The sequence below is a fragment of the Streptomyces sp. NPDC037273 genome, assembly GCF_055603625.1.
Genome location: NZ_JBVJVO010000004.1, coordinates 1 through 229739 on the forward strand (window position 1 = coordinate 1; position 229739 = coordinate 229739).

Consider the following 229739-nt stretch of genomic DNA (forward strand, 5'->3'; position numbering starts at 1 on the left):
CCGCACCCACCCCCCCTTCCCCCCTCCCTCTCCTCTCCCCCCCCCCCCCCCCCCTCCCCCCCCTCCCCCGCCCCCCCCCCCCCCCCCCCCCCCCCCCCCCCCCGATCCTCCGCTCGTGCACGCGCAGGTGCAGGGTCGCCAGGTCCAGGAGCGGGGTCGCGACGCCGAGGGCGCGGGCGCGGTCGGTGAGGTCGCCGAAGAGGTGCTCGACCTCGGTGGGGCGGCCGGCGGCGAGGTCCCGGTAGAGGGAGGGGACGAGCGGGGAGCCGGAGGCGGCGACGACGGCGAGGGTGGCGGCGCGTTCGGCTTCGGTCACGGGGTGGCCCGCGGCGGCCGCGATCGCGGAGGCCTCGTCGAGGACGGCGGGGGCGAGGGCCGGGCCGCCGGGCGCGTCGTACACCTCGCCGACGGTGCCGCGCATCAGGCTGGTGACGGCGCCGAAGGTGGTGATGAACACCCACTTGTGCCACATGGCGGTGAGGACGCGGTCCGGGACCGGGGCGGTGATCCCGGCGCCTTCGAGGGCGGTACGGATCTTCTCGACGCGCGGGGAGAGGGTGCCGTCCTGTTCGCCGAAGGCGAGGTGGGTGAGCGGGGCGAGGCGCTGGATGTCGCCGTTGTCGTCGAGGGTGGTGACGACCTTGGCGACGCCGCCGAGGACGGACTTCTCGCCGAAGCGGGCGTTGAGGGCGTCGATGTGGGCGAGGCCGTTGAGGAGGGGGACGACGGCGGTGCCGGGACCGACGGCGGGGGCGATGTCCTCGATGGCCCGGTCGAGGCCGGTGGACTTCACGGAGAGGAGGACGAGGTCGTACGGGCCGGTCAGCTCGTCGGCCGTGACCAGTTCGGGCGTGAGCAGCAGCTGCTCGCCGGTGCCGAGGATCCGCAGCCCGCGGGCGCGGATCGCGGCCGCGCGGGCCGGACGGACGAGGAAGGTGACGTCCTCTCCGGCGCGGGCGAGGAGAGCGCCGAAGTAGCCACCGGTGGCACCGGCGCCGACGACCAGGATCTTCATGACTGTGGGCCTCTCGTGGGGCGCCCGGCGGGCGCGGTGGTGGTGATCAGGGGGTGGAGCAGACGGTGCGGCCGGGCGAGCGCCGCGGTGACGGGGTCGGCGTCCGGGCCCGGCGGGGTGAGCCCGGGGCCGGGGGTGACCAGGACGTCGGTGACGGGGACGGCGGCTCCGCAGCCGGTGCAGCGCCCGTCGGGGGTGAGCGGGGAATCGTCGGCGGTGTGGCGGAAGACGCGGCGCGGGCCGCCCTCCGCCGCGTAGAACTCCTCGCCCCACGCGGTCAGCGCGCGGACCGCGGGCCAGAGGGCGACGCCCTTGGGCGTGAGCGCGTACACCTCGCGGCGGCCGGTGCCCGGTTCGGGGCGGCGTTCCATGACGCCCGCCTCGGTGAGCGTGGCGAGCCGGTCGGTGAGGACGGCCCTCGGCACGGCGAGGTGCGCGGCGAACTCCCCGAAGCGGCGCACGCCGTAGAAGGCGTCGCGGAGGATGAGCAGCGTCCAGCGCTCGCCGACGATCTCCATCGAGCGGGCGAGGGAGCAGGTCTGGCCGCGGTAGTCGCGCGGAAGCGTCATGGGGCGGAGCCTAACCCACAAGAGTTCGGTGACCGAACTGTTTTCGCGCGAGCGAAAGGGACGACTAGGCTCTTGCTCACCATGAACCAGCCCACGGAACCCAAGGCCGACAAGTCGGGTGTGCGCCGGCACAACCTGAGCCTCGTCCTGCGGACCGTCCACGACGCGGGCGAGACGACCCGCGCGGCCGTCGCCGCCCGCGTCGGGCTCACCAGGCCCGCCGTGTCCTCCCTCGTCGAGCAGCTCCTCGACCTCGGCTTCCTCGTCGAGTCGGGCAAGACGTTCAGCGGACAGGCCGGCCGGCCCGGCACCGTACTGAAGCCCGCGGACACCGGGGCGGCGGCGGTCGGCGTCGAGATCAACGTCGACTACGTCACCGTGTGCGTCGTCGACCTGACCGGCGCCGACCGCGTCCGGCACACCGAACGCGTCGACAACCGCGCCCCCGACGCCACCGAAGTCCTCTCCCGCGCCGCCCGGATCACCGCCGAGGCCCTCGAAGCCGCCGGCGAACTCCGGCTCGCCCCCGCCGGAGCGGGACTGGCCCTGCCGGGGCTCGTCTCCGACGGCACCGTCCGCCAGGCCCCCAACCTCGGCTGGAACGAGGTCGCGGCCGAACGCCTCTTCGCCGACTCCCTCGCCGCCCTGCGCCCCGACACCCGGGGCCTCGCCCTCACCTCCGACAACGAGGCCAACATGGCCGCCCTCGCCGAGCTCCGCTTCGGCACGCACGGCGACCTCAGGACCTTCCTCCACCTCACCGGGGAGATCGGCGTCGGCGGCGCGATCGTCGTCCACGGCGAACTCCTGCGCGGCGCCCACGGGTTCGCCGGCGAGATCGGCCACCTCGTCGTCGACGCCGAAGGCCCCCGCTGCCGCTGCGGCTCCCGCGGCTGCCTGGAGCAGTACGCCGGCCAGGCCGCCCTCGTCGGTTCGGCGGGCGCCACCGGCGTCCCCGACCTCGTGCGGCGCGCCCAGGCGGCCGACCCGCGCGCGCTCGCCGCCCTCGGCGACGCGGGCCGCATGCTGGGACGGGCCCTCTCCGGCGCCGTGAACCTCCTCGACCCACAGGCCGTCGTCCTCGGCGGCATCTACCCCCAACTGATGCCCTGGCTCGCCCCGGCCCTGGCCGAGGAGCTCTCCGCCCGCGTCGTGTCCGGCCTCTGGACCCCGGACGCCCACCGCCTGCGCCCCGCCTCCGCCGCCACCGACGCCTCACGCGGCGCCGCGGCCCTCGTCCTCCACGAGGTCCTCGCCGACCCGCTGGCGTACGCCCCGGCCGGCGGCTGATCCGCGGTCGACGGCACGCCCTGACGTTCGGCCCGTCCACCCGCTGATCCGCGGTCGACGGCGCGCCCTGACGTTGGGCCCGTCCACCGGCTGATCCGCCGTCGACCCGCCGGCGGCGCGCGGGCGTCCGCTCTCATCGGGCTCTCACGCGGGACTTATCCCGTCATCACACGCCACCCCTAGCTTCGCGCTCATGTTCCTCACCTACCTCCGGCGCGAGCTGCGCCGCCGCAGAAAGGCGGCGCTCGTCGTCGCCTCCGGGCTCGCGCTCGGCATCGCGCTGGTCATCGTCGTCAACTCCGTCTCCGCCGGCATGAGCCGGGCCCAGGGCAAGGTCCTCGAATCGCTCTACGGCCTCGGCACGGACCTCACGGTGACCAAGGCCCAGGAGCGGCCCGAGGCCGGCGGGCAGGCGCAGCGGCCCAGGTTCGAGTTCCAGGGGAAGGACGACGGGGCGGAGCAGAGCAGCGACCGGCTGATGGTGCAGGGCTTCCAGACCCTCGCCGACTCCACGGTCGCCACCGTCGCCAAGCAGCCCGGCGTCGACCGCGCGGTGGGCGGCCTGAGCCTCGTCAACCTGAAGATCAACGGCGAGTTCAAGCGCGGCCAGATCCAGCGCGGCCAGGCACAGCAGGCCCAGCCGGGCGGCCCCGGCGGCAACGGCGGTGCCGACGGCGGCGGGACCGGCGGATCGGGTCCCAGTGACACCGTCACCGGCGGCGGCGCGGCCTTCGACGTCGACTCCTTCACCCTGTACGGCACCGACGTCACCGCCCCCGACCTCGGCCCCCTCACCACCTCCACCCTCACCAAGGGCCGTTCGTTCAAGACCACCGAGACCGACGCGAAGGCCGTCGTCCTCGACAGCGCGTACGCCCAGCGGGAAGGCCTCGCGGTCGGCGGCGAACTGACCGTCAAGGGAGTCGAGTTCGAGATCATCGGCATCGCCACCGCCGACAGCGGCCAGCCCGCCGCCCAGGTCTACCTGCCCCTCAAGCAGGCGCAGACGCTCTCCTCCTCCGCCGCGAAGATCACCACGATCTACGTTAAGGCGACGGACTCGACGCGCATCGACGCCGTCAAGGCCGCCATCCAGAAGAACGTCTCCGGCACCACCGTCACCACCTCCGCCGACCTCGCCCAGACGGTCTCCGGCTCCCTCGACACCGCCGCCGGACTCGCCTCCAACGTCGGCAAGTGGCTCTCGTACGCCGTTCTGCTCGCCGGCGTCCTCGTCGCCGGGCTCCTCACCTCCGCCGCCGTCGGCCGCCGCGTCCGCGAGTTCGGCACCCTCAAGGCCCTCGGCTGGAAGAGCGGCCGGGTCACCCGCCAGGTCGTCGGCGAGGCCCTCGTCAACGGCGTCATCGGCGGCGCGCTCGGCATCGCCCTCGGCCTCGCCGGCGCCTACGCCGTCACCGCCGTCAGCCCCACCCTGACCGCCGAACTCGGCGCGACCACCGGCGGGTTCGCCGGACGCGGCAGCACGGGCGGCGGCATCGCCTTCGGCGGACCGGCCGGCGGAGCCCGTACGGCCGTCGGGAAGACCGTCGACATCGCCCTCACCGCCCCGGTGAGCGTCACCACCGTCGGCCTCGCCGTCCTCCTCGCCCTCGGCGGCGGCCTCGTCGCGGGAGCCTTCGGCGCCTGGCGTGCCGCGCGCCTGCGCCCCGCCGACGCGCTGCGCCGCGTCGAGTAGAGAACCGCCCCCCCCGGGGCGCGTCCGGCGCACGATCCGCCGGGCGCGCCCGAACCCCCTTACGCACCACAGGAGTCGCACCGTGTACGAACTCATCGGCGTCACCAAGCAGTACCGGCGGGGTCAGCAGAGAGTCGACGCCCTCGCCGGGATCGACCTCACCCTGGAGCAGGGGGACCGGCTCGTCATCCAAGGCCCCACCGGCGGCGGCAAGTCCACCCTCCTCCAGATGCTCGGCGGCCTCGATCGCCCCACCTCGGGCCGCGTCCTGCTCGACGGCACCGATCTCGCCGGCCTCTCCGAGCGCCGCCTGACCGCCGTGCGCGGCGAGAACATCGGCTTCGTCTTCCAGAGCTTCAACCTCATTCCCACCCTCACCGCCCAGGAGAACGTCGAGACCGCCCTCGTCCCCCTGGGCGTGAAGCCCGCCGAGCGCCGCCGCCGCGCCGCCGACTCCCTCGAAGCGGTCGGCCTCGGCGAACGCCTCGGCCACCTGCCCTCCGAGCTCTCCGGCGGCCAGCAGCAGCGCGTCGCCATCGCCCGCGCCCTCGTCAAGCGCCCCAAGGTCCTCCTCGCCGACGAACCCACCGGCAACCTCGACGAATCCATGCGCGACGAGATCGTCGACCTTCTCGAAGGCCTCTGGAAGGAACACGGCCTCACCTTCGTCATGGTCACCCACGACACCGCCATCGCCCGCCGCGCCCCCCGCCTCGCCACCCTCCGCAAGGGCCGGATCACCCTCAAGGAGAACGATCCGGCCCCCGTCCGGCCCTAGAGGGTCACGCCGTGGCGGCGCAGATACGTGAGCGGGTTGATGTCCGAGCCGAAGTACGGTGTGGTCCGCACCTCGAAGTGGAGGTGCGGGCCCGTCACCCGGCCGGTCGCCCCCGAGCGGGCGATCCGCTGGCCCGCCGAGACGCTCTGGCCCCGGGACACGTCGATCCGGGAGAGGTGGGCGTACTGGGTGTAGCGGCCGTCGGGGTGACGGAGGACCACCTCGTAGCCGTACGAGCGGCTGAAACCGGCGGAGACGACGCGGCCGGGTCCGACGGCGCGGACGGTCGTACCGGTGGGGACCGCGAAGTCCTGGCCGGTGTGGTAGCCCTTCGACCAGGGGCCGCGCTGGCCGTAGTAGCCGGTGAAGACGTAGGAGGAGACCGGCGTCACCCAGGCGCGGGAGGAGCCGGTGGGGGCGGTCGGCTTGGTCGGGCCGGTGGGCTTGGTGGGGTTGGCGGGCTTGCCGGTGCGCTGCTCGTACTTGGCGGCGTGGCTGGTCCAGTACCAGTGGCCGCGGTACTTGAACCAGTAGACGCGGTACTGAGGGTCCCAGCCCTCCCGGCCCGGGAAGACCGGCTCACCGGAGCGTCCGCCGCCCGAGGTCAGCAGACCCTGATCCTGTTTCCGGGTCTGCCGCTTCGCCGTGGCGGTCTCGTTCACGCGCTTGCTGTACGTGGCCTGGTGGCTGGTCCAGCGCCACTGGCCGGCCTCGTTGACGTACCAGTACTTCGAGCCGTCCCAGCCCGCGTGCGCGGGGGCGGGTTCGGCGGCTGCCGTGCCCGCCGCGCCACCGGCCAGGGCGACCGCGCCGACGGTGGCGACGACGGCGCGGCGCACCCCGTTCAGGGCGGGGCCGTTGCACCGGGCGGCCTCGGCGCGGAGGCGGGCGGCCTCGGCGCAGCCCGTGCAGGCGCAGTCCAGCGGTATGTCGTCGGTGAAGCCGGGCGCGGCGAGTTCGAGCGAGGTGGTGGTGGGGAGGGGCACGCGGGTGAGTTCGGGGGTGGTGATGCCGGGGGTTTCCACGATCCTCGTCACTCCTGGTTCTGGGGGGCCGGTCCGCCACTCCGGGTGTAGAAGGCCACGGTCAAGTCCTTGACCAGGGCCTGGCGTTCGAAGTCGTCGAGCTCGACGAGCCCGCGCGAGGTCAGTCGGGTCACCGTGTCGTCCACGGCGTCGATCACGCCGGTCAGCACGGAGTCGCGGTGCCGGGCGTCGAGCACGGCGAGCTGGCGCCGCTGCATGGCGGCGGCCACCTCGGGGGCGTACTCGATACGGGTCGGCTGGGCCGAGAAGACGGCGATGCCGACGGCCCGGCACTCGGCCGCCAGCATGCGGGTGAGCGTGTCACCCACCGCCTCCGCGTCCCGCAGGGTCGGCGCGTCGCCCCGGAAGGCGTCCGCGGGCAGCTGCGAGAGCACCCGCGCGACCGCTGCCTCCACCTGCTCCCGCAGATAGCCGAGATGGTCGTCGACGGAGAACAGCGCGCGGGCGGTGTCCCGTACCGACCAGACGACGAGGACGACCACGCGCAGCGCGGACCCCTCGGCGTCGACCACGGCGATCGGTTCGCTGCGCCAGTGGCGGAGCCGTACGTCCATCCGGCGGCGCAGCACGAACGGGCTGATCCAGACGAGACCGGTGCGCCGCACGCTGCCCCGGTAGCGGCCGAACAGCGAGAGGACCCAGGCGGATCCGGTACGCCCGCGGGTCAGCCCGCCGAAGGCGACGACGGCGACGACGACACAGCCCGCGACGGCGGCCCACTGCCACGGCGGCAGGTCGACACCGCGCCAGGGCGGTCCCGCGCGCCACAGCACGGCCGCCACGCCGGCGAGCGCCGCCAGGCCGGCCAGGACGGCCACCCAGCCGGCGAGCGCGGGTCCCGGGCGTTCGGCGAGGTCGGGTTCGTCGGGCGGGGGCCGGCGGGGGAGGGCGGTTCGGTCGGCGCCCGCCGTGTGGCGGGTCGCCTGGACGGGGCTCGACCTGAAGAGGTCGTCCATCGGTATGCCGTCCGGCTGCCGGCGGACGCGGACGGGCAGGGGCCGCTTCAGTTGCTCGGTCATGTGACCCTTCCGGCCGCACCCCGCAAGGAGGTGACGACACGTCTGATGATCTTCACACGTCATCGTTACAGGGGTGTATGTCCGAAATGCCGCGCCGAAAGTCCTGAATGCCCGGGACTTTAGTCCCTTGGCCAAGGCTTCACACCAGGCCGTTGTCAGTGGCTCCCCCTACCGTTTTCCCCATGACGACGACGACCTATCTGGAGCTGTCGCAGGACGGCGGCGGTGCCCACAAGTTCTACGAAGTGACCGTCGACGACCTGACGGTGTCGGTCCGTTACGGCCGGATCGGAGCGGCCGGACAGACCCAGAGCTCCACGTTCCCGACCGTGGCGAAGGCGCAGGCCGCCGCGGCGAAGAAGATAGGGGAGAAGGTCCGCAAGGGATACGCCCCGGCGGTCCGCGGGCAGCGCGCCGCACGGGCCGTGACACGCCGTGAGGTCACCTCCGCGCCCTCCACCGCACGGGCCGTCGCCCCCGTCCTCTGGCGCTTCCGCACCGGCTCCGCCGCCTTCGGCATCCACGTCGACGAGGAGCGCTGCTGGGTCGGCAACCAGGCGGGAGACGTCTTCACCCTCGACCGCACCGGCGAAGTCCAGGCCCGCTTCAGCCTCCCCGACGGCGTCAAGTGCCTGGTCGCCGACGACTTCTGGATCTACGCGGGCTGCGACGACGGCAAGGTCTACGACCTCTCGTCCAAACTCCCCTTCGCCGCGTACGACATCGCCACCGACGTCGACATCTTCTGGCTCGACATCCACGAGGGCGTCCTGCACGTCGCCGACCGCTCCGGCCGCCTCACCGTCATCGACCACGAGGACGAGCACCAGTGGGCGCGCGGCGGCCAGGGCGAGCACGCCTGGATGGTCCGCGCCGACGGCGAGGCCGTCTACTACGGGGACACCAGCGGCGTCGCCGCCCACGCGCCGGACGGCGGCGGCGAGCTCTGGCACACCGCGACCGAGGGCGGCGTCCTCTTCGGCTGGCAGGAGGACACCGCGGTCTACGCCGGCACGTCCCGCAAGAAGGTCCAGCGGCTCTCGAAGAAGGACGGACGCGTCGAAGCCGTCTACTCCTGCGACAGCCCCGTCTACTCCTGCGCCACCTCGCCCGGCGGCCGCTTCGTCTTCGCCGCCGACTCCGCCTCCTCCGTCTACTGCTTCGACCGGAACGGCGCCCGCCTCTGGAAGCTCGGCACGGGCGGCGGCTCGGCCCTCTCCATGCAGTACCGCGACGAGCGGCTCTACCTCGTCACCACCGACGGCTCACTGGTCTGCGTGGACGCGAGCGAGTCCGCCATCGAGGCAGCCAAGGGCGGCACCGTCCCCGTCGCCCGCGACGTCAAACTCGCCGCCGCCCTCCCCGTGTACGAACCGGCGACGAGCGTCGCCGCGGTCACCGCGGTCACCGCCCTCAGCGACGCCCCGGCCGGCTCCGTCGTCGTGGAGTGCGTGACCGAAGGCGGCAGGACCCGGGTGCGGGTCGTCTCCGCGGGATACGACTCCGGGTGGAACGTCCAGTTCCCGCGGGCGATCCGGCAGCCCGGCGCGCGCTACGTGGTGGACGCCCTCCACCCGGCCGCCGGCGGCTTCTACCGCGTGCGCGGCGACATCCGGCGGCTCCTGTGACGACCGGCGCGGGGGGCGGCTCGGGAGGCGGCTCGGGGGTCTTCGAGGCGGCCACCGGGGATGGGCCGCCGCTCCCCCCGGGCGACGCCGAGCAGCGGTCCCGGGAGATCCGCGCGGCCGTCGACGGGCTGCTCCAGATCAGACGGCTGACCCTCCGTCAGGGCGGCGACCCGAGGACCGCGCCCGCCGACTGGGAGCGCCGCCAGGTGGTCCGCGCGGTGGCCCTCGCCCTGGAGTCCGGCGGGATCACTCCCTCGTCCGTGGACGCCACCGGGGCGCGGCTCTCCACCGGCTACCGGGTCACGGCGGGGGAGCGGCCCGGCACGGCCAGGGTCGAATGGCTCGGTCCCCCGGGCTCGGGCGCCGCCCACGAGGAGGCGGCGGCCCTGGGCGCGTGCCTGCCCGTGCTCGAACGGCTCGGCTGGGAAGCCCTCCTCTACAAGGGCCCGCGCGGCCGCCGCTTCCTGGAGGCCGAGCCCATGTCCCCGTGAGGCGTCGCCCGTCAGTCGGTCGTCAGGCGATCGAGGCCGAGACGATCGCGGAGACCGCGATGTTGCAGGAGGCGGTGACCCACACCGCCGGGTGCGGCTGGGGGTCGACGAGGGTGGCGCCCAGCTTGCCGGGGGTGACCAGGTCCACGACCAGGAAGGCCACCGCCATCATCACCAGGCCGAGCAGCCCGAACGCCGCCGTGGACACGAGCCCCTTGCCGAAGTCGTCGTACGTCGTCCAGATCGACGTGAAGACGATACCGCCGATGCCGAGGAGGGCCGAGCTCAGCAGGATGGAGGCGTTGCGGTTGCGGTCCTCCCAGATCTGGCGCCCGAGCTTCCCGGGCGTCAGCACATCCACCAGGACGATGCCGAGGATCAGCAGGACCACGCCCAGGGCGCCGTAGGCGCCGGCCCGGCCGAGGCCGTTGACGATGTCGCTCATGGGGTTGCCGGCTCCGAAAGATCGCGATCACGGCGGATCGGTGGTCAAGGACCGGCAAAATGTAGCGCACCCGTCAACAGCGACCGCCGCCCACCCGGAGCTCGGGCGGACGGCGGTGAGGGGACGACGGTGAGGGGACGGCGGACGCGGCCGGCGGCCGGGTCCTGCTCCCGGCCGGGGTCAGGCTCCCGGCGGCAGGTTCTTCGCGCGGGAGCGCACCTGGAAGGCCACCACGACCTCGACGGCGCCGACGGCGATCAGCCAGATGCCGGCGAGGAGCGTGAGGACGGCGGCCGACTCCAGCGGGGAGACGATCAGCACGACACCGGCGAGCGCGCTGATGACACCGAGGAAGATCTGCCAGCCGCGCGCCGGCATCGCCGGGTCGGAGGCCGCGGCCACGGTCTGGGTGATGCCCCGGAACAGCCAGCCGATCCCGATCCACAGCGCGAGCAGCAGGATCGACTGCATGGCGCCCCGGAAGCAGAACAGGCCGAGGAGGATCGACAGCGCGCCGCTGATGAACGCCATGACCCGCAGCGCCGTGGTCGCGTGCGTGCCGAAGGCGGCGACCAGCTGCATCACACCGCTGAACAGCAGGTACAGACCGAAGAGCACACCGGCCACGACGAGGGAGGCGCCCGGCCACACCAGGACGAGCACGCCGAGGACCACCGCGACGAGTCCGGCGACCAGCAGCGCCTGCCAGGCCGCACCGGCCAGCAGGCCGAGCGGCCCGGGCGGTACGTCTCCCCGGGGCGCTCGGTCGTGGGGGCGTTCGTGAGTCTGTGTCATGGAGCCGAACCGGTCCTTTCGTCGCGTACGGGGTGGGGAGTGAAGGGGGGAGGGGCCGGTCAGAGCGGGGTGGCGTAGGAGCTCAGGAAGAGCGCCTCGGTGAGCGCCATGTGCTCGATCTCCGAGGGGTCCACGCTCTCGTTCGGCGCGTGGATGAGGCACCCCGGCTCCTCGACGCCGATCAGGGCGATCTCCGCGTCGGGGAAGTGCTCGGCGAGGACGTTGCAGAGCGGGATGGAGCCGCCCTGCCCGGACTGGACCATGTCCTTGCCGTACGCCTCGCGGAACGCCGCAGCCAGGGACTTGTAGGCGGGGCCGTCGGTGCGCGCCCGGAACGGCTGGCCCGCGCTCTCCGCATCCACCTCCACCCGGGCCCCCCACGGGGCGGCCGAGGTCAGATGGTCGGTGAGGGCGCGCAGGGCGTCCTCGGCGTCGATCCCCGGCGGCACCCGGAGGCTGACCCGGGCCCGTACCTTCGCCTGCACGGCGGCCGAAGAACCCACCACCGGCGGGCAGTCGATGCCGAGGACCGTCACGGCGGGCCGGGCCCAGAGCTCGTCGGCGACCGAGCCCGTGCCGACGAGGGAGACGCCGTCGAGGACGCCGACGTCGGCGCGGAACTGCTCCGGCGGGTACTCCACGCCGTCCCAGACGCCGTCGGCGGGCAGCCCCTTGATCACCGTGTTGCCGTGCTCGTCGCGCAGGCTGTCGAGGATGCGGACCAGCGCGGCCAGCGCGTCGGGCGCCGGCCCGCCGAACATGCCGGAGTGCATCTCGCCCTTGAGCGTGGAGACGGTGACGACGACGTTCGTGAGCCCGCGCAGCGAGGTCGTCGCGGTCGGCAGACCGCGCGCGAAGTTGCCCGTGTCGCAGATCAGCAGCGTGTCGGCGGCGAAGAGCTCGGGCTGGAGCGGCACCAGCTGTTCGAGGCCGCCCGTGCCCTGCTCCTCCGAACCCTCCGCGACGAACTTGATGTTCACGGGGAAGCCCCGGCCCTCCGGACCGCCGAGCGCGCGCAGCGCCGTCAGATGCATGGCGATGTTGCCCTTGCAGTCGGCCGCGCCACGCCCGAACCAGCGCCCGTCGCGCTCGGTCAGCTCGAACGGCGGGGTCTGCCAGGCGGCGTCGTCCAGCGGCGGCTGCACGTCGTAGTGGCAGTACAGAAGGACCGTCGGCGCACCGTCGGGCCCCGGCGCGTGCCCGACGACCGCGTCCGTGCCGTCCGGCGTCGTCACCCGCCGCATGTCGCGCAGTCCGGCCTCCGTGAAGGCGCGTACGAGGAAGTCGGCGGCCTTCGCGCACTCCTCGGGCGGGAACTGCCGGGCGTCGGCCACCGACCGCATCGACACCAGCTCGGTCAGGTCCTGCTTCGCCCGGGGCATCAGAGCCCGCACCTTCTTCCGCAGCGCGGCGGTCTCGGCGGTATCGGTCGGCTCGGCGGTCATGCGTACCCACTTCCCTCGGGCTTCCTGCGGGGACGCGGCGGACGGCGGCCCCCGGGACGCTACGGCCCCCTCACTAAAGCAATGGCCGATAAAAGGCGCAAAATATGACTCATACGGAGTATTCGCCCCGTCTCTCAGGCGGCGGGGAGGCCGCCGGGCGACGAAGGTGAGGGGTGCGCGACTCCGTACGCCCGCCGTACGTCTCCCGTACGCACCCGCTGTACGTCTCTTGTCCCGCACGTCTCCCGTACGCCCCCACCTCCCGCACCTGGAGAACCTCATGGCCCACCTCAACCGACGCGACCTCGGGCTGCTCGTGCTGAGGGTCGGCACCGGCGCCGTGCTCGCCGCGCACGGCACCCAGAAGCTCCTCGGCTGGTTCGGCGGCGGCGGCATCGAGGGCACCACCAAGGCGATGGAGGCCATGGGCTTCAACCCGGGCCGCGAGAGCGCCATCGCCGCCGGGCTCGGCGAGGCGGGCGGCGGCGCCCTACTCGCCCTCGGCCTCGCGACCCCCGCCGCCGGCGCCGCCGCGGCCGGCGCCATGGCGGGCGCCGTCGCCGTCCACGCCCCGGCGGGCTTCTTCGCCTCGGGCGGCGGCTACGAGTACCCGGCCTTCCTCGGCTTCACCGCCGCCGCCATCGGCATCACGGGCGCCGGCCGCTACTCCCTCGACCACGCCACCGGACACGTCCTCGACCGCCCCTGGGTCGTCGCCACCGCCTTCATCGGCACCGCCCTCGCGGCCGCCGCCGTCGTCGGCCGCCGCGCCGCGGAGCAGGCCGCCCCGGAGCCGGACCCGGAGCCGGAGCAGGCCTAGCCGAGACCGGACCAGGCAGAGCGGAAGGGGGGACCCGCACGCGGCCGCCGCGCGGGAGGGTTAGGCTCGCCGCAGAGGAAGGGACGGGCGCCGCGCATGAAGATCGACCTGACGGACACCGACTCCAGCAGGATCAACAAGGCGATCCTGGAGGGACGCAGGGCCGTCGGCACCCCCGCCGTCGGTGCCGTGCTCACCCTCGTCGTCGTCACCGACGAGGAGAACGCCTACGACGCGGTCAAGGCCGCCAACGACGCGTCCCGGGAGCACCCCTCCCGCACGCTCGTCGTCATCAAGCGCCACGCCCGCTCACCCCGCGGCCGGCAGGAGACCCGCCTCGACGCCGAGGTCCGCCTCGGCACCGACGCCGGTTCCGGCGAGACGGTCCTGCTCCGGCTCCACGGCGAACTCGGCGCCCGCGCCGACTCGGTGGTCCTGCCGCTGCTCCTGCCGGACGCCCCGGTCGTCGTCTGGTGGCCCGTCGACGCCCCCGAGGTGCCGTCCCTCGACCCCCTCGGCTCGCTCGCCCAGCGCCGCATCACCGACATGTACGCGGTCGAGGACCCGCTGGCCGCCCTTGAGGCGCGCGCCGCCTCCTACGCCCCCGGTGACACGGACCTCGCCTGGACCCGGCTCACTCCGTGGCGCTCGATGCTGGCCGCCGCGCTCGACCAGGCACCGCTCGCGGTGACCTCCGCCGCCGTCGAGAGCGAGGCGGAGAACCCCAGCGCCGAACTCCTCGCCCGCTGGTTCGAGGTCCGCCTCGGCGTCCCCGTCGACCGTGTCGTCACCGACGGCCCCGTCGTCACCGCCGTCCGCATGGACACGGTGGACGGCGAGATCCGGATCGACCGCCCCGAAGGCCCGGTCGCCCGCCTCTCCATCCCCGGCCAGCCCAGCCGCGTCCTCGCCCTCAAGGTCCGCACCACCGCCGAACTGATCGCCGAGGAACTCCGCCGCCTGGACCCCGACGAGGCCTACGCGACCGCCCTCCGCGGCCGAGGCTGACGGGCCGGTACGGCCATCGGAGCCGTACCGGCGTCGGAGCCGTAACGGCCGCTCACCGGGTCCCCGCGGCTACCCCCGCAGGCGTCCCGGCAGCCAGCGCAGCTGGGCGGCCTCCTGGAAGGTGCCGCCGCCCTCGTGGTCGTTGAAGTCGTAGACCTCGATGGCCTTGTCCTCATGGGCATACGCGTTGAAGGCCGCGAACACCGTGGACGGCGGGCACGTCTGGTCCTCCAGAGCGGTGGAGAACAGCGCGGGGGCCGTGGCACGGGCCGCGAAGTGGACCCCGTCGAAGTAGGCGAGCGTGTCCCGCACCTGCCCCAGGCGGCCGCGGTGCGTCTTGAGGTAGCTGCCGATCTCGCGGTACGGGTTGCGGTCCGTGATGGTGATCGCGCGCGGGAAGTCGCACAGGAACGGCACGTCCGGCGCCACCGCCACCAGATCGCGCACCAGACCCGCCACCGCCAGGGTGATGCCGCCGCCCTGGCTTCCGCCGGTCACCGCCGTCCGGCTCGCGTCGGCCAGCGGGTGCGAGCGGGCCGCCTCCACCGCGCGGACGCCGTCCGTGAACAGCCGCCGGTAGTAGTAGGCGTACGGGTCCTCGATGCCGCGCGTCATGAAACCGGGGAACGACGGCGCGCTGCCCACCGGGTCGGGCGTGTCACCGGTCGCCCAGCTGCTGCCCTGTCCGCGGGTGTCCATCACGAAGTGCGCGAACCCGGCCGAGGCCCACAGGAGGTGGGTGTGCGGAAGGCCGCGCCCGCCGCCGTACCCGAGGAACTCCACGACGACCGGCAGGGGTTCGGTGGTCCCGGCGGGCACGACGAACCAGCCCTTGACCGGCTGTCCGTCGAACCCGTTGAACGTCACATCGAAGGTCTCGACCGACGCCAGCCCCGTCGCCACCGGCTCGAAACGCGCGTCGAGCTCGTGCGTACGGGACTCGTCCAGCGTCTTCGCCCAGAAGCCGTCGAAGTCCTCCGGCTCCACGGACACGCTGCGGTGGGCGCGGAGTTGGTCGATGGGCAGGTCGAACTGCGTCATGTGAACCGCCTGGTGAGGAAGGGTCGCGTTCGGGATCTCGACCGGTACCCACCGGCCCTGCCCACCCTAGCCGCGCACCCGCCCGATTCATATACGTGAATCCCGAGCGTCACCCGGTCCGGTGACGCCGCCTCGGCGATGACGTCCGCTGCCCCGCGCCCGGGGCGGCCGCCGCCCCGTCCGGGCACCCCCCGACAGACACTCCGCCACGTCGGCGCCACGAGAAGGCCCACGGGACGGTCCGCGTGACATCCTCGGACGAACCGCCCACACCGGAGACGAACGTGGGCCTTCTTCGTCCTGCGCGGAGGGACTCCATGCTCATCAGCCACGCGGTGCGGGACGACGTCCTGCACGTGACCCTCCACTGCGACCTGGACGTCACCAACCGGGCCGCCGCCGCCCTCCAGATCCAGGGGCTCGTCCAGGGCCACCGCCCCGCCAGGCTGCTCATCGACCTCCCCGCGGCCGACCCCAGCCCCGCCACCCTCAGCGCCCTCGCCCGCACCCACCGCATGTGCGCCGGCCTGGGCATCCCCCTCTCCCTCGGCGGCGCCAGCCCCCGCACCCACCGCCTCCTCGACGTGAACAGCACCTGAAACGAGCGGGCCCGGCTCAGCGCTCCGCCGGCAGCGCCACCCGCGCCGCCGCCTCGACGAGTTCCTCGTCGACGGGCCGCCCCAGCACGAGCACCCGGTAGTAGACGGGGCCGAGCACCAGATCGGCGAGCCGTTCGACGGATTCCCGGTCGGGCACGGCATCCGTATGGCGTGCGACGACGGCGGTCAGGCCCGCCACATCCCGTTCCCGCTGTTCGAGGAGGAACCCCTCGCGCAGGGCGACGGCCGCGTCCTTGTCGAGCTGGGCATGGCCGAGGAGCGCCTGGAACACCTGCCCGGCCGGCTCTCCGAAGAAGGCGGCGACGCGGCGCAGATGGGCCGCCAGGTCCTCGGCGGCCGTGCCGCCCGCCGGCTCGGCCCAGGCCAGACCCTCGCGGGCGTCGTCGGCGAGGGCGTCGAGCAGGATGTCGACCTTCGACTTCCACCACCGGTAGATGGTCTGCTTGGCCACCCCCGCCCGCGCCGCGATCCCCTCGATGGTCGTCGCCGTGAACCCCTGCTCCACCAGCAGATCGTCCGCCGCGTTCAGCACCGCGACCCGGATGCTCTCGCTCCGTCGCGGACCCGTACGACTCACGACCGCCGACGGACCCCGCCCGCTCCCGGCCCCGGCCCGCCCGTCGCCCCGTCCTTCGCTCTTCCGTGCGGCACTGATGGTCGCTCACTCCTCGCTTCGTACACCTCCCGCGATTCTGGCACGCCGGCCACCGGCGGAAACGGCCCGATCAGGGGCGTACGTCCCGCGCCGCGGAGGTACGAGTCCCCGCCCCCGCGCGGGTACGCACCAGGCTCAGCAGCACGGCGAGGGCGAGCAGCGCCACCACGGCACTGAAGACCTCCCCGGCCGGCCGCAGACTCGTCGCCCTGATCAGCACACCCACCCCGATCGCGGGCACCGCGAGCATCGAGTACAGGATCGCGAAGAAGGTCGACACGCTCGCACCCCGGTGCTCCGGGGCGCCTCGCGTGGCGATCCCCCCGATGCCGTGCCCGAGCGCGATCCCGGTGGCCAGGCCGTTCACGGCCGCGCCGATCACCAGCGGCACGAGACTCCCGGCCGCCATGGCCGCCGCGATGAGCGCCGCCGCGACCATCAGCCCCACACACGCCGCCGGCAGCGCGACCTCGGACCGCACCCGCCGCACCAGCAACTGGCCGACCGCGACACACGAGAAGGCCACGAACACCACCAGACCCGCCGGCACATGACTCGTCTCCCGCAGCACCGTTCCCAGGAACAGCCCCGCGACCGCCGTGAGCACCCCGAGCACCGCGAACCCCGCCCCCGCCGCCATCGCCGACCGCAGAAAGTCCGACCGGATCTCCGACGGCACCCGCAGCCGCTGAACCCGCAGCGTGAACGCCGACCTCCGCCCCACCGTCTCCGGCGTCGCCACCACCCCGACGACCCCGACCACCGACACCACCATCATCACGACCCACGGCGTCCGCAACGGCTCCGGCGCCACATCCGCCAACACCCCCGCGAGCAACGTCCCACAGGCCAGCCCACCCATGTTCGCGAACAACGCCACCATCGGCGCCGGCACCCGACTCCCCTCCGGCACCAACTCGGTGAGCGCCGCCGTCCCCGCCCCCGTCACCAACGCGGCCGCGAACCCCGACACCACCCGCGCCGCCACCAACCACCCCACACCATCCGCGGCCAGAAACACCCCCGCCGCCCCCGCCGCCAACACCGTCGCCGCCACCAACACCGGCCGCCGCCCCACCTGATCCGACAACCGCCCGAACACCAGTAACCCCACCACCACCCCCATCGCATACACCGCGAAGATCACCGTCACCCCCATCGGCGCCAACCCGAACCGCTCCCCATACAGCGGATACAGCGGCGTAGGCGCCGTCGTCCCCGCCATCACCCCCCAAAACGCGAACCCCACCGCCACAGCCCCGAACCGCCTCCCCTTCGCCCCGCCTTCCACACGCCCGCTCCCATCCACCACGACCCCGCCTTCCTTCCTCACGCCGACCGCCGCGCGCGATTCCGCGACCCGGCCTCAGAATGGACGCACCGTTGCTTCTAGTCGTGCAGACACTAGACGAGTCGTTGCGTCTATTCAATGTCTCGGTCCACACCCCAGCCCCCCGGTGCTGAGTTTCCGCACGTGAGATCGCATGGTCGACGTCGAGCCCGAGACGGAACTCAGTCAGGCAGCCTGCGTCCTCGCCCTCTGCGCGGCGTTCACCGCGCTGAACGGAGCGTCGGAGGACGGGCCGCCCAGCCGTCGGCCCAGCTCAGGATCTCGTCGGCCAGCGCGGCCGCATCCGCGTCGGGTACGCGTTCGCGCCGCCCCGGTCCGTGCTTGCCATGGCGCACTCGATCCGCGAGCCGCTGTCGGGCGACGTCGGGGGTCTTCTGCCCCCAGTTGTAGGAGTCGCTGTTGCAGAACTGATGGGTGAGGGTGACGTTGTCGAGGGTGTCGGTACCGCCCGCGATGACCTCGACAAGGTGATGGACGCTCGGGGCGCAAGGGTGCGGCGGCTTGAACGCGCGGTCCACCGGGCCGCCGCAGATCGCGCAGCGCCAGCCATCGCGCTCCCCGACCTGCGCCGGCGTGTACGTGTCCCGTGGGCCGTTCTCCCGCAGCCGCTGCGCCCGCCGCCGATTCTGCCGCCGCTTCACCGCCCTGCGGCGCTCCGCAGCCTGCTCCTCCACCGTGAGGCCCGACCACCGGGCCTCGTCGAGCACGGCGAACTCCCACCGCCCGGGACTTCCGCCACCGACCTCGACAACAGGAGCTCGTCTCTGGTGACTTCGCACGTTCTCGTCTGGCGCAGGCTCGGCAGATTCCTCACTCATGGGCCTCATTCTGCGGGCCGTGATCGCCCCCGGCGCGCAGCCGCAGGCGAGGTCACCGGGTTAGGCTGGAAAGGTCGAAGACGTTCCCCACCCGCTTCCCGCTGATCGCGACGAGGCCGGCGGACGGTCCCGCCTCAAGCGCGTCGGAGGCGGATCGGCCGGACATGGAGGCGGCTATGTCCTCGAACTCCCCGAGCGGCCGCGATGCGCCGGGTTCCGGGGTCGTCGTCATCGACACGGCGAGCACCGCCGCAGCCGGGACGGCCCTGAACGCCGCCATCTCTGAGCTGCCGGCCGCTGGTGGCACGATCGTGATTCCCGCGGGTGTCTGGACGGTCGACACGGCCGTCCTGATCTCGAAGGGCGGAGTCATCCTAAGGGGCGTCAGTCAGCGGGCGACCGTGCTGCGTTTCGACGGATCGACGGTGACCGCCGCCTTGAGGACGAGCGACGCGACCCAACGGGACGTGGTGATAGAGGACTTGAGTATCGAGTCGAGCTCAAGCGGCCACGGCGTCGCGATCGATGCCTCGCATTTCGTGAACTCGACCCTGCGGAATCTGCGGATCGGCAGAGGAGGCTCATGCCCGCGTGTGGGCATCGGCTACGACGCGGGCGGTTCCCATTACAACGTCGTCGAGAACTGCCGAATCGCGGTGTCCGGGGTGGATTCCGTCTGTGTGAGGTACGCGAACGGCTCCAACAGCAATGTGGTGCGCAACTGCCGCCTGTTCGGCGACAACGCCCACACGGTGGGTGTGTACGTCGACTCGCATGCCGTGTGCGTCGATCATGTGGACATCGAGGCGGACTTCCTGATCGGCATCGAGGTGGCCGCCGACGGTCACGACTGCCTCGTCATCGCCCCATACATCGAGGCGGGGAAGACAGGGATCCGGCTCGCCGCGAACGTGGAGGCCTTCACCTGCGTCGGCGGCGTGGTCATCGACAACCGCGTGGCCAACATCGCCGACAAGGGGGCCAAAGAGCCGTTGTTCCTGAACACCCGCATCCAGTACGACCCCTACACGTCCATGATGGCGGTCCGATCCCCGGGTTTCCCGCGGGCGTATCCCGAGCCCGGGAACGTCGCCCTGCCTCAGGACCACGGCCTGCAGGCCTGGACGGTGGACCCGTCCTACGCGTCGGCCGGCACCCTGCTGACGAACGGCACCCAGTACTTCGCGGCGATCCACGTGCGGAACACGGTCGAGATCACCAAGCTGCACTTCGTGGTGATGAAGGGGGCGACCGCCCCAGAACCAGGCCGGAACTGGATAGGCCTCTACGACGTGCAGGGGAAGCGACACCGACAGGCTGCCATCGACGCGGAGATCTCCTCCGCCGGTCCACAGAGCGTCACCATCCCCGTCGAGCGGCTCACGCCGGGCGTCTACTGGATCGGCTTCCTCTGTAACGCCACCACCGCGGTCACTCTGGCCCGCGCTGGCGGCGTCAGTGCCGCCGGAAACTCCATGAACCTGCCGCCGGAGCAGCTGCGCTACTTCGTGAACGGCACTGGAAGGTCCGTGCTGGACCCGTCCATCCCCCTGGCGTCGAACGCTGTCGCCGGATCGGTGGCCCTGTGCGCAGCGGCAGGGTGACGAAGAAGCATCCGGTGACGGAGAGTCGACACCGTCACAGAGCGTCGGGGCGGGGCGAAGGCCGGACCGGTGACGGAAAGTCAGTGCTGTGACGGTGAGTCAGCACGGCCATTCGACCACTGAGCGGCAGCACGTCCCGTCGCGTGGTCTACCGGCGTGCACGTGTCTAAGCTGGTGAGGGGGACGCGGCCGCAGGCGATGGGAGCAGGAGCCATGGGCGGCAGGCAGAACTTCACCAGCTTCGCGACGCGCACGGCGCTCGCCGGCAGGGGACACGGGATGAATGTCACCGACCCCTCCGCGCCTCGGATCGACGTCTCCGCGGAGGCTCCTTGACGACCCCGTCGGTCTCCGTCTCCGCGGCCCGCCGCCGTCCGACGGCAGTGCTCGGCGACAGGGCCGGTCATCGAGGGGTGGGCTGCCAGGGGGGAAACGATCCCTGTGCGCAGAGGAGCGCGTCATGGCCCGGAACGAGGAACTCAAGCACAGGAACGACCCGGGTCCGCAACCCGGCAGGCCGCTGAGGCTGACGCCCGGAGTCGGTGAGCACAGGGGCGCAGACGGAGTCCTGCGCAGGTACTTTGACCCTGGTGCGACGCTCTTTCTCGCGCCGACGGCCCGCAAGGCCGTGAACACCTTCGTACGCGAGCGGGCGAAGGACATGGGGACGGAAGGCGCCGACCTCCGCGAGGTCGGCAAGGACGAGGGCAAGGCCTCCCTCAACGTCCGCTACCAGCAGTTTCACCAGGACATCCCGATCCTCGGGGCCACGCTTCAGATGGTGGCCGACACCGGGCAGGCGGCTGTCGTGCAGGTGGAGAACGCGACGGAGTCCGACGTCTCCGACGCCCCCGACGCGAGCGAGGCGCAGGCCGCCGACGTCGCGGAGAAGGCCGCACTCGCTCCCTTCGGCAAGGGGTACGAAACGGCTGCTGTCGTCCGTGACAACCTGGTCTACCTGCGGGACACAGTCAGACCCCCGCTGCCGGAGGCGGACAGCCCGACGGCGACGGTCGCTCTCCTGAGGCAGGGGAAGCGGCGCCCCGACGGCAATCTGCACCTCGTACACGACCTCATCGTCGAGACCACCGGTCCCTTCGAGCACTTCCGGGTGGTCGTGGACGCTGTAGGCGGGAAGCTGTTGTGGATCGAGGTTGCGGGACGGTACGTGACAGCGACGCTCAAGGTGTACGTGCCCGACCCTGTGACCGAGTCGAACGACGGCACCCTGAGTTCCCTCTCGGACGACGCCAGACTGAAGCCCTTCGCCCACGAGGTCCATGCGGAGATCGCGGCCGCCGACGGCAACGGAAAGTTCCACCTCGACGGCGAATGGTGCCGTTGCATCGAATGGGACGCACCGACCTTCCCTCAGCCGGAATCGACCACGCCCAACTTCACGTTCGACACCCACCCCAAGGACAAGGCGTTCCTCAGCGCGAACGCGTACTACTGGATCGACTCCTTCGCCCGCTATCTCCGCAGCCTGGGCAACAAGCCGCTCAACCTCCGCATGGTCAAGGTCGACGTCGACCCGCAGGGAGCCCAGAGCACCGACAAGAGCGAATGGATCGGCACGACGAATCCCCCGCGGATGCGCTTCGACATGAAGCTCGTGCCCGGCGCCGCCGACCTCGGCATCATCGTGCACGAGTACACGCACGGTGTCGTGCAATGGCTGCGGTCCGGCGCAACGAGCCCCCTGGAATACGAGCACAGCATCTGTGACGTCATGGCAGGCATCTACCGGGACCAGTTCAACCCCGCGGGAAACCGGCGGGGGGAGACGTTCCCCTTCGACAACAACGCGCAGGAAGCGTGGAGCAAGGACCGACGGCTCGACCTGACCCAGCGCTTCGACGACCCGGGCTTCGGCACCTTCGGGACCGACCTCCGCACCGGCATGCTGGCCTCGGCGCTGTGGCAGTGCTATCTCGGCATGGGTGGGTCGTCCAAAGTCAAACCCGTACGGGAGAAGGCCGCCGAAAAGATGATCAAGGTGCTGCTCGAGATGGTGCCACGACTGCCGGCGGACACAGCGCAGAGCAAGGACAACGCCTTCCACCTCGCCGAGATCTGCATCGCCGCGGACACCACGGTCCACGGGGGTCTGCACAAGAACGTGATGCGCAATGCATTCGTGAGGCAGGGCCTCTTCCCGAAGCCCAACATCGACGTGTTCATCGCGGACAGGGCGGGCGACATCGGTGATGTACCGAGCGGCGGCGACAATGACCCCTTCTGGACGTCACCGGACATCTGGGTCCGCCACAAGCCCGACGGTGACCCCCAGCACGAGGAACCCATCGCGAATCAGCCGAACAACCTGTACGTGCGCGTGCACAACCGCGGGACCGACGACGCGCAGCCGGGCACCTTCACGGTCGAGACCCGCCGGTGCAACCCGGGCACGGGAATGACCTGGCCTGATCATTTCAAGGTCATCAGCTCCCAGGTGATCCAGGAGACGATACCGGCCGGTGGATCGGTACGCGTCGGACCCTTCGCATGGACGCCGACCATCGCCGACCACGAATGTCTCATCGCGGTCGTGCACGGTGCCGACGACCCCGCCGTCGACGCCACATCGGGCAAGCCGATCGCGCACGACAAGCTCGTTCGCTTCGACAACAACGTCGGCCAGCGCAACGTGTACCCCAAGCCCTCCACCCTCGGCGGCCAGACGAACATGGAGATTCGGCTCAACGGCGGACCGACGGCGACGGACGGCTCGTGGGAACTGGACGCAACCGCCATGCCGCCGGACACCCAGATCACCATCCGAACGCTGAGCCGCATCGTCGAGCCCTCCGAACTGACCAACATCATGCGGACGGAGACCGGAGAGGTCCGTTCCACGCTGCAGATGAAGGGCGGCGACACAGCGATCGTCAAAGGCTTCCATCTCGACGCCAAGGACGTGGTGACGGCTGATGTCACCATCGACTTCTCCCACGAAGCCGTGCACCTCAAGCCCTACGACCTCATCTCCACCCAGATCCAGGACGAACAGGTGGCGGGCCGCCTGACGATCGAGATCACGGCGGTCAAAGACCTGCACGAATGGTTCTTCGGCAACAGGCACACCGACGAGGTACACATCGAGACCTGTCCCTTCTGGGATTCGATCCACGAGTCGAGCAAAGTGCCGTTCCCGACCATCGATCTGGCCCTGGCCTACGGCTACAACGGCTGCGCCTACTGCCTCCCCGAGTTCAACAACCCGAACATCTTCGGACCGGAGCCGGACGACGGCCCGCCGGACTGAAGTAACCCCTTCAGCCCCGCGACGCACGCTGGAGAAGGCGACAGAGACATGGCAGCGACGCTTCCCTTCACGGACGGTCTGATGCTCCGGTACCTGACACCGGAGAACGTACAGTCGCTGCTGTCTCCCACCGCCGACCCGGACCGCAATCGCGTGCGGTCACTGCTGCGCTCCGTCTACGACCCGGAGTACCTCGACATCAGGTCGGTGGAATCCGTCCGTGTCGACCACACCGAGTTCCAGACCGCCGTCCACGCCTCGATCGCCGTCCACGGGTCCTGGGACAAGTCGATCCCCACCACCGAACAGGCCCGGGCCACCGTGGAGATCCCCGCGACACCACCGGTCCAGTGGATCGACATGTCACTGGACACCGTGGTCAACGTGAAGGCGGCACACGTGGGCAGCCTCCTCGCTTCCGTGGACGCGGACGCCTGGGAGGCGGCCGAGGGCACCGGAGCAGGACAGGACGAGTTCGAGAGGGACTACCGACTCCAGTACGCCGATCCACCACCCTTCGATCCGACAGCGCCGCCCCGCAGCCTTCCCTTGCGGGTGTCGACGCTCTTCTTCGACCGCCTCGACCTCGTCGACGCGCTGCGCCGGCTCAGCCAGGCCAAGCGGGCGGTCGACGCGGCGAGTCCACAGCCGGAGGTTCACGACGGCGGCGCGAAGCTCGCCTCCAGCGCGTGGCTGGCGGTCTTCCCCGCCATCTCCGCTGACGATCCGTCACAGGCCACCGAGAAATCGGTCGGCGATCTGCTGGCGACCCAGGGATTCGTCGCCGCCTTCGAGACGACCACCTGAAGCCCGGCAGGCACCGGCCAGCGCCCCCTCCCCGACGACGGGCGCACACATGGTGAGGAGCAGTCGATGCCGTTCAACTACATCACTGTCAAAGCGAGCAGTGACCTCTTCACACCCGCCACCAGGTCCTTCGGAGACATCCTCGTCATCGGTAAGGGGGCCATCGGGGGTAAGGCTTCGGCCGCCCGGGACTTCATGTCCCCGGGTAAAGCCGAGGAGGCGTACCCGAGGGGGAAGACGAAGCTGGTGGACAAGGCCGATCCCTCCACCAAGACCGCCGTCACTGACGTGCAGGTCCCCACAGGAACCGAGGTCGCGATCGGGAAGCCCAATGAGGTCGAGGTCCGCACGGTCACGGCGGCGACGAAGGTGACGGCCGGCAAATCGACCTGGACCCTTGACCGAGACCTGGACAAGGGCCATGCGGTAGATGACCCGGTGGTCGGCCTCGGTCTCAGCGACCTGGCGGCGTCCATCTCCCTGGCATTCCGGCAGACGCCGCCCCCGACCCGGGTCTGGGGCATCGAGGTGGCCTTCACCAGTCCCGATTGGGACGACGCGTTGAAGAAGGCCGTGGACGTCCCGGCGCAGATCGTCGTGCTCGCCAACACCCCGCTGACCGAGACGGCGACCGGCGTCACCCACCCGGTGGTAAGTCTGGCAGACCACGTCATCGCAGTCTCCAACAGCGGCGGAGACGGTAGCGAACGCATCGGCGTCGCCATGCTGGACCCGGAGCTGACGCAGGACCAGCAGGTCGGTCTCAACACAGGATCTGTTCACGACAACCGGATGGTCCTGGTCGCCCACAAGTCCGACGACGACGTGGCCGCGGCCGTGGCCGGAGTGATCGCGGGCCACGAACCGCACATCTCCCTCCTGCTCAAACCGATCTCGATCAAGATGACTCAGTTCTTCACGGCGGAAGAGATCCAGAAGTACTACGACAACTCGATCAACTGGGTGGCGAGCCCGGTGCTCCTCCCCGGCCATGGCCTCTACTTGGGCGAGGGGCTCACCGCGAGCCCGAGCGGCAACAAGGCTTACGTAGACATCGTGCGGACACTCGACGACATCAGCTTCCGGGTCAAGGCCGCGCTGATCGAGGCCATCGGCGACGTCCGCATCGACCGCCCGGGTCTGCGCACGGTCGTGACGTTCGTCCAGAGCGTGCTCTCGCCGCTGGTGAACCGTGGCGTGATCGAGAGCTACGCCATCCACATCCCGCTGCTCGTGCTCCTGGAACGTGAGCGCGCCACCCTGAACGCCGACGAGCTCAAAGAGATCAGCAACGCGCGGAGCGGCCGGACCGTCCAGATGGATGTCTCGGTCGTCTACGCGGGCGTGATCCACCAGATCAGCGTCAATCTGGTTCTCAAGGGTTAAGGAGCGATGAGATGCCCGAGGTCAAGTGGGACACCAGGTTGACGGTGATGCTCGGCACCACGGCGGTCACCCCCATCGACTCCTTCAACCCCACGTTCAACAGTCCGGTGCAGCCCCTGCACTCACTGGAGGCGGACAACGTCGCCCATGTCGTCCAGCCCAAGGCGTTCACTTTCTCCATGGCGGTGAAGGCGATCGGCCCGGTGGTCGCCCAGCTCACCGACATGGCTCTGAAGCACGAAAGCTTCAACATCGGCCTTCAGGAGGCCTCCGGAAAGGACTGGACGTTCCAGCAGATCCTGTTCAGCGAGTGCTTCATCACGTCCGCCGCGACCACGGTCCTCGTCGACGGCGTGCCGACCACCACCTTCAACTGTGTCTGCCTGGAAGTCACGACCACCACCTGACCGGAGAGTACGGAGGACGTCATGTCGCACCAGGAGGTCGAGCCACAGGGCGCGATGCCCGAAGTCCTGGGACCGGAGCCGGTCATGGTCTCCGGTCCGGGGGCGGAACTCCACTTCCACTTCCCGATCGAGGTCGTCCTGGCGGGAGACATCGCCGAGGAGACCCGTCGGGACCTCGTCTCGGGAATCTACGAGGCCTTGCACGAGGCCCTCAGCTGACCCGGCGGCCCGGAGGGTTCACATGCCCACCACGATCACCTGCCACTTCCCCATCACCATCACGATCACGGGGACGCCTTCGCCCGCCGGTCTGGAACGCTTGGGCGAGGTGGTCGAGCAAGCCCTGATCGCACGCCTGGCCTTCGCGCGGGCGAAGGTAGCCGCGGTGGGCTTCCCCGAGATCGTCCCGGTCGACGACGCGGACCGTTCGAGGGCGGCGCCGTGATCACACCCGTCGAGGTCACACCGGTCACCGCCGCGGAGACGGCGGCAAACGGCGTGGCGTACCGGCGACTGCATCTGCCGACTTCGGTCCCCGTCACCTGCAAAGGTGAACGGCCCGGATACGAAGCGCAGCTGGCGGCCCTGCTGCTCCGTGCGATCACCCAGGCCATCGAGAAGGACGACCGGAACGCGGGGACCGATACGCATCGGCGGGGATGGCCGACGGCCGCCGACGGGACGGCAACCGGGTCGCCGGTGGCATCGGCTCCCAGTGCTCGAGGGCATCTCACCTTCGCCATGGCCTTGCCCGACACCGACGAGGGAGGTGCAGGTGACGGCAAGGAGAGAGAGGAGAGCACCGGTCAGGGGACGAACGAGTCCGCCCCAGGGGAGAGCCAGAGCCAGGGGGAGAATGCGTCGGCACCTGAGGCGCCGCCGGCGACCACAGCACAGACCTCCGGGACGGCAGTCACCACGGAAAAGACCACAAGCCCCCCGGCCGACGGCAATGCATCCGCTGTTCCCGCCGGCACCGCACCCGGGGCACCCGCCACGGCCACCACACCCGTAGGGGAGCAGTCGACGGACCCGGCCGAGTCCGTGCCGGGCGGACTCGCAGACGTGCGCCGAGCAGCACTGGAGTTGGCGGCAGATCCGGAGACCCGCGTCATCGAAGGACCGAGCCCGGTCGACGGGGCTGCCGTGATGGTCATCGGTGCCACCCAGCTGGTGATGCTGGGCGAGGCGACCCGCTACGCGCGCTCCCGCAGCCTCCTTCACGCTGTCCAGCTCGGCGACTATCTCTTCGGCGCACGCTCCTTCGCCGTCGTGGAGGGGTCTTTCGGCACAGCCGCCAGCTACTTCCTGGCCGTGGCCACCGCACCCACCGTCACCAACGAGACCATCGGACCGCCGGTGGCGAAATGGGAGCTCGAAGGCCAGCAGGTGAACACCTTCACCGGCTTCCGCGTCCTTCCCTTCGTCGCCGCGCGGGACGGTCACCGGTACGCGGTGAACCTCCTGTGGACCAAGGAACGCGGCTGGCTGTGGGGAGACTCGGGCGAAGGCAAACGCTGGATCCGGATGTACAAGTCGGCCCAGGAGTTCTGGCTCTCGGCCGAGGAGCTGAAGGAGCTCACCTTTGCCGAACTGGACCGGCTGGTGGAATCCGGCCTCGGCGGGAACGACGAGGATCTGGAGAAGGCCGCCGCCCAGCTGGGCGAGATGAACGAGAAGGCGTTCGCCCTGGCGGACACGAAGACGAGGGAGAGGTATCTCGAGGTCCTGATCAAGGCGTGGACGTTCGAGGAACACCGGCACGCGATCATCCAGATCATGCTCTCGCTGGAAGGCTGGGCCCAATTGCAGGCGGTCCGGGAGCGGTTGATCCTTGCGGGCCTGTACGAACAGCTCTTCGCCGACATGGGGAGCGATCTCTGGGACCTCCTCATGGTGGTCGGAAAGAAGTTCGGCGGTGGGCAACCCCTCACGGTGCTGGAGCTCATCGAGTTCGTCGCTGAGGCGCTCAACCTGAAGATGCACCAGGACGCCGGGTTCACTCGTGGCGTCGGACAGGAACAGACCGCCGTCATCGGCCTCAAGCAGGCGATAGAGATCGAGGAGGCCATCAGAGCGGCCATGGGATTCGTCGTGGGCATGCTCGAATCCCTGAAGATCATGCTGACACAGCCCGAGAAGATCCTTTCGGCGCTCTGGGGACTCCACGAGCTCACCGTGACCTGCTTCCTGGCCGGGTACGGCCACCCCGAGTCGATCCGTCGTCTGCACGCGGTGATCAAAAAGATCGGAGAGGTCGCCGGTAAGGCCGCCGGCTCGCTCGTCGACGGCTTGCGCGGCGCCATGATCTTCGGAGTCGGCCCACGGGTGCGCATGAGGATCAAGTGGGCCGTGATCATCGAGGCGCTCACCTGGCTCACCGAGATCCAGGCCGTGGTCGAGGGACTGGCCAAGATCGAGAAGATCGTCGCCATCCTGCGTTTCCTCAAGATGCTCAAGGTGTTCGAGGGTGAGCAGATCGCCGCGCGCTTCGTCCGGTTGGCCGAGGCGCTCCACGCGGGCAGTGCCGTACTGAAGGGCATGAAGGACGAGCATGCGGTGGCGGAACTGCTGATGATGCTGCCCGAAGAGGACGGCATCCGTCTCGGCGCCGCACTCCAAGAGGTCGAGATACCCAAGGGCGCCACCCTTGCGGCGCTGATCGAGCACCCCCGGCTGGGCCCCGTACTCACCGAGCTCCAGTCGAAGGCCGAGGTGCTGCGGGTGCTGGGCGCCAAGTCGGGTGGGCTGACACCGGAGCTGGCGCAGACCTTCGCACGGCTGACCGGAAAGGACGGCTTCGACCTCGCCGAAGTCTCCAGAATCGTCGATGCCCTTCAGGACGGCGAGGGCGCTCGGTTCGCGAAGATGCTGGAAGAGATCGGATTCGGCCGGATCGGTGCCCAGGCACAGGTGAAAGCGGAGCTGCTCGCTCTGCTGGCCGGGGACAGCCGGCGCATGGAGGCCGTCCGTCAGTACGGGATCGCCGTGGTGGGCCAGATGCACGCCCGCGCCGCCGGAAAGGCAGAGGCCTTCGACGCCAAGCTCGCGAAACTGGAGAGGGCCCGTGCGAGGTACCTCGCCGAAGGCAAGGCCGTGGAGTTCGGAGAGCTCGTCGACGGGCTCAGCCAAGGCAAGAAGGCGGCCTGGTGGCGGGTGGACAGGCCCCCCAAACCGCCCCGCGTCTTGGCGACTGCCGTCGAACGCGCTCCGGTCAAGCAGCGGATCAAGGAAGTGCGCAAGCGTTTCGGGCGGCGCCCGCGAGTGGACAAGAAGGCGATGGAGAACGCCCTGCGGCAGATCGACCGCATGTCCAAGACCGACCCCGCGAAGGCAATGGAGCACCTGGAGAAGTTCGAGGATCTGGCCAAGGCCCAGCACACGACCGAGGGCCAGGTCGCCGAGGCCATGGCGGAGGCACAGGCACGGACGACCCGCGAGGCAAGGGCGCTGCACCACGAGGTCGATGAGGCACCGGCGCAGGCGCTCAGCGCCCGCGACGAGCTCAAGTCGAAGACGGGGGTGGCCGAATCGCCCTCGGCCGAGTTGAGGCGGTCCATGGAGGGCATCGGCCAGCACGGGCTCCCTGGGAACGTGCCACACCACGAAGCGGCGTCGAGGTCGATCAAAGCCGAAGTGCCCAGGGCCATCCTCGAGGAGGTGGGCATCGACCCTGCTACCAGCCCCCTCAACGGCGTCATGCTGCCTCAGAGCAGCTTGCATCCGGGCACCATTCCCCAGGGCTGGACGCGTCACGAGGTGCTGCATACGGACAACTACTACAAGTGGGTGACGGAGACGCTGGTCGAGGCAAGGAAGGAGGGCGGTCCGGAGGCTGCGTACCGTGCGCTGAACGAGATCAAGGAAAAGCTCCTCAACGGGAAGCACTTCCCGCGTGATGTGGGCGCCCCCCATGAGACTTACCTCCAGTGGTTGGAGAAATACCGTCACAACCTGGAGTGGTTGACCGATGCGGAGCAGCTTGAGCTGATCGAGAGACTGAGGGACGCGCTCCAGCGGAAGCGGGCACCGAGGGTGACCCGGAAGGTGGGTGTGGGCGCGACGGCGGCCGAGTCCGGGCCGAAGCTCCATCCCTCGGAGAAGGCGAAGGCCAAGGCGAAGGCCAAGGCCGAAGTGGCACCGAAGGTGGAGCCCGCCCCGGAGCTGAAGCCCGCAGCCGGGGCCAAGCCCAAGGCCGAGGCCGAGGTAAAGACCACGAGCAAGGGGAAGGCCAAGTCCGAGGCAAAGACGCCGACCAAGTCCAAAACCGAGGGCAAGTCCAAGGCCGAGGCCAAGTCCAAGAGCAAGGTCAAGCGCAAGGCCAAGGCCAAGGCGACGACCGAGGCCGAGGCCAAGGTCACGGCCGAGGCGAAGCCCGAGCCTCAGACCTCACTCAAGTCCGAGCCTCAGACCGCGCCCGAGCACGAGCCTCAGACCGCAACCAAGCCCGAGACTGAAGCCCAGCCCAAGTCGGACAGCGAGGCGCCGGCCAAGTCCGGGGCCGAAGCCGCAGCCAAGCCCGAGCCGGAGGTCACGGCCGATGCCAAGCCCCAGGCGGAGGTCAAGCCGGAGTCCGAGGCCAAGCCCGCGCCCGCCGGGCCCGCGACCCCGACCCCCGAGCCGCAGTCCGTGCCCGAGCCCGATCCGAACGTGCGCTACCGGATCGACATCGAAGACGACCCGGTGGCCGCAGCCGCCGCCGGCGGCCACGTCAGGGTCGACCCCAAGCCGGCCAAGCCGAAACCGCACATCCGCGTCGAGCCGACTCCACCCACCCGCGTCGCTCCTCAGGTTGCCGAGGACGTGCATGGCGAACTGGTGCTCGAGGTCGAGGAGGAGGTGCGGAAGCGGAAAAAGAAGAAGCGCGTGCCCAAGAAGGGAGGCCGGGAGGGATGACCAGGAGAGGTAGGTGTGGACGATGCCGGCCGGTTTCAACGTTCCCGTCCTGATCGGCGCGGTGCCGCTGTTCACGGTCACCAGCCTGACCCTCGGTGAGGGCTATCAGGTGGCGAGGATCGCCGGTAGCCGTCTGACGCAGCTCGTGGCCCCGACGACCCGAACGATCAGTGTGGAGGCCGTACTCGTCGGCAGGACACGGCTGTTGTCGAAGAAGGGCCTGGAGACCATGGCGCTCACCTCGCGTTTTCTCGCGGGTTCCACGGCGCCCTTGATGAAGCTGGCCGGGCTGCCCGTCGTCTGCGGGATGACCGTGAGCCTCGACATGCAGATCACCAGCCTGCGCTTCACCCAGTCCAACCAGAAGCGGGACGCCGTGGACGTCACCATCAGCCTCGAGCAGGTCCCTCGCTCCAGCCTGATGGCCATACTCGGGGAGGCCATGGACCTCGCGCTGGCCGTCGGTACCGTCGCGATCCCCACCGTGAGCAAGACGCGTGGACCGGTTCGTCAACTGGCAGGTGGACTGTGACCGCCGAACTGCTCTTCCAGCGACTCCCGATCGAGCCCGACGCGGGGCTTCCGCAGGTCTTCCGGTGCCTGGTCGGCGAGACCACTTACGACTTCGCCTTGTATGCCAACTTCGAAGGTGGCGCGGACGACCCTCCCGAGACGCTGTACGACCTCGCGGCGTTCAGCCGCACACCTCAGCCGAGGAACCCCGACCTACAGCCCGTACCTCCGGGCCACCTTGTGCTCAGGGTGGCGGGCCCCGGCCCCGACGGACCACGCGTCCTGCTCCTGCGCAAGCTGGTTCCCGAGCCGGATCTCGTCCACGAGGCGGGCCCGCTGGCCATCAGGCTCGTAGAGGCGACCGTGGCTCGGGGCAACCTCAATGGACTGGGCCACTACGGCTCCCGGATCGTGATCGGGGTGGCACAGCGATGGGAGTGATCCTCTGGTACCAGCTCGAGTTCCCGAAACTGCAGCAGAAGATCTCCAACGACGTCCTCAGCGGGTCGGTGCTTGCCGAGGCCGAGATCGTGGTCAAGTACGGGATCGGTGAACCGGGATCGTTCGAGATCACCTTCGACGACCTGCCGCTCTCCGTCCATGAGGCGCTGACGGACGCGCTCGCGAAGGCCCCGGCGCCCGACGGCGGAGTCAAGGTCGTCATTCGCCTCGGGTATCTGGACGATCCCTCCGGCCGGGAAGAGGTCCTGTCGGGCAGGGTCGACGGGATCAAGTCCGCAACCCGCTTCCCTCCGCTCGGCATCCGCCTCACGGGCTTCGAGGAGGCTGCGTACCGGTTGCTCAACCACACCGACCCGGACAGCATGCCCCCGAGCTCCTCCCTCTCGGAGAAGGAGACGACGCCCTACGACGCGGCGAAAAAGATCACCGAGCGCGCCAAGGTCAAGCTGGTGGGCCCTGACGAATCCGACGCCCCCAAGCGCCCGATCAACCGGTCAGGCAAGAACTCCTTTGCGCTCCTCAAGGGCATGGCCTCCGACTTCGCACGCGAGATCCTCGTCCAGGACGGCTCGGTCCAGTGCGGCGAGACCCTCAGCCATCCGCCCAGCGAGAGCAGGTTCCCCTTCATCCCCCCGGATGTGGTGCTCGCGGCCGCGATGCTCTCCGAGGACTGTCTCGTCGAGTACAAGTCGCTGACCGTGGCCCGGCTCGCCGAGTTCAAACCCTCCCAGCTGGAGGCGGTCGGCAAGCAGCCGGACGTGGTCACGGACAAGCCGGACCCGGAGAAGGTGGAGCTCTTCGACTTCACGGTGCTCGGCGTCCCCTCACTGCGGGCCGGCCAGATGGTGGCGGCCGGAGTGGAGGGCTACCAGAAGGCGCTCATGAACTTCCGCGTCCTTCAGTTGACCCACACCTTCTCGCCGAAGAACGGGTACACCTGCACCGGCCGCGCCGTGGAGTACAGCGGCGTGGGCGGTAACCACCGGCGCAGCGAGCTGGCGCGCAAGGCGACTCCGCATTCGATCGCCGAATTGATCGCCGGCAAGGCACAGGAGCGGGCAGCTGCCACCCCCTCCGTCGACGTCGGCCAGATCGACAGGGCGAATCCGGAGAAGCGGGTGGCGAGTGTGACGGTGGGACAGGTGTCCGACTATGCCAAGGCTTCGCCCAGCGTGGACCTACCCGTCACCGGAGAGAAGGGAGAACGGCACGACAGGCCCGTCGTGTCACCGTTCGCCTGGCACAACGTCGGTCTTTCGGTCCCGGTGTACCCGGGCATGCGTGCCCTCCTCAACCAGGTCAGGGACGACCCCGACGACGCCGTGGTGACCGGTTTCGTGTGGGCCAACGATCCGGAGATGGAACGTCCCAAATCGCATGAAGGCGACTGGTGGCTCTGTCTGCCCACCGATCTCAGCATCGGCGACGCTCCCAAGCCGACCGGCAAGACAGCCAACGACCTCATCAGCGCGCAGGGGCTCAGGGTCGTGGAGGCGATCGGGCTGAAGATCGCGATCGGGAAGGACGCCTGCTCGAAGATCGGCAAGCGCCCGACCGAAGGGGACGCCGGAGTCTTCCTGATCACCCACGCCTCGGGGACCACGGTAGAGATCGACTCCGACGGCAACGTCACCGTGGACGCGAAAAAACAGAACGTAGTGCTCAAATCCGAGGGCGTGACCCTCACGATCGGTCAGAGAAAGGTGGCGATCAGCTGATGTCCCTCGTACTCGTCCAAGGCGCGATCATCCAATGCACCCACCAGGGCAGACTGAAGCTCGCTGTGGGCGACCCCCGGGTCACCGTCAAGGGCAAGGGAGTCGTCCTCGCGGGAAAGGAGACCGGCCTGGTGTTCGGCTCGGCGACGACTCCCGTGCCGGGCATGATCTCTCCCTGCGCCGCGACCACTCCCGCCGGGGTGCCCCAACCCTGTGCCATCACACCGGCGACCCCCGACGGCTGGTCGAAGAAGCTGACGGTCGGCGGTAGCCCGGTCCTGCTGGCCACGGCGTCCGGGGTCACCGCAAGCGGACAGGGACCCGGACAGTGGAAAGTGTCCGACCCCGGCCAGGCAGTGCTGGAGAGCGTCTGATGACCCAGAACGAGCCGCTGGAACCTCCCGCCGCCGGTGGCGAAGCCGGTCTCCTGCCCGGAGACCGGCCCGGAGGACAGACCAGTGATTCCCTCAGGGCCGGTCCCTCGCCTCCCGTCCCGTCCCTCGCGACCGCCTTCCGGGTCTCGTCGGCCGGATCCGAACTGGCCGCCGGTGCGATGCGCCTGTACGCCTCCGGCTCCGCCCAGTCCGAAGGTGCCCCCAGCCTCGGTCGCAGCCTCGCCCTCGACGAGGGAGACCTCGTCCTCGACGGACGCTCCCACGACCTCGCCCTCGTCGTCGGCGCCGATGCCCTGGGCCAGGCGCTGGAGCTGGGCGTCGCCACCCAGACGGGCACCGACCGGCTCAACACCCGGTTCGGCTTCGACCGACTGGCCATGGCCACGTACGCCGAAGACCTGCCCACCCGCAAGCAGTTCCTCACCATGGAACTGGTCCGCTGTCTCAGTTCGGACCTCCGGGTCACCGACGTGCGAGAGGTGTTCTTCGACGACGATCCGCGCTATCTGGAACTGCTGCCCGGACTCGACACCGAGGCCCACCGCCGGGAAGTCGCCGCCGCGCACGCGGCACGGGTCTACGCGGTCTACGCGATCGTCGACACCGTCGCGAACACCACAGTCACCCTCCGAGCAAGGGGGACCCCATGACCTCCGAGGAACGGTTCGGCGTCGCCGAGGACGGGTTCGTCGTCAAGGGCATCGACCGGATCATCGCCGACCAGCAGACCCGCGCCCGAGCCATGTTCGGCGACGACGTCGACCTCACATCGGGCAGCGCCCTGCGCAAGGTTCTGGACGCCGCGGCCCTCGACACCCACGAACTGTGGCGCGCCCTCGAATCCCAGTACTACGGCACCTTCATCACCACGGCCCAAGGTCCCAGTCTCGACCTGCTCGGCTGCGACCTGGGCCTGCGCCGCCGCGAACTGCGGGCGCACGGCCCCGTCTTCCTCACGATCACGATCCCGGATGAGCAAGCCGACCGGCGCTACGCCGTTCCGCAGGGCACGGTCATCGTGACCGAGCCCGCCGTCGGCAGACCCGTCCTGGCCTTCCGGAGCACACGGGCCGTCTTCCTCTCCGCGGAGGAGAAGAGCGCCACCGTAGAGCTCCAGGCCGTCGCGCGCGGTGCCGACGGGAACATCTCCGGCGGCACCAAGCTGCAACTCGACCCCGAATGGGCCCGGCGCAACCTCAACCTGGGGGCCGCCGAAATCGAGGCCGTCGCTCAAGAGAGCTTCCACGACGGTGACGTGGGTGAATCCGACGCCGTCTACCGGGCCCGCCTGCTCGGCGTCCCCCGTACCGTATGGACCCAGGAAGCACTGCTCGCCCAGATACTCGACGTGAACGGCGTGCGGGACGCGGCGATCTTCGACCCGCTCGGCGGCGTCGAGGCCACCCGTCGTACCTTCGGGACTTTCCGCTACGGCAGTCGCTCCTTCTCCCGGGAGCGCCAGACCGGCTCCCCCTACTTCTTCGACATCGTCGTCGCCGCCGAGCCCGGCTGGCCGTGGCGCAACGGCGAGGCACTCATCCCAGGTGTGTACGACGAGGTGCTCGACGTCGTTCGGCAGTGGCGGCCGGTGTCGGTCTTCCCCGACATCCTCGCGGCCAACCAGGTCGACGTCGGCATACGCGCCACCCTCGTCATCGAGGCGGGCCACGACGGGGAAGCCGTCAAAGGCGCGATCGTCGACGCCGTACGGGCCTCGGTCAACCGGCTCCGGCTCGGACACGGCGTCCTCCACTCCGACATCGTCCTCAGCGCCCGCACCGCCGCCGGCGTGGTGGACGTACAGAACCTGCGGCTGCGCCGCTTCGCCCCCGCCTTCGGACAGATCCACTACGGCGGAGGTGCCTACGGCGGATCCCAGGAACTGTCCGTGGGCGAGAACCTGGAACTCGCAACCGACGAGATCGCACGTTTCTCCGTGGACACCTCCATGGCCGACCTCCAGGTCGTGGTCACATGAGCACGACACGGCCCTGCCGACTGCCCCGCTTCCGCGATCCGCTACCGGGCGGCGCCCTCGCCGTCATGCGGGAGGCCCTCCCCGCTCCGTACGACCGGGGGATGGAACGCATGACTGTTCCACTCGCTCCCGTGCCCGGCAGCGTAAAGGTCAACGTCCCCTTGTACGACTTCGACCGCTACGAGCGTCTCTACGGCAAGCCACCTGACTCCCCCCGCTACCTGCTCGCCCCCCGACAGGACGTCACACAGCCCCTCACCGTCCGGGTCTCCTTCACCCGCGCCAAGGGAATGGACCAGGAGCAAGTGGACGTACGCATCCCCGCCGGCCACCCGGCCGGGCGCGCCGTGACCGTGCCGATCCCCGGCCGCGCGGACGAGATCACCGACGGGCTGCGGATCGTCGCCCTCCATCCGGCCGCTCCCACCCGCACCTTCGGGACCGTCACCTGGGAACTCACCGCGCTACTCGGGAACCTCGCCAAACTGCTCTGGATCATGGGCGCCGAACACGAACTCGTCGCCGCACACTTCCAGGACGTGAGGGAACAGCGCAACACCGAGACCGCTCACGGCGTCAGCCTCGACCTCCTCGGCCTCGACCTGGGCGCACCCCGCTTCCCGCCCCGGCCCCACACGGTCGACGACGCCACGATCGCGCTGTTCCACCTCGACGACCTCCCAGCGCTCGACCAGGACGGAATCCCGGACACTGCGGTGCAGGTGACCACCGTCGTGGATGCCGCCGCGCCCACTCGGCCGGGGGAGAACAACGGTGCTCGCAGCGGCAGGACCGGGCGTTTCGCGCGGGCCTTCGGCTTCGGCCCGGACGAGAGCTTCATCAGCGTCGACAGTTCCGCCGACTTCGCTCTCCCGGCCACCGCGGCCTTCACCGTCGAAGCGGTCGTGCGACCCGACCGCGTGACCGCCCCCGGGGCAGTCGTCGCCAAGCGAAAGAAGCTCAACACCCTTGAGCACAAGGGCTGGGCCCTGACCGTGGGCACCTTCCACGGCGTCGACCGCAACCTCCGCTTCTCCCTCTCCGACGGCAGCACGGCGGTGGACCTGTTCGCCGACCGCGACCTCGGCGACGGCGCCTTCCACCACATCGCCGGCGTCCTCGCCCGTGACGACGACACCTCCACGGTCCTGCTCCACGTCGACGGGAAGGTAGTGGCCCGCCGGGTCACCGACGCATCCCTCGGCGCGCTGACGAGCAACGCCAAGCTCGTGATCGGCCGGGGAACGGAGGCCCGGGGAAACGAGGACATCGCCGCGCAGTACACAGGTCTGATCGAAGAGGTACGGATCTCCAGCGTCGCCCGCGACTCCTTCGACCCCGTCACCGGAGAGGCCGACCGGCAGTACCGTCGCAGGCTCCAGATCTTCCACAGTTGGCTCCTGCCCACCCCCGACCGGCTCCAGGCCGCGGTGAACACGGCAGCCGGAGCGATCACCATCGCCCCAGGAGACGACGAGCCCTTCGTGGTCCGGGAACAGAGCAAGACCCTGGCCACGGGTGGACTGCCCCTGCGTGTCCTCCCGACCGTGCTCCCGGTGAGCCAGTCCGTCACGGCCGACGGCGAGTTCGGCACGCCCGAGGAGACCGCCGTCGGCACCGCCACCCGCGACGAACCCGACTTCGACCCCGCCTGGCTGATAACTCGGCCGGCAGAGCCCGGCGTGACGTTCGCGGACGACGGCGACAGCCATCGGATGCAACTCGGCGTCGACCAAGCACTGGACGCCCTCCTCGTCCGCCTGGCGGCCCTTGACCGCCCCGTGGGCGCGGCACTGCACGTGCTCAAGGCGTACGACGCCGCCTCCACCCGCCTGCACAGAGTCGGGCGCGCCATCCTGCTCACCCACACACCCGACATCGCCCCGGAACGGCTCGGCGCGCTCGCCCACGCCGCCGGCTTCGGCTGGGTCCAGCACACGGGGGACGGCCACATCTACGCCGCCCAACCGCGCGGCGAGGTCTTCCGCATCACCGCGGCCACCACGGGCGACACCCCCGGTCTGCCGGACGTCACGGAAGGCGGCACACTCGTCCTCGGCATCGAGCCGGACCCCTCCCCGTTCAGCGACGCGCGGGTCCGATGGTCGATCCTCCGCTCGGGAGCCGGCGACGCCGCCTTCCCACCTCGCGAGCCCGGCGCCCTGCGCGCTCGCACCGCCGGCGACGTCTCCGTCCGGGTCGAGGTCGTTCGGCGCGGTCACGTCGGTAGCGGCACGCGCCGAATCCGTATCGGCCTGGCCGACGACTCCCTCGGGGCAGGACAAAGCATCAGCGGTGCCGGTCGCATCGGTGCCGACGAAGTCACAGCGGCGGGCCCGCCCACCGACGACTTCGCGCCGGGCGCGCTGCGCGTACGCACCGACGACCTCAGCGGGCCACCGCGTCTCGTCGACTACGGAACCGAGCCCGGGAACCGCCTGATGCAAGGTGTCGCAGCCGATGCCCTCGACCGGCTCCTCGACCTGCTCGCAGGCACCCCCGAGAAGCTCGTCGTGCTCTCGGCGTACACCCCGAGGACCGAGGGCTCCCCACCCCCGACAGACCCCGACGTGGCACTCCACGCCCAAGGTCGCGCCCTACGTCTCCGACACCCTTCGCTGACCGCATCGGCCCTCGCGGCGCGGGCCTTCGCAGCTGGCTTCGCCCACATCAGGGTCGACCGTCCCCCGGCCTCCGATCCGAACGGACCTCAGACGGTGCGGGTCGCCGTCACGTCCGGGGAGCAACTCACCGTGACCGTCCCCGGCAACGACGCCGCCGGGAAATCCGCCCCGCTGGAGGTCGACGCCGAGCAGTCCGTCCTGGTGAGGGTCACCCCGGCCGCCGAACCCGCAGAGGCCTGCTTCGCCGCGGACGGCTCACGGGTCTTCCTCTCCGAGCCGGGCACACACCGGATCACCTCCTTCGAGCTCACTGCGATCCCCGGGCGCCCCGCCCCCCGGTTCCGACAGAGCGCCTCGCATCGGGTCGCTCCCTTCCCCAAAGCCCTCGCATTCGGCGGAGGACACCTCTTCGTGGCCCACGAACAACTCGGCCACATCGCGGTCCTCGACCCGGAGAAGCTGACCCAGGTCACCACACCGCCCGAGATCGCCTGCCCTCTGCCGAGATCGCTGGCGACGGACTCCGACCGGCTCTACGTCGCCTGCGGCGACAAGACCCTGCGGGCCTTCTCCCTGACGACAGGGGCGCCCGCAGGCTCCCTGGAACTGCCCGCCGCGCCACGGTCCCTCGTGGTCGCCGCCGGCAGTCCCTCCCTCTTCGCCGTCCTGGACGACGGCCGCTGGTGCCGGGTGGAGCGCGCGGGGCTGGTCCTGCGCGAGAAGGCCGACACCCGTGATCCGAACGCCGGCTCCGTCGCGGTCACGAGGGACGGGAAGAAGCTGTACGTGATCTGCCCCGGCGGTGGCTCGGACGGAACCGGAACGGTCCAGGTCTACCGCCCGCCGGACGTGGCTCTGAAGGCCGAGATCCGTGGATTCCCCACCGGCGCCGCGCCGGCCGCGCTGAGCCTCAGCGATGACGGGCAGCTGCTGTACGTGGCGACGGAGGGTTCGCCCTCGGCGGTCGGACGGGTGCACCTCATCGACGTCGCCACCGACGCCCGCCTGCCGCAGGTGTTCAACCCGGGCCGAGGCGGTACGGCTCTCGCCACGAGTCCCCCCGGCACCCCGTACCCGCCCTGCCTCGTCATGGCTCCGCGCCACGGCGGCACCGTGCTCCTCGCCGACCCCGCGCCGCTTCGCGAACCCCAGCCCGGTCCGCCACGCCTCGACACCGAACTTCCGCTCGGCACCGGCCTGGGCGAGGTCCTCGTTTGGTCCTCCACCCCGAACGGCCAGGGCGCCGCCGCCCCTACGACGCCCGACGCCCCGGTGTGCGCGCTCGTCGGCCGCACGCCCGGCCGGGTCAGGATCCGGGCGGCCTATCTCCCCACCGAGGGTCTGCGGCCCTACCAGTGCGAGGTCAGGCTCAAACCCGCACTGGACTCGAACCCCGACGCCACCATCACCAAGGAGCAGTACGACCTGATCCTCAACGTCCTCAACTGGTTCCACCCCCTCGGCGTCGAATGCCGCACCGAACGCCTCCGCGTGCTGGCCCGTCTCGACCCGGAAGAGACCGAACTGCCCCGCCTCTACACCTTCCCGACCTACCACGTCACGGACCCCTTCTCGTCCCCCTTCATCCGGCTACTGAAGGACGGCCGTCATGATTGACCGCTACAAGCCCCAGTTCACCCACAAGGACTGGATCGACAACCAGGACCGAGTCCAGGCAGGTGGCGAGGACGGCCTCAACAACCGCTTCCACCGGCTCGAGGCCGAATTCGCGGGCCTCGCGGACAACCAGATCAATCCGATCCTCGACGTGCTGGGCACACCGACGAGACACCTCACGCTCGTGCCTGTCCTTGTCCGCTACACCGTGTCCGATGCGGCCAAGCCGGGTTGGGCACAGGCGATCGACATGGCGGAGCTACCGAACAACGTCAGCGAAGCGCACGGCTTCATGAACGTCGTGCTCCCGGACGGCTCTCGCATCAATTCGTTGCGCGTGACCGGACAGAACAACTCCAGCACGGGCACGCTGACGGTGGCTCTGAAGGGCCGCAGGATCGACAACAGCGGGGGAGACCCCGACGTTCTCGTCAGTACGACCGTGCTGGACGTCACCGTCACTCCGCCGGCGCAGGCGGACATCACGAATGAGACGCACCGCTACTTCCTGACTGCCGACTTGGACGACGCGGAACAGAACTCAACGGTGCAGATCTTCTGTATCCAAGTCACCTATCAGTGACTCTACGGAGCGTTCATCGGCCTCCGGCGCATCGACAGAGGAGACGATCATGTCACCTGACCCTCCCATCAAGGGGTCTGAAAGCCCCGCCGGGGTCGCCCTGGAGGGACGCAAGTACGGCCTGTGGGGTGAGAGCGGGGGTGGAAGCGGCGTCTTCGGCACCAGTTCGAAAACGGGTACCGATGAGAAGCCGATCGGTGGGGTGCTCGGCATCCACGCGCAGATCCATGGTGTCGGGGTCGCGGGTGTGTCGACCGACGGTGGTGGCGGCACGGGTGTTCTCGGCGTCAACAAACTAGGGGACGGGATCGGCGTGTCGGGTCGGAACATGGTGGCCGGTCCAGGCGTGCGGGGCACGGCGGTCCTGGGCTCGGGCGTGGAAGGCTCGAGTGTCGAAGGGACCGGGGTGACCGGCACCGGTGGGCCCGGGCAACCGGGTGTCGCCGGTACCGGCACGGACGGCCCCGGCGTCCAGGGCAAGAGCACGACCGGCTCCGGTGTCTACGGCACGACTGACGGGTCGGAACCAGGTGTTCTCGGATCATCGGCCGAAGGCCCCGGGGTGAAGGGCAAGAGCACCAACGGCCCGGGCGTATCCGGCGAGGGGGCGGGATCCGCCCCGGGCGTCACGGGCTCCGGCGTCACAGGCCCCGGCGTCGAGGGGACCAGCAAGAAAGGTGCTGGGGTCACCGGTACGGGTGGCGAGACGGGCGCGGGCGTCGTCGGCAATGCCACAGCCGGGCCGGGGCTCTCCGGTACGAGTACGGGTGGTCCGGGAGTCTTTGCCCAGGGCGGCGGCACGTCGCCGGGTGTGGAGGCAAAGGCTTCGGCTGGAGCGGGAGTGTCCGCCTCCAGCACCGACGGTCCCGGCGTATCGGGCAGCAGTACGAAGGGGGACGGCGTCAAGGGTGAAGGGGGACTCCAGGGGGCGGGCGTCTTCGGGCACGCAAGCGCCGGCCCGGGCGTCTCGGGTTCGAGCAACGCGGGTGTCGGCCTCAAAGGCACGGGCGGCGGGACCTCGGCCGGCGTCGAGGGCATCGGTTCGTCCGGCGCGGGTGTGACCGGTACGAGTACCAACGGTGTCGGAGTCTCCGGCAGTAGTACACAGGGAATCGGCGTGACAGGAAAGGGTGGAGGCAGCAGCGCCGGTGTGGAGGGAACCGGCGCCTCGGGGCCGGGGGTGTCCGGCACCAGCTCCCAAGGCGTCGGTGTATCGGGGACCGGCGGCGGGGGCTCTCCCGGAGTCCTCGGCACGGGTGGCGGGGGTGCCGGGCTCAAAGGTGTCAGCACCAGCGGATCAGGTGTCCTCGCTGAAAGCACCAGCGGCGCGGGGCTGTCCGCTTCGAGCAAGAAGGGCACGGGTGTCACGGCCACGAGCAGTGAGGGCGTCGGGGTGTCCGGCACGAGTGGCGGCGAGAATCCCGGTGTCCAGGGAACCGGGGGCGCCGGCCCCGGTCTGTCCGGGTCGAGTACGGAGAACGTGGGCGTGTTCGGCAAGGGGGGCAGTGGGAAAGCCGGGGTCAAAGGGGAGGTCACCTTCGGTCCGGGTGTCTTCGGCAAGAGCCTCCAGGGCTACGGAGTCCAGGGTGAAGGCGCGATCGGCGTGTACGCGAAGGGGACGTCGCAGGCCGCCTATCTGGACGGCGACGTCGTGATCACCGGGACTGTGTCCGAAGGCGCGAGCCTCATGCGGATCGACCACCCGGTCGAGCCCGACGAGCGATTCCTGGTCCACGCGGCGGTCGAGTCCTCGGAGCTGAAGAACGTCTACGACGGCTCAGCGGTTCTCGACGGGGACGGTTGTGCCACGGTCGAACTGCCGGAATGGTTCGAGTCGTTGAACGAGTCGTTCCGTTACCAGCTCACCGCCGTCGGGGCCCCGGCCCCTGACCTGCACGTCAGCCGCCCTCTCTCGGACCACACCTTCGAGATAGCGGGCGGAAGGGCGGGGCTGGACGTCTGCTGGCAGATCACCGGAGTGCGCTGCGACAACTGGGCGAAGGCCAACCCGCTGATCGCCGAGCGGAGCAAGTCGCGCGAGGAGAAGGGTCTCTTGCTGCATCCCGCGGTGAACGGCCGTCCGGCGGACCACTCCCTCTCCGAACTCGTCACCCGTGCCACCGGTCCGAACGCGGTGACCAAGCGGAAGGAATGAGGCACGACCGGCGGCGGCCGCTTCGCAGAACCGTCATTGGCCCGTAACGCCCGATCGTTGACCCGGATCCATGGCCCTTGCGAGCATCGGGGCATGAGGTTGTCGACCTGTCCCCAGCACCGGTAGCCCCTCGGATTCGGGGGTCGCCGTGCTGCCGTGTGACCGACCCCGGATTGAGGACCATGGATGAGACCAGCGCTTATCGTGACGCCGGGCGGGAGAGCCGCCGCTGACCATTCCGATGGGGCGACCGCCGTGCTGCGGGCCGTGCTGCGGGAGGGGCCGCTGGCGCGGACGGCGATCATCAGGGAGACGGGGCTCAGTGCGGCGGCCGTGTCGCGGCACGCGGCGGAGCTGCTGGCGATGGGGCTGGTGTGGGAGCCGCCCGAGCCTGCGCGGCGGCCTCGGCCGGGACGTCCGCGCATTCCGCTGGACATCGAGACCTCGCATCATGTGGCGGTGGGCGTGCACATCGCGGTGCCGCGGCTGACGTTCTCGCTGACCGATCTGCGCGGCGGGGTCATCGCGCAGGAGAGGGTGCCGAGGCAGGCGCAGCACGGGGCGGTGCTTCACGATGTCGTCCGTCGGCTGCCCGGCTTTCTGCGCCGGCATGCCGGTGGGCGCTCCGTGCTCGGACTGGGGGTGGTCACGGGCGGATGGGTCGACCCGGACGCCGGTGTCCTGGTCGAGAACTCCGCGCTCGGCTGGCGTGACATTCCGCTGCGGCGCATGCTGCAGCGGGCGGTGGGGCTGCCGGTTCACGTGGAAGGCCACGCGCGGGCTTTGGCTCAGGCCGAGCTGCTGTTCGGCGCGGTCCGTGGCGGCGACCTGGTGCACTTGTTCGTGGGCAACGCGGTGGACGCGGCGATCGCCACCGGGGGCGTCCTGTTGCAGGGCCGCCAGTACGGTGCCGGAGGCGTCGCCCACCTGCCCGTGCCCGGGTCGACGGAGCGCTGCCCGTGTGGTCGTACGGGCTGCCTGCAGGCCACCGTCTCCGACCGGGCCGTCGCGCAGCGCGCTGTCGCGGCGGGGGTCATTCCGCACCCCGACCTGCAACTGCTCGTAGGTGCCGCTCGGGCCGGTGACGCCCGTGCGATGGACCTGTGCCGCGCCCGGCTGCGGCTCATCGCGCACGCGGTGCAGCCGCTGCTGGACCTGATCAGCCCGGATGCCCTGGTGCTGACCGAGTCCGCCACCCTTCATCTCCCGGAGTTGCTCGGTGAGTTGATCCGCGAGCTGGGCGGCGACGGTGATCAGGTGCGTACCGGTTCCTTCGGTACGGACACGCTCGCGGTGGCCGCGACCGCGCCGGTTCTCGCGGCCGTCTACCAGGACCCGCTGGGGCTGCGCACGGTCGGAAGCGCCCGATGACGGCGAGCGGGCGAGCGGGGTTTCTTCCATACCGCCACAAAACATTGCTCGTACCGGGGCCGTGGCCGCAGACTCCTCCCATGGACGCACAGCAGAGGGCCACGATCAGGGCAGCCGCAGGCCGGCACCCCGTGAACGCCTTCCGCGCGCACCACTTCGCCGGACTGGGCTGTCGCGCCCGCTGACCGGCGTACCGCCGACGCGCCCCCGCGCGTCCGCGCCGCGGCGTCGACCGCCGCGCACTTCTTCCCCCGGACTCCCGTCCGGCACCGGATCGATCTCCGACCCGGTGTCTTCCACACCTGGGAGTACGCGCCCGCCAGGTGATTCCGCGCGCCCTGACGCCCTGACGCCCTGACGCCCTGACGCCGTGACGCTCTGACGCCGTGACGCTCTGACGCCGTGACGCTCTGACGTCAGCACGTCAGCACGTCAGCACGTCAGCACGTCAGCACGTCAGCACGGCAGCGCGTCAGCGCGACAGCACGGCGCTCTCCTCGACATGCCCGAAAGGACACCGCCCATGAGTACGCTCTCCGTCCGCCCCGTCGCCGGTCACATCGGCGCCGACATCGACGGTGTGGACCTCGCCCAGCCGCTGGCCACCGAGACCGTCGAAGGGATCAGGCAGGCCCTCCACCGCCACAAGGTCGTCTTCTTCCGGGGGCAGCGGCTCGACCACTCCTCCCAGATCGCGTTCGCCCGACACTTCGGCGAGCTCACCTACGCCCACCCGCACGACGACGCCCCGCCGGAGGACCACCCGGAGATCTTCACCATCGATCCGCGCCGCTTCGAGCAGCGCTACGGGAAGAACTTCCGGGACGAGTACCGCAAGCGCCAGTACAGCTACTTCGACGGCTGGCACACCGACGTGACCGCGGCGGTGAATCCGCCCGCCGGTTCCATCCTGCGTGCCGAGACCGTCCCGGAGGTCGGTGGCGACACGCAGTGGACCAACCTCGTCGCCGCGTACGAGGGGCTTTCCGCCCCGGTGCGGGCGTTCGTGGACACGCTTCGTGCCGAGCACCGGTACGGCGGCAGCCGGCCGGTGGGCGAGGACAGTGAGTACGCCCGCCGTGTCAACGACAACCTGCTCGTGTCCGTGCACCCGGTGGTCCGGGTGCACCCGGAGACCGGGGAGCGCGCGCTGTTCGTCAACCCCGGTTTCACCAGCCACATCGTCGGCGTCACCGCGGGCGAGAGCAAGCGGATCCTGGATCTGCTGTACGCCGAGATCACCCGGCCCGAGTACACGGTGCGCTTCCGCTGGGAGCCCGGGCACGTGGCGTTCTGGGACAACCGGGCCACCGCGCACCTCGCTCCGCGCGATCTGGAACACCTCGACGTCGAGCGTCGGCTGCACCGGGTCACGCTGATCGGCGACGTCCCCGTCGGACCGGACGGGCGCGAGTCCGAGCTTGTCGCCGGCCGCCCCTTCACCGCCGACCACCGGGTCGCCGTCGCCTCCTGACACCGCCGAATACAGGCCGCCGGCGCCCCCTGTGGATTCCCCGTCACACGGCGTCGGCGGCAACCCATCCAGACCGCGCATCCGTCAGTGCGCCGAACAAGCAAAGGGCCCCCGGTACCGCCATGTCCACATTCCCCTCAAGGCCGTTGAACCGCCGAGGCTTTCTCGCCCTGGGCAGCGGTGCGCTGCTGACGCTCGCGGGCTGCGCCTCCTCCGACGAGCCGGGTTCCACGAAGCTCGGCGCGCTCCCGACCCTGGCACCCGACAAGAGCACCGCCCTCCGCATCGGAGTGAGCACCACGGAGGCCCAGCTGGCTGCCGAGCCGTCGCTCGGCCCGCTGCCGTTCTCCGCCACATGGGTCCGCCTCAACGGCGGGCCGGAGACCATTCAAGGATTCCGTGCGGGGGCGGTCGACCTGGCCGCCAACGCCGGAATGCCGCCGATCCAGGCGCACGACATCGGCGTCGACGCCAAGATCGTCGCCATCTCGCACAACACGGCGGTCAACTACATCCCGACCACCCGGCCGGGCAGCGACATCAGGACGGCGAAGGACGTCGTCGGCAAGAAGATCGCCTTCTCCCAGGGCCAGGCGCAGGGCGTCACCATCCTGAAGTGGCTGAAGGAGAACGACATCTCCTACAAGGACGTGACCCTGGTTCCCCTGCCGAGTTCCCAGTTCCTGACCGCTCTCCAGGGCAAGCAGGTCGACCTCGCCCCGCTCACCGAGCCGTCGCTGACGAAGTATCTGAAGCAGTACGCGAGGGATGGCGCGCGGACTCTGCCCACCGACGTCCAGGACCTGCTGAGCCTGTTGTGGGCGCCCACGTCGGTGCTGGCCGACGACCGGAAGGCAGCGGCGATCCAGGCGTTCATCCCCATCTGGGTCAAGGGCAACAACTGGTCCTGGGAGAACCCCGGGAAGTGGATCGACTCCTACTACGTCAAGGACCAGGGCGTCACCAAGGAAGCCGGCGAACGGATCGTCAAGTCACGGAAGAAGCCGTTGTATCCGACGGACTGGGACTCCTCCATTGCCTGGGAGCAGTCGATCGCCGACCTCATGGCCGGCGCGGGATTCGTCAAGAAGTTCGACGTCAGCGTCCTGTTCGACCGACGGTTCGAGCACATCGCCGCGCAGGCCGCGCCCGCCGAGTACCGCGGGCAGGCCTGAGATGGGCGAGTACCTCTGGTACATCCCGAACACGGTCGAGCCCGGTCATCGCGGCGACGACACCCTCGACGGCTGGGACACGCTCGACCACTCGACGGAACTGGCGCGGGCGGTCGAACAGCACGGCTGGGCCGGGGCCCTCCTCGGCACCGGCTGGGGGCGACCGGACACCTTCACCGTCGCGGCGTCGCTCGCCGCCCGCACGACCACGTTCAAGCCGCTCATCGCGATCCGGCCCGGCTACTGGCATCCCGCGAACTTCGCGTCGGCCTCGGCCACGCTCGACCGGCTCAGCCAGGGACGGGTCCTGGTCAACATCGTCAGCGGACTGGACGACGCCGCGTCGTACGGCGACGGCGAGTTCGACCCGTCACGCCGCTACGAGCGCACGCTCGAGTTCCTCCGACTGGTCCGCCGCCTGTGGACCGAGGAGGAGGTGACCTTCCACGGAGAGCACTACCGGGTGGACAACTCCCGCGTGCGGCCCCGCCCTTGGGGCGCCGAACAGGGACGCCACCCCCGGCTGTACTTCGGAGGCGCGAGCCCGGCCGCCGAGCGGGTCGCCGCGCAGGAGGCCGACGTCCAGCTCTTCTGGGGCGAGCCGCTCGACGGCGTCGCCGGGCGGATCGACCGGCTGCGCGCACTCTCCGAGACCGTCGGACGCACCCACCGGCCGCTGGAGTTCGGGCTGCGCGTCACCACCGTCGTCCGGGACACCACGGAAGAGGCGTGGCGCGCGGCGGAGGAGAAGGTCGCCCGCATGGCCCAGCAGGGCCCACGTGCCCGGGAGGCGTTCCGGCGGCACGCGGCGGTCGGCCAGCAGCGCCTGCTCGACCTGGCGGAACGGGGCGAAGTCCTGGACACCTGCCTCTACACCGCGCCGGGCCGCTACGGAGGCGGCGGCGCCGGCACGACGTGGCTGGTCGGCTCCCCGCAGGAGGTGGCCGACGCGCTGCGGAGGTACCGGGCGCTGGGCGTGACCCACTTCGTGCTCTCGGACACCCCGTACAAGCAGGAGATCGCCCGGGTCGGCGACGGACTGCTCCCCCTGCTGAAGGAGCCCGACCCGACCGATCCGGCATCACCCACCGGAAGAAGCCCGCGGCTGCCGGCCGCGCACCCGACGGAGGCTTCCGTATGACCGCGGTGCTGCACGACACCACATCCCTGCGCGCCGTGTACGGCGCGTTCCCCACCGGCGTCACGGCGATCGCCGCCCTGATCGACGGAAAGCCGGTCGGGCTGGCGGCGAGCTCCTTCACGACGGTGTCCCTCGCGCCGCCGCTCGTCTCCGTATGCATGGCGCACAGCTCCCGTACCTGGCCGGTGCTGCGCCGCGCCGAGCGCCTGGGCATCAGTGTGCTCGGCGCGGAACACGGGCCGCTCTGCCGACGGCTCGCCGGTCCCAGTGAGGAGCGATTCGCCGGGGCCGCGTGGCAGACCACACCGGGCGGCGCGGTGCTCCTGCACGGAGCCGGCGCCTGGCTCGAGTGCTCGGTCGACAACGAGGTCCGCGCCGGGGACCACGACATCGCCGTGCTCCGCGTCCACGACCTGCGCCTCGACGAGGCGGTGGATCCCCTCGTCTTCCACTCCAGCACGTTCCGCTCGCTCACCCCTCGATCCCCGGAGCCCCGATGAACCTCGACATCGCACGTACGGGCGGAGGCACGGCCACCGTCACCGGCGGGCCGCGGAAGGCCCCTCCGGCCTCCGCACCGCCGCCGCCCCCGGAAGCCGGCGGTCTGGTCCCGGCGCGCCGGCGACGCCTCGGCCGCGGCAAGTCCATCCCGTTCGGCAGGCTCCTCGGCCCCCTGCTGGTCATCGTGGTCTGGTGGGCGGCCTCGGCGGCCGGCTGGCTGGACCCGCGCAAGCTGTCGTCCCCCTCGTCGGTCCTGACCTCGGCCCAGGAACTGTGGACCAGCGGACGGTTGCAGGACAGCGTGCAGACCTCGCTGACCCGCGCGCTCCTCGGCCTCCTGATCGGGGTCGTGGCGGGCGTCGTGCTGGCACTCGCGTCCGGGCTCTCCCGCGTCGGTGACGCCTTCGTGGACGGCACACTGCAGGTCAAGCGCTCCATCCCCAACCTCGCCCTGCTTCCCCTGCTGATCCTGTGGCTCGGGATCGGCGAGACGATGAAGGTCGTCGTCATCGCGCTCGGTGTGCTGGTGAGCATCTACATCAACACGCACGCGGGGCTGGTCGCCATCGACGCCCGCTACGTCGAACTCGCCGAGGCACAGGGGCTCTCCCGCCGGCAGTTCCTGCGCAAGGTCGTGCTGCCCGCCGCTCTGCCCGGCTTCTTCACCGGCCTGCGGCTGGCCGTGACCGCCGCCTGGCTCGGCCTGATCGTGGTCGAGCAGATCAACGCCACGTCGGGAATCGGCTACATGATGTTCCAGGCCCAGCAGTACGCGCAGTCCGGGATCATCCTCGTCGGCCTGGTGCTGTACGGCACCTTCGGATTCGTCTCCGACGCCCTCGTCCGCCTGGCGGAAGGGAGGGTGCTGTCGTGGCGCCGTACGATCACCGCCTGAGCGGCACCCCGGTGGCCGAAGCCGTGGATTCCGCCGCCGTCCGCATCAGCGACCTGACCCGGTCCTTCGGGGACCGCCGCGTGCTCGACCGCATCGATCTGACGATCGCCCGCGGCGAGTTCACGGCGCTGCTTGGACGCAGCGGATCGGGCAAGAGCACCCTGTTGCGCGCGGTCGCCGGTCTCGACCACGGCACGGTCGGCACGGGGGAGATCCTCGTACCGGAGCGGGTCTCGCTGGTGTTCCAGGACTCCCGGCTGCTGCCGTGGCTGAGGATCCTCGACAACATCGTCCTCGGTCTGCCCGGGAAGGACGCCCGGGCACGCGGACGCGCCGCCCTGGACGAAGTCAGCCTGGCCAAGCGGGAATCGGCCTGGCCGCACGAACTGTCCGGCGGTGAACAGCAGCGGGCCGCGCTGGCCCGGTCACTGGTGAGCGCGCCGGAGCTGCTGCTCGCCGATGAGCCCTTCGGCTCCCTGGACGCGCTGACCCGCATCCGCATGCACCGGCTGCTGCGCCGCCTGTACGAGACACACCGACCCGCCGTGCTGCTCGTGACCCACGACGTGGACGAGGCGGTGACCCTCGCCGACCGCGTACTCGTCCTCGACGACGGGGAGTTCGTCCAGGACCTGCGCATCGACCTGCCCGCGGAACGCGACCCCGGCGACTCCCGGTTCCAGCACTACCGCACCACCCTGCTCGGCGCCCTGGGCGTCCTGCCCGCCCACCGCACGAAGGAACAGTCATGAGCAAGCGAGCCGAACAACTCCATCTCAACGCCTTCCTGATGGGGGTCGGCCACCACGAGGCCGCCTGGCGGCTGCCGGAGTCGGACCCGTACGCAGGCTGGGACGTCGCGCACTACCAGAACCTCGCCCGGATCGCCGAACGGGGAAGGCTCGACTCGCTGTTCCTCGCCGACAGCCCGGGCCAGCACGGCGACCCGGCGCGCAGGCCGGCCGGACAACTCGAACCGACGGTGCTCCTGACGGCGCTCGCCGGGGCGACCGAGCACATCGGCCTGATCGCGACCGCGTCGACGTCGTACAACGAGCCGTACAACCTGGCCCGCCGGTTCGCCTCCCTCGACCACGTGTCCGGCGGACGGGCCGGATGGAACATCGTCACGACCGCCGGCGCGGACGCGGCCCGCAACTTCGGCCTCGACGACACGCCCCCGCACAAGGAGCGGTACGCCCGCGCCGACGAGTTCCTCGAAGTCTCCGCCAGGCTCTGGGACAGCTGGGCCGACGACGCGATCGTGGCCGACAAGGGTGCCGGCATCCACGCCGACGCCGCGAAGGTCCGCAGGATCGACCACGCCGGGCGGTTCTTCCGCGTCGACGGCCCGCTGAACCTCCCCCGCTCACCGCAGGGCCATCCGCTCCTGGTGCAGGCCGGCTCGTCCGAGAACGGCAAGGCGTTCGCCGCCCGCTGGGCGGAGGCGGTGTTCACCGCGCAGCAGACCCTCCAGGAGGCCCAGGCCTTCTACGCCGACCTGAAGGAGAGGGCGGCGGCTCACGGACGCGATCCCCACGGGATCAAGATCCTGCCGGGCATCGTGCCCGTCATCGGCGACACCGAGGCCGAGGCGGCGGAACTCGACCGTGAACTCGAACGGCTGATCAGCCCCGAGTTCGCCAGGCGGCAACTCGCCCGGCTGCTCAAGCTCGACCCCGACGCCCTCGACCTGGACGGCGAGCTGCCCGACGACCTGCCGTCCGAGGACGAGATCGAAGGCGCCAAGAGCCGGTACACCCTGATCGTGGACCTGGCCCGGCGGGAGAAGCTGACGGTACGACAGCTCATCGGCCGGCTCGGCGGCGGTCGCGGGCACCGGACGTTCACCGGCACGCCCGTCCAGGTGGCCGACGCGATCGAGGAATGGTTCGACAACGGCGCAGCCGACGGGTTCAACATCATGCCGCCGGTACTGCCGTCCGGACTCGAGGTGTTCGTGGACAAGGTCGTGCCGATCCTTCAGGAACGCGGCCGGTTCCGCACCGACTACACCGGCACCACCCTGCGCGAGCACTACGGACTGCCCCGCCCCGCCGACTCGTTCACGCCCGCACCGGCTGTCGGGGCGTCCGTGTGACCGTCACCTCCTGTAGCACCGCGGACCGTACGACCCAGGCGGTCCCCGAACCGGTCGCACCGGGGTGGGTGCGCCGGCTGACCCGGTACTGCCTGGCCTACCGCGCCGACCTGGCCTGGGCGTACGGTGCCGCGCTGGTCGCGGCGGTCGCCACGGCCGTACTGCCGCTCGTCCTGCGCCATGTCGTGGACGGCGTCGAGGAGCCGACGGCACGTCTGACCCCCTGGGTCGCGCTGCTGCTCGGCATCGGAGCGCTGCGGTTCGGGGCGAGCTTCCTCCGCCGGTACTGCTCCGGACGGGTATCCCTCGGCGTGCAGTACGACCTGCGCAACGACGCCTTCGCCACGCTGCTGCGGCTCGGCGGCAACCAGCAGGACGACCTGCACACGGGCCAGGTCGTCAGCCGCGCCATCTCCGATGTGACGCTCATTCAGATGCTGTTGCAGTTCCTGCCGAACATGTTCGGCAACGCGCTGATGTTCGCCATGTCGGTGGTCCTGATGGCGTCGCTGTCACCGCTCCTGACCCTCGTCGCCCTCGTCGTGGGGCCGGTGCTCTGGCTGATCGCCTTCCGCAGCCGCCGCGACCTGTTCCCGGCCCACTGGCACGCGCAGCAGGAGGCCGCGGAGGTCGCGTCGACCGTCGAGGCGGCGGTCGCGGGCGTCCGCGTCGTCAAGGGCTTCGGGCAGGAACGGCGCGAGCTGGACGCCTTGGAGCGGCGGTCGCGCGGCCTGTTCTCCTCCCGGGTCCGCATCGCCCGGCTGACCAGCAGGTACAACCCGGCGCTCCAGGCCGTCCCGGCACTCGGGCAGGTCGCCGTGCTGGCACTCGGCGGCTGGCTGGCGCTGCACGGCAGGATCTCCCTCGGCACGTTCGTGGCGTTCACCGCGTACCTCGGTTCGTTCGTGACGCCCGTCCGCCAAGTGGCCATGCTGCTCACCGTGTGGCAGCAGGCGCGCGCCGGAGTGGAGCGGGTGCTCGACGTCGTCGACGCGCCCTCCGACATCACCGACGCACCGGACGCCGTCGACCTCCCGGACGGGCCGCCGGCCCTCGAGTGGGACGGCGTGGTGTTCGGCCGCGACCGGACGGCCGGACCGCTCCTGGACGGGTTCACCCTGCGGGTCGAACCGGGGGAGACACTGGCACTCGTCGGTGCGGCCGGGTCCGGCAAGTCCACGGCGGCGTCGCTGCTGCCCAGGTTCTACGACCCGGCCGCCGGTACGGTCCGGGTCGGCGGCACCGACGTGCGCGAGGTGCGGCTGGCCGATCTGCGGGCCCGTATCGGCTTCGTGTTCGAAGAGCCGCACCTCCTGTCCGACACCGTGGGCGCGAACATCGCCTACGGTCGCCCGGACGCCCCGTACACCGAGATCCGTCACGCGGCACGGCTGGCCCAGGCGGACGGATTCATCACCGCCCTGCCGGACGGCTACGACACCCTGATCGGCGAGCAGGGCCTCACGCTCTCCGGCGGGCAGCGCCAGCGGATCGCGCTGGCCCGGGCGATCCTGCACGACCCCGCCGTCCTGGTACTCGACGACGCCACCTCGGCGATCGACGTCCAGGTCGAGACGGCCATCCACACCGGGCTGCGTCAACTGGCCCGTAAGCGAACGACGTTGCTCATAGCCCACCGGGCGTCGACGCTGGAGCTGGCCGACCGGGTCGCCGTGCTCGATCGCGGCCGGGTCGTCGACATCGGCACGCCCTCGGAGCTCCAGGCGCGCAGCCCCCTCTACCGGTCGCTGCTGTCCCCCGACGGCCAACCCGGCGAACTCGGCGTGGACGCGGCCTCGGCGGCGGAGCCCCCGCGCCCGCGCGGCGTGACCGAGGAGCTCTGGCGCGGCCACCCGGACACACCCCCGGCCCGCCGGGACGTCGGCGTCCGGGTCGCCGCCGCCTACGCGCAGGCCGCCGCGACCTCCGGACCGGGCCGTGCGGGGCACGGGGCGGGCCTGCTCGGCGGCGCCCCGCCCAGCGCCGAACTCCAGGACCGGCTGGCCGCGTTGCCGCTCGAGGACACCGACCCGAAGGTCACGCCCGGGCAGGCACGCGCCTGGGACCCGCACTTCGGGCTGCGGTCGCTGATACGCCCGTTCCGCCTGCCCCTGCTCGCCGGTCTCGCGCTCGTCGCTGCCGACGCGCTCGCCCAGATCGCCGTCCCGGTACTCGTCCGGCACGGCGTCGACAGCGGCGTCACCCGGTCCGAGCCCGCTGCGCTGCTGCTGATCGCCGCCGTCGCGGCGACGGTGGTGCTGCTCGGCTGGCTGGTCAACATCGCCCAGGTACGGGTGACAGGCCGCACGGGTGAGCGCCTGCTCCACACCCTGCGGGTGCGCACCTACGCCCAGCTGCAGCGGCTCGGTCTCGACTACTACGAGCGCGAGCCGGCCGGCCGGATCATGACCCGGATGACCACGGACGTGGACGCGCTGTCGGCGTTCCTGCAGACCGGTCTGGTGACCTTCGTGGTCTCTCTGCTGACGACCCTCGGCGTGCTCGCCGCCCTGCTCGTGATCGATGCCGGACTCTCCGTCACCCTGCTCCTCATCCTGCCGGGCCTGGTCGCCGCCACGATGGTCTTCCGCTCGCGGTCGTTGCCCGCGTACCTCGAAGCGCGGGAGCGGGTCAGCGCGGTCAACGCGTACCTCCAGGAGAACGTGAGCCTCATCCGGGTCACCCAGGCGTTCGGCCGTCAGGCGCACAACGCGCGGGACTTCGCCGAGCTGGCCCGGGCGTTCCGCGACGCCCGGCTGCGGGCCCAGCGGCTCATGGCGACGTTCTTCCCGTTCGTCGAGTTCCTGAGTACGGCCGCGAGCGCTGCCGTCCTGGTGATCGGCGCCGGGCACGTACGCGACGGCCGGCTCACGGTGGGAACCCTGATCGCGTTCCTGCTCTACGTCGAGCTGTTCTTCTCACCGATCCAACAGCTGTCCCAGGCCTTCGACGGCTACCAGCAGGCGGTCGTGGGGCTCGGCAGGCTGCGCACCCTGATGCGCGAACCGGTCGGCACGCCCACCGCCGCGCACCCCCTGCCGGTGAGCGAGCTGCGCGGCGAGATCGAGTTCGACCGGGTGTCCTTCGCCTACCGGGACGGCGAACGCGCGGTGCTCCACGAGGTGAGCCTGCGCGTCGCCGCCGGACAGACCGTGGCTCTCGTCGGTACGACCGGCGCGGGCAAGTCGACGATCGTCAAACTCGTCGCCCGGTTCCACGACCCGACGACCGGGACCGTACGGGTCGACGGCACCGACCTGCGCGCACTGGACCCGGCCGCATACCGGCGTCGGCTGGGACTCGTCCCGCAGGAGACGCACCTGCTCGGCGGCACTGTCCGCGACACGATCGCGTACGGCCGCCCCGACGCCACCGACGCGGAGGTGGAGGCCGCGGCGCGCGCGGTCGGCGCGCACGAGATGGTGGCCGGGCTGCCCTCCGGCTATCTGACCGAGGTCGGCGAACGCGGCCGAGGCCTCTCCGCGGGCCAGCGGCAACTGCTCGCGCTCGCGCGGGCCGAACTCGTCGACCCGGACATCCTGCTCCTGGACGAGGCCACCGCCTCCCTCGACCTGGCCAGTGAACGCCGGGTGGCCGCCGCGACGGCCGCCCTCACCCGGCGGCGCACCACCCTCGTCGTGGCGCACCGGCTCACCACCGCCGCCCGCGCCGACCAGGTGATCGTCCTGCGCGACGGCAGGGTCGCCGAGGCCGGCACCCACCAGGAACTCCTCGCGGCCCACGGCCCGTACCGCCGCCTGTGGGACGCGTTCCGCGCCGCCGGCACCGCGGCCGACGTCGACCGACTCGCCGAAGCCGCGGCAGCGCCCGGACGGCGGCCCACTCCCACGGCCATACCCACCACCATTCCCACGGAAGGAACGTCATGACCATCCCGTACCGGCCCTTCGGCCGCACAGGTGTGCAGGTGAGCGCGCTCGCCCTCGGCGCGATGAACTTCGGCGCCCGAGGCAACCCGAGCCACGAGGACGGGGTGGGCATCATCCACCGCGCCCTCGACGCCGGGATCAACATCATCGACACGGCCGACGTGTACTCGCAGGGGGAGTCCGAGGAGATCGTCGGCGAGGCGCTGGCGGGCCGCCGGGACGACGTCTTCCTGGCCACCAAGTTCCACGGCCGCATGGGCGAGGACGTCAACCGGTTCGGCAACTCGCGGCGCTGGATCCACCGCGCGGTCGAGGACAGCCTCCGGCGGCTGCGGACCGACCACATCGACCTCTACCAGGTGCACCGCCCGGAGGAGGACACGGACTTCGACGAAACCCTCGGCGCCCTCTCCGACCTCGTCCACCAGGGCAAGGTCCGCTACCTCGGCACCTCCACGTTCCCGCCCTCCCGGATCGTCGAAGGCCAGTGGACCGCGGAGCGGCGGGGCCGCGAGCGCGTGGTGTCCGAGCAGCCGCCCTACTCGATCCTGACCCGAGGCGTCGAGGCCGAGGTACTCCCGGTGGCACAGCGGTACGGACTCGCCGTGATCCCGTGGAGCCCGCTCGCCGGCGGTTGGCTGACCGGGCGCTACCGAGCAGGCCGGCCACAGCCGGAATCCAGCCGGGCGGCCCGCCAGCCGGGACGCTTCGACGTCGACAGCACCGAGAACGCCGCCAAACTGGAGGCCGTCGAGGCCCTCGCCGTCCTGGCCGAGCAGGCCGGCATCACCCTCATCGAGCTCGCCCTCGGCTTCGTGCTCTCCCACCCGGCCGTCACCGCCCCCATCATCGGCCCGCGCACCCTGTCCCAGCTGGAGGAGCAGCTCGGGGCGGCGGACAGCCCCCTGCCGCCGGACGTACTCGACGAGATCGACAAGATCGTCCCACCGGGCACCACCCTCTCGGCGCGGGACGCGGGATACGTCCCACCCGGCCTCCACGACACGAGAGCACGCCGGCAGGCCTAGGCGACCCCTCCTCGGCGTGCTCCGGCGGGCGGCCGCCAGGAGGGTTGACCCTCACCCACGGGTCAGGGGTTAGCGTCACCGGACCTCACCCCCGAACCGCCCCCGGAGACCCGTATGACGGCCACAGAGCTGCCCGCCTCCACCCTGGAGGTCCGCCTCGCCTCGGTTCCCGAAGGCCTCCCCGAACCCCGGCACTTCACCCTGTCCCGGAGCCCGTTGCCCGCACCGGCACTCGGCCAAGTGCTGGTGAGGAACCGGTACTTCCTCGTCTTCCCCGGCCTGCGGACGCTCATCGGCGGCCGGACGAAGGGCCTCCCGTTGCCCTTCCTGGCCGCCGGGGACGTCCTCTTCGGCCCGGCCGTCGGCGAGGTGGTCGCCGCGCCGGGGGACGGGCCGCTGAAGCCCGGCGACACCGTCGTGCACATGGCCGGCTGGCGTGACCATGCGCTGCTGCCCGCCGCCGACGTCGCCCCCACGGACGGCGCCCTGCCCACGCCGGTCGCACACCTGGCCCAGGGAGCGGCTCCGTACGGAGCGCTGACCCGGCTGGTCAAGGTCCGCCCCGGCGACAGCGTCCTGGTCACGGGAGCGGCCGGCGCCGTGGGCACCCTCGCCGGGCAGATCGCCCGCCTGCTGGGCGCCACCACGGTGATCGGCACCACCCGTTCGCCGCACAAGGCCGACCGGCTCGTACGGGAGCTGGGCTACGACCGCGTCCTGCTGGCCGGCCCCGGACAACGGCCGTTCGCCGAGCAGTTGGCGGCGGCGGTCCCCGACGGCCTGGACGTGGTCCTGGACACCGTCGGCGGCGAGCAGCTGACCGTCGCCCTGGACGCCGCTCGCCCCGGCGCCCGGGTGGCCCTCGTCGGCGCACTGGCCGGACAGATGTCCGCGCACACGGCCGGCGAGAGGTCGCCCGCCGAGATCGACACCTTCGGTCTGGTGGTCCGGGGCATCACCCTGACCGGATACTCCGGAGCCGACCACCCAGGCGTGGAGGAGGAGTGGGCCCGCCGCTTCGGCGCCTGGCTGCGCTCCGGCGAGATCTCCTTCCCGTACACCGAGATCGAGGGAATGCACGCGGCCCGCGCCGCGTTGCCCGAACTGATCGCCGGCCGCCATTTCGGCGCGGTGATCGTACGGTTGTAGCCGACGCCGGGCATACGAGGGAGGCGGGGAGTGCGGATCGGTGACGCGGCCGCGGCCGCGGGAACGACGCCGAGGGCGCTGCGCCTGTACGAGGCGCGCGGCCTCCTGCCGCCCGCCGAGCGCACCCCGTCCGGCCAGCGCCGATACGGCGACGCCGACGTCGCGCTCGTCCGCGTCATCCGCGACCTGCTCGCCCTCGGCCTCACGATCGAAGATCTGAGCACCCACGCGGACCGGCTTCCCCTGCTGGCACGCCAACCGGCCCCCGCCTGCGGCTCGGCCGAGGCCGCCGGCGGCGGCAGCGGCCTCGCTCCGGTCGTCGACCGGCGCATCGCCGCCCTGGACGCCGAGATCGCCCGCCTGACCCGCCGCCGCGACGAACTGGCCCGCCGGACCGCGCGTCGGCGACGCGTGGGAGCCTGAAGTGATCAACACGGCGGGAACGACCAAGCAGGGCGTCAGTAAGTAACAGGCAGGTACGGGGGTTGTGGTGAGTCAGGTGCTCTATGGCGAGCGGTCGTGGAATCCGTTGGCTCGGACGGTCGAGCTGACCGAGGAGGAGCTGCGCAGGGGCGGCAGGGTCACGCCCCTGGGCGAGTTGAACCTGGGGGCCATGGCCGAGGCCTACCAACGCGGACAGTGGCTCGGCGGCGGCGGGACCGAACGTCCGCTGACGCGGCTGGCACAGGGGCCCGGAATCGTACCGGTGACCCGCGTCACCGGCACCAGTACGCCGCTGAGGGTACGTCAAGCCGCTGACTTCGCACAGCAGTTGGGCGAGCTTGCCGTGCGGCTGAGCGGCGGGCCGGAGAGTGTGGGCACGCTGGCCCGGCGGGCCTGGACCGAAGGCGTCCCGCTGTGGATCGCTCGCCGGTACGCCGAAGGTCCCGCCGGGCCGATCGCCGTCGCCGTGGACCGGCGCCAGTTCCGCGTCGACGTATGGGGACCCCAAGCCCCGGTCGTACGGCTGCGGGCACCGCAGGGTTTCCAGCGGGAGTCGAGCGACCCCGCCAAGGGGCTGCGCCTGACCGTCGGCGACGATCCCGCCGCCCTCAGACTGGCGAAGAAGCTGCGCAAGTCGAAGAGCTCCGTGGAAGTGGAACTGTCGGGGCGACGGTGGCTGCTGCGGCGCTCCACCACGACCAGTTCATGGCTGCTCCGTGACGAACAGCCCGTCGCCCTCCTGACACGTCCACCACGGCGACAGACCCCCGACCCGGGATCGGTCCTGCTCCCTCTCGCCCCCGTGCGCCACGAGACCCCGGACCCGCTGGACGCGGTCATGGCACACGTCTTCGCGGTCGCCTTCGGCCTCGGTGACACGACGGGCCTCGCGCGTTTCCGGTCCGTGCGGAGCCGGACGAACGGCGGTGATCCGGTCGTCACCGACACCGACTGGGACCGCTCCTGGTTCAGCAACCTGGGCAGCGGCAGCGACGACAACGAGCCCGGCGGGGGAGACGGCTGGGGCTCGGACGGCGGCGACTCGGGCGACTCCGGCGGTGGCGACGGCGGGGGAGACGGCGGAGGCGGCGACTAGGGCCTCTCCGGCGGATCAGGCCTGGAACAATGATCGTTCGCGCCAGGTCGAGCCAGGGGTACGACCTGTGCCGCAGGCCGACGATGACGGGCATGGGGGCATGGGAGTGCGTGGCAGGCTGCGGACGCGGTTCAGGTACTGGTTCGACGGGACGATGGATCGGGGCACGCCGGCACTCATCAGCTGGCTCGCGCTGGCCTCGGTGCTGCTCATCGGGTGCGCCTCGACCCTGGTCGTGCTCTTCACCGACACCGACGCCGAGGACAACGGCGGCTGGTTCGGCGTGGCCTGGATGAGCGTGCTGCGCACCCTCGACGCCGGAACCATGGGCGGGGACACGGGCAGCCCTGTCTTCCTGGGGCTCATGCTCGCGGTGACGATCGGTGGCATCTTCCTGGTCAGCGCCCTGATCGGTGTCCTGACCACCGGCCTCAACCAGAAGATCCACGAGCTGCGCAAAGGCCGGTCACAGCTGATCGAACGCGGTCACACGATCGTCCTCGGCTGGTCTGACCAGGTCTTCACGGTCATCGCGGAGCTCGTCGAGGCGAACCAGAGCGAACGGCGTTCGTGCGTCGTCGTCCTCGCCGACCGCGACAAGGTCTCCATGGAGGACGCCATCCGGGCCCGCATCCCCGAGACCGGCAGCACCCGCGTCATCTGCCGCTCCGGCAACCCGCTCGTACGGACCGACCTGGAGCTGGTCAGCCCGGACACGGCGAAATCGATCATGGTGTTGCCGCCGGGGGGCGAGGACAAGGACGTCGAGGTCATCAAGATCCTCCTGCTGCTGAACAGCCGGCGGTGGCGGGGCGTCCGGCCGCACGTGGTCGCCGCGGTGCACGACTCGGAGAACATCGCCGCGGCCCGGCTGGCGGCGGGCGAAGGCGCGCTGGTGATCGACGCCGAGGACATCGCCGTACGTCTCATCGCGCAGGCCCACCGGCAGACCGGGCTCTCGGGCGTGTTCAACGAACTGCTCAGTTTCGTCGGCAACGAGTTCTACCTCCGCGAAGAGCCCGCGCTCGTGGGGAAGACGTACGGAGAGGCACTCCACGCCTACGAGGTCGGTGCTCCGGCCGGATTGCGACGGGCGGAAGGCCAGGTGCTGGTCAACCCGCCCATGGACACCGTCATCGGTTCCGGCGACCTCCTCCTCGTGATCGCGCAGGACGACCTGCTCATCCGGCCGGCCCGGACCCGTCCACGGATCGTCGAGTCCGCCATCACCTCGGCCCCCGCCGAGCCGCCGCAGCTGGACCGCACCCTCCTCATCGGCGAGAACTCCCGTACGACCAAGCTCGTCACACTCCTCGACAGCTTCGTCCAGCCCGGCTCCACCCTGGACATCGCCGCGCCCCGCCGGCCCGACGCCGCACTGCGTCAGGGGACCGCGCACCTCACCGTGGGGTACAAGCACTGCGAACCAACCCGCCGCTCATCCCTGGAGGCCCTTGAGCTGGGCGGCTACCAGCACATCGTCGTCCTCTCCGACGACACGATCGCCCCCGGCCCGGCCGACGACCGGACCCTCGTGACCCTGCTCCACCTGCGCGACATCGAGGAACGGCTCGGCGACCCGTACTCGATCGTCACGGAGATGAACGACGACGCCAACCGCGAAGTCGCCCAGGTCACGAAAGCCGACGACTTCATCGTCAGCACCAAGGTCATCAGCCTGCTCCTGACCCAGCTGAGCGAGAACCGCGACCTGTACGACGTCTTCACGGACCTCTTCAACCCCGACGGCTCGGAGATCTACCTCAAGCCGGCCTCCGACTACGTCGTCCCCGGCGCGGAGGCCGACTTCGCCACGGTCGTCGAGGCGGCGCGACGCGAGAGCGAGACGGCGATCGGCTACCGCCTCGCCCGGCACAGCGAGGAGCCGCCCACGTACGGGATCTTCCTCAACCCGTCCAAGAACGCCCCACTCGTCCTCGGCCCCGAGGACGCGGTCGTCGTGCTGGCCGAAGGCTAGGCGGGGCGGGGCGCAGCACGGCGCCACGGTGCCGGCCCGATGACGATGTCGGTCTGCCGCTCGGCGGCGTCCACGCCCGGACGCAGCGCGTCGAAGTCGCCGTAGGGCACGCGCAGCAGCTCCGCCCGGCCGTCCGACCGGGGCCCGCTAGTCACCGCGGTCGTCCTGCAGCAGGTTGCGGCGCTCCTGTTCGCGCTTGGAGCAGGCGGCTGCCCGGATCGCCTCGTCGCTCTCCAGGCCCGATCCCAGCGCGCCGCCCACCGTGGCGACCGAAGCGACGAACCAGGACAGCGTCCAGTACACCGAGGCGTGCAGCGGCGTCTGTGTGGTGGAGCGAACAACCGTTCGTTGAGGACCGACGGTCATGACCGTGGACGCGTTGTGGAGAGCCGCCCGCTTCCTCGCCTCCGGCGAAACCTCGTCCGTTCCATGCCACCGGTCCGCGTCCACGATCAGCCAGCCGATCATGAGCGCGACGGACCCGACCGCGGCGACCACCAGGCGTGACGTGCTCAGGGAGCTGGCCAGGCTCCAGACGGTGGAGTTCACGGTGGCGACCGTTCCCGTGGCGAGTGCGGCCGCCAGGGCCTTCGACAGACCCGGCACCAACCGCCACGGCTGGTTGGCGCGGACCATGCCGAAGAGCACCCTCAGGTATCCGCGTGGCCCCATGACGACGTACCGGAGATCGGCGATCTCCTCCTCACCGGCCTGGCCCGGACGGATGGGCGCGAGACGACCGGTGAAGGGCCCCCGCAGTGGCTGACTTCCCTCAGGCCCCTCAGGCCCCTCAGGCCCGGTGGCCTGCGGGCCCGCCAAGCTGAGCACGGCTTCTTCCACGGCCTGCCGGGCCCTGGTCTGCAGCCGGAAGCCCCCTCAGCGCGGGAAGGGAGAGCAGCGCCAAGCCGTGTTCGTGACTCAGATCCACCACGAGCTCGCGCCCATGCGAGTGCAGCGGAAGGTCGGTGAGGGCCACGACGATGTCCCAGTTCCCCTCACGGCCACGGTCCATGATCCGGCGCGTCAAGGTGGACAGGTCCTCGGTCCCCGCCGTGAAGGGCTCACTCACCGCCTCGACGTCGAACCGTCGTCCCCGGCCCCACCTGTCGGCGAGCCGGTCGGGAAGCATCCGCGCCATGCGCTGCGCGATCTCCGTCGGCGTATCCGGGTCCGCCAGAAGAGCCACGACCGTAACGTCCTGAGACGACACCCGTATGACTCCTTATCGTCGGCTGCCCCCATCGGCTGGAAGCCGAGTCGTTCTCCCCCAACACCCCGGCCGGCGCCTGCCCGGAGTGCCACGGACTGGGCGTCGTGCACGACGTCGCCGAGGACCTGCTCGTCCCGGATCCCTCGCTGAGCATCCGCGAGGGGGCGATCGCCGCGTGGCGGGGCGCCTGGCAGGGCGCCAACCTGCGCAGTGTCGTGAACGGCCTGGGGATCGACATCGACCGGCCGTGGCGCAGGCTCAGGAAGAAGGACCGGGACTGGCTGCTGTACACGGACGAGCAGCCCTCCGTGTACATCGAGCCGGAGGAGGGCCGCATCGACTACGGGTACCAGGGGAAGTTCTGGAGCGCCCGCAAGCACGGCGAGAGGACGCGCGAACGGGCGCTGCGGTTCGTCAGGAGCGTGCCCTGCCCCGCTTGCCACGGCAGCGGACTGCGGCCCGAGGCGCTCGCCGTGACCTTCGCCGGACGTTCCATCGCCGAGATCAACGCGATGCCGCTCACCGAGGTCCTGGCGCTGCTATGGCCCGTCGCGGGGCGGTCCGAGGCCGACGCCACCACGTCGACCGCCCGATCCGGGGAGACGACCGAGGTCGCGGTCCGGCTCTGCGGCGACCTTGTCGCCCGGATCGAGGTACTGCTCGACCTGGGCCTGGGATATCTCGGCCTCGGGCGCCGCTCGACGACCCTGTCGCCGGGCGATCCGCAGCGCCTGCGGATCGCCACCCAGCTGCGCTCGGGGCTGTTCGGCGTCGCCTACGTCCTCGACGAACCCTCCCCGGTCGCCGGTCTCGAGCGGGTCGGGGAGTCGGCCACGGGCCAGCACCTGTTCGGGCGCGCCCGGCCGCTCGATCACCGCCCGCGCACACCGCACGGCTGGCTGCACCTGCGCGGCGTCTCCCGGCACAATCTGCGCGACGTGTCCGTCGACGTGCCGCTCCGCGTACTGACGGCGGTGACGGGCGTGTCCGGTTCCGGGAAGTCGACGCTGGTGACGCAGGTGCTCGCCGAGGTCGTCCGCGGCCACCTAGGCCTCGCACCCGAGGAACCCGACGAGGCGCGGCTGGAGGTCGACGTCCAGGACGCGTCGGGGGTCGAGTCGTTCGACCGCCTGGTCCGGGTCGACCAACGGCCCATCGGCCGGACGCCCCGCTCCAACCTGGCCACGTACACCGGGATGTTCGACGCGGTGCGCAAGCTGTACGCGGCGACGGACGAAGCCAGGGCGCGCGGATACTCGGCCGGGCGGTTCTCCTTCAACGTGCCCGAGGGACGGTGCGAGACCTGCCAGGGCGAAGGATTCGTCGCGGTGGAACTGCTGTTCCTGCCCGGCACCTACGCCCCGTGCCCCACCTGCGAGGGCAGCCGGTACGACGCCGAAACGCTGGAAGTCACTTATCGCGGCAAGAACATCGCGGACGTCCTGGCGCTGTCCGTCGACGACGCCGCCGACTTCCTGTCCGCCGTCCCCGCCGCCTCCCGCAGTCTGGAGACGCTGCGCGAGGTGGGACCGGGGTACCTGCGGCTGGGCCAGCCCGCGACGGAACTCAGCGGCGGTGAGGCGCAACGCATCAAACTGGCCACCGAACTGCAGCGAGCCCGCCGCGGGCACGCGCTCTACCTGCTCGACGAGCCGACGGCGGGGCTGCACCCCTCGGACATCGCGCTCCTGCTGCGACAGCTGCACCGGCTCGTCGACGCCGGCAACACGGTCGTCCTCGTCGAGCACGACCTGGACACGATCACCACCGCCGACTGGGTCATCGACCTCGGTCCGGGCGGCGGCGACGCGGGCGGGCGGGTCGTCGCGGCGGGCCCGCCGGCCAAGGTGGCGAGGGCCCGGCGCAGCGCCACCGCGCCCTATCTCGCGGCCCGGCCGGCGCGCTCCTGACCACCGTGCGAGCGGCTGAGTACGGGTCAGCCGGCACTCGGCCACCGCGCGACGCACGGAAGCGTCTTCCCGGCGGTACGGTCAGACCGCCGCCGGAGCGAAGCGGCGGAGTTCGTCCGCGCCCGGCTGTACGACGCCGTAGCTGTTCTCCGGCACCTCGTTCCAGGCGCCCGGCAGATCTCCCAGGGGCTCGGAGACGACGAGGCGGGTCTCCTCCGAGACGCCGCGCAGGAACGCGACGTCGGGGTGGAGGCGGCGCAGGGCGTCGACGCGGCTGCTGTAGAAGAGCGAGCGGGACGCCCGGGCGGTGGAGTAGCGGAAGACCCAGACGCGCTCGCCGTCGGTGAGGGCGAGCGTCATCTGGAGGGGGTTTTCCACCCCGTGATCGCGTCCGACCCGCTCCACGACGCCCGCCATCATGGCGACGGCCGCGGGCGGGTCGTCGTCGAGGCCGTAGGTGAGGGCCAGGTAGAACATGACCTCGGAGTCCGTGGTGCCCTCGATGTCGGCGTAGAGCGCGGGGTCGACGAGCAGGGTCAGGTCGCGGCGCAGCAGCGGGAAACTCGCGATGGCGCCGTTGTGCATGAACATCCAGCGGCCGTGCCGGAAGGGGTGGCAGTTCGACTGCTGCACGGCCGTGCCGGTCGAGGCCCGGATGTGGGCGAAGAAGAGCGGGGACTCGACGTGGTCCGCCAGCTCGCGCAGATTGCGGTTGTTCCACGCGGGCCCGATCTCCCGCAGCAGCGCGGGGGTGCCGGTGTGCTCCGAGTACCAGCCGATGCCGAAGCCGTCGCCGTTGGTCGTCTCCACGCCCATCCTGGAGTGCAGGCTCTGGTCGATCAGGGAGTGGTCGGGCTGGTAGAGGAGCGTTTCGAGCAGCACCGGCGTCCCCCGGTACGCGAGCCACCTGCACATACGCGATCACCTGAATCCCTGTGCGGCACCGGTCCGGCATGCCGTCCGGTCCTCTCATTCTCGACACCGCCGCTCCGGGACGCCACAGCGGCGGTGCCCCGGGCAGCGTCCGTAGTGCCCCTCGTGCCCCGACGGCTGCCCGTCCCGGCCCGGCCTCCGGCCGGCGGTCGCGTACGGATCAGCCGGCGCCGGTGCCCAGCAGGCCCTCGCGCAGGCGCTTCACGGTGCGCGAGAGGAGCCGTGAGACGTGCATCTGCGAGCAGCCCAGCCGCTCACCGATCTGCGCCTGGGTCAGTTCCTCGACGAACCGCATGTGGATGATCCGGCGGTCGCGCTCGTCGAGGTCGGCGATGAGCGGAGCCAGCGAGTGGAAGTCCTCCACCAACTCCATGGCGGGGTCCTCGGTGCCGATGAGGTCGGCCAGCGAGGCGTCGTTGTCCTCGTCCTCGCCGCTGAGGGCGGCGTCGAGCGACGAGGAGTTGTAGCCGTTGGAAGCCAGTTGGGCCTCGGTGACCTCCTCCTCGCTGAGGCTCATCAGCTCGGCCAGTTCCCTGACCGTCGGCATCCGTCCCAGGCGGGTGCTGAGTTCCTCGTTCGCCTTGGCCAGCTCCACGCGCGCCTCCTGGAGCCTGCGGGGTACGTGCACCGCCCAGGAGGTGTCCCGGAAGAACCGCTTGATCTCGCCGACGATGTAGGGGACGGCGAAGGTGGTGAACTCGACCTCGCGCGAGAGCTCGAACCGGTCGATCGCCTTGATCAGGCCGATCATGCCGACCTGGACGATGTCCTCCATCTCGTCGGCGCGGTGCCGGAAGCGCCCGGCGGCGTAGCGGACCAGGCTCATGTTCATCTCGATGAGGGTGTTCCGCGCGTACTGGTACGCGTGCGTCCCCTCCTCCAGCGTCGCGAGCTCCCTGAAGAAGACCTTCGACAGGGCCCTCGCGTCCCTGGGTGCGACCGCCGACGTGTCCGGGATCTCCGGCAGCGCCCGTGTTCCGGACTCGACTCCCGCCATCGACATCGTGGTGACCGTCACACCTGTCTCCTTTCACGTCTGTTCCTCATGGGTACGCGTGGCCCGAGACTGGCCGCCTACCCCGACTTCTCGCGTTCAGACCTGTCGAATCCGCGTGAGTTTCCGGTTGGTTCCTCCCCGCCGTGCGAGGGGCAGACGGTAAGCCTGACCGACCCTGAGGAGGAGAGACATGACACGGGACCCCTCGATGAGGGCCGTCGGCTGGGCACGTTCACTGCCGATGGGCAGCAGCGTGAAGACGGCCCGCGACTGGACGCGCGAGCACCTGGCGGCGCTCGGCTGGGACCGTACCGCCCCCGGCGTGGCGGACTCCGTCGTGCTGGCGGTCTCCGAACTCGTCACCAACGCCCATGTGCACGCCCGCAGCGACGCGCAGCTGATCCTCACCTGGGACGAGGAGTGCCTGCACGTCACCGTGCACGACGCCTCCCCGCGGGTGCCCGAGCAGCGCAGCCCGGACGACGGCGCGCCGGGCGGCCGCGGACTGTTCCTGGTCGACGCCCTCGCCGACGACGTGCGGACCCGTCTCTGCCCGCGGGGCAAGGACGTCACGGCCTGTTTCCGTCCGGCCGACCGCGGCCGTTCCGGCTGAGGGAACCGCTTCCGCCGCACTTCAGCGCCCCAGGGACGCGAGCAGCGGACCCCAGTCGATGTGGCGTTCCTCCGTGCCGTGCGGTACCAGGGCGAAGGTCTCGCGCACGAAGCGGCCGATCGCCTCCTGCTCGCAGCGGACGACGGCGCACTGTGCCGCCGGCCCGAGCCGGAGCAGGAGCCCGCCGTCGGGGGTGGGACGGATCCGGACCTCGCCGTCGCCGGTGGGGCCGAGCGATCCGGCGAGGATCATGTCGCGGTCGACGCGCCACACCACCGGGTCCTCGTCGAGGAGGTGGAAGGCGATGCTCAGGGCATGGGGGTCGCGGGAGTCGTAGCCGACCGTGGTGCCGATCCGGACCGCCGCGTCCGCGGTGAACAGGTCCATGGCCATCGGCTGGACGAGGCCGCGCGGTGCGGGGAGCGGTGCGACGGGGGACTGGGGCATGAGGGCCTCCGGCTGAGGGGCTGTCAGGGAGCGACTGCGGTGTCCGCTTGTCCCCTCCCGTCCCTGTTACACCTCGTGCCGTCGTGGTGGATGCGTCGATGGTGTCGCGATTCGGTGAAGGCCGTGAAGGTCCGTCAGGGATCGGCGGGACGGGAGCCCTCCGCCGTGCCGCTCAGGACGTCGCCGTCGGGTCCCGCGGTCTCGGACCGGCCTGTCAGGTGCTCGTAGGTGCCGGTGAGGAGGAGCAGCCGGTCGAGGAAGGGCGGTCTCAGATCGAGGTGCAGCGGGACGCCCGCGGCCCCGGCGAGCCGGTGAAGGGCCAGCAGGGCGGAGAGGCCCGTCGAGTCGCAGAGGGTGAGCCGGGCGCAGTCGACGCGGAGGTCCGTCGGGGCGTTCCCCGGGGCGAGGCGGGCCCGGACCGCGTCCAGCAGTTCGTCGGCGCTGTCCCAGGCCAGGTCGCCGGCGAGCGCCACGTACAAGGTTCCGTCGGGCGCGGCGCCGGCCTCGACGCCGAAGGTGTGGTCGGGGGTGTCGGGGGTGGTCACGAGCGGGGCCCCGGGGCGGGCGAGTCGGGTACGGGGAGGAGGGCGCGGCGCCCGGCGGCGACGTGCGCCGGCGTGCGGGGGAAGTCGCGTTGCGCGTCGGCGAGCAGGTCGAGGGCGGCGACCAGGGCGCCGCCCGGCACACCGCGGGCCCGGACGATCCCGGCGGTCCAGGTGACGAAGCCGGTGAACAGCTCGGGGTCGTCGGCGTAGCGGGAGGCGCCGAGGAAGCCGCGGCCGCGCGGGGCTTCGGCGAGGAGCCGGGCGGGTAGGGCGTGCCACTCGCCGTCGACGCGGGCGACGGTGACGTGCCGGGGCGTCTCCCCGGTCTCCGGCCGGGGCCCGGCCGCGCCCGCCGTGCGGTGGGCGAGGGCCGCGACGGCCCGGTCCCGGATGGCGGTGGCGGCGTGCTCCTGGGCGAGGCCGATGCGGCCGGCGGCCCCTTTCGCGCCGATTCCGGCCTGGACGGGGCCGATCACGTCGAGGAGGAGGTCATCGGCGGGGGCTCCGGCGTCGTGGGCGCCGTGGACGGCGGCGGTGGCGGCCGGTTCGTCCCTCGTCTCCAGGGCCGCCTACTGCCGTCGGCGGGTGGCGGCGAGGACGGCGGCCGGGGTGGTGGTCCGCGTGCTCATACGGTGTACCTGCCCCGGGTGTGGCCGTTCACCGCGGACAGATGGGTGGTGTGCGGCGCGGTGATGGCGACGACCGCCATGTCGTCGTGAGGGCCGTCGCCCACCCAGTCCCCGGCGAGCGTCTGCACGCGCTCGACGACGGCCTCGGCCGGGAGCCCCACGCACTCGGAGAGCGCGGAGCGCAGCCGGTCCTCGCCGAACATGGCGGGGCCGAGCGGCCCGCCCCGGGCCTCCGTGATCCCGTCCGTGTAGAGCAGACAGGTCTCGCCGGGGGAGAGGTCCACGGTCGCGGACCGGCTGGTGACGACGGGGAGGGCGCCCACCAGGGTCCCGCCGGTGTCGGCCTCCTCCACCTCTCCCGTGGCCCGCAGGACGAGCGGGCGGGGGTGGCCGGCGCTGGTGAGCCGGAGCCGCACCCGGCCGCCCGTGCGCCGCACCGAGGCCAGGACCAGGGTGGCGAAGCGGGTGTGCCGGGCGGTCAGCAGGGCGCCGTTGAGCAGCCGCAGGACGTCCTGGTGGTCGCCGGCGAGGGGCAGCAGGGCCTGCACGGTGCTGCGGATCCGGCCCGTGAGCACGGCGGCGTCCAGCCCCTTGCCGCACACGTCGCCCAGGACGGCGAGCGTGTCGCGGCCGTCGTCGGTGCCATGGTGCACGTCGTAGAAGTCGCCGCCGATCCGCTCGGTGTCCCGGGACGTGCGGTAGCCGCCGGCGAAGTCGACGCCGTCGACGTGGTGGAGCCGGGGCGGGAGGAGTTCGGCGATCAGCGCGCGGGTGACGCGGGCCTGCTCCGCGTAGAGCCGCGCGGCCGAGAGGGCGGCGCCCGCCCGGGCGGCGAACAGCCGGGCGAAGTGCTCCTCGGAGGCGTCGAAGGCCCGCTGTCCGCCGCGCCGCAGCAGGACCAGGGCGCCCGCGGGCACGCCGTGGCCGGGCAGCGGGGTGATGGCGACGGACCCGGGAGTCCCCCCGAAGCCCTCGGGCACGGCCCAGGGCGGCAGTTCGGCCGGGTCGATCCAGCGGGCGGGCACCGGCGGGAAACCCCGGAGCGCCTCGGCGAGACCGGGCACGACGGCCGGGTCCAGGGTGAGCTGCGTCCGCTCGAAGCCCCCGGCCATGGCGGTGACCACGGTGGAGCGGTTCCGCATCCCGGGCGGGGAGACCACGAGGGCCGCGTCGCCGAGGTGGTCGGCGGCGAGCAGGGCCGCCTTCTCCAGGCAGCGGTCGGGGTTGAGCGAGGCCAGCAGCTGGGTGGAGGCCTCGGCCAGGATCGCGTGGCGCTCCCGTTCGGTGCGCAGGGCGTCCTGCGCGGCCGTCAGGTCGGTGTCGTCGATCAGCCACCAAGCCACGTCGCCGTGGCCGGACTCGGTGGGGTGGGCCCTCAGGAGCCTGCCGTCGTGTCTGCCGCGCAGCGGCGTGGGTCCCGCCCCGGCGGGGGCCGCCGCGGCGGGTGCGCGCGCCGGGCGGGCCAGCCGCCGGTGGGCGTCGGCGAGCCATCGCGGGACGGCTTCGTCCAGCCCCCTGCCGACCCCCAGTCGCGGGAAGAGGTCGGCCGCGGCGGCGTTGAACTCCACGACGCCGCCCTCGCGGTCGGCCACCACCGCAGGGTGTGGCGCACCGTGCCACCAGGGGTTCCTCGCTTCCGCGGTCTCCCGGGAGCGGCTGGACTCGTCCTCGAAAACAGTCATAAGCGTGGCCCGCGTGTCCTGGCCCGCCACCTTCCCACTCGACGACAGCTCGTCCGTCCACCCTTGCGCAGGGGGCTCCGCGCATCAAGTGAGCCCTCCTCTTCCGGTACGTGTACCGCCCGGCCCCGCACGATCCCCACGGTTCCGGCACAGGTGCTTCACCGGAAGCGGCCCTCCGAGGATCAGAGCAGGGAGAGGCGGGCGCGGACCTGCTTCCCCGCCGGGGCGGGCTCCACGGTCAGGCTCTCGCAGACGGCGACGACGATCTCGACGCCGTGCTGGCCGATGCGGCGGGGGTCGTGCCCGCGGGGTACGGGAGCGGCGGCCTCCTGGTCGAAGACCGAGATGTCCAGGACGTCGCGGCCCAGTTCGAGCAGGAGCCGGCAGGGGCCGGCCGTGTGCCGGATCGCGTTGGTGACCAGTTCGCTGACCACCAGCTGCGCGAGCTCGACGCGCTCGTTGCCGACCGGTCCGGGCAGCACGGCCGGGGCGGCCGCGAGGAATTCGGCCGTGAAGGCACGCGCCGACGCGATCGCCCCGCCCCGGGAACCGTCGCCGTAGACGACGGCCGCGGACAGCAGGGGCTCCGGGACCGCGCGCTCCGCGGTGATCGCGTCCGTCATGGCGCTGGCACTCCCCTCGTCCTGGGCCGGTGGCTGGGCTCCTCGTACCCGCCTTTCCCCTCTTCATGGTTCTCACACCGCACCCCCGAGGCTCACCCCGCGGGCAGCACGTCAGGGGGATGCCGGCCCGGTTCCCCCGTGCCGTCCCCCGTCCGGCGTCTCGGCCCCGTGGCCGCGCCAGTCGAGACAGAGTACGAGGACGGGGGCCGACGCGTCGCGGCGGGCGTCACGCAGCGCCCGTACGACGGCCCGGGGGACGTCCGCGCCCTTCCGGTGGCGTACCCGGGTGAGGACGCGGGCGACGGGACCGTCCGGTGCCTCGTCCCCGCCGCCGGCCGTCGGCTCCCCGGCGCCGTGGGCGACGAAGACCAGCCGGTCGCCGTGCAGGAGGCGCAGGTGCTGGGGGGGCGTAGACGGTGTCCTCGAACATGCCCAGGGGCAGTTGGCGGTCCAGGTCGATGCGCTCGGTCCCGGTGGGGCGCAGGCGCCAGAGCGTCGGCGACCCGGCGTCCACCACCTCGGCCTCGCCGGTGGCCAGGTCGATCCGGAGCAGCAGGGCGGAGAGCGGGTGCCGGCCGCGGTACTGCCCGTAGAGCGCCTGGTCGGTGAGGCTGGCCTGGGCCACCAGGTCGAGCCCGGCCCGCCGGGCGTTGCGGATCGCCATCAGGGCGAGGGTGCTCGCCAGGGCGGCCGGGGTGCCGGGACCGGCGCCGTCGGCGACGACGATCACGAGCTCCCGCTCGGTGGCGCTCCAGTCGAGGAGGTGCCCCCCGGAGGCGTAGGCGGGTTCCCAGTGGGCGTGGAGGTCGAAGGCGGGTCCGGCGCAGGCCCGGCCGGGCAGGGTGTCCCACTGCATTTCCCCCGCGATGCTGAGGGCGTGCGTCCTGCGGGTGCGGCGGTACAGGTCGGTGTGGCGGTCGGCGACGCGCAGGGCGTGCCCGAGGGTCTCGGCGACCCGGGCGAGGCTCGCGGTGGTCTCCGGCGCGGAGCGCTCGGCGGGCAGGACGACGACCAGGACGCCGAACCGTTCGCCGCGGACCGTGACGGGCAGGTAAACGGTCGCCGTGGGCCCGACATCACGGAAAAGATATGGTTGCTGGGTGCGGAAGACGCGGCCGGCGGGGCCCGCGTCCACGGGCGTGTGCGACGTCCCGGCAGGGCCCTGGACGGGCTCCACGGGGCGCAGGGCCGTGCATCCGTAGTCGACGAGCAGCAGATCGGCGGAGGTCGCGGCGTACAGCCGCGCGAGACTGGTACGGAGGGAGTCCAGGAGGAGGTGTGGTGCCGCCCCGCGCAGTGCGCCTTCCACTGTCACGTGTCGATCCACCGGATCCGTACCGCCTTCTGGAGAGATGTGGAGATGACCGGTCCGTCGCAAGGCCGCTGTCCCCGGCCCCGGACGTCCGAGGAGGGTCGGCAGGCATGACGAGCAACCCCGCCCCGCCGCCACGGGAGCCGCAGCGGACGGCCGAGTCCGCCCGGGAGCTCATCGAGCTGCTGGAGGTGCTGTGGGAGCGCGGCCGGGACATGGTGTCGTCGACACCCGTCTCGGCGAGTCAGCTGCGCGTGCTGTACAGCCTGGACCGCGAGGAGGGGATCAGCCTGCGCACCCTGGGGGAGCTGCTCGGCTCCGCCCCGCCCTCGGTGAGCCGCATGTGCGACCGGCTGGAGGCGCTGGGCTTCGTGCAGCGGCTGCCCAGCCCCGTGAGCCGCCGGCAGCTGGAGCTGCACCTGACCGCGCACGGCAAGGCGTACCTGCGGGACCTCAGGGCCCAGCGCGAGGAGGCCCTGCTCGCGGTCATCGCGGACATGCCGCCGACGAGCCGCAAGGCGCTGCTGCGGGGGCTCACCGGGTTCCACGACGCGGTGGGAAGGGGCGGAGCGGCCGCCTCGTCACGCGCCCGCACTCCGCTGAAGGACGTCAGTTCGGCCTGACCCCCGCGCGGCGCCGGCGCCGGCCGGGCGCACACCCCATGTCCTCATTGCCACCTCTGGTCGTCCTCGACGCGTTCTTCCGGGCACCGCCCGGGTGTTGCCCCAAGGATACAGTTGTTATGTGGCAACTGTTGACGCGGTGCCGTGCCAGTCGAGACAGACGACCAGGGCGTCGTCCTCCAGCGGGCTGCCGCCGTGGTGGACGGCGAGCTCCCGGAGCACCGCCTGCGGCACGTGCGTGGGCGGCAGCAGTCTCGTCCCCCGCAGCGCACGGGCCAGCGCCCGGTCCCCGTAGCTCTCCCCGGCCGGCGAGACGGCCGCGTACACGCCGTCGCTCCCGAACAGCAGCCGGTCGCCCGGCCGCACCGAGAACCGCTCCGGTACGTACACGGTGTCCTCGAACATGCCGAGGGGCAGCTGCGCGTCGAAGCCGACGGCCTCCACCTCCTGTCCCCGCTGCCGCCACAGCCGGGGCGAACCGGCGTCCACCGCCTCCACCTGGCCCGTGGTCAGGTCGAAGCAGAGCAGCAGCACCGACACGAAGGACTCGCCCCGGTACTGGGCGTACACGGCCTGGTCCGCCAGCGCGGCCTGGTCCGCCAGGGGGAGGCCGGCCCGGCGGGCGTTGCGGAGCGCGTTGATCGCGAGGTTCGTCAGCAGGGCGGCCTCGATGCCCTCTCCCATGCCGTTGGTGACCGTCAGCGTCAGCCGGCCGTCCGAGACCGACCAGTCGTAGTTGTCGCCGAAGATGGCGTAGGCGGGCTCCAGATGGGCGGCCAGGGCGAACTCGGGACGGGCGCAGGAGCGGCCGGGCAGCAGCTGCCACTGCATCTCCGCCGCGAGCGTGAGCCGGGTCGCGCGCCGCGCCAGGACGTACAGGTCCGTGTCGCGCTCCGCCACCAGGATCTCGTGGCCGAGCGCCTCGCAGAGCTGGGCGAGCCCCGGCAGCAGCTGCCCGACGTCGGCCCGCGGGGGCAGCTCGGCCGTCAGCACCCCCAGCCGGTCCCCGCGGACCGTGACGGGCAGATGGATCCGGAGCGCCCCGGACTCCCGGGCCACGTAAGGCTCCTGGGCGCCGAAGGCGCGCCCCTGGGGACTGTCGTGGATCGGCGTCGAAGGGTCCGCCCCGGGAACGTGCCCGACGAGCTGGAGCGTCCGCAGGCCGTAGTCGGCCATGCGGAGCTCCACCCGCAGCACCCCGTGGTCCCTGAGGGCGTCCTCGACGACTCCCACGAGCCGGTGGGGAGCCGCCCGGCGGAGCGCCTGCTCGATCTCGGCGATCTCGCGCACGGTCTTCCTCTTCCTCTTCCGCTTCCTCTTCCCTGCGCCCGGCCCCTGTGCACGGGACCGTGCCGTCCGTCCGCTATCTCGTGCCGCCGGCCGCGGCCAGCGCGTCCGCCACGGCTTCGTGCGGCGGGATGGTCGTCACCACGCCGGTGATCTCCAGGATGCGGCGCACGGCCGGGGTCGGCGCGGCGAGGTACAGGTCGCCGTCGCTCTCCCGCGCCTTGTTGACCGCCTGGATCAGGACGTTCAGCCCCGAGGAGTCCATGAACTCGAGGGCGGACAGGTCCAGCACGAGGCGGCGCCGCCCCTGGCCGAACTGCTCCGTCAACAGCTCCTGGAGCCGGCCGGCCGTCTCCATGTCCAGCTCGCCCGCCACGGTCAGCACCGCGGTGCGGCCGTCGCGGATCTCGACGTCGACATCAAGGTTCGGTTCACGCTCGGACATGTCTCCTGCTTTCGTGGGGGAGGGGCCGGTCTCGGGGTGGGGACGGGGTCAGAACACCTGGACACCGACCACGCACGTGTCGTCGTCCGTGTCCGACTTGCTGCGCGCGAGCAGCTGGTCCAGCAGGTGTTCGAGGCTGTCGGACGGCTGCCGGGCGACGGTGAGCAGCTGGGCCACGGAATCGTGGACGGCGGTGTCGCGCCGCTCGACGAGCCCGTCGGTGTACATCAGCACCGTGTCGCCGGGTTCGAGCCGCAGCTCCGTCTCCTCGTACTCGGTCTCCGCGAGGGCTCCCAGCAGCACCCCGCCCAGGAGCGGCAGGTCGAGCGCCTCCTCCCCGCGCACCAGCACCGGCGGGAGGTGTCCCGCGCGGGCCCAGCGCAGCGTACGGCTCTCCGGGTCGTAGACGCCGCAGACGGCGGTGGCCGTCAGGTGGGCGGTGAGGTGGTGGGCGACGCTGTTGAGCCAGGACAGCAGCTGCCCCGGGCCCGCGCCCGTGACGGCCAGGCCGCGGAGGGCGTTGCGCAGCACCACCATGCCGGTGGCGGCCTCCACGCCGTGGCCGGCGACGTCCCCGACGCACAGGAGCACCTTCTTGGACGGCAGCACGACCGCGTCGTACCAGTCGCCGCCGACCAGGGACCCGGACTCCGCGGGCCGGTAGCGCACGGCCACGTCGAGTCCCGGCGCGTCCAGCGGCGGCATGGCCGGCGGCATGATCGCGTGTTGGAGCTGGAGGGTGAGCCGGTTGCGTTCCTCGGCCGCCTCCTCCGTCGCCGCCAGCCGGTCGCGGGTGGCCGTGAGGGCGACCTCGGTCCAGTGCTGTGCCGAGATGTCCTGGTACGCGCCCCGAACGGTCTGGAGAGCGCCGTCGTCGCCCGGGGCGGGTTCGGCGGTCACCCGGATGTGCCGGGTGACGCCGTCGTGGCGCAGCATGCGGAAGGCGGCGGAGCCCACCTGTCGCTGGTGCAGCACCTTCTGGAGGAAGCGGTGGACGGTGCCGGCGTCGTCGGGGTGGACGTGGCCGGCGAGGTCGCGCAGGGCGACCGGCGGCTCCGTCGCCCCGCGGCCGAAGAGCTCGTACAGCCGGCTGTGCCAGGTGATGTCACCGGTGACGAGGTCCTCCTCGAAGGCACCGACCCGGCCGAGGCGCTGGGCGTGCTGGAGGAGGCTGGCGAGGCGCGCCGACTCGTCCTCGACGCGCCAGATGAACAGGACGCTCGCGCCGTACCGGCTGATGCTGATGTCGGCGAGCGAGGCGAGCGGCACCTGGTCCACCAGGGCCGTGAGCCGGACCCGGCGGGCGCGGAACGGCTCCCCCGTGGCGTAGACCCGCTCGATCCGTTCGAAGAGTTCGCTGCCGCCCGCCGTCGCCGGGTACGCCTCCAGGAGCAGGGCTCCGTCGACGGAGCCGCGGGGCCGTCCGGCCGGATCCTGGAAGTGCGCGTTGGCGTGCCGGATGCGGAAGTCGACGAGTTTCCCCGCCTCGTCCAGGTGGGGGGTCAGGACGAGGGCCGGGTCGTAGAGCCCGTCCGAGAGTTCGGCCAGCGCCGTCTCCCCCTCCCCGCCGGGGACCGGGAGGCCGTCGGGGACGAGGAAGCCCCCGGGGGACGCCTCGGGCAGGGTCTCCAGGGTGTGGGCGCAGAGCTCGGCGAGGGCCTCGATCTGGCGCTCCACGACCTGCGGCAGGGGGTCGAGCGGGCGGGCCCAGCAGATCTCCAGGACGCCGTGGATGCGGCCGCCGGTCCCGGCGGGGACGACGACCCTGCCGCCGTCGGGATGGCGCCCGCGGCCGATGGAGGGGATGCCCGAGGCCGCCAGGGAGGCGTGGCGGACGGTTCGGCGTCCGATGAGCGCCTGGCGGGCCGCGGTGGTCACGCCCGGCGGCACGTAGTGCCAGCGGGCCGCCTCGTCGAGGCCGAAGCCGGCGTGGCCGCGCAGGCTCAGCGAGGTGTCAGGACCCGTGGTCCAGATCGCGACGGCGACGGCGCCCAGCGGTTCGAGGGCGTGCCGGAGCAGGGACTCGGCGACGGCCTGGGTGTCGCCGGCGCTGAGCGCCGCGCTCTCCGCCGTGCGCAGCCGCACGGCGACCGAGGCGGCGGCGGTGGCCGGGGTGGCCGAGGCGTCCGTGGTGGCCGCGGTGGCCGAGGCGTCCGTGGTGGCCGCGGTGACCGAGGCGTCCGCGGTGGCCGCGGTGACCGGGGCGGCCGCAGTGGGCGAGGGCTCGCCGACGGCCGTTCTCACGAACGCGTCCGTCGCCTCGGCCATCCGGTCACGGGCCGCCTGGTTGATGACGTCCGCGGCGAGCTCCAGGCGGGACACTCCGGCCCGGTCGGCGAGCTCCGCGAGCTGGCGGGCCGCCTGGGCCGGGCCGCAGCCCAGGCGCTCGACGATGACCCCCTTGGCGAGTTCGATCAGGGCGCGGCCCTCGGCCGCCGCGTGCGCGGCGCGCACCTCGCCGCGCAGCCGTTCCACCGTGGCGGCCAGCCGGCCGTCGACGGCCGCGGTGTCCGGGACGTCGTCGCCGGGGGGCGGGGGAGTGGTCACGAGGCCGTCCCTCCGTCGAGCCAGCGGCTGACGCAGGCGATGAGTTCGTCGGAGTCGACGGGCTTGGTGACGTAGTCGCTGGCCCCCGACGCGAGGCTCTTCTCCCGGTCGCCCGGCATGGCCTTCGCGGTGACGGCGATCACGGGCAGGTCCGCGTACTGGGGCAGCTCCCTGATCCGCGCGGTCGCGGTGTAGCCGTCCATCTCCGGCATCATCACGTCCATCAGGACGAGGGAGACGGCCGGGTTCGCCAGCAGCGTCTCGATGCCCTTCCGCCCGTTCTCGGCGTGCAGCACCGTGATGCCGTGCAGCTCCAGGATGCCGCTGAGGGCGTACAGGTTGCGGGCGTCGTCGTCGACGGCGAGGACGGTCCTGCCGCTCAGGGTGCTGTCGACGGCCTGGGGCGCGGGCACCCCGTGGTCGCCGCGCACCAGGGGCACGACGTCGCCGGGCTGCTCCGCGGACAGGTGCAGGGCGATCCGCTCGCGCAACTCGTCGAGGCTGGAGAGGAGTTCCAGCGGTCGGCGGCGGGCGAGGTCCTGGAGGGCGCCCTCCTCGTCGGCGGGGAGCCGGCGGTTGTTGTGGGCGAGGACGGGGACGGTGCGCAGCGCCTCGTCCCCGTTCATGGCGTCCAGGAAGCGCAGGGCGTCGCCGTCCGCCATGTCGACGTCGAGCACGACGCAGTGGAACGGCTGGGCGGCGAGCGCGGCGGCGGCCTCCTGGGGGCCGACGACCGCGACCAGTTCGATGTCCGAACGGCCCGTCTGCCCGCCGTCGGCCGAGAACTGGCCGACCGCGTTCTCGGCGACGACGGCGAGGAGCCCGCGCGGGCGCTCCTCGATCACGAGGAGGCGCCGGGGCGGCCGGGCGGCCGCGCCGCCGTGCGGCGCGAGCGCGCCGCCCCGGGCGGGGGCCGGGATGGCGGGCCCTGCCGGGGAGTCCGTCGGCAAGGCGGCGGGGGCGGGCTGCTCGGCGAAGTCGGTGCGGGCGACGGGGAGGTAGAGGGTGAAGGTGCTGCCCTCGCCCGGGACGCTCGTGACGGTGAGGGCGGCGCCGAGGAGACGGGCGATCTCGCGGCTGATGGAGAGGCCCAGGCCGGTGCCGCCGTACTTGCGGTTGGTCGTCCCGTCGGCCTGCTGGAAGGCGCCGAAGATGGCCTCCAGGTTCTCGGGGGCGATGCCGATGCCGGTGTCGGCGACACGGAAGGCGACGACGGGGCCGCCGCGGTGCACGGACACGGGCAGCTCGTCGTCCGACGCCGGTTCGATGCGCAGCTCGACGCTGCCGTGCTCGGTGAACTTGACCGCGTTCGACAGCAGGTTGCGCAGCACCTGCCGGAGCCGTGCGTCATCGGTGACGAGGTCGACGGGGACGCCGGCGGCCGTGGAGACCGTGAAGGCGAGGCTCTTCTGCGAGGTGAGGGGGCGGAACGTGGCCTCGACGTAGTCGAGGAGCCTGCGCAGCGGCACGCGCTCCGGGTTGAGGTCCATCTTCCCGGCCTCCACCTTGGAGAGGTCGAGGATGTCGTTGATCAGCTGGAGCAGGTCGGATCCGGCCGAGTGGATGATGCCGGCGTACTCGACCTGCTTGGCCGTGAGGTTGCGGGTCGGGTTCTGGGCCAGCAACTGGGCCAGGATCAGCAGGCTGTTGAGCGGGGTGCGCAGTTCGTGGCTCATGTTGGCCAGGAACTCCGACTTGTACGTGGAGGCCAGGTCGAGCTGCTGGGCGCGGTCCTCCAGCTCCTGCCGGGCCTGCTCGATCTGGAGGTTCTTGGCCTCGATGTCGCGGTTCTGCGTGGCGAGCAGGGCCGCCTTCTCCTCCAGCTCGGCGTTGGAGCGCTGGAGCTCCTCCTGCCGCACCTGGAGCTCCTCGGTGCGCGAGCGGAGTTCACCGGCCAACCGCTGCGACTCGTCGAGGAGTTCGTCGGTGCGGGCGTTGGCGACGATGGTGCTCAGGTTGACGCCGACAGTCTCCATGAGCTGTTCCAGGAAGTCCCGGTGCACGGAGGTGAAGGGGCTGAACGACATCAGCTCGATGACGCCGAGCACCTGCTCCTCGACGACGACCGGCAGCACCACGAGGCTGCCCCGGGACGTGCTGCCGAGACCCGAGGAGATCCTGACGTACTCCGACGGGACGTTCTCGGCGGAGATCGTACGGCGGCTGCGGGCGGCCTGCCCGACGAGCGACTCGCCCAGCCGGAAGCGGACCCGGCCCTGGTCGCCCGCGGGGCGTCCGTAGAAGCCGACGAGGCCCAGCTCGACGCCGGCGGCCCCCTCCTCGGCGAGGTAGAACGCGCCGTACTGGGCGCCCACGAGCGGGGTCAGCTCGTCCATGACGAGTTCGGCGACGACGGCCAGGTCGCGGTGGCCCTGCGTCAGCGCCGACATCCGGGCCAGACTGGACTTGAGCCAGTCCTGCTCCTGGTTGGCCCGCGTCGTCTCGCGCAGCGAGCCCACCATGGCGTTGATGTTGTCCTTGAGCTCGGCCACCTCGCCCGACGCCTCGACGGTGATCGAGCGGGTGAGGTCGCCCTCGGCGACGGCGCTCGCGACCTCGGCGATGGCGCGAACCTGGCGGGTGAGGTTGCCCGCCAGCTCGTTGACGTTCTCGGTCAGCCGCTTCCAGGTGCCGGAGACCCCCTCGACCTCGGCCTGGCCGCCGAGCCGGCCCTCGCTGCCGACCTCGCGGGCCACCCGGGTCACCTCGGCCGCGAACGAGGACAGCTGGTCGACCATCGTGTTGATGGTCGTCTTCAGCTCCAGGATCTCGCCCCGGGCGTCCACGTCGATCTTCTTCGACAGGTCGCCGTTGGCGACGGCGGTCGTGACCTGGGCGATGTTCCGGACCTGTCCGGTCAGGTTGTTCGCCATGGAGTTGACGTTGTCGGTGAGGTCCTTCCAGGTCCCGGCCACGTTCGGCACCCTGGCCTGGCCGCCGAGCCGCCCCTCCGTTCCGACCTCGCGGGCGACCCGGGTCACCTCGGCCGCGAACGAGGACAGCTGGTCGACCATCGTGTTGATGGTCGTCTTCAGCTCCAGGATCTCGCCCCGGGCGTCCACGCCGACCTTCTTCGACAGGTCGCCGCCCGCGACGGCGGTGGCGACGTGGGCGATCGCCCGGACCTGGGCGGTGAGGTTCCCCGCCATCGAGTTGACGGAGTCGGTCAGATCGCGCCAGGTGCCGGAGACGCCCTTCACGTCGGCCTGTCCTCCGAGGATGCCCTCGGTGCCCACGTCACGGGCCATGCGCGTGACCTCGTCGGCGAAGGCCGAGAGCTGGTCCACCATCGTGTTGATGGTGTTCTTCAGCTCCAGGATCTCGCCGCGCGCGTCCACGTCGATCTTCTGGGAGAGATCTCCCTTGGCGACGGCCGTCGCCACGTGGGCGATGTCGCGGACCTGGGTGGTGAGGTTGCCGGCCATCGCGTTGACCGAGTCCGTCAGATCGGCCCAGGTGCCGGAGACGCCGGGCACGGCGGCCTGCCCGCCGAGCGTCCCCTCCGTGCCGACCTCGCGCGCCACCCGCGTCACTTCGGAGGTGAACAGGGAGAGCTGGTCGACCATCCCGTTGAACACCCGGGAGATCTCGCCCATCAGCCCGTCGGCCTCGTCCGGCAGACGGGTGCCGAAGTCGCCGTCCCGTACCGCCGTGAGCCCGGCCAGCAGCTGGCGGAGTTCCGGCTCGACCAACGCGGCCGGCCCGGACCGCTCCCGTCCGGAGGAACCCCTGGTCGTCGTCTCAGACATGCCCCATCCTCGTTCCCGACCATGTGCGCACACGGACCGTCCGGCCCACGCCGCGCGCCGGCCGACCGTTCCCCCCGGGTCGGCTGCGGCCGCAGCGATCGTTGCCGTACGGCAATCATGACGACACTACCCCTCCGTGATCGACAACAGGAGGGCAGTGCCGGTCATCCGGCCGGAACCCGTCCTCCCCGGCCCCCGGGACGGGGAGTGCGACGCCGCGACCGGGCCGCACACGGGCCTGAGCACGCGGCCGAGCCCGGCACCCTCCTGACGGAGGTGCCGGGCTCGGCCGCGCCGCGGGCGGGAGCGCGCCCGCCCGGGGGACCGCCTACCAGCGGTACCAGCGGCTCGTGCCGCCCCTCGGCCGGGCCACGAAGCCCAGCAGCCACAGGACGAGCACGATGACGGCGATCCACCAGAGCGCCTTGACGGCGAAGCCGGCGCCGAAGAGCAGCAGGGCGAGGAGCAGGACGAGAAGCAGGGGGACCATGTGGGTCGACCTCCGTGAAGTCGGTGACGGACGGAAAGGTGAAAGGGCGGTGGACGGCGGACACACGCGCCGGCCCCTCGCGGGGGCGGAAGCGCCGCCCGCTCAGCCGCGGCGTTCGAAGAACAGGGCCACCGGGCCCAGGTCGCGTCGCGCGGCCAGGCGCCCGGTCCGGCGCCCCCACCCGTACGCGAGGGCGAGCGCGGCCGCCGTGCCGGCCGCGGCACCGGCCGTCACGGCCCGGTGGGCGCGCGCGGCGGCCCGCAGGCCGCCCCCGGTCCCGGGGGCCGTCTCCTCGGACGGCGCGGAAAGGAGGCGCAGGCCCGCGAGAACGGCCGGCTCGTACGCCTCGTCCACGTCGGGGTCGTCCACCCGCCTCAGGCCGGGGCGGTCCGGGACGGCGTAGGGGCCGGTCCAGGGGAGGGGGTTCCGTCCGCTGTTCTCCGAAGCACTCATGGGCACCGTCTCGCCGGAGTCCCGCACGCTAAACCTGAAGGATCACGGCCCCCGCCCCGCCCCGCGCCTCTTCCCCGCGTGCTTGACCGCGCCCTTACGGGACAGACGACCACCCATGGTGACGTCACTGCTCGTGGTCTGTTCCGTCCTCGCCGCGCTCGCCACCGGCCTCGCGGCCGTCCTGGTGTCCCCGTGGTGGTGGTGCGCGGCCGGACCCGCCCTGCTGCTCGCCGCGGTCGCGACGTACGACGTCGTCCAGCGGCGCCACTCGATCCTGCGCAACTATCCGCTCCTCGGGCACCTGCGGTTCGCGATGGAGGCGATCCGCCCCGAGGTGCAGCAGTACTTCATCGAGAGGAACGTCGACGGCGTGCCCTTCGACCGGGACACCCGGTCCATCGTGTACGAGCGGGCGAAGGGGACGGACGCCGAGGACCCCTTCGGCACCGAGCTGGAGCTGGACCGGACCGGCACCGAGTACCTGGTCCCCTCCATGGCGCCACGCCCCGTGCCGGACGAGGCACCCCGCGTCCGGATCGGCGGCCCCCACTGCGCGCGGCCCTACGACATGGCCCTGTTCAACGTGTCGGCGATGAGCTTCGGCTCCCTGTCGGCCCCGGCCATCCGCGCCCTCAACGAGGGCGCCCGGCGCGGCGGCTTCGCCCACGACACCGGCGAGGGCGGGGTGTCGGAACACCACCTCGCCTCCGGCGGCGACCTCGTCTGGGAAATCGGGACCGGGTACTTCGGCTGCCGTGCCGAGGACGGAGGCTTCGACCCGCGGCTGTTCGCCGAGAAGGCCGCGCTCGACCAGGTCGCCTGCGTCCTCCTGAAGATCAGCCAGGGCGCGAAGCCCGGCATCGGGGGAGTGCTGCCCGGCCCCAAGGTCGGCCGGGAGATCGCCGCCGTCCGCGGCGTCCCCGAGGGCCGCACGGTGATCTCCCCGCCGTACCACCGCGTCTACCGGACCCCCCGGGAACTGGTGCGCTTCCTCGGCCGGATGCGGGAGCTCTCCGGCGGCAAACCGGTCGGCTTCAAGCTGTGCGTGGGCGCCCGCCGCGACTTCCTCGCCGTCTGCAAGGCGATGCTGGAGGAGGACCTCACGCCCGACTTCATCGTCGTCGACGGAGCGGAGGGCGGTACGGGCGCCGCCCCGCTGGAGTTCGCGGACACCGTCGGCCTGCCCCTCACCGAGGGCCTGACCACGGTGCACCGGGCCCTCGTCGGCACCGGGCTGCGCGACCGGATCAGGATCGGCGCCTCCGGCAAGGTCGCCACCGGCAGCGACATCGTCAAGCGGCTGATCCAGGGCGCCGACTACACCAACTCCGCCCGGGCCATGATGTTCGCCCTCGGATGCGTACAGGCCCAGCGCTGCCACACCAACACCTGCCCCGTCGGGGTGGCCACCCAGGACCGCCGGCGCGCCCGTGCCCTCGACGTCCAGGACAAGGCGGAGCGGGTCCGGCGCTTCCAGGAGGCGACCGTCCGAAGCGCCCTCGCGCTCATGGCCGCCATGGGCGCCGACGGCCCCGGGGACCTGGAGCCCGGCATGCTGCTGCGCCGCGTCGGACCCGACGCCGTGCGCCCCCACGCCGAGCTGTACGAGCCGCTCGAAGCCGGTCAGCTCCTGTCGCCCACATCGGTTCCGGACACCTGGGCAGGCGACTGGAAGGCAGCCCATCCGGACCGGTTCACCCTTCGCTGAACCGGTCGAAAGCCCCAAAGGAAGGAGACCCCATGTCCCGTACCGTCGCACAGGTGATCGTCGACGGGCTCGCAGACCTCGGCGTCGACCGCGTCTTCGGCGTGGTCGGCGACGCGCTCAACCCGATCACCGACGCCATCCGGACCACCGAGGGCATCGACTGGACCGGCTTCCGCCACGAGGAGGCGGCGGCCTTCGCCGCCGGAGCGCGCGCCCAGCTCTCCGGAGAGCCGGCCGTCTGCATGGGCACGGTCGGGCCGGGCTCGGTGCACCTGCTCAACGGCCTGTACGACGCGGCCAAGAGCGGCGCGCCGGTCCTGGCGATCTGCGGCCAGGTGCCGCTGTCGGAGAGGGGCGGGGACTACTTCCAGGAGGTCGACAACGACCTCCTCTTCCGGGACGTGGCCGTGTACCGGGTCACCATGACCTCCCCCTCCCAGATGCCCTGGCTGTTGGAGTCCGCGGTACGGGCGGCCGTGACCGGGCGGGGCGTGGCGGTGCTGACCGTCCCCGGCGACCTCGGTGACCAGGAGGTCGAGGAGGACCGGCCGACGCGGTTCGCGCTGCCGCGCCCGGCCGTCACGCGCCCCGACGACCCGGCGCTCGCCGAGGCGGCCGAGACGATCGGCCGGGGCTCGCGGGTCACCCTCCTGGTCGGCCGCGGCGCCCAGGAGGCCCGCGAGGAGGTGCTGCGCGCCGCCGAGCTGCTCTCGGCGCCCATGGTGCTGACCCTGAAGGGCAAGGAGGGCTTCGAGGACGACAACCCGTACGAGGTCGGCCAGACCGGCCTCATCGGCAACCCGGCCGCGGCCCACGCCATGGACTCCTGCGACACCCTGATCATGCTCGGGACCGACTTCCCCTACCGGGACTGGTACCCGGACAACTGCCGGGTCGTGCAGATCGACAGCCGTGAGGAACACCTCGGGCGCCGCGTCCCCGTGGACGTCGGGCTCGCCGGGGACGTGGGCGCGACGCTGCGGGCCCTGCTGCCGCTCCTTGCGCCCGTCACGTCGCGTTCCCACCTCGACGGGGCACGCGAACGGTACGCGGACTGGCAGGAGGGGCAGGCCGGCCTCGCCGACCCCGCCCACGACAGGCGGCTCCTTGGACGCGTACGGGCCCTGTTCGACAACCGGGAGGCGGACATCCGTCCCGAGGCCCTCGCCGCGGCCGTCGACCGCCACGCCGCCGACGACGCGATCTTCACCTCCGACACCGGCATGGCCACCGTGTGGCTCTCGCGGCTCGTCCGCATGCGCGGCACCCGCCGGCTGATCGGCTCCTACAACCTAGGCTCCATGGCCAACGCCATGCCCCAGGCCATCGGTGCGCAGCTGTGGGCCCCGGACCGGCAGGTCGTGGCCTTCTGCGGCGACGGCGGCCTCGGCATGCTCCTCGGCGACCTGATGACGATCCGCTCCGAACGGCTGCCGGTGAAGCTCGTCGTCTTCGACAACCGCCGCCTCGGCATGGTCAAGCTGGAGCAGGAGCAGGCGGGGCTTCCCGAGTTCGGGACAGTGCTGGACAACCCCGACTTCGCCGCGGTGGCCCAGGCGCTCGGGCTGACCGGCATCCGCGTCACCGCGCCGGGCGAACTGGACGATGCCGTGCGCAAGGCGCTCACCCTGCCCGGCCCAGTCCTCCTCGACGTGCTGACCAACCCTGCGGAAGTGGCCGTCCCGGGCAAGCCCACGGTGTCCCAGGGGTGGGGCTTCGCCATCGCCAAGATCAAGGAGAACCTGCCCTCCGGCGCACGCTGAGCGATGAAGCGCCGGACCCGCGGGGGCCTGCCCTCGCGGAGGAGGGGGCGGCCCGCCGACCGGCGGACCGCCCCCTCCTCCGTCCCGCTCAGCCGCGATCGGTGTAGCGGACGCGGACCCACAGGGGCAGGGCGAACCAGCAGATCAGGTACCAGGCGAGGACGCCGGAGACCAGCCAGGGCACGTACGGGTCGTGCGTCGCCACGCGCAGGATCAGGAACAGGGCGGACATCAGCGTCGCGAGCAGCAGCAGGAGGCCGGTGAAGGTGAGCCGGGAGGCCCAGATGACGGCCTGGGGCTTGACCCGCCGCCCCGACACGATCCGGTGGAAGGAGACGGGGCCGATCAGCGCGCCCGTCGCCAGCGATCCGAGGACGGTCGTGACCAGGTAGACCGTCCTGTCGGTCTGCTCCAGGCCGTGGAAGAGGGGGGTGAACACCACGGTGAGGAGGAAGCCGAGGAGGATCTGGACGCCGGTCTGCGCCACCCGGATCTCCTGGAGGAGCTCCTGCCAGCGCCGGTCCGCGCGCTCCTCCTCCGTCTCCCCGCGTCCGTCGTACCCACCGGTGCCGGTGCCGGGCTCTGATGCCTTGTTGCCGCGCCGGCGCGCCCTCGGGCCGACTTCCGGCGCACCGCCGTCTCGTTCGTCCATGAATCCTCCTCAGCAGCACGGGTCGGGCGGCGGAACCGCCGTCTCACGGCGGAAGCCCCCGTCTGGTGCGGGGGCTTCCGTCCGGCGCGGCACGGTGCGGAGTCAGGCCCGCGGCGTACCGGCCGTTCGCGGGGGCGCGTGCCCACCGTCGCCGGTGGCGAGGCCGTCGGTCCACCCGTCCGGCCCCTCCCGCCCCTCCTGTCCGTCCCGTCGGCGCGGTGCGCCGGGGGTCGCGGAGGGAGCGTACGTACGGCCCTCCCCGCTCCGGCCCGGGGCACTGGGGTCCTCGGACGGGACTGCGGCCTCCGGAACGCGCGGGCGTGGCCCCGTCCCCACGGGGAGCCCCCGCACCGGGACGCCGCGCACGGAGATGCCGTGCACGGGGGCACCCGGCAGGGGGACAGCCGGTGTGGGGACGGCCGGCGTGGGGTCGGTCGGTCCCACCGGCGCGGCGCACGGCGCCACGTGGCCGAGGGCTCGGGTCGGGTTCGACATGAGCGCCTCCTGGGTGGGTTCCGTAGGCCGGTTGCCCGTCAGCCTGCTTCCGTGGCCTACAAGTTCGTATGACCGCTCTTCCCGGGTCGAACCCCCGAGGACGCGGAAAACCCGCCTCGGCCCTCGGACGAGCCGGCGCCCGCGACCTCGCGGCACGGGCTCGGGGCGACGGCCGGGGGCGGTGGCCGGCGGGGGGCCGCGGTTCGGGATGGCGGTCCGGGATGGCCGCTCGCGATGGCCGCTCGGGATGGCGGCTCGGGACGGCCGTTCGGGACGACAGGCGAGTGGCCCGCACCTTCCACGGGTGCGGGCCACTCACGGGCGCCACCGATCCACGGCAGGGGGGGACCGTGGATCGTCCGGCGTGAGCGTGTCCCTCGCTCGACTCCCGCCTGCCCCGCCGATCGGGATTCACACCCCTCGGTTTCGAGCCGGAGCACGGCCCGCCGGGAGACGGCCGGGGCATGCGGCCGCCCCGCGTCGGGAGGGGGCCCGAGCGGGGCGGCCGCGTTCGCCGACGCGCGGCCAGGGAGCGGGGCTCCGGCACGGGCGCGCCGGCGCCGGGGCCTCAGACCGATCCGCGCCAGCCGCCCGTCTGGAGGCCACCGCGCTCCTCGATGAACGACTTGAACCGCTTGAGGTCTCCGGCCACCTTGCGCTTGACGAAGCCGAGCTTGTCACCCGCCTGTTCCGTCAGCCCTTCGGGGGCGAAGTCCATCTGGAGCATGACCTTCGTCCGGGTGTCGTCGAGGCGGTGGAACGTCACCACGCCAGCCTGGCGGGCCTCGCCCTCGACCGTCGTCCAGGCGACGCGTTCGTCCGGGATCTGCTCGGTGATGACGGCGTCGAACTCGCGCCGCGCACCGCCGATCTCGGTGACCCAGTGCGTGAGCGTGTCCGTACGCTGCTCGACCCGTTCCACGCCGTCCATGAATCGCGGGAACGACTCGAACTGGGTCCACTGGTCGTACGCGGCGCGCACCGGGACCTCGACCTCGACCGACTCCTCCACCTTGGACATGGCGACACCTTTCTCTCGGAGGCGCATCGTCCCCCTGCCGGGGACGTGCTGCTGAGCTCGTGCGGACCGGGGCGGACCGGCGGCCGTCAGAAGCCGCCCACGCCTCCCCCGAAGGGCCAGGACGTGCGGTAGTACTGGCCGATCTCCTCGCGGTACTGGCGGTCCGCGAGGTGCTTGTCGGAGACGAACTCGGGCGAGTCCTTGACCTGTTCCTTCGACAGGGCGAGGTGGAGGGTCTGCTCCTCCAGGTCGACGCGGGTCACCGCCCGCGCCGGGACGAGCACCTCCTTGCCGAAGATCCAGACGCCCGTGTCGACGACGAGGTAGGAGTCGTCCACCTCGTCGGAGTGCTTGTCCACCTTGCCGATGTGCCCGTCGGCGGCCTCGACGCGCCACCCGGTGAGGTCGGTACCCGCCAGGTGGCCGGACTCGGCACTGAAGGACCACAGATGGTCGGTCATCGCTGTCACTCCTCTGTCGCTGGGTTCGTGCGGGGCGCGGCGCCGGACGTGCGGGCCGCCTCAGAGCAGGTCACGACGGTCGTCGTCGGTGACCGTGGGCGCCACTGGCGGGACCACCATCCGGCGGCGGCGCAGCACGCTGGTGTAGACGGCGGTCCCGAGCAGGCCGACGCCCATGAGGATCAGGCCGACCAGATCGAGGTCGACCGCTTCGATCTCCCAGTCGGTCGCGAACGTGAGGATCGCGCCGACGGCGATCATGATGATGAACAGTCCCAGACCCATGTTGGTTGCTCCTCCCCTGCGGGTTGGACAGCGTCCGCGTACCCGGGTCCGCGGGGATCATTCCGCCGTCCTCGGAGACAGCCGGAACCGGCCGGTCCGAGCCCGTCCTGACCGATCGTCAATAAGCGGAGGGTGTGAGACGGCCGCCCGGGGCAATACGGAGTCCCAGGACACGGACATCGGAGGAGAACCCCCATGACCGCACTGCTGGACCGCATCAAGCGATTCGCCCGCAGCCCCCGGGGCCGTGACGCGGCGGCGTCGCTTCGCCGCGCCGCGGCCGACCCGCGCAGGCGCGCCCAGGCACGCCGCCTGTTCGGCAGGCTGCGCCATCGCTGACGCCCACCCGCCCCTCACGGCCGTACGCCGGCGCCCCGCGCGGTACATCGCGCGGGGCGCCGGCGTACGTGAGCGGTGCCGGACGTGCCGCCGGCCCGGTGACGTGGGGACGCGAGGCCGTCAGCCGTCGCGCCCGCGCGTCTGCTCCTCGCGCCCCACCCCGGGGCGCTGGTGCTTGTCGGTGTGACCGCCCGCGCCCTCCGGGTCGGTGGCTTCACGGCCCGTGGCCCCCTGCCGCCCGCCGGTCTCGCGCCGGCCGCCGGGCAGTCCCCGGGAGGACACCGCCTCCTCGGCCTCCCTGCGGGCCTCCTCGTCGCCGCTCTCTCCCTCCGCCTCGGCAGGCGTGGTGCGCGGCCGGCCGGCGCGGTCCTCATCCGTCCTGTGCTGCTTCTGCTCGCCCATGGTCCCTCCTTCGTCTCCGTACCGTCGCGGGGTGTGTGCGCCCCTCCTCATCGCTCGGGCCCCTCCTCCGGGGCCGACCGGGAATCCCGCCCCGCCGCCGTGGGCGGCGGCCGAACGACACGGGCACTCCGCCGCGCCCGGCCCGCCGTCGGGATCAGTCGTCCGGTGACCAGCAGGCGATCACCCTTCCGCCGCCGGGGGCCAGTGACTCCCAGCCCCCGGGCAGCTCGATCAGCACCACGCCCGAGGTCGGGAAGCCCGCCCTCACCCGTTCCAGCAGATCAGGAGGGCCACTCCCGCACAGGCCGGCGGCCAGCTCGCGTATCCCCGGGTTGTGGCCGACAAGGCCCACGGTGCGAAGTCCGGGGCCCCGCTCGGCCAGGACGGAGACCAGCGTGCCGGGCGGCGTCTTGTAGAGGCGCTCGTCGTGGACGACGGGCGGCGGGTCCTCCAGCGCGGAGGCGGCGAGCTGCCAGGTCTCGCGGGTCCTGCGCGACGGGGAACAGAGCACGAAGTCGAGTGCGACACCGGAGCCCGCGAGCCAGCGGCCGGTCCGTGGCGCGTCCCCCTTGCCTCGCTCGCTCAACTCGCGCTCGAAGTCGTCGATCCGCCGGCCCTTGCGCACGGCCTTCGCGTGGCGCACCAACAGCAGCCGGACCCCGGCCGCGCCGTCCCCCGCCGGCGACGTCCTCCTGTAGCCGGGCTCCGGGCACATGACGCCTCCTTCCGCGCGCGTACGGCTCCGGGTCGTTCCGGACCCTGCGTGTACCCCGTCTCCGTGACCGCACGCACGGGCGACGGCCGGTTCGCGGACGGCCGGCGTCCTTCCCGAGTTCACGGCAGGGGGGTTCCACCGGTTGCGTTGATGATCTCGCCGGTGATGTAAGTGGCCTGGTCGGAGGCGAGAAAGACGTACGCGGGTGCCATTTCGGCCGGCTGTGCGGGTCGGCCCAACGGCGATTGCTCGCCGAACTTCGTGGGGTCGGGCATGGTGGCCGGGATCAGCGGGGTCCATACGGGTCCTGGTGCCACGGCGTTGGCACGGATACCGCGCTCGGCGAGCATCTGGGCGAGGCTGTGGGTGAACGAGATGATCGCGGACTTGGTCATGGCGTAGTCGAGGAGATGAGGGCTGGGCTGGTAGCCCTGTACGGAGGCCGTGTTGATGACACAGGAGCCGCGGGGCATATGGGCCAGCGCGGCTTTGGTGATCCAGAACATTCCGTACAGGTTGGTCTTCATCACGCGGTCGAATTGCGCGGTGGTGATCGCCGCGATTCCGTCCGGCTGCGCCATCTGGTAAGCGGCGTTGTTGACGAGCAGGTCGATGCCGCCCAGCGCGTCCACCGCCTGGTCGACAAGGGCGGTGCACTTGTTTTCGTGCCGGATGTCGCATACGACGCCCACGGCGGTGCGGCCGGCCTGCGTGACCAGGCGGACGGTCTCCTCGGCCTCTTCGCCTTCCTCGGGCAGATGGGTGAAGACGACGTCGGCTCCTTCCCGTGCGAAGGCCAGGCACACGGCCCGGCCGATTCCGGAGTCCCCTCCGGTGACCAGGGCCTTGCGGTCGCGCAGCAGTCCGTTACCCCGGTAAGTGTCCTCCCCGTGATCGGGGCGGGGGTCCATCGCCTCGGTGGAACCGGGATGCTTCTGGTCCTGCTCGGGGAACGGCGGACGGGGATGCAGCCCTACCGGATCGATGAGGTGAGGCTGCTGAGGGGACGGCATGACGGTCTCCTTTCGACGAGCCGGGGAGGAGGATCAGGCGGTCGGCGGGTACGGGGCCGCTTTGAGGCGGCGCGCGAGATGCGCCGTGTTCGCCGCCAGGGTCCTGGTCGTGGCGGCGGACTTCTCGGGGGTTTCGTCGAGGTCCTGGTAGTCGGTGCGCTGCATGGCCTCGCCGACCCAGTAGGTGACGGCGTTCGGGGCGAGGGAGAAGCCGACGTCGTTCAGCCCCTGGAAGAGCTCGGCGCCGACGTGGTGCGCGCCGTCCTCGTTGCCCACGACGCAGACGGCCGCGGCCTTGCCGTAGGTGAGCATCCGACCCCCCTCGTCACTCTCGCCGAGCTCGGCATCGAGGCGCTCGAGGACGCGCTGGGCGACGCTGGACGGGTGGCCGAGCCAGATGGGCGTGGACAGGATCAGGATGTCGCAGCCCAGGATGGTGTCCCGGATCTCCGGCCAGGCATCGCCGTCGCCCATGTCCACCTCGACACCGGGTTTCACGTCATGATCGGCGATCCGGATCACCTTGCCGGTGACTCCGTGGTCGGACAGGGCCGCCATGGTCTGCTCGGCCAGCAACTGGGAGCTGGACCGCTTCGGCGACGGAGACAGCGTGCAGACGAGTGCGACGGCACGCAAAGGAGTGGTTTCGGTCGTTTTGTTCACACCGTCCGCCTACCCCGATGATCGCGATGCATCCCGCCCGTTTTGGCGACGCCCGCCGAACGAAGGCAGGCCGCCCCTCACGCGGGCGCGTACCCGGACACCGGCGTCAACCGGCTGGAGGCTGTCCGTGCGGGTGGGCTTGCCGTTCCCCGGCGCCCGTGGCCTGCCAGGCGCCGGTCGCGGTGTCGAACCGCACGAGGCCCATGCGGGAGAACGCGTGCAGCCACCCCTCCATCGGCCAGTGTCCCCAACGGCGCCGGAACAGGGCTCCGTTGCGGAGGATGTCGTGGGGGTGGCGCGCCGGTGGGTCCTCCACGGGGTGGTACTGGTGGTAGGCGGGGGCTCCGCCGAGCCAGCACAGGTCCACCCCCGCGAGGTGCGCGAGGCGCCCGAGGTCCGGGTCCTCGCCCCCGTAGCCGGTGTACCCCTCGCAGAACCCGCCGACGCGCCGCCAGGTGGCCGCGGTCAGTGCGAACGACAGGGACCAGAACAGGTCCGGGTCGCCGCCGCTCAGGAGCACGTCCGAGGGCGGAGCGGGGCGGCCCGGATGCGGACCGGCCAGCAAGGGCAGATCGGCGAGGCGGTAGCCGTCCGAGGGCGGCGGTGGGAGGTAGGCGACCGTCCCGGACAGGAGACCTCCGTCGAACGCCGCCTCGGCGTAACGTGCCACGCTGCGCGGACCCGGCACACAGTCGACGTCGAGGTCGCCGCGCGAGCGGCCCGCATCACGAAGTCCGGGTGCGACGCCCGCGCAGCCGTGAGCTGCCGCTCCTCCACGACGTGGGGATGGGGCAGGACGTGCGCGGTGCGCCCCCAGCGGGCCGCGATCTCGGCCGCCGCGCCGGAGTGAGGGTGATCAGGCAGTCGGCGGCGGGGACCAGCACGTCGAGGGCGGCGTCATGGATGCTGCGGTCGGGCTGGTGAGGGTTGCGCAGGTCGTGAACGGTCTGGATCAACGGCTTGTCCTGCCACCGCAGTTGGTGACGAGCTCCGCCAACTGCTGCGGGCTCTGCGCGTCGAATCCGAAGTGCAGGTGGTAGACGTCGAAACTGTCGGCGTGTTCGCGCACCCAGCCCGGATCCAGCATCGCCGGTGGCCACCAGCGCTGCGACGTGCTCGGAGCGCCGTTGGGACGAGGGTCGGGGAGGAGCACCACCCCGTCGGCCCCGTCCGCCGCGTGCACGTGCCGTACGTAGACGTGCCCGGCGGGCACGGATGCGACCCTGATCTCACTGGGCGGGCAGAAGCGCGGGAGCCGCGTACGCGATCCCGCCGCGCCGGACGCCTGGTCGGCAGCCATGCTGGGCGCCTAGTCCTCGCCCCGGATGATGTTCCATTCCGGCGCGGCCGGCGGCGCGTCACCGTCCGCGTCCTCGGACCGTGTCCGGCCCACGATGGCGGGGCGACATGTCCGGACGCCTTCTCCGGGGGCTACGTCGGTCCTGGCCGGCCCGGTACTCGCCTGGGCTTCCATGGCTGGTCATCCCTACCTGCATGCGAATCTACGCCTATGTGCGCTTCGTGACGGATGGCGGCTACCCGGAAGACCACTGGGCATACCCGCTACCGGTGCCGTCGACGACGGACACGCGGACACCGCACACCGCGCCGGCGCCGAGCCTTGACCGGGCAGTACGTGCTGTCCACCGTCCTGCACGCCCACTGGTGGTAACCGGCGCCGGCCCCAGGATGTGGGGCCGGCCGCGGGGTGCCGGGGATGCCCGCGCACCTGTCACCTGGTCGGAGACCGCGCCGTAGGGGTGGGCCGGTGCGGGCCTCCTGCCGGGGATCACCCGGACACCATGACGATGGCAGGACGGAGGTCACCGGGCGACAGGCCCGGCATCATCACGCACATGTCGAGCGTGATTCACTCGATCCATAAGAAGCGATGGAGCTTTCAGCGCGTGACTCATGCGTGGCGCGCATGATTCGGGGAGCCGGCCGTGGATTCGATCGACCGCCACATACTGAACATCCTCCGCAAGGACGGGCGAGCGCCCGTGTCGGAGATCGCACGTGCCGTGGGACTCTCGGCGGCTCCGTGCGCCCGCCGTATAGAGCGCATGGAGAGGGCGGGTGTGATCCGCGGCTACACCGCGGTCATCGAGGACAGCCGGGCGGGGATGCTTCAGGCGTTCATCGAGATCCGCCTGCTCGGCGCGACCGACAGCGACGAGATCCAGGGCATCTCCGAGAGCATCCCGGAGATCGAGGAGAGCCACAGCATCGCCGGCACCTCCGACGCCCTGCTCAAGCTACGCGTCCGGGACGTGACCCATCTTCAGCAGGTGATCAACGCCGTACGCCGGACCGGCAAGGTGGAGGGCACCAAGACCTTCATCATCATGAACACCTGGACTCGCGGGACCGAGCAAGCCGGCACCCCGTAACGCCGAAACGGCATCACGCCGGAGGCTCGGAAGGCAGCCGCCTGCCGACGGCAGGCTTTGGCGGCTCCTGGAGCCGTCCGGGCGGGTCACTCCCGTACTGGCGGGACGGTGTGCGCGAGTTGGAAGCGTGAGTGCAGGCCGAGTTTCCGGTAGACGCGGGTGAGGGTCGCTTCGACCGTCTTGACGCTGACGGTGAGGGTCGTGGCGATGTCGCGGTTGCTCGCTCCGGCGGCGGCGAGTTCGGCGCAGCGCTGTTCGGCGGAGGTGAGGCGGGGGCGAGCGCTGTCGCCCGTGGGGGCGGCTTCCAGTCGGCCGAGGGTCTCCGCGGCGGTTTCGGCCCAGGGGTACGCCTGGTGGGCGGCGAAGAGGTCGGCGGCGCCCTGCGCGGCGGTGCGGGCGCTGGCCCGCCGGCGTCCGCGTCGTTCGGTGTGGCTGAGCGCCAGCAGGGTCCTGCCGCGTTCGAGGGGGAGGTGGCGGAGACGGTCGGCCGCTTCGGTGAGGCGCCGGGCCGCGGTGTCGTAGTCGCCACGGGCAGCGTCCAGAAGCGCCTGGGCACGTTCGAGCGGAGGGAGGACCGTGTCCCGGCCGAGGTCGGTCGCGGTGCGGCGGGTGTCGTCCAGCAGGCTCTGCGCCCGGTCGAGGTGGCCGAGGGCGACGAGGGTCTCGGCGAGTTCGGGATGCCAGCGCAGGACGGAGGGGTCACGGACCTGCTGGAGTTCCTCCAGGTCCCGCACCTCCTCCAGGGCCTCCAGGGCTTCCTTGAGGCGGCCGGTCGCCAGGAGGAGGTGGCCGAAGGCGAAGAGGTTGCGGGAGAGGAAGACCTTGTTGTCCTCCTGCCGGGCCGTGTCGACTCCGCGGCGCGCGTGGACGAGGGCGAGGTCGGTGCGCCGGGCGGCGCCCTCGACGAGGGCGGAGGTGTAGCACGCCGGTGCGGGTGACAGGGAGGTCTTGTCGGTCAGCGCCTGGGCGCGGTGGGCGTGGTCGAGCGCCCTGGCGCACCGTCCGGCGCGGAGTTCGGCCTCGGAGAGGCTGCGCAGGATGTCCACGGTCGCCTCGGCGTCTCCCGTCCGCTCGGCTTCGACGAGCAGGGGAAGCAGCACGGTGATGGCCTCCTCGGGGCGGTCGTCGAAGAGGGCGTGCCGGGCGGCGAGGTGCTGGGGGGTGCCGTTGACAGGGATGGAGGCGGTGCGCGGCAGGGACAGGGCACGGCTGAGCGTGGCCTCGGCGTCGGGGTGGCCGAGGACCCGTTGCAAGCGGGCCTGCATCGTGAGGGCCATGACGGTGGTGGTGTCGTCGGCGGTCTCGGCGAGGGCGGTGGCCCGGCCGGCCAGGGCGCATGCCCGGTGGGGGTCGCCCTCATTGACGTTGGCCCAGAGCGACTGGCGGATGAGGATCTGCGCGGTGAGGTCGGAACGTCCGGCCGCCGCGTGGAGTGCGTCGGCGAACAGCTCGTCCGCGCACCGCAGGTGCCGGCCGCTCGCGTCGATCAGGGCGACGAGGGCGTCGACGCGCTGGGCCGGGGTGGTGTCGTGGCCCACGATGAGGCGGGCGGCTGCCCGGCCGCGGGGGAGGTCGCCGTAGTGGGCGGCGTCGCGTGCGGCGGTCAGGGCCCGTTCGGTGAGCAGGTCGCTGTCCTCGTGCGGGGTGCGCTGGGCGGCGAGGAGGGAGAGCTCTGCCGCCAGCGCGTGGTCGCCGCGCTGCCGGGCGCGTACGGCGGCGCGGGCGGCTCGGAGGGCCGACTGCGGGTCGGCGGCGTCGGCCGCCAGCACCGTGTGCCGGTCGCGACGGACGCCGTCACGGCTGGCCTCGGCCAGGAGCGTGTGCAGGCGCCTGCGCGCGTGGCCCGGCAGCCGGGCCACGAGTTCGGTGCCGATCGCGGAGGCGGTGAACCGCAACGTTCCGCCGGGCGGTCCCAGTTCGACGAGTCCGGCCGCCTCGGCCCCGGCCAGGAGGCTTTCGGCTGCCGGGCCGCCGAGACGACTCAGCAGGTCGAGGTCGGGCCGCTCGTCGAGTGCGGCGAACGTCAGCAGTTCCTGTACCGGGGCCGGTACCTCGTCCAGCCACTCGCCCACCAGTCGGCGGGCCGTCGGCGGCAGGGCCGACTCGCTTCCACCGTCCCAGTCCGGGAGCGGGTGCGACCCGTCGGCCAGCGCCAGGGCCAGGGCCGGGTTCCCGCCACTGTGGGTGTGGATGCGCGTGACCTCGCGGGGGGCGAGCCGGTACGGGGACAGCAGAGCCGCGACCTGGGTCGCCGTCAGGGGCGGGATGCGCACCGCGTACGTGCCCTCCCCGCACCAGTGGCCCGCGCCCCCCGGGCGCCAGGTGCGCTCGGCCGCGATGACGGGAAGGTCGGGGGTCAGGCGCAGCGCCCAGCCCAGGACGGCCGCACTGGCCGGGTCCAGCCACTGGGCGTTGTCCACCACCAGCGTCATGGGCGGTGCCTCCCGCAGCAGGGCGGCCGTCTGCCGGCGCAACCGAAGGGCCGAACCGGCATCGCCCGGGGAGCCCGGCTGCTCGGCGGCCTCGTCGAGTCCCGCCGTCAGCTCCCGTGCGGCGGGCAGTGCTTCGAGGGCCAGCGCGAGTTCGAGCAGCCCGGCACAGGAAACCCGGGCGTCCTGCGGACGCGGGGCCAGCCGCAGGACGGGGAGGCCCAGCCGTCGCCCCAGGGTCCCGGCCGCGGTGGTCTTGCCGCTTCCGGGCGGCCCGAACAGGACCACCCGGCGGGTGCCGTGCACGTCTTCCGGCACCACCGGCAGCACGGGACCGCGCTCGGGGGACGCGTTCATCCACATCTCGGAGTCTGGCATCGGGCCATGGTGCGCCCGCCGGGCCTCCCCGTCCAGGTCAAGGGATTGCCCCGATGTCGGCCGGGCCCCGCGTCCCTAGCCTCATGGCCACAGCCGAGCCAACCGCTGCCGAACGCCCCCCGCACCCCAGATGACGTTCTGCGGCACATCCCCGACAAGGCCCGGCGGAAGGATTGCGATGAACCGCAAGAACGCCCTGGCAGCCGGTGTCGCGGCAGCCCTCGCCCTGGGCTCCGTGACCGTGGTGGCCACCCAGTCCACCGCGGCTCCCCGGCCCACCGCGACCGCCGGCAACTCCGCCGCCCAACCCGGCGCCGGCTTCCAGGCGATGACGGCCGACGCGCGCGGCGAGGCGATACGCACGGCCACCCGGAACGCGGCCGCCACCGCCCGCGCCCTCGGACTGGGCCCCGACGAGCGCCTGGTGGCCAAGGACGTGCTGATCGACGCCGACGGCACCCGGCACGTGCGCTACGACCGCACCTACAGAGGCCTGTCCGTCATCGGCGGCGACCTGGTGGTGCACCTCGCCGAGGACGGCACGATCACCGGCTCGGACCTGGCGCACCAGGGCGCGATCCGGGTCGCCGGCACCACCCCGAAGCTGACGGCGGCCGACGCCTCGGCCAAGGCCGTGAAGCACGCCAAGCACGTGAAGCACGCCAAGGCAGGAAGCAAGGACAGCACCCTGATGGTGTACGCGGTCGGCAAGATCCCCGTCCTCGCCTACCGTTCGACCATCACGGGCGCGGGCGAGACCGGCCCCACCTCGCGGGAGGCGGTGATCGTCGACGCGACCAGCGGCGCGGCGCTGGACCAGTACGAGCTGCACCAGAGCATCACGGGCACCGGCAACGGCGTCACCGTCGGCCAGGTCTCCCTCGAGACCACCCAGACCGGCAGCGGCTACACCCTCACCGACGCCGCGCACGGCGGCACGATCGTCTACGACTCGTACAACAGCCCGCAGTCCAGCCCAAGGCAGAACGCCCGGGCCTTCTCCAAGACCACCAACTCCTGGGGCAACGGCACCAGCTCCAGCCGCGAGAGCGCCGCCGTGGACGCCTCCTACGGCCTGGCGAAGACCTGGGACTACTACAAGAACTCCTTCAACCGCTCCGGCATCCGCAACGACGGCCGCGGCGCCCCCGCCTACGTGCACGTCGACACCGGGCTGCTCAACGCCTTCTACGACGACAACTGCTTCTGCATGTACTTCGGCGACGGCTCCTCGCAGAACAGCAACACCCCGGTGACCGCGCTCGACGTGGCCGGGCACGAGATGAGCCACGGCGTCACCGCCGCCACCGCCAACCTCAACTACTCCGGCGAGTCCGGCGGCCTGAACGAGGCCACCAGCGACATCTTCGGCACCATGGTCGAGTTCTCCGCCGACAACACCGGCGACCCGGGCGACTACTACATCGGCGAGAAGCTCAACATGTCGGGCGGTTACATGCGCCGGATGGACAGCCCGGTCGCCGACGGCAGATCCCTGTCCTGCTGGAACTCCAGCGCCGGCTCGGTGGACGTGCACCTCTCCTCCGGCATCGGCAACCACTTCTTCTACCTGGCCGCCGAGGGCACCGGCGCGAAGACCATCGGCGGACGCTCGCACACCGGCACCACCTGCAACAACGACACCTTCGCGGGCATCGGCAAGGACAAGGCCGCCGCGGTCTGGTACCGGGCGCTGTCCACCTACATGACCTCCACCACCAACTACGCCGGCGCCCGCACCGCCACCCTGCAGGCCGCCGCCGACCTGTACGGCACCAACTCCCAGGAGCGCTACCTCGTCTCCAAGGCCTGGGCCGCCGTCAGCGTCGGCACCGCCCTGCCCGACCCCGGCACCCCCACTCCCTCGCCGTCCACCCCCACCCCCTCGCCGACCACGCCCCCCAGCGGGAACGCCCTGGCCAACGGCAGCTTCGAACAGGGCACCGGCGGCTGGACCCAGAGCGACAGCATCATCACCAACTCGTCCCTGCAGGCCGCGCGTGACGGGTCCTGGTACGCCTGGATGATGGGCTACGGCGCCGACGCCGTCGAGTCCCTGTCCCAGTCGAACATCGCGGTGCCCTCCACCGGCGCCCCGAAGCTCACCTTCTGGCTGAAGGTCTCCACCCAGGAGTCCGGCTCCGCGGCCTACGACACCCTCAAGGTCAACGTCAACGGCACCACACTGGCCACCTACTCCAACGCCCACGCGAGCTCCGGATACGTCCAGAGGACCGTCGACCTGTCCGCCTACAAGGGGCAGACGGTGAAGCTGGAGTTCGCCGGCACCGAAGACACCTACCTGTCGACCGTCTTCCTGCTCGACGGCATCACCATCGCCTGACCGCACCCGCTGACCACCCGTGCTCCCGCGGCCGTCGTCCCTCCTCGGGTGCTCCGGACGCGGGAGCCACCGCATGCGCTCCGCCCTCCCAGCGCAGGGCTCCGGGGTCGACAGCGTCCGGCCGAAGGCCGAGACCGCGCCGCTGTTCGACGACGAATGTGCGACGGCGCCGCCGCCCCTTGGGAGTGACGGCGATCACGGGGGCGTTCGACGGTTCGCTGCGTAGCCTTGGGGGGAGTCGCGGCGGCGGGACAGCTGCCCGGACCTGCGGCTCGTCGTAGAGTGTGGAAACAGCCCTTGACCTGCAAAAAGCAGGCAGGGAGCCTATGTCCAGGAGTACCTCAGTGATACGCACGATGTTCAAGTCGAAGATCCACCGGGCGACCGTGACCCAGGCGGACCTGCACTACGTCGGTTCCGTGACGGTCGACGCGGAGTTGATGGAGGCGGCGGATCTGCTGCCGGGGGAGTTGGTGCACATTGTCGACATCGACAATGGGGCGCGGCTCGAGACGTATGTGATCGAGGGGGAGCGGGGCTCCGGGGTCATCGGGATCAACGGGGCGGCGGCGCATCTGGTGCATCCGGGGGATCTGGTGATCCTGATCAGTTACGCGCAGGTGGACGACGCGGAGGCGCGGACGTTCGTGCCGCGTGTGGTGCACGTCGACGCGGGGAACCGCATGGTGGAGCTGGGGGCCGATGCGTCGGCGCCGGTGCCGGGGAGTGACACGGTGCGGGCGCCGCACGCGGTGCCCGGAGTCGTACCCGCGTAGGACAGAGATCAGGGAGAGCGCCTCATGGCGGAGCTGAGGATTCGCGACGACCGGGCGAACGGGCGGCTTGAGGCGTTCGAGGAGGAGACCTTCGTCGGCGTCATCGTGTACTTCGTGCTCGATGACGCACCCCATGCGCTGGTGGCGGTCCACACGATCGTGGAGGACGGGCACGAGGGGAAGGGGATCGCGGGGGCGCTCGTGCGGGAGTTCTACACGATCGCGGCCGGTGAGGGCGTGCCGGTCGTGCCGCTCTGCCCGTACGCCGCCAAGTGGGCGCTGAAGCATCCGGACGAGGCGCCCGTACCGCCGGCCGAGGTGGTCCGCGCGGCGAAGCTCCAGCTGAAGGCCACCCCTGGACTGTGGTGACCCGAAGGAGGGGGTCCGGCGGGCGCGGCTGCGTTCGCCGGGCCACTCTGGGAGGGGGGAACGTCGACCGAGAGGTCTGTGATGACGCACCCGTATCCCGACCCGCTGCCGCCCTCGCCGATCCCGCCGCCGGTGCCCACGCCGCCGCCGGTGCCGGTGCCGCCACCGAACCCGGTGCCGGTGCCGCCGGACCCCGCGCCAGGGCCGGCGCCGCAGCCCGGAGGACCCGTACCGGAGCCGGAGCCTCAGCCGCAGCCGGGTCCGGCGGGTCGGTGAACCAGGTTCCAACCGGTAGGTGACACAAGGGGCTTGAGGTTGCGCCCAGGCCTTGTCACGGAGCGTGCGCACCCCCTAACTTGGACGGCTGCTGCTGTGTTCAAGGGGGGCCCATGGCCGTACGCGGACGTCACCGCCGCAACCAGCCGAGCCGGATCAACCGAGCCTCGCTCACCGTCACCGCGGGAGGCGCCGGCATGGCGCTGCCGCTGATGGGCGCGGGCGCCGCGCAGGCCGCCTCGCTCGACGTGTGGGAGAAGGTCGCGTCCTGCGAGTCCTCCTCCAGCTGGCACATCAACACCGGAAACGGCTACTTCGGCGGCCTCCAGTTCAGCCAGTCCACCTGGGAGCGGTACGGCGGCACGCACTACGCGCCCCGCGCCGACCTGGCTTCCAAGGACCAGCAGATCGCCATCGCCGAACGCGTCCTCAAGGGCCAGGGCCCCGGCGCCTGGCCCTCCTGCGGTCCCCGCGCGGGCCTCACCCGGGGCGGCGCGGCACCCGACACCACCCCCGCGCACACCAAGCCCTCCCGCGCGGGCAACGCACCCCAGGCCACCTCCCTGCCCGGCCAGCGCGCCTTACCCGAGCAGCCCACCAGGAGCCCCGCTCCCACCGACGTCCCGACTGTCCGCGAGATGTACACCGTCACCCCCGGTGACTCGCTCTCGGTGATCGCCCGCGACCAGCACGTACGAGGCGGCTGGCAGGGCCTCTACGAGGCCAACCTGCGGGTCGTCGGCGACGACCCCGACCTCATCCACCCCGGCCAGCGACTCACCCTCCGCATCGCCGCACCGAGGAAGGCCGAGGAGGCGAAGCCCCGTCCGTCGGCGAAGCCCGCCGCCCCCGGGAAGGCCCCCGCCAAGACCCCTGCCAAGCCGACCACCCCGCGCCCCGCACCCACGGCATCGACGAAGCCGGCCCCCAAGCCGGTGTCGAAGCCCGCGGCCGTCAAGCCGGCCCCGAAGCCCGCGGTCAAGCCCGTCTCCAAGCCCCCGGCGGCCAAGCCCACGCCGAAGCCGGCCGCCAAGCCCGTCCCCAAGCCCCGCCCCGCGGCCGACAACGACGACGGCGGCTACTCGGCTCCCGTTTCCGCGGGCATCGGGACCCGTTACGGCAAGCCCGGCAGCTCCTGGTCGAGCGGCTATCACACGGGCGTGGACTTTCCGGTGCCGACGGGGACGTCGGTGAAGGCGGTGGCCGGTGGGAGGGTCGTGTCGGCGGGGTGGGCGGGGGCGTACGGGTATCAGATCGTGCTGCGGCACGACGACGGCCGGTACAGCCAGTACGCGCACCTGTCGGCGCTGAGTGTGAGGGAGGGGCAGCGGGTGAGCGCCGGGCAGCGGATCGCGCGGTCAGGGTCGACCGGCAACAGCACGGGACCGCATCTCCACTTCGAGGTGCGGACGGGTCCCGGGTACGGGTCCGACATCGACCCGCTGGCCTATCTCAGGGCCCGGGGCGTCAGCATCTGACCGGTGGGTGACGGGGTCGTGGCGGACGCCGGCGGCGCCGGGAGCTTCGGGCGCCGTGCGGCCCGGTACGGGGGCGGCGGCGGGGGACACCGCGGATGACTCCGGGGTCACGGTCATGCGGTCCAGCATGAGCTGGACGAGTCCGGCCGCGGCCACCGCGCCGCAGGCCAGCGCGGCGGCGGTGCCGGCCGTGCCGTAGCGGAAGCTCTCGCCGAACAGGGTGAGGCCGACGGCGGCGGCGACGACCGGGTTGACCACGGTGACGGTGGCCAGCGGGGCGGCGAGTCCTGCGCCCCGGTACGAGGCCTGGGAGAGGAGCAGGCCGGTCACGGCGAGGGCGGAGAGGGTGAGCAGGGCGGTCCACTCCGCGAGCGGCGCGTCGGGGGTCCACTCCTCGGCGACGGCCTTGGTGAAGACCGACGCGATGCCGAACGCGACGCCCGCCGCAGCGGCCAGGGCGATGCTGCGCAGCACCGACCGGCCCACCAGGCGCGCCACCGCGAAGAGGACGGCCACCCCGCCGAAGGTCGCGGCCGCGAGCAGCCAGCGTTCGTCGTCGGCCAGGGAACGCGCCTCGGCGCCGCTGGTCAGGCTCAGGAGTCCGGCGAGGCCCACGGTGGCCAGGAGGGCACCGCGCCAGGCCCGGCGCCCCGCCCGGCGGCCGACGAACAGGGCGGCGAGGGGCAGCGCGAAGACGATCGTGAGCGCGCCGAGCGGCTGGACCAGGCTCAGCGGCCCGTACGCGAGGGCGGCGACGTGCAGCGCGGCGCCGACGCCGTTGAGCAGGACGGAACCCCACCAGGCGGGGCTGCGCAGCGGCGCGTAACGCGGGCCCGCGGCGGAGGCCGCGACCCGCTCCTGCACGATCGCCGCGGACGCGTAGGCGACCGCCGAGACCAGGGCCAGGACGACGGACAGCATGAGAGGACTCATACCTTCCACGATCTCTCTTCCCGGCCGTTCGCGTCGTCGTACCAGGGGACGTCTTCGCCCGTACGACCGGCGCAGTACGCGGGCTCCGCGTACACCTCGGGATGTACACCTCCGCAGGTCGGACCGGGTGGAAAGGGGTCATTCCGATCGTCTGGCGGGGTACGTGACCGATCTTGGAACCGGTGTGCGAATCAGTCCCGGCTACGGTGGTCGGCGGTCCCGCGGCAAGGCGCCGGGCAGGGCGCGGGGCGCGACACAGCGGAGGCGGAACGTGGATCTCGTCGAGAGCAGATCGGTGGGCGGCTTCTTCGCGCTGCGGACCACCGCGCCGGAGGGCGGCGGGGCGCACCGCCCGCTCGCGCGGCTGTACGCGGGGGAGGACGGCCCGCTCACCGCGCGCGTGGACCGGGTCGCCGCCCGGCTCGGCGCCCCCGAGCGGCGGGTCGCGGCCTCGATCGCGCACCTCGGGCTCGCCGCCCGCCTCTGGTCGACGGCGCTCGGGCCCGCCGCGCTGTACGGGCGGTTCCCGGACCTGGACCCCGGCGAGCTGCACTGGGACGGGGGGCTCACCTCGCCCGACGACCTCTGGTGGTCCGGCTCCGCGACCCGGCCCGCCACCGTGGACGAGCTGGTGGCGGTGGTCGTCGAGGCGCACCTCGTCCCGCTGCACGCGGCGCTGCGGCGGGACGGCGGGATCTCCGTACGGCTCCTGTGGGGGAACGCGGGGTCGGCGCTGGCGGGGGCGTTGCGGGAGCTGGGCCGGTGGGCGGCCGTCCAGGGGCGGCCTGAGGTGGCCGAGCGGGCCGCCGGGCTTGTGTCGGGGCTGCTCGGGCATCCCGAGCTCGCGGGCACGGTGCGGGGACCCCGACTGCGCCGGGCCAGCTGCTGTCTGTACTACCGCTGCCACGGAGGCGGTCTGTGCGGCGACTGTGTCTTCGACCACGCTCCCCGTACGGGTTTGGAGGCGCGGCCCCCCGCTCCGTAAAGTTGCTTCTTTGAAAGCCCGCGAACGGCGACGAACGAGCGAACGAGGAACCCGAAGGCCATGACGGTGACCGAAGAAAACCAGGACTACGGGCCGGGTCTCGACCCCGAACGCCTGGCCGTCTGCCTGAGCGTCCTCGACGAGCTCGACAAGCTGGACGTCGACCACCCGGACGCCATCCTCGTCCGGCGCGCCACCGCCGGGATCTACCGGACCGTGAAGCAGCGCCGCCGCCAGGAGCGCCGGGCGGCGAAGACCGCCAACGACAAGGCGGTCACCGAGGCCACCGCGACCGGCTCCGCGCAGCGCATCGACGACGAGACCGAGGGCATCCTGCCCAGCTCCGTCACGGAGGAGGGGCGGATCGCGGGGATACTCCAGCGCCCCCGGTCCTGCTACGTCTGCAAGACGCGGTTCGTCGAGGTCGACTACTTCTACCACCAGCTCTGCCAGGACTGCGCCGCCGAGAACCGGGCCAAGCGGGACGCCCGCGCCGACCTCACCGGCAAGCGCGCGCTGCTCACCGGCGGCCGGGCGAAGATCGGCATGTACATCGCGCTGCGGCTGCTGCGCGACGGCGCCCACACCACGATCACGACCCGCTTCCCCAAGGACGCCATCCGCCGCTTCAAGGCGATGGAGGACTCCGCGGACTGGCTCCACCGCCTGGAGATCGTCGGCATCGACCTGCGCGACCCGGCCCAGGTCGTGGCCCTCGCCGACCAGATGACCGAGGCCGGCCCGCTCGACATCCTCATCAACAACGCGACGCAGACCGTGCGCCGGCTGCCCTCCGCGTACGCCGCCCTGGTCGACGGCGAGAGCGCGGCGCTGCCGGCCGGTGAGCTGCCCGCCCACCACGTCATCGGCGCCTTCAACTCCGGCGCGGTCGGCGAGCTCGTCAGCGGCTCGTCGCTGCCCGCCGGCGTGAGCGGCCTCGACGCGCAGCAGGTCGCCGACCTCGCGATGGTCGCCGGCAACGCGACCATCGCCAAGCACCACGACGGCACCGCCATCGACGCGGGCGGCCTGGTGCCGGACGTCGTCGAGAGCAACACCTGGGTGCAGAGCATCGAGCAGATCTCCCCGGTGGAGCTCCTCGAGACCCAGCTGTGCAACTACACGGCGCCGTTCATCCTCATCAGCAAGCTGCGCCCGGTGATGGCCGAGGCCGCGGGGAAGGCCGCGAGCGGCCGTTCCTACGTCGTGAACGTCTCCGCGATGGAGGGCGTCTTCAGCCGCGGCTACAAGGGCGCCGGCCACCCGAACACCAACGCCGCCAAGGCCGCCATGAACATGGTGACGCGGACCAGCGGCGAGGAGATGTTCAAGACCGACGGCATCCTCATGACCTCCGTCGACACCGGCTGGATCACCGACGAGCGCCCGCACTTCGACAAGCTGCGGCTCGCCGAGGAGGGCTTCCACGCCCCCCTCGACCTCGTCGACGGCGCCGCCCGCGTCTACGACCCTGTCGTCCGCGGCGAGGCCGGCGAGGACCTGTACGGCTGCTTCCTGAAGGACTACGCCCCCGCCAAGTGGTAGTCCGGGCCCGCACGGGTTCCGCCGTACGAGTCAGTCCCTGGAATGAGCGTTCTACCGAGAGGTAGGGCGCTCATTCGACTTGTGTCACCCGATCGCGTCACACTTTGGAGCCCGGTAGAGCGCGGATCCGCTCATTTGGTTACTCTGATGTCCACGGTCGGCCACCGAGGAGACACACCATCCTCACGGCCGGCCCGGGGACTGGCCTGCCACCAAGGCCGCGGTCCCGCCCGACGAACGGCGCCACCGCGACCGACCGGCACTTGTCCTACAGGTACGCGACACAAAGGAGTGCGCGGTGACACCCGAACTGACGAAGCAGGATCCGCGACCGGCCGAACCCGTCGACCGGCCCCGCCGCAAGGGCGAGCTGGGAAGCCTGGAAGTGTGGGCCCGCTCGGCCCCCATCCGGCTCGCGGGCTACGAGGACGACCTCGCCGAGCCCCACATCCTGCCCGGCATCGACTGAGCCGGTGCCCTGACGTAAGGCCCGATACACGCTGATCCACCCCTGTGCCCCCGCTCGCCGGAACCCGTGTTCCGGCGGCCGGGGGCACAGGCTTTGCGCGACGCGCACGGACGCGCGGGCCGCGATGGACTCGCGGTACGCGCGGTACGCGATGGACGCTTTCTCGCGTCAGTGTTCGTCGGCCGATTCCCGCAGCCGGATCGGCGGCAGGTACTCGCGCAGCAGCGTCCGGTGCCACCACGCCCCGGTCGTGCGCAGCTCGTGCCAGGTCGTGTACCGGTAGCGGTAGAGCCGGGCGCGGACGTGAGTGGGCGGCGCGTCGGGGAAGGGGTTGTGGGCGAGCAGCCGGAGCGTGTCCCGGTCGCCGTCGAGCAGCCGCTCGACGAAGGGGCCGAACCACTCGCGCGCGTACCCCGGGGAAAGGGCCGCGAACCACATCAGCCAGTCGAGCCGCAGGTGGTACGGGGCGAACTGGCGGGGCAGCCGGCGGGGGTCGCCGGGCTTGCCCTTGAAGCCGTACTCCCGCCAGACCGTGCCCGGGTGCGGAGCCGGGTCGTCGGTGCCCTCGATGACGATCTCGTCCCGGACGCGGCCGACGGTGCCGAACGCGCCGTAGGTGTTGACCAGGTGGTACGGGTCGTACGAGCGGTTCATCGCCTGGTGCCGGGAGAGCAGGTTCCGGACCGGGCGGTAGCTGCGTACCAGGACGAAGGCGGTCAGGAGGGCGACGAGCACCACATACCAGAGCGGCGGGTCGGGCTGGGGGTGGGCGCCGGTGAGCGGCGAGGCGTCCACGACGGAGAGCGCGAGGACGATGGTGATCCAGTTCAGCCAGGCGAAGTTGCCGGACAGCACCAGCCACAGCTGGGTCGCGATCATCAGGCAGGCGGCGACCGTGGCGACCGGCTGCGGGGTGAAGAGCAGGAACGGTACGAAGAGCTGGACGAAGTGGTTCGCGGCGACCTCCACCCGGTGCAGCGGGCGGGGCAGGTGGTGGAAGAACCAGCTCAGCGGTCCCGGCATCGGCTGGGTCTCGTGATGGTGGTAGAGACACGTCAGGTTCCGCCAGCAGGCGTCCCCGCGGATCTTGATGAGCCCGGCTCCGAACTCGACCCGGAACAGCAGCCAGCGCAGCAGGAAGAGCACGAGCACGGGTGGGCCCGTGTCGTCGTTGCCGAGGAAGACGGCGAGGATCCCCGTCTCCAGGAGCAGCGACTCCCAGCCGAACGAGTACCAGGTCTGCCCCACGTTCACGATCGACAGGTACAGCGCCCACAGCGCGAACCAGAGCAGCATCGACACGGCCAGCGGCACCGCGTCGCCGGCGCCGGCCGCCATCGCCACGGCGAGCGCCGCACCGAACCAGGCGGCCGTGGCGAACAGCCGGTCGGAGTAGCGCCAGTGGAAGAGGGACGGAGTGTGCCGCGGGCTGGTCCGGCGTACGTACTCCGGCACCGGGAGCATGCCGCGCTCGCCGATCAGCGCCCGGAACTGGAGGGCTGCCGAAAGGAACGCCACGCAGTACAGCCCGGCGAGGCCCCGCTGGAAGACGATCCGGCTCAGCCACTGGTCGGGTGCCGTGAACCACTCCATCGCTTCCAGTATCGGCCCGGGATCAGCTCCTGACGAGGCGCCGCAGGGTCCTGCCCAGGCGGCGCGCGTACGCGAGCTGGAGCCGTCGGATCAGGGGGCCGCCCAGCCGGGTGTACCAGGCGGCCGGCCGGCTGAACGCGGTCACCGTGAACCGGACCGCCCCGCCCGGCTCCAGCGACACGACGAACGACTCCTCGCCGCACTCCGGATGCCCGGCGAGCGTGCCGTACGCGAAGCCCGCGCGGTTCTCCTCGTACGCCGTCCATATCACCGAGCACGGCGCGGCCAGCCGCACCGGGCCGACGCCCACCGACACTTCGAGCCAGACCCCCGGCTCGGCGCGCCGCGCGTCGCTCCTGACGATCGCCCCGGAGCTCCTGTGCATCCGCCACGTCGTCACCGCCGCCCCGGCCTTCTCGAACGCGGCACGGCCACTGCCCACGACCACGCTGTGCCGCAGGTGGTGGTACCCGCCGGGCAGGGCGTCCGGAGCACGGGTCGCCCCGACCTCCCGGTAGGTGAGGCTCGGACGGGGCTGCGCGGGCGGCCGGGACAGGCTGCTCAGGAGGCGGGTCATGCCGGTGTCTCCGTTCGGCAGGGGAGCGCGAGGACCGCACTTGAACGTGTTCAAGTGGCGAGTTGAGAGTAGGACTTTTCTTGAACGTGTTCAAGTGGATTGCGGGTGGTGGGTCGGTCGTGGGCAAGTGGAGGACGGGTGGGGGCGGATCGGTGGGATGGCCGGTGGGGGTGGTCGGGCGGTCGTCCCGCCGACCGGGTGTCGGCGGACCCGGTCGGCCGCCCTCCGCTTGCGGGGGCTCGCGCACTGCGACAGACATGGAGGACTGGCAGGAACCGGGCCGCCGGGCCCCGGGGAGAGAAAGCGGGAGAACAAGGTGCGCACCCCCTTGCGCCGGACACGGCGCACCCCCGCCGTCCGCCGGACGCCACCACCCGTCGCCGCCTCCGCCGGAACCGGCCGCCGGACACCCCCGCACGTCCCGGCTGTCCCCGCCGCCGCGGCCGCCGCGCTCGCCTCGGCGCTGCTGCTCGCGGGCTGTTCGGCCGGGGGCGAGGACGCCGGGGAAGGCGGTGAGCAGGCCGCGGCGGCGGTCTCGCGGGAGATCGTGCTCCAGCCGGTCGGCGCGCAGGGGCCCGACCCCTTCACCCCCTCCACCGCCCGGATCACGCAGGCGCTGTCCGCGCCGGACCGCGAGCCGGGTGACGGCAGTGGGCGGATGCGGGAGATCGCCGGGTCGACGCCCGGGCTGTACGGCGGCACGCGCGCGGAGGCGAGCTGCGACGTCGAGCAGCAGGCGCGGTACCTCGCGGCCGACCAGGGCAAGGCGCGGGCGTTCGCCGAGGCCGCCGGCATCCCCGAGAGCAACGTCGGGGACTGGCTGCGCGGACTGACCCCGGTCGTCCTGCGCGCCGACGCCCGGGTCACGAACCACGGCTACCGGGAGGGCAGGGCCACCGCCTTCCAGTCCGTCCTGCAGACCGGTACGGCGGTCCTCGTCGACCAGTACGGTTCCCCGCGCGTCCGCTGCGCCTGCGGCAACCCGCTGCGTACGCCGGTCGCGGTCCAGGAGGGCGTCCACCAGGGCGACCCGTGGGACGGCTTCGACCCCGACAGGGTCATCGTGGTGCGGCCCACCACCTCCGTGGTCACCAGCCTCGTCATCGTCAACGCGGCCGACAGCAGCTGGATCGAGCGGCTGACCGGCAGCGACGGGGCGGAGGACCGCAAGCCGGCCGTCGCGCCCGCGTGCGACCCGGACGCCTGCGCCCTGGCCGGGGAGGCCGTCCCGGACACGGTCACCCCCGATCCGACCGCCCCCGACAGCGGCACCTCGCGCGACCCGGCGCCCGTGCCGCCGCGCCCCGTCCCGTCCAGCCCGCCCAGCACGGCCCCGGACCCCTCCGGGACCGGCGGCACGGGCACCGGCGAGCCGCCCGCGCCGCCCTCGGAGCCGTACGACGACCCCTACGCGAACCCGAACCCGAACCCGGACTCGAATCCGAACCCGAACCCGGACTCGAACCCGGATCCGTACACCGACCCCTACACCGATCCCTATGACGTCCCGGGGACCGAGCAGCCCTACCCCGACCCCCGGACGGAGCCCTACCCCGACTCGCCGGACGCGCCGCCCGTCGAACCGCCCACCGTGCCGGACGGGGAACTGCCGCCGGACGAGCTCTTCCCGGCGGGGGCGGTGCCGGACCAGCCGGAGACCTTCGAAGGGTGAAACCGATCTTCATGGTGCGCGGGGGCGGAGCTGCGCCTAGCGTGGCCCCATGAACGCGGGCAGAGGGGGCGGGGAGGCGGTCGAGCGGCTCCGCCATACGCCGGATGAGCCGGTGGGAGGGGCGGTCGAGCGGCTTCGCCGTGCGCCGGAGGAGTCGGCCGGAGGGGCCCGGATCCTGTACGACTACGGGGCCGCCTTCCGGATGGGCGGCTTCGACTGGGACCTGCTCGCCGGCACGATGATCATGGACGACGCCGCGCTCGACGTCTTCGACATGGACCGCGAGGAGTACGACGACCGGCCCGAGACCCTCGGGTCGCGGGTGCTGCCCGACGAGGGCCGCCGGCTCGACACGATGGTGGCGCAGGCCCTCAAGGAGGGCAGCGACCAGTACGGCGCGTACTTCAGGATCCGTCGCCGTGACGGCAGTCATCAGTGGACCCACACCCAGGGGCTCGTGCACCGCGACGACACGGGCCGGCCCGTGCGGATCGTCGGCGTGCTGCGCGACGCCACCCACGAGCTGACCGAGTCCGCCGCGCGGCTCGGTCTGGACGAGGGGCGCAGGCAGCGCGCCGGGGTCGTCGAGGGCACGACGGCGGCCCTGGCCTACGCCCGGACCGTGCAGGACGTCATCGACCTGCTCAACGACTCGCACGCGCTCGAGCACTTCGGCGCCGCGAGCCTCGTCATGGGCCTGCTGGAGGCCGGCCGTATCCACCTGGTCGCCGAGGGGCCCGACGGAGCCTTCGTACCGGGCACGCGGTTCACCCGGGTGGACGAGCCGTACCCGATGAGCGAGGTCATCCGCACCCTGCGGCCGCGCTTCATCGACTCGGCCCGCGACTTCGCCGAGTCCTACCCGGTGCTCTGGCCGCACATCAGCGGCCTCGGCATCACCGCCGCCGCCTATCTGCCGCTCATCGCCCAGGCCCGGCCCATCGGTGCCCTCGGGCTGCTCTACAGCGACAAGACCGGTTTCAGCGAGGACGAGCGGACGCTGCTCGTCGCCCTCGGCAGCAGCATCGCCCAGAGCCTGCAGCGGGCCATGCTGTACGAGCAGGAGCACGACCTCGCCGAGGGGCTCCAGCAGGCGATGCTGCCGCGCCGCATCCCCGAGGTGCCCGGCGCCCAGACCGCCGTCCGCTACCGCTCGGCCCGGCTCGGCCGGGACATCGGCGGCGACTGGTACGACATCATCCCGCTGCCGGGCGGCCGCGTCGGCGCCGTCATCGGCGACGTCCAGGGCCACGACACCCACGCGGCCGCCGTCATGGGCCAACTGCGGATCGTGCTGCGCGCGTACGCCGCCGAGGGGCACCCCCCGGCCACGGTGATGGCCCGCGCCTCCGTCTTCCTGCACGAACTGGACACCGAACGCTTCGCCACCTGTACGTACGCCGAGGTCGACCTCGCCACCGGCGTCGTCCAGGTGGTGCGGGCCGGCCATGTCGACCCGCTGGTCCGTGGCGTCGACGGCGGCTGCCGCCGCATTCCGGTCGAGGGCGGTCTGCCGCTCGGACTCTCGGCGGAGTTCGGCCGCCTCGACTACCCGGTGACGACCCTGGAACTGGACCCGGGCCAGACCCTGATGCTCTACACCGACGGCCTGGTCGAGAAGCCCGGAGCCGACCTCGACGAGGGCTTCCAGTGGCTCACCTCCCTGGTCAAGCGCGGCCCCGCGGACCTCAAGGAGCTGGCCGACCACCTCTGCGACGTCGTCGCCGACCGCGGCGGCGAGGACGACGTGGCGATCCTGCTCCTCCGCCGCGACGGCGGCTTCACCGTGCCGGCCGGGCGTTTCCGCCAGCACGTGGCCCAGAGCGACCCGGAGGCGCTCAGCTCGGCCCGCCACATGGTCAGGGCCGCCGTCCGCGCCTGGGGCGCCGAGGAACGGGCCGACGAGATCGAGCTGGTCGCCGACGAGCTGATGACCAACGCGCTGATGCACACCGACGGCGGGGCCATTGTGACCCTGCGGATCCTGGCCGGGCCCGTACGGCGGCTGCGGGTCGAGGTGGAGGATCGTTCCAGCGCCCTGCCCCGGCGCCGTGAGGCGGGGGAGGCGGGGGTGTCCGGGCGCGGACTGCTCCTGGTCGACCGGATCTCCGACGTGTGGGGGGTGGAGTCGCGGGGCGGCGGCAAGTGCGTCTGGTGCGAGTTCGGTCTGGAGCGCTGAGGCCCGGGCCGGCGCGCTGAGTTCACCTTGGATCACTGCGGTTGTTAACTTAGCGTGAACTGATCGTACTTGACCGTAACTGTCGGTACGCGATTGACTGCGTCCTATCGCCCCTCCGCGCAGGACGTGAGGACATCCGTGAGCAGTACGCAGCTGGCCCCCGAATCATCGGCCCCCGAACTCCTCGCCCCGCTCGACCTCGCCTTCTGGCACCTGGAGTCCGCCGACCACCCCCTCCACCTCGGCGCCCTCGCCCACTTCGGCCCCCTCCCGGCCACCCCCGACCACCAGCCCACGGACGTCCTCGGCCTGCTCGCCCGACGCGCCGCCGCCGTGCCGAGGCTCCGGATGCGGGTCCGTGACGTCCTCCTCCCGGTCGGCGGCGCTGCCTGGAGCGCCGACCCGGACTTCGACGTCCGGCGGCACGTGCGCGAGATCGTCCTGCCCGGCGCCGACTTCGCCGCCGAGACCGCCCGGCTCGCCGCCGAGGTGATGGAGCGGCCCGTCGAACGCGGGCGGCCGCCCTGGGAGATGTACCTCCTGACGGGCGCTCCCGACGGCTCGTTCGCGGTACTCGTCAAACTCCACCACGCACTCGCCGACGGCATGCGGGCCGTCGCCATCGGCGCCGGCATCTTCGACGAGATCGCGGCCGGGCGACGCCCCGCGGGCCGCCCCCGGCCCGCGCCCCCGCGCTCCTGGCTGCCAGGTCCCGGCAGGCTGTTCGGCCTCGCCCGGGACCGCCTCGGCGATCTCGGGCGGGCCGTCGAGGTCGGGGCCTCGGTCGTCGGCTCCTCCATGGTCCGGGCCGGCCGGCCGGCGGAGGCGTTCACGGCCCAGTCCAGCGGCACCCGCAGGATCGCGACCGCGACGCTCGACCTCGACCGGGTCCAGCGCATCCGCCGCGCGACGGGCGGCACGGCCAACGACGTCCTGCTCGCCGTCACCGCCGGAGCGCTGCGGCGCTGGTGCGACGGGCGCGGGCTGCCGCTGCCGGCCGCCGACCCCCGGGCGCTCGTCCCCGTCTCCCGCCGCCGGCCAGGCGCCGCGCCCGGACCCGGGAACAGCCTCTCCGGCTACCTCCTCGACCTGCCGGTCACCGAACCCGACCCGGCGGCCCGGCTCGCGGCCGTCCGGCGCGCCATGGACCGCAACAAGGCGGCCGGCCCCCTCAGAGGAGCGGGCGCCGTCGCCCTCCTCGCCGACCAGCTGCACCCTTTGGCCCACCGCTTCGGCGCCCCGCTGGCCTCCGGCGCGGCCCGGTTCCTGTTCGACGTGCTCGTCACCCAGGTGCCGCTGCCACGCGCCGCGCTGTCCCTCGGCGGCGCCCCGCTGCGCGCGGTGTTCCCCATGGCGCCGCTCGCCCGGGGCCAGGCCCTGGCCGTCGCCATGTCGCCGTACGGCGGCCGGGTGCACATCGGTCTCGTCGCCGACGGCGAGGCCGCCCCCGACCTCGACGCGCTGGCCGCCGCGCTGGGCGAGGAACTCGACCTGCTCGACCCGCCGCGGGGCGGGACGGGCACCTGAACGCCCACCGCCGCCCGTCGCGAGCGCCGAGGCCCGGCGCCTGACGCGCGTACCGGCGGGGGGTGCGGCAGGGTGGAGCCATGCCCGAACTGCCCGAGGTGGAAGCGCTGCGCGAGTTCCTCGACGCGCATCTGGTGGGCAAGGAGATCGCCCGCGTCCTGCCCGTCGCGATCAGCGTCCTCAAGACGTACGACCCGCCCGTGCAGGCGATCGAAGGCGCCGAGGTCAGCGCGGTCGGCCGGCACGGGAAGTTCCTCGACCTGACCACCGCGGGACCGGCCGGTGAGCTCCACCTGCTGATCCACCTGGCCCGCGCCGGCTGGCTCCGCTGGCAGGACCCGCTGCCCTCCGGACCGCCGAAGCCCGGCAAGGGGCCGCTGGCCCTGCGGATCGCGCTCACCGGCGGCGACGGCTTCGACCTCACCGAGGCCGGCACCACCAAACGCCTCGCCGTCCACCTGGTCCGCGACCCGCAGGACGTCCCCGGCGTCGCCCGCCTCGGCCCCGACCCCCTCGCCGACGACTTCGGCCCCGAGGCCTTCGCCGCCCTCCTCTCCGGCGAACGGCGCCAGATCAAGGGCGCCCTCCGCGACCAGAGCCTCATCGCGGGCATCGGCAACGCCTACAGCGACGAGATCCTGCACGCCGCCAAGATGTCCCCCTTCAAACCCACCCAGAACCTCACCCCCGACGAGACCACCGCCCTCTACACAGCCATGCGCACCACCCTCCGCGAAGCCGTCGACCGTTCCCACGGCCTCGCCGCCGGCAAACTCAAAGCCGAGAAGAAGAGCGGCCTCCGGGTCCACGGCCGCACCGGCGAGCCCTGCCCCGTCTGCGGCGACACCATCCGCGAAGTCTCCTTCAGCGACTCCTCCCTCCAGTACTGCCCCACCTGCCAGACCGGCGGCAAGCCGCTCGCCGACCGGCGGCTGTCGAAGCTGCTCAAATAGCCCGCCGGGGTGGCCGTTACACTCCGCCGCATGCTGCGCGTACTGGCCGTCGACGACGAGGAACCCGCCCTCGGGGAGCTGCTCTACCTGCTGCGCGCGGATCCACGGGTGCGGACGGCGGAGGGGGCGGGGGACGCGAACGCCGCTCTGCGGCGGATCGGGCGGGCCTTGGAGGCGGGGGTGGAGGGGGACGAGGGGATCGATGTCGTCTTCCTCGACATTCACATGCCGGGCCTGACGGGGCTGGACGTCGCGCGGTTGCTGGCGGGGTTCGCGCGGCCGCCGTTGGTGGTCTTCGTGACCGCGCACGAGGGGTTCGCGTTGCAGGCGTTCGACCTGAAGGCGGTCGATTACGTGCTGAAGCCGGTGCGGCGGGAGCGGCTGGCCGAAGCGGTCCGGCGCGTGCACGACCTGGTGCACGCCACGGTGGGACCGGCTCCGGCGGCACCCGAGCAGATCCCGGTCGAACTGGGGGGCGTCACGCGCTTCCTGGCCGTCGACGACATCGCGTACGTGGAGGCTCACGGGGACTACGCCCGGCTGCACACGGACCACGGGAGCCATCTCGTCCGCATTCCGCTCTCCACCCTGGAGGAGCGGTGGGCGGCTCGGGGCTTCGTCCGCATCCACCGCAGCCACCTGGTGGCGCTGGCCCGGATCGACGAACTCCGGGTCGACGGCGGAGCCACCTCCGTCCGCGTCGGCGCGGTCGACCTCGCCGTCAGCCGCCGTCACGCGCGCCACCTGCGGGACCTCCTGATGCGCAGGGCGGGCGGCTGACCGGCCGGTACGTCTACCGCGGCCGGGGTCCGCTGCGTAGACTCCACGCGTCCGCCGGGGCCGTACGGCCACCCGGGCGGGCCGTCGGAAGTCGTCGAGAGAGCCGGGAGCGGACCCCGATGTCCGAGCACCACCCCCCGCGCAGACCCCGGCGCGAGACCGTCACATACGCCTCCGCGCACGGCTCCGGCGCCGTGCCGAGGAGCGCCGGGCGGCGCCCCGTCCATCCGCCGGCGCGCTCCGAGATCGACGAGCAGACCACCCTCGGCCACACCTATGTCCGCTCGCTGATGCGCAGCCAGCTCCGCGCCGCCCTCACGGCCCTCGGCGCGCTCGCCCTGCTCGTCGGCTCGCTGCCGCTGCTGCTCGCGCTGCCCGCGCCCGAGGCGCTGGTGTGGGCCGCGCTCGGTGTCGGCGTGTATCCGGTGATCTGGACCATCGCCCACTGGTACGTCCGCCGGGCCGAGCGCAACGAACGCGACTTCACGGGCCTCGTCGAACGGTGAGAACGGCAGGCCGCCCCCGTACGAGCGGGACGTTCGAGGTGTCCGCGTGAACCAGACCCACGCCGTCGCCGCCGTCACCGCCGTCGTCCTCGCCACCGTCCTGATCGGCGCCCTCGGCCTGCGGATCTCCCGCACCACCTCCGACTTCTACGTCGCGTCGCGGACCGTGGGACCCGGCCTCAACGCGGCGGCGATCAGCGGCGAGTACCTCTCGGCCGCCTCGTTCCTCGGCATCGCGGGACTGGTTCTCGTCCAGGGGCCCGCCATGCTCTGGTACCCGGTCGGCTACACCGCCGGATACCTCGTCCTGCTCGTCCTGGTGGCCGCGCCGCTGCGCCGCTCGGGGGCGTACACCCTCTCGGACTTCGCCGAGGCCCGGCTCGAATCGCCGCAGGCCAGGCGGCTCGCCAGCCTGTTCGTCGTCGGCATCGGGTGGCTCTACCTGCTGCCGCAGCTCCAGGGCGCCGGGCTCACCCTGGCGATCCTGACCGGCGCGCCCGAGTGGGTCGGCGGGCTGCTCGTCGCCGTCGTCGTCACGGGCACCGTCGCGGCGGGCGGGATGCGCAGCATCACCTTCGTCCAGGCCTTCCAGTACTGGCTGAAACTCACCGCCCTGCTCGTCCCCGCCCTCTTCCTGATCGGCGCCTGGTACGGGGACGGGGCACCGCGCGCCCGTTTCGACGCCCCCGCCGTGCTGCGCGAGCACACCGTCGTCCGGGTCGCCGACACCGTACGGATCGGGCTCGACGCCCCGCTCACGGTCACCGTCACCGGCAGCGTCGACGCCGTCCCGTACACCGACCGCACCGTCACGCTGGCCCCCGGCACCCACCAGGTGCGCGGCGGCACCACCCTGACCTTCGCGCCGGGCGGGCCGCTCCCCGAGCGGGCCGCCAGCGGAACCGACCCCCTCGGCTGGTCGCAGCCGCTGGCCGGGGGCCGGGACGGACACCAGCTGTACGCCACGTACGGGCTGATCCTGGCCACCTTCCTCGGCACCATGGGCCTGCCCCACGTCGCCGTCCGCTTCTACACCAGCCCGCACGGGCGGGCGGCCCGCCGCACCACCCTCGTCGTCCTCGGCCTCGTCAGCGCCTTCTATCTGCTGCCCCCGCTGTACGGCGCCCTCGGCCGGATCTACGCCCCCGAACTCGCCCTCACCGGCTCCGCCGACGCGGCCGTCCTCGTCCTGCCCGACCGGATCCTCGGCGGACTCCTCGGCGACCTCCTCGGGGCGCTGCTCGCCGGCGGCGCCTTCGCGGCCTTCCTCTCCACCGCCTCCGGGCTCACGATGTCCGTCGCCGGGGTCCTCACCCAGGACGTGCTGCCCTCCCGGGGCGTCCGGCACTTCCGGCTCGCGACCCTGCTCGCCACCGCCGTCCCGCTGGCCGTCGGCGTCTTCGCCTCCAAGGTGCCGGTCGCCGATGCCGTCGGCCTCGCCTTCGCGGTCTCCGCCTCCTCCTTCTGCCCGCTGCTCGTCCTCGGCATCTGGTGGCGGCGGCTGACCCCGCCCGGCGCGATGGCGGGCCTCCTGCTCGGCGGCGGCTCCGCGCTCGTCGCCGTCATGGCCACCCGGGCCGGACTCGCCCCCGCGGGCTGGCCGCACACCCTCATGGCCTGGCCCGCCGTCTGGTCCGTCCCCCTCGGCTTCCTCACCATGCTCCTCGTCTCCCTCGCCACACCCCGCCGCGTCCCACCCGGCACCCCCGCCCTCCTCGCCCGCCTCCACCTCCCGGAGGAATTCACCGGAACCGTGCCCGCCCAGGAGGTACGCCGATGAGCCGGGCCGGTTTCAGAACGGGGGTACGCCGATGAGCGGCATCGCCCTCGCCGCCGCGGCCGCCGCCGGAGCCGTACTGCTCGCCGCGGGCTTCGTCCTGGGGCGGTTCGTCGCCGGGCGCGGTGGACGCGCGGTCGACGCGGGCCTCGGCACACCGGTGGAGCGGGCTACCTTCCACACCCTGCACACCGCCTCGGTCGCCGCGCCGCCGCTGCGCGCCGGGCTCACCGAGGAGACCGCCCGCAAGGCGGCCGGCACGCTGCGCTCGCTGCTCGGCACGGAGGCGCTCTGTCTCACCGACCGGGGCGCGGTCCTCGCCTGGGACGGCCCCGGTGAGGACCATCACCGCGCGCACGTGCCCCAACAGGCCGCCGAGACCCTGGAGTCCGGCCGCAGCCGCTCGGCGCCCACCGGCTGCGCCGACCCCGCCTGTCCGCTGCGCTGGGCGGTGATCGCCCCGCTCACGGGCGAGGACGGGGTCCTCGGCGCGCTCGTCGCCTACGGCTCGCGGGAGTCGGCCGTCCTGGTGCGGGCGGCGACGGAGGTGGCCCGCTGGGCCTCCGTACAGCTGGAACTGGCCGAGCTCGACCGGTCCCGCACCCGGATCGTGGAGGCCGAGATCAGGGCCCTGCGCGCCCAGATCTCGCCGCACTTCATCTTCAACTCCCTCGCCGCCATCGCCTCGTTCGTACGGACGGACCCCGAGCGGGCCAGGGAACTCCTCCTGGAGTTCGCCGACTTCACGCGCTACTCGTTCCGCAAGCACGGCGAGTTCGCCCAGCTCGCCGACGAACTGCGCTCCATCGAGCAGTACTTGGCGCTCGCCGGGGCCCGCTTCGGCGACCGCCTCAAGGTGACCCTGCAGATCGCTCCCGAAGTGCTGCCGGTGACCCTGCCCTTCCTGTGCCTGCAGCCGCTGGTGGAGAACGCGGTCAAGCACGGGCTCCAGGACCGCGAGCGCGGCTGCCGCGTCACGATCGCCGCCCGGGACGCGGGCGCCGAGGCCGTGGTGACCGTCGAGGACGACGGCATCGGCATGGACCCGGAGCTGCTGCGCGCCGTCCTGCGCGGGGAGCACCCGGCCGGCTCCGGCATCGGCCTCTCCAACGTGGACGAGCGGCTGCGCCAGGTGTACGGGACGGAGTACGGCCTCGTCATCGAGACGGGGCTCGGCGCCGGGATGAAGGTGACGGTACGGGTCCCCAAGTACCGTCCCGGGGTGCACCGTTCGGCGCCGTGAGCTGCCGGGCGGAGTCAGCGCAGGTGCAGGGAGAGGTGGGCGAGCGGGAGGCCCAGCTTCCAGGCGGGGAGCCAGACCTGCTCGTCCTCGTCGATCGGCGAATCGGGGTCCCCGACGGTGCGGCCTTCGAGGTCGGCGGCGCGCACCCAGGTGTCCCGCAGGCGGCGCCAGGCGGTGAGCGCGAGCGCCAGGTCGGGGCCGTCGCCGTCGGCGGCGCGGCGGGCGGCGAGCCGCTCCTCGACCCAGGGCGGCCAGGGCCGGTCGTACGCCGTGTGGCGCAGCCAGGCGTCGACGTGGCCGGCGGCGGCCCACCCGGCCGCGGGGCGGTCCGGTCCCTCGGAGAGGTGGACGGTGAGGGCCAGGGCCTGGAGGCCGGCCCGGTACTCCAGTGAGCCGGGGGCCACGAGGGCGGCGGCCCGCAGCACCTCGTCGGCCAGGTACTCGGCGCACAGCCAGGCCATCGGGACGGCGAGGCCGCCGCCACTCGTGGCGCCGGCGCCGTTCGTGCTCTCGGGCAGCAACGCTCCCACCTTCTCCCGGACGTCGGGGACCCGGACGTCAGGGCCCGGGGGAGAGCTTCCTCCGAGAAGGGCGCCCGCGGGTCCCGCTTTGCTCAACTCGCCCGTGTGGTTTCGGATACGTTTCCCGGCCGGATCGGTGCAGGTGAGGTTCGTGTCGTCCGCCGTGTCGGGCGGGGTGGGAGCGGTGCGCGTGTCGGGTGGGACGTGGGGGTCAGCCGAGGAGGGCGTAGACGGCGGTGGCGTGGGCGGCGGTCTCCTCCGTGCCCTCGGCCGTCATCGTGATGTCGGCGAAGGCCATCCGCTTGCCCGCCTTGGTGAGCCGGGCGTGCACCAGGACGTCGGCGCCGACGACGGCCCGCTGGAAGCTGATGGACTGCTGGACGGTGGTCATGGGCACGAAGCCGCCCCGGGCGGCGGCGACCGCGATCACGGTGGCGGTGTCGGCGGCGGCCATCAGGGCCTGTCCGGAGAGCCCGCCGCCCTCCCGGGCGAGCCGGTCGGACCAGGGGAGCCGGAGGACGGCCCCGAATCCGTCGGGCCCGACGGATTCGACGGTGAGTCCCAGGTCGAGCACCCAGGGGGCGAAGTTGTCGGCGAGGACCTTTTCGGCGGCGGCGAGTGTCAGCGTCACCGCGTCATTGTGCGGCCCCGGCCCGCGGCCGGGCAACGGCCCCGTGCCGCGGCCGGTAGCCGGGCAGTGACCGGCCGAGCTGGCGGAGCGCGTAGTGGGAACGGGACTTGACGGTGCCGGCCGGGATGCCGAGGTCGACGGCGGCCTCGTTGACGGTGAGGCCGCGGAAGTAGAGCCGTACCAGCACCGCGCGGTGTTCCGGGCTCAACTCCCGCACGGCCGCGCGGACGTCGAGCGCCGCGTCGGCGGAGGCGGTGGCGTCGGCGGGGTCGGGGGTCACGGCGAGGACCCCGTCGCCGATCTCGGCCGGCCGGGCGAGCCGGGAGCGCCGGGCGTCGATGGCGATGCGGCGGGCCACGGTGAAGAGCCAGGGCCGGATGGAGGAGTAGCCGGCGTCGAAGGCCTCGGGGTGGAGCCAGGCGCGTACCAGGGTCTCCTGGGCGAGGTCCTCGGCGCGCTGCCGGTCCCCGTGGGTCAGCCCGAGCAGGAAGGACTGCAGCGCGGGGCCGTGGTCCCGCTGCAGCTCCTCCAGGGTCCGCTCGTCGGTCGTCGCCGTCGTCATCCCGTTCACCTCTTCCGCGGCTCGTCGTCCGGGCCGTATACGAACGCATTCGGAAGGCGAGGGACAGGGAACGGGCAGCGGTCTGCGCCGAACGGTCACACCGAGCGGCGAATGGTACGGCGAGCGGTCGGACGGAGTCGGTGCGTCCGTTTCAGCGGGGTTCATGACCTGCTGCGGCCTTGACCCTTGACTGAGGCTTTTCCGCGAGCTCAATTCAACAGAACAGATGTTCATCACATGAATTGGGCGGAGTGCTGTACATGAGTTCACGCACCACATCGGCGGGAGCGCTCGCGCTCACCGCCCTCCTGCTCACGGCGGCGACCGGCTGCACCGACGGAGGGACACCCGCCACCGGAAGCTCCTCCGGACCGCCGGGAGCGGGCCGCCCCGGGACGGCCGCCCCGTCCGCCGCACCCGGCGGCGCCTCCGCCCCCACCGGATTCACCCTCGTGGCCTCCGGCGACGTCCTCCCGCACGACTCGATCATCCGCCGCGCCGCCGAGGACGCCGAGGGCGGAGGATACGACTTCGGCCCCATGCTCTCCGGCGTCAAGCCGGTCGTCTCCCGCGCCGACCTCGCCATCTGTCACATGGAGACCGTGTACGGGAAGGAGGGCGGGCCCTACACCGGATACCCCGCCTTCAAATCACCGCCCGAGGTCGCCGCCGCGCTCAAGGCCACCGGATACGACTCCTGCTCCACCGCCTCCAACCACACCCTCGACGACGGCGCGGCCGGCCTCGGCCGCACCCTCGACGCCCTCGACAAGGCCGGCGTCAAACACGCCGGCTCGGCCCGCACCGCCGAAGAGGCCGCGCGGCCCGCCCTGCTCAAGGCCGGCGGCGCCACCGTCGCCCAGCTGGCCTACACCTACGACACCAACGGCTACCCGCTGCCCGACGGTCAGCCCTGGGCGGTCCAGCTCCTCGACGAGAAGAAGGTCATCGCCGACGCCCGCGCCGCCCGCGCGGCCGGCGCCGACGTCGTCGTGGTCAGCGTCCACTGGGGCACCGAATGGCAGACCGAGCCCGACGAGCGGCAGCTCTCCCTCGGCCGCGCCCTGACCGCCTCGCAGACCGCCGGCCGCCCCGACATCGATCTCGTCCTCGGCACGCACGCCCACATCCCCCAGGCCTACGAGAAGGTCAACGGCACCTGGATCATCTACGGCATGGGCGACCAGATCGCCGGCGACATGATCAACCACGAGGGCGCCCACGACCCCCGCGGCAACCAGGGCACCCTCGGCCGCTTCACCTTCGCCCCGCCCCGCACCGCCGGCGCCCGCTGGGAGGTCACCAAGGCCGAGTTCATCCCCCAGTGGTTCGACACCGCACGCGGCCGCGTGGTCAACCTCGGCGCCGACGGCACCGACGACGCGCGCCAGGCCGAGATCCGCGACACCATCCGGCAGGTCGTGCTCAGCCGCGGCGCCGGCAAGGACGGCCTGGTGATGGGGAAGTAACCCCGATATCGGCTCATCGGGTGCTTTCGGACGGAGGGCCGGTGTCGAAGAGGCACACCGGCTCCCGCCCGTAGGAACCATTGGTCATGAAAAAGGATCAGATGGCCAGCGGGCGCCGGACGCTGCTCCGCTTCGCCGCCGCCCTCGGCGCCACCGCCACCGTCGGCGTCCTCGCCGCCGACCGCTTCGGCACCCCCGCACCGGCCACCGGCGCCGCCCGCTCCCCCCAGGGCCCACCCGGAACGGGCCACGGAGGACCGCGCCCCGGCCCCGCCGCCGGACCGCAGGCCGCCGGAACCGCCCGCCTGCGCCCCACCGCGTACCGCCTCCAGCCGATGACCGCCTACGCGCCCCCGGCCTTCCGCCGCGCGGTCCCACCGGTCCGCCAGCGGCCCTTCCTGAGCATGTCAGGCGTCGGCCGCTCCATGGTCCTCACCTTCGACGACGGCCCCGACCCCCGCTACACCCCGGCCATCCTGGAGACCCTCCGCCGCTACGACTGCCGCGCGATGTTCTTCGTCTGCGGCGAGATGGCCGTCGACAACCAGGACCTCCTCCGCGAGATGGCCGCCGACGGCCACGTCGTCGGCAACCACTCCTGGTCCCACCCCCTCATCCCCAAACTCCGCCCCTCCCGCATCCGCGACGAACTCGGCTCCACCAGCGAGATCATCGAACGCACCCTCGGCACCGCCCCCCTCTGGTACCGCGCCCCCTACGGCGCCTGGAACCGCCACTCCTTCGAGATCGGCGCCGAACTCGGCATGGAACCCCTCGCCTGGACCGTCGACACCCTCGACTGGCAGGAACCCCCCACCGACTCCATCGTCCGCCGCGTCCTCGACGGCGCCGCCCCCGGCACCGTCGTCCTCTCCCACGACGCCGGCGGCAACCGCTCCCACACCGTCTCCGCCCTCCGCCGCTACCTCCCCGAACTCCTCTCCTCCGGCTACCACATCACCGTCCCCCGCCGCTGACCCCACCCCCCACGCCAACAGGGCCCCGCCGCCCCCGGCGCCGGGGCCCTGCCCCTCACCGTGCGTCGCGATCGCCCCCTGAACCCCGCCACAGACCGGCAGTTCGTCACACTCCGTATCACGTGTTGAGCGGTTGCGGAACGCGTACGAGTATGGAAGGAGACAGCTCCGTGCGGACCGACGGCGTCCGTCACGGCCGAGTGATCGCCTCGTCGACGATCCTTCCCGTCCCTCATGTGGAGGGCATCTCCCTGAGCCGGATCAGCCTCCGGAGAGCGATATGACGATCAAGAACATGGACTTCGCCTGCCCGAAGTGTGGAGAGGTGTCGACGTACGCCGTGCAGACGGACGGCGCCGCGCCCGAGCTATCGGGTCTGACCTTCCACGAGAACCTGGGAAACCTGCAGAGCCTGGACATTCCGTACACCAACAGTCCGAACCGTGACGCGTACGGCCCGCTGGTCCCTCAGGGCGTCGTCATCCACTACACCCAGGGCCGGTACGAGGGAGCCATCGGCTACTTCCAAAGCTCCGCGGCCAGGGTCTCGGCGCACTTCATCATCGCCAGGGACGGCCGGCGTGTTCAGATGGTCCCGCTGCCCGACCCGGACACCAACGGCCCGCGCGACGGGCGGTACACCGCCTGGCACTGCAAAGGGGGCAACGTCAAGTACATCGGCATCGAGCACGAGTACGGGTACACCGGGGCCACCGGCCCTCAGGACTGGACCACGGCGATGATGGAGTCCTCGGCGGAGCTGTCGGCGTACTTGTGCGCCACCTACGGCATCCCGATCGACGTGCCGCTCGCCCCCAACCAGCGCGGCGAATTCTTCGGCTTCGGCGGACACTACAACGTGCTCAACAACGACCACACCGACCCAGGTCCGTACTTCCCGTGGGACTACTACATGCAGCTCGTGCAGTGGTTCTACGACCAGATGCTCGCTCCCCCGCAGGATGCGCCGACGTCCGCCAAACCGGTCCGGGAACTGGCCGGGTCCGGGATGCCCTCCTACCAGACGCTGTGACCGCCCTATGAGGTGACGCCCCATGCTGGGCTCCACGCTGACCGCGCTTACCGCCTGTTCGGCCGCCCCCGGCCGCATCGACCTGTTCGTCGGTGACGGTGACGGCGCCACGTGGCACAGGACGCATACGACGTCCCCGGATTCCGCGCGAGGACGGTGGGGGGCGTGGCATTCGCTCGGCCGGCCGTGGCCCACCCCGGGGGCGCCGGAGAAGGCCGGATGGCTGAGCGCCGTGCGGTCCGGCCCCGGCCGGATCGAGCTGCTGGCCGTGGACGCCGTTCGCGGGACGAGGCACAGACTGTTCGCGGCGGCTCGTGACGGGACGCTCGGCACGCTCAGCGGTGAGGGCGGTGCGGAGGCGGGCGGGGGAGCGGACGACCTCGTCGGTGATGTCGTCGGTGACATGGCCGGGCATGGCTGGACGCCGTGGACGTCCCCCGATCCGCTGGCCGGGCAGCCCGCGGCGATCGACCCGCTTCTGGTGGAGGAGCAACTGGCGTTGCTGCAGTTGCAGCTCTCCGAGGGCCGGCGTCCCGGCGTCGGCCCTCGCCCCGACGGCTTCGCCGCGACGGAGGAGGACTCCTTCGCCGTCGCGGATCGCAAGCTGTGGCACAGGACGCGAAGGGAACCCTCCCGGTGGGAGAACCTCGGCGGCGACCTCACCGCGGACGGTTCGACCGCCCCGCACCTCGCCGCCGTCCGCGACGAGGCCGGGACCACTCACGTCTTCGCCGTGTGGGCCGGTACGGCCCTGATGCACCGGCAGCTCGACCGCGCCTGGTCCGACTGGCGGCTGGTCGACATCTGGGCCGAGGTGCGGGCCTACCAGGTGCTGCGCCCCGAGGACCTCGTCGTGCTGACCGTGCGTGGGAGCGGGCTGAAGGAACGGGTCCGCGCCGACGGAGTGGTGGAGGTCGTCGCCGCGGGGGCGGGTGCCGCCCGGCTCATCGTGGAGTTCCCTCCCCAGCACATCGCCGAGACGGTCTCCGTGGCGGGCACGACCAGCCAGGCGCGGATCGCGGGACCGTCCCGGCTTGCCTTCGCCATCGGCTCGGAGGCCGTACCGCTCACGGTCGACGGCGTACTGACCGCCATGGGCAGACTGCCCCTGGTCGTCACAGCCGACGCCGCGGGAGCGGAGGGCGCCCGTCTCGAACTGCCCTGGCGTCTGCTGCTGCAGCTGCCGGACGGCGCGCACTGCCGGCACCACGCGCTGCCCGTCGTCGGCGACAACGGCACGACGGAGCTGTGGCACAGCCGGGTCGTCCGCCCCGACGGGGCCGACGCGCTCAGAGTGAGACCCGTCAAGGCCCTCCCGGACGAGCCCGCTCTCGAGACCCCGCTCGGCGACTACACGGCGAAGATCGCCGCGCTCGGGCTGCAGTCCGCCGATCCGCCGGTGATGGTCGACCGGCTCATCCTGAGCGCGTTCGGCGCCTGGTTCGACGCCTCGGCCTCTTGGCCCACGTTCGACTGGACCCACCAGGCCGCGATGGGCCGTGACTACTACGTCCGCGTCCTCACCCGCGGCGCGCTCTTCCCCTTCGGGCACCGGGCCGCCTATCTCGAGATCACCGAGCGCCGGTTCGACCGGAACTCCCCGGCGGTGGCCGCGCTCCGCACGACGCACACGCTCCTCGTCACCGAGCCGACACGCCGCTACGGCATCGGCGACACCGACGGCGCCCGCAGAGTGTACGAGCGCGCCTTCCCCTTCCAGGAGGTGTCCGTCGAACCCCGACAGGTGACGGGCCTGGACGAGGAGGTCTGGCTGCCCTGCAAGGCGTTCTGGCCCAGACGGTCGGGAGCCGACGTCGAGTTCACGGTGCGCGCGCGGGCGGACCGTGAAGTCGTCGAACTCCGGCTGCCGCTGCTCTTCGTCGACGACACGGCCCTCGGCACGTCCAACGCCCTTGCCCTCGACACCGCGTACGCCGCACGACCGCGCTCAGGCGACCGGCGCGGCCCCGGACGGCCCACCTGCGACATCGGCCGCAGGATCGCCCTCGGCATGAAGACCGCCTCCCAGGCGCTGGACGGCGCGATCCAGGAAGTACGGTCGATGTCCTTCGGCGGGGTCGGCGCCGACATCGCCGCGAACGGAGTCGGATTCCACCCCCGTGTCACCGGCATGGACGTCGCACTGCCGGCGGTGCGCCAGTTGACCGGAACGTCGCCGGCGGCGCGGGCCGAGTTCTCCCCCGCGTACCTCACGTCCAAGGGCAGCCAGCGGCCCGAGGTCCTGCTCGCCCTCCCGGTGCCGAAACTCGTCGACTTCGGCGCGGCCGGTTCGCGTACCGGCATGGTGGCCGCGCCGAACATGGCCGTCACCGAGATCTCCCGGACGGCGGGACCGATTGCCGGCGGGCCCTTCCCGCCGAAGCCGCGGGACATGTTCGCCGAGGGCGCCAGACTTCTCGGCGTCGTCTCGCTCCGCGACATCCTGTCCAAGATCACTTCGCGTCCGCAGATCGCGCTGTCCGAGGTGGGCGGCGCGCCGGCCGCGAAGCTGACCTGGAGCGAGTATCTGACGGAGAACGCCGACCCCTTCTACCCGAAGAAGCCCACCTCCAAGGTCTCCCTGGAGGTCAGTTCGCAGACCGTCGGCGGTCGGCCCCAGCTGCGCACCACCGGTGAGGTCACCGACTTCACGCTGGAGATCCCGAACCACGCCTCCGCCCTGGTCATCCTCACCTTCACGAACGTCCGCTTCACCGGCAACTCGGGAGAGACCCCCTCCCTGACCTTCGAGCTCGCGGACGCCCGACTCGCCGGCAAGCTCAACTTCGTCAAGACGCTGGCGGAGAAGATCCCGCAGGCGGGCCGCGGCGGGCCGCACGTCGAGACCTCGGCGGTCGCGATCAGGGCCACGTACACGATCGCCGTGCCCACCCTCGCCATGGGCGTCTTCAGCGTGCAGAACCTCGCGATCAGCATCGGCCTCACCCTCTCCCTCGAACAGCGTCCCGTCGAGATCGACTTCGCCTTCGCCCACCGGGAACGGCCCTTCCTCGTCACCGTCGGCCCCTTCGGCGGCGGCGGCTATCTGGAGCTCGGAGTGAGCGCCGGAAAGGCCGACGGGGGACTGCAACGGTTCGTCGGCGGAATCGAGTTCGGTGCGTGCGTCGCCCTGGACTTCGGCGTGGTGGCCGGCGAGGTCCACGTCTTCGGCGGTGTCGTCTTCGTCAAACAGGGCAGCGGGATCGAGATCACCGGCTATCTGAGGATCGGAGGCAGCGTCTCCGTCCTGGGCCTGATCCGGGTCTCCGTGGAGCTGACCCTCAGCCTCACGTACGACGTCGGGCGCAACGTCCTGCACGGCTCCGCCCGGCTCGTGATCTCCGTCGACCTCACCTTCTGGTCCACCTCCGTCACCCTCGAATGCCGCAAGAGCTTCGCGGGCCCCAGCCTCGCCGCGGGCCCCCGTGACGTGCTGACGGCGTCCGGGGACGCGGGGCGGACCACCGCCGGCGTGGCACCTCGGGGCTCGACGGTCGAGGCCGCGCTCGGCCCCCAGGGCTCCTCGTTCCCTTGGCAGACGTACTGCCGGGCCTTCGCCAAGGAGTGACCCATGCCGGCCTCAGACCTGCGGCGACAGTTCGTCTGGACCCCGATCCCGGCCGGGCGGGTCGCCCTCGTCCCGGGACACTCCACCCCGATGGCGCTGCTGTCCGTCCTCCTCACTCCCCGGCTGATCGCACCCCCGGGAGAGCGGAAGCTGAAGCACTTCGGCATGCAGACCTGGCCCGAACGGCTCGCCGCCCTCAAGTTCGACGTCTTCCGCGGCACGCAGCCCGTCGTCTCCTACCAGGTCCCGCACCTCACCATCGAGAAGAAGGAGATCCGCTTCACCACCGCGCACCAACTCTCCGCTTGGAAAGCCCTGTTCAGCGGCGAATCGCCGGTGACTCCGTACCGGACGACCTCCTACGACAAGCGGGACGTACACGAGTTCCCGGCCTCCGAGGCAGCCGCCGAGGTACGCCAGGCGTTCACGGCCACGGGCCGCGTCCACCTCGACCACGACGGCGAGGTCCCCGAGACCCACCCCGAACTGCGTGCGGAACTGGGCCGGGTGAGCGCGATGTGGCAGGACCGACTCGCGCCGCTGGACGGCACGGCGGGGGACGACCCCTCCGCACCCCGGTCGGCGCTCGCCCGGGCGTACGCCTTCTACCGGCGTGAGAACGACTCGTTCACGGCGCTTCCGCCGGTCACCGCCACGTCCGTGCGCGAGTTCCACGACACGGTGGCCCGCCTCGCCGATCACCCGCTGCTCCTGCGCGCGCTCGGACTGCTGATCGACCTGGCCGTGGAGACCGCCCCGCTGACAGCGGCCGGCGGAGCGAAGGAGCTGCGCGTCGTTCCGCGGTGGCCGAACCCCGACGGCTCCGCCCCGCCCGGCTGGTCCCAAGCGCTCCAGGACGACCTGTCCCCGAAGACCGCCTACCTTCTGGACGGCACGCGGTTCGTCACCGCGTCGCTGCCGGGACCGATGGCCACCGAACTCAAGCGCGGCATGCTGCCCTTGGCCGGCACCGGGGTGGCGGCCCCCGCCGGGGCCGCCGGCGGGCGGTACGAGGTGGTGCCCTTCGACGTCGACGGCGCCGCCCTGCGCATGGTCGGCGTCGCCGAGTCCGACCGCGACCAGACGGCCGAGCGGGACAGGGCCGACGCCGGCGCGCTGCCCGCCCTGCGGTCGATGGGCTTCGCCCTCGTCGAACGGGACCGCGGACAGGAACACAGCAGACAGCTCAGAAGGGCAGCCCAGCGAGCCACGCCCGCCGGCCTCACCTCCCAGCCGGTGACGGCGGATTCGCTGCTCGGCGGCTACCGCGTGGACGTCTACGACGTGGACAAGAAGCAGTGGTACCCCCTCTGCCGCCGGCGCGTCCGCTACAAGATCGGCGACGTGACGATCGGGCAGGCCGCATCCGGCGGCGCCGGCCCCGCAGGCCTCCTCGAAGAGGGATTCGTCCGCCCCGAAGCCGCGGCGACCGGAGCCGACGAGCGGGACGCCCTGTACGTCCACCAGACCGTGATGCGCTGGGACGGCTGGAGCCCGGTCGCGGAGCGCCCCGAGCGGATCGTCGACACGGGGGACGACATGCCGGTCGCGGTGCAGGCACCCCCCTTCGACGCGGTCATCGAGACCGACCCGGGATCGCTGCCCCGCCTCCGCTTCGGCCGGGACTACCGCCTCCGCGTGCGGATCGCCGACCTGGCCGGGGGCGGACTGCGCCCCGACGAGGCGGGGCCCCAAGAGGAATGGACGAACGTCTTCCGGCACCACCGCTTCGAGCCCCTCCCACCCCCGGAACTCGTCCCCACCCGCAGACTGGCCGACGGCGAGACCCTGGGTCTGATGGTCATCCGCAGCGACCGTGACACGACGGTGGCGGCGTACGCGGCGGCCCACGGCCACCGTGCCTTCGACCTCCGCCATCTCCTCGCCCCCGCGTGCTCCCTCGACCTGGCCATCCAGCACGAGCGCACCTTCGACGCCGCCCTCGGCCCCGACGTACCGGCCGCGAAGGTGAAGGAGTTCTTCGAGGTCGCCAAGCGAGCCGACCAGGACGTCTCCGACATCCACGGCGCCACGGTCGTGGGAGCCGAGACCGGCTCCACCGTCCCCGCTCCGTACGTCTACCTCCCGGAGACGGGTGTCACCCTGCCCTGGCTCGCCGACCCCGCCACCAAGAGCATCGCCCTGAACCCCCGCCGCAGGCCCGTCGACCCCGAAACCGGAACGTACGGAACGATCGTGGCCGAGAAGCGCACCGGCGTGTGGCACGGCACCTGGCCGGCGTACGAGCCGATCTCGCTCCGCCTGGAAGGCGGCCCCAAGGGCTGCAAACTCACCCGCTCCTCGGACCAGCGCGCGTTCACCGTCACCCTCGGCCCGGCGGAAGAGGTCACCTTCGACATCGCCTCCTGCCCGGACGGCCGTGGCGTCCAGCTGTTCGGCATCGTCACCTGGCTGGGCATCGACGTCACCAACCCCAATGCGTTCGCCCCCATCACCGAGGGCCGCAACCGCCTCATCACACCGCCCCGGACCGTCACGCTCGTCCATGCCGTACAGCGCCCCCTGGCGACGCCCTCCGGTCTGCTCACCGCCCGCCGGTCCCCCGGGGACACCGGCGCCGTCCTGCGCACCGACGGCCTGCGCCTCCACATCGCGAGCACCGGTCGCCTGGACCTGCGCGCCACCTGGACCGACCACGAGGACCTCCCGCCGAACAAGCCGACCCAGCGCGAGCGGACCGCGATCCTCGGCCCGTACGACGTCCAGCGCGCCCCACGGCACGAGGCGTACCCCACGATCCGCCAGGAGTTCGGCGACACACGCCGCCGGCGCGTCACGTACCGCGCCACCGCCATCTCCCGCTTCCGGGCCCTCTTCCCCCGCGTCACCGCCACCGACCCCCAGGCCTGCCTGACCGAGGGCGTCCTGGAGGTCACGGACGTGCCCAGCTCCGCCCGCCCTCCCGAGCCCAAGGTCCTCCACACCGTGCCGACGTTCCGCTGGACCCACTCGCACGACGGCCAGAAATCGCTCACCCGGTGGCGGTACGGCGGCGGCCTGCGGGTTCTGCTCGAACGCCCCTGGTACGCCTCCGGGGACGACGAACGCCTCGCCGTCCTCACCCTGCCGTACCCATCCGCCCCCGCCGACGTGCTGCGGTACGTCAGCGTCGCGGGCCGCGACCCGATCTGGACCACCGGCGCCCCGCCCCCGGTCCTCAACCGGACGGACGTCGTCGCCCCGCGCGGCGAGCGGGCGGAACTGCCCGAACTGGAACGGGCGCTCGACGTGATCGCGTACCCCGTCCGTTTCGACGAGGAAGGCGACCGCTGGTACGCCGACATCGACCTCTCCCCGCTCGTCACCTCCTCCTATTTCCCGTTCGTCCGCCTTGCGGTGGCCCGCTACCAGGACCACACCGCCGAAGGCGTGCCCACCCTGTCCCCGGCGGTCCGGACGGAACCCGTCCAACTCCCGCCCCACCGCCGCCTCCTCGTCACCCGCACGACGGGACGGGCCACCGTCCTCCTCGACGGCCTCGGCCCCGCCGGCCCCCGTCCGAACCAAGTCCGTTACGAACTCCAGGTCGGACCCGCCGCGGCCACGGGCAGCGGCGCCGGCTGGAGCACCGTCCTGAAGGCCTCCGGCCCCCTCGGCCAAGCCCGCGACCTCGACCTCCCCGCCACCGGGGACCGCCCCCAGCGCATCGTCGTCCAGGAGTACGAGACGCATCCACAGGCCACGAACGACACGGGCTCCGCCGTGGAGAGCCAGGGCCGGCTGGTCTTCGTCGACATCGTCCCCCTGGGAGCGTGGTGACCATGACCGACCCGGTCTTCGGCATATATCCCGAGGACGGACCGCTGCGACTCGCCCCGGGACCGAGCCCCTCCGCCGAGTTCCCCTTCGAGGTGTACGCCTCGAGCACGGTCATGTTCCTGCGGTTCAACGCCTCGGACCCGACGTGCCAACCGCCCGGTGAGGCGGACCCGACCATCGAACTTCAGGTGGATTCGGGCAAGTGGGCAGCCGTGCCCCGCGCTCCCGGAACCGTGACGATCGAAGACAAGAACCTGACCGCGTACGCCACCGCGTCCTGGACCCGTGACCCCGGGGACATGCTCCTCGTGCGGCTGGACATCGACAAACCGTCCGAGCTGCAGTGGCAGGTGCGGCTCACGAACATGGCACAGCAGGATCTCTTCTTCGTGTGGGTCGTGTCGGACCTTGAGGAGGACACGCGTCAACCGCGGATCTTCATGGACTCGCTCCAGCACCGCACCGCCTCCCCGGGTGGCTTCATCGACGACATCGTCGTCAACGTGGCCAACGTCGGCACGAGGGAGCTCGTCTTCTCCACCGAAGCCTCGACCGATCTCGGAGGCGGCTTCTTCCTCGCATCGCTGACATCGCCCATCCAGCCGAGCGAATGCGGTTCCCTTGTCATCCAAGTCGCCCGCGTCGAACACGCGGGCGGCGGTGACAGCACCGACTTCGTACTACAGGCGAACACCCGCGACGAGGCGGAGCGGACGCTCCACCTCAGCCGCTCGAAGCCGAACAAGGAGAAGACCGAGGCCAAGGAGGGCAAGGACAAGGACGGCGATGGGCCCCCCAAGCACCTCCATGACCTGATGGGTGTCAGTGACCTCTTCCCCCGGCCCCTCATCCCCGGCATCGCCTGGGCCGGAGTCGCCGCCCCCCACGAGCACTTCATCCCCCCGGAGCTGCGCCCCGACCTGTCGACGAGCGCTCTCGCCTACGAGGACCCGGCGCCCTAGCGTGGCGGCGGCCGTCATGTGGCTGGTGCTGTGCGGCGCGGGGGACCCGGCGGCTCACTGGGCCGCCGCAGGCCTGCGCGAGCGGGGGCTCGACCCGGTGGAGGTCGTCGACGCGGGAACGCTGACCCGGGCCGTACGGTCCGCGCACCGGATCGAGGAGAAGGAGCGGGATGGATATCGGGTCCGGGGCGAGGGCGCCCGGACGGGCGACGAGACCGCGGGCCGTATGGGGGCGACCATGGAGCTCGTCCTGCCCGGCCGTCGTGACCTCGCGAGCGACGCCGTCCACGGCGTGCTCAACCGGCTCACCCACGCGCCTGTGGACCACCTCCGCTTCGCCACCCCGGCCGACACGGCCTACGCGATGGCGGAGTGGGACGCGCTCGTCCTCAGCTGGCTCCAGTGCCTGGCTCCCGTGACGGTGAACCGTCCGAGCCCGCTGGGTCTGTCCGGCACCTTCCGCTCGCCCGCCGAGTGGACCGTGCTGGCCGCCGCCGCGGGGCTGGAGGTGTCACCGCTGAGGCTGACGGACGACATCACGCACGAACCGCCCACGGACCGGGAGCCCGCTCGTACTCTGCTCGTCCTCGGCGACGACGTCTACGGCGTCCACGATGCCGAAGCGCTCGACGGCCTCCCCGCCGCCTGCATCCGCCTCGCCCGCGCCGCGGAGGCCGACCTCCTGGGGATCCACCTGGAGCCCGACGCCCACGCCCGGCACGGCGCGCGATTCACGGGGGCGACGCTCCTGCCGGACCTTCGGATCGGGGGCGCCCCGATGCTGGACGGCCTTCACGCGTCCTTGACCCGGCTGGCGGCGAGGCCGAGGTGATCATCGTCTGCGGCATCGCGAGCGAGCGCCCGATCGCTCTGGTCACCGACGCGCTGCGCCGCCGGGGCCTGCCGTACGCCGTGCTGCATCAACGCCGCTTCACGGACACCCCTGTCGACATCCGGGTCGACGGCGGTGGGAACGTGGGCGGGCAGCTGCGCTGCGACGGCCGGACCATCCCGTGCGCCGACGTCACCGGGATCTACACGAGGCTCATGGACTGGCGGCTGCTGCCGGAGGCACGGGGCGCGGACGAGGAGACGCTGCGGCACTGCCAGGCTTGGCATCAGGCGCTCGGCACCTGGATGGAGATCGCGCCGGGACGGGTGATGAACCGCGCCTCCGCGGCGGCGACCAACCGGTCCAAGCCCTATCAGGCCCAGCTGATCCGACGGGCGGGCTTCAGTGTCCCGGAGACGCTCGTGACCGACGACCCCGACCTCGCCCTGGCCTTCAGAGAGCGGCACGGCAGGGTCGTCTACAAGTCGATCAGCGGTGTGCGGTCGATCGTGCGGCCGCTCGACGACGAGGCCGTCGCCCGGCTGTCGCGGATCCGCTCGTGCCCGGTGCAGTTCCAGCGGTACGTCGCCGGTGTGAACGTCCGGGTGCACGTGGTCGCCGGTGAGGTCTTCGCCACCCGCATCGAGACCGACGCGGTGGACTACCGCTACGCGGGCCGGTACGGGGGGCACGCCGATCTGACGCCGTGGGGTCCGCCCCGCGAACTGGCGCGGCGTTGCGCGGACCTCGCGGCCGGGCTCGGCCTCGACCTGGCCGGCATCGACCTCGTCCTCACGGACGAGGGCGAGTTCTTCTGCTTCGAGGTGAATCCGAGCCCTGCCTACAGCTTCTACGAGGATCAGACGGCCCAGCCGATCGCCGATGCGATCGCCCGGGCCCTGGGGGGTGACACGACTCAGCGGGACCCGACCATGCGCGCGTAGACGACGACGTTGCCGTCGTAGCCGTGGGCGCGGGTGTAGCCGCCGCCGCAGGTGATGACGCGGAGTTCGGGGTGGCCGGTGTCGGCGTAGACCTGGACGCCGGGGAAGTCGTTCTTGGCGTAGACCTCGACGCCGTAGATCTCGAAGACGGCGACGCGGCCGTCGTAGCGCTCGACTTCGATGTGCTGGCCTTTTTCGAGGGAGCCGAGGCCGTAGAAGACGGCGGGGCCGCGGGCGTTGTCGACGTGGCCGACGACGACAGAGGTGCCGCGCATGCCGGGGGCGATGCCGTTCTGGTACCAGCCGGCGAGGTTGGCGTCCTGGGGGGGAGGGGCGGCGACCCAGCCGTCCTGGTCGAGGCCGACGTCCATGACGGGGGCGGCGACGCGGATGGCGGGGATCTTGATGCGGGAGGCGGGGGCGAAGGGCAGGGGGTCGAGGCCGGTGGAGGCGCCGGGGGGAGGTGGGGTGACGTGGCGGGCGACCGGGCGGGCCGCGGCGGCGGGCTGGGGCGGGCCCTGGGCGTCGTCGACCCCGTTGCGCATCATGGCGAGCCCGGACAGCATGGCGAGGGCCAGGACGCCCCAGGGTTGGCGTCTCCTGCGCTCGAAGACGCGGAAGTCCTTCGCGGGCATGGTTCTCCCTTCGTGGCGTCGTCAGAACGGTAAGGGCGGCCGGACGGGTCGTCGCCCCGGACGGCGCGAACGGGTGGGGGGCGCGGCCGTACGGGTGGAGGGGGGCCGGGGAGGGTCCGCGGGCGGCCCTTCGAGGGCGGCGGGAGCGGTGCCGGACAGGCGGGTGACAGGGGGCTGACCCATCCGAGTATTCGTCAGATAAGCGCCTCGGCCGGTGGTGACCTGGGGTTCTGAAGCGTTCGGGGGACACGGCTTCGGCGTGTCGTCTCACTGGGGTGGACCAGTGCCGAAATGCACAGCTCGCCACGGCTTGTGATGGTTCGTCATGGAAGGCGTACTCGTCGAAACTCCCGGAGCACCGCTTTGGGGCGTCTTCCACTGGAGGTTCAACCATGCGTGCTGCACGCACTCTGGCGGTGACCGCCACCGCAATCGCGGCGGTCGGGCTCGCGGCCCCCCTCGCCGTCGCCACCAACGGGCCGAGCAACGTCACCGTCAACCCCTTCGACGTCCACGCGGGGTCGACGATCACGATCACCGCCAAGGGTTGCGGTCACGGTGGCACGGTCACGTCCAACGCGTTCCCGGAGACCAACCTCTCGGTCAACTCCAACGGGCTCTCCAGCGCCATCGCCCGCGTCTTCAACAACGCCACCCCGGGCAGCTACAACCTCGCCGTCAAGTGCAGCGACAACTCGGCCGTCGTCACGCACCCGTTCCGCGTCCTCGCGGGCCGCGGCGCGCAGGGTGGTCTCGGCGGCTCGCTCGCTCCCAGCTCCACCGAGATGGCCGTCGGCGGCAGCCTGGTCGCCGCCGCCGCGCTCGGCGGTGGGGTGTTCATCGCCCGCCGTCGCCGCATGTCCGGTGCGGGAGTCTGACCGGCCGAACCTCCCGGCCGGCTTCGGCCGGCCCGCTGTGCCCGCCGCCTCCGAGTCCCTTCCGGGACCCGGGGGCGGCGGGCTTTCGCGCTCCGCTCGGGTCCGGCCACGGCGTTCGCTCAGTGGCGCCGGGCCGCGCCGGAGCGGCGGCGGATCACGAACACCACGCCGGCGCCCGCGGCCACGACCAGCGCGCCGCCGGCGGCCAGTTCGACGGGTTCGATGCCCTCGCCGACCGAACCGCCGAGACCGCCCCGCACTCCACGCGCGGGCGTGAGGGTGGTGGCGCCGATGGTCGGGCTGAGGGTGGCGAGGCCGCTGATCGTCAGATCGACGGTGTCCTGGATCCCGCCCGTGCAGTTGAACGAGACCGTGTACACGGCGCCGGCCTTGGCGTCCGAGTCCACGGTCGCGGTGACCGCCGAGCCGGGGGCGATGGTGACGGTGTCGAAGATGCCGGCCGAGGCCGTCGCCGTACTGGCGCAGCCGGGTGCGCTGAGCGTGACACGGCCGCCGGGGGCGACGACCGAGGGCGACACGACGAAATCGCCCGTGGCCCTGGCCTTCGGGGCTCTCGGGCCGTTGGCGGGAGCGCCGTCCGCCGCGATGGCGGCGGGGGCGGCCAGGGCGAGGGCGGCCGCCCCCAGCAGGGCAGTGGTAGCGGCACGTATCGCGCGCATGGTGAATCCTCCGGGTCCCGAGGGGCAGCCGCGGAAGGGGGTTTCCGCCGAAGACCTTGCGTACACCTCGATGCCCGAAACGCTAGGAGCGCACTATCACAGCCGCGATCCCAGGCGTGCGAATGGGGCACCGATGTCCCCCGGGCGGCCCACTCGCGGCGCCGGGATCAGCGTGTGAGCTGCGGGAACAGATCGGTGAACGGCGTGGCGGTGGCCGAGATGCCCCGGCCGAACGGCGCGTCGAAGTCCCAGATGAGGAAGAGCAGGAACGCGATCAGCACGCTGAACAGCCCGGCGAGCAGCAACTCCCGCCCGGTCCTGCGGATCTGGAGGGTGAAGATCAGGCCGACCGTCACCAGGGCGCCGATGATCAGGCCGAACCACACCACCCCCGGCATCGTCGCCCCGGCGCTCTGGCCCCGGGCGCCCCGGGCGTCGTCGGCCGCCGCGACCTGGTCGACCAGCGGCTGGTAGGCCTGCCCCTCGAAGTCGTTGGCGGGCTGGTAGTCGGTGACGCTGCGCCGGACGCGCTCCAGGAGGGCGGTGCCCTCGTCGCTCAGCTCGCCGTGCTCGGACATGTGCGTCCACTCGTCGTGGACCACGTAGGAGACGTACGCGTCGACGTCGGCGCGGATGCCCTCGCGGACGGCCTGCGGGTACACCTCGGCGCGGGCCGAGATCTCGTGCATCGCCTGGGCCTCCTGCCGGACGGTCTCCTGGGCGGCCCCACGGGCCTCCCAGACGCCGGCGATGGCCAGACCGAGGACGATCGCGTAGATCACGCCGATCATCATCGTCATGTACTCGATGACATCGGGGGTTTCGCTGGGGTCGTCGTCCTCGGGGATCCGGCGGTTGTTGATCACGACGATGGTGAGGACGACGGCACAGGCGGCCGCCATCGCGAGGGTCAGAACAAGCCATTCGGACATGGGAGTTCTCCTGCGGGACTCAGGGGAGGGAGGTCACTTGGACCGGGGGCGGAGGATCGCCGTCGCCAGCACGGCCGGGGCGGTGATCATCAGGGTCGCGGTGACGATGGACGTGCCGCCCTCGCGCTTGGTCTGCGTGACCGGGCGGTAGTGGGGCAGGGCCACCGGCGTGGGGGCCGGGGGCCGGGGCCGCACGGTCGGCGGAGGGGGCGGCGCGGGCGCGGGCTCGGGCGGCCTCGTGGTCGGCGGCGCGGGTTTCGGCGGGGCCGGCCGGGGCGCGGGTCTGGTGGCGGGCGGTGTGGGTGTGGGCCGGGGCGGGAGCGGCTCGGGGGTGGGGGACGGCGGTTCCGGCTTCGGCGGGGGAGTGGGCTTCGGGGTGGGCTTGGGGGTCGGCTTCGGCGGTTCGGGCGTCGGCGTCGGTGTGGGCGTGGGCGTGGGGCACGGCGGCGGGGGCTTCGGGTGGCAGGGCTTGGGGTGATGGCCCTTGCCCTTGCCGTGCTGGTGGCCCTTGCCGCGGCCGTCGTCGTCACCGTCGCCGTCGTGGTCGTGGCCACGGCCGCCGCCACGGCCGCCGTGACGGTCGTCGTCGTGGCCGCGACCGCCACGGCTGCCGGCGTCGTCGCCGTGGCCGCGACCGCCGCCACGGCCGTTGCCGCGGCTGGTGTCGCCGTCGCCGGCGATGGCCACCGCGATGGTCGCGCCGTCCTGGTCGGTGGAGGCGTAGGCGCAGGCGTCGGCGGCGGCGGGCACGGGTGAGGCGAGCAGCCACACCAGTCCCAGGGCCGCGAGCGGCCGCGCGAGGAGTGATCCGTACAGAGACACGCCGTCGAGCTTGATCACACGAGCGGCGCGCCGTGGCGGAATCGCCGTGGATTCGCCGGATGGAGGGGATCTCCGGTTGTGTGGGCTTGACGTTTTACCGTGTGTCGGAGACGGATTCGGCGCAATGCCCGGTATCGCCGTACACCGGGATTCCGGCGGGCGGCCGAGAAGCCCCGTTCCGGCCTCGGCGACGAGAAGTGTCCGGTTGTCGCCCTGTCGGTCCGGGGGCCCAACGGGGCATCCTGCACCGGCGACCGGGTCCCTTCGGCGGCAACGACCGAGGTACGGACGGGGCCTGGGCCACCGTCGGGTGGTGAGCGGCGTCGCCGGTGTAGCCGACGCACGATCATATGCACGTGAATTTGCACAGCCTGAAGGCGTGAACTCTGCGTTCCGGGAGCACGTGCCAATGGCGTGTGACCAAGAACGGATCGCTAATTTCCGTTTCTACTCGCTCTCCCGGCGGGCGATCAGTAGCCTCACCTCGAACACCGGCCGCGAACACCTGGCCGCATCCCCCATGGCGACTTGTTGGAGACATTGATGGAGCGTCCCGCCTGGGCTCCGCCTGGTATCGACATTTCGGTACCGAGCGTGTCCCGTATGTACGACTTCTATCTGGGCGGCTCGCACAATTTCGAAGTGGACCGGGAAGCGGCGCGCAAGGCCATGGAGTTCATGCCGGGCCTGCCCAAGGTCATGCAGGCGAACCGGGCCTTCATGCGGCGCGCCGTCCGCCACGCCGTTGACAACGACGTCACCCAGTTCCTCGACATCGGCTCCGGCATACCCACCTTCGGCAACGTGCACGAGGTCGCCAGGAACGCGGACCCCGCCGCCCGGGTCGTCTACGTCGACCACGACCCGGTCGCCGTCGCCCACAGCCGCGCCGTCCTCGAAGGCGACGAGAGCGCCGCGGTCGTCGCCGCCGACCTGCGCAAGCCCGCCGAGATCCTCTACAGCCCCGAGGTGACCCGGCTGCTCGACCTCGACCGGCCGGTGGCGCTGCTCCTCGTCGCGGTCCTGCACTTCCTGGAGGACGAGGACCGGCCGTACGAGGCCGTCGCCGAACTGATCGGTGCGCTGGCCCCCGGCAGCCTCGTCATCCTCACCCACGCCTCGTACGAGGGCATCCCGCTCTCCGAGGAGCAGGCCGGTGGCACCGTCGGCGTCTACCGGAACATCCGCAACCCGCTGGTGATGCGGTCGGGCGAGGAGATCGCCCGCTTCTTCGAGGGCACCGAGATGGTCGAGCCCGGCCTCGTACCGATGCCCCTCTGGCGACCGGAGAGCCCGGTCGAGGAGGAGGACCCGTTCGCCTTCTCCGGCTTCGCAGGGGTGGGGCGCAAAGCGTGAAGGTCCCGTCTCAGCCGACCGGCGCACTCGCGGAGGCCGACGGCCCGGAGGACAGGCTCAGGCGCTTCGTCACCATCTGGAGCCGCGCGATCTTCCCGGTGACGGCCACCTCGCTGACCCGCGCCGAGTTCGAGGGCCATCTGCTGCCGCTGGCGCGCACCCTGTGCGAAGCGCTGCACGCACGGCCCTTCGACACGGCCCCGGCCCACCGCACCGGAGCCGCCCTGGTCGACGCCCACTGCACCGACCCGGACGCGCTCGGCCGCAGCCTCGGAGTCGTCGACTCGTATCTGGTGCTCTACTGCGGTACGGAGTCGGACGTGCCGGCCGAGGAGCTGCGTGCCCGCTGCGCCCGGCTCCAGCACGCCATGGCCACCGGCTACGCGCAGGCCCTGCGCGAGCGGACCCGCGCCGAGCAGGAGGCCATCGCCCGCTCGGCGCTGACCGCCCGCAGCGCCGCCGAGGTCGCCCTGCACGCCACCGAGAGCCGCTTCCGCGCGGTCTTCGACGGCGCGGCGATCGGCATCGGCATCGCCGACCTCGACGGCAACGTCCTGGAGGTCAACGAGACCCTCACCCGCATGTTCGGCGGCATGGAGGCCCAGGTCCGCAGCCGGAACGTCAGCGAGTGGGTCCACCCGGAGGACGGGCCGCACGTCTGGAAGCTGTACGAGGAGCTGGTCCGCGGCGAGCGCGAGCACTACCGCGTCGAGAAGCCCTACTACCGGGGTGACGGAACGGTTCTGTGGACCAACCTCACCGTCTCGCTCCTCCGCGACGCCGAAGGCCACCCCCAGTACCAGCTGGCCCTCTTGGAGGACACCACCGAACGGCGGCTGCTCCATCTGCGCCTGCGGTACGAGGCCACCCACGACGCCCTCACCGGCCTGCCGAACCGGACGCTCTTCTTCGAGCGCCTGGAAAAGGCGCTCACGCCGGGCGACAACGCCCGCTTCGGGCTCTGCTACCTCGACCTCGACGGCTTCAAGGTCATCAACGACAGCCTCGGCCACTCCGCCGGCGACCGGCTGCTCGTCGAGGTCGCCGACCGGCTGCAGAGCTGTGTCACCGGGGCCGGCGAGATGGTCGCCCGGCTCGGCGGCGACGAGTTCGTCGCCCTCACCACCGCCTCCGGCGGCGAACGGGACGTCACCGAACTCGCCGACCGCATCCTCGCCGCCCTCGCCACCCCGCTCCGCATCGACGGCCGCGAACTGACCGTCCGCGGCAGCCTCGGCGTCGTCGAGGGCCCGGCGGGGGAGCGGACCCCGGCCGAGGTGCTCCGCAGCGCCGACATCACCATGTACCGGGCCAAGTCCGCCGGCGGCAACCGCTTCGAGCTCGCCGACCCCGAGGCCGACGCCCGCGCCATTACCCGGCACGGACTCACCACGGCGCTGCCCACCGCCCTGGAACGCGGCGAGTTCTTCATCGAGTACCAGCCGCTCGTCCACCTCGGCGACGGCAGCGTGCACGGCGCGGAGGCCCTCGTCCGCTGGTGCCACCCGCAGCACGGCGTGCTCGGCCCCGACCGCTTCATCCCGCTCGCCGAGGACACCGGCCTCATCGTGCCGCTCGGCCGCTGGGTGCTCCAGGAGGCCGTGCGCCAGGCCCGCTTCTGGCAGGCCCGGCACGCCGACGGCGGCCCGCTGCGGATCAACGTCAACCTCTCGCCGACGCAGCTCCACCACCCGCGCCTGGTCGCCGACACCGTCGACGTCCTGGAGCGGTCGGGTCTCGAACCCGGCGCGCTGTGCCTCGAGGTCACCGAGTCCGCGCTCATCGGCGCCGACGAGGACCTCCTGAAGCCGCTGCGGCAGCTCGCCGAGATGGGCGTGGACATCGCGCTCGACGACTTCGGCACCGGCTACTCGAACCTCGCCAACCTCCGCCGCCTCCCGGTGAGCGTCCTCAAGCTCGACCGCTCCTTCACCCGGGGCATGCAGCAGCACCCCGTCGACCCGGTCGACCTCAAGATCGTCGAGGGGATCGTCTCGCTGGCCCACAGCCTCGAACTCGCCGTCACCGTCGAGGGGGTGGAGACCGGCGCCCAGGCCCGCCAGCTCCGCGACCTCGGCTGCGACACCGCCCAGGGCTGGTACTACGCCCGCCCCGGCGCCCCGGACCGCATCCACTCGCTGCTCCTGGCGGACGCCGTGTGAGCCCCGCCCCGGAGGCCGGACCTCAGCCCTCCTCGGCGGCCGTCGGCGTCCACTCGTACCGGGCGGTGCCGGGCACCTGGTCGCAGATCAGGAGGTAGCCCTCGGGGCTGAAGGCGACCGAGAGCGCCCGGTCCGCCGCGCAGGCCGCGAAGGCGCCGGGCCCGGTGGGGTCCGGCGGCCCGGACTCGACGCGGGCCGGGAGCGTACGGGCCGCTCCCGGGGCCGTACCGTCCGCGGCCGGCCCGGTGGCGGACGGACCGCGGCCGGGCTCGGCGTCCGCGGTGAGCGAGGCGAGCACGGTCGTCGCGGTGGCGGTGAGGACGACAGCGGCGAGGACGGCCGCCGCGAGGACTCCCCGGCCTTGGCGGCGGCGGGGGCCGGGCGGCGGGGGAGAGGTCGGGGAGGTGTGCGGGGCCGGGTTCGGTGCCGCGCCTTGACGGTCGGCGGTCGGTTCGTCCGTGAACTGGTCCGGTACGAGGAAGGGTTCGCCCTCCCACAGGACGGGCCACCGCTCGGGTCCCAAAGCCGCCTGGCAGCGGGCCAGTTCGTCCAGGGCCGCCTGGGCCGTGGGACGGTCGGCGGGATCCGCGGCGGTCATGGCGGCCACGAGTGAGGCGGGGGCGGAGAGTTCCCGGAGGACGAGTCCGGCGGCGTAGACGTCCTGTGCGGGATCGCCGTCCGCTCCGGCCCGTGCCTCGGGGGCCAGGTAGTCCGGGGTGCCGGCGACGAACGCCGGTGAGGTGAGGCGGAGATGGGGCAGGACCCGGGCCACGCCGAAGTCGCTCAGGTACAGGTGCGGCCGCCCGGTCCCGCTCGCGGCGAGCAGCAGGTTGGACGGCTTCACGTCGCGGTGTACGAGCCCCGCCCGGTGGACCGCGACCAGGGCTTCCATGAGCTGCCGTCCGATCGACAGGCCCGCTTCGGGCGGGAGTTCGCCGTAGTCGGCGAGGAGCCCGGCGAGGGTGCCGCCGCGCACCAGCGGCAGCACGAGCCACGCCTCGCCCTCGCGGACGAACCAGTCGACGGGGGCGAGGACGTGCGGATGGCCGAGGCGTACCGACTGCTCGCAGACGAGGCGCAGCAGTGACTCGAGGTCGGCGCTGCCGGACACCTTCACGGCCACGTCGGTGCCGGCGTGGGTGTCGACGGCTCGCCAGACCGTGCCCTGTGCCCCGCGTGCCACCGGCGCCACGAGTCGGTAGCGCCCGGCGAGCATCCCCCCTGCTTCCATGCGCCGCAGAGTACCTCCGCGGCGCCGCCGGTCAGAGCGAGGCGACCGTGAGGACGACGGTGTCGGCGGTGGTGACGACGGAAACGGAGGTCTTGTCCGTGGTGGCGGTGAAGACGCCGGCGATGTCGACCACCTGGTACTGGGCGCCTTCCAAGGCCTTGCGGTACTCCGCGAGGACGCCCTTGGGGTCCGTGGACGAGTACGTCATGACGTAGCCGCCGTCGCTGCCGGTGACGCTCGTCAGTTCCGCGGACGGCAGCGGCATGCCCTCGGGAAGGTCGTCCGGCTTCTGCACGCCGCCGGTGGTGGGCGCCTCGGTCGTCGGGGAACCGGGGCCGTCGGTCGGGACCTGGAGGGTGGTGGGGGCGGCGGTGGCCCCGCCCTTCGTGTCGGAGCCCTCGGACTGGCAGGCGGTCAGGCCGAGGACGGCGAGGGCGGCGACGGTGGCGAGCGAAGTGGTGCGCTTCCAGGGCATGGTGACGTCCCATCAGTGAGGGTGAGGGTGGGGTCGTGCCTTCCGACGGGGAGATTGACACATGAAAACTCCCTTTGACAAGTGTCAATCACCGCCTTAGCTTCGTGCCATGGACGCGACCGCCATCGCCCGCAATCAAGAACTCCAGCGCCAGTGGTACGGAGCTCCGCTCGGCGAGCTGTGCCGCGAGCTGTGCGACCGCTTCGGAATGACCCAGTCCGGGCTCGCGGAGACCCTGGGCATCTCACCCGCGATGCTCAGCCTCGTCATGCGGGGCCAACGCGCCCGGATCGCGAACCCCGACGCGGCCGCCCGCCTCTCCGCCGTCCTCCACCTCGCCCAGGACGTGCGCGCCGGCACCGTACGCCCCGAGGACGCCCCCCGGGCGCTCGCCGGCATCCGCGGCAGCAGAACCCCGGGCCAGGACTCCCTGGGCATCGCCATGACCCCCTGCCACGCCGGCGATCACCCGCAGCCCGACGCCGCCGCACCGGACCCCGGCCCCGGCCGGGCCCCCGCCCCCGCCCCGGCCACCGACCCCGACCTGCGCTTCGCGCTCCGTCTGCGCGAGCTGCTCACCGCCCGCGCGAGCGCCGTCGACATCCTGGCCGCCGCCGCGCTGCTCGACGCGGACCACCCGGGCCTCGCCGAGATCCTCAGGGTCTGCGGCGCGGGCCGCACGGACGAGGCAGTCGCCCTCGTGCGTGCCCTCGGCCGCTGACCGGCCGGGGTGTCACACGGCCCGGCGGGAGGCCATGAGCACCCGCTGGAGCTCCCGCGCGGCCCTCGGCGGGGCGACGTCGCTGCGGTGGGCGAGCGCGATGGTGCGGCGCAGGCCCGGCCGGGCGAGGGCGGTGACGCGGAGGTCGCGGCCCGCGCGCGCCGCGACCATGGCCGGGACGACGGCGAGCCCGAGCCCGGCCCGTACGAAACCGAGCACGGCGTCCAGCTCCCCGCCCTCCACCGTGAACGTCGGCTCGAAGCCCTCGGCCCGGCAGGCCGCCACGGTCAGTTCCCGCAGGTCGTAGCCGTGCCGGAACATCACGAGCGGCTGGTCGCGCAGGTCCTTGATCCGCACCGGCCTGCGGGGCGCGGGCTCCGAGGCGGCGGAGACCACCACCAGGTCCTCCCGGAGCAGCTCGACGGTCGTCAGCGCGGGTGAGGGGGAGGGCAGCGGGAGCACCACGAGCGCCAGGTCGAGCGCGCCGCGCGCCAGCTCCCGTACGAGATCGTGCGAGCCGCCCTCCTCGATGAGCAGCTCGATGCCCGGGTGGAGGTCGTGGAAGGTGCGCAGGACGTCCGGGAGCAGGCCGGTGCAGAGGCTGGGGGTCGCGCCGAGCCTGACCCGGCCCCGCTTGAGCTGGGCCAGCTCCTGCACCTCGATGCGGGCCGTCTCCGTGTCGGCGAGGATCCGGCGGGCGAGCGGCAGCAGCGCCTCGCCCGCGTCGGTCAGGGTGATGTTCCCCCTGGCCCGGCTGAACAGCTCCGCGCCCAACTCCTGCTCCAGCGCCTTGATCTGCTGGGAGAGGGAGGGCTGCGAGACGTGGACGCGCTCGGCGGCCCGGGTGAAGTGCCGGGTCTCGGCGACGGCGACGAAGTAGAGGAGCTGCTGGAACTGCATGTTCCCAGGGTAGGCGATGTGGATAGGCTCGGCCTATCGAGATCAGCCGGACCATGTCTTGGACCTCTCGGGTCCTTCGGCCCTAGCGTCGTACCCATGGCTCTGGCACCCACGAAGGACAAGGCGACGGGCCGACCGCCGTCCCCCACCCCGTCACGCGGATTCTGGTCCTCGACCCTCGGCAAGAAGACGGTCATGGCCGTCAGCGGGCTGATCATGCTCGGCTACCTCGTCGCCCATGTCGCCGGGAACCTGAAGGTCTTCTTCGGCCCCGAGGAGTTCAACGCCTACGGCCACTGGCTGCGGGTCATGGGCGCCCCCGTCCTGCACCACGAGTGGGCCCTCTGGCTCGTCCGGATCGCCCTCGTCGCGGCCGTCGTCGCCCACGCCGTCTCCGCGTACCAGCTCAGCCGGCGCGACCTGAAGGCCCGCCCCACCCGGTACGTCCACCGGCGCAAGCGCTCCTCGTACGCCACCCGCACCATGCGCTGGGGCGGGATCATCCTCGCCCTCTTCATCGTCTGGCACGTCCTCGACCTCACCACCGGCACCGTCCACCCCGGTGGCTTCGAAGAGGGCAAGCCCTACCAGAACGTCGTCGACACCTTCTCCACCTGGTACGGCAACGTCATCTACATCGTCGCCATGCTCGCCGTCGGCCTGCACGTCCGCCACGGCTTCTGGAGCGCCGCCCAGACCCTCGGCATCGGCAACGCCCGCCGCGAACGCCTCCTCAGGGCGCTCGCGAACACCCTCGCGCTCGTGCTGACCGCGGGCTTCGTCTCCGTCCCCGTCGCCGTCATGACCGGAGTGGTGAGCTGACATGAGCTACCCCGAATACACCGACTACGCGACCGGCGAGCCGCTCGCCGACACCAAGGCGCCCACCGGGCCCGTCGCCGACCGCTGGGACACCCGCCGCTTCCAGGCGAAGCTGGTCAACCCCGCCAACCGCCGCAAGCACCGCGTCATCGTCGTCGGCACCGGCCTCGCCGGCGGCTCCGCCGGCGCCACCCTCGCCGAACAGGGCTACCAGGTCGTCCAGTTCTGCTTCCAGGACTCCCCGCGCCGCGCCCACTCCATCGCCGCCCAGGGCGGCATCAACGCCGCCAAGAACTACCGCAACGACGGCGACTCGATCCACCGCCTCTTCTACGACACCGTCAAGGGCGGCGACTTCAGGGCCCGCGAGTCCAACGTCCACCGCCTCGCCCAGATCTCCGTCGAGATCATCGACCAGTGCGTCGCCCAGGGCGTCCCGTTCGCCCGCGAGTACGGCGGCCTCCTCGACACCCGTTCCTTCGGCGGCGTCCAGGTCTCCCGTACCTTCTACGCCCGCGGCCAGACCGGCCAGCAGCTGCTGCTCGGCGCCTACCAGGCGCTCTCCCGGCAGATCGCCGCCGGAAACGTCGAGATGCACGCCCGTACGGAGATGCTCGACCTCGTCGTCGTCGACGGGCGCGCCCGCGGCATCGTCGCCCGCGACCTCGTCACCGGCGAGATCTCCACCCACTACGCGGACGCGGTCGTCCTCGCCAGCGGCGGCTACGGCAACGTCTTCTACCTGTCGACGAACGCGATGAACTCCAACGCCACCGCCGTCTGGCGGGCCCACCGGCGCGGAGCCTACTTCGCCAACCCCTGCTTCACCCAGATCCACCCCACCTGCATCCCGCGCACCGGCGACCACCAGTCCAAGCTGACCCTCATGAGCGAGTCGCTCCGCAACGACGGCCGCATCTGGGTCCCCAAGGCCAAGGGCGACGACCGCCCCGCCGCCGACATCCCCGAGGACGAGCGCGACTACTACCTGGAGCGCATCTACCCCTCCTTCGGCAACCTCGTCCCCCGCGACATCGCCTCCCGCGCCGCGAAGAACGTCTGCGACGAGGGCAGGGGAGTCGGCCCCGGCGGCCAGGGCGTCTACCTCGACTTCGCCGACGCCATCCGCCGCATGGGCAGGGCGGCCGTCGAGGAGAAGTACGGCAACCTCTTCGACATGTACGAGCGGATCACCGCCGAGAACCCGTACGAGGTCCCCATGCGGATCTACCCCGCCGTGCACTACACGATGGGCGGACTCTGGGTCGACTACGACCTCCAGACCACCGTCCCCGGCCTCTTCGCCATCGGAGAGGCCAACTTCTCCGACCACGGGGCCAACCGGCTCGGCGCCTCCGCCCTCATGCAGGGCCTCGCCGACGGCTACTTCGTCCTCCCCGCCACCATCAACGACTACCTCGCCCGCCACCCCCACGCCGAACCCGTCACCGACGACCACCCGGCCGTCCGCGAGGTGCTCGCCGAGACCGAGGACCGGCTCAACCTCCTCCTCGCCGTCGACGGCGACCGCACCCCCGACTCCTTCCACCGCGAACTCGGCGCACTCATGTGGGAGTTCTGCGGCATGGCCCGCACCGAGGCCGGCCTGCGCAAGGCCCTCGCCCGCATCCCGCGGATCCGCGAGGAGTTCTGGAGCCGCATCAAGGTCCCGGGAACAGGACGGGAGTTCAACCAGTCCCTGGAGAAGGCCAACCGGATCGTCGACTACCTGGAACTCGCCGAGCTCATGTGCCTCGACGCGCTCCACCGCGCCGAGTCCTGCGGCGGCCACTTCCGCGAGGAGTCCCAGACCCCCGACGGCGAAGCCGCCCGCCACGACGAGGAGTTCGGCTACGTGGCGGCCTGGGAGTTCGCTGCCGCCGGCGCCCCCGTCCTCCACAAGGAAGACCTCGTCTTCGAGTACGTCCACCCCACCCAGCGGAGCTACGCATGAGGCTCAACCTGCGCGTCTGGCGCCAGAAGAACGGCGCCGCCGAAGGCGCCATGGCCACCTACCAGGTGGACGGCATCTCCGCCGACATGTCGTTCCTCGAGATGCTCGACACCCTCAACGAAGACCTCACCCTCCGCGGCGAGGACCCCGTCGCCTTCGACCACGACTGCCGCGAGGGCATCTGCGGCGCCTGCAGCCTCGTCATCAACGGCGACGCCCACGGCCCCGAGCGCACCACGACCTGCCAGCTCCACATGCGCTCCTTCCGCGACGGCGACACCATCGACGTCGAACCCTGGCGTGCCGCGGCCTTCCCCGTCGTCAAGGACCTCGTCGTCGACCGCTCCTCCTTCGACCGTGTCATCCAGTCCGGCGGCTACATCAGCGCTCCCACCGGCTCCGCCCCCGAGGCCCACGCCACCCCCGTCCCCAAGCCCGACGCCGACTCGGCCTTCGAGCACGCCGAGTGCATCGGCTGCGGCGCCTGCGTCGCCGCCTGCCCCAACGGCTCCGCCATGCTCTTCACCTCCGCCAAGGTGAACCACCTCAACGTCCTCCCCCAAGGCTCCCCCGAGCGCGAGACCCGCGTCCTCGACATGGTCGCCCAGATGGACGCCGAAGGCTTCGGCGGCTGCACCCTCACGGGCGAGTGCGCCACCGCCTGCCCGAAGGGCATCCCGCTCATGTCGATCACGTCGATGAACAGGGAGTGGCTGCGGGCTCGGAGGAAGACGAAGGGGTAGCACGGACCGCCGTCCGCATTTCGGACAGCCTCGGAGCGTGGGCGGCGCCACACCTCGTACCCGTGGACGAAAGACTCTTCACAAGAAGATCATTTTCTCCGTGGAATCTTCGCCGTGAAGGCCTTTCGGAGGCCCGGACAAGAAGATCCACTTCGTTCAACTCTGTACATATCACGACAGGTTGTCCGTATCGCGCCCAACCCGCCCCCGGCGATTTCAGCCCCTCCCATGCCCCCGGGTACTGATGGGTACGCCGGGGGCACCTGACCAAACCCCCGGTCGTACAGACCAATAGGGGGTTTTCATGTCCAGCATCACCCGCCGCCGGGCCCTCGGCGTCGCGGCCGGCGCGGCCGGCGCCGCCGCGGGCCTCGCCCTGGCGCACACCGCCGTCGCCGACGCTCCGCGCGCCGCCGCACCCGCACCCGCGGCGGACCCGTCCGCCTTCGACGAGGTCTACCAGGGGCGCCGCATCAAGGGCGGCCCCTCACAGGGCGGCGGCCACGACGGGGGCCATCACGGAGGCCACCAGGGGGGACACCACGGAGGCGGCTACTCCGTGACGATCGACGGCCAGGAACTGCACGTCATGCGGAACGCCGACGGCACCTGGATCAGCGTGATCAACCACTACGAGCCCGTGGGCACGCCCAGGGCGCTGGCCCGCGCGGCCGTCCGCGAACTCCAGGGCGCCCCGCTCGTACCGCTCACGCTGACCTGACCCCACCTGTCCCGATCCAGGAGCCGCACCACCATGACCGTACGCAAGAACCAGGCCGCCCTCACCTCCGACGAGAAGCGGCGCTTCGTCAACGCCCTCCTGGAGCTGAAGCGCTCCGGGCAGTACGACACCTTCGTCACCACCCACAACGCCTTCATCATGAGCGACACCGACAACGGCGACCGGGTCGGCCACCGCTCGCCCTCCTTCCTGCCCTGGCACCGGCGTTTCCTCATACAGTTCGAGCAGGCGCTCCGGTCCGTCGACGCGACCGTCACCCTCCCGTACTGGGACTGGACGGCCGACCGCACGTCCCGCTCCTCGCTGTGGGCGCCCGACTTCCTCGGCGGCACCGGCCGCGCCCGCGACGGGCAGGTCACGGACGGTCCGTTCGCCCGGAGCGGGAACCGCTGGACGATCAGCGTCCGTGTCGACGGACGCGACTTCCTCCGCCGTGACCTCGGTGCGGGCGGCCGGCAGCTCCCCACCCGCGCCGAGGTGGACTCGGTGCTCGCGATGGAGACCTACGACACCGCCCCCTGGAACAGCTCCTCGGACGGCTTCCGCAACCACCTGGAGGGCTGGCGCGGGGTGAACCTCCACAACCGCGTCCACGTCTGGGTCGGCGGCCAGATGGCCACCGGTGTCTCGCCCAACGACCCCGTGTTCTGGATGCATCACGCCTTCATCGACAAGCTGTGGGCCGACTGGCAGGCCCGTCACCCGAAGTCGACGTACCTGCCGTCGGCCGGTACCGCGAACGTCGTCGACCTCGGCGACACCATGCGCCCGTGGAACGACGTGACGCCGGCGGACATGCTCGACCACACCCCGCACTACACGTTCGACACGGCGGCCTGACCGCCGGCCCCCAGGGACCGGGCCAGATAGGGCGCGGTGCGGCTCTCCGCCGCCCGCGCCACCCGGTCCGGGGGCCCCTCCGCCACGATCCGGCCGCCCTCGTCACCGCCCCCGGGGCCGAGGTCCACGACCCAGTCGGCGGTGGCGACGACGTCCATGTCGTGTTCGACGAGGATGACGGAGTGGCCGGCGTCGACGAGGCCGTGGAGCTGTCGCATGAGGACCTCGACGTCGGCGGGGTGGAGGCCGGTGGTCGGTTCGTCGAGGACGTAGAGGGTGGGGGAGCGGCGGGGGCGCTGGAGTTCGGAGGCGAGTTTGATGCGCTGGGCCTCGCCGCCGGAGAGTTCGGTGGCCGGCTGGCCGAGCCGGAGGTAGCCGAGGCCCACGTCGAGGAGGGTGCGGAGGCTGCGGGCGGCCGTCGGGGTCTCCGCGAAGAACTCCGCCGCCGACTCGACGGTGAGGTCGAGGACTTCGGCGATCGTCAGGCCCCGCCACCGCACCTGGAGGGTCTCCGGGTTGTAGCGGGCGCCGTGGCAGTCGGGGCAGGGGGCGTACGCGCTCGGCAGGAAGAGGAGCTCCACCGAGACGAAGCCCTCGCCCTGGCAGGTCTCGCAGCGGCCTCCGGGCACGTTGAAGGAGAAGCGGCCGGCTTTGTAGCCGCGGTCTCTTGCCTCCTCGGTCTCCGTGAACAGCTTGCGCACGACGTCGAACAGGCCGGTGTACGTGGCGAGGTTGGAGCGCGGGGTGCGGCCGATCGGGCGCTGGTCCACCGTCACCATCCGTCCGACACCAGGGAGTTCCTCGTCGAGGGCGCCGACGAGTGTCGACTTGCCCGAACCCGACACGCCTGTGATGGCGGTGAGGACGCCGAGGGGGAAGGCGGCGTCCACCGCCCGCAGGTTGTGCCGGGTCACCGGACCCGTACGCAGCCAGCCCGCCGGGGTACGGACGTCCCGAGCGGGCGGTGGCTCCCGGTCGAAGAGGAACCGCCGGGTCGCCGAGGAGTCGACGGCGGCAAGACCCTCCGGCGGGCCGCTGTGCAGCACCCGCCCGCCGTGCACGCCGGCCCGGGGGCCGACGTCCACGAGCCAGTCGGCGTGCCGGACGACGTCGAGGTGGTGCTCGACGACGAACACCGAGTTCCCCGCGGCCTTCAACCGGTCCAGGACGTCGAGCAGCGCCTCCGTGTCCGCCGGGTGCAGTCCGGCGGACGGCTCGTCGAGGACGTAGACGACGCCGAAGAGCCCGGAGCGCAGCTGGGTGGCGAGGCGCAGGCGCTGGAGCTCGCCGTTGGAGAGGGTGGGGGTGGCGCGGTCCAGGCTCAGATAGCCGAGGCCGAGTTCGGTGACCGTGCCGATCCGGGCGACGAGGTCGTCGGTGAGGACCCGTGTCGTCTCCGAGGCGTCGGCCGCCCGCGCGGCCGTGGAGAGCAGACCGGAGAGTTCCGTCAGCGGCAGCGCGGCGAGTTCGGCGACGTTCCGGCCGGCGAAGGTGACCGCGAGCGCTTCGGGCCGCAGCCGGCCGCCGCCGCAGGCGGGGCAGGGCGCGCTCGTCAGGAAGCGCTCCGCCTTCGCGCGCAGCGAAGGGCTCTTCGAATCGGAGAAGGTCCGCAGCACATAGCGGCGCGCACTCATGTACGTACCCTGGTAGGGGCGTTGGATGCGGCCCGCCTCCCGCACCGGGTGCACCGTCACGACCGGCTGTTCGTCCGTGAAGAGGATCCACTCCCGGTCCTTCGCGTCGAGCTCCCGCCACGGCCGGTCGACGTCGTGCCCGAGCGTGTCGAGCACGTCCCGCAGGTTCTTCCCCTGCCAGGCGCCCGGCCACGCGGCGATCGCCCCCTCACGGATCGACAGGTCCGGGTCGGGCACGAGGAGTTCCTCGCTGGTGTCGTGGATCAGCCCGAGCCCGTGGCACGAAGGGCACGCGCCCGCCGCCGTGTTGGGAGAGAAGGCGTCGGAGTCGAGCCTTTCCGCGCCCTCGGGGTAGTGCCCGGCCCGGGAGAACAGCATCCGCAGGGAGTTGGACAGCGTGGTCACCGTGCCGACGGAGGAGCGCGCGTTCGGTGAGGAACGGCGCTGCTCCAGGGACACCGCGGGCGGCAGGCCGGTGATCTCGCCGACGGCCGGCGCCCCCACCTGGTGGATCAGCCGTCGCGCGTACGGCGCCACCGACTCGAAGTAGCGGCGCTGCGCCTCGGCGTAGATCGTCCCGAAGGCCAGCGACGACTTCCCGGAGCCGGACACCCCGGTGAACACGACGAGCGCGTCGCGCGGGATGTCGACGTCGACCCCGGCGAGGTTGTGCTCGCGGGCGTCTCGGACGCGGACGTACGGATCGTGGGGGGCGGGGGTGCCGTGCATGGGACGACCCTATCGAATGGTCCGTATTTGCCCTGGTCATCCCCCCGGCCGCCGGGGCGGGGGCGCTGCTCCGTCGCCGTCACACGGCCCGTGGCGTCAGCCCGACCGCCCGGGCCAGCCGCCGGTACGACTCGCTCAGCGCCGCCCGGTCGTACGTGCTCGTGGTGACGAGGACCTCCTGCGCCCCCGTCTCCTTCACCGCCCGCTCCAGCGCCTCGGCCACCTGCTCCTCCGTGCCGTGCAGATGCCCTTCGAGCGCCGCCTCGTAGAGATCGCGCTGCTTGTCGGTCATCGACAGGCCCTCGATCCGCCCGGGTGCTTCGAGCGGCGGGAACTCGCCACGCGTGCGCGAGTAGGCGAGCGCCCACGCCTCCGGGACGAGCAGCCGCCGCGCCTCCTGCTCGGTGGCGGCCACCGCGACCGTCCCGGCGACGATCACGTACGGCTCCGCGGCCCAGCCGGACGGGCGGAAGGACGCGCGGTAGGTGTCGACGGCCTTCAGGAGCCGCTCCCGGCTCCGCAGGTCCCCGATGACCAGGGGAAGCCCGGCCTCGGCGGCGATCCCGGCGCCCTCCCCGGTCGCGAGCACGAAGGGCGGCACCCGCAGACCCTCCGCCGGCCGGGCGTGGACCCGCGGATGTGCCGTCGGCTCGCCGGTGAACCAGCCGAGGAGCTCCGCGAGCTGCTCCCCGAACCGGTCGACCTCGTCCTTGTCCCGTCCGAGCGCCCGGCGCACCCCGTCGGTGAAGCCCACCGAACGGCCGAGGCCCATGTCGATCCGGCCCGGGAACAGCGACTCGAGGACGCCGAACTGCTCGGCCACCACCAGTGGCCGGTGATTCGGCAGCATCACCCCTCCCGTGCCGACCCGCACCACGGACGTCGCCGCCGCCACGGCGGCCGCGAGCACCGTGGGCGCCGAGCCGGCCACCCCCGGCACGCCGTGGTGCTCCGACACCCAGAACCGGTGATAGCCGAGCCCTTCCACCTCCCGCGCAAGCCGTACGGTGTCCCGCAGCGCCTGTGGGGCGTCCTCGCCCTCCCGCGTGCGGGAGCGGTCGAGGACGGAGAAACGGATGCCGTCGAGGAAGCTGCTCACACAGGGTTCAACGCGCTGGGCCGGGAGGGATTCCCGCCGCCGTGGCCCTCGTCCTCGTTCAGCCGCTCCGGCAGCCCGAACAGCGGAAAGAGGCGCCCGGTGTCCCGGAAGGCCGTGATGCCGGAGATCCGGTCACCGGAGAAGTCGAGTACGTGCAGGGCCCAGGGTGTGTACCCGGGGCCGTCCGTGCGGCGCCGGTACTGGCCGAAGGCCGGGGTGCCGTTCGCCGTGGTCGGGACCAGGCGCGAGCCGCGGCAGCCGACGGCGGGGCCGGTCAGCCATGCCTCGATGTCGGAGATCCCGCGCATCCACTTGGCGTACGGAGGCAGGGACAGGGTGGCGTCGACGTGGAGGAGCATGTTCAGCTCCTCCATGTCGTAGCGGGAGAACGCGAGGGCGTACCGGTCGGCGAGCACGCGGCGGACGCCGTCGGCCGGCTGTCCGCCCGGCCCGTCCGTGGGCCGGTGGCGCCCGGCCAGTGTGGCGCGGGCCCGCTGGAGGGCGCTGTTGGCCGAGGCGACCGTGCACGCGTGCAGGTCGGCGACCTCGCGTGCCGAGAAGCCCAGCACGTCCCGCAGGATCAGGGTGGCCCGCTGCCGGGGCGGCAGGTGCTGGAGCGCGGCGACGAACGCGAGCCGTACGGACTCGTTCCGCGTCGCGGCCGTCTCAGGCTCCCCGCCGGGGCACGGCTCCACCCACAGGACCGAGTCCTCGGCGGGCCCCGGCGGGGTGCCGCCGTCGCCCGGGCCGGTCAGATCGATGGGCAGTGCCCGCCGTCGGCCCGAGGCGAGGGCGTCGAGGCAGACGTTGGTGGCGATGCGGTACACCCATGAACGAGGCGACGAGCGCCCCTCGAACCGGTCGGCGTACCGCCAGGCCCGGACCAGCGTCTCCTGCACGGCGTCCTCGGCCTCGCCGTACGCGCCCAGCATCCGGTAGCAGTAGGCGGTCAGCTCCCGCCGGTACTCCTCGAACCGGTCCGTGCTGACTCCGTCCGCCCCCGTGTCCCGCATGCGTTCCCCCTCGGTGCAAGGCCAGGGCATCCGCCCAGGTCACCGCAACGATAGAACGCGTGTCGGAAGGGCCTGCGGAGGGGCGCGCGTCGTTCGTCGTGGTGGAAAGGGCGGGGTGGGGAGGGGGTCGCGTGGTACGAAGCCTGGTGACGTGGAGTGCGACGGAAGGGGACCGGGATGGACCGCGAGGACAAGGGCGTGCGGGCGGTGTCGGCGGCGGAGTTGTTCGACGGGCTGGGGATCGAGTACGAGCGGGCGTTCGTGCGGTTGCCGGCGCAGTGGGAGGCGGTCGAGTGGCTGACCGGGCGGCTGGGGGAGGGGGCCAGGGTGCTTGACGTGGGGAGTGGGACGGGGCGGCCGGTGGCGGAGCTGCTGGTGCGGGCCGGGTGTGAGGTGACCGGGATCGACGTGTCGGCGGAGATGGTGGCGCTGGCGAGCGCGCAGGTGCCGGGGGCGCGGTTCGAGCGGTGTGACGTGCGGGCCTTCGAAGCGCCGGAGGGCGGCTTCGACGCCGTGTGCGCGTTCTTTCCGCTGATGATGATGAGCCGGGCGGAGGCGGCCGCCTGTCTGAAGCGCATGGCGGACTGGCTCGCGCCGGGGGGATATCTGGTGACGGCGACGGTGCCCGCGGACGTGGAGGACGTCGAGATCGTGTGGATGGATCGCACGGTGAAGGTGTCGAGCTTCTCGGTGGAGGAGTACGTGCGGCTCCAGCGGGAGGAGTGCGGCCTGGACGTGCTGCATCAGGAGGTGTCGTTCTTCGCTCCGGACGACGAGCGGGCGGCGCCCGAGGAGCACCTCTTCACGTACGCCCGTAAGGCACCGGTTGCCTGACGCATCGTCAAGTGACGGTGTATCAGTTATTGACGCTTCGTCGGTTCGGTCACAGAATGCGGTCACCCGACGGAGGGATCGCCCGTGCCTCGACCGTTGCGCGTCATCGCCGCCACTTGCGCGCTGTTTCTCGTCACCGCCTGCAACTCCGCCTCCACGGGCGGAAGCGCCGCAGCCCCCTCGTCCGCACGCGGAGTGACCGCCGACACGATCAAGGTCGGCGGCATCGTCTCCATGACGACCGCCAGCGGCTACTCGAAGAAGGACACCGACCTCGGCGCCCGGGCCCGCTACGACCGGGCCAACGCCGAGGGCGGGATCAACGGCCGGAAGATCGAGTACCTGGGGGCCGAGGACGACGGCCAGGACCCCGCCAAGAACCTCGCCGCCGCCCGCAAACTCGTCCAGCAGGACAAGGTCTTCGCCGTCTCCCCCATGAGCTCCGTGACCTTCGCGGGCGCCGACTTCCTCGACGCCCAGAAGGTCCCGACCGTCGGCTGGGGCACGCTCCCCTCGTTCTGCGGACCCGCCCACATCTACGGCTTCAACGGCTGCCTCGTCCCGACCCCCGGCGGCACCCTCAACCAGACCTGGCCCGAGGGACTCGCCGCCGTCCTGGGCGGCTCACGCGGCAAGTCGGTCGCGCTGATCGCCGGCGACAACGACGCCGGAAAGTTCGGCATCCGCACCTTCACCCAGGGCTTCAAGTCGGCCGGATTCCAGGTGCCTTACGCCAAGGCCGTCGTGCCGGCCACCTCGATGCCCAGCGACTGGTCCGCGTACACCAAGGAGATCCTCCGCTCGGGCCCCGGCGGCGGCGCGCCCGACGCCGTGGTCTCCGTGATGCAGACCCCGTACAACATCGGCCTGTTCACCGCCCTCAAGCGGTCCGGCTACAAGGGGATCATCACCGACCCGACGGACTACGACCCCGGACTGCTCGCCAAGGACGCGACCAAACAGGCCCTCGACGGGGTGCACGTCCTGCTGCAGTTCCAGCCCTTCGAGTCCGACAGCCCCGCGATGCGGCAGTTCAAGGCGGACATCAAGAAGGCCGCGGGCGGCAAGGACGTACCCCTCAACATGCACATGATGACGGGCTACATGAGCGCCGACCTCTTCCTCTCGATCGCCGCGAAGGCCGGCAAGGACCTCACCGTCGAGTCCTTCCAGAAGGCTGCCGCGGGGTTCTCCGACACCGGCACGCTCGTCGGCGACCGCGCCGAGCCCAAGGGGCAGAAGGAGAGCTTCGGCTGCGGGGCGCTCGTCCGGCTGAAGAACGGGCGGTACGAGGTGGCCGTGCCGTTCAAGTGCTACCCGCCGATCCCCTTCGGCTGAGGGGCGCGTCCCGTGGGTGACCTGCTGGGCTTCGTGCTGAGCGGGCTGGTCTCGGGCGCGCTCTACGCGCTGCTCGCGACCGGCCTCGTCCTGTCCTACTCCGCCTCCGGGCTCTTCAACTTCGCCCACGGCGCCACCGCCTACCTGTGCGCCCTCGCGTTCTACGAGCTCCACTCCGGCTTCGGCTGGCCGGCCGTCCCCACCGCCCTGCTCCTGGTCCTCGTGGTGGCGCCCGGCCTCGGCTGGGCCCTGGACCGGCTCATGTTCAGAAAGCTGGCCGGGGTCGGCGAGACGGCGCAGATCGTCGCCACGATCGGCCTGCTCGTCGCCCTGCCCGCGGCCGGACTGTGGGCGGTCGAACTCCTGGAGCGGGCCGGCGCCCCGGTCAAGCCCGCCGAGAACCAGTTCGGACTGCCGGGCGTCGGACCGAGCCCCGCCGTGTCCTGGCAGCCGCTCGACGGCGTGGGCATCGACTCCGACCAGCTGATCACCTGGATCGCCGCCGCCCTCGCCGCCGCCGCCCTCTGGGTCCTCATGCGGCACACCCGCCTCGGCCTCCTGCTGCGGGCCGCCGTCGACAACCGTGCGCTGACCGAGCTCCGCGGCATCAGCGCCGACCGGCTGTCCTCGATCGCGTGGATGCTCTCGTCCGCCCTCGCCGGCCTCGCCGGCGTCCTCGCGACCCCGCTCCTCGGCCTCTCCGCCCACGACTACACCCTCTTCCTCTTCGTCTCGGCCACCGCCGCCGTCCTCGGACGCTTCGCCTCCGTCCCCCTCGCCTTCGCCGGCGGCCTCGGACTCGGCGTCCTCCAGAACCTCGTGGCCGGCTACGCCTCCTTCGCCGAGGACATCACCGGCTTCCGCACCGCCGTCCCCTTCCTCATCCTCTTCGCCGGCCTCGTCGCCCTCGGCCGACGCCGCCGCCGCGCCGCCGGCACGGCCGCCGCCGACCCACCACCGGTCGAATACCTCGCCGGCCGGAGCCGGGTCCGCCGCTGGGGCGCCTGGACGGTGGCCGGGACCCTCCTCGGAGCCGCCTTCTACACCGTCACCACGCCCTTCTGGAGCGGCATCCTCACCCAAGGGCTCGCCATCGGCCTCGTGTTCATGTCCTTCACGGTGGTCACCGGCCTCGGCGCGATGGTGTCACTGGCCCAGGCGACCTTCGTCACCGGCGCCGCCCTGGTCGCCGGGCTCCTGATGAGCCACGGCTGGCCCTTCGTCGCCGCCGCCCTCGTCGGCACCGCGGCCGCCGCCCTGCTCGGCGCCGTCGTCGCCCTCCCCGCACTCCGCCTCGGTGGCCGGTCCCTCGCCCTGGCCACTCTCGCCCTCGCCTTCCTCGCGGACCAAGTCCTCTTCCAGATCCGCTGGTTGCGCAACGGCGACACCGGCTGGGAGATCCCCCGGCCCGTGGCCGGTCCCATCGACCTCACCGACGACCGCGCCCTCGGACTCGCCCTGGTGCTGCTCAGCGCCGCCCTCGTCGCCCTCCTCAGCTGGCTGCGCGGCTCCCGCTGGGGCCGCGCCATGCTCGCGGTCCGCTCGGCCCCCGAGGCCGCCGCGGCCTCGGGAGTCTCGGTCGTACGGACGAAACTCCTGCTCTTCACCGTCTCCGCCGGCCTCGCCGGCCTCGGCGGCGTGCTCTACGCCTCCTACAACACCCGCATCACCGCCACCGACTTCACCGCGATGACCGGCCTCGTCTGGCTGGCCGTCGTGGTCGCCGCGGGCGTGCGCAGACCCCAGTTCGCGGTGGTCGCCGGACTCGTCTTCGCCGTCGTCCCCCACCTGATGACGACCTACGTCACCGAGTCCGCCCACCTGCCGGTGATCCTCTTCGGCCTGGCCGGACTCGCCCTGGCGAACGACCCGGACGGCTACTGCGCCGCACTGCCGTCGAGACTGGCGGCCCGACGCGCGAGCCGGGGTGCGGGTCGGGATGCGGGTCGGGGTGCGGGGAAGTCGGCGACGGCGGTGAGGGTGGCCGTTCCGGCGCCCGCGTCGTCGGCCGAGCGGTCGGCCGACTCGTACGGCATCGGCCCCGCGGATACGTCCCCGGGCGCGGAGGGCGGCCCTGGCCAGGTGTTGAGCGGCGTCGGCTCCCGCGACGTGCCCCCGGGCACGGACGGCGGCCCCGGCCAGGCCCCGGGCGCGCTCGAACTGAGCGGCGTCCACGCCGGGTACGGCGGCGCGTCCGTCCTCCACGGCGTGGACCTCGTCGTGCGCGGCGGCGAGGCGCTGGTCCTGCTCGGGCCCAACGGGGCCGGGAAGTCGACGTTGTGCCGGGTGGCGGCCGGACTGCTGAGGCCGGCTGGGGGTCTCGTACGGGTAGGGGGCGAGGACGCCACCCGGGACCTGGCCGTCGGCCGGGCTCGGCGCGGGGTGCGGCTGGCGCCCGAGGGGCGGGGGATCTTCCCCGGGTTGTCGATCGAGGAGAACCTGGCGCTCCAGCTGACGGCGGCCGAGGACCGCGACGCGGTGTACGAGCGGTTCCCCGCGCTCGCCGCCCGCCGCTCCGTCGCGGCAGGCTCCCTGTCGGGCGGCGAGCAGCAACTCCTCGCCCTCGCACCGCTCCTCCAGCGGCCGCCCGCGGTGCTCGTCGCCGACGAACCGTCCCTCGGGCTCGCGCCGCGCGTGGTGGACGAGGTCTTCCGACTGCTCGCCGAACTACGCGGGCGGGGCACCGCGCTCGTCCTCGTCGAGGAGAAGGCGGCCGAGGCGCTCGGCATCGCCGACACCGTCGCCTACCTCGCACAGGGCGAGATCGCCTGGTCGGGGCCCCGCTCGGAGGTGGACCGGGACCGGCTCGCCGAGGCCTACCTGGGGACGGGAGTACGCCGATGAGCCAGCCCCTGCTCCGTGCGAGCGGCATCGACGTCCGCTTCGGGGGCGTCCACGCCCTCCACGACGTCACCGTCTCCGTCGGACCCGGTGAGATCTGCGGCCTCATCGGTCCGAACGGCGCCGGCAAGACGACCCTCTTCGACGTGCTGTCGGGCATGCGCCGGCCGGACGCGGGAGCCATCGCGTACGACGGCACGGACATCACCCGCCGAAGCCCCGTCTGGCGGGCCCGTCACGGCATCCGACGGACCTTCCAACGCCAGCAGCTCTTCGGCCAGTTGACCGTCGCCGACAACCTCCTCGTCGCACAGGACTGGCGAGGCGGCGTGGGGCCCGTGGCGCGCCGTCACCGGGAGCGGGCTGCCGCCGTCCTCCACGAGTGCGGGCTCGACGCGCTCGCCGGCTCGTACGCGGGCGGCCTGCCCGTCGGCCAGGCCCGCCTGGTCGAGCTGGCCCGAGCCCTCGCCGACCCGCCCCGCGTCCTGCTCCTGGACGAGCCCGCCTCCGGGACGACCGCCGAGGAGCGCAGCGAACTCGCCGCCGTCATCCGGCACATGGCCGACGAGGAGGGCTGCGCGGTGCTGCTCGTCGAGCACGACGTGGCCTTCGTGATGGAGCTGTGCTCCCGCGTCGTGGTGCTCGACCTGGGACGGGTGCTCGCCGAGGGGACACCGGCCGAGATCCACGCGGATCCGGCGGTTCGGGAGGCGTACCTCGGCGCCGGACCCGGCACGGCCGGACACGATCGCGCCGATCACTGACGCGCTTGTCGCCGGTGCGCCTCGATTCCCTCTCGCGTCTCCTTCAAGTCAGCTGCAATCATGGCGAGTTGGCGGTGGGAGCGAGTGACGGAGGAGGCGTCTGATCACATGCGTCGAGACGGGTATCGGGGCGGTGGTGTCGGGCGCTACGACAAGGAGGCGGTCACGCGGATGGCCCGCCGTGCGGTGGACGCGGCGGCGCCGCACGAGCTGCCCCAGTTCTCTGTGACCGCGGCGGCGTTCCACCAGGCGGTGGCGAAGGGCCGGATGTGGCAGGTCCACCGTGACGAGCCGCTGGCGATCGGCCTCGACGTGGTCGCCGCGCTCATCAGCACCGCGGCGCTCTCCGCAGCGGTCCAGGTCCTCGACCACCTCGCACAGCAATCCACCGAACGGGCCGTGGACACCACCCGGAACCGGCTGATGCCACGGCTGTTACGCCGCCGGAGCCGACCCGCGCCTGAACCGGGCACGGAGCCCGACAGCACGGAGCCCGACACCACGGAGGCGGCCTCCACGTCCACCGACCCGGCCACCGCGGCCACGGAAGCGGCCTCCATGTCCACGGACCGGGCCGTCGCGCCCACCGAGCCGGAGCGCCCGACCGCCGAGCAGCTGACCCGGCTGCGCGAGGTGGCGTTCAGGGCGGCGCTCCGCTGGCAGGTGCCCGAGCAGCAGGCGCGGGCGATCGCGGACGGGATCGTGGCGGAGCTCGCCACGTTGTCCCCGGCGCGGCCGGAACGGCCGGAGACCGGACATCCGGGCGGCGAGGGGGCGGCCGAGGCCGCCCGGTGAGCCGCTCGGCGGCCACCCCCGTCCCGCCGCGCCGCCCCGGCCCCTTCACCCTGCCCTCCGGCACTTCGGTGCGCTTCGCCCTTCTGATCGCCGCGATGGCCGCCGTATCGGCCCTCCTGGTGAACGGCTTCTCGTCCGTCCTGCTGTCCTCGGTGCGCTGGGAGGAACTGGAGCGGTACCACGACTGCTCCGCGCGGGCCGTGGCGGAGGCGTCCCGTGAACGCCGCGCCGACACGGGCATCCGCATCCCCACCGAGCTCGACCTGGGCGACTGCGTGGACCCGCTCGCCGGTGCGAGCGGACTGGTCACCGCCGGTGTCTCCGCCGCCCTGCTGCTCGCCGTGCTCGGCGCGTACGTCGGCCTGCCGCGGCTCCGGATCCGCCGGCGCGGCTACCTTCCGCTCGCCGGAATGCCCGAGCTGTCTGCGTATCTGGCGGGTCTGCTGGGCGAGTCGGGCGTACGCGCGCGCGTGGGCTTCCTCGCCGAGCCGCTGAACCCGGTGGTGCACGCGCTGGCGTTCGGCCGGGTCGGGCGACGCCGGGTGGTGCTGAGCGGCGGGCTGCTGACGTTGTACGCGCTGGACCGGAGGGCGTTCCGGAGCATCGTCCTCCATGAGCTGGCGCACATCCGGAACCGGGATCTGGACATCGCCTTCCTGACGTTGATCCTGTGGCGGGCGAGCGTGCCGGCGTTGTTGGCGCTGGCCGCCGTCGCGGCCCCCGCGACCGTGCTCGTCGGTCCCGCGCTCGCGGGTTCGGCGCTGGCGTTCGCGGTGCAGATCCCGCTGCTCGCCGTGCTGGTGACCTTGCTCAAGAACGCGGTGCTGCGCAGCCGGGAGTTGTACGCCGACGCGCGCGTGACGGAGTGGGAGGGGTCGGCCGACGGGCTGCGGAGGCTGTTCGTGGAACCGGCGGGACCGAGGCGGGGGAAGGCCGGCCGTGGTCTGCTGAGCGTCCATCCGACGCTCGGCGGGAGGGCGCGGGCGCTGGCCGATCGCGGGGTCCTGTACGAGGCCGGGTTCTGGGACCTGTGCGCGGTCGGGGCGGTGGGCGCCTTCCTGTACGACATGGTGCGGCTGGGGCCGATCGGCGGCGGCAGTCAGGCCGGTCCGGTGACGGAGCTGGTCGGGACGGTCCTGGCCGGGGGCCTGTTGGTGGGCGCGGCGGGGACGGTGCTGTGGCAGGCGGTGGCGTACTCCGCGTACGCCCCGGGGTACCTCACGCCGGCCCGGGTGCGGCGGGCCGGGCTCGGGCTCGGCCTGGGTCTCGGCGTGTTCCGGCTTTTGTCGCCGTCGGAGGTGTTCAGCCTGGTGAGCGCGGGCGGGCAGGGGGTGTCGCTGGCGCTCCCGTACCTGCTTCTGACGGGTCTGTGCGGCTGGGCGCTCGCGCGGTGGTTGGTGCTGGTCGCCGAGGTGTGGGGGCCGGTTCTGGTCCGGCACCGCCGTCCTCGGCGGGTGCTGTGGACGGTGCTGGCGTTCGGTGCGGCCGGGCTGCTGCCGATGGCCGGGTTCCTGCTGACGCTGCCGCTGATGACCCTGTACGCGGCGGTGTTCATCGCGCCGTCGTTGCCGGGTGCGGTGGTGTTCGTCGGCGGGGCGGCCGTGCTCGCGGTCGCGCGGGTCACGACGGTGGTGGCGCCGGCGGTGCTGACGGTGACGGTGCTGCCGTTGGTGGGGCAGTACGTGGCGTGGCGGCCGGGTGCCCGGCACGCGTTCACCGGGTTCGGGCCGCCGGGGCCGCCGCCGGGGTTTCTCGTCCGGTTCGGTGTGCCGGCCGCGTCGGCGTCCTCGGTGGCGGCGCTGCTCGTGGCGTGGAGCGGGGTGCTCGCCGCCGAGGTGGTGCTGGTGGCCGTGGTGATCGCGGGGCAGGTGGCGGCGGCGCTGTGGGCGGGTGCGACGTACGCGCCGCTCCCGCTGGCCCGAGGCGGCCTGGCCGCCTTCGGTTCAGGTCTGCTGGCGATGTCGGCCCTTGGCGTGTTCGCGGGGCTGCTGGGCTGCGCGCATCCGGGCCCCGGGGCCTGCGAGCCGATCCCCGGCGCCGCCCATGTCCACCTGGCCCTGGTGGTGGCGACGGTGGGCGTGCTGCCGGCCTGGGGGGTACAGGCACTCGCGGTCGGGGCACGGCCGAAGCCGACGCGCCGCTAGAAGCCCGCGGGGGCAGGGGAGTCGACGACTTTTTTGGATGCGTCGGGCGAAGAATCCGTCCCGGGGGCTTCCAGAACAATGCGACATGTGAAATTTTACACGTCACGTAGCAGCTGCCCGTGCTTCCCCGCACGTGGCCCCAACGGCCCCGGAGGCCCCCACAGATGCATCCCTTCCGGATATCGAAGACCGGCGCGCGGAGACTTCCCGTGCTCGGCGCCGCCGTCTTCCTCACGCTCGGACTCCTCGCGCCGCAGAGCCAGGCCGCCGCCGTCGGCGCCGAGGCTCCGGGCGGGGCGAACGCGGGCGGGACCGCGGCCCAGGCGCCGCGGGCGATCCCGGTCCCCAAGTCGCCGCACGCCATCGCCAAGAACCCCCGCTTCCGGCTCTCCTCGCAGGACGGCACCGAGGAGTCGGGCCCGGCGGCGGCGCCCGCCGCGGCCTCCGCCAAGGCGAGCAAGTCGGCCTCGGCCGCCGCGGCGGACGCCTGCGGTGACCTCTCCGGCGTCATCAACGCCACCGGAAGCGCGCTGGTGCAGCAGCTGAAGGCCCTGCCTCAGATCCCCTGCACCTACCCGCTGTTCAACCTCACCGGCGAGAACGCGCGGAAGGCCTTCCGCGAGGACCAGATGGTGACGGTCGCCAACGCGCTGCGCGCCGACTCCGCCACGTACCCCGGCGGCAACAGCGCCTCCACGGGCCAGCTGGTGATGTTCCTGCGCGCCGGCTACTACGTGCAGGACAACAACGCGGCCGCCGTCGGCGACTACGGCACCGCCCTCGCCGGCGCGGCCCGCGGCGCGCTCGACGCCTTCTTCGCCGCCCCGCGCGCCAAGGACGTCACCGACGCCAACGGCGAGATCCTCAACGAGGTCGTCACGCTGATCGACAGCACCCACGAGGCCGGCCGGTACGCCGGTGTCGTGAAGTGGCTGCTCGGCAGCTACAACGGCACCTGGCCCGGGCAGATGAACCTCGCCGTGCAGCACGTCGAGTGGGTCGTCGAGAACGGCTTCAAGGCCCAGAACGACGGCCGCGGCTGGCGCGCCGCCCTCAAGGCCGACCCCGCCATCCTCGACACCTGGGCCGGCTTCGTCACCCGGAACGGCTCCCAGCTCAACCGCCTGGACGTGGTCAGCAACGTCGGCCGCTACCTCGGCTACGCCCTCGACGTCCCGGAGCTCAAGGACCGCGTCCGGCCGCTCCTGAAGGACCTGATCAACCGCTACCCGAACGTCGGCCCCACGGCCCCGCTCACCATGAACCTGGGCTGGTACACCCGCCAGTACGACCGGGGCAACTGCGCGGCCTACGCCATCTGCGACCTCGGCGAGCGCGTCCTTCCCCAGGTCCTGCCGACCCAGCACACCTGCAACGCCGGCCTGAGGATCCGCGCCCAGGACATGTCGCCCGAGCAGCTGGCGAGCACCTGTACCAGCCTGGTCAACCAGGACGCGTACTTCCACCGGATCATCGGCGACCAGGGCGCGATCCCCGGTGACGTGAACACGAACCTGGAGGTCGTCGCCTTCGACGACTACACCCAGTACGCGCTCTACGCCTGGGCCATCTACAACATCGACGTCGACAACGGCGGCATGTACGAGGAGGGCGACCCGTCCGTCCCCGGCAACCAGGCCCGCTTCATCGCCCACGAGGCCAGCTGGCTGCGCCCGGCGTTCGAGATCTGGAACCTCAACCACGAGTACACCCACTACCTCGACGGCCGCTACAACATGTACGGCGACTTCGAGGCCGGCATCGTCACGCCGACCATCTGGTGGGTGGAGGGCATCGCCGAGAACATCTCGTACGGCTACCGGGGCGAGCGCAACGGCGACGCGATCGCCGAGGCCGCCAAGAAGACGTACAGGCTCAGCGACCTGTTCGACACCGTCTACGGCCAGGACGCGGACCCCGAGGTCAACTCGAACCGGGTCTACCGCTGGGGCTGGCTCGCGGTCCGCTACATGCTCCAGAAGCACCCCGCGGACGTCCAGGGCGTGCTCGGCAAGTACCGCACCGGTGACTGGAACGGCGCCCGCACACTCCTGAAGCAGACCATCGGCACCCGCTACGACGCGGACTTCGCGAGCTGGCTCTCGACCGACTGCGCCACGAACGACTGCGGCACGCTGCCGGACGCCTCGGCCGCCGCCGCCCCGCTCTGCACCCTGAGCGACCCCCGGCAGTTCGACCAGAACTGCCGCAGGGACGGCCTTGCCGCCACCGCCGGCAACTACAGCTACCACTTCGTGTACCTGCCGGCCGGCGTCAAGAAGCTGACCATCACCAGCAGCGGCGGGACCGGAAACGCCGACCTGTACTACGGCGGCGGCAGCTGGGCCACCACCGCCTCCTACCAGGCGAAGTCCGCCAACGCCGGGAACGGCGAGACGCTGACGATCGACAACCCGCCGGCCGGCTGGGTCTACTTCAGCCTCGCCGCCGCGCGGGACTTCAGCGGCGTGAGCCTCTCCACGCTCGCGAAGTAGCCAACCGGACCCGAGGTCAGCCCTGGCGGCGCGCCGCCGCCAGGGCGTCCTTGACCTCCTGCGCCACGCGGGCCGCGTCGGCGGGGATGTTCACCACGTCGGTGTTGTTCATGTCCACGACGAGGACCTCGCTGGCCGAGTAGTGCTTGTGCACCCAGTCGTCGTAGCCGGACCACAGCGTCCGGTAGTACTCGACGAGGCCCTCGTCCTGCTCGAAGTCGCGCCCCCGCAGACCGATGCGGTGCAGCACCGTCTCGAAGTCCGCCTTGAGGTAGACCATGAGGTCGGGGGCCTTGCGGTACGGCAGGCCGTCGATCTCGCGCATCATCTCGCCGAGCAGCCCCTCGTACACCTGCATCTCGAGGGAGCTGATGCGGCCGAGGTCGTGGTTGACCTTGGCGAAGTACCAGTCCTCGTAGATGGAGCGGTCGAGGACGTTGTCGCCCTGCTTGTAGGCCTCCTTGATCGCGGCGAAGCGCGTCTGGAGGAAGTACAGCTGGAGGAGGAAGGGGTAGCGCTTGGCCTCGATCTCCTCGGGGCTCGCCGAGTAGAACAGCGGGAGGATCGGGTTGTCGTCCACGCTCTCGTAGAAGACGTCGCTGCCCAGCTCCTTGGCGAGCAGCTCGGCCACACTCGTCTTGCCGATTCCGATCATGCCTCCGACGCAGATCACCGGCATACCTCACTTCTCCCTGGGGGTCTTCTGTTCGTGGGCGGGTGAGCTGGGCTTGCCGCACGATGAGACGTACGCCGGTGGTCTGGCGATTCCCGGGAAGTTCGTGATCGACGTGGGCCGGCCGTTCCGCAGCTGCCGCGCTCAGCGGCAGGCCGCAGCCCGCGGCCGCCTTGCATCTTAGATGACTATTTCGCCCCACGGGTGGCCGGTGCGCCGCGCGGAATCCACGGGTGTCCCCGCCCCGCGGCTCCTACGCTGGGCCCGTGACACCGGACAACAGGCCGCTGGCCGTCTTCGACCTCGACAACACCCTGGCCGCCACCGCGCACCGCCAGCACTTCCTGGAGCGCAAGCCCAAGGACTGGGAGGCCTTCTTCGCGGCCGCGCCGGACGACCCGCCGCTCGACGAGGGCGTGGCGCTGTGCCGCGAGGCGGCGGGGGAGTGCGAGGTGGTGTACCTGACCGGGCGGCCGGAGCGCTGCCGGCGGGCGACCCAGGACTGGCTCGCGGAGCAGGGACTGCCGGCGGGAAAGATCCACATGCGGCGCAACCGCGACTTCCGGCCGGCCCGGGTGACGAAGGTCGAGATCCTGCGCCGGCTCGCCGCCGACCGCACGGTCAGGATGCTGGTCGACGACGACATGGCGGTGTGCGACGCGGCCGAGGAGGCCGGCTTCGCGGTGGTACGCGCCCGGTGGGCGGAGCCCTCCGAGGCGCTGCGGGAGGCCCAGGAGAAGGAGGGCCGCACCTGACGGGTCGGTCAGCCCTCGTCCTCCAGGCGGAAGCCGACCTTCAGCCCGACCTGGTAGTGCTCGATCGCGCCGTCGACGATGTGGCCGCGTACCTGCGTGACCTCGAACCAGTCGAGGCCCCGCAGCGTCTGCGAGGCGCGCTTGATGCCGTTGCGGATGGCCGCGTCGACGCCCTCGGTGGAGGTGCCGACGATCTCGGTGACGCGGTAGGTGTGATTCGACATGGGGGCCGAACTCCTCTCGGTACGTTCCCTCCACGGTGCCCCAGGGCGGGTCGGCGCGCGACACGACGGCGGCCGCTCGGCGTCAGCCGGAAGCTACCGAAGGTAACGGCTCGGCCTGCCCGACCTCGGGTCGGATCGGGATGGTCAAGGACTTGACCATCCCGATGGTCCAGACCAGAATCCAGGCCACATACCCGCGCGAACACCCCGTTCGGTCCCCCCATGTCGGGTCAGCTCCCCATGCCGCACGCCCCTGTGTGCTGAACCGCAGAAGGTGACCCACGTGAAGAACCGCCACCTCGCCTGCCCCCTGGCAGTCGCCACCGCGCTCGCCCTCGCCGGCTGCGGGATGCTGCCGGGCGGCGGCGGCCAGACCAAGACCGTCAACATCTGGCTCATGCGGGACAGCGTCAGCGAGGACTTCCTGAAGCGCTTCACCGAGGCGTACGAGGACGAGCACGACAACGTCGAGCTCAACGTCACCATCCAGGACTGGACCGGCATCGGGAAGAAGGTCACCGAGGCCATCAAGGGCCCCGGCGGCCCCGACGTCATCGAGGTCGGCAACACCCAGGTCGCCCAGTACGCCGACACCGAGAAGCTCTTCGACCTCACCCTGGAGTCCGTGCGCGACCTCGGCAGCGAGGACTGGGTCCCCGGCCTCGCCGAGCCCGGCAGCATCGGCGGCTCCCAGTACGGCATCCCCTGGTACGCGGCCAACCGCATCGTCATCTACAACAAGGACCTCTTCCAGGACGCCGGCATCGACAAGCCCCCGGCCACCCGCGCCGAATGGCTCACCGACACCGAGAAGCTCAACAGCGACGGCAACCAGGGCATCTACCTCGCGGGCCAGGACTGGTACACCCTCGCCGGCTTCATCTGGGACGAGGGCGGCGAGCTCGCCGTCGACAAGGGCGGCGAGTGGACCGGCGCGCTGGAATCCCCGGCCGCCCGCCGCGGCATGGCCTACTACAAGGCCCTCCAGGCCCTCGGCGACGGACCCAAGAACGCCGACGAGCAGAACCCGCCGCAGGCCGACGTCTTCGCCAAGGGCGACGTGGCCCAGCTCATCGCCACCCCCAGCGCCGTCGCCGCCATCCTCAAGGCCAACCCGGACCTCAAGGACAAGCTCGGCTACTTCCCGATACCCGGCGCCAAGGCCGGCCAGCCCTGCGCCGTCTTCACCGGCGGCTCCGACCTCATCATCCCGGAGAACGCGCCCGAGCGGACCGCCGCCATCGACGTCGTCAAGGCGCTCGCCGGCGAGAAGTGGCAGTCCGAACTCGCCCGCACCATGGGATACGTGCCCAACAAGAAGAGCCTCGCCTCCGTCGTCGCCAACCAGGAGGCCACCGCCGTCATGGCCAGGGGCGCCGCGCGCGGCCGCGCCACCCCCAACTCCCCGCAGTGGGCCAGCGTCGAGGCCGACAACCCCATCAAGCCGTACATGACGGCCGTCCTCACCGGCGAGGACCCGGTGAAGGCCGCCAAGGACGCCTCGGCCGCCATCACGGACACACTCGCCGAATAGCATTCAGCCTTCGCACACCGGCGATCCCCCGGACGGTCAACTCGAATCCAGCCGGTCACGGAAGAAGTAAGGGGCCGGGCCACCGCGCAAGCGGCCCGGCCCGCCCCTTCCCCTTCCGTCCGCCGGAGGAGCCCGCCATGACCGCACCGACGCACACGCTCGCCGCCCCCGCGTCCGCCGTTCCCACGCTCGCCGTCCCCGCCCAGCCCGGCGCCGAGGCCGGCCGGCAGGAGGACACCCCCCGGTACCTCGTCGGACTCGCCCGCCACCAGGACGACGTACGGGCCGCCCAGCGCCTCCGCCACCTGGTCTTCGCCGGCGAGATGGGCGCCCGCGTCGACGGGCCCGAGCCCGGCCTCGACACCGACGCCTTCGACGCCTACTGCGACCACCTCCTCGTACGCGAGGAGAACACCGGCGACATCGTCGGCACCTACCGGATCCTGCCGCCCGAGCGGGCCGCCGTCGCAGGCCGCCTCTACTCCGAGACCGAGTTCGACCTCACCCGGCTCGCCCCCATCCGCCACGACCTCGTCGAGGTCGGCCGCTCCTGCGTCCACCCCGCCCACCGCAACGGCGCCGTCATCGCCCTCATCTGGGCCGGACTCGCCCGCTACATGACCACCACCGGCCACAACTGGCTCGCCGGCTGCTGCTCCCTGCCCCTCGCCGACGGCGGCAGCCTCGCCGCCGCCACCTGGGACACCGTCAAGGCCAAGCACCTCGCCCCCGAGGAGTACTGGGTCACCCCGCACAAGCTGTGGAACCCCGAAGGCATCACCCGCCCCGAAGGCCGCACCGAACTCCCGCCCCTGCTGCGCGGCTACCTCAGGCTCGGCGCCCGGGTCTGCGGCGCCCCCGCGCACGACCCCGACTTCGGCGTCGCCGACCTCTACGTCCTGCTCTCGCTGCGCCGCACCAACCCGCGCTACCTCAACCACTTCCTGTCGCTCGCCCCGGCCCGGTGAACGGACCCGCCGCACCCTCGCCGTGGCTCCCCACGGCACCCTGCGTCCCGGGCCGCTGCACCGCCCACCCGCACGCCGGCGGTGACCACCCCACCGCCGGCACCGCCCGCGCCGTCCTGCGCCTCGCCGCCGGCACCGGCACCGTCCTCCTCGGCATCCTGCTCGCCCCCGCCACCGCGCCGCTCCCGCCCGCGACCCGGCTCGCCCTCGTACGGACCTGGCTGCGGGCCGTGGTCCGCGCCTTCGGCGTCCGCGTACGGTACGAGGGCCGGGTCCCGGCCACCGGACCGCTCCTGGTCGTGGCCAACCACGTCTCGTGGCTCGACATCCCGCTGATCGCGGCCGTGCTGCCCGGCCGCATGGTCGCCAAGGCGGAGGTACGCCGCTGGCCCGTCCTCGGCGTGCTGGCCGCGCTCGGCGGCACCCTCTTCCTCGACCGGGACGGACTACGGGCCCTGCCCGGCACGGTCCGCGAGATGGCCGGGGTGCTCGCCGGCGGCGGCCGGGTCGTCGTCTTCCCCGAGGGGTCGACCTGGTGCGGCCGGGCGGGCGGCCGCTTCCGGCCCGCCGCGTTCCAGGCGGCGCTCGACAGCGGGGCCGACGTCCAGCCCGTACGGCTCGACTACCGGCCCACCGACGCCGCCGCGTACGTCGGGGACGACCCGCTCGGCGCCTCACTGTGGCGGGTGGTCACCACCCGCCGACTCACCGCCGAGGTCCGGCTGCCGGAACGCATACCCGCCGCCCGGCACCCGGACCGCGGATCCCTCGCGGCCGCCGCTCAGCGCGCCGTCGCCAGCGACAGCGCGAACCTGCCCTCGCCGTCCGTCCACCAGCGATCGAGATCGAGGTCCGCCTCGGCGAGCTCCGCCCGGACGCCGGCCTGACGGAACTTCGCCGACACCTCCGTCCGCATCTCCTCGCCCGCCGCGAACGGCACCACGAGATCCAGCTCCGGGATCTTCACGGTCAGCGCGCGGCGGGCCCGCAGCCGCATCTCGATCCACTCCCGTTCCGCGTCCCACACCGCCACATGGTCGAAGGCGTCCGGATCGGCGTCCGCGCCCAGCTCCCGGTCGATCACGGACAGCACGTTCTTGTTGAACGCGGCCGTCACCCCGGCCGCGTCGTCATAAGCGGCCACCAGCGTCGCCTCTTCCTTCACCAGGTCCGTGCCCAGGAGCAGCGCGTCACCCGGCGACAGCATCGCCCGCACCGAACGCAGGAACGTCCGCCGCTCGGCCGGCAGCAGGTTCCCGATCGTCCCGCCGAGGAACGCCACCAGACGCGGCCCCGGTGTCCCCGGCAGCCCGAGGCCCCGGGTGAAGTCCGCGACCAGCGCGTGCACCCGGAGCCCGGGACGCTCGGCAAGCAGCGACTCGGCCGCCCCGGTCAGCGCAGACTCGCTGACGTCCACCGGGACGTAACTGTCGAGCCCCGGAAGCAGCGCGTCGATCAGGAACCGGGTCTTCTCGGACGAGCCCGAGCCCAGCTCCACCAGGGTCCTGGCCCCGGTGGCGGCGGCGATCTCCGGCGCGCGCTCCACCAGGATCTCCCGCTCCGCCCGCGTCGGGTAGTACTCGGGCAGCCGGGTGATCTCCTCGAACAGCTCGCTGCCCCGGGCGTCGTAGAACCACTTCGGCGGCAGCTCCTTGGGGGAGCGGGTCAGACCGTGCAGGACATCGGCGCGCAGATCGGCGCCCGCGGCATCGGGGGCGAGGGTGCGGGTCAACTGGAACGGGCTCACGCGGACGGCTCCTTGAGCGGGGTGAGGGTGACTTCGGCGCGGGTCGCGGTCACGAGCGTGTGCCCGGGCACCTCGCTCCAACGCGGATCGTCGTCGTACGGTTCGGAGGCCACGACCACCCGGTCGGGACCCTTCAGATACCAGAGGCTGTCCCCCCACGTCGTCCCCGCGATCACGGCACCGTCGGTCAGCAGCAGGTTCAGCCGGGACCCGGGCGCCGCCGCGGCGGCCTCCCGCACGGTGTCGGCCAGCGCCTGCCCCGGCGCGTCCCCGGCCCGCAGCCGGTGCAGCACCAGCGCCCACAGCAGCGCCGAGTCCGTACGCGCCTCCAGGGCGAGCAGCTCCTCGGCCGGCAGCGTCCGGGCCGCGTCGGCCAGCGAACCGGGCCAGCCCGCGACCGCCCCGTTGTGGCTGAACAGCCAGGGCCCGCCGGCGAACGGCGCCGCCGCGGCCTCCCCGTCCGCGCCCGGCAGCGTCGCACTCCGCACCGCGGCGAGCACCGCCCCCGACCGCACCACCCGCGCGAGATCCGCGAACGACGGATCGCCCCAGATCGGCCCGGTCCGCCGGTAGCGCGCCGGCACCGGATCGCCCTCCGCGTACCAGCCCACCCCGAAACCGTCGGCGTTCACCACCCCACTCGCCTGCGTCCGAGGCTCCCAGGACTGCCGCACCAGCGAGTGACCCGGCCGGACGAGCAGCTCGCCGAGCGCCACCGGCTCGCCGAGGAACGCGATATGACGGCACATCAGTCGAGCTCCGCGCCGCGCGCCGTACGGAAGCCCGAGAAGATCTGCCGCCGGACCGGCAGGTCCCAGTTGCGGAACGTCCCCCGGCAGGCGACCGGATCCACCGCGAACGACCCGCCCCTCAGCACCTTGTGCTCCGGCCCGAAGAACACCTCCGAGTACTCCTTGTACGGGAAGGGCGTGAACCCCGGATACGGCAGGAAGTCACTCGCCGTCCACTCCCACACGTCACCGATCAACTGCCGTACGCCGAGCGGCGACGCACCCTCCGGATAGCTGCCCACGGGCGCGGGCCGCAGATGCCGCTGCCCGAGATTCGCGTGCTCAGGACCCGGATCGGCGTCACCCCACGGATAGCGCCGCGACCGCCCCGACACCGGGTCGAACCGTGCCGCCTTCTCCCACTCGGCCTCCGTCGGCAACCGCCGCCCCGCCCAGCGCGCGTACGCGTCCGCCTCGTACCAGCTCACGTGCAGCACCGGCTCGTCCTCCGGCACCACCTCCGTCACCCCGAACCGCCGGCGCAGCCACTGCCCGCCCTCCTGACGCCAGAACAACGGCGCCGCGATGGAGTGCTCCCGTATCTGCGCCCAGCCCTCGGGACGCCACCACCGGCGCTCCGTGTAGCCGCCGTCGGCGATGAACGCCAGATAGGCGCCGTTCGACACCGGCGTCGTGTCCACGTAGAACGCGGGCACCACCCGGGGATGCGCGGGCCGCTCGTTGTCCAGGGCCCACGGCTCGTCCGACGTCCCCATCGTGAACGGCCCGCCGGGCACCAGGACTTCCGGCGGCAGCGGACCCGACGCCGTGACCGGCGGCGGGGGAGCGGCCAGGGCCGCGGGACCCCTCCGCAGCTGATGGGTGATCAACATCGTCTCGTCGTGCTGCTGTTCGTGCTGCGCGATCATCCCGAAGGCGAAGCCCGCGTCCACCAGCGGCCGGCCTTCCAGCGGCGTGCTCTCCAGCACGTCGAGCACCCGCACCCGCACGTCCGCCGCATAGGCGCGAGCCTCGCGCGGAGCGAGCAGCGGCAACGACGGACGCGTGGCCCGCGGATGCTGGAACGCGTCGTACAGCGAGTCGATCTCGGGCCGCAGCGCCTCCCGCCCCGCCACGGCCCGCCACAACCACTGCTCCTCCTGATTGCCGATGTGCGCCAGATCCCACACCAGAGGCGACATCAACGGCGAGTGCTGCGCGGTCAGTTCACCGTCCTCCACGCAGGACGTGAGCAAGGCCGTCCGCGCCCGCGCGACCGTCAGCGCGTCGAGAGCACGGGTCCGCAGGGCTTCCGGATCGTTCTCGTCCTGGATCCCGCTCATGAGGTCACCGCCTGGAGTTCGTCGGCCGGGCAGATCCCGGGGATCACATACCGTTCCTGGAAGGCGGCGACCGCACGCCGTACCGCCTCGCTCGCACCGACCCGGGGCAGCGCGTCGAGCGCGACCGCGAACACCGTCCGGGCGGCCGCGTGCAGACCGGGATCGGAGAGACCGTCGCGGGCCGCCGCGTGCCAGAGCGGATTGCGCGGAGCCGGACCCGGACCGGCCCGCTCCTCAAGCGGTTCGAGCGCCCGGAACACGGTCTCCGCCGCCGCGGGGTCGTCGAACACCGCCGTGGTCACGGCCACCGGCACCATCCAGCCGTCGGGTCCCTGCTGCGCGTCCACCATCCGCAGCTCCAGGTGACCGCGCGGCCGGACCGGCGGGAACATCGTCGTCGCGTGATACCGCAGGTCGTCCGCGTCGGCCGGACGCGGCGAGCCCGTCCGTATCCACTCCCGGAACGTCAGCCCCTCCGGCACCGCCCACGGACCCTCGTCGGCCCGCACGCACAGCACCGGCGTATCGAGCACGTGCGCCGCCCACTCGGCGCGCGGCTCGCCGTCCGGCGACGGCGCCAGCGCCCGCCGCGGGTCGAGCTCCGCCCACAGCGCCTGCCGCGTCGAACGCCAGCCGGTCCGTCGACCGCCGTGCACGGCCGAGTTCGCGAACGCCGCCACGAGCACCGCGCCCAGCAGATGCGCCAGCCGCCAGCGCCGCTCGTACCCGAGCGGCCCCGGCTCCTCGATCCCCGCGTCCACACAGATCTGCACCGACGCCGAATCGCACATCATCGCCCGCCCCGCCGAACCGTTCCGGCCCAGCGCGGTCTCCATCGCGTCGTAACGCGGCTCGTGCAGCACCCTCTCGCGCGGCGCGTGCCACGGATCCACCCCGTACCCGCTCAGCGTCAGCCCCAGCGGGCCCAGCGCACCCCGCACCGCCCGCAGATCCGCGGCGAGCGAGTCGAGGCACTCCATGAGGGAACCGGCCGGGCGCGAGCTCAGCTCCAGCTGCCCCCCGGGTTCGAACGTCAACAGCGACACCAGCGGCAACGACCGCACGGTGTCCACCGCCGCGGCCAGCCTCGGCGGCCGTACGGGTGTCCGCGGATCCCGCAGATCATGCACCAGCCACTCCAGTTCCGCGCCGACCGTGCGCGGCGGGCCGGTCTTGAAACAGATGCCCCGCAGCAGGTCCTCCGCCTCTCCCTCACCGAGAGCCGGCCCGCCGCGCGGTATCCCGCTCGACGCCATCCCTCCACCTCCTCCTCGCGCGGCCCCTCACTCCTTCCACCTAAAGCCACCCCTACCCCCCACGCAAGACCACCCCTCCCGCCCCCGACCGAAACCCGTCCTCCGACGGCCCCGAAATTCCGTTGCCCCCGCCGGGGCGAAACGATCACCCTGGTCACCATGAGTGCCCGACTGCGCGCCATCGCGCGGCAAACCGAGGACATCGTCTCCGCCGCCCGGTACCGAGCGCCGGACGGCCGCACCGTCTCCCTCGCCGAGGACCTGTCCGCCGCCCTGTCCGGAACACGCCTGTACGGCCCCGACCCCCTGCCCGTCACCCCGGACACGGACCGCACCGCCACCGTCGACGTGACGGCCGAGAGCAGCCTCGCGGCGGCCCGCAGGATGACCGGAGCCGACGCCTCCCGCCCGGTGGCCGTCCTGAACTTCGCCTCGGCGCGGAACCCCGGCGGCGGGTACCTCAACGGGGCCCAGGCACAGGAGGAGGCCCTCTGCAGGGCCTCCGCCCTGCACGCCACCCTGCTCCGGGCGCCCGCCTATTACGCCCACCACCGCGCGGAGCGTGACGCCTTCTACACCGACCGCGTCATTCACTCGCCCGGCGTGCCGGTGTTCCGCGACGACCGCGGGGACCTGCTCGCGGAACCGTTCAAGGCCGGGTTCCTCACCTCGCCGGCGCCGAACGCGGGGGTGGTGCGCCGCACGACGCCCGCGCTCGCGCACCGGCTGCCCGAGGTGCTGGCAGCACGGGCCGAAAGGGTCCTGGAGACGGCGGCCACGGCGGGGTACCGGCGGCTCGTGCTGGGGGCGTGGGGGTGTGGCGTGTTCATGAACGAGCCGGCGGAGGTGGCGGGGGCGTTCAAGGCACTGCTGACGGGCGACGGGCGGTTCGCCGGGCATTTCGAGGAGATCGTCTTCGCGGTGCTGGACCGTTCGGCCGGCAGGAGGACGCTCGCGGCCTTCGAGCGGGTGCTGGAGCGCGCGGCCTGACGGGAAACCGGCTGAAATGCGGCTTTCGGGGCATCGTGCCAGGCTGGGGGGACACGGACCACAGTCCGAGACCCGTCACGGGAGGCACGATCGTGGGCAAGAAACAGACCCGGACGAACCGGGGAGCCCGTACCGGCGGTCATGAGCACCGCACCGACGCGGCCGCGAAGGAGAAGGCGGCGCCGACACCCGCGAGAGAGCCTTCGATGCCGCTCGTGGAGCACGCGTCGCACCGGAAGGAACGGAAGTTCGGCCACAACTGAGGCCGGGAGGCCGGGGAGAACGGAGCCGGTCGGCGGACCGGCTGCCCGTCACGGGGTGAGTGAGCGGGGCAGGGGAGCCGACGGGGGTACGAGGACGGGGCCCGGCGCCATGATGGCGCCGGGCCCCGTCGTGTCACCCCCTGGGGCGAGCGGACTACGCGGTGTCGCCGCCGTCGCCGACGGTGATCTCCACGCTCTGCGCGGGGACGTTCGTGGGGCCGAGCCGTTCCTGGGCGGCCGGGTTCATGGTGGCGAGGAGCTGGCGGGCGAGGCCGAGGCCGGTGCCGCCCATGGTGAGGGCCTTGGCGAAGACGTCGGCCATGCCGTCGGCGCCGTTGAGCAGGACCATCTGGTCGACGTTGCCGAAGGCGGAGGCGCCGGCGGAGACGATCTCCGGCCACTTCTCCGCGAGTTGCTGGGCGACGACGGCCTCCTGGTTCTCGGCGAGGGCCGCCGCGCGGGCCTTGATCGACTCGGCCTCGGCCAGACCCTTGGCGCGGGTGGCCTCGGCGACGGCGAGGCCCTTGGCGTGCTGGGCGGCGGCTTCCGCCTCACCGGTGAGCCGGGTCGCCGTGGCCTGGGCGGCGCTGGCGAGCTCGGTCTCCTTGGCCTCGGCTTCGGCGGCGGAGATCCGGGCGTCGCGTTCGGCGGCGGCGAGGGTCCGGGTCTCGTAGGCCATGGCGTCGGCCGGCTTGCGGACCTCGGCCTGGAGCTGCTGTTCCTTGCGGTGACCCTCCAGCTCGGCGACCCGGGTCTCCTGGACGACGACCTCCTGGCGGGAGGCGGCTTCGGCCAGGGGGCCGGCCTGGCGGGCGCGGGCGGAGGCCTGGTCCCGCTCGGCCTGGTAGCCGGCCTGGAGGATCTCGCTGTCACGGGTGGCCTCGGACATGCGGGCCGCGGCCTGCTGTTCGGCCTCGGTGGCCCGCCGGTTGGCCTCGGCCTGGGCGATCCGCGCGTCGCGCTGGACGGCGGCGGCGTGCGGCGCCGCGAGGTTCTTGATGTAGCCGGTGGGGTCCTCGATCTCGTGGATCTGGAGGGAGTCGACGATCAGGCCGAGCTTCTCCATCTCGGTGCCACAGGCCGAGCGGGCCTGCCCGGTGAGCTTCTCGCGGTCGCGGATCATGTCCTCCACGGTCAACCCGCCGACGATGGCGCGGAGATGACCGGCGAAGACGATGTGCACCCGCTCGGACATGAGCTTCTGCTGGTCGAGGAAGCGGCGCGCGGCGTTGGCGATCGAGACGAAGTCGTCACCGACCTTGAAGATGACGACGCCGCGGACCTTGAGCGGAATGCCCTGGTGGGTGACGCACTCGACGGACAGCTGGGTCTCGTTGAGGTCGAGGGACAGCTTGCGGACCGCCTGGACGCCGGGCAGGACGAGGGTGCCGCGACCGGTGACGATGCGGAACCCCATGCCCGCGCCGAGACCCTCGTTCTTGTGGTTGGAACCGGAGATGATCAGCGCCTCGTTGGGTTCCGCGACGCGCCACATCATCTTGAACACGGTGATGAGAACGACGAAGGCGCCGACGACGACGCCTGCCAGAATGCCGATGCCCATGGGCATGGTTCCCCCTTCACCGGGGCCGAGCGGACCCGGTGAAGGGAGTGTGCGCCCGTGACGGGCGCGCACTCAACGCTTTGGTCAACTGTCGTACGCGGCTGTGACATAGACGGTGCGTGGAGGGAGATGTTCCATGACCATCACGACCGTCCCGATCTCGATCCGTTCCTTCGGCGTCGCCGGATGGGCGAGGAAGTGCTCGGCGCCGCCCCGGATCCGGACGATCACCTCACCGACGAGACCGGGGCCGACGGTGCCGGTCACCCGCCCGAGCAGTCCCACCATCGAGGAGTCCATCGACGTTTCGTCCATGACTGAACGGTACGTCAGAACCCGTACTCCGGCGCGTACATGGAACCCTCCGAGCAGCCGGCCCCTGGCCCGGCTCAGCGGACGCTGCGGATGGGGCGCACGGCGAGCGCACCGAGCACCGACAGGACGGCCGCGATGAGGAAGAGGGCCGTGTACCCGCCGCTGAGCGAGACGACGAGCGAGGCCACGAAGGGGGCGACGATCTGCGGTCCCGCGTTGGCGACGTTCAGGACGCCCATGTCGCGGGCCGCGTCCTCGGCCTTGGGGAGCACCATCGTCACCAGGGCGGTGTCGACCGCCATGTAGCAGCCGAAGCCGAGGCCGTTGACGACGGAGAAGGCGAGCATCGCGGTCCAGCTGGCGGAGAGGGCCGGGATGAGCAGGGCGACGGCGGCGAGGGCGGCGGAGGCGCCCACGAAGAGCTTGCGCCGGTCGTAGCGGTCCGAGAGCCAGCCGCCGAGCACGGTGGAGACCACCATGGCGACCGAGTTGAGCGGCATGAGGATCGCGACGGCCTCCTCGGGGGTGAGCCCGGCCGGCAGATCCGTGTGGTCCTTGAGGATGTACAGCTGGAATCCGGCCACCGCGAAGTAGCCGAGGACCAGGAGGGCACGCCCGATGAACGCCCAGCGGAAGTCGTGGTCCTTGAGCGCGCTGCCGAAGGCCGCGATCTGCTCCTTGACCGGCAGCGCGGCCTTGGGAGGCATCCGCTCCTCGCGGGCGCAGGTGGTGAAGACGACGGCGGTGGCCGCGACGATCGCGCCGAAGACCAGGTAGCCGGTGCGGTAGTTCTCGGAGAAGGCCGCGCCGACGAGGGCGCCGATCGTCGAGCCGATGGGCAGGCCGAGGCCGACGGCCGCCGAGGCCTTGCCGCGCGAGGCGAGGGGCACCCGGTCGGGCACCACGGAGGTGATGGCCGCCTGGTAGATGTTCATGACGGCCTGCCCCAGGCACCAGGCGATGGTGACCAGCAGGATCGTGTGGACGCTGCCGAGCAGCAGCATCACCGGCAGGGCCAGCAGGCCGCCGGCCAGGATCCACGGGTTGCGCCGTCCCGAGCGGTCGGACAGCGCGCCCGCGACCGGGTTGAACACGGTCGCGAAGATCGCGGATATGCCGGAGACGAGACCGAAGTTCGCCACCTTGCCCGCCGGGTCGATGTCCTCGATCTGGAGCGCGAGGAGCATGCCGGGGACGCCGATGTACAGGGCGTACATCGCGGTGTTCCCGGCGAGGAGCAGGGGCAGCAGGCCGCGCGTCGGGCGGGGGCCGGCGGCGGGGGAACCCGCTGTGCCGGTGTCGGGTCCGGGGGTCGCGGTGCCGGAGCCGGTGCCGGGGGAGGAAAGGGCCACGGTGCCCTCCTGGGGAGATCGCCCGATGAGGGGGCGAGGAGCGGATTGAACGGTTCGTTTACACGTGTCAGTGACACGGGTAAGCACTGTGTAGCATTCAATTCCGGCCATCCGCCAGACCCTGTGCCGGATTGTTCTGGAAAGATGCCGAAGCGATGAGCCAGTCAACCGATCAGTCCCCCGAACGCCCCTCCGGGCGCGCGGTCCCGACCAGCGCCGACGTCGCCCGCCTCGCGGGCGTCTCCCGGGCCACCGTGTCGTACGTCCTGAACAACACCTCGGCCGTACGCATCAGCGAACCCACCCGCCGACGGGTACGGGAAGCGGCCGAGGAACTGGGCTACGTCCCGCACGCCGCCGCCCGCAGCCTGCGCGCCGGCCACAGCCGGATGGTGCTCCTGCCGACCGCCCACGTCCCGGTCGGACCGCTCTACAGCCAGTTCTTCAACGACTTCCAGTGGGCCCTGCGGCGCCTGGACTACACGGTCGTCCAGTACGGCAGCGTCGGCCTCGAACCCGAGGAGGCCGCCCGCGCCTGGGCCGAGCTCCGGCCGGTCGCGGTGGTCTCCCTCGGCGAGGCCGAGCTCACCGCCCAGGGCGTCGAGATCCTCAAGCGCTCCGGCGCCCGCGCCGTGATCACCCTCGGCACCCAGCGCGTCGAGGGCACCCACGCCCTCGTCATGGAGCAGGGCCGGGTCGGCGAGGTCGCCACCGCCCACCTCGTGGAGACCGGCCGCCGCCGCATCGGCGTCGTCATCCCCGAGGAACCCGGCCTCGGCATGTTCTCCGGCCCCCGCCTCGAAGGCGCCCGCCGCGCGGCCGAGGGCACCGGCGCCACCGTCGTGCCCCTCCCGCTCCGCTACGACGAGGACTCCGCCCGCGCCCTCGCCGCCCGCTGGCGCGACGAAGGGCTCGACGCCGTCTTCGGCTACAACGACGAGTACGCGATGCTGCTCATGCGCGCGCTCCAGGACGAGGGGATCTCCGTCCCCGGGGACACCGCCGTCATCGGTGCCGACGACCTCCTCCTCGGCCGCCTCCTCCGGCCCCGCCTCAGCACCGTCCGCATCGACATGGTCCTCGGCCGCGAACTCGCCGAACTCGTCGACCGGGCCGTCCGCGAACCCGGCCTTCCCCCCGCCCCGCGCTCCCTCCTCGACTCCCGCGTCGTACGCCGCGAGTCGAGCTGACACGCCGGCGCCGGGCTCGCGCCGGGGCTCCCGCCCGGCGGGAGTCCCGGCGAGCGCTTAGCGTCGGTGCATGAGCACTGTTCCGCAGCGTTTCGAGATCCTGCTGGTGGCCGAGCACGTGGAGGACAGGGGCGACGCCTCGGTGGCGGACAGCGCCGTCCGCTCGGCCGTCGTCGAGGCCACCGGCCGGCACGGCGAGTCGGGCTACCCGATCTACGAGGGGCACGGCATCAGAGCCGACATCGACCCCGAGACCCGCACGGTCGAAGCGCTCCTCGTCGACGGCCGCGAGCTCGACTACGGCCTGACGGCACTGGCCCGCCCCGTCGGCCGGGCCTGACCCGCGACCCCACCCGCGCCCGCCGACCACCACCGCCCGCTGACGTAGGGCCCCTACTCCCCGCTCGTCCGGAATCGGCCCGTTGACAGGGCGGGCCGGCGGACGCAGACTCTGCGCGCGTCATTCGCCGAAGATTTTTTCACCAGGCGAACAAGACAGGTCACGAAGGTCACGTGGGAGAGAACCGATGAGCATCCGCGACGTCTACATCGTCGACGCCGTCCGCACCCCGATCGGGAAGTTCGGAGGCGCCCTCGCCGGGGTGCGACCCGACGACCTCGCCGCGCACGTGGTGAAGGCCCTGGTCGACCGCTCGCCCGCGCTGGACCCGGCGCGCGTCGACGACGTGTACTTCGGTGACGCGAACGGCGCGGGCGAGGACAACCGCGACGTGGCGCGGATGGCCGTCCTGCTCGCCGGGCTGCCCGTCTCGGTGCCGGGCGTCACCGTGAACCGGCTCTGCGGCTCCGGCCTTGAGGCCGTGATCCAGGCGGCCCGCGCCATCGCGCTCGGCGACGCCTCCGTGGCCATCGCGGGCGGTGTCGAGTCGATGTCCCGCGCGCCCTGGGTCCTGCAGAAGCCGGAGCGGGCGTTCCCGGCCGGTCACCAGCAGCTGCACTCGACGACGCTCGGCTGGCGGATGACCAACCCGAGGATGCCGGCCGAGTGGACGGTCTCGCTCGGCGAGGGAGCGGAGCTGGTGGCGGACCGGCACGGTCTGGCCCGCGAGCGGCAGGACGCGTTCGCCCTCGCGAGCCACCGCAAGGCCGCCGAGGCCTGGGCGAAGGGGCTGTACGACGACGAGGTCGTCCCGTACCCGGGCGTCGAGCTGACCCGCGACGAGTGCATCCGCGACGCCACCTCGATGGAGGCCCTCGCCAAGCTGAAGCCCGCCTTCCGGACCGAGGGCGGCACGGTCACCCCGGGCAACTCCTCGCCGCTCAACGACGGCGCCGCCGCCCTGCTCCTGGTCGACGAGGACGGGCTGCGCGAGACGGGCCGCGAGCCGCTCGCCCGCATCCGTACCTCCGCCGTCACCGGCATCGAGCCCCAGCTCTTCGGCCTCGGCCCGGTCGAGGCGGTCCGGCGGGCCCTGGAGAAGTCCGGGCGTTCCTTCGCCGACCTGCGGACCTTCGAGCTGAACGAGGCCTTCGCGGCCCAGGCGCTCGGCTGCCTCGCCGAATGGCCTGAACTCGACCCCGAGATCGTGAACCCCCGTGGCGGCGCCATCGCCCTCGGCCACCCCCTCGGCGCCTCCGGCGCCCGCCTCGCCGGCTCCGTGGCCCACCAGCTCGCCGCCGCCGGCTCCGGCACCGGCCTCGCCGCCCTCTGCATCGGCGTCGGCCAAGGCCTCGCCCTGGTCCTGGAGCGCTGACCACCCGCGGCCGGCGCGCACCCACGGACACGACGAGAGGGGGGTACGGGAATGGCTCCCGTACCCCCCTCCTCGCCACGCGTCACTTCTGCTGCGCCGCCTCCACGGACTTGCGCACCTCGTCCATGTCCAGCTTGCGCGCCTGGTCGATGACGTCCTCCAGGGCGGCTTCGGGGAGCGCGCCCGGCTGCGCGAAGATGGCCACGTTGTCACGGACGATCATCAGCGTCGGGATCGAGCGGATCTCGAACGCGGCGGCCAGCTCCTGCTGGGCCTCGGTGTCGACCTTCGCGAAGACCAGGTCCTCGTGGCGCTCCGACGCCCGCTCGAAGACGGGACCGAACTGACGGCAGGGACCGCACCACGAAGCCCAGAAGTCGATGAGGACGAACTCGTTCCCGCTCACGATCTCGTCGAAGTTGTCCTTGGTGAGCTCTACGGTGCTCATGCTGCCTACCTTTCGGGGTCTCCTGGCGGTGTCCTCACGGTCCCCTGGGGACTCGCCCCGCACAACGGCGTATCGAGCCGCGCTATTCCGCACCGCTGCCAGCAGACTGGGAGCCATGACACGAACGGTGGATGCGGTGGAAGCCGAGCACGCGTACGACGTGGTGGTGCTCGGCGCGGGGCCGGTCGGCGAGAACGTGGTCGACCGGGTGCGGGCGGCGGGGCTGAGCGCGGCGATCGTCGAGAGCGAGCTGCTGGGCGGGGAGTGTTCGTACTGGGCGTGCATGCCGAGCAAGGCGCTGCTGCGTCCGGCGCTCGCGCGGTCCGACGCCCGCAAGGTGGCGGGGCTCAGGGAGTCGGTCTACGGGCCGCTGGACGCGATGGAGGTCTTCGCCCACCGGGACGACGTGGTCGGTCACTGGAAGGACGACGGCCAGGTGGACTGGCTGGACTCGATCGGCGTGCGCGTCTTCCGGGGCCACGGGCGGTTCGTCGGGCCACGCCGACTGGAGGTGGCCGGACCCGAGGGCGAGCGCCATGTGCTGACGGCCCGGCACGCCGTCGCCGTCTGCACCGGAACCCGCGCGCTGCTCCCGGAGCTGCCCGGACTCCCCGCGGCGCACCCGTGGACGAGCCGTGAGGCGACCAGCTCCGACCGGGTGCCCGAGCGCCTCGTCGTGGTCGGCGGGGGAGTGGTCGGGGTCGAGATGGCCACCGCCTGGCAGGCCCTCGGCGCCAAGGTCACCCTGCTCGTACGGGGCGGGGGGCTGCTGCCGCGCATGGAGCCGTTCGTCGGCGAGCACGTCGCCGCCGCCCTCACCACGCGCGGCGCCGACATCCGTACCGGCGCCGTCGCCACCGCGGTGGTACGCGACGGGGGCGAGGGGCCGGTCACGGTGGTCCTGGAGGGCGGCGACCACGTCGAGGGGGACGAGGTGCTGTTCGCGACGGGCCGGGCGCCGCGCACCGACGACATCGGTCTGGAGACGGTCGGTCTGACCCCCGGCTCCTGGTTCGACGTCGACGACAGCCTCCGGGTCACCGGCAGCGACTGGCTGTACGCCGTCGGGGACGTCAACCGCCGGGCGCTCCTGACGCATCAGGGCAAGTACCAGGCCCGTATCGCCGGTGCCGCCATCGCCGCCCGCGTGCAGGGCGAACCGTCCCTGGACACCGGCCGCTGGGGCGCGCACTCCGCCACGGCCGACCACGCGGCCGTCCCCCAGGTCGTGTTCAGCGACCCGGAAGCGGCGGCCGTCGGACTCAGCCTCGCCGAGGCCGAGCGCGCGGGACACCGCGTCCGGGCGGTCGACGTCGACATGCGGCAGGTCGCCGGGGCCGGCCTGTACGCCCAGGGGTACCGGGGTCACGCCCGGATCGTCGTCGACCTCGACCGGGAGGTCCTCCTCGGCGCGTCCTTCGTCGGACCCGGCATCGGCGAGCTCCTCCACTCGGCGACGATCGCCGTCACCGGGGAGGTCCCCATCTCCCGCCTCTGGCACGCCGTACCGTCCTACCCGACGCTGAGCGAGGCCTGGCTGCGCCTCCTGGAGGCCTACCGGGGCTGAGCCGCCGGAGCCGCCGGAGTGGCTGGAGGTCCCGGAGCCGCCGGGGCCGTCGGAGCTACCGGGGCCGGCGGCGTGATCAGCAGCCGGGCCGCCGAGCGGGCCACCTCCAGGGCGGGGCGCGGGTCGCGCCGCGATTCCTGGCCCAGGACGACGCGGGTGCTCAACCCGTCGAGGAGGGCGAGGAGTTCGGAGGCGCGGGCCGGGGCGTCCAGGGGGGCGAAGCGGCCGCGTGCGACGCCGGCGGTGAGGAGGGCCTCCAGGTCCTCCTGCCAGCCCCGGTCCAGTTCTTCCTGGGCGTCGCGGAGCGCGGTGTTGCCGGGGGTGCGGGCCCAGAGCTCGATCCAGAGGGTCCAGCGGGGGTCGCGGGTGCCGCGCGGCAGGTAGAGTCGGAGGAAGAGGTCGAGTTTGCGCTCGGCGGTGACGCGGCGGGCGAGGAGCGCGCGCCGCTCGTCGGCGAGCGCGGCCTCGCTCCACCGGAGGGCGGCGAGGAGCAGCAAGTCCTTGCTGCCGAAGTAGTACAGAATGTGGCCGCCGCTCGTGCCGAGTCGTTCGGCGAGCGCGGACATGGTGAGCGAGGCGAGGCCGTCCTCGGCGATCGCCGCCATGGCCTCTTCGAGCATCCGCTCCTGGGTGACGTGTCCGTCCCGTCGTCGTGCCGCCCCTGCCACCGCAGCCGTCCCCGTCCTGCCGTTCCGATTCCCTGCGCGGCCGTCGTCCGCCGGATCGACCTTAACCGCAACCTCCGGGGGTCTTGACGGGGGCGGGACCCCTCACGCATCTTGAATGCCGTTCTAAGACTTAGAACGGCATTCAAGACAGGAGCGCGGTGTGCCCGTACACGAGACGGAGCCCGTCACCACGGGCCGGACGGCGGCCGACGAGGTCTTCCAGGTCGAGGAGCACGGCATCGACCCGATCCCCGACGCCGAGCGGCACGGCGGCGCCAAGGACGTCTTCTGGCTCTGGTTCGGCTCGAACCTCACCTTCACGTACGTCATCAACGGCGCCCTCGCCGTCGCCTTCGGACTCTCCTTCTGGCAGGCCACCGCCGTCGTCGTGATCGGCGGCCTCTCCTTCCTCGCCATCGGCGCGGCCGGGCTCAGCGGCGTCCGCACCGGCACCGCCACCCTCGTCATCTCCCGCGCCGCCTTCGGCATCCGGGGCAACTGGCCCGCCGGGCTGCTCAACTGGATCGTCAGCATCGGCTACACCATCGTGAACACGGTGGTGGGCACCCTCGCCCTCGAAGCCTTCTTCGCCGACCTCGGCTGGCACGGCGGCCACGCCCCCCGCGCCCTCGCCCTCGCCGTCACCCTCGCGCTGACCTTCGCCGTCGCCCTCTGGGGCCACGCCACCGTCCAGTTCGCCGAGCGCTGGATGGCGTACGTCCTCGCGGTCGGCTTCGCCGCCCTCCTCGTACTCGTCCTGCCCGGCGCCGACACCTCCGCCCCGTCCGCCGCGCCCGGCGCCTCCGGCTGGAGCCTCGCCTTCGTCGTCATGCTCGCGGGCCCGTTCTCGTACCTCCCGATGCCCGCCGACTACACCCGCTACCTGCCCCGCACCACCTCCCTCAAGGCCGTCACCTGGAGCGGAGCCCTGGGCGGCTTCCTCTCCTCCGTCGCCCTCGGCGTCGCCGGCGTGGCCGCCGCGACCCAGGCGGACATGACCGACGCCGTCGCGGGCACCGAGAGCCTCCTCCCGGGCTGGTTCCAGCCCCTCTTCCTGGCCCTGGTCCTCGGCGGCTCCGTCACCAACTCGATCATCACGCTCTACTCGTCGAGCCTGAACCTCCAGGTCCTCGGCATCCCCTGGAGCCGCGCCCGCGCCATCGTCATCAGCGCCGCCGTCACCGCCGTCGGCTCCCTCGGCGCCCTCTTCCTCACCGACTTCACCACCTCCCTCCTGTCCTTCCTCTCCCTCCTGATCATCGTCTTCGCCCCCTGGGGCGGTGTCTTCCTCGCCGACATGGTGCTCCGCCGCTGCACATACGACTCCGCCGGCCTGCACGCCGGACCCGGCGGCGCCTACTGGTACCGCTCCGGCTGGCACCCGGCCGGCCTCACCGCCCTCCTCGCCGGACTCCTCTTCTCCGCCCTCGCCTGCGACTCCGAACTCTGGACCGGCCCCCTCGTCGCCCCCCTCGGCGGCGCCGACCTCACCCTCCTCGGCGCGGCCGTCTCCGCCCTGGTGTACGTGCTCCTCGCCCGCGGGCGCGTCACACCGGTCCGCCCCTGAAGGCCCCCTCTCGCAGCCCCGGACCCGGCCCCGCCGCAACCCGTACGTACGCCATGGAGCAACCCCGCATGCACAGCACCACTCCCACCCCCGCCCCCGCCGACCTCGTCCTCACCGGCGCCCGCATCCACACCGTCGACCCGGCGCTCCCCGAAGCCCAGGCGCTCGCCGTCCGTGACGGCCGGATCGTGTGGATCGGCGACGACGCGGGGGCGGGAGCCTGGACAGGACCGGACACGGAGCTCCTCGACGCCCGAGGACGGCTCGTCCTGCCCGGGTTCATCGACGCCCACAACCACGTGCGCCTCGGCTCCGACGACGCCTGCGTCCAACTCGCCGGCGCCCGCAGCCTCGACGTGATCCACGAGCGCATCCGGACCTGGCACGCGGCCCACCCCGACGCCGAGTGGATCGAGGCCGAGGCCTTCGACTACTCCGCCGTCCCCGACGGGCGCATGCCCACCGCGGCCGACCTCGACCCGGCCACCGGCGACACACCGGCGCTCGTGCTCAGCTACGACGTGCACACCGCCTGGCTGAACACGGCCGCCCTGCGCCGCCTCGGTGTCGACCGCGACCACACCGACCTGCCCTTCGGGCGCGCCGTCACTGACCCGGAGACCGGCGAACCCACGGGATTCGTCAAGGACTTCGCGGTCAAGGGACTCTCCCGCGACGGCCACCGCGCCCTGCGCGAACTCGGCCTTCCGTGGGCGTCCACGGACCGCCAGTACGGCCGGCTCGCCAAGAGCCTCGACGACGCCATCGGCTACGGCATCACCACCGTCGTCGAACCCCAGAACTCCCTCGACGACCTCGCCCTCTTCCAGCGCGCCCGCGCCGAGGGAAGGCTCCGCTCCCGGATCGTCGCCGCGCTCTTCCACCCGCGCGGCACGACCGACCGCGACCTGGACGAATTCGAGGCGGCCGCCCAGGAGTTCGCCGACGACCGGCTGCGGGTCGGTCCGCTCAAGCTGTACATCGACGACGTCGTGGAACCCCGCACGGCCGCGCTCCTCGAGCCGTACGCGGGCTGCCACCACCACCGAGGCGACACCTTCTACCCGCCCGAGGAGTTCGCAGAGCTCCTCACCCGCCTCGACGCGCGCGGCTTCCAGTGCTTCGTCCACGCCACCGGCGACCGCGGCATCCGCACCGTCCTCGACGCCGTCGAGCGGGCCCGCGCCGCCAACGGGCCGCGCGACGCACGCCACCAGGTCGTCCACGTCGAATGCCTCGACCCGGCCGACACCCCGCGCTTCGCCGAACTCGGCGTCGTCGCCTGCATGCAGCCCCGGCACGCCGCCCCCGACATCGCGGGCCCCGGCCAGGACTGGGCCGAGAACATCGGCCCCGACCGCTGGCACAAGGCCTGGCCCCTGCGCAGCCTCCACGCCGCCGGCGCCGTCCTCGCCCTCTCCAGCGACTGGAACGTCGCCGAGATGGACCCGATGATCGGCATCCACGCCGCCGTCACCCGCCGCCCTCCCGGCGGCGGCGAGGCCTGGACCTCCGGCGAGACCATCGACGTCGCCACCGCCGTGGAGGGCTACACGATGGGCTCCGCGTACGCCAACTTCCTCGACCACGAACGCGGTTCCCTCACCGTCGGCAAGCTCGCCGACTTCGTCGTCCTCTCCCGCGACATCCTCCGCATCGCCCCCGACGACATCCCGGGCACCGTCGCCGAGACCGTCGTCGTGGCCGGCGAGGTGGTCGCCGGCGGCTGAGGCGCCCCGCCCACCGGCTCACACCCCGGCCGCCGTGCTCAGTGGCCGTCCGTCCCCGACGTCACCGCCATCCGCCGCTCGAAACCGGCGCCCGCGTCCTTCGACTCGTACACCCCGTCCTGGGTGGCGACGAGCAGGTGCCGGGCGTCGACGACGGTGAGCGCCTGCGGGGCACCGCCCGGGACGGTGGCGACCCGGGTCCAGGAGGCGCCCCCGTCCGTTCCACGGAACAGGACGCCGCTCGGGTCGACGCCGAAGAGGGCGTCCGGGGCGGCCCAGGAGACGTACGCGAGGACCTGCCCGGAGGCCGGCGCGAAGGTCCTGCCGGCGTCGGTGCTGCGTACGACGCCGCTCTCGGTGGTCGCGAGGACGGTGCCAGCGGCGGGGGAGACCGCGATGTCGAGGGCCCGCAGCGCGGCCCGCTCCTCCCACCGCACACCGTCGGCGCTGACCCGCAGGAGGCCCTTCGCGCTGTCGTAGCCGTACACCGTGGCATCACGGGCCGTGTCGAGCGCGTGGAAGTCCACCTCGCCCACCAGCGACTTCTCCCGCCAGCTGCGCCCCGCGTCCTTCGACGCGATGAGCCCCAGGTCGGAGGGCCCGTCGCCGCCGGGAGCCGGGTGCCCGCTCGCCAGGAAGTCGCCCCCGGCGGTGACCGTGAACCCCATGAAGTCGTCGCGCCGGTCGCCGACCAGCGTCGGCCGGCCTTCGGCGTCGGGGGTGTGGATGCCCTGATGGGTGGCGACGTACAGGGTGCCGTCGCGCATCCCGAGTCCGTGGATGTGGCTGAGCGGCGATCCGGAGCCGGAGTCTTCGCCGGACTCCGTCTTCGAGCAGGCGGTCAGGGTGAGCGCGAGGGCGACGGCGGTGAGGGCGGCGCCGAGGGTGGTGGCCGAGCGGCCGGAGAGGGTGGTCTTCATGGTTCTTTCGCCGAGAGGAGGGTGTGGGCGTACGAGCGGAGGCGCGGGCACGGCGGCCGGGGCGGCCCGTCCGGTGAGGGACGGGCCGCCGTGAGGCGCACGCGCGTGCGTGGACGTGCCCCAGGACCTCTTCGACCGGGCCGGGCTCGAAGCGAGGCGCACGCGCGTGCGTGGACGTGCCGGAACCGGTCAGATTCGGTCGAGGATCTTCCGCAGCTGGTCGACCTCGGCGGACTGGGTCCGGACGACGTCGTCGGCGAGCTTCTTGGCGGTGGCGTTGCCGCCGTCGGCCTGCTCGTCCTTGGCCATGGCGACCGCGCCCTCGTGGTGGGCGATCATGAGCTCGGCGAATTTGCGGTCGAAGGCCTTGCCCTTGGTGGCGGCCAGGTCCTTCATGTCCTGCTCGGACATCATCCCGGCCATGCCGTGGTTCATCGAGGGCGTCTCGGGCTTGCCCCAGCCCTTGAGCCAGGCCTTCATCTTCCGGATCTCCGGGTCCTGGGCGCCCTTGACGGCGGCGACCAGCTTCTTGACCTCGGGGTCCTCGGCGCGGCCGTCGGCGAGCTTGGCCATCTCCAGGGCCTGCTCGTGGTGCGGGATCATCATCTGGGCGAACATGACGTCGGCGTCGTTGAAGTCGCCGGGGGCGCCGGAATCGGCGGCTCCGGAGGCGTCCGCCGACGGCGTGGGGGCGGACGTGCTGCCCCCGTGGTTCATTCCGCTCATCGAGTCGTCGGAGCCGCAGGCGGCGAGCAGGAGGGCGGCCGCGGCGGTGGCGCCGACGAGAGCGATCTTCCTGGTGGTGCGGTTCGTGAAGGCACGCATGTGGTGTTACCTCGTGTGCTGGTCGTACTGACGGAAAAGGGCAGGCCGAAGTCGTTCACGGGCAGCGCGAGGCGCCCGCGGTGGCGAGTCGGCCTAGATCCGCAGGACGGACAGACGTGCGAGGTCGGGGGGCCGGCGCGGCGGCGCGTGCGGCCCCAGCGCGGGCGTGAGCCGCGCGAGGAGGAGGGTGAGCCAGTCGGGACGGCGCGCGAGCGCGGCCCGTACGAGCCCCGCGAGCAGCCAGGCCCCGAGCACGGCCACGCACAGGGTGGTCATGTCCATCCCCGCGCCGGGATCGTGCCGGGCGTCGGAACCGTCGGTGCCACCCGGCGCGTCGGCTCCGTGCGCCGCCGTCGCCGGGCCCGTGGCGTCGGAACCGTGGGCGGCCACGGCGTGGGTCCCGCCGGTGCCGTGGTCCGCGTCGGAGCCCCCGGGGTGTCCGACGGCGTGCATCAGGAACACGCCGAGCGCGAGCACGACGACGAGCAGAAGGTGCGCGATGGCACCTCCTGCTCGTCTGCCGCGTTCCGCTCGGTGTGTACGCACAGCCAGGACCTCCTGGCCGCCGAATATACCGTGCGGGGGTATCAGGCCGGCGTCAGGACGGGAGCTCGCCCGCCATCGCGGCGGCCATCCGCAGGTGCGGGGCGGCCTCGTCGGCGCGTCCCTGGCGCTCCAGGGTGCGGCCGAGCATCAGGCGGGCGTAGTGCTCGACCGGGTCGCGGTCGAGGACGGCCCGGAGCTCGGTCTCGGCCTTGGAGAGCTGGGCGGAGTGGTAGTAGGCGCGGGCGAGCAGGAGCCGCTGGGCCGTCTGCTCCGGGTGCTCGGCGACGAGGCCGACGAGGATGCGGACGGCGGTTCCGTACTCCTTCGCGTCGAAGAACAGCCGGGCGCGGTCCCAGCGCTCGCCGGCCGTTCCGAACTCGTAGTACGTGTCGCTCACTTGCAGTCCCTTTCCAGAGTCCCGGATCTGCCACCCTGTGGGGTGGTCGATCACGTCAACACGGCGGGATGGTTGAACATTCCACCAAGGTCGCCCGCCCCGGGAGCGCCACGCCACCCGGAATCCGGACAGGAAGAGGTTGAGGGGCCATGAGCAATCTTGATCGTCAGGCCGAGGCGACCGTGTGCGGCGGCCGGGGCTTCGTCGTCGCCGAGCCCGTACGGGAGCTGCTCAGCCCCCGGCGCGTCCAGCTCGGCGAGTCGACCGAGGTCCGGCGGCTGCTCCCCAACCTCGGCCGCCGCATGGTCGGCGCCTGGGCCTTCGTCGACCACTACGGCCCCGACGACATCGCCGACGAGCCCGGCATGCAGGTCCCGCCGCACCCGCACATGGGACTCCAGACCGTCAGCTGGCTCCACGAGGGCGAGGTCCTGCACCGCGACTCCACGGGCAGCCTGCAGACCATCCGCCCGCGCGAGCTGGGCCTGATGACCTCCGGCCGGGCCATCTCCCACTCGGAGGAGAGCCCCCGCCCGCACGCCCGTCTCCTCCACGGCGCCCAGCTCTGGGTCGCCCTCCCCGACGCCCACCGTCACGTCGAGCCCCACTTCCAGCACCACGCCGAGCTGCCCCACGTCACCGCCCCCGGCCTCACCGCCACCGTCATCCTCGGCAGCCTCGACGGTGCCACCTCGCCCGGCACCACGTACAGCCCCCTCGTCGGCGCCGACCTCGCCCTCGCCGCCGGCGCCGAGGCCCGCCTCCCCCTCGACCCCGACTTCGAGTACGCCGTCCTCGCCATGTCCGGCGAAGCCCACGTCGACGGCGTCCCCGTCCTCCCCGGCTCCATGCTCTACCTCGGCTGCGGCCGCACCGAACTCCCCCTCCGCGCCCTCTCCGACGCCGCCCTCATGCTCCTCGGCGGCGAGCCCTTCGAAGAGGAACTCGTCATGTGGTGGAACTTCGTCGCCCGCACCGACGAGGAGATCCGCCAGGCGAGGGAGGACTGGATGAAGGGCGACCGCTTCGGCGAGGTGAAGGGGTACGACGGGGCCCGCCTGGACGCCCCGGAGGTGCCGGTGAGCCCCCTCAAGGCCCGCGGTCGGGTGCGCTGAACCGGTGTTCTCCGGGTCTGGGCGGCCGAAGGCCGACCTGTCGCCGATTTCACCGACGTCCCGTCAGGGCGTCACAGCGCGGGCTCACGCGTCGAGAACCAGGTCCGAGGTCGGTAGGGACTGGCAGGTGAGGACTTCGGACTCGGGGAAGTCCTCGGAGGGAGGCACCAGATGGGTCGCGGTCCCCTTGAGGACCGCGCAGGCGCAGCTTTCGCACTGGCCGACGCGGCAGCCCTTGGGCATGTCGATTCCGGCGGCCTCGCCGAGATCGAGGAGGACGCCGTCGCCCTTGCGCCACCGAGCACTGCGGCCACTACGTGCGAAGGTGACGGTGTACTCGGCGTCGTCGGGAACCGTCACGTCCCTGCGGAGGGGGCGGAACTTCTCGCTGAACACCTCGAACCGTGGAACTCCTCGGCTGATCAGCGCGTCGGTGAGCGCGTCCAGCATCGGCTGGGGGCCGCACATGTAGAAGCGTGCGCGCTGTCCGAACAGGGCGGGATCGATGTCGTCGACACCTATGAAGCCTTCTCGGTCGTAGTCGCGTCCCGGCGTGTCCGTCGCCGCAGGGGTGGCGTAGTGATCGACGACCGTCAGGGCCGGTATCAGGCCGGCCAGTTCGCGCAGCCGGTCCTTGAACGGGTGGTCGGAGCCGTTGGCGTTGCCGTGGTGCAGGACCACGCGGGGGACCGAGCCGCCCGTGGCGGCGAGGGTTTCGAGGTAGCTGAGGAAGGGCGTGACGCCGATGCCGCCGGCGAGCAGCACCACGGGGTTTTCCGCGTGGGTGGGGATGGCGAACACGCCGCTGGGGCTCGTCAGGTGGAGCCGGTCGCCGACTGCCGCCTCTTCGTGCAGCCAGGTGGTGAAAGCGCCGCCGGGGATCCTGCGCACCGCGATCCGGTAGTCGAGGCGGTCCGCTTCGAGGGCGGGTCCGATGAGGGAGTAGCCGCGCTCCTGGGAGGGGTCCTGGATGGCGCCGTCCCGGTTCTCCGCGCGGACGGTCAGATGCTGGCCGGGCCGGTAGTCGGGCAGCGGGCCGCCGTCCTGTGGCGCCAGCCGGAGGGTGCGGACGCCGGGGCTGGTCTCGGTCATGGAGACGATGGTGAAAGCACGTGTGCCCGCCCAGCCGGTGTCGCCGGCCGCCGGGGTGATCCGGCACGCGGCCGACCGCAGGGGAGCGGAGCCGCTGAGCGGGTCGGTCACGCCGTGGCCGATGAGGCGGTTGAAGTTGCTGCCCGCCTCGTCCGTCGGGCCGGCGCCCGGCAGGGCCAGGTCAGGGGCGTCCTGCCACCAGCCGTACTCGCCGACGACGACCGAGGGGTGCAGGGAGTCGTCGAGGCGGGCGCGCAGCCTGATGGCTCCCAGCCGGGTGGCGACCTCGACCCACTGGCCCGCGGTGATGCCGTGCGCGGCCGCGGTGCGGGGGTGGATGTCGACCGAGGGATCGGATGCGCGACGGCGCAGCGAAGTCACCGACCGTTGCTGGCTGTGGACGAAATAGCCGTGCTTGGCGCAGGTGAGCACGAGCGGATACTCGGCATCCGTGGGGGTGGGGTCGCGATGCTCGGGGACAGGCGGATACCCGTGTTCGAGCAATCGCTCGGAGTAGAACTCCACGCGCCGGGTGGGCGTCGCGAAGCCCGTCACGGCGCCTTCCCGGCCGTGGTCGTCACGGCTCGTGTCCGGGGCGGCGTACTTGTGGTACTTCTCCTCCCTGGGGACGCGCACGCCGCCGGAGGCGCGACGCAGATCGCCGACGGTGAGGCCGAGCGGTTCGAGCTGCCAGTTCCAAGCGGCTTCGATGTCGCCGTCGAAGAACTCCGCGCCCATCCCCAGACGGCAGGCGAGATCGAAGACGACCTCGGTGTCGCTGCGCGACCGGCCCTGTGGTTCGACCAGTCGGGGCCGCAGCTGGACGTGCTCCTGGGCGCGGTGGCTGATCTCGAAGCCGAAGCGCAGGGCCTCGTGTTCGTACGCGCTGCTGACCGGGAGAACCAGGTCGGCGGTGGTGCTGGTCGGGTTGTGGAAGAGATCGAGGTGGACCTGGAACTCGAGCGCGGCCAAGGCCTGCGCGGTGCGGTCGGAACCCGGCTGGGAGACGACGAGGTTCGAGCCGAAGCCGATCAGGGCGCGCACCCGGTAGGGACGGCCTGTCTCGATGGCCGTGCACAGGTCCCCGGAGTTGATGTAGCCGGTGGTCTGCGGGCCCAGGGGGTGTTCGGCGAGGCCGAGGGCCTTGGCGCGCTGGACGGGGTCGATCTGCCCGGGGAAGGACGCCGGGTTGTACGCCGGGGCGGGCACGACGTGGTTGCCCCCGGGGCTGTCGAAACTGCCGGTCAGCGCGTAGAGGGTCGCGAGGGCCCGCTCCGTCTGCGTGGCGTTCGCGCTCTGTCCGACCCCGGTCCAGCCGTAGTACGTGACTGAGGAAGCGGCCGCGATGTCGTCGGCGAGGGCGCGGATCTCCCGCTCGGGGATCCAGGTGGCGGCCGCGACGCGGTCCACGGGCCAGGCGGCACAGGCGTCGGCATACCGCTCGAAAGCGGGCAGGCACGCGGCGACCGAACCGTCACGGAGGGTGATGTCGCGGGTGCCGCGCAGGGCGAAGCGTTCGGGTCGGAGGGCGGCGCGGGTGGTGTCGTACGGCTCGGCCCGCCCCGCCTCCTTGTCGAACACGACGAATGCGGGGAGGGAGCCGTCCGCCGGGTCGTCGCAGGCGCCGGGTAGCTCGTTCGCGCGCAGGAAGCGTCCGCTGTCGCCGCGGACCAGAAGCGGGGCGTTGGTCCAGGCCCGGACGAAGGTCTCGTCGTAGCGGCCGCTGCTGATGAGCAGGTGGGCCAGGCCCAGGGCCAGGGCCGCGTCGGTTCCCGGCCGGACGCGCAGCCACCGGTCGGCGCGCAGGGCGCTGGTGGACCGGCGCGGGTCGACCACGGCGAGCTTGGTGCCCTTCGCCTGGGCGGCGGAGAGGGCGGCGGACTGGGCGAGCCAGGTCTTGGCGGGGTTGAAGCCCCAGAGCAGGGCGAGGTCGGCGTTGGCGTAGTCGGGCGGGGGCAGGGGGCTGCCGAAGGTGAAGGCGTGCGCGACGTCCTTGTGCCAGTTGCAGATCTCCGCGCTGTACACGGTGTTCGGGCTGCCGAAGCCGCGGACGAAGCGCTCGATCCACTCGGTGGCGTCGGACACCATGGTCCCGGAGGGCGTCGCCACGGCGAACGCGACCGCCTCGGGGCCGCTCTGCGCCGAGATGGTCCTGAGCCTCTCGGTGATCTCCTCCATCGCCTCGTCCCACGAGACGGGCACCCAGCCCGGATCCGGGTCGGACTTGGGGTTGGTCCGGCGCAGGGGAGTCGTCAGCCGGCGGGTGCTGTGGGCGATCTCAGGGGCGGACCGGCCCTTGGGGCACATCGCCGTGCCGGTCGGATGGTCCGGGTCGGGCCGCACACCGGTCAGCCGATGGTCCTCGATCGTGAAGACCGCCCCGCAGCGCGACTTGCAGAGGGTGCAGAACCCCCGCTTCTCCTGGATCACGGCTGCCTCCCGCACTCGGGTACTCACCTTCCATCCAACGGGCCGCGTGCCCGCCGGACGAGCGGCGAGGGTCCCGGACCCGGGGGCCATGGGTCACCAGCGGGGCGAGCCCTTCGGCCCGGCCCGTGCGTGGCCGTCGCACGGCGCGCGCTCGAGCCCCACGAGAACGGCCCCACCGTGCTCGGGTTGTCAACTGGAATGAATTCGAGCCATTGTCACGTCAGCTGGGATGAATGGCGCTTGGCTATGCTTGCCCGCACGGGCGGGGCCGAGCGGTGGGAGGGAAGCGATGGTGGCAGGCGGGGCCGAAGCGGTCACCCTCGCCGAACGGATCGAGCGGCTCTTCCAGACCGTACGCCGGTCCAACCGCGAGCCGTACAGCAACGAGGAAGTGGCCCGCGCCTGCCGGGAGGCGAGCGGCGAGAGCTTCTCCGCCACCTACCTCTGGCAGCTGCGGACCGGTCGGCGGGACAACCCGACGAAGCGTCATCTGGAGGCGCTGGCACAGTTCTTCCAGGTGCCCGCGGCCTACTTCTTCGAGGACGAGCAGAGCCGGCGGATCTCCGAGCAGCTGGCCCTGCTGGGCGCCCTGCGCGACGCCGAGGTGCGCGACGTCGCCCTGCGGGCGGTGACGCTCTCCCCGGAAGGGCTCGGCACCATCAGCGACATGATCGAGGCCATCGCCCGCCGAGAAGCCGAGGCGAGGAGACAGGCGTGAGCCGGTGCTGAGGGGCGTGCGGCGGCGCGCCCTGTGGCGCCGATGCCGCCGGATCGCGGACAGCCTGCCCCTGCCCGATCCGCTGGACATCCCGGCCCTAGGGGGTGTCTTGCCGATCAGGCCGGGCTCGCGGCGTCTGGCACCGCGCCTCGCCGCGTTGTCGTCGGTCGGCATGGCTCCGCCATGACTCCCTCCTCCGCCTTGCGATGCACGGCACCAGACGCCGCTCCCTGATCCGGCCTGATCGACAAGACACCCCCTAGGCCCCGCGCTCTCCGAGCGGTTCGGCCGGCCGGTCGAGTTGCTGCCGATCCCGTCGGGCTCGCTCGGCACCTGCGGGCTCCTGGTGAGCACCGACCGTGCCGAGTACATCGGCTATCCCAGCGACACCAGCGCACTGCACCAGCTGCACATCGTGCTCCACGAGGTCGGCCACCTGCTCTGTGGTCACCGCCACCGCGGGCCGCTGGCCGAATCCTCCGCCATCCGGAGCCTGGCACCGCACCTCTCCGACGAACTGGTCCACCGGGTCCTGGGGCGCGGCGCGTACACCGACCCCCAGGAGCAGGAGGCCGAGCTTTTCGCCACCCTGGTCCTGCACCGGGTGTCGGCCGACCGCCCCGACCCCCCGCCCGGTCCGGCGGGACCGACCCGCCGGGCGGCCGTCCTCGGCCAGCTCTTCGACACCCCGTCGCACCGGACCGGCGTGGACCCCGACGCATGACGGGAGCCCTGCCGGCGGTCGTGGGCGCCGTCGCGGTCGCCTGCGCCGGCTTACGGATCGCGCTCCGGCGCCGCATCCCCCTGCGCTCCGGGGGTCGTTACCTCATCTCCTTCGCGCTCGGCCTCGGTCTCGCGATGGTGCTGCAGCCCTTCGCCCGGGTCGCCCCCGGCGAGACGGCCGGCCCGCTGACCCGCACCCTTCCCCTGCTGTGCACCGAACTCAAGCTGCTGGCCGAGACTTCCGTGGCCCTGCTGGCCCACACCGTGCGGCCGGACGCCGCACGCCGCACCCGAGCCCGCCGGCAAGCCACCGCCTCGGCCCTGGTGATGGCCGCCACCGCCGTCCTGTACGCGGCGGCCGCGCCCACCCTCGCCGGAGGCGAGATCGTCATCGCGGACGGCGCACGCCCCCTCATGGCCGCGTACTACCTGCTCTTCACCGTGCACAGCCTCTGGTGCGTCGGCCTCTACACCCGGGCGGTGCACCACTCCGCCCGACAGCTCGGACCCGGACCGCTGCGCACCGGTCTGCGACTGGTCGTCGCGGGTGGAGCGGTGGGCCTCCTGCGGTCCGCGCTGAGCGTCCAGGCCGTGCTGGTCGTGCTCCGGGTCGGCCGGGTGTTCCTCACCGGCGGCGCGGTCCTCGCCCTGCCCACCCTCGCGCTCACCGTCGCCGGACTGACCCTCACGGCCTGGACGGCCCGCCTCTCGGCCCTCGCGCGCCGGTTACGGGCCTGGCGCAGCCACCGGCGGATCGGCCCGCTCTGGTCCGCCCTGCGCGCCGCCCATCCGGACATCTGCCTCGCCCTGCGCGCCGGTTCGGGCGCCTCACCGGGATTCGCCCTCTACCGGCGGGTGATCGAGATCCGCGACGCCCAGCTCGCCTTGCGCCCCTTCGTCCACCCGGAGGCGTCACGCTGGGCGGCGGAGGCGGGCGTGGCCGGGCCCGGCGCGGCCGAGGACGACCGGCGGCGGCAGGCGGCCGTGGTCGAGGCGGCGGTGGTCGCGGCAGCCCTGGAAGCCGCGGCCGCCGGCCGTCGCTACCCGCGGTCGACCGGCCCGGAACAGGCCCCGAGTGCGCCGTCGACCGACCTGGACGCCGAAGCGGACTGGCTGATCCTGGTCTGCGAGGCGTTCACCCACTCGCCGGTGGTCGAGGCCGTCCGCCGTCGGATCCGCGTCGAGCTCGACGCGGGCTGACTCCCGCCGTACCCCTCCCGGCCCCAGCCCTCCAGGCGCGGGGGACCGGCATCGCGTCACGCACCTCTCATTCATTTCAGCTGATTGGCGGATGGCTTGAATTCACGCTGGCTGACGCCTGGGAACCGTGTCAGTGTTCCGTCGCCCGGGCGATCGAGGAATCGCCCGGGCTCGTGACCACGTCCGTGAGGAGAACTCATGAAGTTCCGTGCGTCCTTGACCGCCGTCGCCCTCGGCGCCGCGCTGATCACCGCCGTGCCCGCCGCGGTGGCCCCGAACCTTGCCGTCGCCGACGGCGACTGCGGCTGGGACTACTGGCCCGACGCCTGGGGAGGCGAGGGCGGCTGCATGACGACCTACACGCAGAAGATCGACTGGAGCGGCGGCGAGCTCGGCGACCTGTACAACATGGGGCGGGTCGAGATCGTGGGGAAGCGTCAGTACGTGGCACGCCCGGAGGTCCCCGTCGCGGTTCCGGGCGGTGGCGGGTCCGGAGGCGAGACCAGCGGTGGCGGGTCCGGCGGCGGCATACGCGTCTGGAGCACGGGGCCGAAGTGGACCGTGAAGCACGACTGCCTGGAGAACAACTCCCCGGCTCCCCAGAAGTTCACCCAGTCGTCCACCTACACCGTCAACTACGAAGCCAGCGAGAACGCCTCGGTGAAGGCCCTCGAAGTGCTCAACGTCCAGCTCGGCACGAAGCTGAACTCCACGATCACCAGGACCACGGGCTGGGAGATCACCATCGCCGCCGGCCAGCGCTTCGCGCTCGGCGTGGAGTACCAGACCGTCACCTACATGGTCACCACCGGCTACAACTCCGTCGAATTCGTCAACGTCACCGCCCCGACCGCCACCATCGCCGGCGTCCCCTGCTGACGTCCCGTACGCCTGCGCCACTCTGTACCCGGCGGCGGAGCTCCCGTACGGAAGAGGTCTTGAAGTGCCAGACCTCTTCCACGGGCAGCTACGCCGCGGGGCGTGGCGGCGGGCCGCCCGGCACCACGGCCCGCCCGGCTCACCCGGGTCTCCCGGACGCTGCTGGACAGGGCCCTCGCCGATGCCGGGGTGGCGCGTCGTGATGTCGAACTGCCATGGTCCAGCCAGCTGTTCGACCTGACCCGGGGCAACGCCGACACTCGGATCTCCGCCGGGGTGGTCGAGCAGTTCCAGCAGTGGTACGTCCACTGCCCCCGGCACCCCCACAGGACGGTACGAGATGACGCATCAGCAGTTCGGCGACTACCAGAACGAGATCTACTTCGACGGCCTGAGTGGCGTGCTGCCCGCGCTGCCCATGGCGTTCGACGAGCTGGAGGCGAAGGCCCTGGCCGCCCTCCCGCCGTCCGTCCGGTCCTATGTGGCCGGCGGGGCCGGGGACGAGCACACCCAGCGCGCCAACGTCCGCGCCTTCGAGCGGTGGGGTCTGTATCCGCGGATGATGGTCGGCGCCACCCGCCGGGACATGGCGGTGGACCTCTTCGGCCACACCCTGCCCTCGCCCCTCTTCATGGCACCCGTCGGCGTGATCGGGCTCTGCGCCCAGGACGGCCACGGCGACCTGGCCACCGCCCGCGCGGCGGCCCGTACGGGGGTGCCGATGGTGGCCTCCACCCTGAGCGTGGACCCGCTGGAGCAGGTCGCCGCCGAATTCGGCGACACCCCGGGCTTCTTCCAGCTCTACACCCCCACCGACCGCGACCTGGCCGCGAGCCTCGTCCACCGCGCCGAGGCGGCCGGGTTCAAGGGCATCGTCGTCACCCTCGACACCTGGATCACCGGCTGGCGCCCGCGCGACCTCGGCGCGGGCAACTTCCCCCAGCTGCGCGGCCACTGCCTCGCCAACTACTTCGGCGACCCGGTCTTCCGGGCACGGCTGGCCAAGTCTCCCGAGGAAGACCCCGGGGCCGCGATCCTGGAGTGGGTGGGGATCTTCGGCAACCCCCTGACCTGGAACGACCTTCCCTGGCTGCGCTCGCTCACCGACCTGCCGATCATCCTCAAGGGCATCTGCCACCCCGAGGACGTCCGCCGCGCCAAGGACGGCGGAATCGACGGCGTCTACTGCTCCAACCACGGAGGCCGGCAGGCCAACGGCGGCCTGCCCGCCCTCGACGCGCTGCCCGCCGTGGTCGAGGCCGCCGACGGCCTGCCCGTCCTCTTCGACTCCGGCGTCCGCGGCGGCGCCGACGTGATCAAGGCCCTCGCCCTCGGCGCCACGGCCGTCGGCGTCGGCCGCCCCTACGCCTACGGACTCGCCCTCGGCGGCACGGACGGCATCGTCCACGTCCTGCGCTCACTGCTCGCGGAAGCCGACCTGATCATGGCCGTGGACGGCTACCCGGCCCTGACCCACCTCACCCGCGAGGCCCTCGTACGCCTCTGAGCACGCCCCTGCGGGAAAGGCCGGTCAGCGGATCGCCGCCGGCCGCGGACCGGCCGGTTGTGCGCCGTGGTGCCAACGCCGGGGCGCGGGAGGTCAAATCGGTCGGTCGGGGCGCTCGTAGCTTGAGGGGGTGCCGAGCCGCGGGAGGCGGTGGGCACGTCGTGGACAGCTTCGAAAGGACCCCTCAATGTTCGACGTCGACAAGGTGCAGGCCGCTCCGAGCAAGGATCTGCTGACGCCCGACAACTCGGTCATGCTCTTCGTGGACCACCAGCCGCAGATGTTCTTCGGCACGGGCAGCGGCGACCGGGCCGCGATCATCAACAGCACGGTGGGACTGGCCAAGGCGGCCCGGGCGTTCGACGTGCCGGCCGTTCTGACCACGGTCGCCGCCGAGTCCTTCTCGGGCCCCCTGCTGCCGCAGCTCGCCGAGGTGTTCCCGAAGAACGAGATCATCGACCGCACCACCATGAACGCCTGGGAGGACGAGGCGCTCGTGGCGGCGGTCAAGGCGACCGGACGCAAGAAGATCATCCTGTCGGGCCTGTGGACCGAGGTCTGCCTGGTGCTGCCGGCGCTCTCGGCGCTCGAGCAGGGCTACGAGGTGTACGTCGTGTCCGACGCCTCCGGCGGCGTCAGCCCGGCGGCCCACGAGCACGCCCTGCAGCGGATGATCGCCGCCGGCGCCGTCCCGGTGACCTGGGTCCAGGTCCTCCTGGAGCTGCAGCGCGACTGGGCGCGCCAGGAGACGTACGGCGCCGTCATGGAGATCGTCAAGGCCCACGCGGGCGCGTATGGCCTGGGTGTCGTCTACGCCCAGAGCGTCATTGGCGCCCACGCGGCCGGCTGACCCCCGTGGACACCGGCATTCTGATCCTGCGTCTGCTGGTGGGACTGCTCGTCGCCGGCCACGGTGTGCAGAAGGTCAGCTCGCACCTGGGCGGCAAGGGCCTGGAGGGCGGCACCGAGGAGTTCCGTGCCGACGGCTTCCGCGGCGGTGTCCTCACCGCCCTGGCGGCGGGCGGCGGTCAGATCGGCTCGGGCCTGCTGCTCGCCGCCGGCCTCCTCACCCCGCTCGCCGCGACCGGCACCATCGGGGTCATGACGGTCGCGCTCACCGTGAAGTGGCGCCACGGGCTCTGGGTGCAGAACGACGGGTACGAGTACCCGCTCGTCCTCATCGTCACCGCCGCGGCCCTCGCCGCCACCGGCCCGGGCGCCTGGTCCCTCGACGCAGCCCTCGGCCTCACCCCGTACCCGCTGTGGTGGGCCGCCCTCGCCCTCGCGGCCGGACTCGGCAGCGGCCTCCTCACCCGGCTCGTCCTGCACCGGCTCCCCGCCCCGGCGAACGCCGAACGCTGAGCGCGCGCCGCGCGAGCTGGGGCACGCCCTCCCGGTCCCCGCGCCGCGCGGACCGGGGCCCGCCCTCCGCGTCCCCGCGCCGCGCGAGCCGGGGCCCGCCCTCCGCGTCCCCGCGCCCCGCGGATCGGGGCCGCCCTCCGCGTACCCCCGGCCCCGGGCGCCACGCCCCCCGTAACCCGGCCCGGGCGCCGCGCCCTCCGTACCCGGCCCGGGCGGCCACGCCCCCCGTACCCCGGCCCGGGCGGCCGCGCCCCCGTACCCCGACCCGGCCGGCCGGCCCTTCCCCACCCTTCCCTCCCGAACTGGAGCACCCGATGGACACCCTCACGACCCCGCACGGCGGCGGCCAGCCGCTGCTGCACCAGAAGGGCGCCGAGACGCAGGCGTTCGGCACGCTGAAGCAGCTGCCGATCGGGCTCGGTCACGACACCCGCATGTACGCGTGCCAGCGGCTGAACCGCGTGCTCGCCGACACGCAGATCCTGTACTCCCTGTACAAGAAGCACCACTGGCTCATGCGCGGGGCGACGTTCTACTCGCTGCACCTGATGCTGGACAAGCACGCGGAGGCCCAACTGGCGATCGTGGACGCGCTGGCCGAGCGGGTCCAGAGCCTGGGCGGCGTCGCTGTCGGGGACCCGCGTCACGTCGCGGAGCTGACGTCGATCCCCAGGCCGCCGGATGGTGTCGAGCCGGTCCCGGTGATGCTGTCCCGGCTCCTGGACGCGCACGAGCGGATCCTGATCGACGCCAGGGACGCCGCCGCCCGGCTGGCCGGTGAGGGTGACGAGGGCAGCGCCGACCTGCTCGTCTCCGATGTGATCCGCACTGGCGAGGCGCAGGTGTGGTTCCTGGCGGAGCACCTCGTCGACACGCCTCTGGTGCGCGGCTGATGGACACGTACGACGTCGTCGTGGTCGGCGGTGGACCGGGCGGTGAGGTCGTCGCCGACCGGGTCGTGCGGTCCGGCCTGACCGCCGTCGTCGTCGAGGCCGACGCGGTGGGCGGCGAGTGTTCCTACCGTGCCTGCGTGCCGAGCAAGGCGCTGCTGCGGCCCGGTGCGGCCCTTGCGGAGGCCCGGGCGGTGGACGGGTCCCGGCAGGCGGTCACGGCGGCGCTCGACCCCGCGCGCGTGTTGGCCCGCCGTGACCGCTTCACCGGGCGCGGCGACGACACCGGGCAGGCCGAGTGGCTCGACGGTGCGGGCATCGCGCTCGTACGGGGACACGGGCGGCTCGCGGGCGAGCGCCGGGTGGAGGTCACGGGGGCCGACGGCGTCGTCCGTACGCTGGCGGCCCGGCGCGCGGTCGTCGTCTGCACCGGCACGGAACCCGCCCTGCCGGCCGTCGAGGGGCTCGACCGGATCGGCGTGTGGACCAACCGGCAGGCCACGACGGCCGACGCGGTGCCCGAGCGGCTCGTCGTCATCGGCGGGGGAGTGGTGGCCTGCGAGATGGCCACCGCGTGGCGTTCGCTGGGCGCCTCCGTCACCCTCCTCGTCCGCGACCAGGCTCTGCTGACCGGCTGGGAGCCGTGTGCCGGCGAAGAGGTCACCCGGGGGCTGAGCGACCTGGGCGTCACCATCCGCTTCGGGGTGGCGGCCGTCCGGGTCGCCCGTGACGACGCCACCCGCGCGGTGACCGTGCACACCGACGACGGCACCGCCCTCGTCTGCGACGAGGTCCTCGCCGCCGTCGGACGGCGCCCGCGCACCTCGGACCTGGGCCTGCACTCCGTGGGCCTGCCGGCCGGCGACTGGCTCCCGGTGGACGACACGTGCCGCGTCACCTCGGTCGACGGCGACTGGCTGTACGCCGTCGGTGACGTGAACCACCGCGCGCCGCTGACCCACATGGCCAAGTACCAGGCCCGTGCCTGCGCGGCGGCCATCGCCGAGCGGGCGGCGGGACGCCCCGCCGACACCGGCGACCGGCAGCCGTGGAGCGCGGAGGCCGACCACATCGCCGTCCCGCAGGCCGTCTTCACCCGCCCGGAGGTCGCGAGCGTCGGACTCACGGAACGCGCCGCTCGCGAAGCGGGTCTGACGGTACGCGCGGTGGAGTACCGCATCGACGACGTCGCCGGCGCCGCCCTCCACGCGGACGGCTACCGCGGCCTCGCCAAGCTCGTCGTCGACGAGCCCCGAGGAGTCGTCGTCGGCTGCACGCTCACCGGCCCGATGGCGACCGAGCTCCTCCACACCGCCACCGTCGCCATCGTGGGCGAGGTCCCCCTGGCGCACCTCTGGCACGCCGTGCCCGCCTTCCCGACGGTCAGCGAGGTCTGGCTCCGGCTCCTGGAGTCGTACGGCCTGTGAAGCGGGCCGCAGCTGAAGTTCCGCGCTCTCCCGCCCGACCGGGCACGTCCGAACCCCTCATCACCTGACAAGGAATCACCATGCATCCCACGAGGCGCGCCCTCGCCCTCGGCCTCGCCCTGCCCGCGACGCTGGCCGCCCTGGTCGGTGCCGGACCCGCGAGCGGCCCGGCCGTCGCGGCCGGCGACGACCGGCGCGAGCCGAAGCCGACCGTCGTCCTGGTCCACGGAGCGTTCGCGGACGCCTCCAGCTGGAACGGCACCATCCGGCGGCTGCAGCACGCCGGTTACCCCGTCCTGGCGCCCGCGAACCCGCTGCGCGGCCTCGCCGCCGACACCGCCTACCTGCGCGGTGTGCTGGCCGCCGTCGAGGGGCCCGTCGTCCTGGTCGGGCACTCCTACGGCGGCGCGGTCATCAGCGGTGCCGCGGTGGGCGACCGGCGGGTGAAGGCTCTCGTGTACATCGCCGCCTTCACCCCGGACAAGGGCGAGAGCGCGGCCGAGCTCGCCGCCAAGTTCCCCGGCTCCACGCTCGGCGACACCGTGAACCCGGGGTCGTACCCGCTGCCCGGCGGTGGCAGCGGCACCGAACTCACCATCGAACAAGACAAGTTCCACCGGCAGTTCGCCGCCGATGTCCCCGCCGACGAAGCGGCCGTCATGGCGGCGTCGCAGCGCCCGGTGGCCACCACGGCGCTGGAGGAGAAGGCCGGCGAGGGGGCGTGGAAGACGATCCCGTCCTGGGCGCTGGTCGCCACCGCCGACAAGAACATCCCGCCGGCCGCGCAGCGGTGGATGGCCCGGCGCGCCGGCTCGCACGTCACCGAAGTGGACGCGTCGCACGCCGTGGCCGTCTCCCGCCCGGCGGTGGTCAGCCACGTGATCCTCGCGGCGGCGCGCGCGACCCGCTAGCCACCGGCCCGATCCCTCTCCAACACCCCTTAGGAGCACAGCTCATGACGAACCGTCCGGTCCTCGAACCCGCCGCCCAGGCGTTCGCCGACGCCACCGCCCAGCCGCCGTACCTCTACCAGATCCCCGTGGCCGAAGGCCGCAAGGCCGTGGACGACGTCCAGAACGGCGAGGGCGTGCCCCTGCCCGAGGTCGACGAGGAGTGGATCACCGTCCACGGAGGCCCGACCGGTGACGTCCGCGCCCGGATCGTCCGCCCCCGCGGCGCCACCGGCCCGCTTCCCGTCATCCTCTACATCCACGGCGCGGGCTGGGTCTTCGGCAACGCCCACACCCACGACCGGCTCGTCCGCGAACTCGCCGTCGGCACCGGGGCGGCCGTGGTGTTCCCCGAGTACGACCTCTCGCCCGAGGCGCGCTACCCCGTCGCGATCGAGCAGAACTACGGCGTCGCCCAGTGGGTCGCCCGCGAGGGGCGGCACAAGGACCTCGACGGCACCCGGATCGCCGTCGCGGGCGACTCGGTCGGCGGCAACATGAGTGCGGCGCTCACCCTCATGGCCAAGCGGCGCGGCGACGTGAAGCTCGTCCAGCAGGTCCTCTTCTACCCGGTCACGGACGCGAGCTTCGACACCGACTCGTACCACCTGTTCGCCGAGGGCTACTTCCTGCGCCGCGACGCCATGAAGTGGTTCTGGGACCAGTACACGACGGACGAGGCCGAGCGGGCCCAGGTCACGGCCTCGCCGCTGCGCGCCTCCACCGAGCAGCTCACCGGCCTGCCGCCGGCCCTGGTCATCACCGCCGAGGCGGACGTCCTGCGCGACGAGGGCGAGGCGTACGCGGCGAAGCTCCGTGCGGCCGGCGTCCCCGTCACCGCCCTGCGCGTCCAGGGAGCCATCCACGACTTCGTGATGCTGAACGCGCTGCGCGACACGTGGGCCGCGGACCTCGCCATCGGTCTCGCCACCGACACCCTCCGGAAGGCCCTCGCATGACCACGACCGGTCCTTCGGCGAGCATGCCGGTGGCGGGCCTCGTGCCCGCCCCGCGGCAGGAGCGCGAGCACGCCGACCTCCTCGTCCGCAACGCCAAGGTGTTCACGGGCGACCCCGAACGCCCCGCGGCCCGCGCCGTCGCGATCCGCGACGGCCGGGTCGCGGCCCTCGGCGACGACCACGACCTCGCCCACCTCGTCGGGCCCGGCACCAAGGTCGTCGACGCCCTCGGCCGCCGGGTGATCCCCGGCCTGAACGACTCGCACCTGCACGTGATCCGGGGCGGCCTGAACTACGTCCTGGAGCTGCGCTGGGACGGGGTCCGCAGTCTGCGCCAGGCTCTGGCGATGCTGCGCGAGCAGGCCGGCCGGACGCCCAAGGGGCAGTGGATCCGGGTCGTCGGCGGCTGGACCGCCGAACAGTTCGCGGAGCGGAGGATGCCGACCGTCGCCGAGTTGAACGCGGCCGCCCCCGACACCCCGGTGTTCGTCCTGCACCTGTACCAGTCGGCGCTGATGAACCGGGCCGCGGTGCGGGCCGCCGGTTTCACCCGGGAGACGCCCGACCCGCGCGGCGGGCAGATCGTCCGGGGCCGGGACGGCGAACCCAACGGCGTCCTCCTCGCCGCTCCGAGCGCTCTCGTCCTGTACTCGACCCTGGCCAAGGCACCGGCCCTGGACGAGGCCGACAAGCGGACGTCGACGCGCCACTTCCTGCGCGAACTGAACCGCTTCGGGCTGACCTCCGCCGTCGACGCCGCCGGCGGGTTCCAGAACTTCCCCGACAACTACGCCACGGTCACCGACCTCGCCGGGTCGGGGGAGCTGTCCCTCCGGATCGCCTACCACCTCTTCCCGCAGACCGCCGGGCAGGAGCTCGCCGACCTCAAGCGCTGGACCGAGACGGTCAAGCCCGGGGACGGCGACGAGTGGCTCCGGCTCAACGGCGCGGGCGAGAACCTGACGTGGGCCGCCGCCGACTTCGAGAACTTCTCCGAGCCCCGGCCCGAGCTCGCCGCGGGCTACGAGACCGAGTTCGAGAGCGCCGTACGGCTCCTGCTGGAGAACGGCTGGGGTTTCAGGCTCCACGCGACGTACGACGAGACGATCCGCCGCGACCTGGCCGTCTTCGAGAAGCTCGCCGCGGAGGGGCTCTTCCCCGGCGGCAACCGCTGGCTCTTCGACCACGCGGAGACCGTCTCGGGCGCCAGCCTCGACCGGATCGCCGCCCTCGGCGGAGCCGTATCGGTCCAGAACCGGATGTCCTTCCAGGGCGCCGCCTTCCTCGACCGCTACGGCCCCGAGGCCGCCGCCCACACCCCGCCGGTCCGGGCCATGCTCGACCGCGGCCTGACGGTCGCCGCCGGAACCGACGCGACCCGCGTCTCCTCGTACAACCCGTGGGTCGCCCTCCACTGGCTGGTCACCGGGCGCACCGTCGGCGGCACCGCGCTCTACCCGGCCGGGAACCTCGTCGACCGGGAGACCGCCCTCGGCCTCTACACCCGGGGCGGAGCGCGGCTCACCGGCGAGGAGGACGTCAAGGGAACCCTGCGGGAGGGCTGTTACGGCGACCTCGCCGTCCTCTCCGACGACTTCCTCACCGTGCCCGAGGACGTCATTCCCGACATCGAGTCCGTCCTGACCGTCGTCGGAGGGCGCGTCGTCTACGCGACCGCCGAGTACGAGGGACTCGACGAGGCCGTCCCGCCGGTGCACCCGGAATGGAGCCCCGTGGCCCACTTCGGCGGCTACCAGAGCGGCGCCCGCCAGGCCTCGCTCGTGGCCGAGGCCGCCGCCGAGTCCGAGCGGCACCGCCGCTGGCGCGTGGCGCGCGGCTCCGCTCCCGACACGCGGCCGTCGTTCGTCGACCCCTGCTTCGCGCACTGAGAAGAGAGACCCCCGATGACCGACGCCCCGCAGGACGCCCTGCCGGAACGCCGTTTCGAGCCGGACCTCCGGTCGATGACACGGATCAACCTGCGGCCCATCGCCTCACCCATGCCGCTCGGGTTCTTCACGATCGCCATCGCGTCCGTGATGACGGGCTGCCTCCAGCTCGGGATCCTCGGCGAGGAGGCCCGCACCGCCGTCGCCCTCACCGTGCTTCCGGCCTTCGTCCTCCAACTCCTCGTCAGTTTCCTGGCCTTCGGTGCCCGTGACGTGATCGCGGCCACGCTGATGGCGGTGTTCGCCGGCAGCTGGCTGCCCTACGCGCTCATCATGCTCAGCGGCGCGGCCGACGGTCTGAAGGTCCTCGGCGTCCTCAACCTCGCGCTCCTCTGCTTCGGCGCGCTGATGACCGCCGTGACCGGGCCCAAGCGGGCGCTGTGGCTCGTCCTCGCCGTCTCCCTGCCCCGCTGGGCGGCCACCGGCCTCGCGGGCGTCACCGGCGCCGAATGGCTGACGCGCACGTCGGGGGCGCTCGGCCTGGTCGTCGCGCTGGTCGCGATGTACACGGCGTTCGCCCTGATGCTCGAGGACATGCGCGGCGAGCAGGTCCTTCCCCTCGGCCGCAGCGGCCCCGCCCACGTCGCCGTGGAAGGCGACCTCGCCGTCCAGCTCCGCAACCTGGAACGCCAGGCAGGCGTGCGCCGCACCCTCTGAAGCCGGCCACCTCCCCCGTAACACCACCCCCAGACAGGAGTCCCCATGGAACCCCGGGTCCTCGACCGCCCCGAGAAGTCCCGCTACGAGATCCTCGCGGAGTCCGACGCCGACGCCGAGACCGCCGGTTTCGCCGAATACCACCTGTCCGAGGGCGAGATCGCCTTCATCCACACCGAGATCGATCCCCGCTTCGGCGGCCGGGGGCTCGGCGGGCTCCTCGCCCGCGGCGCCCTCGACGACGCCCGGGCCCTCGGGCTGCGCGTCCTGCCCTACTGCCCCTTCATCCGGGGCTGGATCGGCAAGCACCCCGAGTACGCCGACCTGGTGCCCGAGGCACGCCGCGCCCGCTTCGGCCTGTAGCGGGAGACGCGCATCTCGAACGATTGGTCTATGTCGTTCGAACCCGGTAGCTTTCCGGAACGCCCGTCGAGAACGTGCGGCGGGCGATCGGAGGAAGCACACCCATGAGGTTCGGCGCGAGGCTCGCGCTCGCCGTCACCACCCTCGCCGTCACCGCCACCGCCTGCGGCACACCGCAGGACAGCGGTTCGCGGTCGCACACCACCGCGGAGTGCGCACCGTACGCCCGCTACGGCAGGCATCCGGGCACCGAGGTCACCGTCTACGCGGAGAACCGGGACCGGGAGGCCGACCTGTTCGAAGAGACGTGGGCGGACTTCGCCGACTGCACGGGAATCGACGTCCAGTACGAGGGGGACGGGGAGTTCGAGGCCCGGATCCAGCTGCGGGTCGACGGCGGCAACGCCCCCGACGTGGCGTTCTTCCCTCAGCCGGGCCTCATGGAACGCTACGCGCGGGCGGGGAAGCTCAAGCCCGTGAGCGCGGGGGTCGAGGCCCTCGCGAAGCGGGGCTGGTCGGCGGACTGGAACAGTTACGCGACGGTGGACGGGACCCTGTACGGCACTCCGCTGGTCGCGAACGTGAAGTCGTTCGTCTGGTACTCCCCGACGTTCTTCCGGGACAGGGGACTGGCCGTTCCCCGCACGTGGACGGAGCTGATGGCCGTCACCGAGAAGGTGGCGGCCTCGGGCGTCAAGCCGTGGTGCGCGGGCGTCGAGTCCGCAGAGGCGACCGGCTGGCCCGTGACGGACTGGATCGAGGACGTGCTCCTCCGCCAGCAGGGCACGGACGTCTACGACCGATGGGTCGACCACGAGATCCCGTTCGACGACCCGCGAGTGATCAAGGCCATGGACACCGTGGGGTCCGTCCTCAAGAACGACCGGTACGCCAACGGCGGTTTCGGTCCGGCCCGGTCGATGGCGTCGATCTCCTTCCAGGAGGCCGGCACACCGGTCCTCTCCGGCGACTGCGCCATGCACCGCCAGGCCTCGTTCTACGCCGACATGTGGCCGAAGGGCACCGAGATCGGACCGGACAAGGACGTCTACGCCTTCCTCCTGCCGGGTGCCGACCCGGCGAGCCGGCCCGTGCTCGGCGGCGGGGTGTTCGCCACGGCGTTCGCCGACCGACCCGAAGTGCGGGCGTTCCAGGAGTACCTGGCCTCCGCCGACTTCGCGAACACGCGGATGACCAAGGGCCCGTTCGTCTCGGCGAACAAGGCCGTGGATCCGGCGAACGCCGCGACGCCGGTCGACAAGCTCTCGATCCAGCTCCTCCAGGACCCCAGGACACAGTTCAGGTTCGACGGTTCGGACCTGATGCCGGCGTCGGTCGGCGCGGGGACGTTCTGGAAGGGAGCCGTCGACTGGATCGGCGGCGCGAGCAGCCGACAGGTCGCCGGCACCATCGAACGGTCCTGGCCGAGCCGGTGATGTCCTTCGACGCCGTCGCCCAGCAGCCCAAACTGCTGTACCTGCTCCAGGGCCTCGCCGCCTTCGCGGCGGTCGTCTCCCTGGTCCTCCTCGCCCTGCACCGGGGGCCGGCGCGGAGGAGGGGCGCGGCCCTGATCCTGCTGGCCCCCGCGCTGCTCCTGCTCACGATCGGTCTCCTCCTGCCCGGACTGCGCACCCTCGCGCTGTCGTTCACCGGCAGCGGCGGGGACACCTGGGCCGGCCTCGACAACTACGTGTGGATGTTCACCGACCACCGGGCGCTCGTGGCGCTGCGCAACACCCTGGCGTGGGTGGTCCTCGTGCCGTCGGTGTCCACCGCGGTGGGTCTGCTGTACGCGGCTGCCGTCGCCCGCTCACGGTTCAGGACCTTCGCGCTGTCCCTGGTCCTGACGCCGATGGCGGTCTCCTTCGTCGGCGCCGGTGTCGTCTGGAAGTTCGTCTACGCCTACCGTCCCGCGGAGGCCGGGCAGATCGGAGTGCTGAACCAGCTCGTCGTCGCGTTCGGCGGCGAACCGAGGCAGTGGCTCGTGGACTCTCCCTGGAACGTCCTGCTCCTCATCGTGGCGATGGTGTGGACCCAGGCGGGCTTCGCCGCCGTCCTGCTGACCGGCGCGATCAGAGCCGTACCCGGGGAGCTGACCGAGGCCGCCCGGCTCGACGGCGCGTCCCCCAGGGAGGTCTTCCGCTGGATCACCGTGCCGTCGATCAGGCCCACGCTGCTCGTCGTGCTCCTCGCCCAGGCGATCGGCACCCTCAAGGCCTTCGACATCGTCAAGACGACGACCGGCGGGCAGTTCGACACCGGCGTCATCGCCCACGAGATGTACGACCAGGCCTTCCGCTACGGCGAGACGGGCCGCGGCTCGGCGCTCGCCGTGCTCCTCTTCCTGCTCGTCACACCCTTGGTCGCCCACCAGGTCCGGGCGTGGCGGAGGGCGGGGTGAACGGCGCCCGGGAGCGGCTGGCCTCCCGCGCCTTCACGTCGGTCGCCGTGGTGATCGCGGTCCTCTGGACGACACCGACCCTCGGGCTCCTGCTCTCCTCGTTCCGCCCCGAGCGGGAGATCAAGACGACCGGCTGGTGGACCCTGTTCGGCACCCCGCACCTCACGCTCGACAACTACGGCGAGGTGCTGTCCGGCGGCCGGAACGGGTCGGGGCGGCTCGCGGAGCACTTCGTCAACTCCGTCGTCATCACCGTGCCCTCGGTGCTGTTCCCGCTCGTCCTGGCCTTCCTCGCCGCGTACGCCCTGGCCTGGATCGACTTCAGGGGGCGCGACGCGCTGGCCGTCGGCGTCTTCGCGCTCCAGGCCGTGCCGCTCCAGATGGCGCTCGTCCCGCTCCTGAAACTGGTCTCCCAGGGCTGGCTGTTCCTGCCCGCATGGCACCTCACCGGTCCCGCGCGGTTCGGCCAGGTCTGGTTCGCCCACACGGTCTTCGCGCTGCCGTTCGCGGTGTTCCTCCTGCACAACTTCCTGGCCGGGCTGCCCCGGGAGCTGATCGAGGCCGCCCGCGTCGACGGCGCCACGCACGGCACGCTGCTGCTCCGGATCGTGCTGCCGCTCGCCCGCCCGGCCCTGGTCAGCCTCGCCGTCATCCAGTTCGTCTGGGTGTGGAACGACCTCCTCGTGGCACTCACCCTGTCCGGCGGCACGGCCGAGACCGCGCCGATGACGGTCAGACTCGCGGGCCTGGCCGGGACCTACGGCAACGAATGGCAGCGGCTCACCGCGGGAGCCTTCGTGGCCGCGCTCGTCCCACTCCTCGTCTTCTTCCTCCTCCGCAAGCACTTCGCACGGGGGCTGCTCGCCGGATCGGTCAAGGGATGAGCGACGAACGGCCCGACGAGGGGAACACGGCGAAGGGGCTGAGCCGACCCGGGCTTCGGGGCCGCGAAGCCGAAATGGGGCGGCTGCGCGCCCTGGCCGAGACGGTGCGCGACGGGGAGGGAGGCGCGATCGCGCTGCTCCTCGGCGAGCCCGGGATCGGGAAGACCGCGCTGCTCCAGGAGGCCGTCTCGCTCGCACGGTCCCAGGGATTCCTCGTCAGCCACGGACGCGCGGAGGAACTGCACGAACTGGCGCCGCTCGCCTCACTGGCCTCGGGCCTCCTGCACGGTGACCCGCCGCTGCTCACCGGCGCGGACTTCGCGGACCTCGCCGGCCACCACGACCAGCGCATCTGGCTCGTCGAACGACTGGCCCAGCTGATCGAGGAACGCTCGGCCGGCAGGCCCGTACTCATCGCGGTCGACGACGTCCAATGGGCCGACCCACTGAGCCGTTTCGCCCTGAGCGTCATGCCGGCGCGGCTGCTCAGCTCCCCGGTCCTGTGGCTGCTCACGAGCCGGGAGAACCCGGAGCTGTACGGGCAGGGGCCGCTGACGACGACCCTCCACCTGCGGCCGCTGTCCGAGACGGCCGTCTCCGAGCTGGCACGCGACGTCCTCGGCGGGGACGTGCCGGCGCGGGTCGAGGAGCTCCTCGACGGGGCGGGCGGCAACCCCTTCCTCGCGGCCGAGATGCTCGCGGGCATCGCGGCGACGGGAGCCGACGGGCCGGAGACGCCCGAGCGGCTGGTCCTCGGCGTACGCGGCCGACTGGCCGACCTGCGGCCTGACACCCTGCACTTCCTGCGGATCGGCTCGGTCCTCGGCCGCGCGTTCTCGCTCTCCGACGCTGCCGCCCTGTGCGGCCGGGCCGCCTCCGCGCTGAGCGCCGAGGTGGACGAGGCGATCGGCGCCGCCCTCCTCCACGACGACGGCGAGCGCCTCCTGTTCCGCCACGACCTGCTCCGCCAGGCGGTGTACGCCGACCTCGCCCCCTCCGTACGCCGGGCGCTGCACCGGGAGGCCGCGAGCCGGCTCGTCGCGGCGGGCCGGAGCTCAGGCGACGCCGTCCCGCACCTGCTGAAGAGCGCCGAACCCGGCGACCTGGAGGCGATCGGCCTCCTCCGCACCGCCGCCGACGACGTGATCGCCGTGATGCCCGACCTCGCCGCCGACCTGGCCGTACGCGCCCTGGAACTCGTACCGCCCCGCGCGGCCCTGGTCCACGAGGTGGGGGAGCGGGCCGTCGTCGCCCTGACCCGCGCGGGCCGGTACACCCAGGCACGGGACACCGGCGACGCGCTGCTCGCCCGGCAGCCCGCCCTCGACGTCTTCGCCCGACTGCAGTCCGTACTCGGCGACGCCCTCTGGCACCTCGACGACGTCCACGAACTGACCCGCCGCACGACGACGGCGCTGGCGGCCGTCACCGACCCCGCCATCCGCGCCCGGCTGACCGCCCGGCAGGCTCTGGCACGGTCGCGCGGCAGCGACCTCGGGGCCGCACGCGAGACCGGGGAGCGGGCGCTCGCCGAGGCGGAGCGGGCCGGTGACCGGGAGGCGCGCGTCCTCGCGCTGTGGGGCCTCGGCGAGATCGCCCTCAACGCGGGCGACTGCGCCGCCGCCCTCGAACACCACACCGCGCTCAGCGTGTTCGACTCCGCCTTCCTTCCCGAGGAGGCCGTCGCCCTGATCCACATGGACGAGTTCGACGCCGTACGGAGACTCCTCCGGTCGGCGGGCGACACCCCCCTGCGCCCCGCCATGCTGATCTGGGTCCAGGGAACCCTGAACCTGGCGCTCGGGCGGCTCGACGACGCGGACGCCGACTTCGTCACCGCCGAGCGCCTCGAAGCGGACCTCCAGGTGCCCGGAAACCAGGTCAACATCCGCGTCAACCGAGGCCTCCTCGCCCTGCTGCGCGGCGACCGTGACGCCGCCCGGGAACACCTCGACGTCGTGCGGGCGGCCGTCGCCGACCGGCCGAACACCGGCAACCACGCCACGCACCGGTACTTCGAGGCCGTCGTCGCCGACGCCGACGGCGACCACCCGGAAGCCGCCGAGCACCTCCGGTCGGTGCAGCGCGACCACCCCTTCCTCCGGTGGCGGCTGCTCCGCCCCCACGTCGTCCAGGCCGTGCGGATCGCCCTGCGCGGCGGAGACCGCAAGCTGGCCGAGGACCTCGCCGCCCAGGCCGCCGCACACGCCACCCGCAACCCCACCGTGCCCACCGCGCAGGGCGCGGCAGCCCACGCCGCCGGCCTGGTGAACGCCGACCCCGCCCTCCTGGAGCGGGCGGTGGCCATCCTCCTCGACGGCCCCCGGCCACTGGCCCTGGCCGCCGCCTCCGCCGACCTCGGACGCGCCCTCCTGGCCTCCGGCGACGCCGCCGCGGCCCCCGCCCTGAGCAGGGCGCACGACCTCTACGCCCAGGCCGGGGCCGACGCCGAGGCCGATCGGGTACGTGCCGAACCCGACCGGGCCGCGAGCCGCACCGGCCGGCGCACCGGCCGCCTCCGGCCGCGCACCGACCAGGGCTGGGACGCGCTCACGGCCTCGGAACGGAAGGTGGCCCGGCTGATCGCCGCCGGACACACCAACCGGTCGGCCGCCGACGCCCTCGTCGTCTCGCCGCACACGGTCAACACCCATCTGGCGTCGATCTTCCGCAAGCTCGCGGTCCGCTCCAGGGTCCACCTGGCCCGGATCGTCCTCGCCGAGGACGAGGACACGACCGCAGACGACGCCTGAGGGTGAACTCTGCGCCCCCGTGCAAGGCGTGGTGCGCGGCACGGCAACCGGAGGCACCGGGCCGGTCCTAGCGTGACGGGCACACCGCGCCGCTTCGACGCGCGGACCAGCCACCCCGAATCGAGGACGCAACCCCATGCCGTACATCACCGTGGGCCAGGAGAACACCAACCCCATCGAGCTGTACTTCGAGGACCAGGGCGCCGGACAGCCCGTCGTCCTCATCCACGGATTCCCGCTCGACGGCCACTCCTGGGAGCGCCAGAGCGCCGCACTGCTCGACGCCGGCTACCGCGTCATCACCTACGACCGCCGCGGCTTCGGGCGCTCGTCGCAGCCGACCACCGGCTACGACTACGACACCTTCGCCGCCGACCTGAACACCGTGATGGACACCCTCGACCTGAAGGACGCCGTCCTCGTCGGCTTCTCGATGGGCACCGGCGAGGTCGCCCGCTACGTCTCGACGTACGGCTCCGGCCGCGTCGCCAAGGTCGCGTTCCTGGCCTCGCTCGAACCCTGCCTGCTCAAGAGCGACGACAACCCGGACGGCGTCGCCCCGAAGGAGTTCTTCGACGGCGTCGTCGCCGCCGTCAAGGCCGACCGGTACGCCTACTACACCGCCTTCTTCAACGACTTCTACAACCTCGACGAGAACCTGGGCAGCCGCATCAGCGAGGAAGCGGTCCGCAACAGCTGGAACACCGCCGCCCGCGGCGGCTCCTTCGCCGCCTCCGCCGCGCCGGCCACCTGGTACACCGACTTCCGCGCCGACATCCCCGCCGTCGACGTCCCGGCCCTCATCCTGCACGGCACCGCCGACCGCATCCTGCCCGCCGACGGCACCGCGCGCCCCTTCCACAAGGCGCTCCCCTCGGCCGACTACGTCGAGATCGAGGGCGCCCCGCACGGCCTGCTCTGGACGCACGCCGACGAGGTCAACACCGCCCTCCTCGCCTTCCTGGCGAAGTGACGACCCGCCCCTGACCGGCCGGGGCGGCGCCGGAGCCCCGGCGTCCCCCGGCCGGAAGCGGGACGGTTCGCATGACTCATACTGATCCGCCGTATGAGCATCGACCGAGTGACGACAAGGACCGCGCCCGAAGAGCCCGACGGCGCACCGACACCCCTGCGCGGCAGGGACGCCGAACTGGCGTTCATCGAGGAGCGGTTGGACGCGCTCGGCCGGGGCGAGGGCGGGATCGTCCGGGCGGAGGGCCCCGCGGGAATCGGCAGGTCCAGGATTCTCGCCGAGGCCGCGGCGGCCGCGAGGCGACGGGGCACGCGGGTGTTCGCGGGGGCCGCGGACCCCGACGAACTGTTCGTACCGCTCGGCCCGCTCCTGGAAGCCGTACTCTGCGGCGACGAACCGCTGTCGGGCGCCCAGCGGCTCCGCGACCTCGCCACCACCCCCGGCCAGCGGTTCTGGCTGCTCCAGGAACTGGGGGACCGGCTGCGGGAGGCGGCGCGGAACGGACCCCTGCTCGTCGTCCTCGACGACCTCCAGTGGTGCGACGACCTCACCCTCCTCACCTTCCACACCCTCGCGGCGGGACTCTCGTCCCACCCGATCCTGTGGCTGGTCGCCGTGCGCGGCGGCAGCGTGCCGTCAGGAGTACGCACCACCCTGGACCGGATCCGTCAGGCCGGCGCGCACGAGCTGGCCATCGGGGCCCTGGAGGACCGCGCCGTCGCCCGGATCGCCGAGGACGTCCTCGGCGCCCCGCCCGGCCCGGACGTCCTCCGCCTCGCCCACCGCGCCGAGGGGGTGCCCCAGCTGCTGGTCGAGCTGCTCGGCTCGCTGCGCGAGGAGGCGGTGACGATCGAGAACGGCCTGGCCGGGCTGCCGGCCGGACCGCCCGCACCACGGCAACTCCCCTCGGTCGCCCGCCGCCTCGACCAGCTGTCCGACGAGGCGCGGGAGCTGGTGCAGACGGCCGCCGCCGTGGGCGGCACGGTCACCGTCGCGCTGCTCGCCGAACTGCTCGGCAGGTCCTCGGCGGCGCTCATCACCGCCGTACGGGAATCCCTCGACGCCGATCTGCTCGCCGAGAGCGGCGACCGCCTAGCCTTCCGCCACGACCTGATCCGCGAAGCGGTGGAAGCCGGCCTCCCCCTGCCCCTGCGCCAGGCCCTGCGCCGACAGGCCGCCGGGCCGACGCCGGGAACACCGGCCGACGCCACGGAGACCGAGAAGCGGGCCCGGAGGGACGCCGCGGCGGCCGACCGGCTGCGCACCGAAGCGGCGGAACTCGCGACCACCGCTCCCGGACCCGCCGCTGAGCGCAGCCTCAAGGCCCTGGAACTCGCCGGCGCGGACGCTCAGGAGCGGCCGGGGATCATCGCCGAGACGATCCCGCTGCTCTGGCAGACGGACCGGGCCGCCCAGGCGCGGGAGCTGGGCGCGTCCGCCCTCGCGGCCGGCGGTCTCGGAGCCGAGGACGAGGCGCTCATACGCCTCGCCCTGGCACGCCTCGCCATACCGTTCGACTTCTCCGAAGCCGTCCGGCAGGCCCGCGCCGGGGCGGACCTGCCCGGTGTCCCCGTGGCCGCGAGGGGACGGCTGCTCGCCATGCTCGCGGTCGGCCTGTCGATGTCGGGCGAGCACGCGGCGGCCGAACAGGTCGCCGCGGAGGCGTGGGAGACCGCGGCGGCGGCGGGGGACCGCACCGCGGAGGCCACCCTGACGACGGTCAGGTCGGCCGTGAGCTTCCACCGCATGGACCTGACCGAGGCGTTCCGGCAGGCCGAGCGGTCCGCCGCGCTGGCCGACGCCCTGGGCATCAGCACCTCCCTGTGGGTTCCCGAAGCCCTGTGGCACGCCCTCCTGGCCAACACCACCGGACGCTCCGCCGAGGCGCTCGCCGTCGCGGACGAGGGCATCCGGGTCACCGGGGAGCAGGGCCGGACGGCCGCCACCCGCATGTGGCTCATGACCCGCTCCCGCGTCCTGCTGGAGGCCGGACGCCTCGCGGACGCCCGGGCGGACTGCGAGGCCGCGTCCGCGCCCGACGACCCAGGACCCGGCAACCTCGCCGACGTCACGCTCCGGTACGTGATGCTGCGCGTCGCGCTCCACACCGGCGACCGGCGGACCGTCCGGGCGTACGCGGCGGAGGCCAGGCGCATGCGGAGCGACGGCGCACCCGTCGTCCGCCACTTCGGCTCCTGGATGCTGGCGCTGACGGCCGACTTCGAGGGCCGGCCCGACCGGGCCATGGCCGAACTCGACGAGGTGATGACGTCACCCGCCGAGGACCGGCCCGCCTACGCCGGACTGATCGACCCCGCCGACGCCCCGGTGCTCGTCCGCCTGGCACTGAGGGCGGGCGCACTGGAGCGGGCCGCGCAGGCCGTCGCCCAGGCCGAGCGGCGAGCCGCGCTCAATCCCGGCCTCACGTTCCTCGCCGCCACCGCCGCGCACGCCCGGGGACTCCTCGACAACGACCTCGCCCCACTCGTGCGCGCCGTCCGGCTGTACGAGGACTGCCCCAGGGTGCTGGCCCGGGCGTCGGCACTGGAGGACGCCGGACGCAAACTGGCCGCCACCCGGAGGTCCGAGGCGGTGCCGTACTTCGAGAAGGCCCTCGCGCTCTACGCGCACGCGGGCGCCGAACGGGACGTCGCACGGACGCGCCGGCGCCTGCGGGCCGCCGGCGTCCGCAAGCGGCCCGCGCCGGCCGGACTCGACGGCCACTGGCCGGAACTGACCGCCGCGGAGGCACGGGTGGTGCGGCTGGTCGCCGGAGGGCTCACCAACCGGCAGGCGGCGGAAGAGCTCTCCCTCTCACCCCACACGGTCGGCTCGCACCTGCGCCGGGCCTTCACGAAGCTGGAGGTCACCTCGCGCACGGAGCTGACCCGGCTGGTGCGGCAGCGTGACCACGCAGAGTGATCGCTTCGTATCCCCCATGGGTGACGTGGCAATGGACGATTCATGCGATGTGCCGGCGTCGTCGTTTCCTCAGAATGATCAAGAGCCACGGAACGGGGAGTTCCACGGCGAACCGTTGATCGAGAGAGGAACAGCGCATGACCGTAAGGCTCCAGCGAGCCCGCCCTGGCAGCCCCGAGCTCCAGGCGCTCGTCGACGAACTCGCGGAGCGGCTCGGCCGGTCCGTCGCCGTCGACGACCCGCTGGTCCGCATGGTCTGCACGAGCCGCCACTTCGGCGACGAGGACCCGGTGCGCATCGGCACCCTGCTCCAGGGCCGCGCCGACAACGCGGCCATCCGCTACGTCCTCGCCCAGGGCGTCACCCAGTGGCCGCGGCCCGGATTCATCGACGGCCGTGACGATCTCGGACTGCTGCCCCGGTACGTCGTCCCCCTGCGCGAGCGCGGGCACCTCCTCGGCCTGCTCGTGGTGGTCGTGCCCGAGAAGGCCCTGGGGGAGGAGGAGACCGGCGCCATCGCCCTGGCCGCCGCCGCCATGTCGGCCCAGATGTACGGCGAGCACATCGCCGGCGACACCCGGAAGACCGACGAGCGGGACCTCGCCCTCGCACTCGTCGGCACCGATGTCGCCGTCCGCACCACCGCCCGTCGGCGCGGCAAGGAACTCGGGCTGCTCGGGGCCGCGGAGCACGTCCTGGTCACGGTCGTCCAGCTCAGCTGCGGGACGGAGCTCGTGCGGCATGCCGAAGCGGCCCTGTGGGCGGCGCTCGAGGGATACCGGCAGACGCGCTCCGCCCAGGGCCTCATCGCGATCGGCAAGGAGCGGGCGCTCCTGCTCCAGCTGCGCGACCGGCCGCCGTACCCGGACGAGGTCGCCGCCCAGTCCGCCCGCATCCTCGGCGAACTCCGCACCTTCCTGGACCCATCGGCCGACCCCGTGATCGGCGTCGGTGGCCGGCACACCTCCCTGGACGAGGCCTGGACGTCGTACGAGCAGGCGCTCGTGGCGGCCCGCGCGGCCCGCCGGCTGCCCTCCCTGAAGAGCGTCGGCGACTGGGACCTCCTGGGGGAGCTCGCCGTGCTGCTCCAGCTCCCCGAGCACGCCCTGAACGCGTCCCTGGTCCCGAAGCCGCTCCGCACCCTGACCGGTGCCCACGGCGGCGACCGCCTGCGGGACACCCTGCGCTGCTTCCTCGAACACGCGGGGTCCATCCCGAAGACCGCGGAGTCGCTGGGCATCCACCGCACCTCGCTGTACTACCGCCTGCGCCAGATCCAGGAGATCACCGGCCTTGACCTCGACGACGGCGCCCACCGGCTCACCCTGCACCTCGGCCTCAGGGTCGGGGAACTCCTCGCCCCTGACGCCCGCGCGGCCGGCTGACCCGGGACTCGCTTCGACAAAGCGAGGAGGATCCACGGCCCGATTCCTACAGCTCGCGGTGGTGCGGGCGACGGGCCCCATTCGATGATGTTCGGGAAGGGCGGGGCTGACGTACCGCCTCTGACCAGGGGAGATTCCATGAGGGAACTGATCACGGCGGACGGCGCGCGGCTCGCCTACCAGGACACCGGCGGCGAGGGCGTCCCCCTGGTGATGCTGCACGGCTGGGGCCAGACGCAGGCGATGTTCCGCCACCAGGTCGAGGGTCTCGCGCCCGGTCGGCGCGTCGTCACCGTCGACCTCCGCGGCCACGGGAAGTCGGGCAGACCGCGTCACGGCCATCGCGTCGCCCGGCTCTCCCGCGACGTCCTCGAACTCGTCGACCACCTCGGTCTCGACCGGTTCGACGCACTGGGCTGGTCCATGGGCGTCTCGGTGTGGTGGAGCTTCGTCGACCAGTACGGAACCGGACGGATCCGGCGCTTCGTCGCCGTCGACCAGCCCGCGGCGGTCGCCGCCGTGCCCTGGATGACCGAGCGGGAACAGCGGGAGTCCGGCGCCATCTTCGACGTGTCGGGGCTGCTGTACCTGGGCGCGGCCCTGGCGGGCCCCGAGGGCGACACGGTCCGCGCCGACTTCGTGCGCGGCATGTTCTCCGGCGACCCCGACCCCGAGATGCTGGCCTTCGTCGCCGAGGAGATCGGTTCCACACCCGCCCGCGAGGGCGTACCGCTGCTGTTCGACCACTGCGCGCAGGACTGGCGGGACGTGCTCCCCCGGATCGATGTGCCGACCCTGGTGATCGGCTGCGAGGGAAGCCATGTGCACCCCGACTCTCAGCGGTTCGTCGCCGCACGCATCCCCGGCGCACGGCTGCATGTCTTCCCCTCCGACGTGGCGAGCTCGCACTTCCCCTTCCTGGAGAACCCGCCGGCCTTCAACGCCGTGGTGGAGAAGTTCCTGACCGAGGAGCCGGCGAGAGGGGCCTGAACCCGCCCTCGACTCGTACGAACCCACGGCTAGGAATCCCCATGACCCTCACACTGATGCCCCGTACCTCCGAACGGGCCACCTGGAAGGCGCCCGAACAGGCCTCGCCGTCCTCCCGCTCGGGGTGGCTGGTCCAGATGCTCTCCGAGATGCCGGACGCCGACGACCGGAACCACGTCTACCTCGGCGTCCATGTCCGTGGCCCCGTCACCGTCGTCCACGAGCGCTCCGAGACCCCGCTGGAACCCAACGACCTGGTCTTCTGCGACCCGGCGCGACGGCACCCGCTGCGGTTCGGCGAGGACGGCCGGATGATCTTCTTCCGGGTGCCGCGCTGCTACCTGGGCGTCACGGACGCGGAACTGGACCGGGTGCTCGGCGTCCCCGTACGCGGTGGGGAGGGGATCGGCGCGCTGGCGTCCGACTTCCTGACCGCGCTGGCCGCCAGGACGGAGTTCCGCCGGTCCACGATCGGGGACCGGCGTGCCAGGACGGCCGTGCACCTCCTCTCCGTCCTGGTCATGGAGCTCCTCGAAGCGGACACGACGGACGCGGCGGCCGAAGCGTACGGAACCGGCAACGAGATGCTGTCCCGCATCCACGCCCACATCGAGGAACACCTGATGGACCCGGACCTCTCGCCGGAGTCGATCGCGCGCGCCCACCACATCTCCGTCCGCTACCTGCAGAAGCTGTTCCAGAACGACGGCAGCACGGTGAGCCAGTGGGTACGGCAGCGCAGGCTCGAGTCCTGCCGGTTCGAACTGGGCCGCTCCACCCGGCGCATCTCCATGGCCGCGCTGGCACACCGCTGGGGCTTCAGCAGCCCCTCCCACTTCAGCCGCACCTTCCGCGGCGCCTACGGCATGAGCCCCAGCGAATGGCAGGCCCTGGCGACCTCGGCCTTCGCACCGATGCCCGCCGACGCCCAGGACGGGCCACGGCGCTGACAAGCAGCGCTCCGTCCCGCCCGACACCGAGAAGAGAACTCGCATGCCCCACCCCACCGTCGTCCTCGTGCACGGTGCCTTCGCCGACGCGACCGGCTGGATAGGCGTCATCGCGGAACTGCGGAGCAGCGGCATCCCGGTGATCGCCCCGTCCAACCCGCTCCGGGGCCTGGCGTCGGACGCCGCCTACCTCGCCTCCGTGCTGACGCAGCTCGAGGGCCCGGCCTTACTGGTCGGCCACTCGTACGGCGGTGCGCTGATCACCGTGGCCGGCGTCGCGAAGAACGTCGTGGGGCTCGTCTACGTGGCCGCCTACGTCCCCCACGAGGGCGAGAGCCTCGGCCGGCTCCAGGAGACCTTCCCCGCTCCGCCGCTGACGCGCCACCTGAAGGAATGGACCTATCCGCGCCACGACGGCACCCCCGCGGTCGAGGTCACCATCGACGAGACGGCGTTTCCCTCCCTCTTCGCGGCCGACGTCCCCGAGGACGTCGCCGGTGTCCTGGCGGCGGCCCAACGCCCCCTCGCCGCCTCGGCGTTCAGCGAGACCGCGGCCGTCGCGGCCTGGCGGACCAAACCGTCCTGGGCCCTGGTCACCGGGGCCGACCGCGCCATCAGCCCCGAAGTCCAGCGCTTCGGCGCCACCCGGGCCGGCGCCGTCGTCGTCGAACTCCCCGACGCCTCCCACGCCGTCGCCCTCTCCGAACCCACCAGAGTCGCCGACCTGATCAGGACCGCGGTACGAGCGACGAGCCGATCGGGCGATCTGGCCGGTGATCGCGCCTGACGAACCGCCGCGGAGGGCCGAGGGAGTACGGTCGGGTCGGTCGTGTCGTACATCACCAGGTCACCGATGCGTTGACGGACACAGCGAACGGAGAGCAACCGTGATTGTCGGAGTCCTCGAAGAGGCGCGGGCGGGTGAGCACCGTGTCTCGGCCACGCCGGCGACCGTCGAACAGTTGCGCAAGCTGGGGTACGAGGTGGTGGTCGACTCCGGTGCGGGTACGGCGGCCGGTTTCCCCGACAGCGCGTACGAGGCCGTGGGGGCGCGTATCGGGGACGCGGTGGCCGCCGACGTGGTGCTGGGCGTGAACGCTCCGAGCCCCGCGCAGTTGGACGGTGTGCGGCCTGGGGCGACGGTGATCGCCCTGTTCGCGCCGGCGTTCGATCCGGCGATGGTGGAGGAGTTGGGGCGTCGGCCTTTCACGGCGCTTTCGATGGATGCCGTGCCCCGGATCAGCCGGGCGCAGTCGATGGATGTGCTGTCGTCGATGGCGAACATCGCGGGGTATCGGGCGGTGGTGGAGGCGGCGCACGAGTTCGGGCGGTTCTTCACGGGTCAGGTGACGGCGGCGGGGAAGGTGCCGCCGGCGCGGGTGCTGGTGGCGGGTGCGGGCGTTGCCGGTCTGGCGGCGATCGGGACGGCGGGCTCGCTGGGCGCGATCGTGCGGGCGACCGATCCGCGTCCGGAGGTCGCCGACCAGGTCCGCTCGCTCGGCGGTGAGTATCTGTCGATCGAGTCGGCGGAGGCCGAGGTCTCCAAGACGGGTTACGCCAAGGAGATGGGCGAGGACTACAAGGCGCGCGAGGCCGAGCTGTACGCGGCGCAGTGCCGCGAGGTCGACATCGTGATCACCACCGCGCTGATTCCCGGGCGTCCGGCGCCGACGCTGCTGACGGCGGAGATGGTGGCGAGCATGCGGCCGGGTTCGGTGATCGTGGACATGGCGGCCGCGAACGGCGGCAACGTCGAAGGCACGGTCAAGGGCGAGAAGACCGTCACCGAGAACGGCGTGACGATCATCGGCTACACCGATCTGGCGGGTCGGCTGCCGGCCCAGGCCTCGCAGCTGTACGGCACCAATCTGGTCAACCTGCTGAAGCTGATGACGCCGGACAAGGACGGCCGTCTGGTCCTGGACTGGGACGACCCGGTGCAGCGCTCGATCACCGTCGTACGCGAAGGAGAGTCGGCCTGGCCGCCCCCGCCGGTGCAGGTCTCGGCGGCCCCGGCCCCGGCCGTACCCACCGCGACGGCCGTGCCGGTGGCGAGGACGCCGGTGACGGCGGGCCGGAAGTTCGGCGGGGTGGCGCTGGCGGCCCTCGTCCTGTTCCTCGCCGCGGGCTTCGCCCCGGCGGCGCTGCTGCCCCACCTCACGGTGTTCGTGCTGGCGATCGTGATCGGCTACTACGTGATCGGGCACGTCCACCACGCCCTGCACACACCGCTGATGTCGGTGACGAACGCGATCTCCGGGATCATCGTGGTCGGCGCCCTGCTGCAGATCGGGCACGGGGAAACCACGGTCACGGTCCTCTCGGCGGTCGCGATCCTGCTGGCCAGTATCAACGTCTTCGGCGGCTTCGCGGTGACGCGTCGCATGCTCGCCATGTTCAACAGGAGCTGACATGACCGCGACCCTCGCCGCGCAGGCGGCCTACCTCGTCGCCGCCCTGCTGTTCATCCTCGCGCTGGCCGGCCTCTCCAAGCACGAGTCCGCCCGGCTCGGCAACGCCTTCGGCATGCTCGGCATGGGCATCGCCCTCGTCGCCACCGTCGTCCTCGCCCTCGACGGCGACATCAGCGCCGCCGGGCTCGGCCTCATGCTCCTGGCCATGCTGGTCGGCGCGCTGATCGGACTCCAGCGGGCCCGCGGCGTCGAGATGACCGGCATGCCCGAACTCATCGCCCTGCTGCACTCCTTCGTCGGCCTCGCGGCCGTCCTGGTCAGCTGGAACGGCTACCTCGACGTCGAGCACCGGCCCGCCGGCGAGGAGGCCGTGGCCCTCGACGCGCTCGGCACCCTCGGCATCCACCACGCCGAGGTCTTCATCGGCGTGTTCATCGGCGCCGTGACCTTCACCGGCTCCATCGTCGCCAACCTCAAGCTCTCCGCGAGGATCGCCTCCAAGCCGCTGATGCTCCCGGGCAAGAACGCCCTCAACCTCGGCGCGCTCGGCCTGTTCGTCGCCCTGACGGTCTGGTTCGTGATCACCCCGGCGCTGTGGCTGCTGATCACCGTCACCGCCCTGGCGCTGGCACTGGGCTGGCACCTGGTCGCCTCCATCGGCGGCGGCGACATGCCCGTCGTCGTCTCCATGCTCAACAGCTACTCCGGCTGGGCCGCCGCCGCCTCCGGCTTCCTGCTCGGCAACGACCTCCTCATCATCACCGGCGCGCTCGTCGGCTCCTCCGGCGCCTACCTCAGCTACATCATGTGCAAGGCCATGAACCGCTCCTTCGTCTCCGTCATCGCGGGCGGCTTCGGCATCGAGGCGCCGTCCGGATCGGACGTCGACTACGGCGAGTACACCGAGATCACCGCCGAGAACGCCGCCGAACTCCTCGCCGCCGCCGGCTCCGTGGTCATCACGCCCGGCTACGGCATGGCGGTGGCCCAGGCCCAGTACCCGGTCGCGGAGCTCACCTCCAAGCTGCGCGCGAAGGGCGTCGACGTACGCTTCGGCATCCACCCGGTCGCCGGCCGCCTGCCCGGCCACATGAACGTCCTGCTCGCCGAGGCCAAGGTGCCGTACGACATCGTCCTGGAGATGGACGAGATCAACGAGGACTTCGCCGACACCGACGTCGTCCTCGTCATCGGCGCCAACGACACCGTCAACCCGGCCGGCGCCGACGACCCGTCGAGCCCGCTCGCCGGCATGCCGGTCCTCACGGTCTGGGAGGCGAACAAGGTCATCGTGTTCAAGCGCTCGATGGCCTCCGGATACGCGGGCGTGCAGAACCCGCTCTTCTTCCGCGACAACACGGCGATGCTCTTCGGCGACGCCAAGGCCAGGGTCGAGGACATCGTCGGCGCGCTCTGACGCACCGACCAGGCCGAGGGCCCGGGTCCGCGCTCGCGGTCCCGGGCCTTCGTCATCAGCCCACGTGGACGCGGGGGCGGCGGTCGCGGTCGGGTTCCGCTTCGCGGATGACCTCGCGGGTGGTGGGGGCGACCTCGCCGCGGCCGAGGAGGAAGAAGCGGAAGAAGTGGGCGAAGGGGTTGCCCTCGGTCCACTCGAAGTAGACGTGCGGGCGGACGCCGGTGGTGTCACGGGCGTGGAGGAGCAGGGCCGCGAGGGCGTTGGGTACGGAGGAGGACTCGACGGTCAGGACGCGGTAGCGGTCGTGGAGGACCTCGCCGCGGACGGTCAGACCTGCCTCGAACTCGGAGGGGTCGGTGATGGTGACCTCGATGAAGACGAAGTCGTCGGTGGTGGGGAGGTCGTTGTCGGCGCGGATCTGCTCGATCTTGTCGCGGTACTCGGCGACGTCCCTGGTGTCGGGCTCGTTGGCGATGAAGCGCGGCGTGCGGCGGGAGATGTCCTGGATGAAGCGCTCAGCCATGTCGTCGAGTTCGACGTGGGTCACGCGGAGCTCGAAGGCCCGGCCGAGGCGGGAGAGGAGCGAGATGAGGATGATGCCGGCGATGAAGCAGGCGCCGATCTTGACGCCGTCGGGGCGTTCGATGACGTTGACGACGGTCGTGTAGAGGAACACGGCGGAGATCACGCCGAAGCCGATCGTCCAGCCCTTCTGCCCGGCCTTGCGGGCGGCGATCGTCACGGCGATGGCCGCCGAGCAGATCAGGACGAGGACACCGGTGGCGTACGCGCCGCCCTGGGCGTCGACGTCGGCGTCGAAGATCCACGTGACCAGGAAGGCGACCAGCGTGAAGACGATCACCATGGGCCGCACCGCGCGCGCCCAGTGCGGGGCCATGCCGTACTTCGGCAGGTAGCGCGGCATCAGGTTCAGCAGGCCCGCCATGGCCGAGGCGCCGGCGAACCAGAGGATCGCGATGGTCGAGACGTCGTAGACCGTGCCGAAGACGTTCCCGAGGTACTCGTGCGCGAGATAGGCGAGCGCACGGCCGTTGGCCTGCCCGCCCGACTCGAACTCCTCGTGGGGGATCAGGACGGTGGTGACGAAGCTCGTGCAGATCAGGAACACGCTCATGATCAGCGCGGCCGTCGTCAGGAGCTTCTTCGTGTCCCTGATCCGCCCGGTGGGCTTCTCCTCGGTGTCATCCTCGTCGCCCCTGACGTGCGGCATGACGGCGACGCCGGTCTCGAAGCCGGACAGACCGAGGGCCAGCTTCGGGAAGACGAGGAGGGCGACCCCGACCATCGCGAAGACGTTGCCGTGCTCCGCGGTCAGCGCGGCGGTCCAGTCCGTGACGACATGGCCTTCGGTGATCACGTGCCACAGACCGCTGATCACCACGACGACGTTGAGGCCGAGGTAGATGCCGACGAGGGCCACGGCGACGCCGATCGCCTCAAGGAAGCCCTTCAGGAACACCGCGCCGAGCAGCGCGATCAGCACCATCGTGATCAGCAGCTGCTTGTTGTGGAGGGCCTCTTCGAGGTGCGGGTTCTCCACCAGGTGGGTGGAGGCGTCGGCCGCCGAGAGCGTGATCGTGATGAGGAAGTCGGTGGCGGCGAAGCCCAGCAGTGTCAGGACGAACAGCTTGCCCTTCCAGAACGACAGCAGCCGCGACAGCATCGCGATCGAGCCCTCGCCGCGGGGGCTCTCCTCCGCCACCCGCCGGTACACGGGCAGCGCGCCCGCCAGCGTCACGATGACGAGCACGACGGTGGCGACGGGGGACAGCAGCCCGGCCGCCAGCGCCGCGATGCCGGGCTGGTAGCCGAGGGTGGAGAAGTAGTCGACACCGGTCAGGCACATCACGCGCCACCACCGCTGTCCCTTGTGCCCGGCGTCCGGCGCGGCCTCCATCGGCCGGGACGGCTTGCCCTTGCCCATGTCGGACAACCCCTCCAGCATCCACGCGCGCAAACGCGCGGTCCGCACGTGCGCATCGGTCGGGGTGGTCATGGATGTGCTCCTGGGCTGCTCGGGGTGGGGGCTGCGGTTTTCGGCCATCGCACGGATGGCCGAGCCAGCGTAAGCAGCCGCTGACGCGCCGACTCGCCCGAGAGCATCAGGGAATCGTCAAGATCCCCGTCAGGGCGTCGGACCCCCCCACGGCCGTCCGGCGTAGGGGACGCGTCAAGAGGGAGGTCGGGAGCGTAAGAGAGGCGTCAACGGAAGCCGGCGGGCGGTCGAAAGGATGTTTTCTCATCTCGTCCGAGTATCCGTTCTTCTTCCTTTCAGGAGCTCACGATGGCCGACGTGGCCTTCGTCGTCACCACGCTCGCGGTCTTCGCGCTGGTGGTTCTCATCGCCAAGGGGGTGGCCAAGCTGTGAATGCCGAGAATGTCGTCGGTCTGATCGTGGCCGCCGCTCTGGTGGGTTATCTCGTTCTCGCCCTCCTCAAGCCGGAGAGGTTCTGAGTACGGATATGAGTCCCGTTCTTGCTGGTGTTCTCCAGCTATTGGCGCTGGTCGTCGCGCTGGGCCTGTCGTACCGGCCGCTGGGTGACCACATGGCGAAGGTGTACTCCTCGGAGAAGCACTACAGGCCCGAGAAGTGGATCTACAAGGCGATCGGCGCGAACCCGTCGGTGGAGATGCGCTGGCCGGCGTACCTGCGCGGAGTGCTGGCCTTCTCCGCGGTGAGCGTGCTGTTCCTCTACCTGCTCCAGCGGGTGCAGGGGTCGCTTCCCGGGTCGCTCGGGTTCGTGTCGATCGACCCCGACCAGGCGTTCAACACGGCGGCGTCGTTCGTGGCGAACACGAACTGGCAGTCGTACTACGGCGAGCAGGCCATGGGCCACGTCGTGCAGACCGGTGGTCTGGCGGTGCAGAACTTCGTGTCGGCGGCCGTGGGCATCGCGGTGGCGGTCGCGCTGGTGCGCGGCTTCGCCCGTTCGCGGACGGGGGAGCTGGGCAACTTCTGGGCCGACCTGGTCCGGGGTACGGTCCGGATCCTGCTGCCGATCTCGGTGATCGGCGCGCTGGTGCTGGTGGCGTGCGGCGCGATCCAGAATTTCTCCGGAATCCACGAGGTCGGCCAGTTCACGGGTGGCGCGCAGCAGTGGAACGGCGGTGCGGTGGCCTCGCAGGAGGTCATCAAGGAACTGGGCACGAATGGCGGCGGTTACTTCAACGCGAATTCGTCCCACCCCTTCGAGAACCCCAACGGGATGTCGAACCTCTTCGAGATCTATCTGATCCTGGTGATCCCGTTCGCGCTGACGCGGACTTTCGGCCGGATGGTCGGCTCGCTGAAGCAGGGGTACGCGATCCTCGGCACGATGGCCGCGATCTGGGTCGGGTTCACGGCACTGATGATGTGGACCGAATTCGCCCACCAGGGACCGGCGTTCGATCTGGCCGGCGGTGCCATGGAAGGCAAGGAGACCCGGTTCGGGATCGCCGGCTCGTCGATCTTCGCGGTGGCGACGACGCTGACGTCGACCGGCGCGGTGAACTCCTTCCACTCCTCGTACACCGGCTTCGGCGGGGGCATCACGATGCTGGGCATGCAGCTGGGCGAGATCGCGCCCGGAGGTGTCGGCTCCGGCCTCTACGGCATGCTGATCATGGCGGTCATCGCGGTGTTCATCGCCGGCCTGATGGTCGGCCGCACGCCCGAGTACCTGGGCAAGAAGATCGGCACCCGCGAGATCAAGTTCGCGGCCTGCTACATCCTCGTCACCCCGGCCCTGGTCCTCTGCTTCACCGCGGCCTCGTTCGTCCTGGACACGCCGGCGCACTCGATGACGAACTCGGGCGCGCACGGCTTCTCCGAGATCCTCTACGCGTACACCTCGGGTGCGAACAACAACGGTTCGGCGTTCGCCGGTCTCAACGCGGACA

Annotated in this window: 196 protein-coding genes and 1 pseudogene (1 of these 197 running past the window's edge); 126 read left to right on the top strand and 71 right to left on the bottom strand. The window is 72.2% G+C overall.

What is annotated here, in order from left to right; genetic code table 11:
* Together ACZ7G1_RS12215 and ACZ7G1_RS12220 are read right to left on the bottom strand one after the other, a co-directional pair.
* On the bottom strand, window positions 1-1015 hold a 1015-nt coding region (locus ACZ7G1_RS12215), incomplete at its 3' end, for a ketopantoate reductase family protein (protein WP_471204098.1).
* Window positions 1012-1584 carry a winged helix-turn-helix transcriptional regulator gene (locus tag ACZ7G1_RS12220; protein ID WP_470871712.1) on the bottom strand — a complete coding sequence of 191 codons (573 nt, stop codon included), beginning with the start codon at window positions 1582-1584 and terminating at the stop codon, window positions 1012-1014. The genes ACZ7G1_RS12220 and ACZ7G1_RS12215, both read right to left, overlap by 4 nt.
* Before the next feature lie 81 nt (window positions 1585-1665).
* On the opposite strand from ACZ7G1_RS12220, the gene ACZ7G1_RS12225 reads away from it, so the two are divergent.
* The 3 genes from ACZ7G1_RS12225 to ACZ7G1_RS12235 all read left to right on the top strand — a co-directional run bounded on the left by ACZ7G1_RS12225 (window position 1666) and on the right by ACZ7G1_RS12235 (window position 5348).
* Entirely contained in the window at window positions 1666-2874 is a 1209-nt protein-coding gene (locus ACZ7G1_RS12225; RefSeq protein ID WP_470871711.1) for an ROK family protein, read from the top strand.
* A 193-nt stretch (window positions 2875-3067) separates the two neighbouring features.
* Entirely contained in the window at window positions 3068-4570 is a 1503-nt protein-coding gene (locus ACZ7G1_RS12230) for an ABC transporter permease (protein WP_470871709.1), read from the top strand.
* Window positions 4571-4652: 82 nt separating this feature from the next.
* On the top strand, window positions 4653-5348 hold the full coding sequence (locus ACZ7G1_RS12235) for an ABC transporter ATP-binding protein (RefSeq protein WP_470871707.1): 696 nt from the start codon (window positions 4653-4655) through the stop codon (window positions 5346-5348).
* Here the strand turns inward: ACZ7G1_RS12235 and ACZ7G1_RS12240 are convergent.
* Both ACZ7G1_RS12240 and ACZ7G1_RS12245 read right to left on the bottom strand, forming a co-directional pair.
* Entirely contained in the window at window positions 5345-6373 is a 1029-nt protein-coding gene (locus ACZ7G1_RS12240; protein WP_470871706.1) for a M23 family metallopeptidase, read from the bottom strand. The genes ACZ7G1_RS12235 and ACZ7G1_RS12240 overlap by 4 nt on opposite strands.
* Before the next feature lie 8 nt (window positions 6374-6381).
* Window positions 6382-7413, bottom strand: a complete 1032-nt coding sequence (locus ACZ7G1_RS12245; RefSeq protein ID WP_470871705.1) for an SPFH domain-containing protein — start codon at window positions 7411-7413, stop codon at window positions 6382-6384.
* Between the two features lie 182 nt (window positions 7414-7595).
* Between ACZ7G1_RS12245 and ACZ7G1_RS12250 the strand changes: the two genes are divergently transcribed.
* Both ACZ7G1_RS12250 and ACZ7G1_RS12255 read left to right on the top strand, forming a co-directional pair.
* Window positions 7596-9041, top strand: a complete 1446-nt coding sequence (locus tag ACZ7G1_RS12250) for a WGR domain-containing protein (RefSeq protein ID WP_470871703.1) — start codon at window positions 7596-7598, stop codon at window positions 9039-9041.
* The gene (locus ACZ7G1_RS12255; protein ID WP_470871701.1) at window positions 9038-9532 is read left to right on the top strand and encodes a hypothetical protein; all 495 of its coding nucleotides are present in this window, start codon (window positions 9038-9040) and stop codon (window positions 9530-9532) included. The genes ACZ7G1_RS12250 and ACZ7G1_RS12255 overlap by 4 nt, the downstream gene beginning before the upstream one ends.
* A 22-nt stretch (window positions 9533-9554) precedes the next feature.
* Here ACZ7G1_RS12255 and ACZ7G1_RS12260 read toward each other — a convergent pair whose 3' ends face one another.
* The 3 genes from ACZ7G1_RS12260 to ACZ7G1_RS12270 all read right to left on the bottom strand — a co-directional run bounded on the left by ACZ7G1_RS12260 (window position 9555) and on the right by ACZ7G1_RS12270 (window position 12217).
* The gene (locus tag ACZ7G1_RS12260; protein WP_470871699.1) at window positions 9555-9977 is read right to left on the bottom strand and encodes a DUF350 domain-containing protein; all 423 of its coding nucleotides are present in this window, start codon (window positions 9975-9977) and stop codon (window positions 9555-9557) included.
* 180 nt (window positions 9978-10157) lie between these two features.
* A complete protein-coding gene (locus ACZ7G1_RS12265) occupies window positions 10158-10772 on the bottom strand; it encodes an HdeD family acid-resistance protein (RefSeq protein WP_470871698.1) in 615 nt (204 codons plus the stop codon).
* Window positions 10773-10831: 59 nt separating this feature from the next.
* A complete protein-coding gene (locus ACZ7G1_RS12270) occupies window positions 10832-12217 on the bottom strand; it encodes a M20/M25/M40 family metallo-hydrolase (protein ID WP_470871696.1) in 1386 nt (461 codons plus the stop codon).
* A gap of 280 nt (window positions 12218-12497) precedes the next feature.
* On the opposite strand from ACZ7G1_RS12270, the gene ACZ7G1_RS12275 reads away from it, so the two are divergent.
* A complete protein-coding gene (locus ACZ7G1_RS12275; protein ID WP_470872002.1) occupies window positions 12498-13037 on the top strand; it encodes a DoxX family protein in 540 nt (179 codons plus the stop codon).
* A 96-nt stretch (window positions 13038-13133) separates the two neighbouring features.
* The gene (gene opcA, locus ACZ7G1_RS12280; RefSeq protein ID WP_470871694.1) at window positions 13134-14045 is read left to right on the top strand and encodes a glucose-6-phosphate dehydrogenase assembly protein OpcA; all 912 of its coding nucleotides are present in this window, start codon (window positions 13134-13136) and stop codon (window positions 14043-14045) included.
* 69 nt (window positions 14046-14114) lie between these two features.
* Here the strand turns inward: opcA and ACZ7G1_RS12285 are convergent, their stop codons facing one another.
* Window positions 14115-15086: an acetylxylan esterase gene (locus ACZ7G1_RS12285; protein WP_470871693.1), complete on the bottom strand. Its 972-nt coding sequence runs from the start codon at window positions 15084-15086 to the stop codon at window positions 14115-14117.
* Window positions 15087-15403: 317 nt separating this feature from the next.
* On the opposite strand from ACZ7G1_RS12285, the gene ACZ7G1_RS12290 reads away from it, so the two are divergent.
* A complete protein-coding gene (locus ACZ7G1_RS12290) occupies window positions 15404-15685 on the top strand; it encodes a hypothetical protein (protein WP_470871691.1) in 282 nt (93 codons plus the stop codon).
* Window positions 15686-15701: 16 nt separating this feature from the next.
* On the opposite strand, the gene ACZ7G1_RS12295 is transcribed toward ACZ7G1_RS12290, so the two are convergent.
* From ACZ7G1_RS12295 to ACZ7G1_RS12305, 3 genes are all read right to left on the bottom strand, one after another.
* Entirely contained in the window at window positions 15702-16283 is a 582-nt protein-coding gene (locus ACZ7G1_RS12295; protein WP_471204101.1) for a TetR/AcrR family transcriptional regulator, read from the bottom strand.
* Between the two features lie 148 nt (window positions 16284-16431).
* Window positions 16432-17586: an MFS transporter gene (locus tag ACZ7G1_RS12300; protein WP_470872000.1), complete on the bottom strand. Its 1155-nt coding sequence runs from the start codon at window positions 17584-17586 to the stop codon at window positions 16432-16434.
* 326 nt (window positions 17587-17912) lie between these two features.
* On the bottom strand, window positions 17913-18419 hold the full coding sequence (locus ACZ7G1_RS12305) for an HNH endonuclease (protein ID WP_470871688.1): 507 nt from the start codon (window positions 18417-18419) through the stop codon (window positions 17913-17915).
* Window positions 18420-18706: 287 nt separating this feature from the next.
* Between ACZ7G1_RS12305 and ACZ7G1_RS12310 the strand changes: the two genes are divergently transcribed.
* From ACZ7G1_RS12310 to ACZ7G1_RS12460, 31 genes are all read left to right on the top strand, one after another.
* Window positions 18707-20134: a right-handed parallel beta-helix repeat-containing protein gene (locus ACZ7G1_RS12310; RefSeq protein ID WP_470871686.1), complete on the top strand. Its 1428-nt coding sequence runs from the start codon at window positions 18707-18709 to the stop codon at window positions 20132-20134.
* A gap of 628 nt (window positions 20135-20762) precedes the next feature.
* Complete coding sequence (locus tag ACZ7G1_RS12315) at window positions 20763-23402, top strand: hypothetical protein (protein WP_470871685.1); 2640 nt, start codon at window positions 20763-20765, stop codon at window positions 23400-23402.
* Window positions 23403-23450: 48 nt separating this feature from the next.
* Window positions 23451-24209, top strand: coding sequence for a hypothetical protein (locus ACZ7G1_RS12320; RefSeq protein WP_470871683.1), 759 nt, complete (start codon window positions 23451-23453; stop codon window positions 24207-24209).
* Between the two features lie 66 nt (window positions 24210-24275).
* A complete protein-coding gene (locus ACZ7G1_RS12325; protein ID WP_470871681.1) occupies window positions 24276-25595 on the top strand; it encodes a hypothetical protein in 1320 nt (439 codons plus the stop codon).
* Window positions 25596-25606: 11 nt separating this feature from the next.
* Complete coding sequence (locus ACZ7G1_RS12330; protein ID WP_470871679.1) at window positions 25607-26002, top strand: hypothetical protein; 396 nt, start codon at window positions 25607-25609, stop codon at window positions 26000-26002.
* A gap of 21 nt (window positions 26003-26023) precedes the next feature.
* A complete protein-coding gene (locus tag ACZ7G1_RS12335) occupies window positions 26024-26221 on the top strand; it encodes a hypothetical protein (RefSeq protein WP_470871677.1) in 198 nt (65 codons plus the stop codon).
* A gap of 22 nt (window positions 26222-26243) precedes the next feature.
* On the top strand, window positions 26244-26447 hold the full coding sequence (locus ACZ7G1_RS12340) for a hypothetical protein (protein WP_470871676.1): 204 nt from the start codon (window positions 26244-26246) through the stop codon (window positions 26445-26447).
* Window positions 26444-30898: an AHH domain-containing protein gene (locus ACZ7G1_RS12345; protein WP_470871675.1), complete on the top strand. Its 4455-nt coding sequence runs from the start codon at window positions 26444-26446 to the stop codon at window positions 30896-30898. The genes ACZ7G1_RS12340 and ACZ7G1_RS12345 overlap by 4 nt, the downstream gene beginning before the upstream one ends.
* Window positions 30899-30920: 22 nt before the next feature.
* A complete protein-coding gene (locus ACZ7G1_RS12350) occupies window positions 30921-31430 on the top strand; it encodes a hypothetical protein (protein ID WP_470871998.1) in 510 nt (169 codons plus the stop codon).
* Window positions 31427-31852, top strand: a complete 426-nt coding sequence (locus ACZ7G1_RS12355; RefSeq protein ID WP_470871674.1) for a hypothetical protein — start codon at window positions 31427-31429, stop codon at window positions 31850-31852. The genes ACZ7G1_RS12350 and ACZ7G1_RS12355 overlap by 4 nt, the downstream gene beginning before the upstream one ends.
* Window positions 31843-33591, top strand: a complete 1749-nt coding sequence (locus tag ACZ7G1_RS12360; protein WP_470871672.1) for a hypothetical protein — start codon at window positions 31843-31845, stop codon at window positions 33589-33591. The genes ACZ7G1_RS12355 and ACZ7G1_RS12360 overlap by 10 nt, the downstream gene beginning before the upstream one ends.
* Window positions 33591-33965, top strand: coding sequence for a hypothetical protein (locus tag ACZ7G1_RS12365; RefSeq protein WP_470871670.1), 375 nt, complete (start codon window positions 33591-33593; stop codon window positions 33963-33965). The genes ACZ7G1_RS12360 and ACZ7G1_RS12365 overlap by 1 nt, the downstream gene beginning before the upstream one ends.
* Window positions 33965-34636: a hypothetical protein gene (locus ACZ7G1_RS12370; protein ID WP_470871669.1), complete on the top strand. Its 672-nt coding sequence runs from the start codon at window positions 33965-33967 to the stop codon at window positions 34634-34636. The genes ACZ7G1_RS12365 and ACZ7G1_RS12370 overlap by 1 nt, the downstream gene beginning before the upstream one ends.
* Entirely contained in the window at window positions 34633-35964 is a 1332-nt protein-coding gene (locus ACZ7G1_RS12375) for a baseplate J/gp47 family protein (RefSeq protein ID WP_470871668.1), read from the top strand. Before ACZ7G1_RS12370 ends, ACZ7G1_RS12375 begins: the two co-directional genes overlap by 4 nt.
* A 131-nt stretch (window positions 35965-36095) precedes the next feature.
* Window positions 36096-40205, top strand: a complete 4110-nt coding sequence (locus ACZ7G1_RS12380) for a LamG-like jellyroll fold domain-containing protein (RefSeq protein ID WP_470871667.1) — start codon at window positions 36096-36098, stop codon at window positions 40203-40205.
* The gene (locus ACZ7G1_RS12385) at window positions 40198-40788 is read left to right on the top strand and encodes a hypothetical protein (protein WP_470871665.1); all 591 of its coding nucleotides are present in this window, start codon (window positions 40198-40200) and stop codon (window positions 40786-40788) included. The genes ACZ7G1_RS12380 and ACZ7G1_RS12385 overlap by 8 nt, the downstream gene beginning before the upstream one ends.
* A gap of 49 nt (window positions 40789-40837) precedes the next feature.
* Window positions 40838-42943, top strand: a complete 2106-nt coding sequence (locus ACZ7G1_RS12390; RefSeq protein ID WP_470871664.1) for a hypothetical protein — start codon at window positions 40838-40840, stop codon at window positions 42941-42943.
* Between the two features lie 255 nt (window positions 42944-43198).
* On the top strand, window positions 43199-44314 hold the full coding sequence (locus ACZ7G1_RS12395; protein WP_470871662.1) for an ROK family protein: 1116 nt from the start codon (window positions 43199-43201) through the stop codon (window positions 44312-44314).
* Between the two features lie 523 nt (window positions 44315-44837).
* Window positions 44838-45788: a TauD/TfdA dioxygenase family protein gene (locus ACZ7G1_RS12400; protein WP_470871661.1), complete on the top strand. Its 951-nt coding sequence runs from the start codon at window positions 44838-44840 to the stop codon at window positions 45786-45788.
* Window positions 45789-45934: 146 nt separating this feature from the next.
* Window positions 45935-46963, top strand: coding sequence for an ABC transporter substrate-binding protein (locus ACZ7G1_RS12405; RefSeq protein WP_470871660.1), 1029 nt, complete (start codon window positions 45935-45937; stop codon window positions 46961-46963).
* 1 nt (window position 46964) lies between these two features.
* The gene (locus ACZ7G1_RS12410) at window positions 46965-48104 is read left to right on the top strand and encodes an LLM class flavin-dependent oxidoreductase (protein WP_470871659.1); all 1140 of its coding nucleotides are present in this window, start codon (window positions 46965-46967) and stop codon (window positions 48102-48104) included.
* Window positions 48101-48604 (top strand): flavin reductase family protein, encoded by a 504-nt coding sequence (locus tag ACZ7G1_RS12415; RefSeq protein WP_470871658.1) that lies wholly within the window; start codon window positions 48101-48103, stop codon window positions 48602-48604. The genes ACZ7G1_RS12410 and ACZ7G1_RS12415 overlap by 4 nt, the downstream gene beginning before the upstream one ends.
* The gene (locus ACZ7G1_RS12420) at window positions 48601-49500 is read left to right on the top strand and encodes an ABC transporter permease (protein WP_470871657.1); all 900 of its coding nucleotides are present in this window, start codon (window positions 48601-48603) and stop codon (window positions 49498-49500) included. Before ACZ7G1_RS12415 ends, ACZ7G1_RS12420 begins: the two co-directional genes overlap by 4 nt.
* Window positions 49476-50252: an ABC transporter ATP-binding protein gene (locus ACZ7G1_RS12425; protein ID WP_470871656.1), complete on the top strand. Its 777-nt coding sequence runs from the start codon at window positions 49476-49478 to the stop codon at window positions 50250-50252. The genes ACZ7G1_RS12420 and ACZ7G1_RS12425 overlap by 25 nt, the downstream gene beginning before the upstream one ends.
* The gene (locus ACZ7G1_RS12430) at window positions 50249-51601 is read left to right on the top strand and encodes an LLM class flavin-dependent oxidoreductase (RefSeq protein ID WP_470871654.1); all 1353 of its coding nucleotides are present in this window, start codon (window positions 50249-50251) and stop codon (window positions 51599-51601) included. The genes ACZ7G1_RS12425 and ACZ7G1_RS12430 overlap by 4 nt, the downstream gene beginning before the upstream one ends.
* A 68-nt stretch (window positions 51602-51669) precedes the next feature.
* A complete protein-coding gene (locus tag ACZ7G1_RS12435; RefSeq protein WP_470871996.1) occupies window positions 51670-55491 on the top strand; it encodes an ABC transporter ATP-binding protein in 3822 nt (1273 codons plus the stop codon).
* Window positions 55488-56519, top strand: coding sequence for an aldo/keto reductase (locus tag ACZ7G1_RS12440; RefSeq protein WP_470871652.1), 1032 nt, complete (start codon window positions 55488-55490; stop codon window positions 56517-56519). Before ACZ7G1_RS12435 ends, ACZ7G1_RS12440 begins: the two co-directional genes overlap by 4 nt.
* A gap of 114 nt (window positions 56520-56633) precedes the next feature.
* Window positions 56634-57668: an MDR family NADP-dependent oxidoreductase gene (locus ACZ7G1_RS12445; protein ID WP_470871650.1), complete on the top strand. Its 1035-nt coding sequence runs from the start codon at window positions 56634-56636 to the stop codon at window positions 57666-57668.
* 30 nt (window positions 57669-57698) lie between these two features.
* Window positions 57699-58091: a MerR family transcriptional regulator gene (locus ACZ7G1_RS12450; RefSeq protein WP_470871648.1), complete on the top strand. Its 393-nt coding sequence runs from the start codon at window positions 57699-57701 to the stop codon at window positions 58089-58091.
* A gap of 67 nt (window positions 58092-58158) precedes the next feature.
* Complete coding sequence (locus ACZ7G1_RS12455; protein WP_471204104.1) at window positions 58159-59208, top strand: hypothetical protein; 1050 nt, start codon at window positions 58159-58161, stop codon at window positions 59206-59208.
* 154 nt (window positions 59209-59362) lie between these two features.
* A complete protein-coding gene (locus ACZ7G1_RS12460; protein WP_470871645.1) occupies window positions 59363-61186 on the top strand; it encodes a CASTOR/POLLUX-related putative ion channel in 1824 nt (607 codons plus the stop codon).
* Here ACZ7G1_RS12460 and ACZ7G1_RS12465 read toward each other — a convergent pair.
* Window positions 61183-61341 (bottom strand): hypothetical protein, encoded by a 159-nt coding sequence (locus ACZ7G1_RS12465; RefSeq protein WP_470872013.1) that lies wholly within the window; start codon window positions 61339-61341, stop codon window positions 61183-61185. The two genes, ACZ7G1_RS12460 and ACZ7G1_RS12465, sit on opposite strands and share 4 nt — an antisense overlap.
* A pseudogene (locus tag ACZ7G1_RS12470) lies at window positions 61334-62402 on the bottom strand (hypothetical protein). The gene ACZ7G1_RS12465 and the pseudogene ACZ7G1_RS12470 overlap by 8 nt, the downstream one beginning before the upstream one ends.
* 8 nt (window positions 62403-62410) lie before the next feature.
* Between ACZ7G1_RS12470 and ACZ7G1_RS12475 the strand changes: the two are divergent.
* Window positions 62411-64306: an excinuclease ABC subunit UvrA gene (locus tag ACZ7G1_RS12475; RefSeq protein ID WP_470871994.1), complete on the top strand. Its 1896-nt coding sequence runs from the start codon at window positions 62411-62413 to the stop codon at window positions 64304-64306.
* Between the two features lie 81 nt (window positions 64307-64387).
* Here ACZ7G1_RS12475 and ACZ7G1_RS12480 read toward each other — a convergent pair whose 3' ends face one another.
* Window positions 64388-65221, bottom strand: coding sequence for a class II glutamine amidotransferase (locus ACZ7G1_RS12480; protein ID WP_470871643.1), 834 nt, complete (start codon window positions 65219-65221; stop codon window positions 64388-64390).
* A 178-nt stretch (window positions 65222-65399) separates the two neighbouring features.
* The gene (locus ACZ7G1_RS12485; protein ID WP_470871992.1) at window positions 65400-66242 is read right to left on the bottom strand and encodes an RNA polymerase sigma factor SigF; all 843 of its coding nucleotides are present in this window, start codon (window positions 66240-66242) and stop codon (window positions 65400-65402) included.
* A gap of 184 nt (window positions 66243-66426) precedes the next feature.
* Between ACZ7G1_RS12485 and ACZ7G1_RS12490 the strand changes: the two genes are divergently transcribed.
* On the top strand, window positions 66427-66849 hold the full coding sequence (locus tag ACZ7G1_RS12490) for an ATP-binding protein (protein ID WP_470871642.1): 423 nt from the start codon (window positions 66427-66429) through the stop codon (window positions 66847-66849).
* 21 nt (window positions 66850-66870) lie between these two features.
* Here ACZ7G1_RS12490 and ACZ7G1_RS12495 read toward each other — a convergent pair whose 3' ends face one another.
* From ACZ7G1_RS12495 to ACZ7G1_RS12520, 6 genes are all read right to left on the bottom strand, one after another.
* Window positions 66871-67296: an SsgA family sporulation/cell division regulator gene (locus tag ACZ7G1_RS12495; protein WP_470871640.1), complete on the bottom strand. Its 426-nt coding sequence runs from the start codon at window positions 67294-67296 to the stop codon at window positions 66871-66873.
* A 134-nt stretch (window positions 67297-67430) separates the two neighbouring features.
* A complete protein-coding gene (locus ACZ7G1_RS12500; RefSeq protein ID WP_470871639.1) occupies window positions 67431-67841 on the bottom strand; it encodes an STAS domain-containing protein in 411 nt (136 codons plus the stop codon).
* Window positions 67838-68404 (bottom strand): B12-binding domain-containing protein, encoded by a 567-nt coding sequence (locus ACZ7G1_RS12505; RefSeq protein WP_470871990.1) that lies wholly within the window; start codon window positions 68402-68404, stop codon window positions 67838-67840. Before ACZ7G1_RS12505 ends, ACZ7G1_RS12500 begins: the two co-directional genes overlap by 4 nt.
* Window positions 68405-68466: 62 nt before the next feature.
* The gene (locus ACZ7G1_RS12510) at window positions 68467-70152 is read right to left on the bottom strand and encodes a PP2C family protein-serine/threonine phosphatase (RefSeq protein ID WP_470871637.1); all 1686 of its coding nucleotides are present in this window, start codon (window positions 70150-70152) and stop codon (window positions 68467-68469) included.
* A 182-nt stretch (window positions 70153-70334) separates the two neighbouring features.
* Window positions 70335-70775 carry an ATP-binding protein gene (locus ACZ7G1_RS12515; RefSeq protein WP_470871635.1) on the bottom strand — a complete coding sequence of 147 codons (441 nt, stop codon included), beginning with the start codon at window positions 70773-70775 and terminating at the stop codon, window positions 70335-70337.
* Between the two features lie 226 nt (window positions 70776-71001).
* Window positions 71002-72090: a PP2C family protein-serine/threonine phosphatase gene (locus tag ACZ7G1_RS12520; protein ID WP_470871633.1), complete on the bottom strand. Its 1089-nt coding sequence runs from the start codon at window positions 72088-72090 to the stop codon at window positions 71002-71004.
* Window positions 72091-72197: 107 nt separating this feature from the next.
* Between ACZ7G1_RS12520 and ACZ7G1_RS12525 the strand changes: the two genes are divergently transcribed.
* Window positions 72198-72710, top strand: coding sequence for a MarR family winged helix-turn-helix transcriptional regulator (locus ACZ7G1_RS12525; protein ID WP_470871632.1), 513 nt, complete (start codon window positions 72198-72200; stop codon window positions 72708-72710).
* A gap of 117 nt (window positions 72711-72827) precedes the next feature.
* On the opposite strand, the gene ACZ7G1_RS12530 is transcribed toward ACZ7G1_RS12525, so the two are convergent.
* From ACZ7G1_RS12530 to ACZ7G1_RS12555, 6 genes are all read right to left on the bottom strand, one after another.
* Window positions 72828-74000 (bottom strand): PP2C family protein-serine/threonine phosphatase, encoded by a 1173-nt coding sequence (locus ACZ7G1_RS12530; protein WP_470871630.1) that lies wholly within the window; start codon window positions 73998-74000, stop codon window positions 72828-72830.
* A gap of 73 nt (window positions 74001-74073) precedes the next feature.
* Window positions 74074-74442, bottom strand: a complete 369-nt coding sequence (locus ACZ7G1_RS12535; protein ID WP_470871629.1) for an STAS domain-containing protein — start codon at window positions 74440-74442, stop codon at window positions 74074-74076.
* Between the two features lie 48 nt (window positions 74443-74490).
* On the bottom strand, window positions 74491-76989 hold the full coding sequence (locus tag ACZ7G1_RS12540) for a SpoIIE family protein phosphatase (RefSeq protein ID WP_470871627.1): 2499 nt from the start codon (window positions 76987-76989) through the stop codon (window positions 74491-74493).
* The gene (locus ACZ7G1_RS12545; RefSeq protein ID WP_470871625.1) at window positions 76986-80738 is read right to left on the bottom strand and encodes a HAMP domain-containing protein; all 3753 of its coding nucleotides are present in this window, start codon (window positions 80736-80738) and stop codon (window positions 76986-76988) included. The genes ACZ7G1_RS12540 and ACZ7G1_RS12545 overlap by 4 nt, the downstream gene beginning before the upstream one ends.
* 328 nt (window positions 80739-81066) lie before the next feature.
* A complete protein-coding gene (locus tag ACZ7G1_RS12550) occupies window positions 81067-81228 on the bottom strand; it encodes a DUF5670 family protein (RefSeq protein WP_086829420.1) in 162 nt (53 codons plus the stop codon).
* Window positions 81229-81330: 102 nt separating this feature from the next.
* A complete protein-coding gene (locus ACZ7G1_RS12555) occupies window positions 81331-81681 on the bottom strand; it encodes a hypothetical protein (RefSeq protein WP_470871624.1) in 351 nt (116 codons plus the stop codon).
* A 115-nt stretch (window positions 81682-81796) separates the two neighbouring features.
* On the opposite strand from ACZ7G1_RS12555, the gene ACZ7G1_RS12560 reads away from it, so the two are divergent.
* Both ACZ7G1_RS12560 and ACZ7G1_RS12565 read left to right on the top strand, forming a co-directional pair.
* Window positions 81797-83389: an FMN-binding glutamate synthase family protein gene (locus ACZ7G1_RS12560; protein WP_470871622.1), complete on the top strand. Its 1593-nt coding sequence runs from the start codon at window positions 81797-81799 to the stop codon at window positions 83387-83389.
* A 32-nt stretch (window positions 83390-83421) separates the two neighbouring features.
* Window positions 83422-85152, top strand: coding sequence for a thiamine pyrophosphate-dependent enzyme (locus ACZ7G1_RS12565; RefSeq protein ID WP_470871621.1), 1731 nt, complete (start codon window positions 83422-83424; stop codon window positions 85150-85152).
* 88 nt (window positions 85153-85240) lie between these two features.
* On the opposite strand, the gene ACZ7G1_RS12570 is transcribed toward ACZ7G1_RS12565, so the two are convergent.
* The 4 genes from ACZ7G1_RS12570 to ACZ7G1_RS12585 all read right to left on the bottom strand — a co-directional run bounded on the left by ACZ7G1_RS12570 (window position 85241) and on the right by ACZ7G1_RS12585 (window position 88066).
* The gene (locus tag ACZ7G1_RS12570; protein ID WP_470871620.1) at window positions 85241-85804 is read right to left on the bottom strand and encodes a DUF6328 family protein; all 564 of its coding nucleotides are present in this window, start codon (window positions 85802-85804) and stop codon (window positions 85241-85243) included.
* Window positions 85805-86867: 1063 nt separating this feature from the next.
* Window positions 86868-87320 (bottom strand): SRPBCC family protein, encoded by a 453-nt coding sequence (locus tag ACZ7G1_RS12575; RefSeq protein WP_470871618.1) that lies wholly within the window; start codon window positions 87318-87320, stop codon window positions 86868-86870.
* Between the two features lie 86 nt (window positions 87321-87406).
* Entirely contained in the window at window positions 87407-87781 is a 375-nt protein-coding gene (locus tag ACZ7G1_RS12580; RefSeq protein WP_470871616.1) for a PRC-barrel domain containing protein, read from the bottom strand.
* Between the two features lie 60 nt (window positions 87782-87841).
* Window positions 87842-88066 (bottom strand): DUF6458 family protein, encoded by a 225-nt coding sequence (locus ACZ7G1_RS12585; RefSeq protein ID WP_086832188.1) that lies wholly within the window; start codon window positions 88064-88066, stop codon window positions 87842-87844.
* 195 nt (window positions 88067-88261) lie between these two features.
* Between ACZ7G1_RS12585 and ACZ7G1_RS12590 the strand changes: the two genes are divergently transcribed.
* The gene (locus ACZ7G1_RS12590; protein WP_470871615.1) at window positions 88262-88405 is read left to right on the top strand and encodes a hypothetical protein; all 144 of its coding nucleotides are present in this window, start codon (window positions 88262-88264) and stop codon (window positions 88403-88405) included.
* Between the two features lie 120 nt (window positions 88406-88525).
* On the opposite strand, the gene ACZ7G1_RS12595 is transcribed toward ACZ7G1_RS12590, so the two are convergent.
* The 6 genes from ACZ7G1_RS12595 to ACZ7G1_RS12620 all read right to left on the bottom strand — a co-directional run bounded on the left by ACZ7G1_RS12595 (window position 88526) and on the right by ACZ7G1_RS12620 (window position 92498).
* Window positions 88526-88807: a hypothetical protein gene (locus tag ACZ7G1_RS12595; RefSeq protein WP_470871613.1), complete on the bottom strand. Its 282-nt coding sequence runs from the start codon at window positions 88805-88807 to the stop codon at window positions 88526-88528.
* Window positions 88808-88961: 154 nt separating this feature from the next.
* Window positions 88962-89522 carry a SixA phosphatase family protein gene (locus tag ACZ7G1_RS12600; protein ID WP_470871612.1) on the bottom strand — a complete coding sequence of 187 codons (561 nt, stop codon included), beginning with the start codon at window positions 89520-89522 and terminating at the stop codon, window positions 88962-88964.
* Window positions 89523-89641: 119 nt separating this feature from the next.
* Window positions 89642-90535: an SDR family oxidoreductase gene (locus ACZ7G1_RS12605; RefSeq protein WP_470871611.1), complete on the bottom strand. Its 894-nt coding sequence runs from the start codon at window positions 90533-90535 to the stop codon at window positions 89642-89644.
* Window positions 90536-90568: 33 nt separating this feature from the next.
* Window positions 90569-91198, bottom strand: coding sequence for a flavodoxin family protein (locus ACZ7G1_RS12610; protein ID WP_470871609.1), 630 nt, complete (start codon window positions 91196-91198; stop codon window positions 90569-90571).
* 106 nt (window positions 91199-91304) lie between these two features.
* A complete protein-coding gene (locus tag ACZ7G1_RS12615; protein WP_470871607.1) occupies window positions 91305-91868 on the bottom strand; it encodes a glycosyltransferase family 2 protein in 564 nt (187 codons plus the stop codon).
* A 282-nt stretch (window positions 91869-92150) separates the two neighbouring features.
* Complete coding sequence (locus ACZ7G1_RS12620; protein ID WP_470871606.1) at window positions 92151-92498, bottom strand: hypothetical protein; 348 nt, start codon at window positions 92496-92498, stop codon at window positions 92151-92153.
* A 646-nt stretch (window positions 92499-93144) separates the two neighbouring features.
* On the opposite strand from ACZ7G1_RS12620, the gene ACZ7G1_RS12625 reads away from it, so the two are divergent.
* Window positions 93145-93591: an Lrp/AsnC family transcriptional regulator gene (locus ACZ7G1_RS12625; RefSeq protein ID WP_470871604.1), complete on the top strand. Its 447-nt coding sequence runs from the start codon at window positions 93145-93147 to the stop codon at window positions 93589-93591.
* An 86-nt stretch (window positions 93592-93677) separates the two neighbouring features.
* Here ACZ7G1_RS12625 and ACZ7G1_RS12630 read toward each other — a convergent pair whose 3' ends face one another.
* The gene (locus ACZ7G1_RS12630) at window positions 93678-96398 is read right to left on the bottom strand and encodes a helix-turn-helix transcriptional regulator (RefSeq protein ID WP_470871602.1); all 2721 of its coding nucleotides are present in this window, start codon (window positions 96396-96398) and stop codon (window positions 93678-93680) included.
* 178 nt (window positions 96399-96576) lie between these two features.
* Here ACZ7G1_RS12630 and ACZ7G1_RS12635 point away from each other — a divergent pair, with 178 nt between their 5' ends.
* From ACZ7G1_RS12635 to ACZ7G1_RS12650, 4 genes are all read left to right on the top strand, one after another.
* Window positions 96577-98742 (top strand): M4 family metallopeptidase, encoded by a 2166-nt coding sequence (locus ACZ7G1_RS12635; protein ID WP_470871601.1) that lies wholly within the window; start codon window positions 96577-96579, stop codon window positions 98740-98742.
* Between the two features lie 344 nt (window positions 98743-99086).
* Window positions 99087-99518 carry an aspartate 1-decarboxylase gene (gene panD / locus ACZ7G1_RS12640; protein ID WP_470871599.1) on the top strand — a complete coding sequence of 144 codons (432 nt, stop codon included), beginning with the start codon at window positions 99087-99089 and terminating at the stop codon, window positions 99516-99518.
* 24 nt (window positions 99519-99542) lie between these two features.
* Window positions 99543-99887, top strand: a complete 345-nt coding sequence (locus ACZ7G1_RS12645) for a GNAT family N-acetyltransferase (protein ID WP_470871598.1) — start codon at window positions 99543-99545, stop codon at window positions 99885-99887.
* Window positions 99888-100276: 389 nt separating this feature from the next.
* Window positions 100277-101641: a peptidoglycan DD-metalloendopeptidase family protein gene (locus ACZ7G1_RS12650; protein WP_470871597.1), complete on the top strand. Its 1365-nt coding sequence runs from the start codon at window positions 100277-100279 to the stop codon at window positions 101639-101641.
* Here the strand turns inward: ACZ7G1_RS12650 and ACZ7G1_RS12655 are convergent.
* Complete coding sequence (locus ACZ7G1_RS12655) at window positions 101522-102574, bottom strand: DMT family transporter (protein WP_470871595.1); 1053 nt, start codon at window positions 102572-102574, stop codon at window positions 101522-101524. The two genes, ACZ7G1_RS12650 and ACZ7G1_RS12655, sit on opposite strands and share 120 nt — an antisense overlap.
* A 271-nt stretch (window positions 102575-102845) precedes the next feature.
* Between ACZ7G1_RS12655 and ACZ7G1_RS12660 the strand changes: the two genes are divergently transcribed.
* From ACZ7G1_RS12660 to ACZ7G1_RS12670, 3 genes are all read left to right on the top strand, one after another.
* The gene (locus tag ACZ7G1_RS12660) at window positions 102846-103559 is read left to right on the top strand and encodes a (2Fe-2S)-binding protein (protein ID WP_470871594.1); all 714 of its coding nucleotides are present in this window, start codon (window positions 102846-102848) and stop codon (window positions 103557-103559) included.
* A 60-nt stretch (window positions 103560-103619) separates the two neighbouring features.
* Window positions 103620-105104, top strand: coding sequence for an SDR family NAD(P)-dependent oxidoreductase (locus ACZ7G1_RS12665; protein ID WP_470871592.1), 1485 nt, complete (start codon window positions 103620-103622; stop codon window positions 105102-105104).
* A gap of 298 nt (window positions 105105-105402) precedes the next feature.
* Window positions 105403-105573 (top strand): hypothetical protein, encoded by a 171-nt coding sequence (locus ACZ7G1_RS12670; protein WP_017240713.1) that lies wholly within the window; start codon window positions 105403-105405, stop codon window positions 105571-105573.
* A 168-nt stretch (window positions 105574-105741) separates the two neighbouring features.
* On the opposite strand, the gene ACZ7G1_RS12675 is transcribed toward ACZ7G1_RS12670, so the two are convergent.
* Both ACZ7G1_RS12675 and ACZ7G1_RS12680 read right to left on the bottom strand, forming a co-directional pair.
* Window positions 105742-107166, bottom strand: coding sequence for a lipase maturation factor family protein (locus ACZ7G1_RS12675; protein ID WP_470871591.1), 1425 nt, complete (start codon window positions 107164-107166; stop codon window positions 105742-105744).
* A gap of 22 nt (window positions 107167-107188) precedes the next feature.
* Window positions 107189-107743 (bottom strand): DUF1990 family protein, encoded by a 555-nt coding sequence (locus ACZ7G1_RS12680; protein ID WP_470871590.1) that lies wholly within the window; start codon window positions 107741-107743, stop codon window positions 107189-107191.
* A gap of 328 nt (window positions 107744-108071) precedes the next feature.
* Here ACZ7G1_RS12680 and ACZ7G1_RS12685 point away from each other — a divergent pair, with 328 nt between their 5' ends.
* The 8 genes from ACZ7G1_RS12685 to ACZ7G1_RS12720 all read left to right on the top strand — a co-directional run bounded on the left by ACZ7G1_RS12685 (window position 108072) and on the right by ACZ7G1_RS12720 (window position 118380).
* On the top strand, window positions 108072-109415 hold the full coding sequence (locus ACZ7G1_RS12685; RefSeq protein ID WP_470871589.1) for a DUF6777 domain-containing protein: 1344 nt from the start codon (window positions 108072-108074) through the stop codon (window positions 109413-109415).
* A 202-nt stretch (window positions 109416-109617) separates the two neighbouring features.
* Complete coding sequence (locus tag ACZ7G1_RS12690) at window positions 109618-111594, top strand: SpoIIE family protein phosphatase (RefSeq protein WP_470871989.1); 1977 nt, start codon at window positions 109618-109620, stop codon at window positions 111592-111594.
* 138 nt (window positions 111595-111732) lie between these two features.
* Window positions 111733-113121 carry a wax ester/triacylglycerol synthase family O-acyltransferase gene (locus ACZ7G1_RS12695; RefSeq protein WP_470871587.1) on the top strand — a complete coding sequence of 463 codons (1389 nt, stop codon included), beginning with the start codon at window positions 111733-111735 and terminating at the stop codon, window positions 113119-113121.
* Between the two features lie 80 nt (window positions 113122-113201).
* Window positions 113202-114074, top strand: coding sequence for an Fpg/Nei family DNA glycosylase (locus ACZ7G1_RS12700; protein ID WP_470871585.1), 873 nt, complete (start codon window positions 113202-113204; stop codon window positions 114072-114074).
* 30 nt (window positions 114075-114104) lie between these two features.
* Window positions 114105-114854 (top strand): LytR/AlgR family response regulator transcription factor, encoded by a 750-nt coding sequence (locus ACZ7G1_RS12705; protein WP_470871584.1) that lies wholly within the window; start codon window positions 114105-114107, stop codon window positions 114852-114854.
* Between the two features lie 119 nt (window positions 114855-114973).
* On the top strand, window positions 114974-115360 hold the full coding sequence (locus tag ACZ7G1_RS12710; protein WP_470871582.1) for a hypothetical protein: 387 nt from the start codon (window positions 114974-114976) through the stop codon (window positions 115358-115360).
* 46 nt (window positions 115361-115406) lie between these two features.
* Window positions 115407-117140 carry a sodium/solute symporter gene (locus ACZ7G1_RS12715; protein ID WP_470871580.1) on the top strand — a complete coding sequence of 578 codons (1734 nt, stop codon included), beginning with the start codon at window positions 115407-115409 and terminating at the stop codon, window positions 117138-117140.
* Window positions 117141-117171: 31 nt separating this feature from the next.
* Window positions 117172-118380, top strand: a complete 1209-nt coding sequence (locus ACZ7G1_RS12720) for a histidine kinase (protein WP_470871579.1) — start codon at window positions 117172-117174, stop codon at window positions 118378-118380.
* Between the two features lie 14 nt (window positions 118381-118394).
* On the opposite strand, the gene ACZ7G1_RS12725 is transcribed toward ACZ7G1_RS12720, so the two are convergent.
* The 3 genes from ACZ7G1_RS12725 to ACZ7G1_RS12735 all read right to left on the bottom strand — a co-directional run bounded on the left by ACZ7G1_RS12725 (window position 118395) and on the right by ACZ7G1_RS12735 (window position 120094).
* On the bottom strand, window positions 118395-118901 hold the full coding sequence (locus tag ACZ7G1_RS12725; RefSeq protein ID WP_470871577.1) for a hypothetical protein: 507 nt from the start codon (window positions 118899-118901) through the stop codon (window positions 118395-118397).
* A gap of 211 nt (window positions 118902-119112) precedes the next feature.
* Window positions 119113-119532 (bottom strand): PaaI family thioesterase, encoded by a 420-nt coding sequence (locus tag ACZ7G1_RS12730; protein WP_470871576.1) that lies wholly within the window; start codon window positions 119530-119532, stop codon window positions 119113-119115.
* Between the two features lie 4 nt (window positions 119533-119536).
* Window positions 119537-120094: a sigma-70 family RNA polymerase sigma factor gene (locus tag ACZ7G1_RS12735; protein ID WP_470871574.1), complete on the bottom strand. Its 558-nt coding sequence runs from the start codon at window positions 120092-120094 to the stop codon at window positions 119537-119539.
* Between the two features lie 260 nt (window positions 120095-120354).
* On the opposite strand from ACZ7G1_RS12735, the gene ACZ7G1_RS12740 reads away from it, so the two are divergent.
* The 8 genes from ACZ7G1_RS12740 (at window position 120355) to ACZ7G1_RS12775 (ending at window position 133659) form a co-directional block, all read left to right on the top strand.
* Window positions 120355-121563, top strand: coding sequence for a CapA family protein (locus ACZ7G1_RS12740; protein ID WP_470871573.1), 1209 nt, complete (start codon window positions 120355-120357; stop codon window positions 121561-121563).
* 86 nt (window positions 121564-121649) lie between these two features.
* Window positions 121650-122540 carry a polysaccharide deacetylase family protein gene (locus ACZ7G1_RS12745; RefSeq protein ID WP_470871571.1) on the top strand — a complete coding sequence of 297 codons (891 nt, stop codon included), beginning with the start codon at window positions 121650-121652 and terminating at the stop codon, window positions 122538-122540.
* Window positions 122541-122820: 280 nt separating this feature from the next.
* Window positions 122821-123573: an N-acetylmuramoyl-L-alanine amidase gene (locus ACZ7G1_RS12750; protein ID WP_470871569.1), complete on the top strand. Its 753-nt coding sequence runs from the start codon at window positions 122821-122823 to the stop codon at window positions 123571-123573.
* 22 nt (window positions 123574-123595) lie between these two features.
* Window positions 123596-127141: a PLL family lectin gene (locus ACZ7G1_RS12755; protein ID WP_470871567.1), complete on the top strand. Its 3546-nt coding sequence runs from the start codon at window positions 123596-123598 to the stop codon at window positions 127139-127141.
* Between the two features lie 3 nt (window positions 127142-127144).
* Window positions 127145-130921: a hypothetical protein gene (locus ACZ7G1_RS12760; protein ID WP_470871566.1), complete on the top strand. Its 3777-nt coding sequence runs from the start codon at window positions 127145-127147 to the stop codon at window positions 130919-130921.
* A gap of 2 nt (window positions 130922-130923) precedes the next feature.
* A complete protein-coding gene (locus ACZ7G1_RS12765) occupies window positions 130924-131883 on the top strand; it encodes a hypothetical protein (protein WP_470871565.1) in 960 nt (319 codons plus the stop codon).
* Between the two features lies 1 nt (window position 131884).
* Entirely contained in the window at window positions 131885-132715 is an 831-nt protein-coding gene (locus ACZ7G1_RS12770) for a hypothetical protein (RefSeq protein WP_470871563.1), read from the top strand.
* Window positions 132712-133659, top strand: coding sequence for an ATP-grasp domain-containing protein (locus tag ACZ7G1_RS12775; RefSeq protein WP_470871562.1), 948 nt, complete (start codon window positions 132712-132714; stop codon window positions 133657-133659). Before ACZ7G1_RS12770 ends, ACZ7G1_RS12775 begins: the two co-directional genes overlap by 4 nt.
* On the opposite strand, the gene ACZ7G1_RS12780 is transcribed toward ACZ7G1_RS12775, so the two are convergent.
* Window positions 133632-134294 (bottom strand): class F sortase, encoded by a 663-nt coding sequence (locus ACZ7G1_RS12780; protein ID WP_470871560.1) that lies wholly within the window; start codon window positions 134292-134294, stop codon window positions 133632-133634. The two genes, ACZ7G1_RS12775 and ACZ7G1_RS12780, sit on opposite strands and share 28 nt — an antisense overlap.
* Window positions 134295-134686: 392 nt before the next feature.
* On the opposite strand from ACZ7G1_RS12780, the gene ACZ7G1_RS12785 reads away from it, so the two are divergent.
* Window positions 134687-135172 (top strand): hypothetical protein, encoded by a 486-nt coding sequence (locus ACZ7G1_RS12785; protein WP_470871559.1) that lies wholly within the window; start codon window positions 134687-134689, stop codon window positions 135170-135172.
* Between the two features lie 119 nt (window positions 135173-135291).
* On the opposite strand, the gene ACZ7G1_RS12790 is transcribed toward ACZ7G1_RS12785, so the two are convergent.
* The 3 genes from ACZ7G1_RS12790 to ACZ7G1_RS12800 all read right to left on the bottom strand — a co-directional run bounded on the left by ACZ7G1_RS12790 (window position 135292) and on the right by ACZ7G1_RS12800 (window position 137606).
* Window positions 135292-135852, bottom strand: a complete 561-nt coding sequence (locus ACZ7G1_RS12790) for a hypothetical protein (RefSeq protein ID WP_470871557.1) — start codon at window positions 135850-135852, stop codon at window positions 135292-135294.
* A gap of 167 nt (window positions 135853-136019) precedes the next feature.
* Window positions 136020-136784, bottom strand: coding sequence for a bestrophin-like domain (locus tag ACZ7G1_RS12795; protein WP_470871555.1), 765 nt, complete (start codon window positions 136782-136784; stop codon window positions 136020-136022).
* A gap of 33 nt (window positions 136785-136817) precedes the next feature.
* Window positions 136818-137606, bottom strand: coding sequence for a hypothetical protein (locus tag ACZ7G1_RS12800; RefSeq protein WP_470871553.1), 789 nt, complete (start codon window positions 137604-137606; stop codon window positions 136818-136820).
* 543 nt (window positions 137607-138149) lie between these two features.
* Here ACZ7G1_RS12800 and ACZ7G1_RS12805 point away from each other — a divergent pair.
* Together ACZ7G1_RS12805 and ACZ7G1_RS12810 are read left to right on the top strand one after the other, a co-directional pair.
* On the top strand, window positions 138150-138962 hold the full coding sequence (locus ACZ7G1_RS12805) for an SAM-dependent methyltransferase (protein ID WP_470871552.1): 813 nt from the start codon (window positions 138150-138152) through the stop codon (window positions 138960-138962).
* Window positions 138959-141124: a putative bifunctional diguanylate cyclase/phosphodiesterase gene (locus ACZ7G1_RS12810; RefSeq protein ID WP_470871551.1), complete on the top strand. Its 2166-nt coding sequence runs from the start codon at window positions 138959-138961 to the stop codon at window positions 141122-141124. The genes ACZ7G1_RS12805 and ACZ7G1_RS12810 overlap by 4 nt, the downstream gene beginning before the upstream one ends.
* A 22-nt stretch (window positions 141125-141146) precedes the next feature.
* Here ACZ7G1_RS12810 and ACZ7G1_RS12815 read toward each other — a convergent pair whose 3' ends face one another.
* Both ACZ7G1_RS12815 and ACZ7G1_RS12820 read right to left on the bottom strand, forming a co-directional pair.
* Entirely contained in the window at window positions 141147-142355 is a 1209-nt protein-coding gene (locus tag ACZ7G1_RS12815) for a serine/threonine-protein kinase (RefSeq protein ID WP_470871549.1), read from the bottom strand.
* 31 nt (window positions 142356-142386) lie between these two features.
* Window positions 142387-142830, bottom strand: coding sequence for a hypothetical protein (locus tag ACZ7G1_RS12820; RefSeq protein ID WP_470871548.1), 444 nt, complete (start codon window positions 142828-142830; stop codon window positions 142387-142389).
* Window positions 142831-142939: 109 nt separating this feature from the next.
* Here ACZ7G1_RS12820 and ACZ7G1_RS12825 point away from each other — a divergent pair, with 109 nt between their 5' ends.
* On the top strand, window positions 142940-143551 hold the full coding sequence (locus ACZ7G1_RS12825; RefSeq protein ID WP_470871546.1) for a DNA-binding protein: 612 nt from the start codon (window positions 142940-142942) through the stop codon (window positions 143549-143551).
* Between the two features lie 12 nt (window positions 143552-143563).
* On the opposite strand, the gene ACZ7G1_RS12830 is transcribed toward ACZ7G1_RS12825, so the two are convergent.
* Entirely contained in the window at window positions 143564-144451 is an 888-nt protein-coding gene (locus ACZ7G1_RS12830; RefSeq protein ID WP_470871544.1) for a LysR family transcriptional regulator, read from the bottom strand.
* A 96-nt stretch (window positions 144452-144547) separates the two neighbouring features.
* Here ACZ7G1_RS12830 and ACZ7G1_RS12835 point away from each other — a divergent pair, with 96 nt between their 5' ends.
* The 5 genes from ACZ7G1_RS12835 to melC2 all read left to right on the top strand — a co-directional run bounded on the left by ACZ7G1_RS12835 (window position 144548) and on the right by melC2 (window position 149552).
* Window positions 144548-145273 carry a succinate dehydrogenase gene (locus ACZ7G1_RS12835; RefSeq protein ID WP_470871542.1) on the top strand — a complete coding sequence of 242 codons (726 nt, stop codon included), beginning with the start codon at window positions 144548-144550 and terminating at the stop codon, window positions 145271-145273.
* Between the two features lies 1 nt (window position 145274).
* Window positions 145275-147227, top strand: a complete 1953-nt coding sequence (locus ACZ7G1_RS12840) for a fumarate reductase/succinate dehydrogenase flavoprotein subunit (protein WP_470871541.1) — start codon at window positions 145275-145277, stop codon at window positions 147225-147227.
* Window positions 147224-147970, top strand: a complete 747-nt coding sequence (locus ACZ7G1_RS12845; protein WP_470871540.1) for a succinate dehydrogenase/fumarate reductase iron-sulfur subunit — start codon at window positions 147224-147226, stop codon at window positions 147968-147970. The genes ACZ7G1_RS12840 and ACZ7G1_RS12845 overlap by 4 nt, the downstream gene beginning before the upstream one ends.
* A 304-nt stretch (window positions 147971-148274) precedes the next feature.
* Entirely contained in the window at window positions 148275-148691 is a 417-nt protein-coding gene (gene melC1, locus ACZ7G1_RS12850) for an apotyrosinase chaperone MelC1 (RefSeq protein WP_470871539.1), read from the top strand.
* A gap of 33 nt (window positions 148692-148724) precedes the next feature.
* Window positions 148725-149552 carry a tyrosinase MelC2 gene (gene melC2, locus ACZ7G1_RS12855; RefSeq protein WP_470871538.1) on the top strand — a complete coding sequence of 276 codons (828 nt, stop codon included), beginning with the start codon at window positions 148725-148727 and terminating at the stop codon, window positions 149550-149552.
* Here melC2 and ACZ7G1_RS12860 read toward each other — a convergent pair.
* The 3 genes from ACZ7G1_RS12860 to ACZ7G1_RS12870 form a co-directional block, all read right to left on the bottom strand.
* Window positions 149528-151915 (bottom strand): ATP-binding cassette domain-containing protein, encoded by a 2388-nt coding sequence (locus ACZ7G1_RS12860; RefSeq protein WP_470871537.1) that lies wholly within the window; start codon window positions 151913-151915, stop codon window positions 149528-149530. The two genes, melC2 and ACZ7G1_RS12860, sit on opposite strands and share 25 nt — an antisense overlap.
* 79 nt (window positions 151916-151994) lie before the next feature.
* A complete protein-coding gene (locus tag ACZ7G1_RS12865) occupies window positions 151995-153014 on the bottom strand; it encodes an LLM class flavin-dependent oxidoreductase (protein WP_470871535.1) in 1020 nt (339 codons plus the stop codon).
* Window positions 153011-154027 carry a sigma-70 family RNA polymerase sigma factor gene (locus ACZ7G1_RS12870; protein WP_470871533.1) on the bottom strand — a complete coding sequence of 339 codons (1017 nt, stop codon included), beginning with the start codon at window positions 154025-154027 and terminating at the stop codon, window positions 153011-153013. Before ACZ7G1_RS12870 ends, ACZ7G1_RS12865 begins: the two co-directional genes overlap by 4 nt.
* Window positions 154028-154204: 177 nt before the next feature.
* Between ACZ7G1_RS12870 and ACZ7G1_RS12875 the strand changes: the two genes are divergently transcribed.
* The 7 genes from ACZ7G1_RS12875 (at window position 154205) to ACZ7G1_RS12905 (ending at window position 165238) form a co-directional block, all read left to right on the top strand.
* The gene (locus ACZ7G1_RS12875; RefSeq protein WP_470871531.1) at window positions 154205-154861 is read left to right on the top strand and encodes a class I SAM-dependent methyltransferase; all 657 of its coding nucleotides are present in this window, start codon (window positions 154205-154207) and stop codon (window positions 154859-154861) included.
* Between the two features lie 84 nt (window positions 154862-154945).
* Window positions 154946-156199 carry an ABC transporter substrate-binding protein gene (locus ACZ7G1_RS12880; RefSeq protein WP_470871529.1) on the top strand — a complete coding sequence of 418 codons (1254 nt, stop codon included), beginning with the start codon at window positions 154946-154948 and terminating at the stop codon, window positions 156197-156199.
* A 12-nt stretch (window positions 156200-156211) separates the two neighbouring features.
* The gene (locus tag ACZ7G1_RS12885; RefSeq protein ID WP_470871528.1) at window positions 156212-159043 is read left to right on the top strand and encodes an ABC transporter permease subunit; all 2832 of its coding nucleotides are present in this window, start codon (window positions 156212-156214) and stop codon (window positions 159041-159043) included.
* Window positions 159040-159804, top strand: coding sequence for an ABC transporter ATP-binding protein (locus tag ACZ7G1_RS12890; protein WP_470871527.1), 765 nt, complete (start codon window positions 159040-159042; stop codon window positions 159802-159804). Before ACZ7G1_RS12885 ends, ACZ7G1_RS12890 begins: the two co-directional genes overlap by 4 nt.
* Before the next feature lie 108 nt (window positions 159805-159912).
* Window positions 159913-160599: a hypothetical protein gene (locus tag ACZ7G1_RS12895; RefSeq protein ID WP_470871525.1), complete on the top strand. Its 687-nt coding sequence runs from the start codon at window positions 159913-159915 to the stop codon at window positions 160597-160599.
* Window positions 160596-162743 (top strand): M48 family metalloprotease, encoded by a 2148-nt coding sequence (locus tag ACZ7G1_RS12900; protein WP_470871524.1) that lies wholly within the window; start codon window positions 160596-160598, stop codon window positions 162741-162743. Before ACZ7G1_RS12895 ends, ACZ7G1_RS12900 begins: the two co-directional genes overlap by 4 nt.
* Window positions 162744-162952: 209 nt before the next feature.
* The gene (locus ACZ7G1_RS12905) at window positions 162953-165238 is read left to right on the top strand and encodes a M9 family metallopeptidase (protein ID WP_470871522.1); all 2286 of its coding nucleotides are present in this window, start codon (window positions 162953-162955) and stop codon (window positions 165236-165238) included.
* 16 nt (window positions 165239-165254) lie between these two features.
* Here the strand turns inward: ACZ7G1_RS12905 and ACZ7G1_RS12910 are convergent, their stop codons facing one another.
* Window positions 165255-165917: a deoxynucleoside kinase gene (locus ACZ7G1_RS12910; RefSeq protein WP_470871520.1), complete on the bottom strand. Its 663-nt coding sequence runs from the start codon at window positions 165915-165917 to the stop codon at window positions 165255-165257.
* A 260-nt stretch (window positions 165918-166177) separates the two neighbouring features.
* Here ACZ7G1_RS12910 and ACZ7G1_RS12915 point away from each other — a divergent pair, with 260 nt between their 5' ends.
* Window positions 166178-166666, top strand: coding sequence for a phosphatase domain-containing protein (locus ACZ7G1_RS12915; protein ID WP_470871519.1), 489 nt, complete (start codon window positions 166178-166180; stop codon window positions 166664-166666).
* A gap of 8 nt (window positions 166667-166674) precedes the next feature.
* On the opposite strand, the gene ACZ7G1_RS12920 is transcribed toward ACZ7G1_RS12915, so the two are convergent.
* Window positions 166675-166890, bottom strand: a complete 216-nt coding sequence (locus ACZ7G1_RS12920) for a dodecin (protein ID WP_017240671.1) — start codon at window positions 166888-166890, stop codon at window positions 166675-166677.
* A gap of 283 nt (window positions 166891-167173) precedes the next feature.
* On the opposite strand from ACZ7G1_RS12920, the gene ACZ7G1_RS12925 reads away from it, so the two are divergent.
* From ACZ7G1_RS12925 to ACZ7G1_RS12935, 3 genes are all read left to right on the top strand, one after another.
* On the top strand, window positions 167174-168424 hold the full coding sequence (locus ACZ7G1_RS12925) for an extracellular solute-binding protein (protein WP_470871517.1): 1251 nt from the start codon (window positions 167174-167176) through the stop codon (window positions 168422-168424).
* Between the two features lie 137 nt (window positions 168425-168561).
* Window positions 168562-169392, top strand: a complete 831-nt coding sequence (locus tag ACZ7G1_RS12930; protein ID WP_470871516.1) for a GNAT family N-acetyltransferase — start codon at window positions 168562-168564, stop codon at window positions 169390-169392.
* A complete protein-coding gene (locus ACZ7G1_RS12935) occupies window positions 169389-170279 on the top strand; it encodes a lysophospholipid acyltransferase family protein (protein WP_470871514.1) in 891 nt (296 codons plus the stop codon). The genes ACZ7G1_RS12930 and ACZ7G1_RS12935 overlap by 4 nt, the downstream gene beginning before the upstream one ends.
* On the opposite strand, the gene egtD is transcribed toward ACZ7G1_RS12935, so the two are convergent.
* Genes egtD through egtA form a run of 4 tightly spaced genes read right to left on the bottom strand, consistent with a single transcriptional unit; the run spans window position 170174 to window position 174469 of the window.
* A complete protein-coding gene (gene egtD, locus ACZ7G1_RS12940) occupies window positions 170174-171139 on the bottom strand; it encodes an L-histidine N(alpha)-methyltransferase (protein WP_470871513.1) in 966 nt (321 codons plus the stop codon). The genes ACZ7G1_RS12935 and egtD overlap by 106 nt on opposite strands.
* Window positions 171136-171888 (bottom strand): ergothioneine biosynthesis protein EgtC, encoded by a 753-nt coding sequence (gene egtC / locus ACZ7G1_RS12945; RefSeq protein WP_470871512.1) that lies wholly within the window; start codon window positions 171886-171888, stop codon window positions 171136-171138. The genes egtD and egtC overlap by 4 nt, the downstream gene beginning before the upstream one ends.
* Entirely contained in the window at window positions 171888-173213 is a 1326-nt protein-coding gene (egtB, locus tag ACZ7G1_RS12950; RefSeq protein ID WP_470871511.1) for an ergothioneine biosynthesis protein EgtB, read from the bottom strand. The genes egtC and egtB overlap by 1 nt, the downstream gene beginning before the upstream one ends.
* Complete coding sequence (egtA, locus tag ACZ7G1_RS12955; RefSeq protein ID WP_470871510.1) at window positions 173210-174469, bottom strand: ergothioneine biosynthesis glutamate--cysteine ligase EgtA; 1260 nt, start codon at window positions 174467-174469, stop codon at window positions 173210-173212. Before egtA ends, egtB begins: the two co-directional genes overlap by 4 nt.
* Window positions 174470-174628: 159 nt before the next feature.
* Between egtA and ACZ7G1_RS12960 the strand changes: the two genes are divergently transcribed.
* Window positions 174629-175459, top strand: a complete 831-nt coding sequence (locus tag ACZ7G1_RS12960) for a TIGR02452 family protein (protein ID WP_470871509.1) — start codon at window positions 174629-174631, stop codon at window positions 175457-175459.
* A 92-nt stretch (window positions 175460-175551) separates the two neighbouring features.
* Window positions 175552-175722, top strand: a complete 171-nt coding sequence (locus ACZ7G1_RS12965; protein ID WP_470871508.1) for a hypothetical protein — start codon at window positions 175552-175554, stop codon at window positions 175720-175722.
* Between the two features lie 154 nt (window positions 175723-175876).
* On the opposite strand, the gene ACZ7G1_RS12970 is transcribed toward ACZ7G1_RS12965, so the two are convergent.
* From ACZ7G1_RS12970 to ACZ7G1_RS12980, 3 genes are all read right to left on the bottom strand, one after another.
* Window positions 175877-177286: a flotillin family protein gene (locus tag ACZ7G1_RS12970; protein ID WP_470871987.1), complete on the bottom strand. Its 1410-nt coding sequence runs from the start codon at window positions 177284-177286 to the stop codon at window positions 175877-175879.
* Window positions 177287-177370: 84 nt separating this feature from the next.
* Entirely contained in the window at window positions 177371-177601 is a 231-nt protein-coding gene (locus ACZ7G1_RS12975; protein WP_470871507.1) for a hypothetical protein, read from the bottom strand.
* 74 nt (window positions 177602-177675) lie between these two features.
* Window positions 177676-178953, bottom strand: coding sequence for an MFS transporter (locus ACZ7G1_RS12980; protein ID WP_470871505.1), 1278 nt, complete (start codon window positions 178951-178953; stop codon window positions 177676-177678).
* A gap of 155 nt (window positions 178954-179108) precedes the next feature.
* Here ACZ7G1_RS12980 and ACZ7G1_RS12985 point away from each other — a divergent pair, with 155 nt between their 5' ends.
* The 3 genes from ACZ7G1_RS12985 (at window position 179109) to ACZ7G1_RS12995 (ending at window position 181858) form a co-directional block, all read left to right on the top strand.
* Window positions 179109-180143: a LacI family DNA-binding transcriptional regulator gene (locus tag ACZ7G1_RS12985; RefSeq protein ID WP_470871503.1), complete on the top strand. Its 1035-nt coding sequence runs from the start codon at window positions 179109-179111 to the stop codon at window positions 180141-180143.
* A 70-nt stretch (window positions 180144-180213) separates the two neighbouring features.
* Window positions 180214-180483, top strand: a complete 270-nt coding sequence (locus tag ACZ7G1_RS12990; RefSeq protein WP_470871501.1) for a hypothetical protein — start codon at window positions 180214-180216, stop codon at window positions 180481-180483.
* Between the two features lie 187 nt (window positions 180484-180670).
* Window positions 180671-181858 (top strand): thiolase family protein, encoded by a 1188-nt coding sequence (locus ACZ7G1_RS12995; protein ID WP_470871499.1) that lies wholly within the window; start codon window positions 180671-180673, stop codon window positions 181856-181858.
* Between the two features lie 82 nt (window positions 181859-181940).
* Here the strand turns inward: ACZ7G1_RS12995 and trxA are convergent, their stop codons facing one another.
* On the bottom strand, window positions 181941-182306 hold the full coding sequence (trxA, locus tag ACZ7G1_RS13000; RefSeq protein ID WP_470871498.1) for a thioredoxin: 366 nt from the start codon (window positions 182304-182306) through the stop codon (window positions 181941-181943).
* A gap of 115 nt (window positions 182307-182421) precedes the next feature.
* Between trxA and ACZ7G1_RS13005 the strand changes: the two genes are divergently transcribed.
* Window positions 182422-183873 carry a dihydrolipoyl dehydrogenase family protein gene (locus tag ACZ7G1_RS13005; RefSeq protein WP_470871496.1) on the top strand — a complete coding sequence of 484 codons (1452 nt, stop codon included), beginning with the start codon at window positions 182422-182424 and terminating at the stop codon, window positions 183871-183873.
* Here the strand turns inward: ACZ7G1_RS13005 and ACZ7G1_RS13010 are convergent.
* The gene (locus ACZ7G1_RS13010; protein WP_470871495.1) at window positions 183861-184541 is read right to left on the bottom strand and encodes a TetR/AcrR family transcriptional regulator; all 681 of its coding nucleotides are present in this window, start codon (window positions 184539-184541) and stop codon (window positions 183861-183863) included. The two genes, ACZ7G1_RS13005 and ACZ7G1_RS13010, sit on opposite strands and share 13 nt — an antisense overlap.
* A 160-nt stretch (window positions 184542-184701) precedes the next feature.
* Between ACZ7G1_RS13010 and ACZ7G1_RS13015 the strand changes: the two genes are divergently transcribed.
* Window positions 184702-186108: a purine-cytosine permease family protein gene (locus ACZ7G1_RS13015; protein WP_470871494.1), complete on the top strand. Its 1407-nt coding sequence runs from the start codon at window positions 184702-184704 to the stop codon at window positions 186106-186108.
* A 68-nt stretch (window positions 186109-186176) separates the two neighbouring features.
* Window positions 186177-187838, top strand: coding sequence for an amidohydrolase (locus ACZ7G1_RS13020; RefSeq protein WP_470871493.1), 1662 nt, complete (start codon window positions 186177-186179; stop codon window positions 187836-187838).
* Window positions 187839-187876: 38 nt separating this feature from the next.
* Here ACZ7G1_RS13020 and ACZ7G1_RS13025 read toward each other — a convergent pair whose 3' ends face one another.
* The 4 genes from ACZ7G1_RS13025 to ACZ7G1_RS13040 form a co-directional block, all read right to left on the bottom strand.
* The gene (locus tag ACZ7G1_RS13025; RefSeq protein ID WP_470871492.1) at window positions 187877-188758 is read right to left on the bottom strand and encodes a F510_1955 family glycosylhydrolase; all 882 of its coding nucleotides are present in this window, start codon (window positions 188756-188758) and stop codon (window positions 187877-187879) included.
* A gap of 189 nt (window positions 188759-188947) precedes the next feature.
* Window positions 188948-189583 (bottom strand): DUF305 domain-containing protein, encoded by a 636-nt coding sequence (locus ACZ7G1_RS13030; RefSeq protein WP_470871491.1) that lies wholly within the window; start codon window positions 189581-189583, stop codon window positions 188948-188950.
* A 93-nt stretch (window positions 189584-189676) separates the two neighbouring features.
* Window positions 189677-190129 (bottom strand): DUF6153 family protein, encoded by a 453-nt coding sequence (locus ACZ7G1_RS13035; RefSeq protein WP_470871489.1) that lies wholly within the window; start codon window positions 190127-190129, stop codon window positions 189677-189679.
* Between the two features lie 52 nt (window positions 190130-190181).
* The gene (locus ACZ7G1_RS13040; protein WP_470871488.1) at window positions 190182-190526 is read right to left on the bottom strand and encodes a tetratricopeptide repeat protein; all 345 of its coding nucleotides are present in this window, start codon (window positions 190524-190526) and stop codon (window positions 190182-190184) included.
* Window positions 190527-190675: 149 nt separating this feature from the next.
* Here ACZ7G1_RS13040 and ACZ7G1_RS13045 point away from each other — a divergent pair, with 149 nt between their 5' ends.
* Window positions 190676-191641 (top strand): pirin family protein, encoded by a 966-nt coding sequence (locus ACZ7G1_RS13045; protein WP_470871486.1) that lies wholly within the window; start codon window positions 190676-190678, stop codon window positions 191639-191641.
* Between the two features lie 84 nt (window positions 191642-191725).
* Here ACZ7G1_RS13045 and ACZ7G1_RS13050 read toward each other — a convergent pair whose 3' ends face one another.
* Entirely contained in the window at window positions 191726-195178 is a 3453-nt protein-coding gene (locus tag ACZ7G1_RS13050) for a molybdopterin-dependent oxidoreductase (protein ID WP_470871484.1), read from the bottom strand.
* A 274-nt stretch (window positions 195179-195452) separates the two neighbouring features.
* Here ACZ7G1_RS13050 and ACZ7G1_RS13055 point away from each other — a divergent pair, with 274 nt between their 5' ends.
* The 26 genes from ACZ7G1_RS13055 (at window position 195453) to pntB (ending at window position 225836) form a co-directional block, all read left to right on the top strand.
* Window positions 195453-195881, top strand: coding sequence for an XRE family transcriptional regulator (locus ACZ7G1_RS13055; protein ID WP_470871482.1), 429 nt, complete (start codon window positions 195453-195455; stop codon window positions 195879-195881).
* 346 nt (window positions 195882-196227) lie between these two features.
* Entirely contained in the window at window positions 196228-196605 is a 378-nt protein-coding gene (locus ACZ7G1_RS13060) for a hypothetical protein (protein WP_470871480.1), read from the top strand.
* Window positions 196602-197804 carry an MAB_1171c family putative transporter gene (locus ACZ7G1_RS13065; protein WP_470871478.1) on the top strand — a complete coding sequence of 401 codons (1203 nt, stop codon included), beginning with the start codon at window positions 196602-196604 and terminating at the stop codon, window positions 197802-197804. The genes ACZ7G1_RS13060 and ACZ7G1_RS13065 overlap by 4 nt, the downstream gene beginning before the upstream one ends.
* Window positions 197805-198002: 198 nt before the next feature.
* Window positions 198003-198683: a DUF6426 family protein gene (locus ACZ7G1_RS13070; RefSeq protein ID WP_470871477.1), complete on the top strand. Its 681-nt coding sequence runs from the start codon at window positions 198003-198005 to the stop codon at window positions 198681-198683.
* A 340-nt stretch (window positions 198684-199023) separates the two neighbouring features.
* The gene (locus ACZ7G1_RS13075; protein ID WP_470871475.1) at window positions 199024-200190 is read left to right on the top strand and encodes an alpha-hydroxy-acid oxidizing protein; all 1167 of its coding nucleotides are present in this window, start codon (window positions 199024-199026) and stop codon (window positions 200188-200190) included.
* A 187-nt stretch (window positions 200191-200377) separates the two neighbouring features.
* Window positions 200378-201040, top strand: a complete 663-nt coding sequence (locus tag ACZ7G1_RS13080) for a hydrolase (protein ID WP_470871473.1) — start codon at window positions 200378-200380, stop codon at window positions 201038-201040.
* A 5-nt stretch (window positions 201041-201045) separates the two neighbouring features.
* Complete coding sequence (locus ACZ7G1_RS13085) at window positions 201046-201552, top strand: DoxX family protein (RefSeq protein WP_470871471.1); 507 nt, start codon at window positions 201046-201048, stop codon at window positions 201550-201552.
* Window positions 201553-201866: 314 nt separating this feature from the next.
* Window positions 201867-202445, top strand: coding sequence for a Dps family protein (locus ACZ7G1_RS13090; protein ID WP_468507853.1), 579 nt, complete (start codon window positions 201867-201869; stop codon window positions 202443-202445).
* Complete coding sequence (locus tag ACZ7G1_RS13095; RefSeq protein WP_470871469.1) at window positions 202445-203869, top strand: dihydrolipoyl dehydrogenase family protein; 1425 nt, start codon at window positions 202445-202447, stop codon at window positions 203867-203869. The genes ACZ7G1_RS13090 and ACZ7G1_RS13095 overlap by 1 nt, the downstream gene beginning before the upstream one ends.
* Before the next feature lie 80 nt (window positions 203870-203949).
* Window positions 203950-204780 (top strand): alpha/beta fold hydrolase, encoded by an 831-nt coding sequence (locus ACZ7G1_RS13100; protein WP_470871467.1) that lies wholly within the window; start codon window positions 203950-203952, stop codon window positions 204778-204780.
* 44 nt (window positions 204781-204824) lie between these two features.
* On the top strand, window positions 204825-205778 hold the full coding sequence (locus tag ACZ7G1_RS13105) for an alpha/beta hydrolase (RefSeq protein WP_470871465.1): 954 nt from the start codon (window positions 204825-204827) through the stop codon (window positions 205776-205778).
* Window positions 205775-207667 (top strand): amidohydrolase, encoded by a 1893-nt coding sequence (locus ACZ7G1_RS13110; RefSeq protein ID WP_470871463.1) that lies wholly within the window; start codon window positions 205775-205777, stop codon window positions 207665-207667. Before ACZ7G1_RS13105 ends, ACZ7G1_RS13110 begins: the two co-directional genes overlap by 4 nt.
* 15 nt (window positions 207668-207682) lie before the next feature.
* Window positions 207683-208384, top strand: a complete 702-nt coding sequence (locus tag ACZ7G1_RS13115; RefSeq protein WP_470871461.1) for a GPR1/FUN34/YaaH family transporter — start codon at window positions 207683-207685, stop codon at window positions 208382-208384.
* A gap of 45 nt (window positions 208385-208429) precedes the next feature.
* A complete protein-coding gene (locus tag ACZ7G1_RS13120; protein WP_470871460.1) occupies window positions 208430-208747 on the top strand; it encodes a GNAT family N-acetyltransferase in 318 nt (105 codons plus the stop codon).
* 104 nt (window positions 208748-208851) lie between these two features.
* The gene (locus ACZ7G1_RS13125; protein ID WP_470871458.1) at window positions 208852-210183 is read left to right on the top strand and encodes an ABC transporter substrate-binding protein; all 1332 of its coding nucleotides are present in this window, start codon (window positions 208852-208854) and stop codon (window positions 210181-210183) included.
* Complete coding sequence (locus ACZ7G1_RS13130; protein ID WP_470871456.1) at window positions 210183-211148, top strand: carbohydrate ABC transporter permease; 966 nt, start codon at window positions 210183-210185, stop codon at window positions 211146-211148. The genes ACZ7G1_RS13125 and ACZ7G1_RS13130 overlap by 1 nt, the downstream gene beginning before the upstream one ends.
* Window positions 211145-212032, top strand: a complete 888-nt coding sequence (locus ACZ7G1_RS13135; RefSeq protein ID WP_470871454.1) for a carbohydrate ABC transporter permease — start codon at window positions 211145-211147, stop codon at window positions 212030-212032. The genes ACZ7G1_RS13130 and ACZ7G1_RS13135 overlap by 4 nt, the downstream gene beginning before the upstream one ends.
* Window positions 212029-214785: a helix-turn-helix transcriptional regulator gene (locus ACZ7G1_RS13140; RefSeq protein ID WP_470871453.1), complete on the top strand. Its 2757-nt coding sequence runs from the start codon at window positions 212029-212031 to the stop codon at window positions 214783-214785. Before ACZ7G1_RS13135 ends, ACZ7G1_RS13140 begins: the two co-directional genes overlap by 4 nt.
* Window positions 214786-214921: 136 nt before the next feature.
* Entirely contained in the window at window positions 214922-215758 is an 837-nt protein-coding gene (locus ACZ7G1_RS13145; protein WP_470871451.1) for an alpha/beta fold hydrolase, read from the top strand.
* A 93-nt stretch (window positions 215759-215851) separates the two neighbouring features.
* Window positions 215852-218680 carry an ATP-binding protein gene (locus ACZ7G1_RS13150; protein WP_470871449.1) on the top strand — a complete coding sequence of 943 codons (2829 nt, stop codon included), beginning with the start codon at window positions 215852-215854 and terminating at the stop codon, window positions 218678-218680.
* 137 nt (window positions 218681-218817) lie between these two features.
* Window positions 218818-220065 carry a PucR family transcriptional regulator gene (locus ACZ7G1_RS13155; protein WP_470871447.1) on the top strand — a complete coding sequence of 416 codons (1248 nt, stop codon included), beginning with the start codon at window positions 218818-218820 and terminating at the stop codon, window positions 220063-220065.
* A 138-nt stretch (window positions 220066-220203) separates the two neighbouring features.
* Entirely contained in the window at window positions 220204-221055 is an 852-nt protein-coding gene (locus ACZ7G1_RS13160) for an alpha/beta fold hydrolase (protein WP_470871446.1), read from the top strand.
* 41 nt (window positions 221056-221096) lie between these two features.
* Complete coding sequence (locus ACZ7G1_RS13165) at window positions 221097-222005, top strand: helix-turn-helix domain-containing protein (protein ID WP_470871444.1); 909 nt, start codon at window positions 221097-221099, stop codon at window positions 222003-222005.
* Between the two features lie 43 nt (window positions 222006-222048).
* A complete protein-coding gene (locus ACZ7G1_RS13170) occupies window positions 222049-222792 on the top strand; it encodes an alpha/beta fold hydrolase (RefSeq protein WP_470871443.1) in 744 nt (247 codons plus the stop codon).
* 100 nt (window positions 222793-222892) lie between these two features.
* Window positions 222893-224416: a Re/Si-specific NAD(P)(+) transhydrogenase subunit alpha gene (locus ACZ7G1_RS13175; protein WP_470871441.1), complete on the top strand. Its 1524-nt coding sequence runs from the start codon at window positions 222893-222895 to the stop codon at window positions 224414-224416.
* Between the two features lies 1 nt (window position 224417).
* A complete protein-coding gene (pntB, locus tag ACZ7G1_RS13180; protein WP_470871440.1) occupies window positions 224418-225836 on the top strand; it encodes a Re/Si-specific NAD(P)(+) transhydrogenase subunit beta in 1419 nt (472 codons plus the stop codon).
* Between the two features lie 55 nt (window positions 225837-225891).
* On the opposite strand, the gene ACZ7G1_RS13185 is transcribed toward pntB, so the two are convergent.
* Complete coding sequence (locus ACZ7G1_RS13185) at window positions 225892-227853, bottom strand: APC family permease (RefSeq protein ID WP_470871439.1); 1962 nt, start codon at window positions 227851-227853, stop codon at window positions 225892-225894.
* Window positions 227854-228221: 368 nt separating this feature from the next.
* On the opposite strand from ACZ7G1_RS13185, the gene kdpF reads away from it, so the two are divergent.
* Both kdpF and kdpA read left to right on the top strand, forming a co-directional pair.
* Window positions 228222-228311, top strand: coding sequence for a K(+)-transporting ATPase subunit F (kdpF, locus tag ACZ7G1_RS13190; protein WP_470871438.1), 90 nt, complete (start codon window positions 228222-228224; stop codon window positions 228309-228311).
* Between the two features lie 8 nt (window positions 228312-228319).
* Window positions 228320-229739: the 5' portion of a potassium-transporting ATPase subunit KdpA gene (gene kdpA / locus ACZ7G1_RS13195; RefSeq protein ID WP_470871437.1), read on the top strand. The gene runs 245 nt beyond the window's last position; only the first 1420 of its 1665 coding nucleotides appear in the window; the start codon lies at window positions 228320-228322; the stop codon falls past the right edge of the window.

Excerpts from the sequence above, each read along its gene's own strand:
- ACZ7G1_RS12585 (WP_086832188.1), bottom strand. The coding sequence starts at position 88,066 with ATGGGTCTGGGACTGTTCATCATCATGATCGCCGTCGGCGCGATCCTC.
- ACZ7G1_RS12970 (WP_470871987.1), bottom strand. The coding sequence starts at position 177,286 with ATGGGCATCGGCATTCTGGCAGGCGTCGTCGTCGGCGCCTTCGTCGTT.
- ACZ7G1_RS13115 (WP_470871461.1), top strand. The coding sequence starts at position 207,683 with ATGACCGACGCCCCGCAGGACGCCCTGCCGGAACGCCGTTTCGAGCCG.
- melC2 (WP_470871538.1), top strand. The coding sequence starts at position 148,725 with ATGACCGTACGCAAGAACCAGGCCGCCCTCACCTCCGACGAGAAGCGG.
- ACZ7G1_RS13170 (WP_470871443.1), top strand. The coding sequence starts at position 222,049 with ATGCCCCACCCCACCGTCGTCCTCGTGCACGGTGCCTTCGCCGACGCG.
- pntB (WP_470871440.1), top strand. The coding sequence starts at position 224,418 with ATGACCGCGACCCTCGCCGCGCAGGCGGCCTACCTCGTCGCCGCCCTG.
- ACZ7G1_RS12365 (WP_470871670.1), top strand. The coding sequence starts at position 33,591 with ATGTCCCTCGTACTCGTCCAAGGCGCGATCATCCAATGCACCCACCAG.
- ACZ7G1_RS12600 (WP_470871612.1), bottom strand. The coding sequence starts at position 89,522 with ATGTGCCCGGAGCCCGGCTACAGGAGGACGTCGCCGGCGGGGGACGGC.
- ACZ7G1_RS13095 (WP_470871469.1), top strand. The coding sequence starts at position 202,445 with ATGGACACGTACGACGTCGTCGTGGTCGGCGGTGGACCGGGCGGTGAG.
- ACZ7G1_RS12860 (WP_470871537.1), bottom strand. The coding sequence starts at position 151,915 with ATGCACGGCACCCCCGCCCCCCACGATCCGTACGTCCGCGTCCGAGAC.
- ACZ7G1_RS12875 (WP_470871531.1), top strand. The coding sequence starts at position 154,205 with ATGGACCGCGAGGACAAGGGCGTGCGGGCGGTGTCGGCGGCGGAGTTG.
- ACZ7G1_RS12720 (WP_470871579.1), top strand. The coding sequence starts at position 117,172 with ATGAGCGGCATCGCCCTCGCCGCCGCGGCCGCCGCCGGAGCCGTACTG.
- ACZ7G1_RS12890 (WP_470871527.1), top strand. The coding sequence starts at position 159,040 with ATGAGCCAGCCCCTGCTCCGTGCGAGCGGCATCGACGTCCGCTTCGGG.
- ACZ7G1_RS13185 (WP_470871439.1), bottom strand. The coding sequence starts at position 227,853 with ATGACCACCCCGACCGATGCGCACGTGCGGACCGCGCGTTTGCGCGCG.
- ACZ7G1_RS12630 (WP_470871602.1), bottom strand. The coding sequence starts at position 96,398 with ATGCCAGACTCCGAGATGTGGATGAACGCGTCCCCCGAGCGCGGTCCC.
- ACZ7G1_RS12535 (WP_470871629.1), bottom strand. The coding sequence starts at position 74,442 with ATGTCCGAGCGTGAACCGAACCTTGATGTCGACGTCGAGATCCGCGAC.
- ACZ7G1_RS12340 (WP_470871676.1), top strand. The coding sequence starts at position 26,244 with ATGCCCACCACGATCACCTGCCACTTCCCCATCACCATCACGATCACG.
- ACZ7G1_RS12830 (WP_470871544.1), bottom strand. The coding sequence starts at position 144,451 with ATGCAGTTCCAGCAGCTCCTCTACTTCGTCGCCGTCGCCGAGACCCGG.
- ACZ7G1_RS12555 (WP_470871624.1), bottom strand. The coding sequence starts at position 81,681 with ATGAGTGCTTCGGAGAACAGCGGACGGAACCCCCTCCCCTGGACCGGC.
- ACZ7G1_RS12620 (WP_470871606.1), bottom strand. The coding sequence starts at position 92,498 with ATGGCTGCCGACCAGGCGTCCGGCGCGGCGGGATCGCGTACGCGGCTC.
- ACZ7G1_RS12920 (WP_017240671.1), bottom strand. The coding sequence starts at position 166,890 with ATGTCGAATCACACCTACCGCGTCACCGAGATCGTCGGCACCTCCACC.
- ACZ7G1_RS12490 (WP_470871642.1), top strand. The coding sequence starts at position 66,427 with ATGACACGGGACCCCTCGATGAGGGCCGTCGGCTGGGCACGTTCACTG.
- ACZ7G1_RS12485 (WP_470871992.1), bottom strand. The coding sequence starts at position 66,242 with ATGTCGATGGCGGGAGTCGAGTCCGGAACACGGGCGCTGCCGGAGATC.
- ACZ7G1_RS12745 (WP_470871571.1), top strand. The coding sequence starts at position 121,650 with ATGAAAAAGGATCAGATGGCCAGCGGGCGCCGGACGCTGCTCCGCTTC.
- ACZ7G1_RS12700 (WP_470871585.1), top strand. The coding sequence starts at position 113,202 with ATGCCCGAACTGCCCGAGGTGGAAGCGCTGCGCGAGTTCCTCGACGCG.
- trxA (WP_470871498.1), bottom strand. The coding sequence starts at position 182,306 with ATGAGCACCGTAGAGCTCACCAAGGACAACTTCGACGAGATCGTGAGC.
- ACZ7G1_RS12805 (WP_470871552.1), top strand. The coding sequence starts at position 138,150 with ATGGAGCGTCCCGCCTGGGCTCCGCCTGGTATCGACATTTCGGTACCG.
- ACZ7G1_RS13030 (WP_470871491.1), bottom strand. The coding sequence starts at position 189,583 with ATGCGTGCCTTCACGAACCGCACCACCAGGAAGATCGCTCTCGTCGGC.
- ACZ7G1_RS12705 (WP_470871584.1), top strand. The coding sequence starts at position 114,105 with ATGCTGCGCGTACTGGCCGTCGACGACGAGGAACCCGCCCTCGGGGAG.
- ACZ7G1_RS12335 (WP_470871677.1), top strand. The coding sequence starts at position 26,024 with ATGTCGCACCAGGAGGTCGAGCCACAGGGCGCGATGCCCGAAGTCCTG.
- ACZ7G1_RS13120 (WP_470871460.1), top strand. The coding sequence starts at position 208,430 with ATGGAACCCCGGGTCCTCGACCGCCCCGAGAAGTCCCGCTACGAGATC.
- ACZ7G1_RS12545 (WP_470871625.1), bottom strand. The coding sequence starts at position 80,738 with ATGTCTGAGACGACGACCAGGGGTTCCTCCGGACGGGAGCGGTCCGGG.
- ACZ7G1_RS12650 (WP_470871597.1), top strand. The coding sequence starts at position 100,277 with ATGGCCGTACGCGGACGTCACCGCCGCAACCAGCCGAGCCGGATCAAC.
- ACZ7G1_RS13075 (WP_470871475.1), top strand. The coding sequence starts at position 199,024 with ATGACGCATCAGCAGTTCGGCGACTACCAGAACGAGATCTACTTCGAC.
- ACZ7G1_RS12820 (WP_470871548.1), bottom strand. The coding sequence starts at position 142,830 with ATGCCCTGGAAGCGCACCACTTCGCTCGCCACCGTCGCCGCCCTCGCC.
- ACZ7G1_RS12680 (WP_470871590.1), bottom strand. The coding sequence starts at position 107,743 with ATGACCCGCCTCCTGAGCAGCCTGTCCCGGCCGCCCGCGCAGCCCCGT.
- ACZ7G1_RS12420 (WP_470871657.1), top strand. The coding sequence starts at position 48,601 with ATGAACCTCGACATCGCACGTACGGGCGGAGGCACGGCCACCGTCACC.
- ACZ7G1_RS12375 (WP_470871668.1), top strand. The coding sequence starts at position 34,633 with ATGACCTCCGAGGAACGGTTCGGCGTCGCCGAGGACGGGTTCGTCGTC.
- ACZ7G1_RS12735 (WP_470871574.1), bottom strand. The coding sequence starts at position 120,094 with ATGACGACGGCGACGACCGACGAGCGGACCCTGGAGGAGCTGCAGCGG.
- ACZ7G1_RS12430 (WP_470871654.1), top strand. The coding sequence starts at position 50,249 with ATGAGCAAGCGAGCCGAACAACTCCATCTCAACGCCTTCCTGATGGGG.
- ACZ7G1_RS12550 (WP_086829420.1), bottom strand. The coding sequence starts at position 81,228 with ATGGTCCCCCTGCTTCTCGTCCTGCTCCTCGCCCTGCTGCTCTTCGGC.
- ACZ7G1_RS13140 (WP_470871453.1), top strand. The coding sequence starts at position 212,029 with ATGAGCGACGAACGGCCCGACGAGGGGAACACGGCGAAGGGGCTGAGC.
- melC1 (WP_470871539.1), top strand. The coding sequence starts at position 148,275 with ATGTCCAGCATCACCCGCCGCCGGGCCCTCGGCGTCGCGGCCGGCGCG.
- ACZ7G1_RS12460 (WP_470871645.1), top strand. The coding sequence starts at position 59,363 with ATGGATCGGGGCACGCCGGCACTCATCAGCTGGCTCGCGCTGGCCTCG.
- ACZ7G1_RS12515 (WP_470871635.1), bottom strand. The coding sequence starts at position 70,775 with ATGACGGACGCGATCACCGCGGAGCGCGCGGTCCCGGAGCCCCTGCTG.
- ACZ7G1_RS12750 (WP_470871569.1), top strand. The coding sequence starts at position 122,821 with ATGACGATCAAGAACATGGACTTCGCCTGCCCGAAGTGTGGAGAGGTG.
- ACZ7G1_RS12645 (WP_470871598.1), top strand. The coding sequence starts at position 99,543 with ATGGCGGAGCTGAGGATTCGCGACGACCGGGCGAACGGGCGGCTTGAG.
- ACZ7G1_RS12300 (WP_470872000.1), bottom strand. The coding sequence starts at position 17,586 with ATGGCGGGGACGACGGCGCCTACGCCGCTGTATCCGCTGTATGGGGAG.
- ACZ7G1_RS12825 (WP_470871546.1), top strand. The coding sequence starts at position 142,940 with ATGGACGCGACCGCCATCGCCCGCAATCAAGAACTCCAGCGCCAGTGG.
- ACZ7G1_RS12495 (WP_470871640.1), bottom strand. The coding sequence starts at position 67,296 with ATGCCCCAGTCCCCCGTCGCACCGCTCCCCGCACCGCGCGGCCTCGTC.
- ACZ7G1_RS12360 (WP_470871672.1), top strand. The coding sequence starts at position 31,843 with ATGGGAGTGATCCTCTGGTACCAGCTCGAGTTCCCGAAACTGCAGCAG.
- ACZ7G1_RS13145 (WP_470871451.1), top strand. The coding sequence starts at position 214,922 with ATGCCGTACATCACCGTGGGCCAGGAGAACACCAACCCCATCGAGCTG.
- ACZ7G1_RS13065 (WP_470871478.1), top strand. The coding sequence starts at position 196,602 with ATGACGGGAGCCCTGCCGGCGGTCGTGGGCGCCGTCGCGGTCGCCTGC.
- ACZ7G1_RS12570 (WP_470871620.1), bottom strand. The coding sequence starts at position 85,804 with ATGGACGAACGAGACGGCGGTGCGCCGGAAGTCGGCCCGAGGGCGCGC.
- ACZ7G1_RS12385 (WP_470871665.1), top strand. The coding sequence starts at position 40,198 with ATGATTGACCGCTACAAGCCCCAGTTCACCCACAAGGACTGGATCGAC.
- ACZ7G1_RS12510 (WP_470871637.1), bottom strand. The coding sequence starts at position 70,152 with ATGACTGTTTTCGAGGACGAGTCCAGCCGCTCCCGGGAGACCGCGGAA.
- ACZ7G1_RS13080 (WP_470871473.1), top strand. The coding sequence starts at position 200,378 with ATGTTCGACGTCGACAAGGTGCAGGCCGCTCCGAGCAAGGATCTGCTG.
- ACZ7G1_RS12840 (WP_470871541.1), top strand. The coding sequence starts at position 145,275 with ATGAGCTACCCCGAATACACCGACTACGCGACCGGCGAGCCGCTCGCC.
- ACZ7G1_RS12275 (WP_470872002.1), top strand. The coding sequence starts at position 12,498 with ATGGCCCACCTCAACCGACGCGACCTCGGGCTGCTCGTGCTGAGGGTC.
- ACZ7G1_RS12265 (WP_470871698.1), bottom strand. The coding sequence starts at position 10,772 with ATGACACAGACTCACGAACGCCCCCACGACCGAGCGCCCCGGGGAGAC.
- ACZ7G1_RS13110 (WP_470871463.1), top strand. The coding sequence starts at position 205,775 with ATGACCACGACCGGTCCTTCGGCGAGCATGCCGGTGGCGGGCCTCGTG.
- ACZ7G1_RS13005 (WP_470871496.1), top strand. The coding sequence starts at position 182,422 with ATGACACGAACGGTGGATGCGGTGGAAGCCGAGCACGCGTACGACGTG.
- ACZ7G1_RS12635 (WP_470871601.1), top strand. The coding sequence starts at position 96,577 with ATGAACCGCAAGAACGCCCTGGCAGCCGGTGTCGCGGCAGCCCTCGCC.
- ACZ7G1_RS12350 (WP_470871998.1), top strand. The coding sequence starts at position 30,921 with ATGCCGGCCGGTTTCAACGTTCCCGTCCTGATCGGCGCGGTGCCGCTG.
- ACZ7G1_RS12740 (WP_470871573.1), top strand. The coding sequence starts at position 120,355 with ATGAGTTCACGCACCACATCGGCGGGAGCGCTCGCGCTCACCGCCCTC.
- ACZ7G1_RS12320 (WP_470871683.1), top strand. The coding sequence starts at position 23,451 with ATGGCAGCGACGCTTCCCTTCACGGACGGTCTGATGCTCCGGTACCTG.
- ACZ7G1_RS12390 (WP_470871664.1), top strand. The coding sequence starts at position 40,838 with ATGTCACCTGACCCTCCCATCAAGGGGTCTGAAAGCCCCGCCGGGGTC.
- ACZ7G1_RS13070 (WP_470871477.1), top strand. The coding sequence starts at position 198,003 with ATGAAGTTCCGTGCGTCCTTGACCGCCGTCGCCCTCGGCGCCGCGCTG.
- ACZ7G1_RS13160 (WP_470871446.1), top strand. The coding sequence starts at position 220,204 with ATGAGGGAACTGATCACGGCGGACGGCGCGCGGCTCGCCTACCAGGAC.
- ACZ7G1_RS12580 (WP_470871616.1), bottom strand. The coding sequence starts at position 87,781 with ATGACCGACCATCTGTGGTCCTTCAGTGCCGAGTCCGGCCACCTGGCG.
- ACZ7G1_RS12590 (WP_470871615.1), top strand. The coding sequence starts at position 88,262 with ATGACCGCACTGCTGGACCGCATCAAGCGATTCGCCCGCAGCCCCCGG.
- ACZ7G1_RS13045 (WP_470871486.1), top strand. The coding sequence starts at position 190,676 with ATGAGCAATCTTGATCGTCAGGCCGAGGCGACCGTGTGCGGCGGCCGG.
- ACZ7G1_RS12690 (WP_470871989.1), top strand. The coding sequence starts at position 109,618 with ATGGGCGGCTTCGACTGGGACCTGCTCGCCGGCACGATGATCATGGAC.
- ACZ7G1_RS12260 (WP_470871699.1), bottom strand. The coding sequence starts at position 9,977 with ATGAGCGACATCGTCAACGGCCTCGGCCGGGCCGGCGCCTACGGCGCC.
- ACZ7G1_RS12765 (WP_470871565.1), top strand. The coding sequence starts at position 130,924 with ATGACCGACCCGGTCTTCGGCATATATCCCGAGGACGGACCGCTGCGA.
- ACZ7G1_RS12310 (WP_470871686.1), top strand. The coding sequence starts at position 18,707 with ATGTCCTCGAACTCCCCGAGCGGCCGCGATGCGCCGGGTTCCGGGGTC.
- ACZ7G1_RS12665 (WP_470871592.1), top strand. The coding sequence starts at position 103,620 with ATGACGGTGACCGAAGAAAACCAGGACTACGGGCCGGGTCTCGACCCC.
- ACZ7G1_RS12895 (WP_470871525.1), top strand. The coding sequence starts at position 159,913 with ATGCGTCGAGACGGGTATCGGGGCGGTGGTGTCGGGCGCTACGACAAG.
- ACZ7G1_RS12400 (WP_470871661.1), top strand. The coding sequence starts at position 44,838 with ATGAGTACGCTCTCCGTCCGCCCCGTCGCCGGTCACATCGGCGCCGAC.
- ACZ7G1_RS12290 (WP_470871691.1), top strand. The coding sequence starts at position 15,404 with ATGCTCATCAGCCACGCGGTGCGGGACGACGTCCTGCACGTGACCCTC.
- ACZ7G1_RS12755 (WP_470871567.1), top strand. The coding sequence starts at position 123,596 with ATGCTGGGCTCCACGCTGACCGCGCTTACCGCCTGTTCGGCCGCCCCC.
- ACZ7G1_RS13020 (WP_470871493.1), top strand. The coding sequence starts at position 186,177 with ATGCACAGCACCACTCCCACCCCCGCCCCCGCCGACCTCGTCCTCACC.
- ACZ7G1_RS13055 (WP_470871482.1), top strand. The coding sequence starts at position 195,453 with ATGGTGGCAGGCGGGGCCGAAGCGGTCACCCTCGCCGAACGGATCGAG.
- ACZ7G1_RS12760 (WP_470871566.1), top strand. The coding sequence starts at position 127,145 with ATGCCGGCCTCAGACCTGCGGCGACAGTTCGTCTGGACCCCGATCCCG.
- ACZ7G1_RS12605 (WP_470871611.1), bottom strand. The coding sequence starts at position 90,535 with ATGCCGTCCCCTCAGCAGCCTCACCTCATCGATCCGGTAGGGCTGCAT.
- ACZ7G1_RS13155 (WP_470871447.1), top strand. The coding sequence starts at position 218,818 with ATGACCGTAAGGCTCCAGCGAGCCCGCCCTGGCAGCCCCGAGCTCCAG.
- ACZ7G1_RS12930 (WP_470871516.1), top strand. The coding sequence starts at position 168,562 with ATGACCGCACCGACGCACACGCTCGCCGCCCCCGCGTCCGCCGTTCCC.
- ACZ7G1_RS12995 (WP_470871499.1), top strand. The coding sequence starts at position 180,671 with ATGAGCATCCGCGACGTCTACATCGTCGACGCCGTCCGCACCCCGATC.
- ACZ7G1_RS12440 (WP_470871652.1), top strand. The coding sequence starts at position 55,488 with ATGACCATCCCGTACCGGCCCTTCGGCCGCACAGGTGTGCAGGTGAGC.
- ACZ7G1_RS12835 (WP_470871542.1), top strand. The coding sequence starts at position 144,548 with ATGGCTCTGGCACCCACGAAGGACAAGGCGACGGGCCGACCGCCGTCC.
- ACZ7G1_RS12975 (WP_470871507.1), bottom strand. The coding sequence starts at position 177,601 with ATGGACGAAACGTCGATGGACTCCTCGATGGTGGGACTGCTCGGGCGG.
- ACZ7G1_RS13025 (WP_470871492.1), bottom strand. The coding sequence starts at position 188,758 with ATGAAGACCACCCTCTCCGGCCGCTCGGCCACCACCCTCGGCGCCGCC.
- ACZ7G1_RS12480 (WP_470871643.1), bottom strand. The coding sequence starts at position 65,221 with ATGTGCAGGTGGCTCGCGTACCGGGGGACGCCGGTGCTGCTCGAAACG.
- egtB (WP_470871511.1), bottom strand. The coding sequence starts at position 173,213 with ATGAGCGGGATCCAGGACGAGAACGATCCGGAAGCCCTGCGGACCCGT.
- ACZ7G1_RS12870 (WP_470871533.1), bottom strand. The coding sequence starts at position 154,027 with ATGCGGGACACGGGGGCGGACGGAGTCAGCACGGACCGGTTCGAGGAG.
- ACZ7G1_RS12780 (WP_470871560.1), bottom strand. The coding sequence starts at position 134,294 with ATGCCCGCGAAGGACTTCCGCGTCTTCGAGCGCAGGAGACGCCAACCC.
- ACZ7G1_RS12225 (WP_470871711.1), top strand. The coding sequence starts at position 1,666 with ATGAACCAGCCCACGGAACCCAAGGCCGACAAGTCGGGTGTGCGCCGG.
- ACZ7G1_RS12565 (WP_470871621.1), top strand. The coding sequence starts at position 83,422 with ATGTCCCGTACCGTCGCACAGGTGATCGTCGACGGGCTCGCAGACCTC.
- ACZ7G1_RS12250 (WP_470871703.1), top strand. The coding sequence starts at position 7,596 with ATGACGACGACGACCTATCTGGAGCTGTCGCAGGACGGCGGCGGTGCC.
- ACZ7G1_RS12575 (WP_470871618.1), bottom strand. The coding sequence starts at position 87,320 with ATGTCCAAGGTGGAGGAGTCGGTCGAGGTCGAGGTCCCGGTGCGCGCC.
- ACZ7G1_RS12285 (WP_470871693.1), bottom strand. The coding sequence starts at position 15,086 with ATGACGCAGTTCGACCTGCCCATCGACCAACTCCGCGCCCACCGCAGC.
- opcA (WP_470871694.1), top strand. The coding sequence starts at position 13,134 with ATGAAGATCGACCTGACGGACACCGACTCCAGCAGGATCAACAAGGCG.
- ACZ7G1_RS13165 (WP_470871444.1), top strand. The coding sequence starts at position 221,097 with ATGACCCTCACACTGATGCCCCGTACCTCCGAACGGGCCACCTGGAAG.
- ACZ7G1_RS13105 (WP_470871465.1), top strand. The coding sequence starts at position 204,825 with ATGACGAACCGTCCGGTCCTCGAACCCGCCGCCCAGGCGTTCGCCGAC.
- ACZ7G1_RS12785 (WP_470871559.1), top strand. The coding sequence starts at position 134,687 with ATGCGTGCTGCACGCACTCTGGCGGTGACCGCCACCGCAATCGCGGCG.
- ACZ7G1_RS12270 (WP_470871696.1), bottom strand. The coding sequence starts at position 12,217 with ATGACCGCCGAGCCGACCGATACCGCCGAGACCGCCGCGCTGCGGAAG.
- ACZ7G1_RS12960 (WP_470871509.1), top strand. The coding sequence starts at position 174,629 with ATGAGTGCCCGACTGCGCGCCATCGCGCGGCAAACCGAGGACATCGTC.
- ACZ7G1_RS12330 (WP_470871679.1), top strand. The coding sequence starts at position 25,607 with ATGCCCGAGGTCAAGTGGGACACCAGGTTGACGGTGATGCTCGGCACC.
- ACZ7G1_RS12560 (WP_470871622.1), top strand. The coding sequence starts at position 81,797 with ATGGTGACGTCACTGCTCGTGGTCTGTTCCGTCCTCGCCGCGCTCGCC.
- ACZ7G1_RS12985 (WP_470871503.1), top strand. The coding sequence starts at position 179,109 with ATGAGCCAGTCAACCGATCAGTCCCCCGAACGCCCCTCCGGGCGCGCG.
- ACZ7G1_RS12415 (WP_470871658.1), top strand. The coding sequence starts at position 48,101 with ATGACCGCGGTGCTGCACGACACCACATCCCTGCGCGCCGTGTACGGC.
- egtC (WP_470871512.1), bottom strand. The coding sequence starts at position 171,888 with ATGTGCCGTCATATCGCGTTCCTCGGCGAGCCGGTGGCGCTCGGCGAG.
- ACZ7G1_RS12790 (WP_470871557.1), bottom strand. The coding sequence starts at position 135,852 with ATGCGCGCGATACGTGCCGCTACCACTGCCCTGCTGGGGGCGGCCGCC.
- ACZ7G1_RS12675 (WP_470871591.1), bottom strand. The coding sequence starts at position 107,166 with ATGGAGTGGTTCACGGCACCCGACCAGTGGCTGAGCCGGATCGTCTTC.
- ACZ7G1_RS12710 (WP_470871582.1), top strand. The coding sequence starts at position 114,974 with ATGTCCGAGCACCACCCCCCGCGCAGACCCCGGCGCGAGACCGTCACA.
- ACZ7G1_RS13100 (WP_470871467.1), top strand. The coding sequence starts at position 203,950 with ATGCATCCCACGAGGCGCGCCCTCGCCCTCGGCCTCGCCCTGCCCGCG.
- ACZ7G1_RS12245 (WP_470871705.1), bottom strand. The coding sequence starts at position 7,413 with ATGACCGAGCAACTGAAGCGGCCCCTGCCCGTCCGCGTCCGCCGGCAG.
- ACZ7G1_RS13090 (WP_468507853.1), top strand. The coding sequence starts at position 201,867 with ATGGACACCCTCACGACCCCGCACGGCGGCGGCCAGCCGCTGCTGCAC.
- ACZ7G1_RS12795 (WP_470871555.1), bottom strand. The coding sequence starts at position 136,784 with ATGTCCGAATGGCTTGTTCTGACCCTCGCGATGGCGGCCGCCTGTGCC.
- egtA (WP_470871510.1), bottom strand. The coding sequence starts at position 174,469 with ATGGCGTCGAGCGGGATACCGCGCGGCGGGCCGGCTCTCGGTGAGGGA.
- ACZ7G1_RS12445 (WP_470871650.1), top strand. The coding sequence starts at position 56,634 with ATGACGGCCACAGAGCTGCCCGCCTCCACCCTGGAGGTCCGCCTCGCC.
- ACZ7G1_RS13130 (WP_470871456.1), top strand. The coding sequence starts at position 210,183 with ATGTCCTTCGACGCCGTCGCCCAGCAGCCCAAACTGCTGTACCTGCTC.
- ACZ7G1_RS12325 (WP_470871681.1), top strand. The coding sequence starts at position 24,276 with ATGCCGTTCAACTACATCACTGTCAAAGCGAGCAGTGACCTCTTCACA.
- ACZ7G1_RS12525 (WP_470871632.1), top strand. The coding sequence starts at position 72,198 with ATGACGAGCAACCCCGCCCCGCCGCCACGGGAGCCGCAGCGGACGGCC.
- ACZ7G1_RS12220 (WP_470871712.1), bottom strand. The coding sequence starts at position 1,584 with ATGACGCTTCCGCGCGACTACCGCGGCCAGACCTGCTCCCTCGCCCGC.
- ACZ7G1_RS12370 (WP_470871669.1), top strand. The coding sequence starts at position 33,965 with ATGACCCAGAACGAGCCGCTGGAACCTCCCGCCGCCGGTGGCGAAGCC.
- ACZ7G1_RS12595 (WP_470871613.1), bottom strand. The coding sequence starts at position 88,807 with ATGGGCGAGCAGAAGCAGCACAGGACGGATGAGGACCGCGCCGGCCGG.
- ACZ7G1_RS12815 (WP_470871549.1), bottom strand. The coding sequence starts at position 142,355 with ATGGAAGCAGGGGGGATGCTCGCCGGGCGCTACCGACTCGTGGCGCCG.
- ACZ7G1_RS12845 (WP_470871540.1), top strand. The coding sequence starts at position 147,224 with ATGAGGCTCAACCTGCGCGTCTGGCGCCAGAAGAACGGCGCCGCCGAA.
- ACZ7G1_RS12410 (WP_470871659.1), top strand. The coding sequence starts at position 46,965 with ATGGGCGAGTACCTCTGGTACATCCCGAACACGGTCGAGCCCGGTCAT.
- ACZ7G1_RS12910 (WP_470871520.1), bottom strand. The coding sequence starts at position 165,917 with ATGCCGGTGATCTGCGTCGGAGGCATGATCGGAATCGGCAAGACGAGT.
- ACZ7G1_RS13150 (WP_470871449.1), top strand. The coding sequence starts at position 215,852 with ATGAGCATCGACCGAGTGACGACAAGGACCGCGCCCGAAGAGCCCGAC.
- ACZ7G1_RS12990 (WP_470871501.1), top strand. The coding sequence starts at position 180,214 with ATGAGCACTGTTCCGCAGCGTTTCGAGATCCTGCTGGTGGCCGAGCAC.
- ACZ7G1_RS12230 (WP_470871709.1), top strand. The coding sequence starts at position 3,068 with ATGTTCCTCACCTACCTCCGGCGCGAGCTGCGCCGCCGCAGAAAGGCG.
- ACZ7G1_RS12655 (WP_470871595.1), bottom strand. The coding sequence starts at position 102,574 with ATGAGTCCTCTCATGCTGTCCGTCGTCCTGGCCCTGGTCTCGGCGGTC.
- ACZ7G1_RS13125 (WP_470871458.1), top strand. The coding sequence starts at position 208,852 with ATGAGGTTCGGCGCGAGGCTCGCGCTCGCCGTCACCACCCTCGCCGTC.